This is a genomic window from Clostridium sp. JN-1 (assembly GCF_003718715.1).
GTDB lineage: Bacteria > Bacillota > Clostridia > Clostridiales > Clostridiaceae > Clostridium_AV.
Genome location: NZ_CP033465.1, coordinates 1,153,432 through 1,384,117 on the forward strand (window position 1 = coordinate 1,153,432; position 230,686 = coordinate 1,384,117).

The following is a 230,686-nucleotide window of genomic DNA, read 5'->3' on the forward strand; positions in this document are numbered from 1 at the left end:
GGTTAAATTGAATTTATTTGGAGTTTTACCAGTAAAATCGATATTTTTACAATCTGTTAGTAATAATATGATGGTGTATCCTGGAGGTCAGCCCATAGGTGTAAAACTAAATACAAAAGGAGTTCTTGTAGTTGCATTATCAGATATTAAAACTCCTCAAGGAAAAGCTAGTCCAGCTGCACTAAGTGGAATACAAGTTGGGGATAACATTACTAAAATAAATGATGTATATATAAAAAGTGCAGAGCAAGTTCAAAGTGAAGTAAATAATTGCAAAGGCAAAAATATAAAAGTTACAATTGAAAGAAAAGGAAATGTACTTGAAAAGCAAGTAAATCCTATTAAAGGAGAAGATAATAATACTTATAAAATAGGTTTGTGGGTAAGAGATTGTGCAGCTGGAGTTGGAACTTTGACATTTTATGATGATAAAACAAGCATATTTGCTGCCCTAGGACATCCTATTACAGATATAGATACAGGTACTATTATGAATATAAGTTATGGAGAGGTAATTCCATCTTCTATAATATCAATAAAAAAAGGCTTGAGAGGTAATCCCGGAGAACTTAAGGGAATATTTATAGAACAACAAAAAATATTAGGTAAAATATATAAAAATACTGAATGTGGAATATTCGGCGAAGGAGATAAAAAGCTTATAAACAAAGGTTGTAAACCTATGAAAATAGCTTTAAGAAATGAAATAAAAGAAGGACCAGCTAAAATTCTTACTACTATAGAGGGAAATAAACCAAAACTTTATGATATACAAATAGAAAAACTTTTGCAGCAAGATTCGCCGGGACCTAAAAGCATGATAATAAAAGTAACTGATCCAGTACTCCTAAGTAAAACAGGAGGTATAGTTCAAGGAATGAGCGGAAGTCCTATTATACAAAATAATAAAATAGTAGGAGCTGTAACACATGTATTAATAAATAAACCTGATGTAGGTTATGGAATATATATAGAATGGATGATCAAGGATTCTAACATATTATCTAAGTAATATAATATGAGAAAGGTAGAAATAAAATGTCAAAGTTGTCTAAAATATTAAGTAATAAAAAGATATGTGATAAAATAATTATATAAAGATAGCATAATTTATGCTATCTTTTATAATTAAAACTTTATTTAAAGTTTTTATTTAGCAGCGGAAGGATTTAAAATACTTTTGTCGAATGTATTAATTGTTAAGATATGGGACTAAATAATAAAAAAGGGGAGTAAAGAATATGGAACAATCAAAAATAAGTGTAGTTATTGCAGATGATAATAAGGAATTTTGTAACATTCTCAATGATTACCTATTAAACCAAAGGGATATAGTAGTAACTGGAATAGCTAAAGATGGAATCGAAGCCTTAAAACTTATACAGGAAAAGAAGCCCGATTTATTAGTATTAGATATAATTATGCCTCATCTTGATGGGCTTGGAGTCCTTGAAAGATTAAGCAGCATGGATATAGACCATATGCCAAGAATAATTGTACTTTCAGCAGTAGGCCAAGATAAAATAACTCAAACAGCAATTGCCCTTGGAGCAGATTATTATGTAGTAAAGCCTTTTGATATGGATGTATTTACAAAGAGAATTAGACAAATGTTTAATGGCAGCATAATTAGATCGGGTCAAGTTAAAAAAACTATTTCTCTAGCTGATACTTCAGAAGTTAAGTTTATGAGGAATGAGGAAAATAATTTGGAACAGGAGATAACAAATATTATACATGAGATAGGTGTTCCGGCACATATTAAAGGTTATATGTACTTAAGAGAAGCAATTACAATGGTTGTAAATAACATGGAGTTACTATCTGCAGTTACTAAAGAATTGTATCCTTCTATAGCTAAAAAATATAATACTACAGCAAGTAGAGTTGAAAGAGCAATAAGACATGCAATTGAAGTAGCTTGGTCTAGAGGACAGGTTGAAACAATAAACAGGATATTTGGTTATACTATACATAACGATAAAGGTAAGCCAACTAATAGTGAATTCATTGCTATGGTTGCTGATAAACTCAGACTTAAAAACAAAGTTAGTTAAAGATTTAACTAAATTAACTTTTTTATACTACTTAGAAAGTAACCTCTTTATTTATATAGGGGCTGCTTTTTTTATATTATGTAGTATAATATAAATATTAAATAATAAAATTCTAAAATAAGTTTTAAAAACATAATATTTAACAGGGAAGGTGATAAAATGAAACTTGATTTAGAATTAAAAGATATAAAGATTATCAGAGACTTAGTTACAAGCAGAATAAATGAATTAAGGGAAAAGCTTGCTGAGGCAGATGATAAAGAAGATGAGCTTAGACAAGTTATAAGAGGTTATAAAAAGGTTGTAAAAAAAATAGATGATCAAGTGGATGCTGACTGATTTAACTTAAAGACTAAAAGTGTGAAACTTAATTGTAAAGGTTTTAACTTTTAGTCTTTAGTTTTTACATACATAATAGATACCTTTAATTGACATTTACGTATTTCAAGTATAAAATTAGTATAAAGTGCATTAAGAAATAAGTTGAGGTGCTGAAAATGGAATTTGATGAAAAAACACTGGAGTCTAAAAATATATATTCTGGTAAGATTATAAATGTTAATTTGCAGAAAGTAAAGCTTCCTGATGGAAGAGAAGCTAAAAGAGAAATAGTAAATCATCCAGGTGGTGTAGCTGTACTTGCATATAAAGACAGCAGTACCATATTGTTAGTTGAACAGTTTAGAAAACCAATAGAACAAAGATTATTAGAAGTGCCTGCAGGAAAAATTGAAAAAGGAGAAGAACCAAAAGTTTGTGCTATTAGGGAATTAGAAGAAGAAACTGGTTACAAGGCAAAAAAGTTTGACTATCTTGGGAAAATAGTTACAAGTCCTGGATTTTGCGATGAGTACATATATTTATTTAAGGCGCAGGATTTATATAAAGGAAATGATAATTTGCAAGATGAAGATGAGTTTATAAATTTAAGAGAATTTAATGTAAAAAAAGTTAAACAGATGATTAAAGATGGTAAGATAATTGATGCAAAAACTGCAGCAATTTTCATGATGGAATAAATAGTCATATAACTCTTTTGTTAGTCATAGATATAAAAAAAGAAACTACTAACAAGAGGGGGATAAATTATGCTACAAAACAAATTTATAGATACTTTGAATGAACATATTCAAAACAACTTTTGGCTTTATGTAGTAAGTCTTTTATGTATATGTACAGGGATAGTACTTGGAATATATTCTGTAAGGTATATGGGTGGATTTGAAAAAAGTGACCTTATAAGTTATATTAAGGGTTTTAGCTCAACTATTAGTTCTGGAAACATAGATTATAAATCTATTTTTATCCAGGCAATAAAAAACAATATACCTGTATTAATTGCAGTTTGGTTCTTAGGTCTTACTATGATAGGTATTCCTATTATATTAATAATTGATATATTAAAGGGGTTTACTGTAGGATTTACAATTAGTTTTATAATAAATAGTATGGGAATAAAGGGGATGTGGGTTTCACTCCTTGGAGTGCTGCCTCAAAATATAATATACATACCTTGTATTATATTTGTTTCTGTGCTTGCTATGGAATTTTCATTAAATATATTAAAGGATAAAAGTAATAAAAATTGGGCTTCTAATGTATGGATTAAAATTACATCTTATTCTTTTTCATTTATTCTTATAACGATAATTATGGCTGTAGGGTTTACTATGGAATCATATCTTACACCTCATATCTTAAAGGTGGTAATAGCAAGTATTGGAAGTATGTTAGTATGAATAAAAATAATTTAGAATTTGCTGCCACTTTATTAGAATGTTTTTTAATATTAATATTTTTTGGATTACTGCTTCCTAAACTTATTGATTATAGTTTGTATTATTATATGGACAAATCGTATAATAATAGTATTTTAGTGTATAATGTGGTTGAGAAAAATGCAGATATAATAAGTAATTACATTATTGTATTTAACAATTTTTTAAAATAAGTATTGACTTTATTTTAAAAAAAGATAGGAGTAATATATGGATAATATCTTGTTGAAGTATGTTGAATACTTAGAAAATAAAAATTTGAGTAAAAATACATTGGATGCATATGTAAGAGATATAACTAAGTTCTCAGATTTTATAAAAGGCAGAAAAGAAAAGATAACTGAAATTGAAGTGGTTTCAGTTATGGCTTATGTACAATATTTACAAAAGGAAGGTAAAGCTGCGTCATCTATTATTAGAAATATTGTATCACTTAGAAGCTTTTATAAATATCTTGTTTCAAAAGGTATTATCAATGAAAATCCAGTTATAAATTACGAGATACCTAAAATTAAGCATAATATTCCTAGAATACTCACAATAGAAGATGTAGACAAGCTTTTGCAAGCACCGGATTCAACCACAGAAAAGGGAATAAGAGATAAAGCTATGCTTGAACTCATGTATGCTACTGGAATGAAAGTTACGGAGTTATTGAATCTAACAATTTACGATATTAATGTTAAATTTAATTATGTTAAATGCAGGGGAGCTAAAAACAAAGAGAGAATAATACCAGTTGGTTCTGTAGCCGTAAAGTATTTGAACAAGTATTTAAAAGTAAGACCTGATTTAAATGTTTATAATTTAGATTTTTTATTCTTAAATTTAAAAGGTGCGAAAATGACGAGACAAGGTTTTTGGAAGATAATAAAATATTATGCCAAACGATCAGGTATAAATAAGTATATGACTTCTTTTACACTTAGACATTCATTTGCAGTTCACCTGCTTCAAAATGGTGCAGATATAAAATCTGTACAAGAACTTCTAGGACATAAAGATTTATCAGCCACACAAATATATTCTACAATTTCAAGGAAAAGCAAAATTGCAGAAGTTTATAAAAGAACTCATCCAAGAGCATAAATTGTAATTAAAATTAAGAATAAGAGTTTTTGATTGTTTTAAAAAGTCAAATACTCTTATTTTTATGCTTTTAAATAGTTTATTTTATATAAAATTCTTCTATTCTTTAAAAAAAGTCATAATTAAGATTATTTTCGGGAAAAGTAATTTTGAAGAAAGGAGGATTAGTATGAATAAAATAAATAAAAATATTTTAAGTTTGATTATGACTTTAATTTTTTTGACTGGTATACTTTCTGTACCAATAAAAGTTAAAGCAGAAAATCCAAAAAATCAAACTGAAATAACAGATTTAAGTTCGGAAAGTAAGTCAGTACTTCTCATGGAACCTGTAAGTGGAAGAATAATATATGAAAAAAATTCCCATGAAAAGCTGCCGCCTGCTTCTGTTACTAAAATCATGACTATGCTCTTAACTATGGAGGCAGTTGATTCTGGAAAAATAAAAATGTCTGATAAAGTTACTGTAAGTGAAAATGCAAAACAAATGGGTGGAAGTTCTATGCTTTTGGATACAGGAGAAATTAGAACAGTAGAGGAATTAATAAAAGGTGTTGGAATTGCTTCGGGAAACGATGCAGCAGTAGCTTTAGCTGAATATATAGCCGGAAGTCAAGATGCATTTGTGAAACTCATGAATGATAGGGCAGCTCAACTTGGAATGAAAGATACCACTTTTAAAAATTGTACTGGATTAAATGCAGAGGGACATATTACAACAGCTTATGATATATCTATAATGTCAAGGGAATTATTAAAACATCCTGCTATATTAAAGTATACAGGAACATATATGGAGACTATTTCTGAAGGAAGGAAATCACCTATAGGACTTGTAAATCATAATAAATTAGTTAGGTTCTTTAAAGGTTGTGATGGATTAAAGACGGGATTTACAGATGAAGCAAAATACTGTATTTCTGCTACGGCATCAAGGGATGGAGTTAGAATGCTTGCTGTTATAATGGGATCTCCAACATTCAAAGTTAGGAACAAGGATGCAAGTGTTCTTATGAATTATGGCTTTTCAAAATTTGAGAATAAAAAACTTATAACCAAGGGAATGGATATAGAAAAAGTTAATTTAGATAAGAAGGGAAATAGGTTTTTTATTGCCAAATCTAGTGAAAATCTGAGTGCAATATTGGAAAAAGGCAAGGATAACAAGATAACTAAAAAATGTGTATTTGATAAAAACAAGAAAGTTTACAAGGCAAATGATATAGTAGGATACTGTGAGATATATGTTGATGGAAAATTAGTTGGAAAAGTTAAGTTGTACAGTGATAGGAATGTAAAAAGGCCGGGTATCTTTGGAAATTTAAAAGATAATTTTTCAAAAGTTTTAGATAGTGGAGTTTAAAATTATTATATAATTGTTTTAATATAAAAAGCAGTATTGTATTTAAAAATTGCTTTATATTTACTTATATCTTATGCAATTTTTAAATATTTCAATACTGCTTATGTTACTTATTATATATTTAGGAAGTAAATTGAAAATAGCACTAACATATGTTGTATAATATTAGTAAATGAAAATTAAGTTTATTTAATATAAACAGCATAAGGAGTAAGAATGATATGAAAGACATATTGATTAATTTTGATAAAGATCAAGTTGATGTTATAAATTGTCTAAAGGATATATGTATTAGAGACAGCATAAAAGCATATTTAGTTGGTGGAACTTTAAGAGATTTAATCTTAGCTAGAAAAATAAATGATATAGATATATGTTTAAATGAGGATCCTAAAAAGTTGGTAAGGTATATTAAAGGAATAAAGGAATATAAGTATTATGATAAATTTCAAACTGCCTCATTAATATTTGATAATGGAATATCTTTAAATTTAATACGCTGTAGAAAAGAAATTTATGAACAAAATGGACAACTGCCTATTATTATACCATCTGATATATATGATGATTTGTATAGAAGGGATTTTACTATAAATGCTATAGCATATGATATAGTTAAAAACTCAATTATAGATGTATTTGGCGGAATAGATGATTTATATAATGGTGAGCTTAAAAAAGTTCACGAGAATAGTTATGAAGAAGATCCAACAAGAATTTTTAGAGGGATAAGGTACAGCGTTAGATATTATCTTAAAATTTGCGATGCAGCTGAAATTAAAAAGTGTATTGAGAATGGCGTGTTTAATACTGTAAACAGTGATAAAATAGTAGGGGAATTGTATGCAATGTGCAGGGAAGAAAAATGGATATCTAATTTTGTAACTTGTTCTTGGCTAAAAATATTTGATTTAAATTTAAATTATTTAGGGATTCCCAATATAGTTAAAAGTTATTCTTATAATAATATCAATATAAGAATTTTAAATTTATTTTTTTGTATGAAATGTTTTAAATTTAAGCAAATTCTTATGGAAAATTCTATTTTAGATAAAAGACTTAAAAAATCTATGAAATACTATTATAATAATAAAATGACGGAGCTATTTTATAAAGATATGGATAACTATGAGATATATAAAAGATTAAATAATTTAGACAAGTACTTGCTTGTACTTATGGGATGGGATGAAGGTACTAAATATAGAATATTAAACTATGTGAAAAATTTAAAAGATATTAAATTAAATATGGATAATGAGTATTTAAAAAGTATTGGAATACAAGATGATAAAGTTATAGGAAAAATATTAGATTATATGTTGAAAATAAAGCTTGATGTTGGAATAGTAAATGAAACAAAATATTTGATTGAAAATTTAGGAGAGATTAAAGATGTCTTTAAATATTAAGATGGATAACTTTGAAGGACCATTTGATTTGCTGCTTCACCTAATAAGAAAGAATAAGATGGATATATATGATATAAAAATACACTATATTACAAATCAATATTTAGACTATATACACACTATGAATGAAATGGATCTAGAAGTAACTTCAGAGTTTATAGTAATAGCTGCAACATTAATTGAAATAAAGTCCAAAACATTGTTACCTAAAGTTAAAAATGATGAAGTTGCAGCAGATCTAGAAGAAAAGGACGTGGAAAAAGAACTTGTTGATAAACTTGTACAGTATAAAAAATTTAAATTAGCAGCTAAGTTTTTAAGTAAGAGACAAGTTCAAACAGGAAAAATGTACAGCAAGAAACCAGAGATAATAGAAGAAGGTAAAAAGAAAGACTTAGATCCCCTAAAGTTCCTTAAAAATGTTACTGTTATTGAATTGTTTGAAATATATAATAAATTAATGAGTAATTATAAACAAAAGATGAATACGAATGATATAATTGATAAGGAAATACCTGTAGATAAATTCAAAATTGAAGATAAGATATTATACATAGTAAAGGATTTAAAAGTTAAACAAAGAACATGCTTTTCTGATATAACCAAAAATTGTTCTTCAAGAATAGAGATAATTGTTACCTTTTTAGCTTTACTTGAGCTTATAAAACTAAAATATGTACTAGTAACTCAGGAAAATAATTTTAAAGAAATTTATGTGAAGAGGGTAGATAATGATGAAAGACTTAAACATTAACCAATTGGAAATGGAAGGTACATCAACCAAAGAATTATATTTTTCTGTAATAGAATCACTGCTATTTGTTTCTGGAGAACCACTTAGTATTAAGCAAATAGCATCAATAATTCAATGTAAAACTGAATTTACGGAAAAATTACTGGAAGAAATGAGCTGTAAATATAAAAATACTGAAGACAGAGGCATAGAATTGATGTGCTTGAATGGAAAATATAGTTTGGTTACCAAATCTAAGAATTCAAATTATGTAGAAAAGCTGGTTCAAAATAACTCCAGGCAATCATTATCCCAAGCAGCACTTGAAACCTTAGCTATTATTGCATATAAACAACCTATAACAAGAATAGACATAGATGAAATAAGGGGAGTTAAAAGTGACAGAGCAATTGCCAACTTAGTGGAAAAAAATTTAGTTAAGGATTCTGGAAGATTAGATGTTCCAGGAAGACCTATACTATATTCTACCACAGATGAATTTTTAAAGTATTTTGGATTTAATAGTTTAAATCAAATTCCACAGTTAAATGATTTAGTAGAAGATAAATATGAAGATTAAGGCAGAGAACATAAAAACCAGAGGACAAAGGACAAAAGACAAAAGCAGAGGACATAGGACAGAGGACAGAGAAGGTGAGTTTTCTTCCTTACGTCAGAAAACTAATTTATTTTTTAAGTTTGTTTTGCTAATGCAAAACATCGCTTAAGCAAGCATCTAAAATCTATGATTTTTAAATAATTACTTACTTAGGAGGGTACTCCTGAGAAATAAAAGAACATACCTAGATTTGATTTATACAAATCTAGTATGTTCTTATGGTTACACAATGTTTCGCTTTAGCGAAACGAGTTATCAAAAATTTAATTAAAGATTTTTCGTAAGCGCAGCGGAGAAAAATCCTCCTTCTCTGTAAATTGTCCTATATCCTATGTTTTTATGTTCTCTGTTTTTTATTCATACTCTTCATTATTATCATCTTTAGATTTAGTATCCTTATCAGTATCTTTTTTATGTTTGCTTTCAGATTTTTCACCTTTTTCTTTACTGCACATGCTTTTTATAAAATCCATGACTTGAGGAACACTATCTATGAGTTTATCATAAGTATTTTTTTGATCAAGTGAAAGTAGTTTTATTGAATCGTCTTTTATAACTAAAAATGCAACTGGTTTTACAGTAACACCAGCACCAGAACCTCCGCCAAATGGATAATCTGAATTGGAATTTTCGCTGTTTTGACAATTAAATTCACTTCCACCAGAAGCAAAACCAAATGAAACTCTAGATATTGGAATTATAAGAGATCCATCCTTGGATTCTACAGCATCTCCTACAATGGTATTTACATCTATCATGTCTTTAAGATTTTCCATGGTAGTTTTCATTAAATTTTCAATAGGATGACTTTCCATATATAAATCCCTCCACTAATTATATTATTCAAATAAAATTTTACATTAACCGAGTAATTTAAATAAACTTACATTATCTATATTATAAATTTCATATAAATAATTTTAACTAAACTTATAGAAATTATACTATTTAACTCTAAATCACAAATAGATTTATTTAAATTTGGAGTTATATTTACATGAAATTTTTTTATTTTAAATACTATATTTAGTAATTTTCTAAGTGCCGAATATGATGAACATAGTACTCCATAAACTATTGCAGTATAAGCTGCATCATCAAAACCAAATATAAAGTTTATATTTAATTTTATAACTGGTTTTAATTTATTGTTTTTTAGGGATGATAAAATGGAAGATAAGTTTTCTAAATAACTTTTTCTAACCTTTTTCTCTTCTTTTTTTTGATTTTTTAATAGTTTTTCGAATACTTCTACATTGTATATGTACATGTTAAACTTACCATTTCTATATAGTATTTTTAACTTTACAGGTACAGGAATTATGAATAGAAAAAGTATTATGATTAATATGAGCACGAAAATCAACATGTGTATAATCCTCCAACTTTGTACGTTAATAATTATAACCAATATCGGAATTTATATAACTTTAAGGAATAAATTTAAGGTTTATTTAAAAAATTTATTGAGAAACTAACTATAAAGATCTTTATTATAGAGGAGAAAATGCACAATGAAAAGAATATATAAAATTGTAGATTGTATCATCTTAGTTATCATTTTAGTTGTTATTTCAAGTCCAGCAAAATGTATGGAATCTAATAATAAGAACAATGAAAATAATGAAATATATGTAAATGCTAAGTATGCAATAGCAATAGATAGTAAGTCAAAAGCTGTACTCTATGAGAAAAATGCATATATGACTGTACCGATGGCCAGTACTACTAAAATAATGACAGCTTTAGTGGCATTAAAATATGGCAACTTGGATAAAAAAGTAACAATATCACAAAGAGCTTCAAACATGCATGGGTCCACAGTAGGGTATAAAAAAGGTGAAGAAGTTTCAATTAAGGAATTGTTATATGGATTAATGTTAAGATCAGGAAATGATGCTTCTATTGCTATTGCTGAAGGTATAAGTGGAAGTGTAGAAGAATTTGTTAAAGTTATGAACGAATATGCAGGAGAAATAGGAGTCATGAATACTCATTTCCATACACCACATGGTTTGGATCATGATGATCATTACACAACGGCATATGATCTAGCAGTAATTACATCTAAGGCTAAAGATAATAATTTATTTAATGAAATTGTAAGTTCTAAAGATGTAAATGCTAAAGACTGTGGATTCACAAGAAATTATCATAATATAAATAAAATATTATGGCAGATTAAAGATGCAAATGGAGTTAAAACTGGGTATACAGGAAAAGCAGGTAAGTGTCTAGTTACATCTGCTAAAGTACAGGATAGTGATGTTGTAATAGTCGTTTTAAACTGCACTCCAAGATGGAAAGAAACAGAAAAAATTTATAATTATATAGTAAAAAATTATGAATTTAAGAAAATATTTTCTAAAGATGATATTGCTGCAGAAATAAATTTAAAAAACAAAATAATAAAATTAAAATGCAGTGAGGATGTAATCATACCTGTAAAAAAAGGATGTAAGTATAATATAGAGGTTTTAAAACCACAAAAAATAAAATCTTCAATAAAAGCAGGTGATAAACTGGGAACCCTTAAAGTGTACTGTGATGGCAAATTGGTATATAATAATTTCTTAAAAGCAGGTAATGATTATAAGATAAATAAGATAAGATTACCTAAAATATTTAACCTTGTAAGTTATCATTTATAAATTGATACAATTGTAATGCATAGAAAAATATTAATAAATCATAGGTCAAAGAATTATGTAAATTATGGTTGATATTTTCAAAATAAAGGTATATCCTATATGTGAACTTTAAATGTTGGCTGTGTTTAAGAAAAATGTTGATTTCAACATTTTTCTTAAACACAGCCAACATCAATGGAATGAAGTCTAAGGATAATATTTTAAAATTAACACTATCCTCAAATACAGCGTAAATTTTAAGTTATATAGGTATTGTAATTAATAAAGATATGTTTTTTAATAAAATTTGATTGTTAAAAAATACACATTAAATTAATATATATTTTTAAATCGATTTATGGATATATGTTTCCGTAATGCAGCATTTATAATCAATTTATACTTAAAATTGGTTTGAGGAATTATATTGAAGCTAATCCATAATCTAATCAAGTAATCGTTTTTAAAAGCCTATTGTAATTAAGTTTTTAACATGTATAATTTAAGAAAGAAACTAAACAAAAAAGTGTTTGTAAATAAATTTTAAATTTGCAAATAATAATAAAAGGTTTTATAATTGAATAGAAATACAAAATAGAAAAACAATGTTTAAAATACATGAATGATTTAGGAAAATGGTTATTTAAAGCACTAGTACAGATAAGTTATTTAGTTAATACAGTAAGAATTATTTTAAATTCTTTAATTTAAAATGTAATTTTGGGACATGATTTTGTTAAATAGGGGGAAAAGTATGAGCAGCGAAGAAAATCAAGGTATAGTAATCGAGGAAATAGACAAAGACATGGTAAAAGTTAAAGCTAGCAGACATGGAGATTGTAAGAACTGTGGATTATGTCCTGGAGCAGATGCTATGATTGTTAGTGCTAGAAATCCAATAGGGGCTAAGCCAGGACAGCATGTGGTTTTTGAAATAAAGCAAGTTAATATGTTAAAAGCAGCTTTTGTTGTATATATATTACCTCTTGTTGCAGCATTTTTAGGTGCTGTGATTGGAGGGTGGTTGTCTGGTTATATAGGACATTCTCAATCAATGAAGGCGTTTCAAATAGGAGGTGGAATAATAGCTTTTATAATATCAATTATATACGTAAAAGTTTTTGACAAAGCTGCTTATAAGGATCAAAATATGCAGCCTGTTATAACGCGTATTTTATCTTAAAAATTTTGCTAAAAAATTTAATCTAGCGAGGTGTTGAGAAAAATGTTGAGAAGTTTTCGCGGAGGAGTGCATCCTAACGATCAGAAAGGCTACACAGCTGATAAACCGATTGAAGTTGCACCTCTGCCAAATAAAGTTGTAATTCCTGTTAGACAACATATTGGTGCACCGTGTTCGCCTTTGGTAAAAAAAGGTGATAAGGTTAAAAAAGGACAACTTATTGCTAAAAGCGATGCATTTGTTTCTGCCAATATCCATGCATCTGTATCAGGTACAGTAGTTGATGTTGGAGAATATCCACATCCAGGCTTTGGAAAGTGCCAAGCTATTGTTATTGAAAATGATGGCTTAGATGAGTGGGTAGAAGGAATTCCTGTAGAAAGGGATTGGGAAAAGCTAACTGCAGATGAATTGAAGAACTTGATTAAAGAAGGCGGCATTGTTGGAATGGGTGGAGCTACATTTCCAACTCATGTTAAACTTACCCCGCCTAAGGATAAGAAAGTTGACACATTTATTCTAAATGCAGCTGAGTGTGAACCATATTTGACAGCAGACTACAGAATGATGATAGAGCATCCAGATCTTATACTTACTGGTATCAAGATAGTAATGAAAGTACTTGGAGTTACTAAAGGATATGTTGGTATTGAGGATAATAAACCTAAGGCAATAAGTACTATGCAAAAAGTATTTGAAGGATCAGGAATAGAAGTTGTTGGATTACCAACTAAGTACCCACAAGGTGCTGAAAAAATGCTTATTAAAGCTTTAGTTGACAGAGAAGTTCCATCAGGTGGTTTACCAGCAGATGTTGGTGTAGTTGTTCAAAATGTTGGTACTGTTGTAGCTATTAACGATGCAGTAACAAAGGGAATTCCTTTAATTCAAAGAGTTACAACTATAAGTGGAAAAGTTGTAAACGAACCTAAGAATCTTCTTCTTAGAATTGGTACTACTTTTGGTCAAGCTATTGAATATTGTGGAGGACTAAAAGAAACACCTGAAAAGCTTATCAGCGGTGGTCCTATGATGGGAATGGCTGAATCAAACTTAAATATACCTGTAATTAAAGGAACATCTGGAATATTAGTATTAGGTAAGAGTGATGTTAACTCTGGTAAACAATCACCATGTATTTCTTGTGGACGATGTGTAAGAGTATGTCCTATGCATTTAAATCCAAGTATGCTTAGTCAGCTTGGTGAACGTAATATGTATGAAGATGCTAAAGAAAAGTACAATCTATTAGATTGTGTAGAATGTGGAAGTTGTGTTTATATATGTCCTGCTAAACGTAACATTGTACAATATATAAAATATTGTAAGGCTCAAAACGCAGCTAAAGCAGCTAAAGCCAAAGCAGCTAAAGCCAAAGCTGAAGCTGCAGTAAAATAGGAGGTGACTTAAATGGCTGAAGTACAATTGAAACAAAATACGTTTACAGTTTCTGCATCACCACATGTTCGCTCAGATGAATCAATTTCAAAAATCATGTGGAATGTTAATCTGGCATTAGCACCAGCAGCAATCTTTGCTGTATTTCATTTTGGTTTGCCAGCTTTTGGAACAATGCTTTCAGGTATTATATCTGCAGTGCTTGTAGAGTATATTATTGAGAAAGTAAGAAAAAAACCTATAACTATTAATGATGGAAGTGCATTTTTAACAGGATTATTATTAGCTATGTGCTTGCCGCCAAATATACCTTGGTATATGACAGCTTTTGGTTCATTTATGGCTATAGCTATAGCTAAACATGCTATGGGCGGACTTGGATATAATATTTTTAACCCAGCTCATATAGGAAGAGCAGCTGTTTTAGCTTCATGGCCAGTTGCAATGACTACATGGACACATATGACTACTAGTGTCAATGCTGTAACATCTGCTACACCATTAGGAATTTTAAAATTACAAGGATATCAAAAGCTTATAGAAACTTTTGGAAGTAGATCAGAATTATATAAATCAATGTTTTTGGGATTCCGTAATGGCAGTCTTGGTGAAACTTCAACAATTTTACTTGTCCTTGGAGGAATTTATTTAATTTATAAAGGATATATACACTGGCAAGTACCAGTTACAATGATTGCAACTGTAGGTATTATAACTTGGATATTTGGAGGAACATCAGGATTATTTAGTGGAGATCCTATATTTAATATGATGGCAGGTGGATTAGTATTAGGAGCATTCTTTATGGCTACTGATATGGTTACTACACCTATTACTCTAAAGGGACAAATTGTTTTTGCTTTTGGTGCTGGTCTTATTACTGCGTTAATTAGGTTGAAAGGCGGTTATCCAGAAGGTGTTTGTTATTCTATCTTACTTATGAATGCTGTTACACCTTTAATTGATCGTTTTATGCCTCCAGTAAAATTTGGGGCGAAGAGGGGGTAATTTAGATGGCTGAAAATGTTCAAAAGAAATATAGTATTCTTCAGATAGCAATGAATTTGGCTATAACTTGCTTTGTATCAGGAGCTATTCTTGGAGCTGCATATTATTTTACTCATCCAATAGCGGTACAAAAAAGTAAACAAGCTACACAACAAAAAATGCAAAAATTAGTTGCAGGTGCGGATTCTTTTAATGCTGTTCCAGGAAAAACTGATTGGTATGCAGCACAAAAAGGTGGTAAAACTATGGCTTATATAGTTCCGGAAGCACCAGTTGGTTATGGCGGACCAGTTAAGATGCTGGTTGCAGTTGATGCTCAGGGTAAGGTTATAGATTATGATATTACTGAAGCTAATGAGACACCGGGACTTGGAGCAAATGCAAGTAAGGACTCTTTTAGAAGTCGATTTAAAGGAAAGGCTTCAGGTGATCTAGAAGTAGTTAAAGAGCCAACTACGACTAAAATTCAAGCTATGACAGGAGCTACAATTACTTCAAAAGCTGTAACTAAGGGTGTCAAAGAAGCTGTAGATGACGTTAATCAACTTAAGGGAGGTAAGTAAGCATGGAGAAAAAAGATAGTTTATGGAGTATATATAAAAAAGGTCTAATTGCTGAAAACCCAATATTTGTGCTGGCATTGAGTCTTTGTCCTTCATTAGCTGTAACTGGTTCAGTTCAAACCGCTTTAACTATGGGTTTGTCAGTTTTATTTGTTATAACTGCTAATAATACTGTTGTATCTCTGATAAGAAATATAGTAAATCCTAAAGTTCGTGTACCTGTATATATCACATCTATAGCAACTATTGTTACACTTGTTGAATTGATATTGCAGGCGGTTTCTCCAGCATTGTATAGTGCACTTGGAATATACTTAGACTTGGTAGTTGTTTTTGCCATAATCTTAGCACGTGCAGAGACATTTGCTTCGAAGAATAAGGTAATTCCTTCTTTCTTTGATGGATTAGGTATGGGAAGTGGCTTTTGTCTTGCTATGCTTTTAATAAGTGTAATTCGTGAAGTAATTGGAGCAGGTACTTTATGTGGAATCCGTGTACTTCCAGCTTCATATCAACCTATTTTATTAATGATTTTAGCACCAGGAGCTTTTATATTAATAGGATTTTTAGTTGCAATGTTTAAAGTTATAAATGAGAAGGCACAAGAGCGTAAAGCAGAGAGAGGTGAAGCATAATGACATACTTAGGTATTTTCATAAGTTCAGTACTTATAAACAACTATGTTTTAACTAAATTCTTAGGACTTTGTATATTCTTTGGTGTTTCTAAGAGTTTTGATGCATCAGTTGGTATGGGTATGGCAGTTACTTCAGTTTTAACAATGAGTTCGGCACTTGCGTGGGTTATTTATAATTTTGTATTAGTACCGTTCCATTTGGAATTCTTAAAGACAATTGTATTTGTATTGTTGATAGCAAGTTTTGTACAACTCTTGGAGTTGATAATTAAGAAACAGGCACCTGCTTTATACAATATGTGGGGTATATACTTACTATTAATCGCTACAAACTGCATAGTTCTTTCAGTACCACTTTTGAATGTTCAAAATGACTATAATTTCTTAGAAAGTTTAGTTAATGCAATTGCTTCTGGTTTAGGATTTGCTTTAGCAATAACTTTAATGGCGAGTCTGAGAGAAAAACTGAATTTGGCAGATGTACCTAAGCCATTACAAGGCCTTGGTGTTGCGTTTATTCTAGCAGGTATGTTAGCCTTATCATTCCTTGGTTTTTCAGGTATGAAGGTAGTATAAGGTTATAGAATAGAAAGGAGCTGAGGAGTAATTATGAATACTGCAATAATGGTTGTAGTTGTAATGACTGGTATAGGTATAGTTTTTGGTCTTGTTTTAGCTTTAACAGATAAAAAATTTGCTATGGAAGTAAATCCATTAATCGAATTAGTTGAGGATGAACTTCCCAAAGGACAATGTGGTGGATGTGGATATGCTGGATGTAAAGCTTATGCTGAAGCAGTAGTTTTAAATGAAGATGTACCACCAAACTTATGTGTTCCAGGTAAAGAGCCTGTAGCAAGAGCTGTAGCAAAATTAACTGGCAAGACAGCAGCAAAAGTTGAACCAAGATATGCACATGTTAGATGCGGCGGAAATCTTGATAATGCTGTTAGAAAATATAAATATGAAGGTATAAAAGATTGTGTTGCAGCAAACTTATTACAAGGTGGTCCAAAAGAGTGTCAGTATGGATGTATTGGACTTGGAACTTGTGTTAATAATTGTCCATTTGGAGCATTGAGTCTTGGAACAAATGGGTTACCAGTAGTTGATACAAAAAAATGTACAGGCTGCGGAAAATGTGAATCGGTTTGTCCTAAGAAAGTTATAAGTTTGTTACCAACAAAAGCACATGTATGTGTTGAATGTAATTCACATGATAAAGGTGCTGTTGTTCGTAAAGCTTGTAAAGCTGGATGTTTAGGCTGCGGACTTTGTGCAAGAAATTGTGAACATGGAGCAATCAAAGTTGAAAATAACTTAGCTGTAGTTGACACTCATGTTTGTATTGAAAAATGCAGTGAAGCTGCATGCTTAGCTAAGTGTCCAACAAAGGCTATTCAATCTATAATTGGAGATTTAGGAATACAAGCTAAGACAAAGCAAGAAATTGCTGCTAACACTTCGGATAAAAACTAATATATAATAAATATTGAAATAGTTATTATAAATAAAATACGTCCATGTGGGTTATCTACATGGACGTATTTTTTATAAAAACTATATTGAAAGTTTATTTAGGTGCTTAACCAGCATATTGCTGCAAATTCCAATGAAATATCCTGTAACGATACCAGAGATTAAAAGTACAGGAAGATATACATATATTCTAAAATCTTTTATTATAATAGCAGCCACAAGTAATTGACCTATATTATGAAATATGGCACCGGTTATGCTTATAGTCCATAGACTTACAGAATTTTTAAAATATCTATACATCAATATCATGACTACATTACTTAAAATTCCTCCAGCTATGCTAAACATAAAAGACGACATATTTCCTGTAAGCATTGAGCCCAATATAGTTCTTAAAAACATAATAATAAGTGCTTCTTTCCAACCTAATGTGATTAATGCGGCAAGAGAAACTATATTTGCAAGTCCAAGTTTAATTCCAGGAAAGATAACTGGGATCTGTGATTCCACTATGTATATTGCTAATGCAATTCCAGTAAGTAAACTCATTAGAACCATTTTTTTTGTTTTATTCATACTACACCTCTATTAAAATTTAAAATTATAAATTTTAAGCTAAAATGCTGTTGAATTATCCTGATATTTGATCAACTTTTGAATTCTTGCCGTTTATTTTGATTATGAGTTTATGTGGTAAGCATGCAGCTGTTTGACCGGCATCTGATATCCAACCTGTTTTAACACAAATTTTATCAGGACAATTTGCATCTAAGAACCTTATCCTCCCTTTTTCATATTCTATTACATTATAGTTATTTTTGTCATATGATACTTTAAGTTGATTCGTTCCCTTAACAGTATCTAAATCTATACTTTTAATTACCTTGCCATTTTGTTTTATAATAGCTATATGGTGGGAACCCTTTACATATTGTTTATATCCAAATACGCCTATAGAACTTATTAAAATCAAAGATAATACTATAAGTATTACGATTTTATCACCTTTTTTCATTTTTGATAACCTTCTTTCTTAGTTAGAATTTTTTATTATGAAATGCAATTATAAAAAACTTTTAACACACATAATATTTTACCATAAGATAAGTCTATATATATCGAGAATTTTAGGCAAGAGGATAATAAATATTTATTATTATAAGAGGAGGACAAAGCGTGAAAATTTTAAAGTTTTTTTTGATTTTTATACCTATTAGTATAATTTCTGAAATGCTTAAAATAAATTCAGTGCTAAATTTTATTTTTTCATGTTTAGCTATTATACCATTAGCAGGATTAATGGGAGAAGCTACAGAACAAATATCTGTGTATTCAGGGCCTAAAATGGGCGGATTTTTAAATGCTGCTTTTGGAAATGCTACAGAACTTATAATTTCTTTTTTTGCATTAAAAAGAGGCTTAATTGATGTTGTAAAGGCTTCTATAGTTGGATCTGTTATAGGAAATATTCTATTAGTGCTTGGATTTAGTATGCTTCTTGGAGGTGCTAAGTATAAAATACAAAAATTTAATAAGAAAACGACTGAAGTTTCTTCAAGTATGTTATTATTTGCAGTTATAGGTCTTTGTATACCGGCTTTATTTACACATACTATAAATAAGAAATTGCTTACATATAAATATGAGTGGTTGAGTTTAGTAGTAGCTGGTATTATGTTTTTTATATATTTATTGAGTTTATATTTTTCTTTTTATACCCATAAGGATTTGTATGTTTTAGAATATGAAGAAGAGAAGGATGAAAAGTGGAGTTTAAGGAAGGCACTTACAGTACTTTTAATAAGCACTATTATTGTTGCACTAGAGAGTGAAATATTAGTTGGTTCAGTGGATTCAATGGCTAAAACACTAAAGATCAGTGAAACATTTATTGGAATAATAATAATTCCTATTATAGGCAATGCAGCAGAACATAGTACTGCCGCTGTAATGGCAATTAAGAATAAAATGGACTTGTCCATAGAAATAGCCATAGGATCAAGTTTACAAATAATATTGTTTGTGGCACCTGTATTAGTTTTCTTAAGTTTGTTATTTACACCTATGAGCATAATCTTAAATGAATTTGAACTTGCAGCATTAATAGCGTCTGCACTTATAGTAAATCGTGCAGCTAGTGACGGCGAGTCCAATTGGTTAGAAGGAGTTCAACTCATAGCCGTGTATCTTATAATAGCAGTTTCATTTTTGATATAGAAATGTAAAGTAAATGTATTAAAAGAACAATTATGCATATAATAATGAATATAATTCATGCTGTAGATAATTAAACTATAATTGTCTACAGCGTAAAGATTTTGGAGGTTTTATGTAAATGTTAAATGGTACAGTAAAATGGTTTAATGATGAAAAAGGATATGGATTCATATCTGGGGAAGATGGAAGTGACGTTTTTGTTCATTATTCATCAATAGCAGGAGAAGGAAGTAGAAGAAACTTGGATGAAGGTCAAAGAGTTTCTTATGATGTAGTTGATACTCCTAAAGGTCCTCAAGCTTCAAATGTAAAAAAATTATAAGATCTACATAAAAATAAATCCTTTTAATTTAAAAGGATTTATTTTTTGCCTAAAATTTTTTAATTGAACAGCATTTAAATATTTCTAAAAAGTCATAAGTATGATATAATAAATACGAACTATATTGTAAGTTATCATAAAAATGTTCGGAAATTAGAGAGTAAGGAGAAATAAGTATGATGAATTCTGTTAGAAGAATATTTGTAGAGAAAAAAAGAGGCTTTGACGTAGAAACTCAAAATTTATTGAGTGATTTAAAAGAGAGCTTAAATATTTCTAGTGTACAAAATATTAGAATTGTAAATCGCTACGATATTGAAGGCGTAAGTGACAATGAATATAAAAAATCAATAAGTACTATTTTCTCAGAAAAGACAGTTGATATGGTTTACGAAGAGAAAATGGATATTGATAAAAATGATAAGGTTTTTGCAGTAGAATATTTGCCGGGACAATATGATCAAAGGGCAGATTCTGCATCCCAATGTGTTCAAATACTTACTGAAGGTAAAAAACCGGATATTTCATCTGCAAAGTTATATATATTAAGCGGAAATATATCAGAAGAAGAGTTAGAGAAAATTAAAAGTTACTGCATAAATCTTGTTGATTCTAGGGAAGCATCTCTTACTAAACCTGAAAGCCTAAGAATGTCAATTGAAGTACCAGAGAAAGTTAAAACATTAGATAATTTTATAAATATGAATGACAGCGAACTAAAAGATTTTATGCAAAATCAAGGTCTTGCTATGAGTTTTGAAGATTTAAAGTTTTGTCAAGTATATTTTAGTGATACCGAAAAAAGAAATCCTACTATTACAGAAATAAAGGTTATAGATACTTATTGGTCCGATCACTGCAGACATACTACTTTTATGACTGAATTAAATGATGTAAGTATAGAAGATGGTAGATATAATGATCCACTTAAAAAAGCTTATAGTGAATATTTAGATATTAGAGAAGGACTTTATAAGGATAAAAAAAAGGCAAAGTCTCTAATGGATATAGCCACAATAGCAGCAAAAGAACTTAAAAAAGCTGGTAAATTAAAAGATCTAGATGAATCAGATGAAATAAATGCATGTAGTATAGTTGTAGATGCTAATGTCAATGGAAAGCTTGAAAAATGGCTGGTAATGTTTAAAAATGAAACACACAATCATCCAACTGAAATAGAACCTTTTGGAGGAGCTGCAACTTGCCTTGGAGGTGCTATAAGAGATCCTCTATCAGGAAGAGCATATGTATATCAAGCTATGAGAGTTACAGGAAGTGGGGATCCTAGAACACCAATTGAAAATACATTAGAAGGGAAACTCCCTCAAAAGAAACTTACTATAGGAGCAGCAAATGGATATAGTTCATATGGAAATCAAATAGGACTTGCTGCGGGTCAAATTACTGAAATATATGACGATGGATATGCAGCAAAGAGAATGGAAATAGGTGCTGTCCTCGGAGCTGCACCATATGAAAATGTTGTGAGAAAAGAACCTCAAGAAGGTGATGTAATAATACTTTTGGGAGGCAGAACTGGTAGAGATGGCTGCGGTGGAGCAACTGGATCTTCTAAAAAACATACTGAAAATTCACTATTAAGCTGTGGAGCAGAAGTTCAAAAGGGTAATCCTCCAACTGAAAGAAAAATTCAAAGACTTTTTAGAGATAAAAAGGTAACAACTTTAATAAAAAGGTGTAATGATTTTGGCGCAGGAGGTGTATCTGTAGCAATAGGAGAACTTACAGATGGATTGGACATAGATTTAGATTTAGTACCTAAAAAATATGAAGGACTTGACGGCACAGAGCTTGCAATATCTGAATCACAGGAACGTATGGCTGTAGTTACTGCAAAGGAAGATGGAGAAAAGTTCATAGAATATGCAAGAAAAGAAAATCTTGAAGCAGTTAAAGTTGCAAAAGTTACATCCAATAATAGACTTAGAATGTTTTGGAATGACAATGCAATTGTAGATTTAAGCAGGGATTTCTTAAATACTAATGGAGTTACTCAAAAAACAGATATAATAGTTAAATCACCAGAAGAAAGTAATAGTTACTTTAAAAACTTAGATAGTGTAGAAGATGTAAAAGTTAAATGGGTAAGTACTCTTAAAAATTTAAATGTATGCAGTCAAAAAGGACTTATAGAGAGATTTGATAGTACTATAGGTGCATCAACTGTAACAATGCCTTTTGGAGGAAAGTATCAAGATACTCCAGAAGAAGGTATGGCTGCAAAACTTCCAGTTTTAAATGGGGAAACAACTACTGGAACTATAATGACTTATGGCTTTGATCCAAACATAAGCAAGTGGAGTCCTTTCTATGGTGCTATCTATGCAGTAGTAGAATCAGCTGCTAAGATTGCTGTTTGCGGTGGAGATATAAGTAAGATAAGACTTACTTTCCAGGAGTACTTTGAAAAGCTTGGAAAAGATTCTGAAAGATGGGGAAAACCATTTGCAGCATTACTTGGAGCATTGTATGCACAAAGAAGGCTGGAGATTGCTGCTATAGGCGGAAAAGATAGTATGTCTGGTACTTTTAAAGATATGGATGTACCTCCAACACTAGTATCATTTGCAATTAATGTAGTTGATGTCAATAATGTAATATCAGCTGAATTTAAAAAAGCAGGAAGTAAAATAATTTTAGTACCGCTAGTTAAAGATGAGTATAATCTGCCCGATTTTGAAGTATTTAAAAAAAATATGGCTTCAGTAAAGAAAATGGTAAATGATAAGGTGATATTATCAGCTAGTACAATAAAAGCAGGCGGCATTTGTGAAGCTGTAAGCAAGATGAGTTTTGGAAATAGAATAGGTGCAAAAATTTCTAAAAACTTAAATAAAGAAGAGTTATTTATACCTCAATATGGAGCTTTAATAATAGAAGTTAATAGTGATGTAACTATAGACGACTATTTACATTCCGATAAGTATCGTGTTATTGGGGAAACTGTAGAGGAAAAGAGCATATTTGTAGAGAATGAAAAACTTGACATAGAAGAATTATATAGAGCATGGGAAGCTCCATTAGAAGCTGTATTCCCAACTAAGATAGAAGTTATAAAAGAAAAAATAGAAAATGTAGAGTTTAAAACTGAAAAGGTTAAGCTGCCATTAATAAAGATTGCAAAACCAAATGTATTTATTCCAGTATTTCCTGGGACAAACTGCGAATATGATTCGGCAAAAGCATTTGAAAAAGCAGGTGCAAATGTACAGACAATGGTCTTTAAAAACTTGACAGCACGAGATATAGAAAAGTCTGTAGATTGTATGGCAGATTATATATCAAAATCCCAGATAATAATGCTTCCCGGTGGATTTAGTGCAGGAGATGAACCAGATGGATCTGGTAAGTTCATAGCCGCGGTATTTAGAAATCATAAGATTAAAGATGCTGTAATGGAGCTTTTAAATAATAGAGATGGACTCATGATTGGAATATGCAATGGATTTCAGGCACTTATAAAACTAGGACTCGTACCATTTGGAGAAATAAGAGATATTGATGAAACGTGTCCAACTCTTACTTATAATAAAATTGGAAGGCATGTATCTCATGTAATAAATACTAAGATAGTATCAAATTTATCACCTTGGTTTAGTAATGTAAATGTTGGAGATATACATTCTATTGCAGTATCTCATGGTGAAGGAAGATTTGCAGCTAGCGAAGAAGTTTTAAATAAGCTTATAAAAAATGGTCAAATAGCCACTCAGTATGTTGACTTTAATGGAAATGCATCATATGATATAAGGTTTAATCCTAATGGATCGGTATATGCTGTTGAAGGCATAACAAGTCCTGATGGCAGGATATTAGGTAAAATGGGACATTCAGAAAGAAAAGGGGACAATGTGCTTAAAAATATTCCAGGATTAAAAGATCAAAAATTGTTTGAAGCTGGGGTGAATTATTTTAAATAAAGTATATTTATTTGAGTAAATGTAAATAATATAAGTGTAACTTTTTACTCATATTATAACATTTGGGGACTAGTATTTAGTACTAGTCCTTTTTGCATGTCAAATATAAGTTTGTTCTAAAATGTACAAAAAATTAATATAAATACTACAAAGATTATTGATAGGTATGATTTTAAATCAGCAATATTACTTTATGGAGGTTATAAAATGGACTTTGAGGAGTTAATAAAAAGAGATAGAGAAAAAAGGAAAAAAAGTAAATTTGTAGGTACATTTTTAGATTACTTAGAATTGGTAAAAAAAAATCCTAATATTGCAGGTCTTGCTCACAAAAGAATTTACGACATTATATCGAGCAAAGGTGTAGAAGTTTTAAAACCTGAGGAAAATCTTAGAGTAAGAAAAATATATGGAAATGAAACTATAAAAAGTTATGGCTTTTTTAAAAATGATTTTTTTGGAATTGATAAAGTTTTGATGAAGATAGCCAATTATTTCTATTCAGCAGCTATGGAGGGAGAAGAATCAAGACAAGTACTTTATCTAGTTGGTCCAGTTGGATCAGGAAAATCATCTATAGTTGAATCAATAAAAAGAGCTCTTGAAGAAAGTGAACCAATATTTAGTCTAGAAGGCTGTCCTATGAGAGAAGAGCCGCTTCACCTTATACCTAAACATTTAAGACATGAATTTCAAGAAAAGTTAAATGTAAAAATTGAGGGAGATTTATGTCCAAAATGCAGGTATAGATTAAAGGAGGAATTTGGTGGAGAATATGAAAAGTTTCCTGTAGCTAAAACGGAATTTTCCATAAGATCTAGAAAGGGCATAGGAGTTGTACCTCCAGTTGATCCAAATAATCAAGATACCTCCGTCTTAGTAGGATCTGTTGACATATCTAAAATGGATTTATATCCAGAAGATGATCCTAGAATATTTTCATTAAATGGTGCTTTTAATATAGGAAATAGAGGAATAGTTGAATTTATAGAAGTATTTAAAAATGATGTTGAATATCTTCATACTATAATAACTGCAACTCAAGAAAAATCAATACCATCCCCAGGTAAAGGCTCTATGATATATTTTGATGGAGTCATAATTGCACATTCAAACGAAGCTGAATGGGATAAATTTAAGTCAGATCATACAAATGAAGCAGTATTAGATAGAATAGTAAAAGTTGAAGTGCCGTATTGTCTTGAATTAAATGAAGAAATTAAGATATATAAAAAGATATTAAGTAAGAGTAACTTTAAAGCACACATATCACCTCATACTATTGAAGTTGCTGCCATGTTTGCTATTTTAACAAGACTTAAGCCTTCAAATAAGGTGGATCAACTTACAAAATTGAAGATATATAATGGAGAAGAAATAGTTGAAAAAGGTACTACAAAGAGAATAGATATAACGGAACTTAGAGAAGAAGCAGGAAGTAGAGAAGGTATGGATGGAATATCCACAAGATTTATAATAAAATCAATAGATAATGCCCTTTCAAACTCCGAGTTTGACTGTATAAATCCTTTAAGTGTTATGGACAGCATAATAAAGTCAATACGTGATCTGGACGCAGCTGATGATTTGAAGAAAAAGTACCTGGCATTTGTACAAGATACTATAAGAAAAGAGTATAACAAGATATTAGAGAAAGAAATTACTAAAGCCTTTATACAAAGTTTTAGAGAACAAGCAGAAAGCTTATTTAATAACTATTTGGATCATTCAGAAGCTTATGTAAATAAGACTAAAATTAAGGATAATTCAACTGGAGAACAATTAGAACCAGATGAAAACTTTATGAGATCAATCGAGGAGCAAATAGGGATATCAGAAAGTTCAGCTAAAGGATTTAGATCAGATGTAACGTCATATATGTTTTATATGATGAGAAAAGGAGAAAAACTAGAGTATACATCATATGAACCACTAAAAGAAGCCATTGAGAAAAAGATTACTTCATCTGTAAGGGAAATGTCACGTATTATTACAAAGTCAAAAGTTAGGGATAAAGAACAGGATGAAAAGTATAATTCGATGGTTGAGGAAATGAAGAAAAATGGATATTGTGATCACTGCTGCGATGTAATACTTAAATATGCGGCTAACAACTTATGGAAGGATTGATAGTATGGCTGTATTTAGGGAATTTAGTCCGATAGATCATGATAGGGCAGTTGAAGATAGGAGAAGGAATAGAGAACTAGTAGATGATTCAATAAAGAAAAATTTAGTTGACATATTATCTGAAGAAAGTATAGTTGGACAAACAAATAAAAATAAAAAAATAAAGATTCCAATTAAGGGACTCAAAGAATATAGGTTTATGTATGGAAGAAATGTTCCTGAAGTTGGCAGTGGAAATGGCTCAGAAAAAAGGGGCGATGTAATAGGTATATCAAGGGACGGAAATAAAAAGGGCAAAAGTGGAGCTGGAAATGAAGAAGGCGAAGATATATATGAAACTGAAGTTACAATTGAAGATATAATAGAGTATATATTTGATGATTTGAATCTTCCTAATTTAAATAAAAAGAAATTTTCTGAAATTGTATTTGAATCATCCAAGAAAAAATGTGGATATCAGAAAAAAGGTATACCACCTAGGCTTGCCAAAAAAAGAACAGTAGTTGAAAAGTTAAAAAGAAAACAGGGAATGAAGCGTGCACTTTTACAAAATCAAAATTCAGATAAGATAAATGACGAAGTTAAAGATAGATATAGATTAGAAGATGGAAAATTAATAGGTAGATTTCCATTTAAAGATGACGATTTGAGATATTATAGAGTCAAACCTGTAAAGAAAAAGGAATATAATGCAGTTGTAATTTGCATTATGGATACATCTGCTTCTATGGATCCAAATAAGAAGTATTTAGCAAGGTCCTTTTACTTTATGCTGTATCATTTTGTTAAAATGAAATACTCAAATGTTGAAATAGTATTTATTGCACATTCAACAGTTGCAAAAGTAGTTACGGAAAATGAGTTTTTCCATAAAGTTGAATCGGGTGGAACATATATATCAAGTGGATACAATAAAGCACTTGAAATAATAGATGAAAAATACAATCCAGGTATATGGAATATATATGCGTTTCATGTGAGCGATGGTGATAATTGGAGTGAAGACAACAATAGAGCAGTAAAATCTGCAAATAAACTTTGTGATGTATGTAATTTATTTGGATATGCTGAGATAATGTCATATGGGTATATAAGTGCTATAAAAAAGAGGTATTTAAGTGAAGTACAAAGAAAAAACTTTGTACCAGTATCCATAAAAAAGAAAGAAGATATGTGGAATGCTTTAAAGAAGATGCTTACAGTAGATACAAAAAATGATATAGAATGATAGGAGGTTTAGTAACTTGGAGTATACTTTAAAAGAACTTGAATACTGGAATGAAAAGATTGAAGAAATAGCAAAAGACTCTGGGCTTGATTACTATCCTCAAGAGTTTGAAATCATAAATTACAATGATATGCTTGCCTATGAAGTATATCTAGGAATGCCTTCTATGTACCCTCATTGGAGCTTTGGAAAAGGATATGAAAGACTTAAGACACTTTACAGTTATAATCTAACTGGATTACCTTATGAAATGGTTATAAACTCTAATCCATGTATAGCTTATTTAATGAAAGATAATACCATGTTACTTCAAATACTCACCATAGCTCATGTATATGGGCATAATGATTTTTTTAAAAACAATAGATTATTTAAGACTGCTACAAATGCAAAGTATACAGTTGAAATGTTTAAAAATCATGCAGATATTGTGAGATCATATATAAATGATCCCAGTATAGGTTATATAGAAGTTGAAAAAGTGCTAAATGCAGCTCATGCTTTAAAATTCCAAACTAACAGAGCTGTAGGATTTAAATATTTAAGTGATGAGGAGATAAGAAAAAGAAAAATTGAAGATTACAAAAGTGAAAATGTATACCACAGCACAATAATTCCTACAAAAGAAAAAGATCCCCCTGATGTTGAAAAGATTCCCCAGGAACCAGTTGAAGATATTCTAGGTTTTATATCAAAGTACGGTGAACTCAGTGAATGGCAGAAGAATATAGTTGACATAGTCAGGAAGGAAACAATGTATTTTATTCCGCAGATTGAAACTAAAATAATGAATGAAGGTTGGGCAAGTTTTTGGCATTACAATATATTGAAAAAGTTAGACTTGCCGCCTGATTTATATATAGAGTTTATAAAAAGGCATAATGATGTAATTGTACCGCTTCAAGGAAGCATAAATCCTTATTTCTTGGGATTTGAGATGTATAAGGATTTAAATCAAAAATATGGACTTGAGAAAATATTTGAAGTTAGGTCAATGGAGAGAGATTCCTCTTTCATTAGAAGGTATTTTACAAAAGAGTTATGTGAAAAATTAAATTTGTTTAAGTATATTGAAAAGGATAAAAAATATGTGATAAAAGAAGTTTCTGATGAAAGTGGATGGAAGGAAATAAGGGATGTTTTAAGTAACTCTTGTGGTACTGGAACTATTCCATATATAAGAATTACAGATTGTTCAAGATTAGATAAAACGCTCACATTACAGCATGCTTTTGATGGAAGAGAGCTGCAACTTGAGTATACAGTAGAAACACTTAAGTATATTGTAGACTTATGGAAACACAAAGTTGTTTTAGAAACATATTTAGATGGAAAAAAGATAAAAATAATATGCGATGAAAATAAGGTGATTTATACGTAACTTTGATCAAGAAAGGATATATTTCTGAAATTTAGAGATATATCCTTAAAACAAATTTATAGTGCCATGGATGGAAAATTGATGCATTTGTTTTCATCCAAATTAAACATTAAATCATATTTTGAACAGCTTGACTTGCTGCACCTTTCATAAGATTATCTATTGCTGAACCAACAATTCTTCGATTAGTTCTTAAATCAAGCCTTAAACCTATATGACACATATTAGAACCTTTAACTCATTTTGTTTCAGGCATGAAATCTACTATTTTTACAAAGTTCTTTAAGTGATCATAGTTCAGTTCATGGAAGGACTATGGGGCATTAGCTGTAACAGGTCAGCCAAAATACCAGGAAGATTTTAAGCCACTTATAGGTGAAGTAAAAAGTGCTAAGTTTAATAATATAAAGGAATTAAAAGCTAAAATAAATGGGAAGGTGTGTGCTGTAGTAATAGAGCCGATACAGGGAGAATGTGGAATAAATGCTGCCACTATTGAGTATTTACAAGCAGCTAGGGAGCTATGCGAAAAGTATGATGCACTCCTTATATTTGATGAAATACAATGTAGTGTAGGTAAACTTGGTACTCTTTTTGCATATCAAAAATTTGGAGTAGTTCCTGATGTAGTTTGCATGGCAAAAGGGTTAGGCGGGGATTTCCTATAGGAGCAGTTATGACTAATGAAAAAGCTTCTGTGCTTGTACCAGGGGATCATGGAAGTACTTTCGGAGGAAATCCATTAGCTTTTGCTGTTAGCTTAGCTGCTTTAAATGAACTAATAGATGATAGAATTATAGAAAAAGTAGATGCTAAAAGTACATAAACAAAGAATAAAGTAAATAAATGTATATTTGAAAATAAAATAATAAAGTGACTGCGTATTTAATTTTTCGATTTGAATTGGCTTTTTTAAATTGTTATAATATTAAATGCCTGTATAATGTTTAGGCATTTTGTAAGAAGGTGAAAAGCATGGAGCGACAGATGTTTATTGACAAACTAGCGGAATTATTATTCCGATTAGATTTTGATGAAGAGGCGAAAATTGATGCATTGAAATATATCTCTACTCATTATTGTTTTATTTCTAAAGCTTCCAACAAGGCTTATATTAGAGAGAATGATGAGTACCCAATAAGAAAAATAAAACCTCATACTAGACTTATGATATTGATATATAAGATGGTAGCTTTGAGGAATACATATTATGAAAAAGGATTACCTGAAGATGTTTTGTTTGATACCTTATCAGATGTAACGCTTCGTCAAAGGATGTATCTAAAACAGTATGGTAAACTGGGATTATCAGATGAAGATATAATGTGGTTAAAACATATTTATGAATTAAATATTTTCAAGCTGGGTTCTTTGCAGTTTGAAATAGGACAAATGGAGTATTTGACATGGAAAGGTCTCGTATATTTTGATGGAATCTCGAAAAAGCTTCATGAAGGCATGCCAATTTTAAACGTTCACATTCGTAGAGAAGTGGATTTGTCAAAAGAGGCAGTAGATGAATCTTTTAAGAGAGCAGAGGGCTTTTTTACAAAATACTTTCCTGAGCATAATTTTTTAGCATACACTTGCAACTCATGGATGTTGTATTCAGGAAATCAGCGGCTGTTGACTTCATCTAGTAGTATTTTGGGTTTCGCGAGAAGATTTGAGCTTATAGGCGAAAGTAATACAAATGATATGGCTATAAAGTATATATTTGGAAAAAGATATAGAAAGAAGAAAGATTATCCTCAAGAAACGAGTCTACAAAAGAATGCACTAAATAATTTAAAACATTTGGGTGTAGGATGTGGTATTATATGGAGAAAGAACAAGCATTAATTATAATATATTGATAAAAATAGGAGGAGCTAAAATGAAGAAAAGAAATTTAATAATCGTTTCGATACTTACACTTTCCATATTTATGACAGCTTGTGGAAAAAGTAATGTTCAAGAGGCAAAAAAATCCTCAAAGAGTTCTGAAATCACATTTATGATTCCAGAGTGGGGAGTACCTTCAAATGACATGTTAAATGAGTTTACAAAGGAGACAGGCATCAAAGTAAATGTAGATACTGTTTCTTGGGATGATATTCGAAATAAGGTTTCTGTAGCTGCGAATGGAAAAAAGGCAGCGGCTGACGTTATGGAAGTGGATTGGTCATGGATTGGTGAGTTTTCAAGTGCTGGTTGGTTAGAACCAGTAAATTTAGCAAAAGAGGACGTTAATGATATTCCAAGTATATCATCTTTTACTGTTGGTGGCAAAGTCCTAGCAGTACCATATGCTAATGATTTCCGCATCGGATATTATAATACAGATATTTATCAAAAAGCAGGTCTTACTGAACCAAAGACTTGGGATGAAGTTGCTGAGCAAATGAAAGTTATAAAGGATAAAGGTTTATTAAAAAATCCTTATACTTTACCTCTTACTGCAGGAGAAGGAACAGCTACATCCTTGATCTGGATGACATACTTAAGAGATGGCAAAGTATTTAATGATGACAATACTTTAAATAAAGAAAATGTAATGAAATCTTTACAATTTACTGATAATATGATTAAAAAAGGATTAATAAATCCAGTAAACACTACATCTAAGGATATTGATACCTATAGGGAGCTTACTAATGGAGAAGCAGCATTTATGGTTGGACCTACTAATTTTGTAAGTAGGGTTAATGATGCAAAGCAATCTAAGGTAGTTGGGAAAATAATGCCAATATTACCTCCAGGAGGAACAGGAAAAGCAGCACAAACAATGGCATTAGTTGAAGGTATTGGTGTGAACAAGTATTCACAAAATAAGGAAGCAGCTGAAATTTTTGTGAAGTGGTATACTTCCAAGACTTCTCAAGCTAAACTATATGATACAAATAGTTCTATTCCAACAAGAACCTCTGTTTTAAAGGATTTAATTGACAGCGGTAAGATGAAGAATACTGGGGCAATGCTTGAAACTTCAAAGCTTATTAAATCTCCATTCCCAAATGGTGTGCCAAAATATTATTCAGAAATGAGCTCAGCTATATATAATGCAGTTAACAAAATGGCACTCGGACAATTAACTCCAGAGCAAGCCTTTGATGAAATGAATGCAAAAATAACTAAGTTGGCTAAATAGGTAAATACTAACAATAAAGAGGGAGGGAAACCTTCCTCCTTTCGCATATCAAGGAGGCTTTTATGAAACGAGATGACAAGCAAGCATTTGCTTTTTTATTACCAACAGCACTTATTATGATCGGCCTAGTATTTTATCCAAGTATTAAAACCTTCTTTTACAGTCTGCAGGAGTATAAGCTTACAGATCCAGAAAATTTACACTTTATAGGATTTGAAAATTATAAGGAAATATTAAAAAGCCAGGCATTTCAACAGGCCGTTGTTAATACATTGATAGTTATGGTAGTTGTATTGGTTATTGGATTTCTGTTTAGTATTGTGGTTGCCCTCATTCTTAATGGTAAAACTAAATTAAACGGTTTTTTGACAGCTGTTGCCATTATCCCTTGGGCACTACCTCCAATTGTAAATGGACAAGTATGGAAGTTTATATTTTACTCAGACTTTGGTTTGATGAATAAAATTTTATATAAGCTAGGTATGATACATGAACCAATTAAATGGCTTAATACCAGATATGGAACATTAATTATAGTAGGGGTTATAGTAGCATGGCGTGTTATTCCTTTTTGCGCTGTAGTATTTCTGGCAAACATCCAGTCAATACCAAAAGAAATTTATGAAGCAGCAGAAGTAGATGGGGCAAATTCCAAGCAGATTTTTATAAATATTATCATGCCGCTACTAATGCCCTCTGTAGCCATTGTATTAACCAATTTAACTATGAGTGCCATCAATGTCTTTGATGAAATAGCAGCATTAGTTGGGTTTCGAACTACAGGTGAACCACTTTTGATTTATAACTATACTCAAACTTTTTCTTTCTTGAATTTTGGTTTTGGCAGTGCAATCACCTATATTATTATGATTAGTTCAGGAGCTTTTGGATATTTTTACATTAGAAGCATTAACAGAGGAGGTGAACTATGATGAAGTCTTTATGGAAAAAACTAAGTTATGCCACAGCAATATTAATGTTTTTGACGTTTACATTAGGTCCAATTATATGGTGTTTTATAGTTAGTATAAGTTCGGAGAAAGAAATGTTTAGCAGTACTACTCAATTTTTTCCCAACCATCCCACTTTGGACAATTATCGTATGCTTTTAAATTTTAATTCCCGGGAGAGTGAAATATTTATGAGGGGATTAGAAAACTCAATGAAAGCTGTTACCATAACCCTTCTTATAGGTCTTCCTATATCACTAATGGCGGCTTATGCTTTGTCACGTTTTAAGTTTAACGGGAAAGAAGCTATACGTACAGGGCTTCTTATCACCATTGTTATCCCTGTTTTTACTACTATTATCCCGCTTTATGACGTGTTTTCAAATCTTGGATTTTTAGATAATTTGTTTTGGCTGTCTGTAGTTTATGTATCCTCATTTCTGCCAATGGTGACTTGGGTGCTTATGAACTATATTAATACCATTCCTAAGGAATTGGATGAAGCAGCATTTCTGGATGGATATGGACGGGTAAGAATTTTTTTAAATATTATTTTGCCTAATTCTTATCCTATTATTTTTGCAGTTATACTTATGATATTTTTGATGACATGGAGTCAATATCAAATTCCTATGATACTTGCTTCTTCCATTGATACAAAACCTTTAAGTATGATTGTAGCGGAATTTACCTCAAAGGATTCAGTTCAATATGGAATCACTGCAGCAGCAGGTATACTGGCACTTTTACCTCCAGCCGTTGTTGCTGTAATATTTAGAAAGTCATTGATATTAGGTATGAAACAAGGATCGGTAAAAGGATAGATTTTAAGAGAGAAAGAGGGTAAATATGATGAAACTAGATTTAAAGATTTTAGATTCTTCTTTTAAGCATGTAAAAGGCAGAGAAGAGCTTATTAATATAGAAAATAAAAATATGGAAGTAATAAAGGAAGAATCCTTTGGATTTCAGATATTAATAAAAGGAGAGGAACCATTTTTCTGCTCTCTAGAAAAAACAAAGGATATTCATTGGAAAGGACTTAATAATAAAGTTCGCATAGATATTTCAGAAAATGAAGAGATATTTCATATGAATTTTTTAGGGTACGTTAAAAATGATGATGAAAGCTTAGTAGGCGATCCAATTTTAAAGCATAAATCTCTTTATATAGAAGAGGGCTGCCAAATGATATGGGTTTCTGGAAAGATCCCAAAGGAATTCTCAAAGGATGAGCTTAATTTAAAAATAAGAGCCTATTATACAAAGGAATATGAAAAAGAACAATTAATTGCATCAGAGAGCATTAATATTAAAGTTATTGACTATGTGATGAAGTCTGTTAAGGGAGGGGAGTTCTATTTAGATTTATGGCAGCACCCCTGTAGTTGGGCTAGAGCTTATGATGTTGAATATTTTTCAAAGGAACATTTTAAGATAATAGATAATTATATTAAAGATTTATCAGACCTAGGACAAAGAGTTATAAATTTGATTATTACAGATTATCCATGGGCTGGGCAAAGATGCTATCAATTTGAAGAGAATGCTTCAAATTTATATGAATTTAATATTGTGAAGGTATCAAAAGATCAACAAGGAAGAATAAAATGCGACTTTTCAGCACTTGATAGATATATAGATATTTGTATGAACCATGGCATTGATGAAGAAATAAATATATTTGGAATAGTAGGAAATTGGGATGCTTATTCCTTTGGCAATCCTTTAGAGAATTATAAGGAGCCTATAAGAATAAACTATTATGACGAAAAGAAAGAGTGTTTTGACTTTTTCAGATCTAAGGAAGAGGTTAAAAAGTACCTTTCCTTGGTATTTGATCATTTGCTTGAAAGAGGGTTATGGGGTAAAGTGAAGGTAATAAGCGATGAGCCTAATAACATTGAATTGTTTAAGGAAGCTGTAAAGCTTATAGAATCTGCTATTCCAAAGCATAAAGTGAACTTCAAGTGTGCAATTCATGATCAACAGTTTTTTGAGAAGTTTGGAGAAAATATTCAGGGACTTTCCTTAAATACCTGTGAAGTGATAAAGAATATTGAAAAGCTTCCTCAAATAAAGGAAGAAGTAAATAATAGGAAGGGCAGATTTACGTGGTATTCTTGCTGTTTCCCAGAGAATTTGAATATTTTTATTAAATCTCCACTGATTGAAAGTAGGTTAAATGGATGGTTTACATATTATTGGGATTTTGACGGTTTTTTAAGATGGGCATATGCCATATGGCCGGCTAATCCTTTTAAGAACATAAGATATAAATATCCTAAATGGAATGCAGGGGATATGTTCTTTGTATATCCAGGGAAAGACCTTAAGCCTATGCCTTCTGTAAGAGTGAAAAATTTCTTGTTTGGAATACAAGATTTTAATATATTCAAGGAAATAGAAAAGAAGGGTGTTTCAAAACATCAATTAATGAAGGAAATGGAAAGTTTACTTGGTAAAAAAGAGGAAATGAAATTTATTCCTGAGAGAAATGTGAAATTAAGCTATTCATTAAATCATCAAGAGTATGTTAAGTTTAGGAATTCTTTAATTAAGAGTTATTTAGTGAAATAATATAGATTTCATATATTCATAGTTATGCTCGTTTACCTAAATCATTTTTTACTAAGCTCAACCCAACCCATGTGGTTCTTTCCAGAGTTACAAGTAATACTAGACAATACTGACATGCCTCAATATATTCTTTGATTTTTAATTTATATATTTTAAAATTAAAAATCCTAAAACAGCAATAATCTCACAATAGTTGTAGTAACTGTTGTAGAAACAGGGAAAAAATAGAGTCGTAATTGGGAAAAGTTCTGGAAGCAGCTCAAATGATTGTTGTATGTAAGCCAGAAGATAGTATGATGTGGTATGATAAGTTATGGCAAAATACAGTAGATTTATTCCGTTCTTTAGATATACCAGTAAGAACTTTAGAATGCTGCTCAGGTGACTTAGCAGACTTAAAAGTAAAATCAGTAGACGTAGAAGCTTGGTCTCCTAGACAGAAAAAGTACTTTGAAGTAGTAAGCTGTTCTAACTTAGGTGATGCACAAACACGTAGATTAAAAATTCGTGTAAATTATGAAAGTGGAAAATACTTTGAGCATACATTAAATAATAATGAAGGGCTGCGTATTCAACTTTTAATTTGATACGCAGCCTTTGTTGTTAATTTGTTTCAATAAGTTTAAAATCTATTTTCTTATTAGGTTATTTTGAGTTTATTATACTCTCAGCCATTTGTGACATTTGTTCAAAAGTTAATAATTTATTACTTTGATCAGTAAGTTGATAATTTACATTGTTATCTGTCCATTTTAATGAATGTGCGGTTTTAAATTGCTCATTAAATTTTCTTTCATTCTTACCTCCAGCAGTAATTAAGATTTCTTTACCACTTTCAGAAGCTTTATTAAGTTCATTCTTTTGCTGTTGTGACATTTTATTGAACATATCTATAGGCAATATATGCACTTTATATTCTGTCCAGTAAGCAGTAATATTTCCAATAGTCACTGTCTTAGCATTCTTAAATATCGGTGAATCATTTTCTGTGTTTACTTTTGAAACACCTAATGATACAGCGCTTTTGTGAAATATATCTTTTGAATATATTGCAGTTGCTTGTTTTTCATCATATTGTTTATCTGGTGGTGCTGAACCATCAACATGACCATCAATATTACTATCAACTAATTTATATCCCTCTGGAAGGAAAGCTGGCATTTTTATTTCATATCCCAAATCTCTTTTTAGTTCATCTTTTGATGGGGCTTTATCATAATTCTTTATACATGTATAACCATTAACATGTTTACCTATGCTTTGAAGTGCAGAAGCCCTAATACTAGTTGAAAATGTGAAAATTGATCCAGTAATTATAAATACGCCGCATAATGCAGTAATAATAGATTTTTTTATATTTAAGTTTAACGGTAAAAACTTTTCTTTTAACATAAATTTTTTTCCACCTTTATTTGATTGAATTTCATATTTTATATTTTCAAACATGCTATCAGATGTAGATACTTTTTCAGCCTTATTTACCAAAGTCGTTTTTATTATATCTTCAAATTGTTGTTGATTTGACATTTTCATCTAGCTCCTTCCTAATAGAGTTATCAGCAAAAGAGTAACCTTCAAATTTTTTACTGCGTAATTCTTTTTTTAGCAGTTTTCTAGCATTACAAAGTCTTGACTTAACCGTACCTTGAAAACAACCTAAGATTTTTGATATTTCTTTAATAGATAGTTCATTATAATAGTAGAGAATAACAGTTGTTTTTAAAGGCAAACTTAGTTTGTTAATAGCTTTATCTATAAGTTCTTTAATTTCACCCTTTTCTACTATATCAGATAATGCTAAATTATCTGCAATTGTATCTTTATTATCATTAATGCTTTCTATGTATAAATGATTTTTCTCCTTTGAACAATAACGCCATACTATTCTTGTAAGTAAACGATAAAACCAAGCTTGAAATGTTTTAGGATTTCTTAATTTTTTTATTTCTGTATAGCATTTTATAAAGGCTTCTTGTACCACATCTTCTGCTATATCATTTCGTCCACTTATAAGATAAACTGTTTTAATGGCTTGTTTGTTATATTTTTTAAATAAATCGCTAAAGGCATCCATGTCACCTTCTTTACAGCGCTGTATTAGACTAATCTCATCCACGTCATTACCTCCTTCTTTTAGGTGCACCTATTATATAAGAGACAGTAAACACGAAAAAGGTTCAAAATTTTTAAAATCACCCCAGGGGTGTAAATTTTCCCAAGTGGGGTGTAAAATCCTCATTCACTATCAATTGTCCTCTGTTCTATGTCCTCTGTCAATTGTCCTTTGTTTTATAGAATATTTATATGCAGGTGAGAAATAATATCATAGAAAGAATTACAGAACTTGAAGTTTTATGATAAAAATATTAAATTTATTGCATTTTTTTATTTTCAGTAGTAATATGAAAATATGATACCCCCTGGGGGGAAGGAGGAGCAGCTAAATGTTAAGCAAAACATTAAAGATAGAAGGGATGACTTGCGCAGCTTGTGCTAAGGCAGTTGAAAGAGCATCAAAAAAGCTGGATGGTGTGGCTGAGGCAAATGTAAATCTTGCTACAGAAAGGTTAACTGTAAGCTTTGATGATTCAAAGCTGAAAATTTCAGATATACAAGCAGCAGTAGAAAAGGCAGGATACAAAGCTTTAGTTGAGGTTACAACTAAAACTTTAAAGATAGAAGGTATGACTTGTGCAGCTTGTGCAAAGGCTGCTGAAAGAGCGGCAAAGAAGATAGATGGAGTTACTGAAGCTAATGTAAACTTCGCTGCAGAAAAGTTAAAGGTAAGTTTTGAACCTTCAAAAGCAAAATTATCAGATATAAAAAAAGTCATAGAAAAAGCAGGATATAAGGCTTTAGAAGAGGAATATACTGTAGATGAGGATAAGCAAAGAAAAGAAAAAGAAATAAAAAGTTTGTGGAATAGATTCATAGTATCAGCAGTATTTGCCGTTCCATTGCTAATAATAGCTATGGGACCTATGGTATTAGAAAAGTTAAATTATATGCTTCCACCAATAATAGATCCGATGAAGCATATAGAAGTATTTGCGGTAATACAACTTATATTAGTACTGCCTATTATAGTTACTGGAAGAAAATACTTTACAGTAGGCTTTAGAGCTTTATTAAAAAAGAGCCCAAATATGGATTCCCTTATTGCTATAGGAGCTTCTGCAGCTTTTTTATACAGTGTTTTTGGAGTATATAAAATACTCTCAGAAAACAAATGGCATGACTTATATTTTGAATCCGCAGGTATAATTCTCACTCTTATAACCTTAGGTAAATATTTAGAGTCAGTAGCTAAAGGAAAAACTTCAGAAGCAATAAAGAAGCTTATGGGACTTGCCCCTAAGACAGCAATAATAATTAGAGAAGGAAAAGAAGAAGAAATTTCTATAGATGAAGTAGAAGCTAACGATATAGTACTAGTAAAACCAGGTGAAAAAATTCCAGTAGATGGAGAAGTAATTGAAGGAATAACTTCCATAGATGAATCAATGCTTACAGGTGAAAGTATACCTGTAGAAAAAACTGCTGGAGATAAGGTTATTGGTGCAAGTATTAATAAAAATGGTTCTATAAAATATAAAGCTACAAGAGTTGGTAAGGATACAGTACTAGCACAAATTATAAAATTAGTAGAAGATGCACAAGGCACTAAGGCTCCTATAGCTAAACTTGCAGACGTTATATCTGGTTATTTTGTGCCAGTAGTAATAAGCTTGGCTTTAATTTCAGCTATTGCTTGGTTTATGTATGGAAAGCCAACAGCTTTTGTAATTACAATATTTATTTCTGTACTAGTAATAGCATGTCCGTGTGCTTTAGGGCTTGCAACACCTACTGCTATAATGGTAGGCACAGGAAAAGGGGCAGAGTACGGGGTACTTATAAAAAGTGGTACTGCACTAGAAACAGCTCATAGAATACAAACTATTGTATTTGACAAGACAGGAACTATAACTGAAGGAAAACCAAGGGTTACAGATGTAATAACTAATGGAGAAATAGAAGAAAATTACTTACTTCAACTAGCAGCTTCTGCAGAAAAGGGATCGGAGCACCCATTAGGAGAAGCAATAGTAAAAGGTGCAGAAGAAATAGGATTAGAATTTAAAAAGTTAGATTTCTTCAGAGCTATTCCAGGTTACGGAATAGAGGTTACAATAGATAATAACAAGATGCTTTTGGGAAATAGAAAGCTTATGACTCAAGGTAATATTTCCCTAGGAAGCTTAGAGAATACATCGAATAGATTAGCCTCTGAAGGTAAGACACCTATGTATGCAGCACTTGATAATAAGCTAATTGGTATTATTGCAGTAGCAGATACAGTAAAGGAAAATAGTAAAAAAGCTATAGAAAAGCTTCACTCTATGGGAATTGAAGTTGCCATGATAACAGGAGATAACAAAAAAACTGCAGGGGCTATAGCAAGACAGGTTGGTATAGATAGAATACTTGCAGAGGTTTTACCACAGGATAAAGCTAATGAAGTCAAAAAACTTCAAGCTGAAAACAAAAAAGTAGCCATGGTTGGAGATGGTATAAATGATGCTCCAGCTCTAGCACAGTCAGATGTAGGTATAGCTATAGGTTCGGGAACAGATGTAGCTATGGAATCAGCAGATATCGTACTTATGAGAAGTGATCTAGTAGATGTTGTAACAGCAATAGAGCTAAGTAAAAAAACTATAACAAATATAAAAGAAAATTTATTTTGGGCATTTGGATACAATACGCTGGGTATACCAGTGGCAATGGGAGTTCTTTATATCTTCGGAGGACCGCTTCTAAATCCAATGATAGCAGCATTAGCCATGAGCCTAAGTTCAGTATCAGTATTAACAAATGCATTAAGGCTAAGAGGCTTTAAACCAGCAGTATAGTTAAACGTAGGGTTTTTAGTTCTAAACTTAGTTTACACTCCGGGATATGCTGCCAAACTTCAGCACGATAAATACTTTTAATCATTCTAAGGCTCAGTATTTTGAAAATCTAATAAACATTGATAAACTCGTACCTCAAACAGTATCAATATTTATAGATTTTCTAAAATACTGAGCCAAGAATGATAAAAAAGTATTTATATATGCTTTCATTTTGGCAGCATATCCCTGCGTGCAAACTAAGTTTTAAGCTAAAAGTAATGTATATAGTTACTTTAATTTGCAAATCAACTTACACGCAGAAACTAGAAACCCTATATACACAACCGCGGTCGACACTTAACTTATACGCAGGTATATGTTGAGTGTAGGCCTTAGAGGTCTATAAATTACATAAATGAAAGGGGAAATAAAAATGAAAAAAAGAATAATTGTTGATGGGATGAGCTGCGGACACTGTGTTAACCATGTTAAGAATGCTTTAGAAGAGATTAACGGGGTAACTAATGTAAGTGTTGATTTGGCTTCTAAAACTGCAGTAGTTGAAGCTAATAGTGATGTTAAAGATGGCGATATAAAATTTGCTGTTGAAGATGCAGGTTATGAAGTAGTAAGTATAGAAGAAGCATAGTAAATAATAAGATATTGTAGTAATATGCCAGCATAATTTATGCTGGCAGTTTTTATATTATTATTGAACGTATGATGATAGTTCATTGAATATTGATTTTACACCATTTCCCCAGTTTTTATCTTCTGCATACTGCTGTCCTATCCATAAAAATGGGTCTGAATCTTTAGGCATGCCTTTAGCTAAATTTATAACCGTCCTTGCTGCTATAGCAGATGAATCCTTTATGTTTGTATTATATTCTTGCCAGCTGTGGTAAACATTAAAAGGGTTATTTGCTATCTTCTCACAAGAAGAATCACTCCTTGGAACAAAATTTTGTTCTTGACCAGTTATTGCAAAGAGCAAAATTGGATTTAAATTAAACTTTCTCGATGTATTAAGTATAGTACTAAAATAAGGTTCTGATGCTAAAAGTGAATTACGCTCATTTAGAAATTCCTTTAGCTTTTTCTCATTTATATTTGTGTATCTCATATATTTAGGAAGATGGAGATTTGAAAATTCACCATATGCTTGTACTTGTTTGTTGATTCCTAAAATATCCCTGCTTTCGTATCCAACTTTAGTAAACTGTATTGGTGAAAATCTAGTAACAATATATAACGATACAAACAAAATTAAGGAAATAGCTAGGACAATTGTATGACTATTACACTTTAAACGCGAAATACTATCATTGCCCTTAATGTTAAAAGTATTACTTGAATTGGTAGGGTTTTCATCTGCTATAGCTGTACTTTTATTTACTTTAATGTTTTTAGTATTCAAATAAGAATAAAATTCATCCAAATTTATTTTGTTTTTTGTATACAAATTAACCCAAGTTACAAGTTGACTTGTAAAGTTATTCAATAGTAATTCATCTTTTAAACATGAATCAAGTATATCCAATATTGTAATTGAGTTTTTGTTATTCATAAAAGTACTTTTTAAAGTATTAACTTTTATTGACTGCTTGAATTTATCAGGTAAACCAGTTAATTTTGAATATATTATATGATTGACTGTATTAGATAATAACTTTGCATTTTCAACTTTTGTATTACTTACATACTTCTTATAAATATAATTTCGCAAAACTAAAACTTCGTTTTTATCGAGAACTTTTATGTATTTTAAATTTTCTGCAAAAGAATTCATTGTATCCACTACCCATAAAATTAATGTAAAAATAACAATAATTTATTTATCGTATTTATAACAAAAATCTTTAGCACTTTTAGATAAATAATCCTTTAACTTGACATAAACTATAAATAAATTTAACATTGATATATATTTTACTTAAATGCAGTTAACTTGAAAGGAGAATAATTACTAAAAACATATGGAGATAAAAAAGGTAAAAGGAAATACATTTTGCATTGACACGGGAATAACGTACATACCATTTTATAAAATTAATGATGAAGAAATTATAATGTTTGATTCAGGTTGGGCAAAAGGAGAAAGACAGGGAATAGATGAAATGCTTGAAAAAAACAAATTTAAAGTTGCTGCAATAATATGCAGTCACGCTCACATAGATCATATTGGAAATAATGCTTATTTAAAGAAAAAGTATAATTGTATAATTGCAATGTCAGAATATGAAGCTTTTATCTGTAGTTCTGCAGTTAATTTAAAAGTTTATTACAGTAATCAAACACTATCTGAAGTTAAAGAACATTTTGGACATATGATTTGTGAAACGGACATTATGATATCAAATGAGCAAAGCAGCATATGTGTTTGTGGTATTAAATTTAAAATTCTTCATACACCAGGGCACAGTACCGCACATATATGTATTATTACACCTGATGATGCTGCATATTTAGGAGATGCTTTAATAAGTTATGAGGTTATGAATGGAGCTAAAATGCCTTATGCACTTATGCTTAAAGAGGATTTAGAAAGTAAGAATAAACTTTATAATTTAAAATGTAGTAAATACATAGTTGCACATAAAGGTATTTATGATGATATAAAAGAACTTATAACAGATAACATAAGTTTTTATAAGCACAGATCAGAAAAAGTATATGAAGTCATAAAGGGAACTATGAGAATTGAAGATATTTTTAAGACGGTAGTTGAGAATTTTAATATTCATATAAACAGTATATATAAATATAACGTGATAGATAGGTCGTTAAAATCATATATTGAATATTTAAATGAAGAAGGAAAAATAGAAGCAGGTATATATGATGGATTTCTCAAGTATTCAAGAGTAAACAATTTAAAGTAGTGATATAATATAGGGAAGGAAATTAAAAGTAATTTTCTTTCCTATATTGTGTTAAAGGAGGAATTATTTTATGAACTCTTTATTTGATATCACAAAGATAAATAATATGATGTTAAAAAATAGATTTGTACGTTCAGCAACATATGAGGAAATGGCAGATAAAAATGGACATATAACTGATAAATTGTTTAATCTCTATAAAAATCTATCAGAAGGTGGGGTTGGATTAATTATAACAAGTTATACTACAATATTTAGGTATGACAAACCAGCACCTAAAATACTTGGAATATATGATGATTCTTTTGTAGACGAGTATAAAAAGCTCACGGATATGGTACACAAAAATAATTGTAAGATTATAATGCAAATAGTGCATGGGAAGGAATATATAAATAAAGAAAAAGGTATAAAATCTTTAGGCTTATGCGATGATATGTCAAGGGTAGATATAGATAACATAGTAAAGGCATTTGGAAATGCTGCTTATAGGGCAAAACAAGCAAATTTTGATGGAATTCAAATTCATGCAGCTCATGGTTACTATTTAAGCAGGAGCTTAAGTCACATTTATAATACTAGAACTGATGAGTATGGCGGTCCAATAGAAAATAGGGCAAGATTGATACTTGAAGTATATGATGAAATACGCAGTAGAGTTGGCAGTGATTTTAACATATTTATAAAATTAAATTGTTCAGATTTTGAGGATGGTGGAGCTGATTTTAATGATTGTCAGTATGTATGTAAGGCTTTAGATAAAAAAGGTATAAATGCCATAGAAATAAGCGGCGGCGACGGAATTTGGAATACTAATGTGAATAAAGAGTCTATATATAAAGATTATGCTGAGAAAATAGCTGAAGAAATAAGTGCACCTGTAATATTGGTAGGATTAAATAGGAGCATATGTAATATGGATAGGATACTAAATGATTCAAAAATACAGTATTTTTCCATGGCAAGACCCTTTATATGTGAGCCTGATCTCATAAATAAATGGGTAAATGGTCTAACAACTAAATCAAAATGTATATGCTGTGGTAATTGTTTCAAAGATGATAAGAATTGCATATTGAACTCATAAAGAAGACCATATTTTTGAGAGAACATAAAAACAGAGGACAGAGGACAGAGGATAGAGGACAGAGGACAATGAAGGTTGATTTTTTGCTAGCGCAAAAAAATCTTTAAGTTTATATAAGTTAACAATGTTTCGCTTTAGCGAAACGAGCTGCCAAAAGTTTAAGTAAAGGTTTTTCGTAAGCGCAGCGGAGAAAAATCCTCCTTCTATGTCAATTGTCCTATGTCCTCTGATTTTGTCCTTTATTAAATTACGGTGAATTTTTTTGCAAGAGTTTACAATTTATTTACTTACTATTATTATTATGCTATAATTTGAGCATTAATTCCAATATACCAAACATTCTCAGTTTATTTAATATTAACATTTTGAAGTTTGCTTTTGGAAGTAATTCGGAGGTGAAAAAATGAGTATAACTGAAATATCCGTAAAACGACCTACTGCAATAATAATTATAATAGCTTTACTTATAGGATTAGGAGTTATGGGATATACAAGGTTAGGTTCGGATTTACTGCCGTCAATGGATATACCTATTATGACTATAAGTACAAGCTATAATGGAGCAGGAGCCGACCAAATTAAAAAAGATATTACAAAGCCAGTAGAAGATTCTATTTCAGGAATAAGTGGTGTTGATACAATAAGTTCTACTGCAAAAGAAGGTGTTAGCACAACTGTTGTAAGGTTTAAAGTAGATACAGATATGAATTCAGCCTTCTTGGATGTCCAAAAAGCTGTTGACAACTTAAGTGCAAAATTACCTAAAGATGCTGATAAACCTGTATTGTACAAGTTGGATACTAGTATGATACCTGCATTAATAATTACTATAACAGGAAACGTACCATATGATGAACTCTATAATCAAGCTGATAAAGTTAAAAAAACTTTAGAAAAAACTTCTGGCGTAGGTAATGTCACAATAGATGGAGCACAGAAGAAACAACTCATGGTAAAATTGGACAAACCAGCTGTAGAATACTATGGTGTTAATGTTAATAGCATATTAAATAAACTCAAATCAGATAATGTAAATATGCCATTAGGTCAAATAAAAGAAGATAAAAATACACAAACCGTTAGAGCTATGGCTCAATTTAACAGTATTGATGATGTAAAAAATTTGATTATTCCAACTAGTGGAGGGGCTTCAAGTATGGGTGCTGGAGCCCCAAGTATGGGAGCTCAAGACGGAAGTATAAGACTTTCAGACATAGCCCAAGTAAGCATGGGATATCCTGATGCAAATGAAATATTAAGATTAAATGGTCATAATGCCATAGGAGTTGAGGTTCAAAAACAAAGTGATGCCAATGTTGTTAAAACAGTAGACAATGCTAAGGAGGCATTGAATACGATAAATAAACAACTTCCCCCAGGTGTAAAAGTTACAGTTGCAGGGGATACTACAACGTACATAAGAACTGCACTTAAAGATATACAACATAGGCTTATAGAAGGAATTATAACTACAGCAATAGTGTTATTGCTATTTTTAAAGAGCTGGCGTTCATCATTAGTTGTTTTAATTGCTATACCAACTGCACTTATATCAACTTTCTTTATGATGTACGTATGCCACTTTACATTAAATATGATGTCCCTTATGGGTCTAACACTTTGTATAGGTATTTTGGTAGATGATTCTATAGTTATACTTGAAAATATACAAAGGCATTTGGCAAAAGGAGAAGATCCTGTTACTGCTGCTATTGAAGGACGTAGAGAAATAGGACTTGCTGCTATTTCAATTACACTTTGTGATGTTGTCGTATTTACACCAGTTGCATTTATGTCAGGCATGATAGGGAAGTATTTTAAAGAGTTTGGTTTGACAATAACATTTGCTTCTTTGTTTTCACTTTTTGTATCATTTACAGTTACACCAATGCTTGCATCACGCTTGTTTAAATCAAAAAATGTGTACTCAAAAAAAGATAAGGCTTCAAGATTGAAAAACAATCCTATTTTTAAAGTTATGGGTGGAATTTCTAAGCTTATAGATAAGTGGGTTCAATCATATAAAAAATTGCTTGTTTGGTCTCTTGAAAACAGAGCTAAAGTTTTGATAACAACTTGCTTGCTCATAGCTTTAAGTATTGCACTTATACCAATGGGAGCTATAAAAACTGAAGCTATGCCTCAATCTGATGAAAGTCAATTTTATGTAAATGTTTCACTTACTCCTGGGTCAAATTTGAAGCAAACTGATCAGAAGGTGCAAATAGTTGAAAATCATTTGAAGTCTATGAAAGATGTTAAGAGTTTTTATTCTATAATGGGAAATAATACTAATCCATCTTCTTCTCAATCTTCTGCAACTATAGTAGTAAAATTAAAACCAATAGATGAGCGTAAAAAGAGTCAAAGTGATATAGCAGCAGATCTTCGTAAATGGGGAAATCAAATACCTGGTATAAAGTTTATTGTTTCCGAATCCCAGATGGGAGGCGGTGGAAGTGCAAGCAAGCCTATATCCATTAATGTAGAAGGTGATGATTACGAAAATTTGAAGGAAATAAGTTCTAAGGTTGAGGAATTGGTGGAATCTGTACCTGGAATTACAGATATTGAAAACTCTTCAAATGATAATTCTACTGAAATAAGGGTTAAAGTAGATAAACTTGCGGCTGCGACATATGGAGTTTCTTTGCCGGATATATCTGCAGTTTTGAGAACAGGAATAAACGGCTCAACAGCTGGTACATATACTGTAGGTTCTGATGATTACGATATAAATGTTAAGTTTATGGATGGTCAGGTAAAAACTCCACAGGATATTGGTTCTATAAAAATTTTAAGTTCATCTGGACAACTTGTTGACTTAAATCAAATTGCCTATATTGAAAATGCAGATAGTCCAGTTGAAGTGTCGAGAGAAGATAGACAAGATGTAATTACTATTTCAGCTAATATAGAAGGTAAAACTCTTGGAGAAGTTAATAGTCAAATTAAGAATAAACTTAAATCTTTACACATTCCTTCAGGATATGAAATAAAATTTGGAGGAAATCAAAAGGAAATGATAGATTCATTTACTTCACTTATAAAGGCGTTAGCTGTATCAATAGTACTTGTTTATATGGTATTGGTTGTTTTATATGAGTCATTCTTAACCCCTGCAGTAAGAATGCTTGCACTCCCATGTGCTGTAATTGGAGCACTTGGCATACTTGCAATAACAGGTAAAACGCTGAGTATTCCAACAATGATAGGTGTAATTATGCTCGATGGATTGGCTTCTAAGAATGGTACGCTGCTCATTGATTATACCAATACGCTTATGAAACGTGGATTAAATTTAAAAGATGCACTATTGGAAGCTGGTACAACAAGGCTAAGACCAATTATAATGACTACTGCAACAATGATAGTTGGTATGCTCCCATCGGCTATTTCTACTGGTGAGGGAAGCGAACTTAGTGGAATGTCTTGTTTAATTATAGGAGGAATGATAACTTCTACAATATTAACGCCTATACTTTTACCAGTTGTTTATACACTATTAGAAGATTTTAAACACTGGATTAGAAGAAAGCTAACAGGAGGTAATAAGGAGGTGTCACAATATGAAAATTGATGCGATTAAAAATATAACCAAAAATATAACCAAAAAGAAATTGATTATAATTCTTGTAGTCATAATTGCTGTAGTTGGAATAGTTGGAATAATTATTGGAAGGCTTAAGACTAACACAAAAAAAGTTGAAGTAAAAAATGATATCAAAAATGTTACAGCAGTAAATCCTTCTATAAATTCAATATCTACAAGTGTTGAATACTCGTGTCAGATAAAGCCTATAAAACAAGTTGATATATCACCTAAGATAGCAGGAAGAGTTGCCTCCTCAAATGTGGATGTTGGCAGTAAAGTATCGAGCGGTCAAGTGCTTTTTACCCTTGATTCAAAAGATTTGCAGGCACAAGTTAATCAACAGCAAGCAAATTTGGATTCAGCAAATGCCAACTTGGGAAAAACACAAGGATCTGCTGTTGATCAATCAGTAGCACAAGCAGAACAAACACTTCAAAGCACACGGGTAACATTTAATGATGCAGAAGATTATTATAAAAAGATGCAGAATTTGTATGATGCAGGAGCTGTATCACAGCAGGATTTTAATGCAGCACAGACTAAGTATAATAGTGCAAAAGTTGCTTTAGACGGAGCACAAAAAAACTTTGATGTAGTAAGTGGTGAAGTTGGGCCTCAATCTGTTCAAGCAGCACAAGCACAGGTAAAACAAGCGGAAGCTGGTGTTGAATCTGCTAAAGTTCAATTAAGCAATTCAACCATTAGTACACCTATTTCAGGAACAGTATCTGTAGTAAATGTTAAACAAGGAGAAATGACTCCAACTGGCAGTACATCAGTAACTGTTATAGATACTAGCTTATTGGATGCTGAAGTAAGTGTATCTGATAAGATGATGAGTAAATTAAAAGTTGGAGATAGTGTTCCTATAGAGGTTGGGTCACTTCCAGATAAAAAAATAACTGGTACAATATATAGTATAAGTCCTGCAGCAGATAGTAAAACTCAATCGTATCTCATAAAGATGAAGGTTGATAATTCAAGTGGGGATTTAAAACCAGGTATGTTTACTAAAGTAAAATTGCCAGATGAGAAAGCTGACAATGTACTTACAGTTCCTATTGAAACTGTAAAGATTGAAAATGGAGTTTCATATATATATAAAGTTTCAAATGGTAAAGTTAAAAAGGTTTCAGTTGAAACAGGTGTATCAGATGACAAACTTATAGAAATAAAATCAAATAATATATATAAAGATGATTATATAATAACAGAAGGACAGTTATTCCTAAATGAAAATCAAAAAGTAAAGATTGTAAAATAAAAATAAATTGGATATCTAATTTTAGATATCCAATTTATTTTTATACTACATATTCAAGAATACATATGTAGTGACTAAAACTTCCTAAAAGTACAAATATGTGAAAGATCTCATGGAATCCAAGTTTCCTAAAGTTAAGCCTTGGCCATTTGCAAGCATATATAATTCCACCAACTGTATAGAATATTCCACCTAAGACTAACCATAACATACCCTTTAGGTTGATTACCTGATAAACAGGAGAAATAAATAATACTACAAACCAACCCATTGCAATATAAAATAAAGTTGATAACCACCTTGGCATATTAAACCATATCATTTTAAATAATATACCTACTGCAGCCATTGTCCATATGGCTATAAAAATTACCCAGCGAAGTTTGCCTGTAAGTGCAATAAGACATATTGGAGTATAAGTTCCTGCAATAAGTACAAAAATCATGGAATGATCAAGCCTTCTAAAAAATTTTATGACTTTATCTGTTGAATTTATAAGGTGATAAATTGAACTTGCAGTATACAAGAAAATTAAACTTAAACCAAATATTATTACTGCAGTTAGTTTTAAATTATTTGAAGGATATGTTAGTAATGTTTTGACAATGAGTAAAATCAATCCTATAAATGACACAATTGCACCAAATAGATGAGTAAATCCATTCACGGGTTCTCTAAAAAGTTTTTTCATGATTATTCCTCCTGATACGTTGATAGTTATAAATTTTAAGTTTAAGTATATTTTTTACACTATATTAAAAATATATTCTTGATATAAAACTTAGCAGCATAATTTGTTGTAGTTATTAAAACTACTTTATGGTATATTTATATTATATAATTATTGCATAAAAGTTCAATTTAAATTAATAACCAAAATACTGTTTAAATAAGTATTTTTCTGTAAATTACTTTAAATTGGTTAATAATACTGCAAATATCGAAATATCATGACAACAATACATAGTTATTAAAACTATGTGACGTTATACACATAATTTACCTCATAAAATAACAAATGTAAATGGAGTTGATTACAATGGAGGATATTAAGAAGAATATATTAGAAAGCATTGAAGAATTAAATTTAGATCAAGAAATTGAACTTGCAGATATACCAAAATTGGATTTATATATGGATCAAGTAATAACTTTGTTTGAGAGCAGTTTAAGTGGAACCAAACGTAATGAAAATGATAAACTTTTAACTAAAACTATGATCAATAATTATACTAAGGATAAAATACTTATGCCAATTAAAAATAAGAAGTATTCTAGAAATCATATAATAATGATGATACTCTTATATAACTTAAAACAAATTTTATCTATAAGTGATATAAAGTTTTTACTAAACAAAATAGTAGTAGATTCAAATTCACAAAAGGATATCAAATTAGATTCGCTGTATCAAGTATTTTTAGATATTAAAAAAGCAGGTGAAAATGAATTTAAAAAGGGAATTGAACGAAAAATAGATTTAATTTTAGAAGAGTCAAAAAAACTTGATCAAGATGGAGAGTATGAAAAACTACTACTTGTAGTTTTAATGCTTATAAATAATGCAAATATACAGAGAAGAGCAGCTGAAAAGATAATAGACAAATACTTCAGACAATCATAATAGAAACCTAACTTAAATATTTTAGAGGGTGTAAGTCCTTTATTTAAGCTGTGTTTATTTTAATATTCTAAATTCATATAACTTGAAAATATAAACTGTAAATTGTATAATAATACTAAAGAATGTTGATTTAAAGGATAGGAAGTTTTAATATAACTATCCTTATTTTTATTTAATTATCATTTAACCAGGATACGAAAGGAAATTTGACATGGGAAAAATATTAGTTTTAGCAGAAAAACCATCAGTAGGAAGAGAAATTGCTAGGGTATTAAAGTGCAGAAAGAAAGAAAATGGATATATTGAAGGAGATAAATATATTGTAACATGGGCACTTGGGCACTTAGTTACATTAGCAGATCCGGAAGCTTATGATGATAAATATAAAACGTGGAAATTAGAAGATTTACCGATGCTTCCAAAATATTTGAAGTTAGTAGTCATAAAGCAAACAGGTAAACAATTTAATGTGGTAAAAGCACAATTAAATAGAAAGGATGTAGCGGAAATTGTTATTGCTACAGATGCTGGAAGAGAAGGAGAATTGGTAGCAAGGTGGATAATTGAAAAGGCAAGGATAGATAAGCCTATAAAAAGACTTTGGATTTCATCTCAAACAGATAGAGCTATTAAAGAAGGCTTTAGAAATCTAAGACCTTCATCACAATATGATAACTTATATAGAGCGGCTAGATCCCGTGCAGAAGCAGATTGGATTGTAGGACTTAACGTTACTAGGGCATTAACTTGCAAGCATAATGCTCAGCTTTCAGCAGGAAGAGTTCAAACTCCAACACTTGCTATGATTGTTCATAGAGAAGAAGAAATTAAAAATTTTAAACCAAAGGATTATTACAGTATAACTGGAAATGTTAATGGATATACTCTTCAGTGGCAAAATGGTAAAGGACATTTTAATACTTTTGATGAAGACTTTGCAAAAAAGGTTGTATCAAAGGTTAATGCTCAAACTGGAAAAGTAGTTGATATAATAAAAAGTGATAAGAAAAAATATTCACCAGCACTTTATGATTTAACAGAACTTCAAAGGGATTGTAATAAGTTTTTTAGCTTTTCAGCAAAGCAGACACTTTCTATAATGCAGAGGTTATATGAAAATTATAAATTATTAACTTATCCAAGGACGGATTCAAGATATATTTCAGCTGATATAGTACCTACAATTCCAGATAGATTGAAAGCAATATCAGTAGGAAGTTATAGCAAGTTTACTATGGAAATCATGAAAAGGAAAATAAGGGCAAATAAAAGCTTTGTAGATGATAGTAAGGTCTCAGATCACCATGCAATAATTCCAACGGAAGAAATGATTAATCTTTCAAACCTAAGCAATGAAGAAAGAAAAGTGTATGATTTAGTGGTTAAGAGATTTTTAAGTGTTATGCTCACTCCTTTTGAGTATGTGCAAACAACTGTAAAGGTAGAAGTTAATGGAGAGAACTTTTTAGCTAGCGGAAAGATAATTAAATCAAAGGGATGGAAAGCTGTATATGATAAAGATGAAGGCTTTGATCACAATGATGAGCTGCATGAAAATGAATTAAAAGAACAAGTACTTCCAGAGATAAATAAGGGAGATAGTATAAAACTTACAGCAGTTAAAATGCATAATGGACAGACTAAACCACCTGCAAGATTTAATGAAGGAACATTGTTATCTGCTATGGAAAATCCGCAGAAATATATTAATATGAATAAAGAATATGCAAAAACCTTAGGGGAAACAGGAGGACTTGGAACAGTTGCTACAAGAGCAGATATAATTGAAAAATTATTTAATACTTTCTATATAGAGAAAAAAGGTAAGGAAATAATTCCAACTTCTAAAGGAAAACAGCTTGTAGAATTGGTACCAGAAGATTTAAAGTCACCACTATTAACTGCAAAATGGGAAACTGAATTAGATTTAATAAGTAAGGGAAAATTAAATGATAAAAAGTTCATAGGTAATATGAGAAATTATTCTTCAAAACTTGTGGAAGATGTTAAGGAAAGCAGCGATAAATTTAGACATGACAATTTATCAGGAACAAAATGTCCTGAATGCGGCAAGTATATGCTTGAGGTAAATGGAAAACATGGAAGAATGCTTGTGTGCCAAGATAGAACCTGCGGTCATAGGGAAAATTTGGCGCGATTAACCAATGTTCGCTGTCCGAACTGTCATAAAAAGCTGGAACTAAGAGGTCATGGACAAGGTCAAATTTATGTTTGCACAACCTGCAGCTTTAGAGAAAAGTATTCATCTTTCCAAAAGAGGTTTAAAGAAAACAATAATAAGTTAAATAAGAGAGATGTAAACAAGTATATGAATAAGATGAAAAAAGAAAATGCAGCTCCAATAAATTCAGCACTAGCAGATGCTTTAGCTAAATTAAATTTAAAATAAGGAATTAAAATCGAAAGTCCTGATGTTATTTAGACATCGGGATTTTTTTTTGAAAAAGTATTATTTAAACTTAAAATAAGAAAATGGCTTAACTAAGAAAAGTCCAATATAGCAAGAAAATATGACTTCAAATATTAGAAAATGAGGAAATGGACTAATCAAAAGGGTGCCAATTTAGCAAGAAATTATGAGCTTAAATATTAGAAAATATAAAAAAATAGCACAATGCAAAAATACGCAATATTAAGAAAAATGATAGTTTCATAAAATGTATTTAACAATTTTAGCAATGTTTCCAAAATTGAGAACTTACTTAGCAAATGAATGAATAAAATTAATTTATCTTTTCATTTGGGAGATTTTAATTTATAACAGCTGGATTATATATGAAAAATAGCCATTCGATAAAATTTAGCAAAGATTATTACGCATACTTAAATTTAATTAATAAATTTAAAGTAAAAAAAGTTACAAATATGAATGTTGAATTTTTTTATTAACATTTGGTCATAAAAAAATAAAAATATAAAATACATACAAAAGTCGTTTAAAAGTGCCGTTGTAAAGGAAATAAATCCATGCTATTATGTGAAAGAACATGATATTTGATTTCCAATTTATCCAAAGTTTTATTTTAAGGGGGGAAAACACAATGGACAAAGACAACAAGAAGTTAAGCTGGAATAACCTTGCATTAATGGCATTTGTGAGTGTTTGGGGATTCGGAAATGTTGTAAACGGTTTTGCAACCCAGGGTATGAAAGTGGTTGTTTCATGGATATTAATGTTCGCATTATACTTCGTACCATATGCATTAATGGTTGGAGAAATGGGTTCTACTTTTAAAGACAGTAAGGGTGGAGTAAGCTCATGGATCAAAACAACATCTGGTACGAAATTGGCCTTTTTTGCTGGTTGGACATACTGGGTAGTTCATATTCCATACTTAGCTCAAAAACCGCAAAGTGTATTAATAGCTTTAGGATGGGCTGTTAACCAAAATGGAACTCTAGTTAAAAACATGAATCCAATGATTCTGCAGTCAGTGAGTTTAGTTGTTTTTTTATTGTTTTTATGGGTATCATCAAAGGGTATAAATGCAATAAAGAGAATTGGTACTGCAGCAGGCATGTCAATGTTTATCATGTCAATTCTTTATATAATACTAGCATTAGCAGCACCAGCTATAACCACAGCTCATACATACCACATTGACTTCAGCATAAAGGCATTAATGCCGGACTTTAGCTTTGATTATTTAACAAGTTTAGCTATATTAGTATTTGCAGTTGGCGGATGTGAAAAGATATCACCATATGTAAACAACATGAAAAATCCTTCAAAGGACTTCCCTAAGGGAATGATAGCTCTTGCAATAATGGTTGCTGTAACAGCATTACTTGGTACATTTGCAATGGGAATGATGTTTGACCCAAATAATATTCCAAAAGACTTAATGATGAATGGTGCATACTATTCATTCCAAAAGTTAGGACAATATTATGGATTGGGAAACTTTTTCTTGGTAATATATGCAATCGCAAACGCACTAGCTCAAATTTCAGCTTTAGTATTCTCAATAGATGCTCCAATAAAAGTTTTATTAGCTGATGCTGATAATAGGTTTGTACCAAAAGCATTAACTAAGGTCAATGAAAATGGCACACCAGTTAACGGATATAAGTTAACTGCAGTACTGGTTGGAATAATTATAATAATACCTGCACTTGGAATAGGTAATATGACATCATTATTTAACTGGTTATTAAGATTAAATGCAGTAGTTATGCCATTAAGATACTTATGGGTATTCTTTGCATACATGGCATTAAAGAAAGCTGCAAAAGGCAAGTTCCAAGCAACTTATCAGTTTACCAAAAATAAGACAGCTGGATTCTTAATAGGATTATGGTGTTTTGCATTTACAGCTTTTGCTTGTATAATGGGTATGTTCCCTAAGGATGTTGTAACTTTCTCAGGCGGATGGTACTTCCAAATGACACTTAATATATTAACTCCAATTGTATTATTAGGATTAGGATTAATACTGCCAGCAGTAGCTAAGAGAACAAATAAAGAAAAATTTGAAAATAGATCAGCATAAAAAATTAACTTCTTAGCTTAACTTATAATATTTGACAAATAAAAAAAATCCTGTGTTTTACAGGATTTTTAAATTCATATGGCTGGGATGGCAGGATTTGAACCTACGAATGATGGAGTCAAAGTCCATTGCCTTACCACTTGGCGACACCCCAATATCTTTAATACAGTTATTAATTTTATACATTTTAGACAAGGTTGTCAAGCACTTTTTTAAAATATTTGTATATTATTTGACATTATAATCCTAAGTGTAAAATAATGTCTAAAATTAAATGATTAAAAAATTTAAAATATTTTTAATAAAATTTTTAAAAATAGTATTGACTTTTGATTATATGCTAATTATAATGAACACATAGTTATTAATTTAAAAAAGGCGATGAAAGGGAGAGTAAATACAGTTAAGATTTATAGAGAGTTCGGAGAGGTGGAAGCCGAATATGATTATTGTATTGAAGAACGCCCTGAAGCAGCTAATCGAAATTTATTAGTAAAGAGTAGACTTAGACGTTTTCCAGACGTTAAAATGGATAGGTATTGATTTTTATCTGTACCAATATGAGTGAGCTTTTAAAGCTAATTTAGGGTGGTAACGCGGAATGTATCCGTCCCTGTACCAGAAAATGGTATAGGGACTTTTTTATATCTTAAATTATAGCTTTAAGGTTAATTTGGGTGGCACCACGGAATGTATCCGTCCCTATATCAGAAATGATATAGGGACGGTTTTTTTTATTAAAATATTTTAGGAGGTAAAATTAAATGGAAAGAATATATATAGAAGATATTAGAAAATCAAAAGTAGATCGAGTTTTATTAAGAGGATGGGTGCACAAAGTAAAAGAATTTAAAGATTTTGGATTTGTACAATTAAGAGACAAAACTGGAGTAATACAATTAGTAGTTGACAAAGATAGATTAAAAGGCTTAAGGCTAGAAATGAGCGTTGAGGTTACTGGAACTAAAGTTGAAAATACTAAGGCAATAGGTGGAGTTGAAGTTAAAGTTTATAGTATAGAGGTTCTCGGAAAAACTTATTATGATATGCTTCCAATTCCAGTTAATGAATATAAAAATTCAGCACATCTTGAAACAGAACTTGATTACAGATATATAAGCTTAAGAGCACCAAAAGTAAGGGCAACATTTAAAGTTCAAGAGGAGATAACAACAGCTTTTAGGGATTATCTAAAAGCAAATAAATTTTCAGAAATATATACTCCTAAAATAATAGCTTCTGGTACAGAAGGTGGTTCAGAGTTATTTACAGTAAATTATTTTGACAACAGAGCATTCCTTGCACAAAGTCCCCAATTTTATAAGCAAATGATGGTAGGTGCTGGATTTGAAAGAGTATTTGAAATAGGTCATGCTTATAGAGCTGAACTTCATAACACGTGGAGACATTTAAATGAGTATGTAAGTTTAGATGCAGAAATGGGATTTATAAAAGATGAAAATGACATAATGGACTTGGAAGAAGGATTTATAAACTACCTATTTGGACATCTTAAAAAGACTTGTCAAAAGGAACTTGAAATGTATGATGTAAATCTTCCAGAAAAAGTTGAAATACCAAGAATTCCTCTTGCAGAAGCACATAAAATTTTGCTTGATAAATATGGGAAAAGGTCTCCTGTAGGAAACATCGATGCTGAAGGTGAAGTTTTAATTTCAAAGTATGTAAAGGAAACTTATGATACCGATTTTGTATTTTTAACAGAGTACCCAATAGCTAAGAGACCTATGTATACAATGCCTGATGGCAAAGGAAATACTAGAAGTTTTGATTTGATTTATAAGGGACTTGAAATAACAACTGGCGGACAGAGAATTAATGATTACGAAATGTTAAAGGAAAATATAAAGAAATTTGGATTTAACCCTGATGACTACGGATTTTATCTTGAAAGTTTTAGATATGGAATGCCTCCACACGGTGGATTTGCTATAGGACTTGAGAGAATAACTATAAAAATATTAAACCTTCAAAATGTAAGAGAAGCTTCAACATTTCCTAGGGATATGAAGAGAATAGAACCTTAATTAAGGACATAAAGTATATATAAATTGGTAATTTACAATTAAACTTGATAAATGATTAGGAGGATAAGTATGGTAAGTGTAGATGAAGTTAAATATATAGCTAAATTGGCAAAGCTTAAATTTAAAGATGAAGAAGCAGAAAAGATGGCAAAAGAATTTGAAGCTATATTAGGATATTTTAAGACAATAGATAAATTTGACTTAAGCGGTGTAAATTTAAATAAGTACGATGACAGCTTAGAGTCAGTTGTAAGAGAAGATAAAAAAGAAGTATTTGAAGATAAAGAAAAATTATTTTCTAATATAAAGAGCAAAAGGGAAACTTATATCGAAGTTCCTAAAATCATTGAATAGTTATAAAAAGGAGGTTGCAGAAATGAAAATACAGTCTATGACGGCTTATGAAATAAAAAAAGGTATAGAAGAAAAAAGGTTTACTTCAGAAGAAATTGTTACAGAGCTTTTTAAGAAAATAAAAGAAGTAGATCCCAAAGTAAATGGATATATAAATTTGTGCGAAGAAAAAGCTCTTGCAAAAGCTAGAGAAATTGATAAAAGGATAAAGCTAGGAGAAAAGGTTGGGAAACTTGCAGGAGTTCCTATAGCTATAAAAGATAATATATGTACAGATGGCGTAAAAACTACATGTGCTTCTAAAATGTTAGAAGACTTTATTCCACCTTATGATGCAACTGTAATTAAAAAATTAAAAGCAGAAGATGCTGTTATAATAGGAAAGACGAATATGGATGAATTTGCAATGGGATCTTCTACAGAAAATTCAGCTTTTATGACTACCAAGAATCCATGGGATTTAAAAAGAGTCCCTGGTGGTTCTTCAGGTGGTTCAGCAGCAGTAGTTGCATCAGGAATTGCACCTTTAGCACTTGGATCAGATACTGGTGGCTCAATACGCCAGCCAGCATCATTTTGTGGAGTGGTTGGTTTAAAACCAACATATGGTTTGGTCTCAAGATTTGGTCTTATAGCTTTTGCATCATCACTTGATCAAATAGGACCTTTTGGAAAAACAGTAGAAGATTGTGCATTCACACTAAATGTAATATCTGGGTATGATCCAATGGACAGTACAAGTGCAAAAAAGTGCCCTAGTGTAGATTACTTAAACTGCTTAGATGGTGATGTAAAGGGTATGAAAATAGGAGTTCCAAAGGAGTTCTTTAAAAAGGGATTGAATTCTGAAATAGAAGCAGCAGTTAAAAATGTTGTATCAAAACTTAAAGGTATGGGTGCACAAGTTGAGGAAATATCACTTCCTATAACTGAAGAAGGACTTTCTTCATATTATATAATATCTTCAGCGGAGGCAAGTTCAAATCTAGCAAGATATGACGGCATAAGATATGGATATAGAAGCAAGAACTATGAGAGTGTAGATGAATTAATGGAAATGTCAAGAACAGAAAGTTTTGGCGCTGAAGTAAAGAGAAGAATTATGCTTGGAACTTATGCACTTTCATCTGGATACTATGATGCATATTATAACAGAGCACAAAAGCTTAGGAGAAAGATTGGGGAGCAGTTTAAAGAGACTTTTAAAAAATATGATTTGATTTTAAGCCCAACTTCTCCGGTACTTCCTTTCTTAAGTGGGGAAAAGAAAGATAACCCATTAGAAATGTATCTTGCGGATATATATACTGTAAATATAAACCTAGCAGGAGTGCCGGCAATTTCGCTGCCTTGTGCTTTTAGTAAAGATAATCTTCCAATAGGTATACAGATTATAGGCCCTCACTTTGGAGAAGGTAAAATATTTAAATTAGCATATGCGCTTGAGAAGGAATTGAAAATAGATACTTTGGCAATTAAATAGTTGATTACTTTACAAGTAAAAGGGAAGGAGAAATTAACATGAAGACTTATGAAACTATAATAGGATTGGAAATACATGCAGAATTAAATACAAATACGAAGATATTTTGTAATTGTTCTACAGAATTTGGAGCAGAGCCAAATGCTCACACATGCCCTGTATGTATGGGATTACCGGGTACTCTCCCAGTTTTGAATAAAGAAGTTGTAAAACTTGCCATAAAAGCAGGAAAGATTTTAGGCTGTAAAATAAATAAAGTAAACAAGATGGATAGGAAAAATTACTTTTATCCTGACCTTCCAAAGGCATATCAGATTTCCCAATATGATCTTCCAATATGCAGCGGTGGTTCATTAGAATTTGAATTGGATGGTGTTAAGAAGAAAGTTCGTTTAAATAGAATACATATTGAGGAAGATGCTGGTAAATTAGTCCACCTTGCAGATGAACCAGTATCACTTATAGACTATAACCGTGTAGGAGTACCTCTTGCGGAAATTGTTACTGAGCCTGATCTTAGATCTCCAAAGGAAGCAGTAGCTTTTATGAAGACACTTAGATCAATGCTTCAATATGGAGAAATTTCAGATTGTAAAATGGAACAAGGTTCTCTTAGATGTGATGCCAATATATCAATGAGGGAAGTTGGCAGTGATAAATTTAACTGCAAAGTTGAAATTAAAAATTTGAGCTCGTTTAGAGAACTTCAAAAAGCACTTGAAAAAGAAGAAAAACGTCAAAGAGAACTTTATAATTTTGGAGAAGAATTTAAAATAAAGCAGGAAACGAGAAGATGGGATGCAGGAAAAGGTAAGACTGTAGCTATGAGAAGCAAAGAAGATGCAAATGACTACAGATATTTTCCAGATCCTGACTTAGCACCTATAATAATAAAAGATGATCAAATAGAAGAAATAAAAAATACTATACCAGAACTTCCTAAAGATAAAAAGATAAGGTTTATGGAAAATTATAAATTAGGAGAAAAGGAAGCAAACATACTAATTGATGATAAGGCACTTGGAGAATTTTACGAAGATACAGTTAAATGTGGTGCAGATCCTAAGACAACTGCTAATTGGATTTTGGTAGATGTTTTAAGAATTCTAAAGGAAAAAGAAATGGATTCAAGCTTAATGAGTTTGAAACCAGAAAAATTATATAAACTCATTAAACTTGTTGAAAATGGAAAGATAAGTGCTACTGCAGCAAAAGAAGTATTTGATGATATGTTTGAAAGTGGTAAAGATCCAGAAGATATTGTAAAGGAAAAAGGACTTACTCAAATAAGTTCATCAGATGTTTTAGATGAAATAGTAGGGAAAGTTTTAGGCGAAAATCCTAAGTCAGTGGAAGACTATAAAAGTGGAAAAACCCAAGCAGCTGGATATTTGGTTGGACAGGTAATGAAAGCCAGCAAAGGAAAAGCAAATCCTAAGTTAGCAAGAGAACTTATAATTAAAAAACTTAAGTAATTAGGCAGGAGTATGGGTTATAGAGTAGATGAAAATACCTTTAAGTACTTCAGGAATATTAGGGACTTCAAAAAGAATATATTTTACATATGAGTTGTCTTGTAAAAAAGTCAAGTTTGAAGAAAAAAATAAATGATTTCAGAAATAGGAGGAAGTAACTTATAGTGGATATATATGACAGCATTTATAACCTTTTGAAAAATAAAGAAAGCTTTTGTTTAGCAACAATACTCTATAAGGAAGGGTCAGCGCCAAGAGAAGAAGGAACAAAGATGATCATAAAGAAGGATTTTTCAATTATAGGTACAATAGGAGGAGGGCTTTTTGAAGCCTCAACTATAAAATTGAGTAAAGATGTATTTGAAAAAAAGTGTTCCATTGTTAAATATTTTAATTTATCTAATAAAGACTCTTCTTTTTTAGGCATGGTGTGTGGAGGAAAGTTAAAAGTACTAGTTGAATATTTGGATGCAGAAAATGAAAAAATAATTGAAATGTATAAAAATATTTGGAATTTTAAAGAACAATCTATAGACTTTGTATTGATAACTAAAATAGGTCATACTGGAATAGAAAATTATGATAATGAAAAGTGGATTTGCACTGAAACAAGTTTTTATGGAAATGAAAATGATGAAATACAATTGATTTTGAAAAATGTAAGGGAAAATTTTAAAAATGTGAAAACAAGCGTTTTTAAATTAGGAGAAGATAAATATTTAGTTGAACCAGTATTAAATCATGAAACAGTATATATATTTGGAGCAGGACATGTATCACAAAAGTTAGCTCAATTAACAAAAATGGTTGAATTTAAAACTGTTGTTTTGGATGATCGAATAGAATTTGCAAATAAACAGAGATTTAAAAATGCAGATGAAGTTAAGGTTATACATGATTTTAATAATATCCTTAACTATATAAAGATAGATAAGCAAAGTTATATAGTGATAGTTACAAGAGGTCATGCTTTTGATAAAGAAGTTTTAAGTCAAGTACTTAGAACTAATGCAAAATATATAGGCATGATAGGAAGTAGAACTAAAACAAATTATGTATATAAAAAGCTTATGGATGAAGGATATACAAAAGAAGATTTAGCTAGAGTTCATGCACCTATAGGGCTTCAAATACATGCAGATACTCCTGAAGAAATAGCTATAAGTATAGTATCGGAACTTATTAAAGAGAGAAGAGAACCTAAAAAGTGACAGGCGTTCGAGTGATTTTATGTAAAATATTAAAATAAATTGTTAAATATAATAAAAATAGATACGATAATACGGATAAAAGGATAACAACTAAGGAGTTGATGGTATGATTTCTGTAAAAGCGATAGATACAATAAAAGAATTAGCAGAAAGACAAGTTGATATGGTGCCGGGAGGAGGATTTTTTGGAATTGCTGAGGGTGATACACTTACGTGGGTTGCATCATCTAAAAATATTGGTATTAAATTATTTTACGAAGGGCAAAAGTTGGATAAGAATAGTACAACAGTTACTTCCCAGCGTGAAAATAAAACTCTTACACAAAAAATTCCGCGTTCTGCTTATGGAGTTAGACTTACAGTATCGGTTATTCCAATTATTGACGAGAAAGGTAATGCTGCAGCAGCTTTTTCAATGGCGTTTCCAAGAGAACATTCCATTGTAAAATCATTTCAAGATTTTGCACCAGTTCTTTCACAGATGTTTCCAGAAGGAGTTTTTATGGTTGTAACGGATTTAGAGAAGGTAATTCGTATCCAGGGTTCGAAACAATTTAATATAGCTAATATGAAAATTGGTGAAAAAATTTCAGATACATCTATTTTAAGAAAAGTAATAAATACAAAAGAGCCAGCTTCACAAGAATTTGATGCTTCTAAGTATGGAGTTCCAGTTAGAGTAGAATGCAATCCATTGTTTGAGGATGATAATAAAAATGAGATTGTTGGAACTTTTCAAATTATAATACCAAGTAAACTTTCAGTTGATCTGCGCGAAATGGCAATTGATCTATCACAGGGAATTGGAGGAATATCTTCTGCAATTCAAGAACTTGCAGCATCTGCGTCAGAAATACATTTAAATGAACAGAAGTTAAATAACGAGATAAAACAGGTTATAGGATTATCAGAGGAGATAAACGAAGTATCATCATTTATAAAGGATATTGCTGATGAAACAAAAATGCTTGGATTAAATGCTGCCATTGAAGCAGCAAGAGCAGGAGAAGCAGGAAGAGGATTTGGAGTTGTTGCAGAAGAAATAAGGAACTTATCCGATCAATCTAAGAGTACGGTTCCTAAAATAAAAAAGCTTACAGATACCATTAAGTTAAGAATAGATGAATCAAGTAAAAAAAGTCAAAATTCACTGTCATCAAGTCAAGAACAAGCAGCTGCTACTGAAGAAGTTACTGCAAGTGTTGAAGAAATAACAAAAATGGCAGATGAATTAACAGAAATTGCGAAAAGGTTATAATTTAAGAAACTTAGTTTACACTCCAGGATATATATCCCGGAGTGTAGGTTAAGTTGCAAACTAGAAAACCTACAATTATTATAGTAAGGTACCATCAGTTCCAAGTATCACTTCCTTATAAGGAACTATAGTTTTTGAATCAAGCATTGCAGTTTTTACAGCATTTACGATTCCTCCACAGCAAGGTACCTCCATTCTAACTACAGTTATACTCTTAATATTATTTTTTAATAGTATTTCTGTTATTTTTTCTTTATAGTAGTCTGCATCATCTAATTTAGGACAACCTATTACTGTTATATGTCCCTTTATAAAATCCTGGTGGAAGTTAGCATATGCATATGCAGTACAATCTGCTGCTACTAACAAGTCAGCATTTTCAAAATAAGGAGCATTGACATTTACAAGCTTTAACTGAACAGGCCACTGCATAAGCTCTGATTGTATTTTACAATTTTCTTCTTTTTTAACACTTGGAACATTATTTATAGTAGGTTTTCTTACTATTTTTTTAGCTGCAGTTCCAGGACAGCCGCATGGCAAGCTTTCTTTAGATTCTAATTCACTTTTTTCTGCACGCTTTTTCTTAACTAACTCTTCATCATAAGGGCTGCTTTCCCTTTCTATTATAGATATAGCTCCTGCTGGACACTCTGGAAGACAATCACCTAGTCCATCACAGTATTCATCTGAAATTAAATGTGCCTTTCCATCTTCTAGTTTAATTGCTCCTTCATGACAGGCATCTACACATAATCCACAGCCACTGCATTTTTCTCTATCTATACTAACGATTTTCCTTTTCATAATTTTCTCCTCCTAATCATTTAGGTTATCTTATGAGTTAATTATAATAAAATAATGGTTATAAATCTGTAACGTAAGTTACGAATATTAAATTATTTTAAATTTGAATCTTTATTTGTGAAGTAAAATTTTACTCCTAGTTCAGTATTTTTAACACCAAAATTTAATTTATGGAGGAGCAGTATATTTCCTGCTATTGCAAGTCCTAGACCAGTACCGCCTAATTTTCTATTACCGGATTTATCAAGTCTATAAAATCTATCCCATATTTTATTTAATTGCTCTTCAGGTATCGGAGCACTGCTATTTTCTATAGAAAATACAAAATATGAACTGTAATTTTTAAGGTGTACATTTATAACTCCATTTTCACTTGTATATCTAATTGCATTTGTTAAGAAGTTATTTACTACTTGCTGTATTTTGTTCCAATCTGCATTTATTTTAGTATCTTTATCGAGTTCTGAATTTAGTTTTATGTTTTTTTGATTTATTAAAGTTGAAAATTTATTTAATATATCGTTAACCATGTGATCAAGATAAAAGTTTTCCTTATTTAATGTCAATTTACCGGATTCCAATTGTGATAGATGAAGCATATCGTACACTAGGTTTCCCATGATTTTTGATTCATCGATTATTACATCTAAATAATAGTCACGTTCTTTTGAATCATTGAATACACCATCTTTAATGGCCTCAGCATATCCTTCTATAAGGCTTATTGGAGTTTTTAATTCGTGAGATGCTGCAGCAACAAATTCTTTTCTCATCTTTTCAAGCTGCCTTTCTTTCTCTATGTCTTTTTCCAATTTTATATTTGCCTCTTTTAAAGAGTTAAGAGATTTACACAAATTTTCCGATAAAAAGTTTAAAGTATTTGACAAATTACCTATCTCATCTTCCCTTTGTATATTAGATTTTTGAGAAAAATCTAATCCAGCCATTTTTAAAGCAGATTTATTTAAAATCAAAAGCGGCTTAGTAATGGTATGTGAATAAAATAGTGAAAGTATTAAAATTAAAAATACGGCAGATGCTAAAAAGTATAGGTAAAATTCTTTTATTACAGCAGAAGCTTCATCAACAGGTTGAAGTGAAGAAATAGCAAACAATATTTCTCCTTTTTTCTCATCGAGGTCTACACTTACTATATCCTTTATAGGGCTTTTAGGATTTCCAGATACAAAAGTCAAAGGTTTATTATTTTTAATCATTTCATTTAAGGTTATAGAGTCGATATTTAAGTTTTTAATTGCAATATTTATCGCACGAATTCTATTTGCATCTAATTTCTCGTTATTAGATCTTACTATAAATTTTAATTTTCCATATCGGTCCAGTATTGCTAACTTGATGTTTCCGGATTCTTCAATACTTGTCATAAGGTCTTTTACTTTATCGGGATCGTATGTTTTATCGTAATTTGATTTAAACTTTATTACCGTTTGCTGAAGATCACTTTTCTTCTTATCCATATAGAATTTACCAAAAAATAGAGATTGAACAGCTGTTGTGCAGCTTATAAATATTGCAAATACCAAAAAAGTAGTTGTGAATAACTCCAGAGTTACACTCTTTTTTACTTTTGCTAATATATTCATATAATCAATCCAATCTTTTTAGTGTAAATTTATAACCAGAACCTCTTACAGTAGCTATAAGATAAGCTTTTTCAGCTAATTTTTCTCTTAAACGCTTTATATGAGTATCTACTGTCCTTAAATCTCCTTCATAATCGATACCCCAAATTGTATTTAAGATTCTTTCTCTACTTAAAACTATATCCTTATTTTTTATAAAATAACTTAAAAGTTCAAATTCCTTTGGGGATAAATATATTTCTTCTCCATCTATCTTTACTTCATGCGATTGTTCATTTATGTATAATCCATCATAACCATTTTTGTCACTATTTGGCCCCGCTCCATATACTCTACTTATCAATGCATTTACTTTTGCCACTAATATTTTAGGACTAAATGGCTTAGTTATATAATTATCTATGCCAAGTTCAAAACCTAAAAGTTGATCTTCATCTTCAGCTTTTGCAGTTAACATTATTATAGGAATATTTGAAAATTTTCTAACCTTCTTGCAAGTATTCCAGCCATCCATTACAGGCATCATTACATCTAATATTAAAAGTTGGACAGAGTTATCTTTTAGTATTTTTAAAGCATTTTGTCCATTATCTGCTTCGAGTACATTAAAACCTTCTTTTTTCAAGTATATTTTTATGAGTGTTCTCATTCTTTCCTCATCGTCTACAATCAGTATTGTTTCATTCATAAAATTACCCTCTTTATTTATTCAAATTTAATTTTTTCCCCATATACCTAAACTTATAGCTATTTGTAAGGTTCAGCGTATTAATGTATAAAAATTAAGAAACCACAGAATTAAAACTGCAGTTTCTAACTATATATTAATAATGTACTTATTAGTTTAAGCACTTAATATAAGATCATCTACTTTACATCTTAGTACTTCTGCAAGAACAACTATTTTGTTGAGACTTGGGTTCCTTTTATCTCCTCTCTCTAGTTCTTCTAAATAGGATTTAGAAATTGAAGTTTCATATTTTGGACTTTTCGTGAGATTTTGAATATCAAGAGTCGTATACCCGAGACTTAATCTCATATCACGAATTTTCCTACCATTTAACATACGAAAACCCCCTAACAACTATTAAGTTTTTAAACAATTTAATGCAAAAACTAAAATTTAAAATTGTTGAACTCTTATTTATAATTATTATAATGCTTTTTATATTATTTATAAACAACTAAAAATTATTTTAACACTTTTTTTACTATTATATAATTTGATAACCCTATTTTATGACTCTATAGTATAATATACTTACATGGATTAGGAGTGATAGATTTATGAAAGATACAATACTTCGTCTTTTAAAAGAAAATAAAGATGATTTTATATCAGGACAGGTAATAAGTGAAAAACTTGGGGTTACACGTACAGCAGTATGGAAATACATAAACATGTTAAAATGTGAAGGCTATGAAATTGAATCCGTATCAAAAAGGGGATATAAGCTTAAAGTATCACCTGATATACTTAATCAAGAGGAAATAAGTCCGAGATTAAATACTAAATTTATAGGAAGAAATATAAAATATTTTGAAAGCATAGATTCTACTAATACTAAGGCAAAAGAATTAGCTTTGAAAAATGCATGTGAAGGTACTGTAGTTATGAGCGAAGAACAGACAATGGGTAGAGGAAGACTTGGAAGGACATGGATTTCTCCTAAATACAAGGGAATATTTATGTCTATAATTTTGAGACCAGAAGTTGATCCACTTGATGTACCTAAAATAACTCAAATAGGTGCAGCAGCAGTTTTACTTGCGTTTAAGGCTTTAAAAATAGATGTGAATATAAAATGGCCCAATGACATAATATTAAATAATAAAAAGTTATGCGGAATTTTAACTGAAATGAGCGGTGAATTAAATAAAGTAAATTATGTGGTAATTGGAATAGGTATAAATGCAAATATTTCCCTAGAAGAATTTCCAGAGGACATTCGTGATAAAGCAACTTCTGTGTTAAGGGAAACTAACAAAAATGTTGTTAGAAAAGATTTGGCAAGCAGTATATTAAATAATTTTGAAGAGATGTATCAGAATTTTGTAAATAGCGGAGATATAAGTAGAGTAATAGATATATGCAGAAAGAATTCAATACTCATAGGTAAAGATGTAAGAATAATAAACCCTAGATATGAAAGGCTTGGAAAAGTATTGAATTTGGATGACAGCGGAGAATTAATTGTTCAAATGGAAGGTGGAAATATAGAAAAAGTTGTATCTGGTGAGGTTTCAGTGAGGGGATTAAATGGTTATGTCTCTTAATTTAAGAATAAAAAAATATATTTTTGCAAAAACTATAGAGAATTAGTAAACTTATTTAAAAAGAGGCGATAACTTTGATTTTAATAAAGGATATAGAAGTTTATTCTCCAAAATGTATAGGAAAAAAAGATATACTTGTATCGTTTGATAAAATAGCATACATTTCTGATAATATTGCTATTCCAGATAAAGATTTTCCAGAGGTTAAAGTCATAAATGGTGATGGATTAATTGCAGCACCTGGAATAATAGATCTACATGTTCATGCAGCTGGCGGTGGTGGAGAAGGTGGATTTAAAACAAGGACTCCAGAACTTACGCTTACAAACCTAACCTTAAGTGGAGTAACTACATGTGTTGGATTACTTGGTACAGATGGCAGCACAAGAAGTATGGGAAATTTAATTGCAAAACTTAGGGCACTTGAAGAAGAGGGGATAACTACATACTCATGGACAGGATGTTATGAGGTGCCAACTAGGACTATTACAGATAGTGCCAGAAGTGACATCATTTTTATGGATAAAATAATAGGAGTTGGTGAAATTGCAGTATCTGATCATAGAGGGAGTAATCCATCGTGTGATGATTTGATACATCTTGCAAGTGAATGCAGAGTAGGGGGAATGCTTTCAGGAAAATGCGGTATATTACACATGCATTTGGGAGATGGTAAAAGAGGACTTGAGCCAATATTTGATGTTATAAAGAATTCAGATGTACCTTATGAAAATTTACTTCCAACCCATATAAACAGAAATAACTTGGTTTATAAACAGTCAATAGAATACGCAAAAGCAGGAGGATATGTAGATATAACTACTGGGATAAAACCTGAAGGTGATACTGCAGTATATGCTGCAGAAGTTTATGAGACATTGTTAAAAGAAAAAATTTCGCCTTATCATATAACTATGAGTTCGGATGCAGGCGGCAGTATGCCTATATTTGATGAAAATAATAGATTAGTATCTTTAAAAACCGAACTTCCAAGTACTGATATGGAGACAATAAGGATGTGTATATCACATGGAATTTCAATGGAAGAAGCCTTAATACCTTTGACCTCTTCACCAGCAAAGCTGCTTAAACTAAAAGGCAAGGGAAATATTAAAGAAAATTATGATGCTGATATATTATTACTTGATAAAAATTTAAGCATACATACTGTGATATCAAAAGGTAAAATAATGGTTGATAATTATAAGGCTGTAATACGTGGAAGTTTTGAAAATTGAGTAATATATTGACTTTTTTAAGATAACTGTTATATTATGCATATATAAAATACAAAAAATTCATTAGAAAGAAAGCAGGATTAATATGACAAAGAGGAGTTTAAAGATATTGGCATTAATTGTATTCATACTTTCAATGAGTCCTCTTGGAAAAGTTTTTGCAGCTGATAAGTATTATAATACGGTAAGAATATATGGACAAGATAGGTATGAAACATCTTTTAATATAGCTAAAAACTTTGAAGACAAGACTTTTGACAATATAATATTAGCAAGTGGTAACAATTTTCCTGATGCATTAGCTGGCAGTGTACTCTCGAAAAAATTAAATGCACCTATATTGCTTGTAGACAATATTGATTTTGACAATAATAAATATGCACAAAATTATATTTGCAATCATTTAAATAAGAATGGGAATATATACTCGTTAGGAGGAGAAGCATCTATAAGTTCAAGTTATTTAGAACAATTTAAAAAGCTTGGAAATTATAATTTCGTAAGGTTGGGAGGAAATAATAGATTTGATACTAATATAGCAATAGTAAATGAGCTTAAAGTTAAAACTGGAACCCCCGTTGTAATTGTAAGTGGACAAGATTTTCCCGATGCACTTAGTATATCTAGTATAGCAGCTTCAAAGGGATATCCAATATTTATGAGTGATTCAAATACCCTACCTAATAAAATATCTCAAGAATTGTCCGTTATAAAACCATCAAAGGTATATATGATAGGCGGCAGCGGATCACTTTCAGAGAATGTTAAAAGTCAAATTTTAAATGCTGTTAAAGACTTGAATTCAAATAACGTGATAAGGATACAAGGAAGAGATAGATATGAAACGTCCGTGAATATATGCAAGTATTTTAATTTGAATTCAAATTATATAGTGCTTGTTAGCGGCAGCAATTTTCCTGACGCATTATCTGGAAGTGCCTTAGCTGCTAAATTGAATTCCCCTATAATTTTAGTTGATGACAACAACATACAAAATCAAAAGGAATATATAGATTCTTCTAATTATAATAGAGTTATAATACTTGGAGGTAATGCATCTGTAAATTCAAGTATTGAAGACAGCTTTTATGGAGAAAAATTAACTGTTGGCGGCGAATTTGATAAGGATGATAATAGCAAAATAGTTGATTACAAAATTGGAGATGTAATTGGAGATGGTTCTCAAGGAAATATAATACTTACAAATGATAAATATAATGTAAGTAAACTCATCATTCAAGATGAAAAGACTGGAAATATAATATCAAAAAAAGTATATAATGATTACTTTCCTGCAAGTGGAAAAATTGAATTAGCTGATGTAAGTGGAGATAAAGTTAAAGATATAATCGTAACTATGGAGTATGGCGGAAGTGCACATATGCAAGCTTGTGATATAGAAAGTTTTAAAGATGGAAATTTAACTCTTTTAGGAACAAATATGAATGGGACAGCCTATTTCCCTATGAAAGAAGAAGATTTAACATTTTCGCTTCAAGATGAAAATGTACTAAGTATATATTCTAATATATCTAAAAAAAGTTATGAGGTAGATTTAGGTAAAGATAAATATATACAAAGTGCAAATGATTCAGGTAAAAAGATATACCCTTATATAGGACACGGGCCAAGATTTTTAAATCAGGATATAGATGGTGATGGTTCAAATGAAATAGGAGTATACCAAGATATATCTGGAGAAAATCATGATGATATCATAGCTAGTTTTATAACATATTATAAATACCAAAAAAATAATAAGTGGAAACCGGTAGATTGCAGCATCTACAGCAATTACCCAATAGCACAAGTTCAAAAATAAAGTAGGGAGATACTTAGTGTACCTCCCATTTATAAACCTACTTCATTGATTCTATAATATTGTCCGCAATGGCATCTATTGAATCCTTAGAATCTTCTTTCATAGATGAGCTTATTGTCATGCTGCTATCTAAGATAGTCATTTCTTTCATACCATCTAAGAGTTCACGCATTAATTTAGCAGATTGAGGAGCCCATGTGCCATTTTCTATAAGAGTAAAAGTTCTTTTCTGAAGATTTAATGCTTTCATATCCATTAGATAGTTGAGCATTGGTGGATAGATTTTCAAGTTATAGGTTACAGAAGCAAGAACTATATGACTATACTTGAATGTCTCAGAAATTAAATAGGAGACATGAGTTTTTGAAACATCATACATAACCACATTAGTCATTCCTTTTTCAACTAGCCTTGTTGCTAAAATGCTGGCGGCAGCTTCTGTATTGCCATACATTGATGCATAAACTATCATTACACCTTTTTCCTCGGGTTCATAACGGCTCCATTTGTCGTATTTATCTAAAAAGTATCCAATATCATTACGCCATACCGGTCCATGTAGTGGGCAAATAAACTTAATGTCAAGTGCAGATGCCTTTTTCAAAAGACTTTGAACCTGAGGACCATACTTGCCTACAATATTTGTATAATATCTTCTAGCATCGTCAATCCAGTCGCGGTCAAAGTTTACCTCGTCATTAAATAACTTACCGTCTAAGGCACCGAAAGAACCGAAGGCATCAGCTGAAAATAGTACGCCGTTAGTAGTGTCATATGTTACCATAGCTTCTGGCCAGTGTACCATTGGAGCAGCTACAAATGCAACTTTATGTTTTCCAAATGACATAGTATCTCCTTCTTTGACTTCTGTTACTTTGTCATCGATAGGAAAACCAAATTGATGCATGAACATAGACGCTTTTTTAGTGCATAAAATTTTTATGTTTGGGTAGCGAAGAATAATTTCTTCAATGCAAGCTGCATGATCTGGTTCAACATGGTTGAGTACCATATAATCTAAAGGTTTGCCACCAAGAACAGCTTGAATATTCTCAATGAACTGACGGCAAATTGACCAGTCTACCGTATCAAAAAGTACTGTTTTTTTATCTAAAAGTACATAAGAATTGTAGGAAACACCCCTTGGAATAGGGTGAATATTTTCAAATAGGGCAAGACGATGATCATTGCCACCAACCCAATAAAGATCTTCAGTTATTTTTCTAACACAATACATATATTAATACTCCTTTACATTAAAAAATTATTTACTAGTATTTACTATAAATTATAAACCATAATCAAATTTCTATAAACATGTTTTTTTCTTCGCCGCAAGCAGGGCAGGTCCATTCATTAGGTATATTTTCAAAAAGTGTACCCGGAGCTATTTCACCTTCAGGATCACCAGAACCAGGATCATATTCATAACCACATCCATTGCAGACATAATGTTTCCAAGTTGGAACGACTTTCTTTGGAACAGCTCTCTTCATCTTCTTCATTGGAGGAGCTTCTTTCTTTGGTTCCCCATTATCTAAAGCAGCAGTGAGCAGTGGTAAAATTTCTTTTAGGTCACCGACGATACCATAATCTGCATTTTTGAAAATTTTTGCATTAGGATTGATATTTATAGCGACAATTGTAGCAGCGTCTTTTATACCTTTCAAATGCTGACCTGCACCTGAAATTCCACAGGCTATATAAAGATTTCCATTAAATTTTTGACCAGACATACCAACATAACGATTAAGTGGTACATACTTAAGAGTTTCAGCTACTGGACGCGAAGAACCTATAGCTGCGCCAGCTTGAACTGCCAAATCTTTTATAAGCTTCATATTTTCTTTTTCACCTATGCCCATGCCTACGCTGACTACTCTTTCAGCCTTACTGATAGGAGTATCTAAAGGTATTCCTACTGTGAAATCATAGCCATCTTTTTTAAGAGCTTCCACAAGAGAGGTAACTTTTTCCTCAGGACTTCCTTTCTTGAAAATCACTTTTTTACGATAACCTGCTGCAGGTTGATTTTGAGGAACTTTACCTGTGTGTTCGTTTTTTGGTGTTTTGCCTATGATGTGGGAAGCTATAACAACACGTTGAATTTCATTAGTTCCCTCATATATTGTGCAAATTTTAGCATCTCTATATGCACGCTCAACTTCCATGCCCTTAAGATAACCACTTCCGCCAAATATCTGAAGAGCATCATTGACAATCTCAAGACAAACGTCAGAAGTATATTGTTTTGCCATGGCAGCTTCCATACTGTAAGGCTCATGATTTCCTTTTAGTTCTGCTGCACTGTAAACAAGAAATCTAGCTGCTCTAAGCTTTGTAGCCATATCTGCCAGCTTGAATGAGATGACTTGCTGTCTGCATATAGGTTTGCCAAACTGAATTCTCTCTTTTGAATATTCAAGTGCATGTTCATAAGCACCTTGTGCAATGCCAAGAGCTTGAGCTGCAATACCAATACGACCGCCATCTAATGTAGACATGGCAATCTTAAAACCTTCACCTTCTTTACCTAAGAGATTTTCCTTAGGAACTTTCACATCATTGAAAATTAGCTCTGAAGTAGCAGAAGAACGAATACCCATCTTGTCATAATGTTTACCGAAACTAAAGCCTTCCCAGCCTTTTTCCACAATAAAAGCACTTATGCCGTGAGTACCAGTATTTGGTGTAGTAACTGCAAAAATAACGTAAGTATCAGCTTCTCCTCCATTGGTGATAAAGATCTTTTCCCCGTTTAAAATATAATAATCGCCGTCTAAAACAGCAGTGGTTTCTGTACCGCCAGCATCACTGCCGGCATTTTCTTCAGTAAGACCAAATGCACCAAGCTTTTCTCCTCTTGCTAGTGGAACCAAATATTTCTTTTTCTGCTCATCTGTGCCGTAAGCAGCAATTGGATATGTCCCCAAAGATGTGTGAGCAGAGAGAATTACACCTGTGCCGCCATCTACTCTTGATAATTCCTCAACAGCAATTGCATAACTTAATACATCTAATCCTGCACCGCCATATTCCTTTGAATATGGTATTCCCATCATACCTATATCAGCTAACTTATGGATTACTTCTGAAGGAAACTTATTTTCTTGATCTAACATAAATGCAATAGGTTTAACTTCATCTTCAGCAAATCCTCTGATTTTTGATCTCAAATCTTCATATTGTTTTGTAGTTTTAAAAAACATAAAGGCACCTCCCATAAATGTATACCTAAATTGTATAGTTACATTGTATATCTAAATGGTATACATTTCAATATATAATTTCTATTATTTTGCGAAAAATAAAAAAATAGGATATTAAAAACAGAGGACAGTGAAGGTTGATTTTTTGCTAACGCAAAAAAATCTTTAAATTTATATAAGTTAGCAATGTTTCGCTTTAGCAAAACGAGTTATCAAAAATTCAAATTAAAGATTTTTCGCAGTATAGCGGAGAAAAATCCTCCTTCTCTGTCAATTGTCCTCTGTCCTCTGTCCTCTAAAAAAATATTGCATTGCAATATTTTTATATTACGAATTACAGTACTTGCAATAAGGTAGTGATAGAGGCAATTGTTAAATGAGGAAGTCTATAAAATTTATTTGTAATAAGTTGTTAACAATATTGACACCTTAATGAAACAATTGTTGGATAATATAATAAGTAATGTGCTGCAGCAGAAATAATGAAATTTATAATATAACCATTAAGGTAGAAGTGGAGATAAACTATAATGAAAATTAAAGGTAAGAAAGTATTAAAAAAATCAAAAAAGTCTTCTTTTTCAAAATTTTTAACTATTGCTGCTTTAGTTGTAGCAATACTTGGAATAGCATCATTAGCTAATAATATTTACTTATTTACAAAGACTGTAAATCAATATGTAGCTCAAGGATATCCTGCAAGTGTTGTTGTTAAACAGCTTCTTTTAGCACAATTGCTTCCAGGAGTATGTGAACCAATTGCTGTATATGGAGGAATTGCAGTTGTTTTATTAGCTGTGAAAATAATCAATCAAAAAGTCTTAAAATGTTTAGAATTATTAACTCCAGCTGAAGTTAGTGATAATATTAATGCTGAGACTAAGGAAGATAGCGAAAGTTTTGCAGAAAGTGATACGAAACAAAATCCTGTTAGCATTGATATTGATAATGAAGAAAAAGATAAGCAATTACAAGCTAGTAAAGCTTAATTAAAATAAATAGATTTTTATAGTTTTAAACTTGGTTTACACTCCGGGGTATGCTGCCAAACTTCAGCACGATAAATACTTTTAATCATTCTAAGGCTCAATATTTTGAAAATCTAATAAACATTGATAAGCTCGCACCTCAGACAATATCAATGTTTATAGATTTTCTAAAATACTTCGCCAAGAATTATAAAAAAAGTTTTTACAGTGTCAAAGGCTGTATATATTTCCCAGAGCGTAAGTTAGGCTGCAATCTAGAAACCCCATATGACGAATTACCAATATATTAAAAGGACTTGGAAATATCATGTTAGAGGCATTAATTATGCATCTTATTAAGATATATAATTGTAATGAAATTTATTTAAGTCTTTATGAAGACAATAAGTGAGCTCTGCATTTATATCAAAAGTTTGGATTTCAGTTTAATGGGGAGTTAGATATCAATGGGGAAAAAGTAATGGCAAAGGTATTGTAAATGCTACTTTATTTCATTCCATTCTAGATTTTAAAGCTTCAGCCGCGGAAATTCTATTTATCTTTCGTCTTTAGTTCCTAAGTAATCCTTAAATTTGGATATTTTATCATCTAAATTGCTTTTATCACTATTAAATCTTACAGCATAAAAACTATTGCCTTTATTTAGAGTGTTAAAATCAGTTTCTCCGATTCCATGAAATGCACCGGTCATAAATGGATTATCTTCTACTGCATTAGCAAATACTACAAGCTTGGCACAGCCTATGCTGTCTGCATCTTTTGTGAAATAAGCAGTTCTTTTTATTATTCTACCCATGTCTCTTAACAGCATCCATTTTTAGTGTTTCCATTATGTTATTAAAATTAATCATTGGTTCTAACTCCTTATAATTATAATTTTGTACATTAAAAAATATTATCATGGATCAGTAATATGACAAAAATAAAAGAGACTAAAGTTAAACTTAGTCCCTGGAAAGCAAGATTTTCAAAGCAAAAAATAGATAGCTATTTTCTGCCTAAAATCCCCTGTCATTTTACCTGAGAGCTTCACCAAAATATTTTTTGGTTTTCCCCTTCGGTGCTCAATTGAGTCTCTCCAGAGGTTCGTCCAATAACGGTTTAATAAAATTATTCCGCTAAATTCATCCAATCCGTATTAAATTGTTTAATAAAATCCTAACATAAACATTAATTTAAGTCAATTTTCATATTTTGTTTATTTTTGTAATGAAACCATTTTCAACTAGAAAGTTTCTACAAAAATCTTGCATTTTGAACTGTATTTAAAACTTTAAATATTTTTAGCTTTTAAAAAATTATTAACTTGCTAAAAAAAATTGCAAAACAGCTTAATGTTAACGTTTAGACTTTATAATTAGAATTTTTGTATATATATAAAATACATTTGACTTTTATACAAAAACATTATAAAGTATTACTCAATACACTATTTAAAAAGTAAATGACATTAACTGTAAAAGGGAGGCTAATAAGTTGTTATATAGAAGTACTAGGGGAAAGGGAAAAGCTGTGGAAGCATCTTCAGCAATAATTAGAGGTATAGCTGAAGATGGAGGATTATATGTGCCAGAGCAATTTCCAAAAATCACAAAATCTTTTAGAGAGCTGGGAAATATGACCTATAAGGAACTTGCATTTTATATTATTAAAAAGTATTTTGATGATTTTAGTGATGCTGAACTTAAAGAATGTATAGACAAAGCTTATGATGAAAAGTTTGAAAATTCTTATATAGCGCCATTAACCTATAAGGCAGGAGCATATTTTTTAGAGCTTTATCATGGAAAGACATTAGCTTTTAAGGATATGGCATTAAGTATACTTCCGCATCTTTTAAAAACATCAGCAGATAAAGCAGGCATAACGAAAGAAATAGTTATACTTACAGCTACATCAGGAGATACCGGAAAGGCTGCATTAGAAGGCTTTAACAGTGTTGATAAAACAAAAATTGTAGTTTTTTATCCAAAGGATGGAGTAAGTGAAATTCAAAAGAGACAAATGACTACACAGGAAGGAAAAAATACCTTTGTAGTTGGTATAGATGGCAATTTCGATGATGCACAAAATGGAGTTAAGGAGATATTTGGTGATAAGGCCTTTAATGAATTATTAAATAAAAATAATTATATGCTTTCTTCGGCAAACTCCATAAACATAGGAAGATTAGTGCCTCAGGTGGTCTATTATGTTTATTCATATGCAAGTCTTTTAAAGAATAAAAAAATACAGGAAGGAGAGAGCATAAATGTAGTTGTACCAACAGGAAACTTTGGCAACATATTGGCGGCTTTTTATGCTAAGAAAATGGGAGTACCACTTGGGAAATTGATTTGTGCATCTAACGAAAATAAGGTGCTTACAGATTTCATAAATACGGGGATTTATGATAGAAGAAGGGAATTTTTCGTAACAAACTCTCCTTCTATGGATATTTTAATATCCAGCAATTTAGAAAGATTCTTATATGAAATAAGCGGCAGAGACGGGGAGTTTATAAATAATCTCATGAATAGACTTAAAGAAGAAGGAAGGTATGAGATAACTGAAGAAATGAAGGAAAAGTTAAAGATACTATATGGAGACTTTGCTGACGAAAAGGAAACTCTTGCAGCAATTAAAAAGGTCTACGAAACTTCTAAATATATCATAGATACACATACTGCAGTAGCTTATGAGGTTTATGAAAAGTATAAGAAAAATACATATGATGATAGTACTACTGTAATAGCATCTACAGCAAGTCCATTTAAGTTCCCAAGGAGTATAAACGAGGCTTTAAATTTTGCAGACAGCAGTGCTGCGGATTTTGATATGGTACAAGTCCTATCTAAGAAGATGAACTTGAAAATACCTAGAGGAATAGAGGGGTTAGAGAAAAAAGAAATTCGTCATAAAGTAACCTGTAAAAGGGGTGAGATGAGAAAAGTAATTAAAAATTTTTTAGGGGTGTAGGTGATATTATGGTAGAAGTTAGAGTGCCAGCAACAAGTGCTAATATGGGACCGGGATTCGATTGTCTTGGCATAGCACTTAATATGTATAACAGATTTTACATGGAGGAAATCAAAGAAGGGCTTGTTTTCGAAGGCTGTGAAGATAAATTTAAAAATGAAGATAACTTAGTATATGTGGCAGCGAAAAGATGCTTTGAAAAGATAGGCTACAAGCCTACTGGCTTAAGAATAAAAATAGAGGGTGATATACCTGTATGTAGAGGTCTTGGAAGCAGTGCAGCCTGTGTAATAGGGGGAGTTGTTGGTGCTAATGAATTAGCTGGGAGGGTTTTAAATAATCAAGAACTTTTAGATTTAGCAGTTAAGGTAGAGGGGCATCCAGATAATATAAACCCAGCATTTTGTGGAGGAATGACTGTCTCTATATCTGAAGATAATAAGGTTTTTTATAATAATATAAGAGTAAAAGAGGGTATTAAGTTTTGTGCACTTGTACCAGATTTTACATTGTCTACAGAAAAATCAAGAGCGGTTTTACCTAAAAGTATAAATTATAAGGATGGCATTTTTAATGTAGGAAGAACTGCACTTTTGATATCATCACTAAATAACGGGAATTTTAATTTAATTAAATATGCTTGTAAAGACAAGCTGCATGAGGATTACAGAGCACAGCTTATAGAAAATTTTTATTCTATAAAAGAAGAGTGCCAAAGACTTAATTGCTTAGGCGTATTTCTAAGTGGAGCAGGTCCAACAATCATGGTCATACTTGAAGAAGAAGATAAGGAGTTTTGCAAAAATATTCAAAGCTTTTTAGAAAATTTACAAAGTAAGTGGAAAGCTAGAGAACTTAACATAGACAAAGAGGGTACTGTGCTAAATAATTTAAAGCAGATAATCTAAGTACAACTAATTATTAGGGGGCTAAAAATGAATAATCTAATCGCAGCTAAATTTGGAGGAAGCTCGCTTGCTGATAGCGAGCAGTTTAGAAAAGTAAAAAGCATAATTTTAGAAGATAAAAAAAGAAGATATGTTGTGCCTTCGGCGCCAGGTAAAAGGTTTAGTAAAGACTACAAAATTACTGATCTTTTATACTTATGCCATGCTCATGCTCAAAATAATATATCCTTTGATGATGTTTTCAAGCACATAGAGGATAGATATACTGGTCTTGCAAGGGAACTTAAAATTAGGATAGATATAAAAAAGTACCTTGATGAAATAAAAAAGAAAATTGAAGATGGGGCTTCTGCAGACTATACAGCCAGTCGTGGAGAATATTTAAACGGATTAATCCTTGCTGACTATTTAAATTATGAATTTGTAGATGCAGCAGAAATTATACGTTTTAAAAATTATGGAAAGATAGATTTTGAAGCTACACAAAAAGCTGTAGATGAAAGAATGGCAGAGGTGGAAAGGGCAGTTATACCAGGCTTTTATGGGGCAATGCCTGATGGAACTATAAAGACTTTTTCAAGAGGAGGCTCTGATGTAACTGGAGCAATAGTTGCAAGGTGTCTAGGTGCAGAACTTTATGAGAACTGGACAGATGTTTCAGGCTTTTTAATGGCAGATCCAAATATTGTGGAAGATGCAAAGCCAATAGAAGTGGTAACTTATAAAGAGCTTAGGGAACTTTCTTATATGGGGGCAAAGGTACTGCACGAGGAAAGCATATTTCCAATTAGAGATGCATGTATTCCTATAAATATAAAGAATGTCAATAGACCGCAGGACAAGGGAACTCTAATTGTGGATGATAACAAGCCTATAAGCTACAGTGGAACTATCACTGGTATAGCAGGCAAAAAAGGCTTCACGGTTATAGCTGTACAAAAAATGCTTATGAACTCAGAACAAGGATTCTGTAGGAAACTCCTTTCTATATTGGAGAGCAATGGAGTTTCCTTTGAAAATATGCCTTCTGGCATAGATTCTGTTTCCTTGGTTATAGAGGATATACAGTTCGGAGATAAGTTGGATAACATACTTGAGGAAATCAAGAGACAGTGTAATCCAGATTCCTTGGAGGTTTATCCTAACATGGCGCTTATAGCCACTGTGGGTAGAGGGATGGATAGAACTAAGGGAATATCATCTAAGTTATTTGGAGGTCTCGCAGAGGGAGACGTAAATATTAGAATGATCAATCAGGGATCAAGTGAAATAAATATAACTGTCGGTGTAGAAAATGAGGATTTTGAAAAAGCACTGAGGAGCATATATAAAGCATTCGCATAGTTTGGTAGCTTATGGCTAGAAAGAGGGGGCAAAGTTATGAAAAAGGTTAGAATAGCGCTGCTGGGTTTAGGAAATGTAGGTAAGGGTGTTTGGAATATATTAAATTTTAATAGAGAAGCAATAATGAAAAGATCCGGTTATGATATTGAGATAGCAAAGATATTGGTTAGAGATATTGATAAAAAGAGAACTGTAGATGTTCCAAAAGAGCTTTTAACTACAGATGCCAGCGAAATATTTAATGATGATAGTATAAAAATTGTAGTAGAGGTTATGGGGGGCATAGAGCCTGCAAAGGATTATGTAATAAATGCTATAAGAAGAAAGATGCATGTGGTAACTGCTAATAAAATGCTTATTGCAACTAACGGCCAGCAAATTTTTAAAGAAGCAGAGGAAAATGGGGTTATTGTAAATTTTGAAGCTAGTGTAGCTGGTGGAATCCCTATAATAAATGCTATAAATGAAAGCTTAACTGCTAATAAAATACAAGAGGTTGTCGGTATAATAAACGGAACCACTAACTATATACTCACTAAGATGACTTTAGAAAATATGAGCTTTAATGAAGCGCTAAAAGAAGCACAACAAAAAGGATATGCTGAAGCAGATCCAACTTCTGACGTAGAGGGGCATGATGCAGCTTATAAATTAGCTATTTTATCTACTCTGGCATTTGAGACAGATGTAGATGTAAATGATATATATGTAGAGGGGATAACTAAAATAAATGCTGTTGATATTGAATATGGTAAAGAACTTGGATATGTCATAAAACTTCTGGCAATAGTTAAGGAAGTAAATGACAAGTTGGAACTTAGAGTGCATCCTACAATGCTTCCAGTTATCCATCCTTTAGCAAATGTTAATGATTCCTTTAATGCTATTTTAATTAAAGGAGATGCTGTGGGAGACTTAATGCTATATGGAAGAGGAGCAGGTGAGTTACCAACAGGCAGTGCTGTGGTTGGAGATATTATATCAGTTTTGAGGAATGATACTGAAGGGGCAAATGTTTTAGTTAGGAATTACACAGATAAAGAAGTAGTTCCTGTAGAAGGCTTTAAATCTCAATATTATTTGAGGATTTCGGTAAAGGATCTTCCGGGTGTTTTAGGGAAAATAGCTGCTGTTCTTGGTAAAAATGAAGTAAGCATTTTATCTTTTATACAAAAGCCTAAAAAAGGAGAGTTTGTATATATAGTTATTGTTACTCATGAAACTCTTGAAGGTGATGTTAATAAATCTTTAGAAAATATAAAGAAATTGGAAGAAGTAAATAAGATTGAAAATGTAATTAGAATTGAGAATTTAAGTTAAGTATAAAGAGACTACCTTAAAGTTGTATTTTGAGATAGTCCCTTTTTAAATTGGAATTTTAAAAGAGATTGACCTAAATTAGCGAACCCTATTCCATTCTAGATTTTAAAGCTTCAGCCATGGAAATTCTATTTATCTTTCGTCTGCTTAATAACTTTGATAGCTCATAGGTCAAGTATATTATAACAAAACCTACTAAAACATAAATGTAATTTATAGTTACTGGGAAGGACAAACTCATGTCTTTTGTTATTGATTTAAATAGAGCACGCATGGATGCAAGAAGCAGTGGTACTCCAAGAGTGTAGCCGACTACTACTATAAAGGAAGAACTGTTTAGAATTAGAGAATAAATTTCCTTCTTCCTGCTCACCACCGCTTAATTCCTTGGGAAATCTATGCTTTTTATCAAGCATAAATATATTTTCATATGCTATAATAACTCATGTGGAAATTATAGAAATTATATGTACAGCTCATAAAATAAGAGCTCATGAAAAGAAAGGAAGTGAATTTTAGTGGGATTTTGGTACTTAACATACATATTCTCACTAAAGATAAAAGATGAACAAACTTGTTAATAGAGGTGTAATTACGTTTATAACGGCCGTATTTTTAGTGATGTGCGCAGGCTGTTCAAGCAGTAGTAATTCATCTAAAAATAGTAATTCAAAACAAGGTAATGATGTTGAAGAAAAACAAACTACAAATAATATATCGCAGTCTCCAATAAAGCTTGAAAAAGCTGTAGTTACAAGACATATAGATGGTGATACTGTTGAGGTTAAATTGGAAAATGGAAAGAAGGCAAAGGTCAGGTTTATAGGCGTGAATACGCCAGAATCTACTACTAAGCATGAACCATATGGTAAAGAAGCATCAGATTATACAAAATCACAACTATTAGATAAAACTGTATATCTTGAAAAGGATGCAGGAGATACCGATAAATATGGAAGACTTTTGAGATATGTTTGGCTCGAAGTTCCAAAAGAAATAAATGAATCTGAAATCAAGAGCAAGATGTTCAATGCAATACTGGCATCAGAAGGTTATGCACAGCAAATGACAATTTCACCTAATGTTAAATATGCAGATTATTTTAAAAAGTTTTGTGCAGAGGCAAGGGAAAACAATAAAGGACTTTGGAAAATAAATCATAATGGAACTACAAGAGGAGATAATGCATATAAAAACAGAGGACATAGGACAGAGGACAATTGACAGTGAAGGAGGATTTTTCTCCGCTGTACTTACGAAAAATCTTTAATTAAACTTTTGATGGCTTGTTTCGCTAAAGCGAAACATTATTAACTTATATAAATTTGTTGAATTTTATGATTAGTTCATAGCAAGTTATTTTACTTAAGTTCTAGTTTGTTGAATCTAAGTATACCAATAATTATTGTAATCACAATGATAATGAATGATGAAAATATAATACTGTATGGATCGGGTTTAAATGAACTCATGTCTATAAGCATAAAAATAGGGGAATATTTTATGATACTTTCAAAACAAGGGGGATAACTTGTTGTTAAAATTATAGTTAATATGATGAGCGTTATGAATATTAGCTTATTTTGTATAAACATCGATAAGCACATATAAATGCTGGTTAAACTTGAAAGTATTAAGGCCGCAAGAATAGTAAACTCAATTGATTTAATTAGGTCATTAAAAGAAAGAAATTCTCTAGAGAAATTTATGAAGCTGCCTAAAGCTATCGTACCGAATAGTAAAAGAGCGGTTAGTATAAGACCTGATAAGGATGCTGTAATAAATTTTGATATATAAATTTCATCTCTTGTATGACCATATACTATAGTATTGTTTATTGTACCGCTTGAAAATTCATCTAATACAAGGCTGCCAACTATAAATATTAAAATTATAGCTATACAAGGGGAAAATCCAAAGGATGAATAAAAAAATTCAATTGCTTTTGGGTGAAGTCTATCTTTAAAATTATTGACTATAAAGCCAAATTCATTTCCCTGCAGAGAAGTTTCGAGTATTTTAAGTGTAACTTTGCTGTGGAAGAACAAGTATATGGAATATATGATTAAAAGCAATGTAATCATTAAAGAACTTAAAAATATCTTATTATGTTTTAATTTATACACTTCAAATTTTAATAAGTTATACATCACTTGTTTCCTCCAACTTTATTTTTAAAATAGTTTTCAAGATTATCTGATTCAGGTGTCAGCTCTAGTATTGTAATACCTTCTTTAAAAATTGTATATGAAACTCTCCCGGGATTATCAACATAATCATATAGCAGTATAGTATCATCTGCCAAAGTTTTAAAATTATGGGTATTAAGTTTTTCTTCCAGAACAAGAGCAGTTTTATTTACATCATCAACTTTAATTTTCAGTCTTTTATTAAATCTTTTATTTAGTTCTTTTAAAGTAAATTCATCTAATAACTTTCCATTATGAATAATTCCGTAGCAAGTTGCAAAGTCATAAAGCTCTTTTAAAATGTGACTTGAAATAAGTATTGTTGTATTTCTATTTTTATTTAGTTGTAATAAAATATCTTTTATTTCCATAATGCCTATTGGATCAATGCTGTTTATAGGTTCATCCAGCATTAAAAATTCAGGTTCTCCAATTATTGCCAGGGCAATACCTAGTTTTTGTTTCATGCCAAGGGAAAAATCACGTACCTTTTTATTCTTCAAATCACTTAAATTTAATAGCTTTATAACTCTTTCTATACAATCCTTTCCAGGGATGCCTTTTTGAAGTCTGCAAGCTTCTAAATTTTCATAAGCTGACATATTTGAATATAAAAAAGGTCTTTCAATTAGAGCTCCAAGCTTCTTTCTCGCAGTATGCAGGCCATTTTCTGTGCTTTCGCCAAATAACTCAATTGATCCAGAAGTCTTTGATACAAGACCTGTTACCATTTTGAACATTGTAGTTTTACCTGCCCCGTTTTCACCTATGAATCCATAAATATCTCCGCGATTTATATTCATATTTACATTTTGAACTGCTAATTTGTCATTGTATCTTTTGCTTAAGTTTATAGTCCTTAAAATATTTTCCATATAAATGCTCCCTTTATTTAACCATTCAGTTTATATCCTATACTCCAGATGGTTTGTATGTAATCCTTGCTTGTACCCGCACTTGATAATTTATTTCTCAAATTACTTATATGGACAGTGAGAGTATTATCATCACACATATAATTGCTTCCCCATACACTTTCAAATAAATTTGCTTTTGAAAAAACTTTTTTTGGATGATTCATTAAAAGCTCTAAAATATCAAATTCTCTCGCAGTTAAAACTACATTTGAGTCATTTACATATACCTCTCTAGTGTCTTTATTTAAAGAAATTTCCCTATACTTTATTATGTTTTCCTTTGAAGTTTCACTTGAAAACTCCATGTATCTTCTTAAGTTTGAATCTATACGTGCCGACACTTCTTCTATATTGAATGGTTTGGTTATAAAGTCATCGGCACCTATTCTCAAAGTTTTTATTCTAATATCAATATCTTCTATTGCAGAAATTATTATAATAGGCATATGGCTATTTTTTCTTATTTTAAGCAAAAGTTCTTCACCATTTATTCCTGGAAGCATCAAATCAAGCAGGACCATGTTCCAGATTGATTCTTTTAAATATATCAATGCTTCTGTTCCAGAATAAGCAGCTTTTGCAGTATATCCATTCATATTCAGCATATCACACAATAATTTATTTATATCATTGTCGTCTTCGACTACTAAAATTTTGATATCATCTTTCATTTATCATTTCCTCAACTTTTTATTAATTTCCATTTGCAAAAAATATATAAAATATTTTTGTCAAGTTCAGCATAAATTAATCCATTCATCTTATTCATAAGGCTTTTTGCAATTGATAATCCAAGGCCTGTACTGCTGCCATCTGATCTTGAATCATCTGCCTTATAGAATCTATTAAAGAGTAAAGTTAAATCTTTATCCTTTAAGTTTTTAGCCAAATTTGAAGTTATTATAACTGCAGAATTGCTATCTTGCTTTAAAGTTATAGAAACTTCTCCTTGGGCGTGTTTTAACATATTTGTGATTAAATTTTGAATTACGCGTCTAGAAGCTGCTTTATTTGCTGCAATAATTATATCATTGTGAGGTAAATTTATTTTTGGTGTTATGTTTTTAGCTGTAAAGTTATCATAAAGTGATGTGATAACTTCACATAATATATTATTTAAATTTACATGCTCTAATTTAAGACTGCATTCTGGAGATTCTATAATCGAAAGTTCAAAGAAATCATTTAATAGTTCTTTCAGAAAATAGGCTCTTTTTAAGGCTATATCTATGTATTCATCTTGTTTTTCACAGGAGAGCCTCTTTGATTTTATCATTTCCATATAGCCAACTACGGAAGTCAGCGGTGTACGCAAGTCATGAGATATACTTGCTATAGATTTCCTTATTCCATATTCTGTTTGCTTTTGTTTTGCTTTATTTTGAATATTTATATCAATGTGCCTATTTATACTTGCAGCTAATTTTTCAATATCACTGTCAAACAGTTTAATATCTATCTTTTTATTTGATTTTAAATTATTGTAGTTATCAAGTTGATTTGTTATATTTTTAATTTCAACTTTCATAAAAATCAAACGGGCAAGTAAAAGAAGAAAAAAAATTATTAAAATCATCATTATAAAGTTCATTTACTTACTCATTCCTTTCAAAAGCTTTATATTACATAACTATTATAGTTGAAGCATAAAAAAGTTTCACCTTTTAACGTATTTTACTTGCCTAATACTTCATATTTTTTAGAATTGAAAATAGATGATATAATGACATAACCAAATACATATACTAAAAAGTTGTAGAACAGGTTATTCCAATATATGCTTTTTGAAATATCAGCTAAATGCTTGTCAGATTGTACTAAAAGTGAAACCAGTCCTGCTGACTGTTTAAATGCATCTTGTGATGTAGTTCCTATAGAATAAAATACTTTTCCTTGTCCAGCTAAATTCGATTTCATTATAAGATAAAATCCTATGGTAATGCCTAGAAGTACTGCAGCAATTATAGATATACTTGAAATCTTATTCTTAACAAGTTTGCTTAAGGCTATAGAAACTCCAATTATGATTGGGCCACTTATGCATCCAATAAATCTTGCAAGTATGAAATATACAATTCCAAGTGTTGGACTTGAGGAATGTAATATTCTTGTATGGTAAATTCCATGAGAATTAAACAGTTCAAATATAAGGCAGGTTGCCCACATTAGCATAAGTCCCATAGAAAATATAGTTGACTTTACCAAAAGTTTAGTTGAAGTTTTCATAGGTATCATATGAAGTATAACATCTTTTCCTATATAAAAGTTGTTATATAAGTCTATAAAAATATATATGGGCAGCACAATCCATGCAACTGCACTTAATTGTAGATGTATGTTTATGTATTTGTTGTAATCAACAAGCACAAGTGTGCTTAAAACTGCTTCCATTAATATGAAAACTGAAAATATTGGAAAATGCTTTCTTATTTCAAGTTTAAACAAATCTAAAATCATTTAAATGACCTCCTTAAAAAGTTCTTCAATGGATTCTTTGTGTTTTTGTTTAAGAGCTTCTACATTATCATGAAGTAAGACTTTACCGTCATTAACAAACACAACTTCATCAAAGAGCTCTTCTACGTCATTTATAAGATGAGTACTTATGAGAATGGAACTATCTTTATCAAAATTATTGAGTATAATGCTAATAATATTATCCCTCATGGATGGATCAACTGCTGCAAGTGGTTCATCAAATAAAAAAAGTTTTGCTTTCCTTGAAAAGATTAAAGATATATTTAATTTTTCCTGCATTCCTTTTGACAGTGAATTTATCTTTGAATTTAAATCAAGTCCTAAATCATTTACCATTTTGAGGGCTTTTTCATGATCAAAATCTTCAAAGAAGTTTTTAAAAAATTTTAAGGACTCTCTTATAGTCATCCATCCATATAAGAAATCTTTATCAGGTAAATAGGCAACTATTTTTTTAGTTTTTACACTGGGTACTTTTCCATCGATTAATATGCTTCCACTGTTATAACTTAAGAGTGAAGCTGCTGTCTTTATGAGTGTAGTTTTACCTGCTCCATTTGGTCCTAAAAGACCAATTATCCTTCCTTTTTTTATTTTTAAATTTAAGTTGTTTAAAGCAATTTTATTGCCATATTTTTTAGTTAAGTTGTTACATTGTAATATATAGTCCATTTTAAATCTCCTCCATAATTTTTTAACTTCAATATAATTTTAAAATCTAGTTATTAAACAGCTATAAAGAAATTCCTAAGAAAGTCTTAAGTTTAAAGTACAGCATAAAAACTTGGACAAATATGTATTAAGCATAACTAATTCCCAGAGTATTTTTTATATAATCGTATAAACTATAACTACAATAAATAATTACAAAATATAAATTTGAAGGAGGAGTTAAGAATGTCACGTAGTAATAGATTGGTAGTGCCAGAAGCTAAAGCCGCATTAGATAAATTTAAAATGGAATCAGCAAGAGAAGTTGGAGTTGATCTAAAAAATAATGGTTACAATGGCGATTTAACTTCAAGACAAAACGGATCTGTTGGAGGACAAATGGTTAAAAAGATGGTTAAAGCTTACGAAAAAGGATTATAAATTAAGATAAAAAGTCTGCACTTCGGTGCAGGCTTTGTTTATTTTAGTAATTATATTTTCACAAAAAATGTAACCAGAAAGTATCTATTGTATTAATAAAAATACTTTCTGGTTGATTGATATGTTTTATTAATAATGCAATGTTTCAAGTATAATATATCATTAAATAACTTTAGCAGCATCTGAAAATTAGTAGTAATTGCTTCATAAATTATACTGTGATTAATGGTTAGTTATTTACTTTTATCAAGATATATATTTAAATAAATAAACTTCATAATTGTAAACAAAGTAACAAAATTAATTTATAGAATTTAACTATATTGTTTTTGAATCCTATTCCAAGTAGTATAGAACCACTTAATATTCTCTCTTCCAAAAGAATTTATCAGATGATTGATTACTTGAATGGAATATATAGATTCAACATTATACTCATTGGCAGTTGCAGATGCTGCATTATATATATCTTGAAAAAATTGCTCGTCTGACATTGTATTTTACCTTCCTATTATTTTAAATTTAATAATTACACCTTTAATATTGGCTTTTTTATAATTTAATATACTAAAGATTTTCCTAATATCTTTTTACTTTAAAATGTTATGTTATAGTTTTCCTAATATAGAAGTAAAATTTACATTTATGAATTTCATATTGACATTTTTGAAAAGATGGGCTTACAATGAAATTATGGATATATTTGGAGGAGGGGTAATGATCAAAGGGATAATTTTTAACATTCAGAAATTTTGCATACATGATGGACCCGGAATAAGAACAACTGTATTTTTTAAAGGATGCCCATTAAAATGTATGTGGTGTCATAATCCTGAAGGTCAAGAATTTCATAAAGAACTCATGATTGATAAAGAAAAGTGTACTAACTGCGGCAAGTGTATAAAAGGATGCAATAGCGGTGTTATAAGCATAAATCAAAATCATGTTGAAAACGATTTAGACAAGTGCGTTTATTGTGAAAATTGCATTGACCTTTGTGTAAATAATGTCAGACAGATTATAGGAAAGGAATACACAATTAATGAGTTAATGAAAGAAATAAAAAAAGATACTATTTTTTATGAAAATTCAGGTGGTGGAGTAACTTTTTCTGGAGGAGAAGCAATATCTCAAATTGATTTTGTAGAAGACCTTGCAAAGAGATGCAAATATGAAAATATTCCTGTTGCACTAGATACCTCGGGATATGCTCCTTTTAGTTATTTTGAGAGAATAAAGGATTATATAGATTTATTTTTGTATGATATAAAGCTCATAGATGAAGATTTGCATAAAAAATATACAGGAGTTAGCAATAAGTTGATACTTGAAAATTTAAAACAACTATCTGATATAGGTGCAAATATAAATTTGAGAATACCACTTATAGAGGGAATAAATACAAGTGATGATTTTGTAATTAGTGTTTTAAACGTTATCAGAAAGTGCAATATATTATCGATAAATTTACTGCCTTATCATGATACTGGAAAAGGTAAATATGCTATATTAAATAGAAGCTATAACAATGAGTCAATGAAAAAACCTTCAGATGAAAGAATGTGTGAAATTGAAAACATGTTTAGAAGTAATGGTTATAAAGTAAAAATAGGGGGTTAATTTTATGGAAAGAGGAATGAATGATAGAATAAAAAAGTTAAGGAAACAAAGTGTTACTACAAAACCAACTTTGTCAATTGAGAGAGCTCTATTAGTTACAGAAGCATACAAAAAATATGAAGGAAGTGTTGACATACCAATACTTAGGGCTTTAACATTTAAGCATATAATGGAGAACAAAAAACTGTGTATTAATAATGGTGAATTAATTGTAGGTGAGAAAGGTGAAAAACCTCAATCATCACCAACTTTTCCAGAACTTTGCTGCCACACATTAGAAGATTTTGATGTAATTGATAAAAGAGAAAAGATATCATTTAAGGTAAGTGATGAAGCAAAAAAAATGCAAGCTAGTGAAATCATACCTTATTGGCAAAATAGATCAATTAGAAAATTGATTTTTGATCGTATGACACCTGAATGGAAAGATTGTTATGAAAGCGGTATGTTTACTGAATTCATGGAACAAAGGGGACCTGGACATACTGGAGCGGATGGAAAAATATACAGAAAAGGATTCCTCGATTTTAAGGCAGATATAGATAAGTCAATTGATGCACTTGACTACTATAATGATGAAATGGCTTATGATAAAAAGGCAGAACTTGAAGCTATGAAAATATGCTGTGATGCAATTATAAGTTTAGGTAAAAGATATGCAGATTATGCAAGAGAGCTTGCCAAAGTTGAAAAGGATGAAAAGAGAAGAGAAGAATTACTTTGGATAGCATCAAATTGTGATGCGGTTCCAGCACATAAACCCGAAACATTTGCACAGGCAATTCAAATGTATTGGTTCGTTCATATAGGTGTAACAACTGAACTCAATCCATGGGATGCACTTACTCCCGGACGTTTGGATCAACATATTTATCCTTTTTATAAGAAGGGAATAGAAGATGGAAGTTTGACAAGAGAAAGTGCAAAAGAACTGCTTGAATGTCTTTGGATTAAATTTAACAACCAGCCAGCACCTCCTAAGGTTGGTATAACACTTAAGGAAAGCAGTACTTACACTGATTTTGCAAATATAAATACAGGAGGAATCAAGCCGGACGGCTCAAATGGAGTAAATGAAGTTAGCTACATTATATTAGATGTAATGGATGAAATGAAACTTACTCAACCTAGTTCAAATGTTCAAATAAGTAAGAAAACACCTCATGCATTTTTAAAGAGAGCTTGTGAAATATCAAGAAAAGGCTGGGGACAGCCTGCAATGTACAACACTGATTCAATAGTCCAAGAACTCATGCGTGCAGGCAAGGACATTACTGATGCAAGAGAAGGTGGAGCAAGTGGATGTGTTGAAACAGGTGCATTTGGAAAAGAAGCGTATATTTTAACTGGATATTTTAACACACCTAAAGTTTTAGAACTTACCTTAAATAATGGTTTTGATAAAAACTCCAATAAACAGCTTGGACTTAAAACTGGATATGCTGCTAATTATAAGAGTTATGATGAACTATTTGAAGCTTTTAAAAAGCAGATGCATTATTTTATTGATATAAAAGTCAGGGGAAATAATACTATTGAAAAGATATATGCTAAATATATGCCTGCAGTATTTCTATCTATAATCACAAGTGATTGTATAAGCAAAGGTATGGATTATAATGCAGGGGGTGCAAGATACAACACAAATTATATTCAAGGTGTTGGTATAGGAACTTTAAGTGATAGTTTGATTTCACTAAAGTACAATGTGTATGAGAAGAAGAATTTTACAATGCAGGAATTGATGGATGCAGTGGATGATAATTTTGTAGGGCATGAACGTATATATAATATAGTCATGAATAAAACACCTAAGTATGGTAATGATGATGACTATGCTGATAGTGTTATGATTGATGCATTTAATGCTTTTTATGATGAAGTAAATGGAAGAAAAAACATGAAAGGAGGATATTATAGAATAGATATGCTTCCTACAACATGTCATGTTTATTTTGGTTCGGTAATGGGTGCATCTCCAAATGGAAGGTTTAGTAATAAACCTTTATCTGATGGAATTTCTCCAGAAAAAAGTGCTGATACAAATGGACCAACTGCTGTTATAAAATCAGCATCTAAGATGGATCATTTGAGAACAGGTGGTACACTCTTAAATCAAAAGTTTACTCCATCAGCACTTGCAGGTGATTCTGGATTAGAAAATTTAGCTGCACTTATAAGGGCATATTTTAGTATAGATGGACATCACATTCAATTTAACGTTATAGATAGAAAAACATTAATTGATGCACAAAAAAATCCTGATGAATATAAGGATTTAATAGTCAGAGTTGCAGGATATAGTGATCATTTCAACAATCTTGGAAAAGATCTTCAAGATGAAATTATCGCTAGAACTGAACAAAGTTTTAATTAATTTAAGTGAGGAGTAATGATAATGAACAAGTTAATTGGATTTATTGGCTCTGGTAATATGGGGCAAGCTATAATAGGCGGTATAGTAAAGTCGGGCTTAGTTGAAAGTAAAAATATAATTGTATCAGATATAGATGAGTCTAAGATTCAAAAGGTATCTGATAAATATGGTGTTAAAGTTACAGTAGATTCTACAAAACTTGTGGAAAAGTGTGATATAATTTTTCTAGCAGTAAAACCTAATGTATACGATACTGTGTTAAATTCAATAGAAAAGTATGTTACACCAGATAAAATCATAGTTTCAATTGCAGCTGGAAGGTCAATTGAAAGTATTGAAGCTATTCTTGGATGTGATAAAAAAATAATAAGGACTATGCCTAATACTCCTGCACTTGTAAATGAGGGAATGGCAGGAATATGTAGAAACAAAAATGTCAAGGATGAAGAACTTGAATTTGTAAAAAGTATATTTGAAAGTTTTGGAAAAGCAGAAATTATTCCAGAATATTTAATTGATAGCGTTGTTGGGATAAGTGGATCTTCACCAGCATATGTATTTATGTTTATTGAAGCACTTGCAGATGCTGGAGTAATGGGTGGAATGCCAAGGGATAAGGCTTATAAGTTTGCAGCACAAGCTGTTTTAGGTTCAGCAAAAATGGTGCTTGAACTCAACAAACATCCAGGAGAACTTAAAGATATGGTATGTTCTCCAGCTGGTACAACTATTGACGCTGTGGCAACACTTGAGTCACTTGGATTTAGAAGTGCTGTCATAAAGGCAGCTGCAGACTGCATAAAAAAATCAAAAGAAATGGGCAAAAAGTAAGAAAGTAATAGGTTTCCCAGTCAAGTTTGAAAAATAATTATACATTTTAAATAAATAGCATGAAAATACCTGCTAAAGTAGGGTATTTCCATGCTATTTTTATGTCAGTTTACTGGTATTAAGTATAATTGTAGAAATATGATAATATAATTACAAGAGGTTCAATTTTGAGGCTTTTTTTATTGCTCAATGTAGTGTATATTAATGATGTAGATTTATAATATCTAAGATAAGGAAGGAAGTTTAAATATGAAAGTTAAAGCGTTAATGAGTAAATTATTGATAGTATTTATAATGTTATCTGCAGTATGTATACCAGGAAATAAAGTTTACGCAGATGCATACAAGGTTGTTACACTAGGCGGTGATCTTACAGAATCACAGAAAAATGATATGCTTAAATATTTTAATGTTACTAAAGATCAGGCAAATATAATACAAGTTAATATTGACGAAGAAAAAAAGTATCTTGGAAACACAGCTGATAGCAGTAAAATAGGTACAAAATCAATATCGTGTTCTTATGTAGAACCAACAACAAGCGGCGGATTAAATGTGTCAACAAATAACATATATTGGGTTAACAGCAATATGATAAAAAATGCATTGATTACAGCTGGAATAAAAAATGCAAATGTAAAAGCTGCTGCTCCTTTTAATGTATCAGGTACTGCAGCTCTTACAGGAATTCTTAAAGGATTTGAAAATAGCAGCAGTGGAACTAAAATTGATGAAGATAAAAAGAAAGTTGCAAATGATGAACTTGTGACTACAGGTGAAATTGGTGACGAAATAGGAAAAGATAAGGCAGCAGGTCTTATGAATGACATTAAAACACAGGTTATCAAGGACAAACCTAAGGATACAGAAGAAGTAAAAAAAATAGTTGAAAATGTAACTAATAACTACAATGTAAATCTTAGCTCGGGTGATATTGATAAGATAACTGAACTTATGAACAAAATAAATGGTCTCAATTTAAACTTTTCAGATGTAAAAGGTCAATTGAATGACGTTGCAGGCAAGTTAAAAAATGTTATGACAAGTGATCAAGCTCAAGGATTTTTTGATAAACTTATGAGTTCAATAAAAAGCTTTTTTTCAAATCTATTTTAATTAATAAAATTTAAACATAAAAATAATCTGTGAATGTTCTAAAAAGAGTTTTCACAGATTATTTACTTTACGCAGTTATTTTAATTTTTTTTCATAATCTTCAACCATTTTTTTAACCATGTGTCCGCCCACGTTAAGCTGTTTTTCTTTATGATTTTTGTTGTATTCTGACAACTCTTTTGCTGTTTCAATTTTAAATTTATCTAATTTGACTTTAGCTTCAGGAACTAAAATTCTTCTTCTAGACATATGGTATCATCTCCTCGGTATATAGCTTGTGTATTTTAGCTTTAAAATATACAAGAGGCTGTCTCAAAATGATTCATGGGGTTTCAAAAAAATCATCTCGAGACAGCTCTATTTATTATTTTGAAGTTTATTTGTTTTAAATGCATATATCAAGAAAATTATCCATGCAGTGATTCCTGCAAGGCTGACAAGTTGAGCCATCTTAAGCGGACCTAAGAGCAAACTATCTGTCCTCATTCCTTCTATGAAAAATCTTCCTATTGAATACAAACCTATGTAACTAAATAATATTAAACCGCGTTTTCTAAATCTTTGTATAAGATATATTAGAATTATAAAGACAAGTAAATCCCATACTGATTCATATAAAAATGTTGGATTAAAATAGGTTCCATCAATGTACATACCTTTTTGTATAAAGTGTGGAAAGTGCTGTATAAAACTATATGATACAGGACTGCCGTGAGCTTCACCGTTGAAAAAATTTCCCCATCTTCCAAGTGCTTGTGCAAATATTATGGATGGAACGGCAATGTCAGCATAATCTAAAAAGTTTACTTTTCTGTGTCTGCAGTATAGTATTGCAGCTGTAAGCCCAAAGATAAGACCGCCATGTACAGCAAGACCACCTTGCCTGATATTTATAGCTGAAATTAAGCTGTCATAGTCTTCTAGGTTAAATAAAACATAATAAGCTCGCGCACCTACTATACCTATTGGAAGGCAGACTAATACTATATCTAAAAGAGTATCGTAATTTAAATTTCTTATTTTGCAGGTATAGTTTGCAATTAATAGCCCAATTAAAATACCTGAGGCAATTAAAACTCCATACCATCTTATATCTAAACCGAAAATTGAAAATGCTATTGGATTCAAAGTAATTCTCCTTATCTTTTATAATATTTTAAGTTTTTTTGTATTTATTAGCTCCAATTAAAATACTTATAGAGATATTTTACACCTAGGATATTTTAAATATCAACTTTATTTTAGTTTAAATGTAGAAATATTTATGATTAAAAACAAATAATTTAAATAGATAGTTTGAAATGGATTTATTTTGCATGTAAATTGGTAATAACATTAAAAATTTAAAGTTATAGTAATACCAAAAATTAAGAAAATTTGTTATAATTAAATAGTATAGATGTTAAATTATATTAAATTTTTTAGAAGGTGATAAAAGTGAAAATTGATTTTACTAAAGAACAGTTTAAAGTACTTATGGAGTTGGTATATTTAGGCGACAGCATTGTCAATGATTTCAATGTTCCTTCTGAAATAGAGGGAAAGTATGAAGGCATAGAAAACTACATATATTCGTTTTGTAGTCATTTTGGTTATAGGGATTATGTAGATTATAGTAATGAGTATGATGTATATTTTCCAACGTATAAATTTGACAAAGAAGTTGAAAGAAAAATTCAGAATTATGATGAAAATGTATTTTATAGGGAGTTGGTGAATAAGTTAGCAAAAAGGGATGCAAAAAAAAAGTTTAAACAAAAAATAAATCAGGACAATCTTACTGAATTTTTAAGATTACAATTTAAGATTGAAGAAAAGTATGATAATGAACTATTAAAGAATGATTTAGAAAATGTAAAAGTGGACATTAGAGAGAATAATGTAAAAAAGAACGCTGTGAAGTAAATGCTGTATGTATTTCCTTTAATTAAATAGAGTAATAATATTAAAAATACACAAACTTTTAGTGTAAACAAAATAACTTAATAAATTTAAAAGGAGGAAACAATTATGGCAAGTAGAGGAAATAGAGTATTAGTTCCAGAAGCTAAGGAAGGTTTAAATAAGTTTAAAATGGAAGCAGCAAAAGAAGTTGGAGTTGATTTAAAAGAAGGATATAATGGAGATCTTACATCTAGACAAAATGGTTCCGTAGGAGGTCAGATGACAAAAAAAATGGTGGAAGCCTACGAAAAGGGCGTAAAATAGTTAATTAATATTATACTTTGATTAGATAATAAAAGGGTATAGAATATAAATCAATTTAATTTATATTCTATACCCTTCATTTAAGTTTTTAGTTTCTTCATTTTTAATTCTGTATGAACCACGTTGAATTGTTACAAAATACTGCTAAAATTTAAACTTTTAAATTTCCTATCGCATCCTAAGTGTGTATTGTTAAAAATTTTTTTTGTTTCTTCAAGATAACAATTTGGATCACTTAATGATGGGCTAAAGTGAGTAAGCCACAATTCTTTAACTTTTGCTTCACGGGCAATCTTTGCAGCTTCCGAAAAGAGCATATGTTTATTTTTAATTGCATTATCCAATTTTTCGTTATCACCATACATACCTTCGCATATAAAAAGATCAGAATTTGATGAAAGGTCAATTAATCCATATGTAGGTCTTGTATCTGTAGAATAACATAATTTTATTCCTTTTCTCTCTTCTCCAAGTACCATGTCGGGTGTATATTTTATACCTTGGTAACTTAAAGATTCACCTTTTTGAAGTATATTCCATAACTTCATTGGTACTTTATGTTCAACTGCTTTTTTTCTGTCGAATTTTCTATTTCGCTTTATGATTATTGAATATGCTAAGCACGGCAGACTGTGTTCAACTGGTACTGCATACATTTCTATATTTTCCATTTGAAATATTTTATATTTGAAATTTTCGAGGTTGTCACATGTTAATTCTATTAAATTTAAGTTATAAGGCAAATGAGGGCATATTACAGTAAGTCCTTTTACAACTTTACATAAATTATCTGGACCTATAATTGTAAGTGGTTTTGTTCTGCCGGAGTTTGCAATTGTAAGGAGAAGTCCTGGAAGCCCAACAACATGATCTGCATGATAATGTGTAAAGCATATTGCACTTATTTCCTTAAATCCTGATCCTAAAATTTTCATTGATACTTGTGTGCCTTCTCCACAGTCAATTAAAATTTTTTCCCCTTCATAAGAAACTAAAAGAGATGTTAAATTTCTTTGAGGAGTAGGATAATTACCACCGCAGCCTAATAGACAAATGTCAAGCATTAATATCACCTTCTATATATTATCTAGTGTACATATGTTTAAATTAATCATATACTAAATATATTATATAACTAAACATATTAAATTATAGTAAGTAAGGAGCAATTTAAATGGATATCAATACAAAAATGATTCATTATTATCACAATTGTTACGTGTTTTCATATAATAGAAGTAAGCTAAGGATGAGAAAGTGATAAAGTTTAGTATAAAAATTGAGAAACTAGAGATAGTATAACGAAAGTTAAGAGTAAAAAAAGTGCCGGTAACATTTTACTTTAAATAAAAAAGCAGAGGTTTATCCTCTGCTTTAATTAATGTGTAAATACCATTTTACCAGTTCTTAAAGTTATAGGTCTTGACCACAGCCATGTATTAGTTGCACTGTCGTCAAAGTAGTATATTGCACCATTTGTTGGATCAGATCCATATAGAGCATCATAAGCAGCCTTTTTTGCTTCATCTGAAGCAGGATTATTTATGAATCCATTTTCAACTGGAGTAAACTGATAGTATCCATCGGATTTTTGATAAATAACTGAGCTTATTGAATTTGGGAATTCACTACTTTTAACTCTATTTAAAACTACAGAAGCTACACCTACTTGAGCTGTATAAGGTTGCCCTTGTGCTTCTGACATTACTAATCTAGCTAAAAGATCTAAATCATTAGTATTATATGCAACTATAGGTTTAGCAGTAGTATTTGATTGAACAGCTTGTCCACTATTACTATTGCTAGTATCTGCTGTTGCTGCAGGTACAATTAATTTTTGACCTGGGTAAATCATATCATCCCATTTATCATTTGCTTTTTTTAATTGATTTGTCGTAATACCATATTTTTTAGCTATAAGATATAAGGTATCACCACTTTTTATAGTGTAAACATCAGCAGGTACATTCAACACTTGACCCGGATATATAGCTGAACTTGTCAAGTTATTATTTTTCATGAGGGTGCCTGAGGTAGTGTAAAAAAGTTTACCTATGGTAAAAAGAGAATCACCTGATGTAACCTTATAACTAGCAGCTTGTACAGAACTAAAAGCAAATAATGATAATGATAGACTTACAAGTAAAGTTTTGATGCATTTAAATTTTGACATAAATTATTCCTCCATCTTGCCTTCGAGGTTAGTTGGCGGGTTCGGGTTAGAGGTACCCTACTTAATAAAACTAAGATTCACCCCATAATAAATCCCCCGTACTCCATAAAGGAGATTCGGCATATTTTTATTAGTTATTCATGAGTGTAATTTTAACAAAAATATATGAGGACATCCATATTAAATTGGAGGTAATTAAGCATATATATGTAAATTAGCGCACTAAAATAGGAAATCCTAACTATTAAGCATTATATTGTATCATTATCAGCTTTTGAATTGTATATTGAATTTCCTTAAGTCTAACGTAATTAGTTCTTAATTATCCTGCTTTACATATACACGTTTAGAACCTATAATTAAAAGATATGCTGAAAACTATATAACGAAAGGAGGAATTTTGTTAAAAGTCTATTACCTTTTAACAAAATTTATAATGTCTAGTGAATTAATTACGAAACCTATTTATCAGAAAATAGCCATTGATATAGCAAACAGGATAGTTTCAGGTCATTTTGCAGTAGGAACTAAAATTTATGGAAGGTCAACTCTTTCAAGTGAATACAATGTGTCACCGGAGACTATACGAAGAGCTATAAATTTACTACATGACATGGAAATAGTAGATGTAAATAAAGGAAGCGGAATAATTGTAAAATCTGTGGATAACTCGTTAAAGTTTATTGACAAATTTAAAGAAATTGATTCTATCAACCTCTTAAAAGAAGAAGTAATTACATTAGCAGAAGATAAAAGGGAAATTGAATGTAAAATAGAAAGTGTAATCAATCAAATTATTGATTATTTAAACCGTTTCAATAACAGCAGTCCATTTGTTCCATTTGAATTTGAAATACATAGTGGGCTTAAAATTATAGGGAAAACTGCAAGTGAAGTTAAGTTTTGGCAAAACACAGGTGCTACTATAATTGCAATTAGAAGAAATAACAGATTGATAATTTCTCCAGGACCTACTGCTGTTTTTAAAGAAAAAGATTTTTTTATCTTTATAGGAAACAAAGATTCATATACTAAAGTTAAAAAGTTCTTATATAAATAACTTAAAGAAAAGAGGCTATTTTTAAGAAAATTTTTAATTACCTTGAAATAGCCTCTTTTATATATTATATGAATCTTATTTTACAGTATCTTTTAAATCATATAGTGTTTCATTATTCATGACGCCCATTCCAGCAAATCTCGAATTTTGATCTTTTGTGTTACTTTTAGTATTATTACTATTTGATGGATTTTTAATATGTTCGTAATTATTAGTTTCTTTCCATTCACTTTCTGAAACTACTTTTCCATTTTTCTGAACCCAGTTCATAATATCTTCTGAATCTCTTCCTCCAATGCCTCCTGTGAGTACATATCTTACTTCACCTTTTTTAACTATCTCTTTAAACTGATTTAAATTTAATATTTTATCTGAGCCAGAGAAACCTCCAAGAGCCATAATGCTCTTGCCACTTTCAAGTATTATGCCTTCAGCAGAAGTAGAACTTGATACAACAAGTGCATATTTTTCATTTGTAACATGACTATCTAGGAATTTTATGAGTTTTTGATTACTAGTGTTATTTTCACGTCCCATTATCATACGATTATCTGATTCACCATTTGTCAAAAGTTCCAATCCTGCAGCAGGCATAGTTCCATTTACACTATGAGTTAGAGTGGCAGCAGAGCCAATTGCAGGTGTAGTCAGAATACCTATAAGAGCAATAGCTGTAAATATCTTGGAAAAATTGATCTTGTTTTCTTCACTATTCAAACTTTTTTTCTTTGCTGCTTTGTACAATATGAGAAATATTGATGATGCAAAACACAAAACTATAGCTGTTATAATCATATATTTAATAGTAGTTGGTATAGTATTAAAGTATGATAACATGAGTAGGTTTACTAATCCTTCTACAATAAATGATATAGGTAATAGCCATGATTTAATTCCACTTTGTTTATAAAGCTTCCACATTGAAGTGAGTCCTATTCCGGATAATGCTGCAATTGGTGGAGCCATCATTGTTAAATAGTATTGATGGAACAATCCTTTTGTAAAACTAAAGTATATAAATTCTGGTACAAGCCATGCTATCCATAGTATTAAATCAAGTTTCTTTTTGTCATTGAAAGGAAATTTAAGCTTTTCTACTATTGCAGCAGCTATAAATCCTAAGAATGATAAAGGTAAAAACCAAATTATTTGATCTGATAAAACATTTTTAGAAAACAGTCTTGTAAAGCCTGATTGTGTCTGGCCTCCAAAATTTCCTGAAAGTCCATTAGCTCCACTAGGACCACCACTACCAGGACTACTGTTATTTAATCTTTGACCATCAGGTCCTTCAGGCATATTTTGATGTGATTTAGAATTTTGTTGCCAACCTGATGGTGGTGTCATACCTTGATGATTATTTCCGTGAATATTATTTTGAGAAGTAGTGGTTCTATCATTTGATTTGTTTTTAAAATTTCTCATTTGTCCCTGTGAGCCGGCATTAAATCCGCCACCCATACCACCACTATTGCGGCTAAGTCTTTCCAATCCATTATGTCCAAGTATAAGTTCCATTATGGTATTATTTGTGCTACTACCTACAAATGGTCTATTTTGAGATGGAATTAAGTCAACTGTTACTGCCCATGATAAGGATATTACAACAAGTACAACTGTGCTTATAATAAGATGTTTTATTCTTTGCTTTGCAGGTACGGCTGAGGAAATTAAATATGTTATATATATTGCAGGACATATCATGTAAGCTTCGAGCATTTTTATATTAAAACCAACTCCTACAAGCGCCAGGCTTATAATGAGATATTTAAGTTTGCCTTTTTCAGCAGCTTTAGATAAAAACAAGCAAGCTATAAGTAATGTAACTACTAAAAGATTATCTATGGTATTATTTTTACTTGCAGCAACAAAAACTGGTGTTATGGCAAGGCATATAGCCGAAATCAGTCCAGATATATGTCCAAAAGATCTTTTAACTATATAATATATAAGAGCTATGGATATAACTCCTGCAAGAGCTTGAGGAATTAATATGCTCCATCCGCTAAATCCAAATATTTTTGCAGATATTGTTTGTATCCAAAAACCTAAAGGTGGTTTGTCAATGGATACAAATCCAGCTGGGTCAAATGATACGAAAAAGAAATTCTTAAAACTCATGAGCATACTTTTTACTCCTGCAGCATAATATTCATTTCCGTATCCTTCTATAGCTAAATTGCCAAAGTTTAGTATTGTAGATATTAAAAGTACTACAGTTATTGCAAGGCGTTCTTTTGTAAATTTTATTTTTTTCATAGCTTTCCTCCCTAATTGAATATCCAAAGTTTATATGATCCAAAATTTATAACTTGTGCTATGAGTGTTACAATTATTTTTGATAGGTATACATTTAAATTAAAACTGCCAACTAGATACTTTATCAAGAATAGAGTTACAATAAGTGAAATTAAGTTAACTATAATAAATTGTGCTAATTCATGAATTATCTTTTTATCTGAACTTCCACGTTCAAATGTCCATTTCTTATTAAATATAAAACTATTTATAATTCCAAAGCTGTATCCCATAACCTGACTTATAGCATAGTTTATTCCAAGTATACTTTGACACAACATAAATACAATAAAATCTATTAATGTATTTAAAACACCAGTGGTCGAAAAACGACTCAGTACTTTAAATTTTCCATTAAAAATAGAATCCATGGTTTTTATTAATTGATCCATGTTTACTGCTCCCTCCTGTTACTAACTATATTTTCAATAATATAATTAGGTCTTGCTTTACTTTCATCAAAAATTCTTCCAAGATATTGTCCAATTATACCTATACAACTAAATAATAATCCAAACATTATAAAATTAATTGACATGGCAAAACCAGTATTTATGATGCTGGTTCCACTTAATAAGTTTTTAATAATGCTTACTATAAGCGAAACAAATCCAATGAAAAATGAAAGACCTCCTAAATAACCAGAAAGAATAAGTGGTTTATATGAGAATGAAGTTATACCATCAAAGGCTAATTTCATCATTTTCTTAAGAGGATATTTGCTATCTCCTGCAAATCTTTCATGTCTTACAAATTCAACAAATGTTTGCTTATATCCAACCCAACTTATAAGACCACGTACATATCTGTTCCTTTCAGGAAGCGAATTTAAGGCATTACATACTTTCCTGTCTATAAGTCTAAAATCTCCAGTATCAACTGGAATGTCTATACTAGTCATATTTTTTAACAATCTATAAAATGATTTGGCTGTAAATTTTTTAAAAAAGGATTCACCTTCCCTTTTTGCTCTTTTCCCATAGACAACATCATAACCTTGCTTCCATTTTTTAATCATCTCGAGCATTACCTCGGGTGGGTCTTGAAGATCAGCATCTATGACTATTACAGCTTTTCCTACTGAATTTTCCATTCCAGCAGTTATTGCACATTGATGTCCAAAGTTCCTGGAAAAATTAATAAGCTTTATTTTTTCATCTTTGTTACATAATTCTTCTGTTATATTACGAGTTTTATCTATACTTCCATCATTTATAAATATGATTTCATAATTTTCACATGTAGTGTCCATTACGTCTTTTAATCTTTTATAGCTTTCTTTAACTACAAGTTCTTCATTATACAGAGGAACAACTACAGAGTAAACTATATTATGCATTTTATTCACCTCATTTTCTATGTTTTGATTAATTACTATTTTGAGGTATTAACCTTAAAAATTACTTAAAAAATTAATGGCAATTGTAAATTAAGTTTGAACATAGATTTTTTTATTATATAATAATTTAATAGAAGGAGAGAGATATTATGAGATTACTTTTAATTGAAGATGAAATTATGCTTTCTAATGCACTTGCCTACATTCTTAAAAAGAATAACTACATAGTAGATGTAGCTTATGATGGAAGTGAAGGAGATGAGATGGCACAGAGTAAAATATACGATATTATAATTTTGGATAGAATGCTACCAGGCAAAAATGGAATTGAAATTTTAAAGAATATTAGAAATAAGAAAATTGAAACACCCGTAATTATGCTTACTGCTATGGATTCAATTGATGATAGAGTAGAGGGACTTGATAATGGAGCAGATGACTACTTAATAAAACCTTTTGACTCCAAAGAATTGCTTGCAAGAATAAGGGCGCTTTCAAGAAGGCACACTGATTTTATTCAAGATGGGAGTATAAAATTATCATCATTAGTGTTTGATCCACTTAAAGCTGAAATTGAATGTGATGGAGATAAGGTAAAGCTCACAGCAAAGGAATCACAACTACTAGAACTTCTAGCACGTAATAAAAATCAAGTTATAACGAAGAATCAAATTTTGGATAGGGTTTGGGGAATTGATTCAGATGTAGAGATGAATAATAATATTGAAGTATATTTTTCATATTTAAGAAAAAAACTTAGGAATATAAATAGTAATGTTGTAATTGAAACTATAAGGGGAATAGGCTACTGCCTAAAAGAGGTCTGATATATGTTTCGTAAATTGAAAATAGAACTCATATTGATTAACTTGATATTAACAAGTTTACTACTTATAACTATATTTTCAGGTATATATGTACTTATGAAAAGCAACTTTGATCATTCTGCTTATATGAGAATGGATAAGACTTTAGAAATGGAATTTATTCCAAAGCACGAACATGAAGAGAGAAGTCTAGGACCAATGAGTTTTATTATAAAAACGGACAAAAATGGTAATATAATAGAAGTTATGAGCAATTTTGAACTCACTAATGATGAATCCAAAACACTTGTTAATAAGGTATTTAAAAGTCAAATTGAAAGAGGAAGTGTATCTTATGATAACTTTAGTCTTAGGTACATTAAAGTGCCTAAAGATTATGGATTTATTATAGTGTTTCAAGACAAATCATTTGATAATGCAGCACTCCATAGTCTCGTTATAATATCCATAGTAGTTTGTGTGGTTAGCCTTATAATTGTATTTATAATAAGTTTATTCTTATCAAATATAGCACTTAAGCCAATCATAAATGTGTGGGAAAAACAAAAGGCATTTGTTGCAGATGCATCACATGAATTAAGAACTCCCCTTTCAGTTATAAGAACAAGCTTGGATTTGGTATTGGATAATAGAGATGAAACGGTAGAAAGCCAAAGCAAATGGCTCGGAAATATAAAAATTGAAACAGAGAGAATGACTAACCTAATAGAAGATTTACTTTTTCTTGCAAGGTCTGATTCTGGAAAGGATACTTTTGTAACCTCAAAATTTGATTTGAGTAGTGCTGTTATAAAATCAATATCATCCTTTGAACCAATTGCCATGCAGCACGAAATAAAATTAGAATCAAATATTTTACAAAACGTGAGGTTTAACGGTAATGAAGGCAGAATAAATCAACTCATGGTTATTTTAATTGACAATGCAATAAAGCATACTCCTAAAGGAGGAAGTATTAAAGTAATCATGAGTATGATTAAAAATAAAATTGAAATATCAGTTTCAGACACAGGAGAAGGCATAGAAGAAAAGTATTTGGATAAAATATTTGAAAGATTTTATAAGATTGATAAATCCAGAGCTAGAAGAGAAGGGCATTTTGGTCTTGGATTATCTATTGCAAAGACAATAGTTGAAGAACACAAAGGGGATATTAGCGTATCAAGTGTTCCAAAAGAAGGTTCAACATTTAAAGTTGCATTTCATATAAGTTAAATTTTAAATTATAAATAAAGTTTTATTTTTCAATAGTTAGTTCCAAACTTAGTTTACAAAAGAGTTTCAAAAAATTGGGGGCTGTTTTCTTTGACGTAAGCGTTAATCGCGGTAATATCAGCAATTATAATTTCTACTAGTTTAGAGTTCAATTGCTGACAGATAGGTTAAGTTGGGTGACCAGTTGAAGAATGATAAGCATTAAAAAAATGTTTGAGGAATTAATACACCCAAATTAATATATTCCTCAAAAAGCCTAATGAATTTAGCAAGCAGCTAATATAATATTAGATAGGGGGAATGTTTATGTCAAAAAAACTTTTATTTATAACTAGTTTGATTATAATTCTTTTTATTATTTTTGTATTTAGCGTAAAGATTACAGAAAACGTAAATGATGCTGAGCTTATGAATGACTATACATATCAAAGTGAGAATAAAGGTACTAAGCTTATTCAGAAGCCAGCAAAAAAAGCTATTGAGTACCATAGAATAATAGTAAATCAATGGCTCATAAGACTTTCATTAAGCTTTGTAATACCATTAATATTTTTGACTTCAGGGCTTTCATCTGGTATTAGAAATTGGGCGTTTAAAAGAACAAGTATAGTATTTTTTGCATTTTTGATATATTTCCTAATTTACAGCATTATAACCACAGCACTAGAGCTGCCTCTCAATTATTATAGTACATTTACATTAAAGCACATATATGGACTTTCAAATCAGACATTTTTTAAATGGACTTCAGATTTTTTGAAAAGTTTTATAATTACAACTTCTGCAGGTTCACTTTTTATTTACTTTGTTTATATGTTAATGAAAAGACTGCCAAATTCGTGGTGGTTTTACCTTGGAATTCTTATGATACCAATATTGGCATTTGTAACTTTCATAAGTCCTATGTACATTGATCCTCTTTTTAATAAGTATCAGAAAGTACAAGATGTAAACTTAGAAAATAAAATACATTCTGAGCTCAAAAGGGCAGGAATAGAGAATTGTAATGTATATGAAGTTTATAAAAGTGCTGACACAAATGAAATGAATGCATACATGACTGGAGTTTTAAATAGCAAGAGAATAGTAATATGGGATACGACAATTAAAAAGCTTACGGACAGGGAAACACTGTGCGTATTGGCACATGAAATGGGACACTATGTTATGAATCATATTTGGAAAAGCATAGTTTTAGGGGGAATACTATCTATTTTCATATTTTATATAGTAAATAAAGCAGCTATTTTTGTAATAAATAATTCAAATTTTGGATTCTCACAAATACATGATACAGCATCGCTGCCACTTTTGATAATATTATTAAATTTATTTGTATTTATAATTACTCCTGCAATAAATAGCTATTCAAGATATACAGAATTTGAAGCAGATAGATTTGAATTGGAACTTACGAAAGACAATGAAGCTGCGGTTTCATCTACTATAAAATTACATCAAAATAGTTTAATTCTTCCTTCACCAGGCGTTGTATATAAATTGTGGAATTATGATCATCCAACTTTTGAGGAAAGAGTTAAGTTTGCCAATGATTACAAACCATGGGAGTATGGTGAGCCTCTTAAATATGAAAAGTATATTAATAAATAGAAAAACTATAATTTTATAGAAATAGCAGTTTAATGTTATAATTTAATGTATATGGGTAAAAATTAAGATAAAGGTTTTAATTACTACTAGGCAATTGTATTAATTTTAATAAAATATGTTAATTTGGAGGAAAAATATGAGAATAGCAGTCATATCAGATATTCATGGTAACTTGGAAGCAATGAAAACTGCATATTTAGATATACTAGAAAGAGAAGCAGACAGCATAATATGCCTTGGAGATTTAACAGGATACGGACCTTACCCTAATGAAGTGATAGATTTTATAAGAGAAAAGAGGATAATGGTTGTACTTGGAAATTATGATGCTTCTGTAGTTGAAAAAAGCTTTAAATATATAAAGAATAATGATATTAATAAACTTTGTATGCCGTGGGCAGCAAGTCAATTGAGCAGTGAAAACGTAGAATATTTAAAGTCACTTCCACAGAGTTTAATCTTAAAATGTAATGGTATTGAAATTCATTTTGTACATGGAAGTTATAGAAATATAAATGAATATTTAAATGAAGATTATGATAAGCTAGATGAAGTCATGGAAGAATTTAATGGTGATATACTGGTTTGTGGACATACACATATACCATATAAAAAATCATTTGGAGATAAACTCTTGATAAATGATGGAAGTATTGGAAAACCTAAAATAGGCAGACCTAATGGAACTTATATTATACTTGATACAAGTAAAAAAGGTTTGCGAGTTGAATTTATAGAATTTGAATATAATCATGAAAAAACCATAGAAGCTATGAAAGAGAAAAAATTACACACAGCTTGCATAGAAAATATAATGACAGGTGCGGAATAAGAAAGGAAGCCCTCGTAAAGGACTTCCTTAATTTTATTTAGAATAGAATTTTTTAATGGTTTTGCATACAAAATCAACTTCATTTTCAGTTATTTCAGGATATATAGGAAGAGCTAACACTTTAGTTGAAAGTTTTTCAGCTATAGGGAAGTCACCTTTTTTATATCCTAAATAATTAAAGCACTTTTGAAGATGAAGAGGTATTGGATAGTAAATGCTGGTTCCAATTTCATTTTCCTTTAAGTATGCAGCAAGTTCATCTCTTTTTTCTACCAAAGTATTAAATGCATAGTATACAGGTTTTTGATTTCCTTTAATTTTAGGAAGTGTTATATATTCACAATCAGAAAGCCTTTCTTTATACCAATCAGCTGCCTTTTGTCTTTGCTTAATTGCATTATCTATATATTTTAATTTAACTAAAAGTACGGCAGCCTGTATGGAATCAAGTCTTGAATTATATCCTATATAATCATAGTGATATTTTTTAGAAGCACCATGTACTCTAAGCATTTTAACAGTTTCAGCTAGCTTATCATCATTAGTTACTATCATTCCTCCATCACCATAACCGCCTAAGGTTTTTGTTGGGAAGAACGAATAAATGCCAATATCTCCTATAGTACCAGAATGTTTATATTCATTACTGGAACCTTTCCACTGCATTCCAAAAGCTTCTGCAGCATCTTCTAAAACGGTTAAATTATGCTTAGACGCTATATCCATTATTTTATCCATATCTGCCATCTGTGCGAAAAGATGTATTGGCAATATACCTGCAGTATTTGAATTTATTTTTTCTTCTATTTTATTTACATCTAGATTAAAAGTATCTTCGTCTATATCAACGAAAACTGGCTTTGCATTTAATTTAGCTATGCAAGAAGTTGAAGCTAAAAATGTGAATGGAGAAGTTATAACTTCTTTTCCATCTTTAAATCCAAGTGCATGAGAAGAAAGTAAAAGTGCATCTGTTCCAGAAGCTACGCCTACAGCATGTTTAGCACCTGTATATTTTTTTATTTCTTCTTCAAGTTCTGAAACTTGAGGTCCAAATATAAAACTTCCGCTCTCAAGTACAGCAGATATAGCTTTATTAAATTCATCTTTTTTTTCTAAGTATTCTCTTGTAGGTGTAAAAAAATTAACTTTCATATTTTGTCCTCTCTTTCAATTTACTTTATAATTTTTTCTACGGCAGAAATTAATTCTTTAACTACATATTCTGCATCTTCTAGCTCAAGAAGAGAATAAACTGGTAAGGAAATTTCATTTGCATAGTGATTATATGCATTTGGATAATCCTTTATATCATAACCTAAGTTTTTGTAAAGTGTAAACATAGGTAAAGGAGTATAGTGAACATTAGTAGCTATATCTTTTGCTGCAAGGGCTTTTATTACTTCATTTCTCTGCTCTTCACTAAAACCTTTTATGCGAAGGAGGAACAAATGATATGAAGTTTCACGGATATCATCTTTCTTAAATGGAAGTATAGCCCAATCCTTTTCTTGTAAGAATTTAGTATATAAATCAAATACAGCTTCACGTTTCTTTAACATTCCCTCATATCTTGGAAATTGTGCTAAACCTATAGCTGCACATATATCAGTTAAATTACACTTACCTCCGTCTGTAACTATATCATATTTCCATGCACCTGCTTGCATTTTTGAAAGTGCATCTTTTGATTGACCATGCAGGGATTCTAATTTGAAATCCTTATATAAGTCCCTTTTACCAAATTTAGCATTATCGTTAAATGTTATTGCACCGCCTTCAGCAGTAGTGAAATTTTTTACTGCATGAAATGAGAAAACGTGGAAATCAGCTTGAGAACCAACTCGTTTGCCTTTATATTTTGCACCAAAAGAGTGTGCAGAATCTGATACAAAAATTATATCTTCACGATTTTTATCCTTCAATATTTTGTGAATGGCATCATAATCTATAGGTACACCTGCAACATCTACTGTATATATAGCTTTTGTCTTAGGTGTTATAGCATCTGCCAATTTTTCTAAATCAATTAAAAAAGAATCCTTTTCTATATCTACAAGTTTTGGTTTTATTCCCCTGCGTATAGATGCACTTGCTGTTGCAGTATAAGTATAAGGAGTAGTTATAACTTCATCTCCAGCCTTTATGTCAAATTCCTTTAATATAAGTTCTAGTCCAGCAGAATTACTATTTACAGCTAGTGACTTATCACTATTACAATATTTAGCAATCTTTTTTTCAAATTCAGCACATTTTGGACCTGTAGTAATCCATCCTGATTTTAAAACTTCTACAACTGCATTTATTTCGTCCTCACCTATATCTGGCGGTGAAAATGGTATTTTTTTATTCATTTATAATCAATCCTTTCACATGTGAGTTACTTTCTTCCCTGGAAAAAACCTGTATCCTTAGTTATGTAAATTCCTCCAGAAGTTTTTATCTCATTTTGTAGAGAATCTTTTAACTCTCTTATGTCTTTTCCCTTAAAAAATTTTTTCGTATTTCCCGGCATTGAAAATATATAGTCCATAAGTGGTACAGCATCAGTCACAAATAAACTATCCTTATATCTTTTTAGTCTTACCTCTTTAAACCATTTTGAAACCTTATTTAAACCATTTTCTAGTTGAAAGTTTTTAGTTAAATTCCAGCTTTGTGTTGTTATATTGTCCCAATTAAACTTTGAAACAATTTCTCTCATTTCTTTCATATGATTTTTTCCGGTTGTTGAGGCAAAAAAACATCCATCGTCTTTAAGAACTCTCTTTATTTCATAAAACACTCTCTCAATATCATTTACATGATAAAGCATGTTATTGGCAATTACCACATCAAAAGAACAATCTTCAAAAGTTACATTTTGTGCATCTACAATTTTAAATTTAAATCTACTTTTTTCCCTGCCCAAATTTTTCTTTGCATCTTCGAGCATACCAGATGAAAAATCAGTTAAGGTTATATCCCAGTTATCTAAAATCTTGTCATAATTTTTCTTCCATAAGCTAGCATCTCCGCATCCCAATTCCAATATGGAGATGTTATCAGGTAAGTTTAGCTGGTTGAAAAACCAATTCATCCACCCTTCTTTATTAGTACTGAAAAGTTCATGAATTCTTATTCGAGCCCTTAAATTTGAAGCATTTTCATACTGCTGCATCCACTTTTTATCGATATTTATTATGTTTATAATTTTAATAAACTTATTCCAATCTAAGTTATTTGAATCATCCAGCATAGTTACTGCTTCATTTATTGCCTTTATTACCATTTGTATATGTTCTATTTTGTCCTGCATAATTTCTTTTTGAATTTCCAGTGAATTTTTTAAATCCTTTTGATTCATATCATATTTCATTATATGAGAAATATCATCTAGTGAAAGTCCTATGAACTTAAGAGTTAAAATTTTTTGTAATTTTCCAAAATCTTGTTTACTGTACAATCTATGTCCAATGTCATTATACGAAGATGGTTTAAGTAATCCTATTTTATCATAGTACCTCAGTGTTCTTAAAGTGACACCTGCCTTTTTGGCAAATTGACCTATGGTAAATAGAGTTTGACTTTTTAAGGACATGCTTTTATCACCTCTGCAATGATTATTGTAGCACATGACGTAAGGTAAGGTACAATACTTTTTTACAATATTAGAAAAAGTTTTTTAAGGCGGCACTATTTTTGATCATTTTTACCACCAATGCAATCTAACGTTTGTGTTGACATAAAATTTTAATCTGATATAATAGTTTACAATAAACGTTAGAACCAAAATTTGTGATTGAAGATCTTGGAGGATATTTATTATGAAAAATATCATTGGAAAGGGAATAAGCGGAAAACTTTATTACTACCTTAGCTGGGGCTATTATTACGTTAGCACTGGTTACTTTTTCTGCAAAAAAATATTATATTCCCTTTTTAATGAGCTGAATAAATATGATTATATTTCGTATGGGAAATTTTCTACATGTGGAATATGAGGATGAAAATCACTTATAACTTATATAAAGTGTTTTAGCAAATAAGGCTCAGAAGAGCCTTATTTTTTTATGGATTTTTAAGATGATTTCTAGAGGCCGGCAAAGAAGTTGTCTTTTACATTAAATTTAAGATTTTGTAGGAGGCTTTATAAATGGTAATAATAATGAGACCAGGTACACCAGAAAAAGAGGTAATGATTTTAAAAAGGAAAATTGAAGGAGGAAATATAAAAGTTAATATTTCGAAAGGTGATGAATATTACGTGCTGGGGATTATTGGAGATACTAAATCAGTTAATAAAAGTAAAATAGAAGCTAATGAATATGTTGATAGGGTAATGAAGGTACAACAGCCATATAAACTTGCCAACAGATTATTTCACCAAAATGATACAATAGTAGATGTTTGTGGTAAAACTATTGGAGGAGAAAAAATTGCCGTCATTGCAGGACCATGTTCTGTTGAAAGTGAAGATCAAATTGTCGAAATTGCAAAGAAAGTTAAAAAAAGTGGAGCTTCATTCTTAAGGGGAGGAGCTTTCAAACCAAGAACTTCACCATATAGTTTTCAAGGTCTTAGAGAAAGCGGTTTGGATCTTTTAAAAATTGCAAAGAGAGAAACAGGACTTCCAATAGTTACAGAAATAATGTCAATAGATATGATAGATAGGTTTGTAGAAGATGTTGATGTCATACAAGTTGGAGCAAGAAATATGCAAAACTTTGAACTCTTAAAAGAACTAGGTAAGACTAGAAAGCCTATACTACTAAAAAGAGGTCTTTCTGCTACTATTGAAGAGCTTTTAATGTCAGCTGAATATATAATGGCAGGTGGAAATGAAAATGTAATACTTTGCGAAAGAGGTATAAGAACTTTTGAAAATTATACTAGAAATACTTTGGATCTAAGTGCTATTCCAGCAATAAAAAGGTTAAGTCACTTACCAGTAATTGTTGATCCAAGTCATGCAGCAGGACTTTGGTGGATGGTTGAACCTTTATCAAAGGCAGCCATTGCAGTTGGAGCAGACGGACTTATAATTGAAGTTCACAATGACCCTGAAAATGCAAAATGTGATGGCCAGCAGTCTATAAAGCCAGAAAAGTTTGATAAACTTATGAAAGATTTAAATAAATTAGCTTATTTACAAGAAAGATATATATATGATCCTTTAACAGTATAATATAAATTTCAATTTAGGAGGAATATTTATGGAGGATCATAAATTTAGACTAAACATAGTTGTAGTAGGACTTGGACTTATAGGAAGTTCATTTGCCATGGCGCTTAGAAAATTAAGCCCTAAAAATATATGGGGAATAGATAAAGATAAAAATACAATAGATACAGCATTAAATAAAAAAATAATTGATGGGGGATTTACTCACGAAAGTAATATTTTAAAAAAGGCAGACCTAACAATAATAGCTCTTTATCCTGAATGTACAGTTGAATTTGTAAGGAAAAATATTAAAAATTTTAAAAGAGGATCTATAATTATTGATACATGTGGAATAAAGGTTCCAGTTATAGAAAAGATAAGTTCATTTTTGCCGCATGAATTAGAATTTATAGGAACTCATCCAATGGCAGGCAGGGAGAAAAGCGGTATAGAGTCAGCAAGTGAATGCATTTTTAATGGGGCAAATTACATAATAACACCTACTTCAAAAAATAAGAAAAGCAGCCTTGAATTTATTCGAGATATGGCCAAAGGTATTGGATTTAAGAATGTTGTATATACATCTCCAGAAAAGCATGATGATATGATATCAATTACTAGTCAAATGCCGCATATACTAGCAGCATCGCTTATAGATTCTAGTCTTAATGAATCTGATATAGATTTGTTTATAGGTGGAAGCTTCAAGGATGTAACAAGGATTGCAGTAATAAATTCAGCTCTATGGTCTGAATTGTTTACTGTAAATTCAGATAAACTCATTGATAAAATTGAAAAATTTCAGCAGAGCCTCGAAAAAATAAAACAAGCCATAAAAGTTAATGATAAAAAAATGCTTTATGATATATTTGAAAAAGTTACTGCGAAGAGAAAAGAGATTTTTTAATGTAATTATAATATGGAGATGAAGATAATGAATATATTGCAAATCAAATTGAAAAGCAAAAATTATAACATTTATATAGAAAAAAACATTATGAATTCAGCAGGTAAGTATATAAAAGATATTTATAAAGGTAAAAAAATAGCTGTTGTTACAGATAGTAATGTTGATAAATTGTATTCAAATGTTTTACTGAACTCACTTAGTAAAGAAGGATTTATAGTAAATAAAGTAGTCATAGAACCTGGTGAAAAGAGTAAAAACATGAATACGTTAATTGATATTTATAAAAACTTCTGCAGTTTTAAAATTAGGAGATCAGATCTTATAATTGCATTAGGTGGAGGAGTAGTTGGTGATATAACTGGATTTGCTTCATCAACATATTTAAGGGGAGTAAAATATATACAAATACCAACTACACTGCTAGCTCAAATAGACAGCAGTGTTGGAGGAAAAGTAGCAGTAGACCTGCCGTGGGGAAAAAATTTAATAGGCAATTTTTATCATCCTGAAGCTGTTTTTATAGATCCCAATGTATTAACATCATTAAGTGACAAGTTCTTTAATGATGGAATGGGAGAAGTCATTAAGTATGGATTCATAAAGAGCAGTGAATTTATAGATGAACTAATAAAGTATAAAAATAAAAATGAGCTTTTAGAAAATATCGAAAAAATAATATATAGATGCTGCAGTATAAAAAAGGATTTGGTACAAAAGGATGAATTTGATACTGGGGATAGAATGCTTTTAAATTTTGGGCATACTATAGGTCATTCTATTGAAAAAGTTTTTAATTACAATAAATATACTCATGGAGAATGTGTAGCTTTTGGAATGGCTTATATAACAAGAAAAAGTGAGGAGTTTGGTTATACAAGTAAAGGTACATATAAAGTAATGAGAGAGATTTTAAATAAGTATAACCTATCTTATGATGTTCCAAAACTTGATAAAAATGCTCTGTTTGATGCTGTAGCTTTAGACAAGAAGACAGCATTTGATTATATAAATGTAATTTTGTTAAAGAAAATAGGAGAAGCTTATATTGTAAAATTAAAATTAGAAGAATTCAAAAAATATCTAGATTTTTAATCGTGCTTAAGAGGAGTGCTGTTGTATGAAATACGTTTTAATAAATCCATCTAAACTCAAAGGTGAAGTTAAAATTCCACCATCTAAGAGTATATCACATAGAGCCATAATTTGTGCTGGACTTTCAAATGGTACTACAAATATAAAAAATGTGGCATTTTCAGAAGATATAAAGGCAACATGCAGTGCAATTTCAAGCCTTGGAGTGAGTATAGAAAAAGAAGGTTATGATGTACTTAAAGTAAAAGGAAAATCTAATCTTAATGTTATAAAAGATAATATAAATTGCTTTAAGTCAGGTTCTACACTTAGATTTTTAATACCACTTACAGCAATTACAGGAGAAAAAGTTACATTTCATGGAGAAGGTAAGCTTGTAGAAAGACCCCTTACACCTTATTATGATATATTTAAAAATCACAATATTTTTTATAAAAATGAAGATGGAAAACTTCCTCTTACACTTAAAGGAAAGCTTAAACCAGGTGAGTATAAGTTAAGAGGTGACATAAGTTCTCAATTTATAACAGGTCTTTTGTTTTCACTGCCTCTTTTAGATGGAGATTCAAAGATTATTATAACTACAAACCTTGAGTCAAAACCGTATGTAGATTTAACATTATATGCACTAAACAAATTTTCAATACATGTATACAATAATGATTATAAAGAATTTATAGTAAAGGGAAATCAAAAATATAAAAGCTGTACCTGCAATATAGAAGGTGATTTTTCTCAAGTTGTATTTTGGGCAGCAGCAGGTATACTTGGTGAAGAAATAATGTGTAAAAATGTATATAAGTACTCAATTCAAGGAGATAAAGTTATAATAGATATATTAAGAGATATGGGTGCAAAAATAGAAACTTATGAAGATCATATTATTGTAAAGCCATCTAAAACACATGGAATAACTATTGATGCTTCTCAGTGTCCTGATTTAGTACCTGCACTTGCAGCACTTGCATCAGTAAGCCTAGGCACTACAAATATAATAAATGCTGAAAGGCTTAGATTCAAGGAATGTGATAGATTAAGTGCAATAAGTTCTGAATTAAATAAAATAGGGGCAGTTGTAGAAGAGAAAAAAGACGGACTTTTGATAATTGGAAAAGAAACTTTAAGAGGAGGAAGAGTAGATAGCTGGGATGATCATAGAATTGCTATGGCACTAGCTTGTATATCATCTAAATGTGAAAATCCTCTTATAATAGAAAACTCAGAATGTATAAAAAAATCATATCCTGATTTTTGGAAGGATTTTAAAAAGTTAGGGGGCAGCTTAGATGAGTGGGACATGGGGAAATAAAATAAAGCTTTCAATTTTTGGAGAATCACATGGAGTGGGTATTGGAATAGTTATAGATGGACTTGAACCAGGTTTGAAGATTGATATGGATTATATAAAAAATCAAATGAAAAGAAGAGCTCCAGGTTTAAATAAATTTTCAACTTCTAGAAAAGAAGCTGATGAATTTGAAATAATGAGCGGTATTTTTAATGGAAAAACAACAGGAACGCCACTTTGTGCTGTAATTTACAATAAAAATACTCACAGCAAGGACTATGAAAAAACCAAAAATTTAATGAGACCAGGACATGCAGATTATACTGGATATGTAAAATACAGAGGATTTAATGATTATAGAGGCGGCGGACATTTTTCAGGAAGACTGACTGCACCAATAGTATTTGCTGGTGCAATATGTAAAAAGGTTCTTGAAGATAAAAACATAGTAATAGGAAGCCATATAAAAAGTATTGGAAATGTAGAAGATTATTCATTTAGCTTACATAATGGCAGAAAAAATTCTGTTCTAGTAACTAAAGAATTATTAAATAAACTTAACTATGATGAATTCCCAGTATTAAATAATGGTGCTGAACAAAAAATGAAGAATACCATTTTAAAGGTTAAAGAAGAAGGGGATTCAGCAGGCGGAATTATAGAAGTATCAGCATTAAATTTACCGGCAGGTGTAGGAAACCCATTTTTCGATTCAATAGAGAGTACACTTTCACATTTATTATTTTCTATTCCAGCAGTAAAGGGAGTTGAATTTGGAGCAGGCTTTGATATAACAAGAATGATGGGTTCTGAAGCTAATGATGAATACTATATAAATGAAGATAAAGTTATAAATACATACAGCAATAACAATGGTGGAATATTGGGTGGTATAAGTGATGGTATGCCTTTGATATTTAGGACAGCTATTAAGCCAACTCCATCTATTGCTAAGATGCAAAAGACAGTAAATATAGAAAAGAATGAAAATGAAATTTTGAAAATTCAAGGAAGACATGACCCATGTATTGTATTACGGGCATTACCTGTTATAGAATCAGCAGCAGCAATAGCAATTATGGATTTACTTTAAAATTAGGCTGTGTTTAAGAAAAATTTGGAGGTTGCAGTATGGACGATTTAGAACAGCTTAGACAAAAAATAAATAAAATAGATGAAAAGATGATTGAACTTTTTGAAGAGAGAATGAAAACAGTATGCAGCATAGCAGAATATAAAGAAAGACATTCAATGCAGGTTTTAGATGAAAAAAGAGAAAAAGAAGTTATAGCTAGAAACTTAGCTAAGCTTAAAAACAAGAGTATAAAGGTTGAAACTGAATATTTTTTAAATCAAGTTATGTATGTAAGTAGAATGTTACAAGGGGAAATTATTCAAAAAAAGGATAAAGAAGTTTAAATGTGAATTTTAAGGCTGGAGGAAAATGTAATGGATATGCACTTTTATGGGCTTATTGGAGAAAAGTTAGGACATAGTTTTTCTCCAGATATACATAAGTTTATATTAAAAAATATAAATGTAAAAGGTAATTATAACTTGTTTGAAGTAAGTAAGGAAAATTTAAGCTGCTCTGTTAAGGGGCTTAAAGCTTTAGGATGCAGCGGAAGTAATGTAACTATTCCATATAAAGTTGATATAATGCAGTATCTTGATGAAGTATCAAGTGAAGCTCAAGCAGTAGGTGCCATAAATACTATAGATTTTAAAGATAATAAACTAATTGGGTACAACACGGACTATTATGGATTTGGGCTGATGCTTAAGAAGAATAATGTAAACTTGTTGAATAAAAGAGCTGTCATACTTGGAACTGGTGGAGTTTCAAAAGCAGTTTATCATTATCTTTTAGATAACAATATAGGCAGTGTGATCTTTGTAAGTAGAGATACTAAAAATGTTATAAGTAATTACAATGTAAATAAAATATCATATGAAGAACTTGAAACTATAAAGAATTCAGATATAATTATAAATTGTACACCTTGTGGAATGTATCCAAATGTAAATGATTCTCCAATAAGCAAAGATACACTTAGTAAATTTAATACAGCTGTTGATTTAATATATAATCCAATAGAAACAAAATTTTTAAAGTATGCAAGAGAACTTCAAATTAAAAGCATGAATGGACTCTATATGTTAATTGCACAAGCTGTAGTTTCAGAGGAAATATGGAATGATATTAAAATTGATATTGGTATAATAGATAAGATGTATGATGGCTTTTCAGCATTGAGGAGTGTATAAGTGTGAAATTAATGAATAAAAACTTAATACTTATAGGGATGCCTGGATGCGGCAAAACTGAAATAGGCAAAATGCTTGCTAAGTCGTTAAATAGAGATTTTGTAGATATGGATGAATATATAGAAAAAGCTTTAAATAAAACAGTCAGTCAAATTTTTGAAAATGGTGAGCAGTATTTTAGAGACTTGGAATCTAAGGCAGCTTATAAGTTAAGTGAAAAAGTAAATTTAGTAATATCAACTGGCGGCGGAGTAATAAAAAGAATTGATAATATTAAAAATTTATCTAAAAACGGAATCATAATTTTTATAGATAGACCAGTAAACAATATAGCAAGTGATGCAGACATACAAAAGAGACCTCTTTTAAAAGATGACGTTTCAAAATTATATGAACTCTTTGACATGAGATATGAAATTTATAAAAAATATTGTGATTTTCAAGTTTATAATGATTCTACAATGGAATCTACTGTTAAAAAAATATTGCAATTGCTATCAAATTAATTTAAAATTAATTTAAAATTAATTTGAAATGAGGTGTTAAAATGAAATTTAAATTTGATCATAATAATATAAATGTTTTTGATCTTGAAAAAAGTCTAAAATTTTATAAAGATGCCCTTGGATTTGAAGAAGAAAGAAGGAAGCATGCTAGTGATGGAAGTTTTATACTTGTATATTTGAAAGATGAAAGTACATCACATTCACTAGAACTTACATGGCTTAGAGATAGAAAAGAACCTTATAATTTAGGAGATAATGAAATACATCTTGCAGTTAGAACAGATGATTATGATGCTGCACATAAGCACCATAAGGAAATGGGATGCATTTGTTATGAAAATGAAAAGATGGGATTGTATTTTATAGCTGATCCAGATGGATACTGGACAGAAATACTACCAATAAAATAAAACTGGCTAATTTAAAGAGAATGTACCTAGATTTGTATAAATTAAATCTAGGTACGTTCTTTTCGAAAGTTAAATACTATTATTCACTTAGTACATTAAGATAAGCAGGACAAAATTCATTTCTATACGTATTTGATTTTTCGATTAATACAGGATTATTAATTGATTTGTAAATTAATTTAATTGCCTTACAAAGGTCAGCATCTTCTACTCCTAAAACAATATTGGATTCACAAGATGGCTGTATAATTATCTTTATTTTAATATTTTGATTAGATAAATTTTGAAAAATTTTATAAATAATTTGCCTAAATTTATTCATATTCCTTATAACTATCCCAACTAGAGATATATTGTGATTTACAGTTATGGAGCTTTCATCAATCTGAGTTTTTATTTTGTTAATAAAAGAACTTTCACATTTATGCAGCTGGTAATCTGGTACAACTAATGATACAGAGTCTAAATTAAAAGATAAATGTTCTATAGGAATATTAGCAATATTTATAATTGAAAAGAGGTTATGCAAACCATCTTTTATTAAATTCGATTTTTCTAATGTTATGATTGAAAAGTTTTTCTTTCCAGATATTCCAGCAGTAGTATCTATATAATCGTCATCAGGTAAATTATCAGAGATAAAAGTACCAATGTCGTCTGGATTATTGGTGTTTCTTATATTTATTGGAATTTTACTTTTTTCTACTGGAGTAATTGAATCTTCGTTAAGAACGTTGGCACCCATATGAGAAAGTTTTTTTATCTCTTTGTATGTCATGTTTCTTATATTTTTCGGGTCTTTTACAATGTTTGGGTCTGCCATTAATACGCCGGATACATCAGTCCAATTCTCATATACAACAGCATTCATAACACTTGATATTATGGATCCAGTTATGTCTGAGCCGCCTCTTGGAAAAGTTTTAATCAATCCATTTTTAGTAGAACCATAAAAACCAGGTATTACAGCTCTTTCTATATGAGAAAGTTTATTTAAAATTAATTTTTTAGTAGTTTCGTTATCGAGTTCACCATTTTCCTTAAATGAAATTATATCTGAAGGATCTATAAATGTAAAGTTAATGAACTTTGAAAAAATTAAACCATTTAAATATTCTCCACGGCTTAAAATATAGTCTTTAGAGGCACCATTTAAAAAATCATTTTTTATTTCATATAAAAATTTTTTTATATCTAACTCTAATTTTAAATTGCTGCATATAGATGTATACTTTTCTTCGATTATATTAAAATAATTTTCAAATAGGTTTTTATTATTAACGCAGCAATAGCATTTATATAAAAGATCTGTGACCTTATAATCATTTTCAAAAGTTTTTCCTGGAGCAGAAACTATAATGTATCGTCTTCTTTTATCTTGTAAAATAATTTCTTTTACTTTTTTGAACTGTTTGTCATTAGCTAGTGAACTTCCTCCAAATTTAGCAACTATTAATTCATTCATTTTTAATGTCTCCTATTCTTAATTTTAAGTTCATATTATATTATAGTTTAGACCTTTAGATTTTTTATTGCTTTTAATGCTGTAAATATTGTGAAAAATGCTTTGAATATATGGACTATTGACAGCTAATTAGCAAAGTCTTACCATAAAATATATGTATTATTTTATTATATATTTTTATGGTATGGTTTTGCATAACACTTGGGTATGGCTTATTGAAATGAGATATTGCCATAAAAAAATAGAAAAAAAGGGGAAGGTAATTTGAGTATTGTAAGTATTTACTACTTATATAATAGTGGATTTTGTGTAGAAAGTGAATTCAGCATATTTATATTTGATTACTTTTATGATAAGTCTGAATCAGGAAATAGATCATTGAGTGGTGGAGTAATTTCAGATGAATTACTTAAAAGTAAAAAGGACATTTATGTTTTTGTATCCCACAATCATAGTGATCATTTTAATCCTGTGATATTTGATTGGATTAAAGTAAATCCTAATATAAAATATATTTTAAGCAGTGATGTAAAAGCAAAGAGTAATTTTAAGAAATATACCACTTTAAGCTGCGGAGAAACCATAGAGTGCGGTGATTTATATATAAAAGCATATGGGTCTACAGACGAAGGAATATCATTTTTTATAAAACAAAATGATATAACTATGTTTCATGCAGGAGATTTAAATTGGTGGCACTGGAAAGAAGATAGTAAAGAAGACAATTTGAATGCAGAAAAGTGGTTTAAAAGAGAAATTGACAGATTGAAATCAAAAAAAATAGATATAGCATTTTTCCCAGTTGATCCTAGACAGGAAGAATACTATTATTTAGGTGGAGAATATTTTATAAACAATGTAAAACCAAAGTTCTTTATACCAATGCATTTTGGAAATAATCCTGAGATAATACATGAATTTTCTACACATATTCAAAATTATAATACTAGGATTATAGAAATTGACAAAAGGGGTTTTAATGTAAAAATTGAACTTTAAATTTTAAAGTGTGCTTCTATTTTTAGAGACACACTTTATTCATGTTGTGAATACAATATTAACAAAGCAATAGATAAATAAGCAATTTTAATAAACCAATGAATGTAAACTGAATCACATAAAAAAAGGATGTAAAATGAATAAAACTTGTGATAATAAGGAGGAATAAAAGATGAGCCATCATAGAAAATGTTGTTGTCGTCGTCAGCGCAGGTGCTGCTGTGATAGTAGTTTGCTTGATCTTTGCGGATGCGGAGGCAGCAGCATATGGATATTGATTTTATTGTTTTGTTTTTGCGGCAGTGGAAGGTTCTGCAGATAAGTTAGAATTTATTTTTGGGGAAACATTTAATTATGTTTCCCTATAATTGAAAATTATCATTTTTTACATACATCAATCCATATACCAGAAGTTACTTTTGATAATTCTTCTGGGGTAATTTTTACAGTGGAGTTAGGTGAACCAGCAGCAGGATAGACGTACTCAAATTTTTTTAGTGATTCATCGAGATAAATATTCATTTGAGTTTTTAATCCGAATGGACAAACCCCTCCTACTGGATGCCCAGTAAATTCAATTACTTCATCAGGACTTAGCATTTTTGCTTTTGTGTGAAAATAATCTTTAAACTTCCTATTATCAACTCTTGCATCGCCTTCTGATAATATAAGTATATTTTTATCTTTTAATTTAAATGCCATTGTTTTTGCTATTAAAGCAGGCTCAACTCCAAGAGCATTAGCAGCAAGTTCCACGGTAGCAGTGCTTTGACCCATTTCTATTATTTCAAATGATAAATTGTTATCTTTGAAATACTGTTTTACACTTTCTAAACTCATAAAATCACTCCTTTGTATATTTGTAAAATAATCATTAAAGTTAAGTATAAATAAATACCCACCTTTTTACAAGGCAGGTATTGTATAAAATATAAATTTTTAAAGTTTGCTTTTGCGTTTAAATGATACAAAGAACTTTACTAATATACATATAAGTAATATCAAAACTGCAGCAAATGCAATATACTCAGGAATGTATTTTTTAATTAAATCACTTTTATTTATTGATGAATATAATTTGTAACTTTTAGTTGAATTTCTTTGCTTTATCGTAATAGTTCCAATAGGAGTTTTCCCTGTTAAACTTGAAAAGTTTATATTTGATAAATTGAAACTTGTACTTAATTCATCCTTATTTATTTCATTATCATAATATGTAATATCATCTTTTACATATAAAGGTACAGATATCTTGCTGTGAAATGGTATTATACCAAGTGGTTTGTAGTCTGCAGTTTTAGTTTCTATAGTAGAATTTTTACCATAGAGTACAGCAGGTTTTACACTGTAACTTAAGTCTATTATTTTTTCCATGTCGTTAAATACGAAAGTATCATTTGGATCATATACAGAATTCATAACTATTCCAAGCATCTTTCTTCCGCCTCTATCATAAAAAGCAACAAGACATCTACCAGCCTGTGAAGTATAACCTGTTTTTCCACCAATACATCCATTTTTACCGAGAAGTTTATTTGTATTTTTTACAGTGAAGGTTGTACCTTTTGAAGATTTAAAAGTACTCTCTTGTTTACCTATAGTTTCTCTTATCCATGGATTTTGAAAAGCCTCATTAGCTATAACACTTAATTCATAAGTTGTTGTATAATGGTCTGGGTTGTGAAGTCCGTTAGGTGTTACAAAATGAGTATTTTTTAAATTAAGACTTTTGGCTTTTTCATTCATCTTATTTATGAAATCCGGCTCACCTTTTTCAATGTTGTCTGCAATCATATAAGCCATATCATTTCCAGAAAATAAAAGCATACCGTCCATTACATCCTCAGCAGATATAGTTTCTCCTGCATCTATGGGATGTATATTTACATTTAATGAGGATTCAGGCTGCTTTTTAGCACCTTCAGTATATTTTAGTACATCATTTTTATTTTTATTTTCTGTTAAGAGAATAGCAGTAAGTAATTTTGTTGTACTAGCAGGGTAAAGACGCTTGTCTATATCTTTTGCATATATTATTTCGCCTGTTTGCATGTCGATTGTTAGAGCTGATTTACCATATATTGAAACTTGCGGCGAGTCTGTAGAGTTTGATGAAGCATGTACACTAGATGAAACACATACATTAAAGGCTAAAGATAATGTAATAATAAATGTTAGGATTAAAAATAATTTACTCTTTTTCAAATTAAATCTCTCCATTTGCTCATTTTATTTATACATACTAAACTTTTATATTTAGGTTAATAACACGGATTAGTATAGCACTTATTATTTTAATTTACAAATATTTAATTCTGTAAGTTTGTTGCATTAAATTTGAATACAATCTATTTTGAATAATAGAAAAAAATATGTAATAATAATTATATACTTTTGGGAATATGTTGTATGTTTGGAGGGTTTATATGATAGATAAAATACAGAGTATATTTAAGGATAGAAAAGGTCATATTGCAGGTGAATATAAAAAATATGCAGTTATTATATTACTGCTTGAAAAAGAAGGTAAAGCTAATATTTTGCTTGAAGTTAGATCACTTAAATTAAAAACCCAACCTGGTGATATATGCCTGCCGGGAGGAATGGTTGAAAAGGGTGAGACTCCTAAGGAAGCTTCAATTAGGGAAGCTGTAGAAGAACTTAATTTAAATTATAATGACATTGAGTTTATAGGAGATATGGATTATATAGTGACTCCATATGGTTTTATAATGTATCCATTTGTAGCTAGATTAAAAAATAAAATATTTAACTACAGCAAAGATGAAGTAGATCATATATTCACTGTTCCAGTTGAATTTTTAATTAAAAATAAACCCATGCTTCATAAATTAACACTTGTACCACATTTAAAAGATGATTTTCCATATGAACTCATAAATAATGGAGAAAATTATAAATTTAGGCGGGGTAAAGTTCCTGAATATTTTTATGTATATGAGGATTATGTAATATGGGGGTTTACTGCATTAATTTTAAAGAATTTTATAGATGAAATTGTATCCACTAATTAACACATGATAATTACGACATTACAAGTTATACATAAAAATAATGTACCTAGGTTGATTTACACAAATCTAGGTACATTATTTTTATGTATTATTATTCATAACTGCTTGAATACTTATGAAGTAATTCCTGCTTTAAGTTCCAAAGTTCAGGAGATAAATCTATATAATAGTGATGAGGATTTTCAAATCTTAATACTTCTGGCCACATTTTTTCAGTTTCTTGCTTTACAAATGCCCTAATGTCCATTACATCAGGACTTTCATAAATCAATTTACCTTTGTCAAATATTTGTACCATCAATTCTTTAGCATAAAAATCCTTGATTCTTTTTCTCTTCCATGTAAAAACAGGATCAAATAACTCAAGTGGTTTACTTTCATCTATTTTTTCATCGCTTAAAGTAATTAAATCAGCAATAGCTTTATTTTCTTTTTTATCAAATATTCTATAGATTTTTTTAAAACCCGGGTTTGTTATTTTTTCTTCATTTTCGCTTATTTTTATTTTAGGAATTATATTATTATTGTCATCTTCAACAGCAGCTAATTTATAGACTCCTCCAAATACAGGTTCTGATTTTGCTGTTATAAGTCTTTCGCCAACACCAAATGAATCTATTTGGGCACCTTGACTTAGCACATCTCTTATAATAAATTCATCAAGTGAATTTGATATTACTATTTTTACTTCTGGCAAACCAGCATCATCTAATACTTGTCTGCACTTTTTAGTGAGATAAGTTATATCACCACTATCTATTCTTATTCCCTTAGGCTTATATCCATTTGGAATGAGTACATCTTTAAATATTTTGATTGCGTTTGGCAATCCTGATTTTAAAACATTGTAGGTATCAACTAAGAGTACACAGTTGTCTGGGTATACTTTTGCCCATTTTTCAAAAGCTTCATATTCACTAGGAAATAATTGTATCCAGCTGTGAGCCATGGTACCTGTAGCTGGTATACCAAACATTTCTTCGGAAATGGTACATGCAGTTGAAGTACATCCTCCTATTACAGCAGCTCTTGCACCGTATATAGCTCCATCATATCCGTGAGCTCTTCTAGAACCAAATTCCATTATAGGACGTCCATTAGCAGCTCTGCAAATTCTATTTGCTTTGGTTGCTATTAAAGTTTGATGATTTACAGTTAGTAAAATCATAGTTTCTACTAGTTGAGCTTGGATAGCTGGTCCCCTTACGGTAATTAAAGGTTCATTTGGAAATACAGGGTTACCCTCTGGTATTGCCCAAACATCACAACAAAATTCAAAATTTTTCAAGTAATCTAAAAACTTTTCTGAAAATATGTCCTTATGTTTTAAATATTCAATATCATTTTTGGAAAACTTTAAATTGGATAGGTATTCAATAACTTGCTGTACGCCGGCCATTATACAATAACCACCATTATCAGGAACTCTTCTGAAAAACATATCAAAATAGGATATCTTATTTTCTACATCACTTTCCAAATATCCATTACCCATGGTGAATTCGTAAAAATCAACCAGCATGGTAAGGTTTCTACCATTCCTTATGTCAAAGTTTTTTATGTACTCCATAATTAAATCTCCTTGTTTGTTTTAAAAATATTTTATTGTATATACACATTGTAATACTTTACTAAGATTAATACAATAGACCAATTGCTTGACTTTATTTTTCACTTCACTTAACATTATAGCGAAGAAAGATATATACATAAAGATATATGCTTTTGATGCAGTTTGAATTTAGAATATTAATTAAAAGAAAAGACTATTTTATCTTATAAATGGTTAGTATATAAAAAAACTAGAATTTAGGTGAATATGGTGATTGAGGAAAAATTGCAAAAAGATTTTTGCTATTTAAGAGACAAAATAATTGAAAAACGATATGAGCATCTTGATCAAATGCAAAGAAAGGCTGTTCTAAATACCTATAATAATTGTGCTGTTGTTGCATGCCCTGGAGCAGGAAAGACAACTGTTATTATTAACAGAATAGACTATCTATGCACTTTTGGTCCTGTATACAATACTCACTATGTCCCTGAATTTTTAAAACAAGATGATTTGAAAATTATGAGGAAATATTTAAGTGATTGTACTAGTCAAAATACAGCAGCTGAAAGAATAAGGTTATCTCATTTAATGACTTACTTAAATGTAAATTCAGATAATATAGTTGTCATAACATTTACTAGGGCAGCTGCTTTAAATATGAAAGAAAGATATTTAAAGATGGGTCACAGCAAAAAGGCTCCTTTCTTTGGAACATTCCACGGTCTTTTTTATAAAATAGTAAATAGGCATGTGGAAAAGGTCAATATAATAAAATCATCTACAACGTATAAATTGATAAATGGTGTTCTCTTATCATTTTTAGATTCCATAGGAGAAGAAAAGGTAAAGGAAGTTATAAATGATATATCTATTTTAAAAAATTCTGAAGTAGATATACAAGATTTTGATTCCAAAATTGATAAAGACATATTCATAGAGTGTTTTAATGCTTATGAAAATTATAAAATTGAAAATAAGTTAATGGATTTTGACGATTTACAGATAAAAGCTAAAAATCTATTTTTACATAATAGCAAAATTTTAAATGGTTATAGAAGGCTATTTAAATATATTCTTGTGGATGAATTTCAAGATTGTGATTCAATACAAATAGATTTACTTACCATTCTTGGAGCCAAAAGTTCAATATTTGCTGTAGGCGATGAAGATCAATGTATATATGGATTTAGAGGTGCTAGACCTGACTGCATGGTTGATTTCGACAAGTATTTTAATGATGGACAAAAAGTGTTTCTTGAAAAAAATTATAGAAGTAATAAAAACATAGTAGATTTGTCTAAATGTTTAATAGAAAATAATATTAATAGAAATAAAAAGCCTATTGAAGCAAACAAGAATACAATAGGAAAGATAAATTTTTCTTACTTATATAATGAAAAAAGTCAAAGTGACAGTATATGTGAAAAGTTAGAAAAGTTAGTTAGAGATAATTCATATATATATGAAGACTTTGCAATTTTGTATAGGACAAATATTGAAAGTAGATCTTTAATAGATAGTTTGATGAAAAAAGACATTCCTTTTAGAATATTGGATAAAGAGTATAATTTTTTTGACCATTTCATATGTAAGGATTTAATAGCTTATTTAAAGCTTTCACTTGACAATACTGATAGAGAAAGTTTTATAAGAATTATAAATAGACCATTTAGATATGTAAGTAAAGTAAACATAGAAAGACTTAGAAGAAATAGAATTAAGGATAATTGTTTTGACATTTTAAAAGAACAGGATGATATTCCAATATTTCAAATAAAAAATCTCGAAAAACTTGAAAAGAAAATAAAAAAATTAAACAAGATGTTTTTAAATGATGCGGTAAGCTTTATTTTAAAAGATCTTGGCTACAATGATTATATTATAAAGTACAGTAACAGGCTCAAGATAGATGTAAGTGAGTTAAATAGTATAGTAGATATGTTTAGAGATGCAATTTCAGATTTTAATGCTATCACAACTTTTCTTGTGCATGTTGAAGAAGTTAAAAATACACTTAAAAATAAAGCACATGAACAAAATGGAGTTATATTGAGTACAATACACGGGGTCAAGGGAATGGAGTTTAAAAATGTGTTCATAGTAAATTGTAATGAAGGGTTTATTCCACATGCTAATAATACAAACTTAGAAGAAGAGAGAAGATTGTTTTACGTTGGTATAACAAGAGCCATAGATAATTTAAGTTTGTATTCAACTCAAATTGTAAGGGGAAAAACCCAGGAAATATCGAGATTTATAAATGAATGTAATCTTAAACCAGACCCCAAACTCAAGTGCGAAAGAGGAGCCAAAGTAGTTCACAAAATATTTGGAAGCGGAATTGTAATGAATATTGAAGACAAGTATTTAACTATACTATTTGATGATGGTTCTAAGAGAACATTTGATGCAGTTGCACTTAAAAATAGCGAACTTTTGAAAACTGTAAGTTGAATATAAGCTAGAAGTTCCAAGATTATTTCCTTTAACTCTTGGTTTTAAGCTAGAGGTATCATATATAAGCATAGAATTAAGGTTTTTCATATTCAAAAATATTAAGTTGTTTAATTTTATTAAGACAAAACATGTTTGTTTTCCACACTATGATTTATTATTTTGTGGGGTTACAATTATTATCTCATGGTGGAGGAAAATATAAAAGCCTAACGGCTAAAAAGTTAGGCGAATCAACGCTTGCGGAATTCCGCAAGCGACTAATAATGGATAGTAGGTAAAGGAGAATGTGGATATCCACATTCTTTCTTCTTTTTTTGCTATTTATGAATGATGCTTTAAGTTATGTTAGAAATCGACTCTGCTTTAGTCAAAAAATAACGATACCAGAAAATCAAATTTATTTATAATAAATGTAGACAGTTTCAATTTTACTATAGGAGGGAAACATAATATGAAAAGTAATGAATATTCAAAGCTAGTAGAAATACTACAAAATAAAACTAGGATAGAAAAAGCTAACGGGATAAATATAACTGTGAAATGTATACCAGACTTAGAGGAAGAAGGGGTAATGGATCCAAGGGTATATAAAATACTAACAGAACCTGTAGTTAATAATAAAAAAGAAAAAAATAACTTTGTTTTTAATGGCTATCCAGTAGGAGAACTAAGACAAAGTATGGGGTGGGATAATAAAGATATAACAACTAGAGAGATTACTACAGAATATAAAACCATAAAAGGCCAAAATGGAGATATACCAATAAGAATATATTCTCCAGCAAAAAGCGAGGAAAAGGTGCCCTGTCTCATATTTTTCCATGGCGGCGGATTTTTTGGTGGTACAGTAGATGTAGTAGAAAACCCGTGTAAAGCCATTGCAGATAAGGCAAATGCTAAAGTAATATCAGTAGATTATAGGTTAGCACCAGAAAATCCATTTCCAAAAGGATTTACCGACTGTTTTGATGCTGTTAAATATGCCTATAACAATTCAGCAGAACTAAATATATATAAAGAAAAAATATGTGTTGCAGGAGATAGTGCTGGAGGTAATCTTGCAGCTGTATGTTCCTTAAAAGACAGAAATGAAAAAACAAATATGATAAAATATCAAGCCCTAATTTATCCTTTAGTTATTCTTGCAGATAAAAAAGGTGAAGAATATGATTGGGATATTTCACAATATAACATAAAAAATAATGACGAAGTGATAAAAGAGAAAGTAATTGAATTAAGAGATAATAGTCTTGTAGAAAATTTATATGTTCAAGGTGGAAATGCAGAAGATATTTATATTTCACCATTATTTGAACAGGATTTTAGCAATCTGCCAAAAACATTAGTAATAAATGCAGAATATGATTATTTAAGAGTACAAGGGGAAGTTTATGTTAAGAAACTAATAGATGCAAGGGTAGATGCAAGGAACATAAGATATAATGGCATGGACCACGCTTTTATAGATAAATGTGGTATATATCCTCAGGCAGAAGATTGCTTTAATGAAATAGTTAAGGATATTAGAAATTTATAAAGTTATAAAAAATAGGTCTAACCTTTACCAAATTAATTTCTTTTAAATTTTGTAAAGGATTGAGTTCTATAAAAATTAGGGAGGGTAATTATGAATAAAATTAATAGTGAAAAGGGATCTATTGTCTTCATTGTATTTATTTCAATAGCTGCAGCTTTTGGTGGTTTACTTTACGGATATGATTCAGCCCTTATTTCAGGTGCAATTGATTCAATTCAAGCTAGATTTCAATTTGGCAGTGCAATGGTTGGATTTGTCGTTTCAAGTATATTAATTGGTGGAGCTATTGGAGTGCTGCTTTCTGGATCTTTTAGTGATTATATAGGTCGTAAAAAAGTATTGATAATTTCAGCAATATTATTTGCAGTATCTTCAATTTTTCAAGCTACTGCACCTAGTGTTACAATTATTGTTCTAGCTCGTTTAGTAGGTGGACTAGGTATAGGAATGGCTTCAGTATTATCCGTTACTTATATTTCTGAAATTGCTCCTTCACACATAAGAGGACGTTTGAGTTCAATTTATCAATTTGCTTGTGGTATTGGTATTATAACTGTTTACTTTGTCAATGCTGGTATAATGAATGGTGTTGATCCAGCATGGAAAATTAGTACTGGATGGCGTTTAATTTTAGGTTTAGGTGGTGTTCCTGCTTTATTATATCTTTTGGTTTTACTTCCTATACCTGAAAGTCCAAGATGGTTAATAGGTAAAGGTAAAAATGAAGAAGCGCAGAGCATTTTAAAAAAAATTTCTGGAACTGTGGAGGCAAATAAGGAAGTAGATATTATTAAGAATTCCATTAAAGCTAATGAAAAAAATTCATGGGACGATTTTAAATCTCCAAAAGTAAAAAAAGCACTTAAAGTAGGTATTATATTAGCTGTACTCCAACAACTTGTTGGCATCAATGTAATCATTTACTATGCTCCACAAGTATTTAAAGCAGCAGGTGCAGGTGGGGATTTGGGAACGGTTACTATTCTTTCTATAGGAATTTCAGGTACCTTAGGAGTAATATGTTCTATGTGGCTAGTTGATAAGCTTGGGCGAAAAAAACTTTTAATGGGTGGCTGTATAGGTATGGCCTGCATGCAAGGACTTGTAGGTGCTTCACTGAATTTCAATTGGAATGCTCCAATATTAACAAGTAGTTTTATCATATTATATTTGTTTATGTTTAATGTTTCTATGGGGCCTGTAGTATGGGTTATCCTTGGAGAAATATTTCCTAATAAGGTACGTGGAAGAGCTATGGCTATTTCAACCTTCTTCATGTGGGTAGCAAACTGGTTAATTTCTCAGTTGTTCCCAATGATTTTAGCTAACTTTGGCGGATCAGCAGCATTTGCTATCTTCGGAATTATGTGTATTGTTTCCTTCTTCTATGCTTGGATGAAGGTTCCAGAGACAAAAGATAAATCTTTAGAAGAAATAGAGCAAATTTGGGCATAAACTGTTTCTAAATAGATAAAATGCAATCTAAAAGTAATGTCATCAATTTATAATAATTGATGACATTATTTTTTAAAATGTTTCTTCCTGTATTTATCTGGAGTATCTTCATAAACTGACTTAAATACTCTAGTAAAGGATTTTTCATTAGGAAACCCGTTTTCAAGAGCAATATAGGTAATTGAGCAGTCTGTATTTAGTAAATCACGATGTGCACTCATTAGTCGAATACTGTCAATATATTTGTGTATAGTCATACCCATATGTTTTTTAAAATATCTACATAGATATTCTGGAGAATATCCACACATACTAGCTATGTTAGTAACGGATAATGGTTTTTTATAATGATTTTTTATATAATCACACAGAGCGGATATTTTTTCTAAGTTATCATTATTATTAATAAGCTGAGATTTACTTTTATCTTCTATAAAATTTTTTAATAAAAAATAAATTAGTTCATAAGATAAAGCAGTTAATTTTATATTCCAAAGGTATTCTCTTTTATTATAAACTTCAGTTATTTGATTTAAGACAGTTCTTAATTTATCAAATTGAACTTTCTTTTTCTCATTAACATTAGAAAAAGACATGCAATTAAAAATTTTGGTTTCTAGTTCTGGATATAAATTTTTTATAAATTCATAAGGTATTAGTAGTGAAACTGCTACAGATGTGTCACCATCTGCAACTAATATAGAGTGAATAGTATTTGAATTTATGAGAAAAATATCATTTTTTTTTGCAGCATGTTTAATTCCATCAATATAAACCATATTAATTTTTCCTAAAATTAAATAAGTTAATTCAACATCGGGATGCCAATGTTTCATAACAAAAAAAGTACTTGCTTTGTGCATAATAATTTTTATAGGTATTTGATCTTCATTCTCGACTATTTCATGTATGTAATCCATTGAACCACTCTCCACATAAATAAAGAATTAGGAATAGTTTATTATATTACTTTATACTAAAATAAATATTACTATATTTTCATACCTGTGTAAATAAGGTTTGTGTCAAGTTCTAGTGGGCAATTTATTTTTTCGATTTTCTTTTCCCTGTATATTTAGCCATATTCCATACTGTTCTTGAAATAAAACCTTAACTTCTCTTGATCCATTCAATTGTCCTTTTTTATTCAGCAGTATTTTTCTTTCTTCTTTTTCCTCTATTTTAGAACCTAACTTTCGCCTACTAAAATTATACTCTAAGCTTATATTTCTATAGGTTCTTTTTTTATACAAAAAATTAGAGGAAATTATACGAGTAAAAATAATAAAGACGTTTTAAAAGTGTTAATTATAATATAGAAGTTATTAAAAGAATAAAGGAGAATCAACATTTTACAATAATTGAAAAAGAAAAGATGTTAAATGCTTATGCATGAATTAACCAAGGATAAGGATGGTAATTGGCAGTTTATATATTTTACAAATCAGGAACCAGTTGATCAAGATGAAAAAGGCCTTAGAGATAATTAAAGGTAGGAAAAAGTAGAGTATTCAAGTAATTGGAAGGAAGTTTATATAAAGTGTAAAAGTAGAGAATTAAAAGGCAATGAAGCTATGAAACAGTTGGGACTTAGAAGAAATATGTTTTATAAGTTAGTCAAAAAGTATGAGAATGTAAGAGAATAATACTTTCTTTTTTTTATGCCTATATAGCAGTATGGGTCATCTTACAACTTTTAGCAGTTAAATTTATTGAAAACAGCTCCAGTACATTAACTTACATATTAGGGCAAAAAATAATGATGCTTTATGTTATGAAATTTGATATCCTTTATGATGTTCATGGATTAATTTCATATAATGTGATCATTTGGAGGAACCTGGTTACATGTTATAGAATATTAATAATATAAATTTAATTAGTTCAATAAGAAAGAAGAATATGTTTTATCAAGATTTGGACAAAAAGAATATTAATAATAGGAAGAAACGATAAAAATGAAAATAGAAAATTTAAAATTAGGAGATTATTATATACACACAAAATTTGGTGTATGTAAATATACTGGAACAGATACAATTAAAGAAAAATTATATTATCTTTTTTTATTTAAAAGTAAACAGAAAAGATATTTAATTAAAGAACAGGTAAATTCATGTATTTATTTTTACATGGATAAAGAAGAAGGTGATGAGAAAGGGATAAAATTAGATTCATTATGGAGTAATAAATCTTGGAAAAGAAAAAAAAGAGAAGAGCTTAAAAGAAATTAAGGAAACAGCCGATAAGTTAGTTAACCTATCTGTAAAAAGGAAATCTCTAAAAGGATGTAAATATAATACTAATATTATATTAGAAGAATTTTCAATATTATTACCTTTTGAAATGAGTGAAGGTCAAGTATCTGCTATAGCAGATATAAATAATGATCTTAGTAACGGAAAGGTAATGAATCGTCTTGTTTATGGGGGATGTGGTGCTGGAAAAACTGCTGTATTACAATATTGCTTGTTTCTTGCATATAAAAATTATTTTCAATCTATGCTTATGTGCCCATCTACTATACTGGCAGAGCAACATTATAATGATGTAAAAGAATTATTTAAAGATTATAATATTAATATTGAATTATTAATAAGTAAAACAACACCTAAAAATAAGCAAAGAATATATAAGGGTGCAGCAGATGGCAGTATAGACATTTTTATAGGAACAACCTCATTATGCAAAAAGATTGAATATAAGAATTTAGGAATTCTTCTTATAGATGAACCTCAGAAATTCGGAGTGAAAGCAAAAACGTATATAAAAGGGTTTCAGTCCAACGTTAATACTTTACAAACAACAGGCACTCCAATGCCGCGTGATTTTCTTGAAATAGAAGCAGGTGTAATGAATTTATCAAAAATAATGACTTATCCTAAAGGTAAAAAACCTATAATTACAAATATGATTGATGATACAGACAATAATATTAAATCTATTATTCAGTTTGAATTAAAAAGAAATGGACAAATATATTTTATTTATAATGATACATTAAAACAATATGAAATGAGAGAGAGATTATTAAAAATAATGCCAGAATTAAAGATATGTATAATAAATGGCAAAATGAATAAAAAGGAGAGTTCCCAAGTTATAGAAGATTTCTCTAATAAAAAATATGATCTCATGATTGCTACATCGATTATTGAAACTGGTGTAAATATAGACATTAATATGATATTGATATATAAACCCAATGTATGGGGTATGACATCATTGCATCAGGTCAGAAATAGGGTGGGGAGATTTAGTAAACAAGGGTATTGTTTTTTAGTAGAACCTAAAAGGTCAGATTTAAGTCCTACGGCAGTTAAAAGGTTACAAACAATATGCAAATATAATCAGCTGGGACAGGATATATTGATAGCAGAACAAGATCGTAAAAATAGAGGAAGTGGAGAAATTTTTGGAACGAGACAATCAGGCAGAATCCCGAATATAGGATATACAATGTATAAAGAGTTATTATCTAAAGAAATACAGGAGCAAAAGGATGAATTAGATTGATTCAAAAATTAATCTTAATAATAAGTTAAATAGAATGGTGGGTTAACATGGGGAAAATTAAACTGTTTTTAAAGAAACGTAAGTTTCCAATTCTTATATTAGTAATAGTAGTGTTAGTGAGTGTAGTATTTGGTACATATAAATATAACAAAGTGCAAGCATATAATAATTTAATAACTACAGCAAATAAATATATGGATCAAAATAATTATGATAAAGCTGAAACTTTATTTGAGCAATCATTGAAATATAAAGAAGATTCTTCAGTTGAGAAAAATATAAAATTAGCTGCAACATTAAAGAAGTTTAAAGAAATTTATGATGATGGAATGAAATTAGCAAGTGATAAAAAATATTTGGAAGCCATAAAAAAATTTAAAACGATAGATAAGAGCGGTTTGAAGTGGTATTCTAATGCTCAAAAAGAAATTAATGAGTGTAAGAAAAAATATATAGCACAAAACATGCAGCTGGCACATGATGCATTAAAAAATAATAAGTATGATGATGCAAATAAATATTTAGATGATATATTAAAGATTGATAGTAATAATGAAGATGCTAAAAATTTAAAGGTTTCAATTGACGAAGCTATGAATCAAAAACAAGAAAATTTTAACCTACTATGCGGAATTCTCCCATCATCCATAGGTGGGAGATGGATAGCACTTGCCGATAGGCAACAAATATAATAAACTATATTCAGTTGCATATACTGAAAGGTAGTGTTACCAATGGAATTTGACAGTAATAATCATTCAGTATTCTTGCTGAACTATCATCTAGTATTAGTTATAAAGTATAGACGAAAAGTCATAGATAATAAAATATCAGATAGGCTAAAGGAAATATTTGAGTATATATGTCCTAAATATAATATTATTTTAGAAGAATGGAATCATGATTTAGACCATATATATTTACTTTTTAGAGGTTCTCCAAATACTGATATATCAAAATTCATTAATGCGTATAAAAGTGCAAGTAGTAGATTGATAAAAAAGGAATTTCCACAAATAAGAAAGCAGCTATGGAAGGAATATTTTTGGTCAAGAAGCTATTGCCTTATAACAACTGGAGGTGTTCCAATAGATATAGTTAGAAAGTATATTGAAAATCAAGGAATGAAATGAGGTGAGGATATGTTAAAGGCTTATAAATATAGAATTTATCCTAATGAAGAACAAAAAATATATTTAGCTAAAACATTTGGATGTACTAGATTTATCTATAATAAGATGTTGGCAGATAGGATTAAATCTTATAATGAAAATAAAGACCTAGATATTAAGCAAATTAAGTATCCTACACCAGCACACTATAAAAAAGAATTTGAATGGCTTAAAGAAGTTGATAGTTTAGCACTTGCTAATGCACAAATGAATCTTAATAAAGCATATAAAAACTTTTTTAGAGATAAATCAATTGGATTTCCTAAGTTCAAGAAGAAAAATAATACTAACAGTTATACAACTAATAATCAAAATGGAGCTGTATCTTTAGAAAATGGATATATAAAAGTTCCTAAACTAAAATCAATGATTAAGGTAAAGCAACATAGGCAATTCAAATGATTAATTAAAAGTTGTACCATATCTCAAGTGCCTAGTGGAAAGTATTATATATCAATTTTAGTAGATACCGAAAACTTTCAACTTCCTAAAATAGATAAAAAAATAGGGGTAGATGTGGGACTTAAAGAATTCGCAATATGTTCTGATGGATACAGAAAACCTAATCCAAAACACCTTAGGAAATCAGAAAAAAGGTTTATTAAACTTCAAAAGGACTTATCAAGAAAGCAAAAAGGAAGTAACAATAGAAAAAAAGCAAGGCTAAAAGTAGCTAAATTGCATGAAAGAATAGCAAATCAAAGGGCAAATTTCTTACATAAGTTATCAATAAAATTAATTAGAGAAAACCAATCTATAGTTATTGAGGACTTAAAAGTTAAGAATATGCAACAGAATCACAAACTAGCAAAAGTTATAAGTGAAGCTAGTTGGTCAAAATTCAGAAGAATGTTAGAATACAAGGCTGAATGGTATGGTAGGGAAATAATAATAGCACCTAGTAATTATGCTAGTTCTCAACTATGTTCAGAATGTGGGTATAAGAATATAGAGGTAAAAAACCTAGCACTTAGAGAATGGACATGTCCGAAGCGTGGTACACACCATGATAGAGATATAAATGCTAGTAAGAATTTGCTGAAGTTAGCTATATAACTTTAGTAATACACTGAGGTTGGTTCAACCTTTAGAGCGTGGGTAAACTTGCTACAGTAGTAGTATTGACCACGAAGCCCCCCACTTCAACGAAGTAAGTGGGGTGTAGTTCACATTAAATTTATATCATATTGTTCAAGTAAAGTCATTATAGCATTATTTGGTTTGGTTTCTGTAATAATGCTGTGGAAATCAGATATATTTGAAAAATTAAAGATCCCATCTAGGTTGAATCTTTCATTTGTTGCTATTAGATATAATTCCTTGGATATACTCATAATTGCTTTTTTAGTACCTGCATCCTCAGATATACTAGAGCTAATAGTTCCATTTGCGAGATTTATTCCACTGCATCCTATAAAAGCTTTATTGCAACTATAAAGTTTAATTTGTTCGATAGAATGAGAACCTATATTTCCACCTACAAAGGTATTGTAATCTCCACCTATAAAAATAACATTCATTTTTAAATCTAAATGAAGCAATGATGATATTTCAACCATATTTGTTATTAAATTAATATTTCTATTGTTTTTTATGAGTAGTTTTGTAAGAAAGTAGGAAATACTTGATGCATCTAAAAAGATTGTATCATTATCTTTAATTAACTTATATGCCTTTTTAGCAATTAATTTCTTTAAATCTGTATTTTTTTCAACTCTTTTAAATAAAGTTTCAGCATTTACTATAGTGCGCTTTATGTTAATTGCACCACCGTAAGTACGTTGTAATAAGTTCTTTTTTTCTAAAACTTGAAGATCTTTTCGAATCATACTTTCACTTACTTGAAATTGTGTACTTAAATCTTTTACTAATACTCTTCCATCTCTTTCTAATAAATCTAAGATATGTTTGTGCCTTTCTTCAATAAACATAGTTTCCTCCAACTTATTCTCATTTACTTTTATTTTAGCAAGTATACTATTAAAATGCAACTAATTTAATTGACAAGTGATAATAACTGGGATAAAATGATATTGAATGATAACTAATTATATTAAGTCATAATAAGTTGGTGGGGGAGGAATAAGAAAATTATGAAAAAAGCAGTATTTTTTGATATTGACGGAACTTTAATGGATTGTTTAAATGGAATAACTGATATCACTCCTAGAGTAAAAAAAGCTATACGTGCACTGCAAGCAGAAGGAAATTATGTTTTTATTGCAACGGGCAGACCATATGCTTTTTTAAATGACGCTATTCGTAATTTTGGATTTGATGGTTTTGTACTTACCAATGGTGCATATGTACAAGTTAAAGAAAAGTGTATATATAAAAAATCTATTAAGGAAGATTATATAAAAAAGTTGGTATGTAATTTTGAACAACTTAACATTCAGTATATATTGCAAGGTGAAACATATTCATATATTAAAGATGAATATAAAAAGTTACATTCAGTCTATGATTCTTATGGTATACAAAGGAGATATTTACAAGGCAATTATAATATTGATGATATAGACATATATAAAATTGAAATGTTGTGTAATGACAAAAAAGGAATAGATTATTGTTTATCCTTAGGAAACGATGATTTTAATTATGTTTATAATATGGAAACAGGTTCTTTTGAATTATACTCAAAAACAAATACAAAAGCTTCGGGAATATTAAAAGTATTGGATTTCTTAAACATTCCTTTAGAAAATAGTTATGCTTTTGGTGATGGTAAAAATGACATAGAAATGCTATCAACAGTAGGCTGCGGAATAGCTATGGGAAATGCAGAGGATTGTGTCAAAAGTTATGCTAAAAAAGTTACAGATACAGTACAAAATGATGGAGTAGCTTTAGAAATAGAAGAATTCATTTTATAATTTGAATTAATTAATTCATAGTAATATATATGGTATTAAAGAAAATCTAAATGATTTGTATAATAATTGAAAATATCACAGAAATGTGATATTTTTATATTATTATGTGTTTAAAATAGGATTATTATCATAATGTTGGATAAGTAACAAAATAAATAATAGAGTTAAAGTGGAGAGGGGATATGTGTGTATGTTAATGTTGAAAAACATAAAAAAGTTTTTGGTATGGAAAGAAATATCTTTTTTACTGGCATAACTAGCTTTTTAACTGATACAACTACAAAATGATATATTCTGTTATGCCATTATTTCTAATGTCTATAGGTGCATCAAAGACAGGGGTATCACTTATTGAAGGAATTGCAGAGAGTACAGCATCAATTCTCAAAGCTTTATCAGGCTGGTGGAGTGATAAAATTGGTAAAAATAAACCGTTCATGATTATAGGATATGGATTTACAGCTATTTTATCTCCGCTATTTTCAATAGCAACTTCACCTTTGCAAGTCCTAATTATTAGATTTAGTGAAAGGGTTGGGAAAGGGATAAGAACTGCCCCAAAAGATAGTCTTGTAGCAGGTTCATCAAGTGATAGTGAAAAAGGAAAAAATTTTGGATTTCACAAGGCTATGGACAATAGTGGAGCAATATTAGGACCTCTACTTGCTTTTGCAATTTTATCAGCGTTTCCCGGTGATTATAGTAAAGTATTATAGCTTGCGAGGTAGGACATCCTATAACTGCTGGAGAACTTATAGCAATTGGGCAAGAATATAGCGACAATCAATGCAAGAGCACAAATGGTGGAAATCCCTACCCATACGACTTCTTTGATGACACATACGAAACATTTCTGACTTCTCTATAAATGAGCATTGAATTTAATAACCCAATTACAAAAGTATCAATGTAATGATTGGTACTTTTAACTACTGTATCATCATGGTCCAAAATTAAACATTTGTATTTCAATTTAATTCGTTCTAATAGACTAAATCAGTTTAAAATACTATTATAATGCTAATATATTATTTATAACGCTCTTATTATATAATTTTAACCAATACAGATAAAGGAATTTTATTATAGCAAATCAGTAAAGGAATCATACTTATCACTATTACTTGTAAAATTCAACCACTATAATTTTAATAAATGGCATAGAATTTATATGTTAACAAATGTGTTATTTCTAAGACATAAATTATTGTATTGACAAAGGCGTTTAGGTACTATACACTAATAACATGATGAACTTAAATTTTGATAATAAATTAAAAATTAGCTACACACTTTTGAGGTTGGTTACAAAGCTTTCCGAGCTTGATAAACAAACTAGTTATTACGGAACGGATAAGCAGCTTTTTGAGGCGGAAATCCACATGATTAAAGCTATAAAAGAAAATGAAGGCATTCATGTTACTGGTCTTGCAGAAAAATTGGGAGTGACGAAAGGAGCAGTTTCCCAAATAATTATGAAACTTCAGAAAAAAAGCATGATCATCAAGGAAATTGACCCGCATAACTCGTCAAGACTGATACTACGACTAACACCTAAAGGAGAAACTGCGCATTTACACCACGAAAAAATCCATCAGGAGTTTGATGATCTTGTTAACAATATTTTAAAAGATAGCTCTGATGCAGAAAAAGCATTCTTAAAAAAATTTTTAATCTCTCTTGAAGAAAAAGTTGATATTCTTTATGAAAGAAAAAAAGATTAAAAATACAAATGATATATTCTATATATTGCTGAAAAGCAATATTTTTTAACTAAGGTGTATAGCATCTAAACAGTTTTAAACTTTCTTTTAATTCGGTTAGTGGTAATATTTACGTCGAGTGTATAGGACCCATACACTTTATAAATATTTAATTGATATAAATTTAACTTTATACAAGGAGGATATATAAATGAATTTAACATCTATTCGAGCATCTATGCTTAATTATAGAGCGAAAAAAGGCAGTAGTGATGTAATTAAAAGTCTTGAAATAAAAAAAGGAGATATAATTGGTGACATTGGTTCTGGTGGTGGATTTTTTACCTTTAAATTCTCAAAAATCGTAGGAGCAGATGGGAAAGTATTTGCTGTTGACACAAACCAGAAGTTATTAGCGCATATAAAAGAGATAATGAAACGTAATCAAATTCAGAATATAGAAGCAGTACTCAGTAATGAAAACAGCTGTCCATTACCTCATACAAGTTGCAATTTTGTTTTTATAAGGAATGTATTTCATCATATAACAAACCAAGTTAATTATTTTAAGAATATAAAAAACTGCTTAAATACAGGAGGTAGGATTGTAATTATTGAATGGCTTCCCAATGCAACCATCATAGGACATTGTACTGAAGAGATGAAAATAAAAAAAATTATGAAGGATGCAGGTTTTACGCATTTGAAATCCTTTGATTTTTTAAAGAAACAGTCTTTCAATATATTTGAAAAATAAATAATTTAACTACATATGCTGTAATGTTGTTAGAAACGGAGGAAATAATAATGATAATTGAAAAAAATAAAACAGCACTTATAACTGGTGCTACTAGTGGAATAGGTGCTGCCTTTGCAAGAAGATTTGCTAAAGAAGGATATAATTTAATTGTTACTGGTAGACGAAAAGAAAAAATAAATAGTCTAGCTAAGGAACTTAGAGAAGAATTTAATATCAGCGTTGATGTATTTATTGTTGAATTGTCTAGTATGAATAATGTAGAGTTTTTAATTAAAAAAATTAAAAATAGAGATATTAGTGTTTTAGTTAATAATGCTGGCTTTGCAACAAAAGGTAAATTTGCAGATGAAAACTTAAATGTGCAGGAACAAATGATTAATCTTCATATTATTTGTGCAATGAAACTGATACATTCCATTTTACCCAATATGATTAAGAAAAAGAATGGAACGATTATAAATCTATCATCACAAAGCGCATTTCTGGTTATGCCTAAAAATGCAGCATATTCTGGCACAAAAGCATTTCTAAATGCATTTTCTGAGTCAATATATTTAGAGGTTAAAGACAGTGGAGTAAAAGTGCAAGCTTTATGTCCTGGGTTCGTAATAAGTGATTTTCATGAGAAAATGGGAAGTCCAAAGGCTAATCACAAAAATAAAGGAATAATTAGATGGATGACACCAGAAAAAGTTGTGAATATATCATTAGAGAACCTCAAAAAAGGTAAAGTAATATGCAAACCGGGCTTTTTTGAAAATTTAGGTATGAATTTATTAAATTTTCTACCTAAAATAATATACTATAAAATAGCGACTAATTTTTGCAAATAATTTTCTTATTTGCAAAATACAAAAATAAAAGATAATGCAAAGTTTTTTTTATCAGATATAAAAATACTAAAGAGGACAGAGGAGGACAGAGAATGTTGATTTTTTGCTAACGCAAAAGAATCTTTAAATTTATATAAGTTAGCAATGTTTCGCTTTGGCGAAACGAGTTATCAAAAATTCAATTAAAGATTTTCCGTAGTATAGCGGAGAAAAATCCTCCTTCACTGTCCTTTTTCCTCTGTCCTCTATCTTATTAAAAGTATTGCATATCAATATTTTTGAATTATGAATTGCATATAAAGGATTTTCAACTAATATTGTAGAATGTAAATATTATAATACAATATTAAGGAGATGTTTTTTATGGAGAAAAGTGAACAAGATTATAAAATCGAATTAAATGGTTTACAACAGGAGATAGAAAACATTAATAATGATAAAAATGTAATGATATTAAAAACAAATGGTTTAAAAAAAGAATACAATACTGCTAATTTGAAAAATAAGAAACTAGAGTATTATTATACAAAAATAGAATACCTAAAATTAAAATTAAAAAATATTAAATACGATAAAGCAAAATTAGATATGATTAATTTAATAAAGAAGGAATGGCAAAAAATTTTAAATATATTAGAGGAAAATATAAAAATAGCAGCGGAAGAGAAAAATTTTAAAACTACCATTAAAAAACCTAATGGAACATTTGATTATAAATACATTGCAGATTCCAAAGCTGTGGATGAGGCTGATTTGATATATAGAAAAGAAAAACAAAAATATATTAAATGGATAAAAGAGCTTGAATAAAGCTCTTTTCTAATCTTTTTAAATAAACTATGTCTGGTGTGTCAGTATATGAATTGGTTTAGAAAGCTAAGTAAATTAAAGAATAATGTACGTAGTTTTGAATAACAGTAATGTTGATAGATTTATATGATAATGAAAGGTGATAGAATAACACATGTCGCTTGAGTGAACGAGCGGCAATCAAGAAAAGAACTTTTAATACAGAATTTAAAAAGTTCTTGACAGTTTCAAATATACATGATAGTATATAGAAGCCGCTTAAATGAAGTGGCGATGAACCTTGAAAATCAAACAGAGAAGAGAATAATAAACCAGCAATTCTTTTGAAAGCTGTGAAAACAGCTTAAAAGTATAAAAGTAAATGAGCTTAAATTGAACTTGAAACTCTGAAAAGAGTTTATATATAAGAAATTAAATTGAGAGTTTGATCCTGGCTCAGGACGAACGCTGGCGGCGTGCCTAACACATGCAAGTCGAGCGAGAGAAATTCCTTTGGGAATGGATCTAGCGGCGGACGGGTGAGTAACACGTGGGCAACCTGCCTCAAAGAGGGGGATAGCCTCCCGAAAGGGAGATTAATACCGCATAAAGTTATTTTATCACATGGTAAAATAACCAAAGGAGAAATCCACTTTGAGATGGGCCCGCGGCGCATTAGCTAGTTGGTAAGGTAACGGCTTACCAAGGCAGCGATGCGTAGCCGACCTGAGAGGGTAATCGGCCACATTGGAACTGAGAGACGGTCCAGACTCCTACGGGAGGCAGCAGTGGGGAATATTGCACAATGGGCGAAAGCCTGATGCAGCAACGCCGCGTGGGTGATGAAGGTTTTCGGATTGTAAAGCCCTGTCTTTTGGGACGATAATGACGGTACCAAAGGAGGAAGCCACGGCTAACTACGTGCCAGCAGCCGCGGTAATACGTAGGTGGCGAGCGTTGTCCGGATTTACTGGGCGTAAAGGGTGCGTAGGCGGATATTTAAGTGGGATGTGAAAACCCCAGGCTCAACCTGGGGACTGCATTTCAAACTGGATATCTAGAGTGCAGGAGAGGAAAGCGGAATTCCTAGTGTAGCGGTGAAATGCGTAGAGATTAGGAAGAACACCAGTGGCGAAGGCGGCTTTCTGGACTGTAACTGACGCTGAGGCACGAAAGCGTGGGTAGCAAACAGGATTAGATACCCTGGTAGTCCACGCCGTAAACGATGAGTACTAGGTGTAGGAGGTATCGACCCCTTCTGTGCCGCAGTAAACGCAGTAAGTACTCCGCCTGGGAAGTACGATCGCAAGATTAAAACTCAAAGGAATTGACGGGGGCCCGCACAAGCAGCGGAGCATGTGGTTTAATTCGAAGCAACGCGAAGAACCTTACCTAGACTTGACATCCCCTGAATTACCTGTAATTAGGGAAGCCCTTCGGGGCAGGGAGACAGGTGGTGCATGGTTGTCGTCAGCTCGTGTCGTGAGATGTTAGGTTAAGTCCTGCAACGAGCGCAACCCTTATCATTAGTTGCTACCATTAAGTTGAGCACTCTAGTGAGACTGCCCGGGTTAACCGGGAGGAAGGTGGGGATGACGTCAAATCATCATGCCCCTTATGTCTAGGGCTACACACGTGCTACAATGGTGAATACAGAGAGATGCAAACCCGCGAGGGTGAGCCAAACTTCAAAATTCACCTCAGTTCGGATTGCAGGCTGAAACCCGCCTGCATGAAGCTGGAGTTGCTAGTAATCGCGAATCAGAATGCCGCGGTGAATGCGTTCCCGGGCCTTGTACACACCGCCCGTCACACCATGAGAGTTGGCAACACCCGAAGTCCGTGGGGCAACCGTAAGGGGCCAGCGGCCGAAGGTGGGGTTAATAATTGGGGTGAAGTCGTAACAAGGTAGCCGTAGGAGAACCTGCGGCTGGATCACCTCCTTTCTAAGGAGTCGTAAGATAGTTAATTCTATCTTAAAAGACTGGTTTTATTATACTCTGTTTGATTTTGAGGGGTTAAAAACTTAAATAGTTTTTAACGCATAATTTAGCTAAACGAAGTTTAGAGTTAAAATTATGCCGGGCCGAAAGGCTAAACCTAAATAGTTTTTAACAGATAATGAATTAATTATCTGTCATCACTCTCAAAAATTGTTCTTTGAAAATTGCACAGAGAAAATAAGTTAAAAGTAAAGCATATTCATGTATATTTATTCCAAAAAGAATATTTATACTGAATAAAGATTAATATAATTAATCGTACTTTGTAGAATTAAAAGATTCTTATAGTTATAGTTGGTGTAATAATATATCAACTAACAAACAAAAATTAATAATAGTGTATAACTTATTATTAATGAAATAAAAATTGATAGAAACGAACAGTACAAGGAAATGCCTGAGCGAGGAACGGAGCTTACTTAAGGTAAGTGAGTACTGCAGGGATGGCATTGACGCAGTAATGTGAAGTTTATAGCAATTTTTAACTTAAAGGTCAAGCTACAAAGGGCGCATGGTGAATGCCATGGCACCAGGAGTCGAAGAAGGACGTGATAAGCTGCGATAAGCTTCGGGTAGGCGCAAATAGCCTGTGATCCGGAGATTTCCGAATGGGGAAACCCACATGACTAACGTCATGTACTTTAAACTGAATTCATAGGTTTATAGAGACAAACCCGGGGAACTGAAACATCTAAGTACCCGGAGGAAGAGAAAGAAAAATCGATTTCTTAAGTAGCGGCGAGCGAAAGAGAAAGAGCCCAAACCAGGAACTTGTTCCTGGGGTTGCGGGTAGATCATAAACACTTTTATTTCCTAATTGAAGAGAGCTGGAAGGCTCCGCCGCAGAAGGTAAAAGCCCTGTAAATAAAAAGAAATTTAAGTTAGATCTATTCCAGAGTACCACGAGACACGTGAAACCTTGTGGGAAGCTGGGAGGACCACCTCCCAAGGCTAAATACTACCTGGTGACCGATAGTGAAGCAGTACCGTGAGGGAAAGGTGAAAAGAACCCCGGAAGGGGAGTGAAATAGAACCTGAAACCGTGTGTCCACAACCGGTCGAAGCACATTTAAGTGCGACGGCGTGCTTTTTGTAGAACGAGCCAGCGAGTTGCGGTATGCAGCAAGGTTAAATACTTAAGGTATGGAGCCGAAGGGAAACTGAGTCTGAATAGGGCGACTAGTTGCATGCTGCAGACCCGAAACCGAGTGACCTATCCATGGACAGGATGAAGCGGAAGTAAAATTCCGTGGAGGTCCGAACCGCGTTGGTGTTGAAAAACCATGGGATGAGCTGTGGATAGCGGAGAAATTCCAATCGAACTCGGAGATAGCTGGTTCTCCTCGAAATAGCTTTAGGGCTAGCGTCGAGATTGAGTAATGGAGGTAGAGCACTGAATAGGCTAAGGGCTGAAAACAGTTACTGAACCTTATCAAACTCCGAATGCCATATACTCGTATCTCGGCAGTCAGACTGCGAATGATAAGATCCGCGGTCAAAAGGGAAACAGCCCAGATCATCAGCTAAGGTCCCAAAGTGTAAGTTAAGTGGTAAAGGATGTGGGATTTCTAAGACAACTAGGATGTTGGCTTAGAAGCAGCCACTCATTTAAAGAGTGCGTAATAGCTCACTAGTCGAGAGATCCTGCGCCGAAAATGTCCGGGGCTAAAACTTACCACCGAAGCTATGGACTCGAAAGAGTGGTAGAGGAGCTTCCTGTATGGATTGAAGCTGTACCGTAAGGAGCGGTGGACTGTACAGGAGTGAGTATGCTGGCATAAGTAGCGAGAAATAAGTGAGAATCTTATTGGTCGAAAACCTAAGGTTTCCTGGGGAAGGCTCGTCCTCCCAGGGTTAGTCGGGACCTAAGCCGAGGCCGAAAGGCGTAGGTGATGGACAATTGGCTGACATTCCAATACCGCCAGCTTCCATTTGACAGATGGGATGACGCAGGAGGGTAGGATGTGCACACTGTTGGATGTGTGTCTAAGCACTTAGACGTGCCCAGAAGGTAAATCCGCTGGGATTAGTTGAGGTGTTACAGGGATTTCTTTTCTAAGAAAGAAGTATCCGATTCCACGCTGCCAAGAAAAGTCTCTATGGAGGAAACTGGTGCCCGTACCGCAAACCGACACAGGTAGGTGAGGAGAGAATCCTAAGACCATCGGAAGAATTGCTGTTAAGGAACTCGGCAAATTGACCCCGTAACTTCGGGATAAGGGGTGCCGTCCTTACGGACGGCCGCAGAGAATAGGCCCAAGCAACTGTTTAGCAAAAACACAGGTCTCTGCTAAAGCGAAAGCTGAAGTATAGGGGCTGACGCCTGCCCGGTGCTGGAAGGTTAAGGGGAATACTTAGCGCAAGCGAAGGTATGAACTTAAGCCCCAGTAAACGGCGGCCGTAACTATAACGGTCCTAAGGTAGCGAAATTCCTTGTCGGGTAAGTTCCGACCCGCACGAATGGCGTAATGATTTGGGCACTGTCTCAACAGCAAATCCGGCGAAATTGTAGTGCAAGTGAAGATGCTTGCTACCCGCAGTTGGACGGAAAGACCCCGTAGAGCTTTACTGCAGCTTAACATTGAGTTTCGGTATTGTCTGTACAGGATAGGTGGGAGACTTAGAAACTAGGGCGTCAGCCCTAGCGGAGTCATCCTTGGGATACCACCCTGACAGTACTGAGATTCTAACCGGAGGCCATGAAACTGGCCACGGGACATTGTTAGGCGGGCAGTTTGACTGGGGCGGTCGCCTCCTAAAAAGTAACGGAGGCGCCCAAAGGTTCCCTCAGAACGGTTAGAAATCGTTCGAAGAGTGCAAAGGCAGAAGGGAGCCTGACTGCGACACATACAGGTGGAGCAGGGACGAAAGTCGGGCTTAGTGATCCGGTGGTACCTCGTGGGAGGGCCATCGCTCAACGGATAAAAGCTACCTCGGGGATAACAGGCTGATCTCCCCCAAGAGTCCACATCGACGGGGAGGTTTGGCACCTCGATGTCGGCTCGTCGCATCCTGGGGCTGAAGTAGGTCCCAAGGGTTGGGCCGTTCGCCCATTAAAGCGGCACGCGAGCTGGGTTCAGAACGTCGTGAGACAGTTCGGTCCCTATCCGCTGCGGGCGCAGGAAATTTGAGAGGAGCTGTCCTTAGTACGAGAGGACCGGGATGGACTGACCTCTGGTGTACCAGTTGTTCCGCCAGGAGCACGGCTGGGTAGCTATGTCGGGACGGGATAAACGCTGAAAGCATCTAAGCGTGAAGCCCACCTCAAGATTAGATTTCCCATAGCGCAAGCTAGTAAGACCCCTTGAAGAACACAAGGTTGATAGGTCAGAGGTGTAAGCATGGCAACATGTTCAGCTGACTGATACTAATAGGTCGAGGGCTTGACCAAATTAACTTAAATCATTTAATTTGACTTTTAACTTAACTATACTGTGCAATTTTGAGAGAACAATTTCTCAAATCTGGTGACGATAACGTAAAGGCAACACTCCTTCCCATACCGAACAGGTAGGTTAAGCTTTACAGTGCCGATGGTACTTCAGGGGAGACCCTGCGGGAGAGTAGGTCGCTGCCAGGTATGTTAATACAGACACTAAGCGTTAAGCTTAGTGTCTTTGCTTTAGCGATAAATATCGATTACCTCTTAACGTATTTTTTTAGTTCACTCTTAATAAATAAAAATGCAACTGGTATACCATAAATTAGTTGACCTGCTAATTCTATAGAGTCTCCTGCATTTGGCATCAATTCTAAAAGTGATTCTCCAAATAAGCATGCCCCTATATAAATTAAGAATAGATTTAAAACAGTAAAGATTATATTAATGTTTAATTTAACGGCAAATTTAAATACTAGAAATGCTATTATTAAAGATATAACAAAACCAACTAATCCACCACTTAGTGTTAATAGTAAGCTCGTGTGCAAAAATGGTAAGAAGAAGATCAGTATTTCCAAGCTTTCTCTGAAGGTTGTTACAAAAGCTAAAATAAATAAACTATAGGCAGTAAAGTTATTTTCTTTCGTTTGTTTATAATCCTGAATACTTTTGGATTGTTTCTTGATTATTACTAAGCTAAAAAGGATTAATCCTGATAAGAATAACATTGTTGATCCCATAAAGAAATTTTCTGCATAACCTTCAAGTTTAGCAGTAGTATTAAATGCAACAATACCTGTAAGAACTGTTACAATCAATCCAGCAGTACCACCTACAAAGATATTCTTCATAAGTTTATTTTCACCAATCTTATATAAATAAACTGTAAGTGGAACGAGGATTAAAAACATCTCAAAAAACTCTCTGCAAGTAACTATAATTGGCATCATCATTTTATCATCCCCAATCGTTTTGTATATATTATGATGGAGAACATTAAAGAGTGAAAGAAATGTAGAGAAAAGCATGGAATATATAGAAGTATCCATGATAAATTTGTAAAATAATTAACTTAAATAAAATATTATATTATGTTATATGGAGGTAAAGTTAATTTATGTAGATTATTAAGTTGAATTAGTTTTTATCAATTATGGAAAATATTGATGATTAATTTTTCAATGATATAATATATTTAATAGACCGATTTGTAGAAGTAAAATATTTATTCATAATAATATATCAATTTTTCATAAGGAATTTATGTAAATATGAGTGATGATTATGTATTAAGAATTATAAAATCTATTGGTGAAGCTGCGACAAAAATATTTAAAAAAGAGGATACTAAGGAATTAAAGAATGTTGATATAAATTCAATATCTAAAAATGATATATTACCTTGAACTTGAATAAAATATTAAAGAAACTTTATATTACAAAACTATTATAAAAACAATAATGTAGTAATATAGAGTAAAAATCTTTATAATTAAAGTAAAATATGGGAAAACTAATTGTAAGGTTTCCTAAATATTATAATTATAGAAAAGGAGCATAATTTTATATGACACAGACAAAAAGAAGAGATGAAATATCAAAAGAAGATAAATGGAAGGTAGAGAAAATATATAAAAGTATAGAAAACTGGGAAAAGGATTTTGAAAAATTAAAATCTATGGCACCAAAATTAAGTGAATACGCTGGTAAATTATCTGAAAGTAAGAAGCTTTTAGAATATTTTAAGCTGGATGAAGAAGTTTCAAGATTGGCAGGAAAACTAGTTATTTTTGCACACATGAAAAATGATGAAGATACTGCTAATCCTACTTTTCAAGTTTTAAGAGATAAAATATATGCTTATAATGCTGAAATAGAAAGTATGGAAGCATTTTTTATTCCTGAAATATTGAGTTTGCCAGAAGGAACTATAGATAAATTTATAGAAGATGTTCCAGAACTAAATATGTATAAATTTTTATTAGAAAAAATTTTGAAAAAGAAGCCTCATGTTTTAAGTGTGGAGCAAGAAGAACTTATAGCATCAGTATCAGATTGTTTAAATGCCCCAGAGAAAATTTACAGTATGCTCTCTAATGCTGATATGACTTTTCCTAAAATAGAGGATGAGAATGGAAAAAGTGTTGAGCTTACCGATGTGAATTATTCAGGTTTCATAAGATCTAAAAATAGAACAGTTAGAGAAGAAGCATTTAAAGCTTTATTTAATACTTATAAAAAGTATAAAAATACCTTAGCTGCATCCCTTACTTCAAATATAAAAAATTTTGTCTTTATATCAAAGACTAGAAAGTATAAAAGTTCAATGGAATGTTCATTAAAGCCTAATGATATTTCTTTAGATGTTTACAATAATACTGTTGATACTATAAATAACAATTTAAAATCACTGCACAGATATGTAAGCATTAAAAAGAAACTTTTAGGATTTGATGAAATGCACATGTACGATTTATATGTGCCCCTAATAGATACTGTACAAGAACATATAGAATTTGATGAAGCAGTGAAAATAGTAAAAGAAGGATTAAAGCCTTTAGGAGAAGAATATTTAGATATATTTGATGAAGGAATAAAGGATGGATGGATAGATATATATCCAAACAAAGGCAAAAGAGGAGGAGCTTATTCCACAGGGGATTATGATACTATGCCTTATGTACTTTTAAATTATGACTATAAGCTTACAGATGTTTCTACTTTAGCACATGAAATGGGTCATTCTATACATTCTTATTATTCGAGGAAAAATCAACCTTATATATATTCAGATTATTCTCTTTTCTGTGCAGAAGTGGCTTCAACTACTAATGAAAGCTTATTAATGCATTATTTAATTGACAGTGAAAAAGATGAAAAAAGAAAGCTTTATCTTATAAATCAAGAATTAGAACAAATTAGGACTACTGTATTCAGACAGGTTATGTTTGCTGAATTTGAAAAAATAACTCATGAAAAAATAGAAAATGGAACACCACTTACAGGAGACGACTTATGTAAAACTTGGAGAAATTTAAATGAAAAATATTTTGGACCAGATATGGTTGTAGATGAAGAAATAGATATGGAGTGGTCAAGAATTCCTCATTTCTATTGGGATTTTTATGTATACCAGTATGCTACAGGTTATGCAGCAGCACATTCTTTTGCTAATGCAATATTGAAAAATGGAGAAAAGGCAGTAGAATCTTACAAGGGATTTTTGAAGAGCGGATCCAGTGATTATCCAATAAATGTACTTAAAAAAGCAGGAGTAGACATGACTTCACCTAAGCCTTTAGAGGATACTATAAAGAGATTTGATGAATTATTAGATATGTTAGACTAGGAGGACAATCTATGAAAAGAGGGGCAGTGGAAAGAAATTTTAGAAAGATAAAAAATCAAATACCTCAAATAACAGAAATAGTAAATCACACTAAAACAAATGCACTGTGGAAACATGAGGCTTCTGTAAGAAAGAAAATAAGACAGCTTAAAGAGTTTGAAGAGGCTGACTTTAGAGACTTTAAGGATGTTTATGAAAGTTACTTAGAAATATTGGAATACATATCTGAAAGGCTTTTGCAGGACTACAATAGAAAAAATAGTACTAATTTTAATTTTAGTGAAATAGCAGAACATAATTATAATAGTTATTTAGATTCAGGAATAATCAGCGTACTTATAACTAAGCATATACCTAAGCTTGTATCTAAAGAATTTGATAATGTGTTTCCACCTAACCCCAAGGATGAATATGAAGATGCCAGAAAGATTGTAAGAAAATTCTACCTCCATCTAGGAGAAACTAATACAGGAAAAACTTATAATGCAATGCAGAGACTTAAGAAGGCTAAAAAGGGAATATACCTTTCACCACTTAGAATATTAGCCCTTGAGAATTATGAGAGGCTAAATTCAGAAGGTGTAAGATGCAGCCTTATGACGGGGGAAGAAGAAATAATTGTAGAAGGAGCACAGCACATATCCTGCACTATAGAAAAATTAGATATTCATGAAGAGTATGATATAGCAGTTATAGATGAAATTCAAATGATAAATGATGATCAAAGAGGAGCAGCATGGACACGAGCTTTGCTAGGATTAAATTGTAAAGAAATACATGTTTGTGGAGCTATCAATAGTAAAGATTTATTGATTGACATAATTGAAAATTGTCAGGATCAATATGAATTTAAAGAATATAAAAGAAACATACCTCTTGAGATGGAATATAATTCTTTTTCACGTAAAGATATTCAAGATGGAGATGCACTTGTAGTATTTTCTAAAAAAAGAGTATTAGAATTAGCATATTATTATGCAAACTTAGGTATAAAAGCAAGTTTAATTTATGGAGATTTGCCTCCTGAAGTAAGAAGAAAGCAGTATGAGCAATTTATGAATAAAGAGGCAAAGATATTAATAACTACGGATGCCATTGGTCTTGGAGTGAACCTTCCAATTAAAAGAATAGTGTTTATGGATGTTAAGAAGTTTGATGGCAGTGAGGTAAGGTATTTGAAGTCTCAAGAGGTAAAGCAAATTGCAGGAAGGGCAGGAAGAAAGGGAATATACAACGTTGGATATGTGGCATCCTATGGAAACACTCAGAAATTTATAAGTGAGATGATAAATGCATCAGATCAAATTATACATGAGGCAGTTATAGGACCTAGTGAAGCGATACTTAGAATAAAAAGTTTACCTCTAAAAGAGAAGCTTGCCCTTTGGAGTACCAGAGCAGAGAAGATAAGTTTTTATAGGAAGATGGATATTTCTGAATATATTATAGTACTGGATAGTATAAAGTCCTACAAATTAGATGAAAGAACTCAATGGATGCTTCTAAAAATACCTTTTGATGTATTAAATTCTACTATGATGGATAGTTTTTTAGCTTATGTGGATGAGTTATTTATTGCTAAGATGGATGTTATTTCAAAACCTATATGTTTGGTAAAAGAACTCTATGAGCTTGAGCTTTATTATCAGAAAATAAATCTATATTATTCCTTTTCAAAGGTATTTAATTTGAATTTTGATGTTGAATGGGTTTATAGTGAGAGAATCAAGATAAGTGAAGAAATAAATAACATATTAGTTAGAATATAATCACAAGTTTTGAACATTAGGCTTTTTCAATAATGAATTTTACAGAATTGTTTTTACTCAAACATGCTGAACTTGCTTGCTGGATTAGGCAGCTTTGGGAGAGTAATATTATCATACATAAGCTAATTAAAGGCATAATTAAACCACAATTCTTTATTTAAGATGGAAATGAGAAACTCATTTCCATCATTAAAATCTTTTATTTTATATCCTCTACATGACAAGTTGAAACTATTATATTATTGGAAAGTAAGGCTGCTCCATAAGCTGTAGCTTTAACTTTTTGATAGCCAGTATTTGTTCCACCAGCTACTACATTGACCTTACATCCAATTAGTGATTTGAGAGTTTTTCTTACAGCTCTTTCACAGTCTGCTTCGCTGCCTTTAGGAAGATTATGAGGTACTGGAAGGAAGCAAATCTTTAATCTTCCATCATGATCTATGAGGCATCTGTTTCTAACAGTTATAGATGCTATTTTACAGATGTTTATTCTGTTAGTAATTTTTCCACAGTTTGAGAGTAATAATATACAACTATTTCCTCCCTTAGGAGTTAATCCACATGGTACACCAGATACATATCCTCCATTTTCATAGGCTACATCGATTATTGCATCAGGGAATAAGCACATAATTTGTTCTAGAATATTTCTCATTTGATTTACACATTTACATTCACTTGACGGACCAGGACGACCGGGATCACCTTTGCAGCCAGGGTCGCCTTTAGGACCTCTAGGACCCCTAGGACCAGGACAGCCGCATTCGCCGTTACAGCCGGGATCACCCTTATGACCTCTAGGACCTCTAGGACCAGGACGACCGGGATCACCTTTGCAGCCAGGGTCGCCTTTAGGACCTCTAGGACCAGGACAACCGCATTCACCGTTACAGCCGGGATCACCCTTATGACCCCTAGGTCCTCTAGGGCCAGGACAACCGGGATCGCCCTTATGACCTCTAGGGCCGGGACAACCAGGATCACCTTTGCAGCCGGGGTCACCTTTAGGACCTCTAGGTCCCCTAGGGCCAGGACAACCGCATTCACCGTTACAACCAGGATCACCTTTATGACCTTTAGGTCCCCTAGGACCAGGACAACCGGGATCACCCTTGCAGCCAGGATCGCCTTTAGGACCTCTAGGTCCCCTAGGACCAGGACAACCGCATTCACCGTTACAACCAGGGTCACCTTTAGGACCCTTAGGTCCTCTAGGACCAGGACAGCCGGGATCACCTTTGCAGCCAGGGTCACCTTTAGGACCTCTAGGTCCCCTAGGGCCAGGACAACCGCATTCACCGTTACAACCAGGATCACCTTTATGACCTTTAGGTCCCCTAGGACCAGGACAACCGGGATCACCTTTGCAGCCAGGATCGCCTTTAGGACCTCTAGGTCCCCTAGGACCAGGATAGCCGGGATCGCCTTTACAACCCTTAGGTCCTTTAGGACCTTCACAACAAACTATTTTTACTTTACATTTGCGGTGCTTTTTATGGCAATTACAATCGTCATAGTCTTTTTTATCGCAGTCATCATAATTTTTTTCCTCGAAACATATATCTTTATCATCTTTTGCATTATATTTATAATCTTGAGAGTCAGAATCCATATCATCATTTAAGTTATCATCATTGGGTTTTTCCCCATAATTCTCTTCGCCTTTAGAATTATCATTATCAGAATCTATATCATCATAATCTTCAATATCGAAATCTGTTTTAAACTCTTCAATATTAGAAGTTAAGTCTTCAGCTGAGTCCTCATCTGAGTCATCATATTTTTTTTCGCCTAAGTCTACATTAATATAGTCACCTTCATCAGAATCTGTTTTGGTATCATATTCGTAATTTACGTCATCATTAGAATCAAAATTCTCGTCATAATTAGTATTATAATTTGAATCGTCATCATAATCACTATAATTTACATCATCATAATTTATATTATTATAGTAATCATCATCGGAATGTGTATCATAACTAGTTCTGTTTTTATATTTGTCATATATTTTATCAGTATAGTTATTATCATTAGAATCTTTATCGTAGTTAGGTAACTTTTTATAATTTCTCATTAATCATTTTACCTCCTTGAGTATATAAGCTAGCAAAATTTTTAGCAATTCCCTTGATTTATTTTATGATGGATATTTTAGAATGACACTAATGATACAAATAAATGAAGTTTATGTTATAATTAAAGAATTTGAATATTAAAATTCTAAGGAGAAAATGTTTTGAAAAGAGATATATTATTTAAAATATTTAATAAACAAACTAGTGGTAAAAATTATGATAAAGTACAGAGAATTCTTGAGAATGACCTTGTGTCGTTTTTAAATATTAAAAATGATGAAAATTTAATTTATGTAAATGGAACTGTAGTTTCAGAAAGCTTATTTAGTGAGTACAATACTAAAATTGAAATAGATGCAAAAAATAAAAGCATTTTTTCTACTTATTGCAGTTGCCCAGATTACGAAAATAATGAATTTAAAAAGGTTAATTATTGTTGTAAACATTTAGTGGCAACTTTTTATAAGGCCCTAGATGATCTTGCTAAAAATCCTCTTTTAAATGAAAAAAGTGTTTTAAATGAAAATATCTTTAAAAAAGATGATAGTAAGCTGCATATGCTTTTAGGAGATGAAAGAGATAAAGAAGAAATAAAGATAGAAGTTTATATAAATAAAGTGGAATGGGATGATAGACTTAGAGCTGAGTTTAAAATAGGAATTAATTCTATGACATCTAGGAATCTTTATATTTTGAAAGATATCGACAGGTTTTTACTATCATATGACAATAAGATACCAATAACATATAGTAAAAATTTCACATTCAATATTAGAAATCAAAAATTTAGCACAAAAGATAAAAGACTCATTGACTTTATTAAGACGTTGAAAGATATGGAAGGAATACATAAGTACGTAAATAGAAGTTCAAATAAATATATAGATGGAAAATATATAAACATTCCAGAGTATTTAGTTAGAGATTTTTTTGAAATAATAAGTGCTCACAGAGTTTACTTAAATGATGGATTTTTTTATAGAACATTGGAAACAGAAATACTATTTGAAAATCCTCCTATAGATTTTAATTTAAAGCTTGAAAAAGGCAAGTATATTTTGAAATCTAAAGGCGGAATGCCAATGGTCTTAAGTTCGAAAAATGATGTTTTTTTGTATGGTACTACCATATATTTACCTGATTATGACTTTTGCTTTAAGATAAATCCTTATATTGAAGTATTTAATAAAAACGATAGTGTTGATATGGAAAATTCCGAAGAGGAAGTAATACTTAGAAGGTTAATTCCAGATCTTAATTTTTTATCATCTGACGTAATTTTGTCAAAGTCAATACAAAATAAAATAGTAATCGATAAATGCAGCTTTAACTTTTATTTTGATAAAGAAGGTAGAAATATAGTTTTAATATTAAAGGTTAAGTATGGAAAATACGAATTCAACATATTTGAGGATTGTAAGGATAAAATTATATATAGGGATACTAAAAGTGAAAATAATGTACTTAAACTTTTAAAAAGTTTAGGTTTTGACAAGGCAGATGAAAAATTTTATTTTATAAGAGATGATGACTATATATTTTCATTCTTTAAAGATAAAATAGAAAAACTTCAAAAAATAGGAGATGTCTATTATTCAGAAAACTTTAAAGGTATAAAATCTATTGGAAAAAATGGTATTGAAGCAAATATAAAGCAAGGTAAATATGATTATTTTGAAATGAACTTTAAAATAGGAAATATTGATTCTAATGAAGTATCAGATATTTTAAAGGCATTTAGAGATAACCTTAAATATTACAAACTTAAAAATGGGGAATACCTTGACTTAGAAGAATTGGAACTTAAAAATTTTCTTAAGTTTTTAAATATAGCATCCTATAAAGGTATAGATGAAAATAGTATTCAAATACCTAAAAGTAGAGGGATTTTTCTAGAAAATTTTATAGAAGAAAATAAGCTTAGATATATAAAGGGTAAAAACGAATTAAAGGAAATAAGGGATAAGTTTAAGAATATAAAGAAGTTAAAATTTGAAGAGCCTCACGATTTAAAGGCAAATCTAAGAGAATATCAAAAATTTGGGTATAACTGGTTTAAAACCATTGAATACTTTGGACTTGGTGGAATTCTTGGAGATGAGATGGGACTTGGTAAGACAATTCAAATTATTGCCTTTTTACTATCCAATAAGGGAAGTAAATCTCTTATTATAGTTCCAACGTCACTAGTATATAATTGGGTAAATGAATTTGAAAAGTTTGCACCTTCGGTAAAAGTAGCTGCTATCAATGGACAGAAGGAAGAAAGGGAAGATTATCTTAAAAACTTGTCAAATTATGATGTAGTTATTACAACGTATAATTTATTAAAAAATGATTTGGATATTTATAGTAACCTCGAATTTGATTATTGTATATTAGATGAAGCTCAATTTATAAAAAATTCTAATTCCAAAAATGCAATAGCTGCTAAGAAAATAAAGGCAAGAGTTAGATTTGCTCTATCAGGAACGCCAATAGAAAATTCAGTTATGGAACTTTGGTCTATATTTGACTTTATAATGCCAGGTTACTTGTATGATGAAAAAACTTTTAGTGTAAGATATTATAAAAGGTTTAAGGATGAACCTGAAGTATTAGATGAGCTCAATAAACTCATAAGTCCATTTATTTTGAGAAGAAGAAAAAAAGATGTTATAAAGGAATTACCTCAAAAGATAGAAAAGAAGTTTATGGTGAAATTAAATGACGAACAAAAGAAGATTTATAAGACATACGCAGATTATGCAGTAGATCTTATCAAAAAAAAGGTAAAAGATAATGAATTTAAAAATTCTAAAATAGAAATACTTGCTTATATAACAAAGTTGAGACAGCTTTGTCTTGACCCTGGAATACTTGTAAAAGATTATAGCGGCGGAAGTGGAAAAATAGAAGCTTTAGTTGAATTACTCCGAAAAAGTATAGAACAAGGGCACAGAATACTTGTTTTTTCACAGTTTACATCTGTATTAAAGGTTATAGGAAAGACAATTAAAGATTGTGGAATTTCATTTAGTTATTTGGATGGATCAATTTCTTCCGAAAAGAGAATGAAAACTGTAGAAAAGTTTAATGAAGGTCAAAATTCAGTTTTTTTAATAAGTTTAAAAGCTGGGGGAACAGGACTTAATTTAACTTCTGCAGATGTAGTTATTCACTTTGACCCATGGTGGAATCCAGCAGTAGAAGAGCAAGCTACTGATAGGGCGCATAGAATAGGGCAAAAAAATGTAGTTGAGGTTATAAAGATTATAGCAAGAGGCACAATTGAAGAAAAAATAGTAGCTCTCCAAGAAGAAAAGAAAAAACTTATATCTGAACTCATGGGAGATGAATTATCTCAAGGCAAGAATTTTGCAAGTTTATCGGAAAATGAAATATTGGAGTTATTTAGAATGTAATATGAATTTAAAATGAACTTATAGGGAGAAAATTGTTGAATATGAAAGGAATCTGTAAAAAAAGTAAACCTCAAGCTTAAAACTGCATAAAAATGAGACTTTTTCTAAAGTTATAATTGATATACAATATATTATGGATTATTTAAGCTAAAATTTGAGCTAAAGTGTATAATTTTAGGAAGAAGGATTTTGTAATTGAAGTTATGGAAAAGAAATTTAATAGTTTGTTGGTTTGGAAGTTTTGTAACGATGATAGCACTAAGCCAGATAGCTCCAATATTGCCTATTTATATAAAGCAATTTGGAATTAATGATACAGCTTTTATTGAACAGATATCTGGGGCAGCATTTGGTGTTACATTTGTTGTTTCAGCAATATTTTCTCCAATCTGGGGACATGTTGCAGACAGAGTAGGAAGGAAGCCAATGATTTTACGTGCAAGTCTTGGAATGGCAATTGTTGTATTTGGCATGGGTTTTGCAAGGAATGTGTATGAATTAGTTGGATTAAGACTTATACAAGGAATTATATCTGGATACTGCTCTGCATGTACTACTCTTGTAGCAACGCAAACTGAAAAAGAACATGCAGGATGGGCACTTGGGGTGCTTTCAACAGCAGCACTTTCAGGTTCACTTTTAGGTCCTATGATTGGAGGATATGTTGAAGAAGTATTTGGTATTAGAAATGTGTTTTTTATAATGAGTATTCTTCTTTTGATTGCATTTATAACAGCACTTCTATTTGTAAAGGAAGATTTTGTTCCTTCACACGAGAAAGATCTCAATATAAAGGAGATATGGCATCTTATACCGAGAACTGATTTGATGGTTACCATGTTTGTAACTTCTTTTATAATGCAGTTAGCATGCTACTCTGTAGAACCTATTATAACTGTATATATATCTCAGCTGTCTAAGAGTTCAGAACACATTGCACTTATTGCAGGTATCACATTTTCAGCTTCTGGTCTTGCGAGTATACTAGCTGCGCCTAAAATTGGAAAAGTATCTGATGAAATAGGACCTGAAAAGATTATGTTTATATCTCTTCTATCAGCTGGAATTGTTTTTATACCTCAAGCTTTTGTAAAAAATCCACAGCAGCTTACTATACTGCGTTTTATATTAGGACTTGCAACAGCTGGACTTGTTCCATCAGTTAATACTTTAGTAAAAAAGATAACTCCAGATTCTTTGACTGGAAGAGTATTTGGATTCAATATGTCAGCCATGTATTTAGGAACATTTTCAGGATCGATTTTTGGAGCACAGATAGCAGCTCATTTTGGAATAAAGTATGTTTTCTTTACTACAAGTTTATTGTTATTTGCAAATGCAATATGGGTTTATGAAATGGCATATAGAAAGTTAAATTCAAAGCTGCATAAGTTCTCTACTGCTCATTAAGACAAATTAATTGAGATAAATTTAAAATAAAAACATCCAAGAAGGATGTTTTTTAAATATTTTTTTTATTAGATTGTATTTTTTCGTTGAGCTCAGTTAAGTAAGTCCATCTATTTATTTTTTCATCTAAATCTTCTTCTAGAGAATTTTTTTCAGCTAAGAGTTTAGAAAGAAGCTCATAATTTGATGAAGCTCCCTGCATTTCTGCTTTCTTTTTATCTAATGCTTCTTCCAAATTTTCTATTATACTTTCAATTTCATTAAATTCAAGCTGCTCCTTATATGTAAATTTCAAAGGCTTTTCATTTTTTGACTTATAATCTTTTTTATTAGAAACTTTTTTAGTATTACTTTTTTCTTTTTCTTTATTACTTTCCATTTGATGAAAATAAGAATAGTTACCTGTATATTGAGTTATTTTTCCATTACCTTCGAAAGAAAATATCTTATCAACTATTTTATCAAGAAAGTATCTATCATGAGATACCGTTATGACAGCACCATTGAAGTCTTCAAGGTAATCTTCTAGGATTGTAAGTGTTTCAATATCAAGGTCGTTTGTTGGCTCATCTAATAAAAGTACATTAGGATATTCCATGAGTATCTTTAAAAGGTAAAGCCTTCTCCTTTCTCCACCTGAAAGTTTAGAAAGTGGAGTCCATTGAACAGATGGATCAAATAAAAATTTTTCGAGCATTATTGAAACATTTATCTTTTGACCTTCTGATGATAAAGCGTATTCACCGGTATCTTGTATATACTGAATTACTCTTTGATCCATATTCATATCAGGAATTTGCTGCGAATAATATCCTACCTTTACAGTTTCACCTACGCTTATACTTCCAGTATCAGGAGTTATATTTCCATTTAAAATATTCATTAGCGTTGACTTTCCACTTCCATTTGGTCCTATAATTCCTATTCTATCATCATTTAGTATATTGTAAGAAAAATCATTTATGAGTAATTTATCAGCAAAACTTTTACTTATATTGTCGATATTTATAACTTTTTTACCAAGTCTTGTACTTTGAATGTTAATTTCAAGTTTTGAATTATTTAAAATAGGTTTTTCATTTGTCAGCTCTTCAAATCTTTCTATCCTAGCTTTTTGTTTTGTGCTTCTTGCTTTAGCACCTCTTTTTATCCAGGCAAGTTCTTTTCGTATTAAGTTTTGTCTTTTTTTCTCATTGGTATCTTCTTTTTCAAGTCTTTCTTCTTTTTTCTCAAGAAAAGTACTGTAGTTTCCAATGTAACTATAGAGTTTTCCTCTATCAAGTTCCAGTATTTTATTAGTTATCTTGTCTAAGAAAAATCTATCATGCGTTACCATAATGAGAGATCCAATTCGATTATTTAAAAATTCTTCAAGCCATTCTATAGTTTCATCATCAAGATGATTTGTTGGCTCATCAAGTATTAGAATATTTGATGGAGTTATAAGTGTAGAAGCTAAAGCTATTCTCTTTTTTTGTCCTCCAGATAAAGTAGAAACTTTTGCATCAAAATCATTTATTCCAAGCTTTGTTAGAATAGTTTTAGCTTGACTTTCAATTTCCCAAGTATTTTTAGCATCCATCTTTGAGTTTAAATCAAAAAGTTTATTTTGAAGCTTAGTATCTTCAGGATTTTCTCTGATCATTTTAAGGGTACCTTCATACTCCCTTAAAAGATTCATTATAGGAGAATTGCCATTAAAGACTTGCTCAAGTACTGTTAAATTACTTCCGCTGAAATCAGAACTTTGAGGTAAATATCCTATAGAAGCTTCATTTGATTTTGTGATTTTACCACTATCAGCTGCTTCAAGTCCTGCAAGTACTTTTAGAAGTGTTGATTTACCAGTACCATTTACACCTATAATTCCTATTTTATCTCCTTCATTTATACCCAGCGATATATTGTCAAGCAGTATTTTTTCACTATAACTTTTACTTATATTTTCTGCAGTTAGCAAATTCATTTTTACACATCCTTTGTTGTATGAGCTTTATATTATATACAACTTTCTAATTTATCAGTTAATAATTTTTAACGGTAGTATGCTTCCCATATTTCACTTTCAACTGCTTCTTCTGCATCCTTTATTGGAGCACGATTGATACCTTCATCCACTGCTGCCTTTACAACAGCAGTTGCTACAAGTTTGGAAGCATCTCTAAGTCTTGACACTGGAGGTAGAAGAGGTGCTCCGGGTTCTGATATATCTTGAAGAGAAGCTATGCCGTGGGCTGCAGCAGATAACATGTTATCTGTAACCACTTTTGATTTTGCAACTATTATACCAAGTCCAAGTCCAGGGTATAGAAGGGCATTATTAGCTTGACCAATTGTGTATGTAATTCCATTGTATTCAATCGGATCAGATGGACTCCCAGTTACAACTAAAGCTTTTCCATTAGTCCATTTTATTATATCAGAAGCTTTTGCTTCAGCAAGTTTTGTAGGATTTGATATAGGTAAAATTGCAGGTCTTTCATTTATTTTTGCCATAGCTTTTATAACGTCTTCTGTAAAAGCTCCATGAACTCCAGATGTCCCTATTAACACAGTAGGTTTAACTGTTCCTATTATTTTCGTAAGATCCTTTAATGGCTTTTTAAATTCATGTCTTGGATGTGCATATTTTTTCTGACCTTCTGTTAAGTCATCCATGTCATCTGTGATTAAGCCATTACGATCAACAAGATAAAATTGACTTCTTGCTTCGTCTTCTGATAAACCATTTTTTATTTTTTCTAAAAGTATTTGATCTGATACTCCAACACCAGCAGTACCAGCACCGAATACGACTATTCTATGGTCCTTTACAGGAATTTTAGTCGCCCTTGCAACTGCATTTAAGGCTGATACCATCATTACCCCTGTTCCTTGTATATCATCATTGAAAGTACAAATATTTTTTCTGTATTTTTCAAGAATTCTCCTTGCATTTCCACGTCCAAAATCTTCCCAATGTATTAAAGTTTCAGGGAACATTTCAAGAGAAACTTTTACAAACTGATCAATGAAGTCATCGTATTTTTCCCCAGTTACTCTTTCGAATCTGTTTCCAAGGTACATAGGATCGTCTAATAACTTTTTATTGTTTGTTCCTGCATCTATTACCACAGGTAAAACATTTTTTGGATTGACTCCAGCGGCTATTGTATATACTGCAAGTTTACCTATTGAAATGTCAACGCCTTGTACTCCCCAATCACCTATTCCAAGCACTCCTTCACCATCTGTTACAACTATTAGTTTTATTTCATCTAGATCTTTTATAACTGTTTCTATAGACTTTCTAATGTTTTCAGGATGACTTATTGAAAGAAATACTGCATCTTTTGGAGTATCAAATTTTTTAGAATAGTTTATTACAGCATCTCCTATAGTTGGAGTATATACAATTGGTAAAAATTCAACAACATGTCTGCCAGCAGTATAGTAAAACAATGTACGATTTATATCATATAAATTCATTAAAAATATATGCTTTTCAAGTGGATCATCAAAGGATTTAAATCTATCATATACTATTTTTCCTTGATCTTCTATTGTTGTTACGTTATCTGGTAAAAGTCCAACAAGATCATATTTTATTCGTTCATCTTTTGTAAAGGCAGTGCCTTTATTTAAAAAGGGGTTTCTGAGTAAATTCTGTCCTTTTAAGTTAATCATTTGTAAAATCACTCCTTAAAATATTTGTTTTAAATAGTATTTCTAAGTTTTTAATATTATATTATTTATTATACTTCTCTATCCTCTAAATAAGAAGTATTGTTTATTTATGATGCCATAAATAATATTTATAATATCATGTAAATTTGATATTTATCTATTGTATAAATATAATATAATATTGGAACGTAAACATATTTTTAGTTTATTAGGAGGAAAACAATTTTATATGAATATAAATTATCAAAAAAAGCTTGATGAAATTATAAAAGAATTAGATGATAATGGAGAAGTTCCTTCATTACTTTTACACAGCTGCTGTGCACCATGCAGTAGTTATGTCATTGAATATTTATCTGAATACTTTAAGATAACAGTTTTTTATTATAATCCTAACATTTATCCTAAAGAGGAGTATTTAAAACGTAAAGAAGAGCAAAAACAATTTATTTCTTCTATAAAAACGAAATATAAAGTAAGTTTTATGGAAGGGGACTATGATGATGAAAAATTTTATATGCTTTCAAAGGGACTTGAATCCGAAAATGAAGGTGGAATAAGGTGCTTTAAATGTTATGAATTGAGACTAGGAAAGACTGCAGAAATTGCAAAGAAAATGAATTTTGATTATTTTACGACTACCTTATCAATAAGTCCATATAAAAATGCTCAAAAATTAAATGAAATAGGAAAAAATCTATCAGAAAAACACGGCGTTAAGTATTTATATTCTGACTTTAAAAAGAAAAATGGATACAAACGTTCAATTGAACTTTCAAAAGAATATCATTTGTATAGACAAAATTACTGCGGATGTATATTTTCAAAACACGCAAGAGAGCTTATGGATAAAATTAAGAATTGTTAACTAATAAAAAATATAATTTACAAATTATTCATAAAGTAAACAATTATTTAATATATATGACACATTGCTGTAACAATATGTGTATATAATAATTAATATAAGTAAGCAACTTTGATAAATGTTGAATATAATGAGTCCCCATTATTATGTAAACATATAGTTGTAAATAAGTACTAGCTTTATAGCTAGTACTTATTTAGTATACAAACAAATTTTTAGCCATTTTCAACCATCCTTGAAAAATATCTTTTAGGAATAAATCCTCTTTTAATCCCCTCTGTTACTACTAAATATGCAGCTGTGGCATCAAATCTGGCATCATGGAAATTTCCAGTACCTTTAAAGTATTTTTTACTAAAGAAATTTATATCTGAATTTTGTATATGTAAAAATCTTATAACTTCCTCAAGTTTCGGCGGCTTACATTCATTGTACTTATTTTTAAGATTACATATATTTTTATAATAATTCATAGTACAGAAGATATGTTTAGAACCTAAGACTTCATTACAAGTTTCAAGTTCAGAAGATAAAAATTTAATATCAAAATTTACATTGTGACCTATCAAAATATCTGAACTTTGAAAATCATATAAAAATTTATCAAGTTGATCTTTAAAATTTTTCCCGCAGCTCAGCTTATGTAAAACTTCAACACTAAATCCATGAATTTTTTCTGCGCTTGGATCAACATAATCTACAGCAAAGAAAATATTCTTACCAATAGTTTTTGTTGGCTTCGTACTCGTATCAACAAGAATATAGCTGAGCTGACATATGTTACCAGGCCTTAAGCCGGTTGTTTCTGTATCGAAAAATATCATCTTCATTAAAAAAACTTCCTCCTAAATTTAATTTCTCATTTATTATAACATTTAATTGCTTTTTTAGGACTAGTTCACTATGGTAATATATTCATCGAATGATTTTAAAATAAATCTCCAATCATATATTTATAAGAGTGTTTATAAAATATTAATATGAAATAAATTTGTTTAAATATTTAATAGCTTTTACTGCTATGTTTGGGGGGGATGTAAATGAAAAAAATTGTGGCATTTGGTGCTGTAGTTGTCATATTAATGGGTGTAAAAAATTTTCATGTTATTTATAATGACATTTCTGATGTAAAGACAGATATCTCATCTAATCTAGATGAATTCCATTTGTCAAATCATAATAAATATGATGATAAAGCAAGTATTCCAGTGATTATTAACAATGATATCAAATATAATTTAAAAGATAACTTAATCATTTCAAATGATGATATCAAGAAAATTCTTTTGGATGGTGATGAGTCATTTAAAAAAATTTTTAAAATTAAAGTTGATGGAAATTCCTATATAAATATTTCGGGGAAAAGTTATGCAAAAGTAATAGATAACATGAATAAGTATGATTCAATGTATGAGTACCTGAACAAAAAATATAATTTAAAAGAGTGTTATACTGATGAATTTATAAGAAAAATAATAAGCTGTGTTTTCAAAGATATTGATGGAAGGTGCTATATGCTTTATGGTAATCCTGAACCTGCAGTTATTGTAAAAGACTCACAAATTGTGTCAAAAAAGTTTTATAATGATAAAATATATGTGGTAATTAAAGATAATTGTTCTAATAATAAAAGCGGTATATATGCTCATGCTGTATTAACCTACAATGGTAATAAGTGGCTTATAGATAGGTTTGACAATTGGGGAATTAAATGAAGTATTGTATAATAAAATTATTATAGTTAATAAAGATGAACATATAAACTACGAAAAGAAATTAGAGACATAAAATAATATTTAATTTACTGTTTATAAATTAGGAGGAAATCATGTACCATACGGGTTTAGTTCAATCAATTTTTTTAGCTGCAGCTGTTTTATTATTTATTCTAGGATTATACTTAATCTTTATAAATAAAAAATTTAAAGTGCCAGGTATAATATTTGCGACTTCTTCTATACTATATTTTGGTCTGACATTTTTATTATATAATTCACAGCTAAAGCTTAATAATGCCAGCTCTCAAAGTTCTAATGCAATAAATTATTCTCCAAATACAGCTGTCAGCAGTTCAACACCTGTAACTTCTTCGAGTACGCAGCCTTCAAGATTTTTAAATATTCCAACTGCTGCAGTACAAAATACAGATATCAAGCCGTTAGCTGCTGTGATAGCATCAGATGTATCACAAAATTCAAATGCCAATGTTAGTAACCCCAATTTTACTGCTAAACTAGACAATCCCAAGCCTACAATGGGACAAACTATTAATATAACTGTAACAGGACCTGCAGGAGCATATGTATATGCTATAGCAAATTATAAAGATACTTCAGTTTCAAATTCTGGAGTTATAGGTAGTGATGGTACCACTAAGATTTCATTTGCAATGGGGAATGCAAAACCTGGTGATACTGTTAAAGTTGATGTAATGGCACCATATAGTGATAGTAACTATTCAACACAACTATCTTTTACCGAAGCTAACTAAAAGATACTTTGTTATAATTAATTGTAACATTTAACTTAATTAATCCATATTATTATATTGTACAATAAATTAATTAGGGGTAAATTATAGATAGCCCTTTCCAAATAAAGAATTATTTTATTTAAGTTATTAAATATAAGTTTACCCCTAATATTTGTTACAATAGCACTTAATTTTAGATGGGTGCTTTTTTTATAAAGTAAAAAACCTGATGAAGATATAATTTATAACTATAATAAAAGTATAAATTTAATTAATTAATATACTATGATGCTGAAACAATGCTATTATATAATATGTAAGTGTTATTAAGTATTATTATGTAGAGGAAGTTTCAGATGAATTTAAGAAAACATAGAATTTATTATTTTGATAATTTAAAGTTATTATTAATTATTTTAGTAGTTATAGGACATACTTCGGAGCCATTAATTAGTTCATATAACAATATTAAAGTGGCATATATGTTTATATATTCGTTTCATATGCCTCTTTTTGCTTTTGTTTCGGGATACTTTTCCAAAAGTATAAGTGATAGTAAAAAGTTTCCAAATAAAATAAATAATATTATTATACCATATATTATTTTTCAGCTGCTATATTGTATATTCAATATATATGTGCTCAAAGTACCAAATTTTAAAATTACTTTGCTGTATCCTTATTGGAGTATGTGGTACCTTCTTTCACTTTTTATCTGGAGTATAATACTGCCGTATTTCTCTAAAATAAAACATCCAATATTAATAGCATTTGTCATTTCCATAATAGGTGGATATGATGACAATGTTGGATACTATCTAAGTTTATCAAGAACTATAACATTTTTTCCATATTTTTTAATAGGGTATTTTTGTAAAAAGGAATACATTGATATTTTGAGAACACGTATTAAAAAAATAAATGCAATATTAGGATTACTAATAGTTTGGTTTTTTATAGATTTAGTAAGTCCTAAAATTGATTATAGATGGTTTTATGGCAGCTACCCATACTCACAATTAAATGGACTTGGTTATCCTAAATTTATGATAGGTATATTAATGTACATACTAGCAATAATTACATCCATTTGTGTGTTAGCTTTAATTCCAAGTAAAAAGTTGATTTTTACAAACTTAGGTTCAAGGACTATGGGTGTATATGTATTTCATGGATTTATTATTAAATTATTAGATAAATATAACTTCTTTAGTTATTTAAATTCTTTTACAAGTAAAATATCTATTATATTAATTTCACTACTCATTGTTGTGATATTTTCATCTAAAAGGATAAGTGAAATCACTAGTATAATAGCTTGCCCTAGAGTATTGAAACAAGTAAGTTAAAATTTTTATGTAAGGAGATAACATGGTTTTTAAAGAATTTGGTAATTGCAATATGCCAGTTATAATTTTTATACATGGTGGCGGACTTTCATGGTGGTCATGGAAAGTACAAATTAAAAAACTTGAAAGAGATTATCATGTGATTGTACCAGTTATTGATGGACATGGTGATGATTATAATACTACATCTATGAGTATAGAAAAATCTGCCGAGAAGATTTTAGAGTATATAAATGAGAACTGTAATGGAAGAGTTTTTTTGATTTGCGGATTTTCTATTGGATCTCAAATTACTGTTGAAATATTATCTAGAAAATGTGATGTAACAGAAAATGCTTTGGTGTGTCCAATGGGAACTATTTTGCCTGTAAGTTTATTTATGTCCAAAATATTTTATGGGCCTATTAAAAAAAGATGGTATTCAAAAGTCCAAGCTAAGGCATTAAAAATACCTGATAAGTTATTTGAAACATATTATAAAGATAGCTCGAAAATGACAAAAGAATCGCTTATAAATATGTTAAGAAGTAATGGAACATATAATATACCAAAAAATTTACATAAAACAAGAGCAAAAGTGCTTATAATAGTCGGTGAAAAAGAGTTGAAAATTATGAGAAAGTCAGCAGTACTTTTACATAATACTATTAGAGGCAGTATTTTAAAAGTTATACCCAAAAGTCAATATGGGGAAATTAGTTTAAGGTATCCAAGTAAATATTTGAGTTTATTAAAAAGATTTTTCATATGAATTGTGCGGTAAAGAAAAACCTTATATTACAGCTATTATATATAGAAGAAAATATTGATCAGATAAAAAGAAACAAAAGAAGTGGTTAACAATATGCAGAATTTACGTATTAATTTTTAACTTGCGAAGCTTTGCTTCGCAAGATCCAGTTTACTAATTATAAAATATAAACAGGAGGTTGTTTAATTTGGAATCAAATATTATTTTAATTGTATTATTGTTAGCTGCTGTAATCGATAGAGCTAATTCTGTTGCTTTAGCTATATGTGCACTTCTATTTTTAAAACTGCTCAACGTAGATAAATACATATTCCCTGCACTACAAAAGAATGGTGTATCCTGGGGTGTTGTAATACTTGCAGCATCTATATTAATACCTATTGCAAGTGGAAATGTAAAATATTCAAATATAAAAGGTGTTTTCACTTCATTTTTAGGTATATTTGCCCTATTAGTTTCTTTATTTACAACTTATTTAAGTGGACTTGGCATGCAGTACCTAACCAGTTCAAGGTCACAGTGAAATCATGCCTGCTTTAATCATAGGTGCTATAATTGCTGCTGTATTTCTTGGAGGTGTTCCTGTTGGTCCTATGATCACATTTGGAATAATAGCACTTGGACTTAAAGCATTTCATAAAATAGGCTTTTGAAACAATATTGACAAAATTATATCTCCAATATATAATTTAACTAACCGGTTAGTTTTATTTTAATAGGAGGAATAGCTATGACTAAAAAAGGAAGTAATGAAACTAGAGAAAAAATTTTAGATACTGCTGAAGAAATTTTTTTTGAAAAAGGATTTGATGGAGCAAGAGTAGATGAAATAGCAAAAAAAGCAAATGTAAACAAAGCTTCTATATATTACTATTTCGAAAGTAAAGAAAAAATACTTGAATCTTTACTTGAAAAAAATAAAAATGACATGTTGCAAAGAAAAAATAAAGTAGCCAAAGAAAAAAATCTTTTAGACAAAAGTATATCACAGATAATGAATGAATTTTTTAAAAGTTGTGATTTATTTGCAAGCATGCATGATAAAAAAAGATTTTTCAGCATACTCCTTATAGAAACTTTAAAAAATTCCTCTGACAATTTATCTTTTTTTAAGCTTATAAATGAAATGTATAAAATTTCAATACCAGTAAGCAAGGTGGACTTTGCAGATATGGAACAAGATGATAAAGAAACTATTTTACTTAAAATGTTTTTCTTTATGACAATGCCTATTATTAGTTTCTTGACTATAGGAGAAAAGTGGGCGGAATTCAATGAGATTAATACTAATAATTTAAACACAAAATTTATGGACGTTTTAAAAGAGATGTACGATACTTCTATAAATGAGTACTTAGCTAAAAATGAAAACTAAATACAGTAATCAGTTAGAATAAATAAAATTAGCATATGTCTTCTGGCTGATTTATTTTTCACGTATATTTAACCAACTGGTTAGTTATAATATCTTTACAAAAAAGTATTAATTTGATTTTATTTTGTATATTATAAACCAACTAGTTAGTTATAGTATTTAATAGAGGAGATGAATATCTTGAAAAAAATTATATTATTAGTTACAGCATCTATATTACTGATTAGTGGCTGCTCAAGTAATCAAAACAATAAAAGTGTCAATTTAAACAAGAATACTGCATCTAACTCAAGTGTATATATTATGTGCGGTAAAATTGCAAGTAATGAAAAAGTTGATGTTAGTTCTAAGATTTCAGCAAAAATATCTAAACTTAATGTCGATATAGGAACTACAGTTAAAGAAGGCGATCCACTGGTTTATCTAGATACAGCTGATTTAACTGCTCAAGTAAATCAAGCTCAGGCAGGAGTTGATGCAGCCAAAGCTAATCTAGCTAAAATAGAATCTGGGTCAAGACCTGAACAAATTGCTTCTGCAAAAGCTGAAGTCGAAGGTGCCAAGGAAGCTTATGATGTTTCTCAAAAAAATTATGATAGACAAAGTAAATTATTGCAAGGTGGAGGAACTGCTCAAATAAACGTTGATGAAGCAAGTGAAGCTCTTGCTTCTGCAAAAGCAAAATATGAATCAGCAGAACAAAATTTATTAATGATTCAAAATGGTCCTACTCAAAATGAGGTATCCGCCGCTGAAGCTTCCGTAAAACAAGCTGAATCAGCTGAAGATGTTGCCAAAACCCAACTAAAAAATGGAGTTATCACTTCGCCTATATCTGGAACTGTCGTTGAAAAAAATACAAGTAACGGACAAATAGCGTCTCCAGGAAGTCCCTTAATTTCAATTATAAATAACAGTAATTTATATATTAATGCCTATATGCCTTCAGAATTTTTAGGACAAATCAAGGAAGGACAAGATGTAGATGTAAAGATATCAAATATTGATGATAAAGTATTTCACGGTCAAATATCCGTTATTGATTCTTCTGTAAGCAAGCAAAGTAACAACATACTTGTCAAGGTAACTTTAAAAGATACTGATTCAAGGTTAAAGATAGGCATGTTTTCAGAAATAGGATACAAAAATTAGAGGGGGTGCCAAAATGAATAAAAAACGTAAAATAATAATTTTAGCCATATTTACTGCCATGATTATAACTTTACTAGGTGTCGTCAGATATTATTGGTATAACAACACATACTATGCTTCTACAGATGATGCTCAAGTATCAGGAGATTTTTATAAAATAACACCTCAAGCGTCTGGCAAATTGCTTGATTTTAATATTAAAGAAGGTGATAAAGTAATTAAAGATCAAATTATCGGACGAATCGATGCAGAAGGCATTGCCGATTCAAATATAGATTCTTCTGTTTTGAGATCCCCTATAACTGGAATTGTAGTTAAAGTACCTGCCAGAGTCGGCGAATATGAGCAAAGTGCTTCATCCCCTACCCTTGCAATTATAGTTAATCCAGATAAGCTTTATATAAATGCTAATATAGAAGAAAATAAGGCTCAATCATTAAGAGTTGGTGCACAAGCCGATATAAAAATTGATGAATTCAATAAAAGAAAATTCAAAGGAAAAGTAGAATCTATTGGTCAAGCTGCTAACTCGGCATTTTCCATTCTTCCATCATCTTCATCAGGAACTTTTACAAAAGTTGTACAAAAAATACCTGTAAAGATTGATATTAAAGGAAATACAATGCCACTACTGCCTGGAACTAATGCTGTTGTAAAAATCCATTTGAAATAGGAGGAATATTTATGCCAAACAAAAGCGGAAATAAGTGGTTTATACTTGGTATAGTAGCTTGTGGTATATTTATGGCTAATTTGGACAGCAGTGTTGTAAATCTCGCTATTTCAAATATGATGCAGACTTTCAATTCAACAGTTGATGATATACAGTGGGTTCTAAGTGCATATACACTTGTTATGGGGGTGGTTGTACCTGTTTCTGGATATCTTTCAAACAGATTTGGTATAAAAAAGGTATTTATAAGTTCACTTTCCCTATTTACTTTAGGGTCACTTCTATGTGGAATTGCATGGAATACCACGACTATAATTATTTTCAGGATTATCCAGGGATTAGGTGGAGGACTTATACTACCCGTTGGTATGATTATAATGCTCATTAATTTTGATATAAAAGAGAGAGCTACTGCTGCAGGAATTGTTGGGTTAGCCAGCATGGCAGCTCCAGCTTTAGGACCGACTATAGGTGGATATATCATACAAAATCTTGACTGGAGACTTGTATTTTTCATAAATATACCCATAGGAATTATCTGCGTTACTTTAGCTATAATTGTATTTAAAGAATCAGAGAAAAAAGACAATTTGTATTTTGACACCTTAGGCTTTATAACATGCAGCATAGGACTTTCATGTATACTCTATATACTTGGACTTGACAATGTGGATTTTACAAATGATTTAAAAGATTTATTGATTTTAATAATAGGTTGCTATAATATCCTTATTTTTGTAGCTAATGAACTCACTATAGAAAAGCCCATGCTGGATTTAAGATTATTAAAAAATCATGTTTTTGCTTTAGGAAATGTAATAATGAATGTATCACTTCTGGCACTTTACGGTGGAATATTCCTTATGCCAATTTTTCTTCAAAAGCTTAAAGGTCTTACGGCTATGCAGTCTGGATTGATATTATTTCCAGAAGGAATTGCAACTGCTATCTCACTAGTAATATCAAGTAAGCTTAGTAATAAAATACCCGGGAGATATTTTGCTGCCATTTCACTTATCTTAATTGGATTCAATAGTTATAGCATGTATAAGTTGACCTTGGACACGGCAAATAGTACTATTACTATTTTACTTATGATTAGAGGTGTTGGCGTTGGAATGCTCCTTGCCCCTGTACAGCTTATTACACTTAATTCGGTACCAAAAGAGATGAATTCAAATGCTTCTGCCATATTAAATACAATCAAACAAATAGGTGTATCCCTTGGAATTACCATAGTAACCAAGATTATGCAAAATAGAAATGCAGTTGACTATGCAAATATGGCGCAGCAAATAAATAGTTTTAATCCAAACAGTATAACACTTGTGAAAACTTTGAACGGATTGCTTGTACAAAACGGAATTCCTTAGTCACAATCTCAAAGTACTGCTCTTGCAAAAATATATCAAATTGTAGTTAAACAGTCTTCAGTTCAAGGATTAACTGATACCATGTTTGTTATTTTTATAATCTGTTTTGTTATGATAGTACCGTCACTTTTCCTCAAAGGAAAAAAATTCAAAGCTAATGAAAATCCTGATGTCTAACTAATAATAGCACCAGGATTTTTTAAAATTTAATTAGGCTATTGGCATACAATCATATACCAAGTATAATATAATCAATAAATTAGGGAATTATAAAATTATAAAAGGAGATATGAAAAATGCATACTTTGAACTATTTTTATAACAGAGAAGATTGTAAAAGATTATTGGATAGCTTTAACTTTAAATATTTCATACCTTATTTTCACGATTGGATTGGCTATAATAGATATACTGTTGAACTCAATAAAGAATGTACAAAAATAGTATATTGTTCTTTGGATTCTGTTAAAGATTGGTTAGTTAAAGATTCTTTATATTCTTTGTAGTCTATTCATTCCTTCTTCAACAGTTTTTCTAGGACATGCTATATTTAATCTAATATATCCTTCACCTTCTTTGCCAAACCATTTGCCTAAATCTCCTGTTACCTTAGCTTTTTCTACAATTGCCTTATATATCTCATCTGAACTTAAACCTGTTCCTCTAAAATCAAGCCATATAAGATATGTTCCTTCTGGTTCAACAAGAGTTACTCCTTTCAAATTTTCTTTAATATAATTTCTTACATATGATACATTTTCATTTATATATTCAAGTAATTCTTTCAAATAAGTTCACTATACTTATAAGCTGTTACGAGGCCAACCTCGGCAAATATATTAAGTTATGCTGCTTCATTCTTATTAATTTGATCTTGAAAAATTCTTCTAAGTTTCTCATTTGGTATTATTATGACCGATGCCTTTAATCCAGCCAAATTAAATGTTTTACTAGGCGAATATGCAACTATCAAGTAATCCAAAACCTTATTAGAAATCTCACCAATCGTTGTATGCTTATTTTTTCCAAGAATCAAATCAGAATGAATTTCATCTGAAAAGATTATTACCTTATGTCTTACACATATATCAATCAGCTTTTTGAGTTCTTCCCTTCTCCAAACACGACCTACTGGATTATGAGGGCTGCTGAGAATTAACAATTTGTTATTAGGATCTGATACCTTTTTTCCCAAATCGTCAAAATCCATCTCATAACTACTTCCATTGAAAATCAAAGGATTTTCCACTGCTTTTCTATTGTTATAATAAATACATCTTTGTTTAAAAGGGTAATAAACAGGAGATTGTATAATTACACCATCACCTTCTTTTGTAAATGCTTGTACCGCAGTTGTAATTGCAGGTACAACTCCTGCAGTTGCTTTTATCCACTCACTTTTAATTTTCCAACCATGTCTTTTTTTTATCCAGCTTGACACTGCTTCATCAAAATTGTAAGTAGCCACCTCTTATTCTCCTCCTTATAAATATAGACTTGGACTTGCTTTCGTAAATTCTGCATATTGCGAGGTGAGAATCTTATTAGTTATTTCTTTTAACAAATTCATCAATTAATTTTCTTGCAATAGTAAATTTTTTAGGTAAGGCAGGAAAATCATCTTTTGTAAACCAATTGGCACTGTCTATTTCATTTCCGTCAACTTTTATTTCACCAGATTCATATTCTGCAAAAAATCCTATCATCAAAGAATTTGGAAATGGCCATGGAGAGCTTCTGTAATATTCAATGTCTTTAACTTTTATACTAACTTCTTCAAAAACCTCTCTTTTCACAGTGCTATTTAAGTCTTCACCAGCTTCTACAAACCCAGCAATTAAACTGTACATATTATTTTTAAACCTCTTGTTATGGGCAAGAAGTATCTTATTTCCTTTAGTAATTGCAACTATTATGGCTGGACAAATTACAGGATACATTATGTTATTACAATTTGGACAAATCTTAGCCATTTCATCTTTTTTATTTTCTGTTTTTGAACCACATTTACCACAAAATCTATGACTTTTATCCCAATTTAATATCTGACTGGCTCTTCCCGAGATTAAAAATAATTGCTCATCAAGTAATTCTCCAGTACTGCGTAAACTTATTAAGTTAAAATCTTTTGATAATTTAAATTCACAAGCTGCTTCAGCAGCAAAGCAGGATTTTTCATAAGTATCACCTAAAAAGAATTTAGTATTGTATTCAATATTTAAGCTTTTTATATCATTAAAAGTTGGAAGTATCAAAGTACCTTTTTCATTTTTTACTAATAAGTTTCTATTAAGAAACATACAGCATAAATCATTTGGTTTACTTTTTTTGAATGTATTTGGTAATATTCTAAAATTATTGTTCATATTAAGAAATCCTTTCATACTATTCATGTTATTTATCACATAGTAATTAAATTTTATTATAACATTTAAATTTGATCAATATGATAATTCTTGTTTTTAAATTAATTATTGACTTTGAAAAATCTCTGTTAAAAAGTTTTGTAAGTATCCAAAATACATATTTTATAGTATAATTAGCTTTTAAATTATGTGAAAATAAAGGAGGGTTATGGTATGTTGGTTGTACTAGGATATATACTAGCAATTATACTTGTAAGTAGTTTAATTTCTATGTTTTCAAGTTTTAGATCTGATAGTGAACTTAAAGAGAGAATAAGAAAAAATCTAAATGCAGAATCTAATGAAAAATATAGTGAAGATGATTTAAAAAGTGCAGCAGAATATTTTAATAATAAGAGGAAGTTAGAAAAGCAGAGGTTTTTTATTGATGAAATAACGTGGAATGATTTGAATATGGATAATATATTTAAAAAACTAAATAATACTGAAAGTAGTCCTGGGGAACAGTATCTGTATAACATGTTAAGAGAACCAGTATATGATATTAAAGAACTCAGACGCAGAGATAAACTTATAAAGTTTTTCCAAAGTAATCAAGAAAAGAAAAAAAGGATACAGTATTTACTTGCTAAGCTGGGAAAGAATAGGGCTTGTTTTATAACAGATTATTTTTATGATGAGGATAAAAATAGAAAGTCAAATTTAAATTATTATAGAATTTTATCAATAATTCCATTTTTGGGTTTAGGCGCAGTTTTATTAAGTCCTTATATTGGTCTAACAATATTTGTCGTATCCATTTGTTACAATATATATGTATGTTATTGTAGAAAAAATGAAATAAAACATAAGTTTGCTGCTTTTATGTACATACTTAAGACATCAAAATATGCAAATGCTATTTTAAAAGAGAATATTGATGAACTTAAGGAATATAATGAAGCCTTGAGTAAAGCTATTAAAGAGCTGAAAAGTATAAATAGATTGTCATTTATGGATAGAAATAATGGAACTGATGTTGGAATAATTTCAGATTATGCGAGCATGGTTTTTTTGACAGATTTAATAAATTATGAAAAGATGTCAAATGCCCTTATAAAAAAGAGCAGAGAGTTTAAAACAATATTTGAGATACTCGGCATTATAGATAGCTGTATGTCTATTGCAGCTTATAGAAATAGGATAAAAGATTATGTTATACCTGAGCTTACTAGATGTAGTAAAAAGAAGGAAAGTGTAAATGTATTTAAAGATATAAGACATCCACTTATAAATGAACCTATTCCAAACTCAATAGAAGCTTCAGATTCTATTTTAATCACAGGTTCGAATGCATCGGGTAAATCAACCTTCTTAAAAACGGTAGCCATAAATATAATTTTAGCTCAGACAATATATACATGCCTTGCTTCTAAATTTAAATGCTGCTTTTTAAAAATATATACATCTATGGCATTAAAGGATGATATATTCAGTAATGAAAGTTATTACATTGTTGAAACCAAATCACTTAAGAGAATAATTGATAACTTAAATAGCGATATACCTACTATATGTTTTGTAGATGAAATTTTAAGGGGAACCAATACTGTAGAGAGAATTGCAGCTTCTTCACAGGTACTAAAATATTTAACTTTAAACAATTGTGTTTGCATTGCAGCAACTCATGATGTAGAACTTACTCATATACTTGAAAAGTATTTTACAAATTATCATTTCCAAGAAAATATAGAGGATAACAAAATAAGATTTGACTATAAAATCCACAGCGGCAGATCTACTACCCAAAATGCAATAAAGCTTTTAGGAATATTAGGATATAATGATACTATTGTAAACAGGGCACAAAACAAGGCAAATAAATTTTTGACTCAAGGCATATGGGAACCAGAATAAATTTACTTTTAGCTCTAGTATCTGCAAAATCGTAATATGCAGATATTGCGTATCAAGCATTGTTGATAGATATATGCTTTGTAATTACAAACTTAATTCATACTCCGGGGTATATATGCAGACTTCAGCACGGTAAAAACTTTTAACAAGTCTAAAGCTCGTATTTTGAAAATCTAAAAAACATTAAATAAACTCGCAAAGCTCAAACAAATTTAATGTTTTAAGATTTTTCAAAATACTTCACTAAGACTTGTACTAAAAGTTTTTAATGTGCCTACAGTCTGCATATATATCCCTGCGCATGAATTAAGTTTTTCCTTATAAGATATATATTAGCTAACAACAATATTTTATATATCAATGTATACAAATACGGATTTAGGTATTGTTTAAACTTGATTATTTAGATGGCTGATAAAACATGATAAAAATTTAGCTTAAAGGTTAAGAAAACTTTTTGATAAATTATTACAGATAATTATTGATACTGCTTGACAAAATTTAAAATTCCGATGCTACGCATTTTATTATTGATTTTCTTAAAGCTTCTGTAGCAAATAAAACTAAGTATAAACTTAATGGCCTATCGACCTATGGGCTTTTCAGCCTTAGTAAATGTAAGATAAGTATTTATAATTACTTCAACATAATTTACAATATTAATATATACTGGACAGTCAAAACTTCTTTATAATTAACAAGCCTGTAGATCCTCATAAAATAAAGGTTCTGCTTGCTTGTTCTTAATTATTTTAGTTATGCTTAAACCTGCATTTTTAGCCATAATGCGAATAATGTTTTTTCGTAAGTAGCATGTTACAGTTGCTTCTGAAACTATAGTTTTTGATGGTGTTCTTAAATATCTAAAAATTTTGTTGTTTAATTCAGTTGATGAAAAACTTAATGACATTATTTGTAATAGACCCATTGCAATATAGCTACACATAACATACATTTCAATAGCATTTAGTGTAGATATGATTCTTTCCTTTACCTTTTCATCCTTAACTTTATCAATAGCATCAATTTCATCTTTTTCTTGAATCTATTTAATTTTGGCATTGATTTGCTCCAAAATTGATAACTAAAAGCACCGATTACTTGTTTTAGTTCACGAAATGTACACTCAATTTTAAAACGATAGATATACAGTCTTATTATTGTTTCCGGATTTAGATTAAGATCTGTGCTAACCAGTATGGAATTTATACCATTGCACTTAACAAGTACAAAACGCAACTCTTTGTATAATATTTGTCCCCAAAGAAGATTTATACAATAGTAGCTAATTTCTTGCTCATTGCCATAAATCTTAACTGTTGTTGTTTTAAAAGATTCCTTTTTCTCTTGAAATTAAGTATTTAATTTAATGGATGTTCCTTTTTAGGGTGTGGTCCTCGACCACTATATTCACCTGGTTGTTCATAAGCAACACACGATTTCTTAGCTTTTGTTACAATTTCTAGTGAACTACCATTTTCTTTGTTCAGCTTATTTAAGGCTATAAGTGCAGGAACAGAAAGAAAATACCTATCTAAAAGTAGAATTGGTCTTTCACCTAAAGTTTTTGCGATTGAAAAACCATTTTGAAGCATTTGAACAATATGAATCTCATATTGTTCGTCCGGCTGTATCCAGCTTCGGATAGTCCTTACACCATCTTGAAGATTGATTAACAGTAGAATACAAAACATATTTGAACTATTTCCTGCAAGTATCAATTTTATTTAATAAATTCCACATAAATTTATAGTTAATATACCACTATTATGATAAACTAAATTTAGTTAATTCTCTTGGTAGATTTAATCTCCTTTTTTTAGTACGCAATTAAAAGGATACTATAAATATAAACATGAAAAAATCAAGTTTAAAGATAAAGAGCCCTTTGTGGTTTATGTTTAGATTTAGGGGAAACAGAAATGAATAATACATATAAATTATTTATAATTGAAGATGACAAAGATATGTGTGAAGCGTTAAGTAATCTTCTAAGCAAATGGGAATTTGAAGTAACTGTATGTAAAGACTTTGAAAAAGTAATAGAGAACTTTTTAGAATACAAACCTGATGTTGTTCTCATGGACATCAATCTTCCAGTATGTGATGGTTTCTATTGGTGTAAAAAGATAAGACAAATATCTAAAACGCCAATTATATTTGTGTCTTCAAGGGACAGCAATATGGATATAGTAATGGCAATTAATAATGGTGGAGATGATTTTATACAAAAACCCTTTAACTCAGAGGTGTTAATTGCCAAATTACAAGCTGTTATAAGAAGGACCTATGAGTATAAAAATGAAGAAACAAAAGTGCTGAAATGTAACGACTTATTATTAAATTTAGATAACGCAACTCTCATATACAATGGAAATTCCTTAGAGCTTACTAAAAATGAAATGCTGCTTTTAAAAACTCTTATGGAGAATAAGGGGAAAGGGGTTTCTAGGAGTAAGCTTATGAAAAAGCTTTGGGATGACGATATATATGTTAATGAAAATACTCTCACTGTTAACATTAATAGACTAAGAAATAGGTTGGATCAGATTGGAATAAAAGATTTAATAGTGACGCAAAAAGGTATTGGGTATATAATATTATGATGTTAAGCCAACTGTTTAGAAAGAAATTCTTGATAGTTGGCTTTTTCTTAAGGAGGGAAAGACTTAGATGAAGATAGTGGATTATATTAGAAGCAATAAAATATGGTTAGCAAGCTATATGATAATTTTTATACTAATCAATTGTATATTATACAGCAGCACCACTATAAATAAGAGCTTTCAGGATATTATATATATGGACATACTTATTATATTAACAGTAATTATAACTTTTATTTATGGTTTAATAAAAGAAAGTCACAAATACAATAATATTTTGCAAGGCAATGAGAAGTTGGATAAAAAAGAAAAAGATTTTCATTTAAAGGTACTTTCAAATATGCTGGAAAAACAAAAGCTAGAACATTTAAAGGTGGAAGAAAGCTTAAAAAGCAATATAAATGATTTTGAAGATTACATTACAAAATGGGTTCATGATATTAAAATAAATATTGCTGTTGTTTATCTATTATTAGAAAACTTGGATGAACATGAATCAAAAAAGATAATATCTGAAATGAAACAAATGGAGTTTAGTGTAAATCAAGTGTTGTATGTCACAAGGGCAAATAATTATAATTTGGATATAAAAAGTGAACAAACAGTTGTAAAGGATGAAATTAGAAAGGCAATAAGGGAAAACGCAGAGTTTTTTATGAATAAAAATATTGAAATAACGGTGGCGGTTAAAGAATTTAACATAATAAGTGATAGAAAATGGATTCAATATATCATTTCTCAAATTATTAATAACAGCAGCAAGTACACTAATGAAAATGGACAATTACATATCTTTAGTAAAGAGGACAGCAAAGCTTATTATCTACACATTAAAGATAATGGCATTGGGATTCCCAAAGAAGATATAAATAGAATTTTTAATAAAGGTTTTACTGGAAAGAATGGAAGGATTAAAACTAAATCTACTGGCATTGGGTTATATTATGCAAAAAAGATGTGTAATAATTTAAATATAGATTTAAAGGTAGAAAGTGAAGAGGGGCAGTACACTGAGTTTATTTTAAGTTTTTATAAGCTGGCAGATTACTTCAATGTTACATCGATGTCACAATAGAAACTAATTTGTAACCTAAATAGATGGAAGAAGGTTTCAGTACGAATTATACTATAGATATGAGGTGATAACAGATGAAAAAAATTATAGAGGTATCAAGGTTAACTAAGGATTATGGAAGATTAACCAATAAACATAAGGTGTTAAAAGAAATAGATATAGAAATTAATGAGGGAGAATTTATTAGTATAATGGGACCTTCAGGATCAGGAAAGACTACTTTTTTAAATATTATGTCCACAATAGATAAGGGAACTTCAGGAAAAGTTATAATTGATGGCAGGGATGTAAACAATCTAAAAGGAGAGGAACTAGCTGAATTTAGAAGAGATATAATTGGTTTTGTTTTTCAAGATTTTAATTTGTTAGATAGTATGACAATAAGAGATAACATAGCACTACCACTTACACTAAATAACGAAAAGTTAGAGATAATATTAGAAAGAACTGATAAACTTACAAAGCTTTTAGGTATAGAAAAACATTTAGATAAATACCCTTATGAACTTTCAGGAGGGCAAAAGCAGAGGGCGGCAATCTGCAGAGCATTAATTACATCTCCAAAGGTGGTTTTTGCAGATGAGCCAACAGGTGCTTTGGATTCTAAGGCCTCTGTAGAAGTTCTTGAGTGTTTTGAAAATATAAATAAAACTTATAATACTACAATTGTAATGGTAACTCATGATGCCAGGGCTGCGAGTTATGCAGATAGAGTAGTATTTTTGAAAGATGGGAGTATAAGCGGTGAGCTACAAAGCAGTGGAATAAGAAGTGACATGTTTAAAAGGATTCTTAATATGACAGCAATAATGGGAGGGGAAAAAGATGAACTGTTTTAAACTTTCCTATAAGCTTTTTAAAGATAATATAAGAATATATAAACTTTATTTACTCATTACTACTGTATCTGTTGCAGCTTTTTATAACTTTTTAGCAATAAAAAATAATGATGCGTTTATATCAATAAGTGAAAGGTTTCAGGCAGCAAGCACAGTTAGTATTTCTTGTGGATTTATTTTAGCATGTACAGTAATATATTTTATTTTTAATGCGGACAAGTTTTTTATATTAAATAGACAGAAAGAGACAGCCTTATATATGTTAATGGGGGTTACACAATCAAAAATCAGTCAAGTGTTTGTCATAGAAAGCTTGTTTATTGGATTCTTATCAATATCAAGTGGTCTTGTATTTGGAATAATATTATCTAAATTATTTTTTATGCTTTTAGCTAAATCAATTCATTTAAAGATTGAGGCACCTTTCACAATATCATTAAATTCTATTTATATAGTAATCTTAGTATTCCCTTGCATTTTTGCAATAGTAGCTTACAAAAAATATAGAATAGTAAAAAGAAGTAAGTTAATAGATATGATCAATGCTACAAGGAAAAAAGAGGAACTTCCCAATTTAAGACATTTTAAAGGAATTTTAGGAGTAATATTAATCTTGGCAGGATATTTAGCTGCTGTAATGGTTAAAAGATGGGAAATAGATTTAATGCTTTCCTCTATAGCAGCTTTGCTATGCGTTTCAATTGGAACTTACTTTTTCTTTGGAAGTTTCATGTCAATAGTTTTTGATAAAATAATGAAAAATAAAAAATTAGTATATAAAAAGGTTAGATTATTAAGCATTTCTAATGTGTATTTTAGGCTTAAAGATAATTATAGAAACCTGGCAATGACAACAATGTTATGTGCAGCAGCAATAACAGCCTTTGGATTAAGTTTATCTTTCAAAGAAATTGCAGAAAGAGAGAATATAAAGGAAGCACCCTATAGTTTTTGTTATGAAACTTATGATGAAAATTCAAAGAAGAAAATAGCAGAAATAATTAAAAAAGCTAAAATTAATGAAAATAGATTTATATTAGGGAAAGTTAACTATAAAAGCTATCCTAAAAAAGTAGATTACAATTATGAGGCAATAATAATAAGCTATTCAACTTTAAAAAAGAACTTAGAATTCTTAAATTATAAGGTGCAAGATACTATTGAACCTAGAGGAAAAGAAGCTGTTTTCATATCAAGTGCAACAACTTTAGCATCTCCCTTTAACCTTGTGAAAAAAGAAATAGAGATAAATGGTAAGGATTATATTATAAAAGTGCAAAAAGATATTCCTTTTACTGGAATTATGGATAAGTTAGGATTAAAAAATATATATGTATTAGAAGATGGCGAATATGAAAAGGTAAAGGCAGGTTTTAAGGAAAGAGCTTTAAACTGTGTTCAAATAAGGAAAGATCAAGATTTAAACCGGTTAATATATAATATAAGACAAGCAGTATTTTCAGGAACGGTATATCCCAATATCAATGAGCATACCTGGGACTATTATGCGATTGAAATATTCCATTTTCTTGGTATGGTAATGTCCATAATATTTATACTTTCAACATTCAGTACAATATATTTTAAAATATTAGAGGATGCATTTATGGATAGGGAGCAGTATATAACTTTGAAAAAAATAGGAATGACTAAAAAGGAAGTAAAAAAGTCTGTTTATACACAGGTAGCAATATCCTTTATTTTGCCAGGAAGTATAGCAATATTACATAGTATAGTTGCAATGAAGATGTTAGAACAAATAATGAGCTTTTATTTTAATCTTCAATTAAGTATTTCTTTAGGAATATATTCAATTACAATGATTTTATTCTACATTTTCATAAGTAACAGTTATGCAAATATGGTATATGAGGAAGGTGAAAATAATGCTTAGCAAAATAACAAAGATATTAAGAAGAGTTCTTGCTGTCATATTAACATTGTTAATAGTTATGTGTATAGTAGGTCAAGTACGAAAATATATTGAAAGGAATGATGTTAAACCTTTAGGTACATTGGTGGAGGTTGATGGTAAAAAGATACATGTATATTCAGAGGGGGAAGGAAAGAAAACCATTGTTTTAATGCCTGGTTTAGGAAGTACTGCACCTTCAGTTGATTTTAAACCTTTAATTAATGAATTAAAAAATGACTTTAAAGTAGTTGTTGTAGAACCTTTTGGCTACGGTTTTAGTGATGAAACTTCCAAAGAAAGAAGTGTAGAAAATATTGTAGGTGAAACTAGAATGGCTTTGAAGAAAGCAAAGATTGAGGGACCATACATACTTATGCCCCATTCTATATCAGGAGTATATGCTGAGTATTATGCAGCTGTTTATCCTAAAGAAGTGGAAGCAATTGTTATGTTAGATACAACACTAGTTAAGGCAAGTTTGGAGGAATCAGACAAGGTTGATTTATCCATTGGTAAAAAGCAATTTATGTTAGCAGCTGTGGAAAACTTTTTAGGCGTTGATAGGATGTACTATAATAGCATTTATAAAGATGAAAAATGCTTTTCGCAAAGTGATAAAAAGGACTTAGTTAAAATGGGAGTTCAAAATCCCTTTAACAAAACCATGGAAAATGAAGTTACCATGATATTAAAGAATTGTGAAACTGTAAATAAAACTAAAATGCCAAAGGACCTCCCTATACTTAAATTTATTTCAATTAAATCTATGAAAGATATAAATAATGTGAAGTATACAAATATAATAAATAAAAATTTGGAGGAATTTAAGGAATATACTAAGTTTTGTTACTTTCCTTTAGAAGGAGGACATTATATTTACTATACAAAATCAAAGGATATTGGAAAAGAAACTAGAGAGTTTTTAAGTAAATATTCTAATTGAATGATGTTAATTTAAGGTGGAGTAGTGGATTTTACTCGCTGCGATTCGCCTCCACCAAATTCATGAAAAAGGAATGAATCAGTTATATAATTATTTAGACATTTTTAAATAAAACAATTATTAGAACTTTTGGTGAAGCGGCAGGTTCTTTGAGGCATATATCAGCCGATGCAGTTTGAATTTATTTTCCTGCAATGCAATGCTTGATACGCAATATATGTAAATTACAAGTTCTAGTTATAGTATATTTAATTTGGTAGTGATATTGTAAATGTAATTATACCTTTCTCATAATTTGCCCATATCTTGCCGCCATGGCATTCAATTATATTTTTAGTTATGGAAAGTCCTAATCCTGAGCCTTCATCAGGATTTGTACGGGACTTATCAGCTCTGTAAAACTTTTCAAATAGCATATTTGCATTTTCTACATTTAAGTTTTTACACTTATTACTTATACTAATTACAGCATTTTTATTATTTTGAATTAAAGATAAATTGACACTTGAATGTTTAATGCTGTATTTTAAGGCATTGTACAGCAGGTTATTTAAAGCTCTTACAAATAAATTGATATCAATTGAAACCATTATATTTTCATCACATATATTATCTACAATATTTAAGTTTTCATTTTCAAATGTAATTGAAAATTCATCAATTAGTTGGTAAATGAGCTCATTTAAGCATACTGTAGATAAGTGTAATTTTAAACCACTGCTATTTAACTTTGTAAACATAAACAAGTCATCTGTGAGTTTTTTCATGGTTTCGGCTTTCTTTAAAGATATACCTATAAATCTTTTCAGTTCTTCCTTTGATTTATACTCATTATTTTCTACAATTTGTAAAAATCCAATTATGCTTGTAAGAGGACTTCTTATATCATGAGCTACATTTGTTATAAGTGCATTTTTGGAAGCTTCAATTTTTCTCTCACTTTCAATTTTTTCTTTTATCTTATCTGCCATTAAATTTATATTTTTAGATATTTCAGATAGCTCATCGTGTCCTTTTTGACGTATTTTATAATTTAAATCTTTATTTGCAATAGTTTTTATACCATAACATATTTCAGTTATGTATTTCATCCTATGGTGAGTTATAAAGAAAAACAGCAGCATGCATATGGAAAGCATTATCATAAAGTTTTTAAACTCTATTAGAAGTCCAGCTGAATCATGAGGTATATTTATAGGAGATGCAGTAACCCAAAGTATGGAAACATCGTTACCTATTTTTATAGGTATTTTATATATATAGTTATGATACCTGGTTAAATTTCTTGAGTGGGTAAAATATTTTAAAAAATCTGAGTATGCATTTTCCAAATTTAGATTCTTTGGAAGTTTGGATGAATTATATAAAATCTTATTTTGAGGATTAGCTACAATAAAGCCAAGCTTATACTCTGAATACTTACTTTCGTATTTGGATAGTACAGATTTATATTTGGAGTCATTATTAAAATTTACGTTACTTGCATCTAAACTTATATCAAGAGAAATGTTTGATAATTTGTTAAAGCTATAGTTATAACTTTGAAACCTATAAGGATATTTTTGAGATGCAAAACTTATGTAAGTTGAACATAATGTGGTATATATAAGAAAGCTTGTAATTAGCGAAAATATAAATGAAAACAAGAATTTAGTTTGAATACCAACTATTTTAACTTTCAATTTTATAACCAACTCCCCATACAGTTTTTATGTAGTCTTTTTTTAGTTTTTGCCGCAGCCTTCTTATGTGTACTGTAACTGTCCTGTCAAATTCAATATAAGGTTCATTCCATATATTTTCATATATTTGTTTTATGCTTAACACATTATCTTTATTTTTTGCAAGCAGGGTTAAAATTTCAAACTCATGTGGAGTTAAATTTATTTCATTATCATCTACTTTTACAATATGCTTATCTGTATCTATAAGCATGTCCTGTATTTTAATTAAATTTAAATTACCATGAAAGTTTGAATTAAATTCCTTGTATCTTCTTAGATGAGACTTTATCTTTGCAATTAAAAGCATTGAATTAAATGGTTTTGAAATGTAATCATCGGCTCCAATAGTAAGTCCCATTATTTTATCTGCATCATCTTCTTTAGCAGACAGTATTATAATAGGTAAGTTTAAACTTTCCCTTATTTTCATACATGCCATCATGCCGTCCATTCTTGGCATCATTATATCTAAAAGTATCAAATCTACCTTTTCATTTTTTAAAATTTCTAGTGCTTCTACTCCATCTTTTGCACATAGTGAATCTATATTTTGATTTTTTAACATTATAGTTAAGAGTTCACGTATATTTTCATCGTCATCTACAATTAAAACTACATTTTTGTCCATATCAAAGTTCACCTTCTATATTATATCTATACTTATTATATACATTTTTCTATTATTTTGGGTGATTGTAATAAAATCTTAATAAGTAGTATCAATTTTGTAATATAAAATGAACCAGTTTTGTAATACTCGTACACTATAATGAAGTCATCATATAAAGAATGGGTGTGAGCTTTTTGGAAGTATTGAGATTAGAAAATGTATCAAAGACTATAAGAAAGAGAGAAATTGTGAAAAACTTAAATTTAAGCGTAAATGAGGGCGAGATTTTTGGATTTTTAGGACCCAATGGTGCAGGAAAGACTACAACTATAAAGATGATTGTTGGATTTTTAAAGCCTACCAGCGGCAAAATTTATATAAATGGAGATGAGATTAAAAATAATAGAATAAGCTATATAAGCAATATGGCAGCTATGGTTGAAGCACCGGATATGTATCCATATTTAACGGGGGCTCAAAATTTAAGACAGCTGGCAAGGCTAGATAGAAATATCAGTGAATCTGATATAGATGAAGCTGTAAAGCTAGCTGGATTAAGTGACAGAATTGATGATAAGTTTAAAAAGTATTCTCTTGGAATGAAGCAGAGGCTTGGAATTGCACAGGTTCTCATGGGAAACAAGAAGGTATGGATACTGGATGAACCAACTAATGGACTTGATCCAAGTGGAATGATTCATTTTAGAAATTTATTTAAAAAGTATTCCAGGGAGAAGAAAGTTACCATGTTTATATCATCACACATACTTGGCGAAATGGAATCCATGTGTGATAGAGTTGCATTCTTAAATGAAGGCGAAATTAAGGGAATAGAAGATGTAAACAATATGAAGGGAAATCTTGAAAAAAGATATCTTGAAGTTGTTGTAGGGGGAGAAGATGATGATTTTTTCAATAATTAAAAATGAAATAATTAAGATATTTTATAGAAGAAAATTTTTAATATGTTCCATTATATTGCTGCTTGTAGCTGTATTTTCAATACTGGCTGTAAATAGTGAGAATGGAGAGAAAGGATTTCAAAAAGACAAGAGGGTAGAACAATACTATAAAGATCAAAAAAAGTCAGTAAAAGATAAAGCAAAGCTTGCAGAAATTCAAGAACATATTGATGGTATTGATAGAATGATAAAAAACTATGAATTTGAAAAAACACATCCTTTGGCTTGGAAAGATAATTTAAAAAAAGATATAAAACTTATGGAAAGTGTTGATGACAGTAAAATGGATGATGCTAAAAAGGAACAAAGAAAAGTTGAAATTGCTTATGATAAATATTTATTAGAAAATAACATAAAGCCAATTAGTGAGCTTAAAGCTACAGGATACGTATTATTTAATAATTATATTCTTATTTTGGAGTTTGGTATGATTGTGATATTTTTGGTAACAGTATTTATGGCAGTAGATAGTGTTTCCAGTGAATATGCACCACCTACTTTAAAGCTCCTGCTTTTAAGACCTGTTACAAAAACAAAACTTTTATTTGGCAAGTTTTTAGCGTATGCCATTTCAAGTTCTGCACTTGTAGTTATTTTTAATTTAATATTTTTCTTGTTTGGAGAAATTGTATATGGTTTTGATAGCTTTAAGTATCCAGTCCCTATAGGTCCCGCATTTAAGCACAGCAGCATACAAAATGTGGATTTGCATAAATTTATATCTGTTATTCCAGGAACTTCAAGTATTATGCCTCTTTACAAATTTTTAATTGAATTTATGATTTTACAGATAATCTTTATAATTGCAGCTACAAGTTTTTGTATTTTAATATCCACTCTAATTAAGAATAATGCAGCAGCAACATCCACAGCTATACTATTTGGAGTAGCTTATATGATACTTTCGAAAGTTCCTGCATTATCTGATATATCGGATATTATGTCTGCATTTTTTATAGATCTTGGCAATCCGAGAAATATAATAACAAGACAAATTGTACAAGATACTGGTGCATATTACATAAATTCTTTATCTGCGGGTTTAATAATGTTTATATGGACTATATTATTTTTAGGGATAAGTATAATTGCAGCAGAAAAAAGAGAAGAGTATATTTAACATAAAGAGTGATAAGTAAAATTTTGATATTAAGGCTTTCTTTATATTTTCTTTAATATCTTTTATTAAGATTATGGTATAATTTGATTGTGTAGGAAACTAAGTCATATTATACATTGATTTACATATCGTTTAATGATATGTCATTAAACGATACATAATAAGGGGGGGATCTTGGTGAAAATAAGTCAAACTTGTAAATTAATTAAAAAATTTGTATCAGGTATTCTTGTGTCGCTTATCATAGTTATGTATTCAGCTGTAGCACCTGTAAGTGCACAAGCGGCTGATACGACAGGAACGGCCATAACTCAATCTAATGAAAGTTCAATTGTAGTAAAGATAAATGATAAAGCAATTGCATTAGACGATTTAAAACCATATATAGACTCAAACTCAAAAGTTATGATACCGCTTGTTCCAGTACTTAAACAAATTAAAAGTGATGCTTCTGTACAGGTAAAAGAAGGTAGAAGTGTTATAGTAAAAGACTCTAACATAAGTGTTAGATTTAATAGTGGAGATGAAAAAGTAACTGCTAATGGTAAGCTTGTTACACTTTCCACAAAACCATTAGTAAGTGAAGGAGAAGTTTTTGTACCACTTGAGTTTTTCAGTGAAGTACTCAATGAATTAGTTGATTGGGACAGCACTACTCAGGTAGTTAAAATATCTAATACAGAAAAAAATACTGAAGATAGCTTAAATAAACCGTTATTTTATACAAAAGACAAAATTATTGCTACAAAATTGGATGATTATTTAAATGCATTACAAAAGTCAGATAATTTTCACGGCAGTGTTTTAGTTGCTAAAGATGGTAATATACTATTAAATAAAGGGTACGGTATGGCAAACTTCGAACAAAATATCAAAAATACATCTCAAACTAGATTTTTGATAGGATCAATGACAAAACAATTTACAGCAATGGCAATAATGCAGCTTGAAGAAAAGGGACTTTTAAATGAGCAAGACAAGCTTTCAAAGTATGTACCTGATTTTCCACATGGAGACGAGATAACTATTTATAATTTGCTTACACATACATCTGGCATTAAAAGTTTAGATAGAATACCTGGTTTTTTTAATATGAAGCCCGAAGACTTACAAAATATAAATGCTGCAATTAACTTTTTTAAGAATCAACCTCTTGATTTTAAACCAGGTACCGAATTTGAATATTCAAATTCAGGATATATCTTGCTTGGATATATAGTTGAAAAAGTAAGTGGAATGAATTATGAAAATTATTTAAATGAGAATATCTTTAAACCACTAAATATGAATAACACGGGAATAGGCTATATAGGAAAAGAAAAGATGTATAATTCAAGTGGATATCAAGGATATTTAGATGTTGTTCCAATTAGTGATGAGCTTGTAATTGATGGTGTACATGGAGCAGGTAATTTGTATTCAACTACAGAAGATTTATACAGATGGAATATGGCACTTGATACGGAGAAGTTAGTAAGCAAGAAAACTATGGACAAAATGTTTTCAAAATATGTTGAGATGTATAAAGGAAGCAATATCTATTATGGATATGGCTGGATGATAGCTGATACAAAAAATGGTCATGAGGTTTTCCATGGTGGAAATACGCTTGGTTTTACAAGTAACATAGCGAGGTATACAGATAAGGGGTTAAGTATAATTATACTTACAAATGCAGGATACTATAACATAAATCCACTTACGTATACACTTTCAAATATAGCATTGGGTGATAATTATAGTATGCCAAAAGCGAGGAATATAATAAAACTTGACAATAATTCACTTAATAAGTATGTGGGAAAATATGAAATTGAAGGTATAGGAAATGTTTTTATAAAGAATGAAGATGGACATCTTTATTTTTATCAAAATGGGGTAGAGCAAAAATATGAACTATTTCCAGAATCCCAATATAAATTCTTTTTGAGAACTTTAGACGGAAACATTACATTTGATACAAATTCAAATGGACAAGTTACAGGTATTGACATAACTAACTTTATAGGAAAGTATCATGGCGATAGAACCAATTAAGCTTAATAAAAAATAAAGAAGGGTATCTTCTGTGGTTGAAGATACCCTTTTAGCACTATAAAATACATTGACAAAAAAAGGTGTCAATGATACAATTATCTAATATAAATACAATAATTTAAGTATAACACATTTTAAAGTAAAAGTCAATATTTTTAGGAGGAGTTTTTAAAAATGAAAAATTCTATTGATTTATTTCAAAGCAATTTACTAGGAAAGAAAGTTTTTAATGACATAATTCAGTGCAATGAAGCTACAAAAGAATATGGATTAAAGCTCTCAGATAAAGATGTTAAAGAAATTATTGATACAAGAAATATAGCACTTCAAAAAAGCGGAAGAATAGAATTTAATGGTCAAATTATAAACAAAATTATTATGTCCTTTTGTGATTCACCATATATATCCCAATATAATTATAATGAAACAATAAATGAACTTGTAGAAATCTTTTATAACTATAAGAATGAAACTTTAGACTATATAAGTGATGATGAATTAATAGAAATTATGAAGGAAGAGTTTGATAACTATTGCCAAGGATCATTGGAGATTTTAGAAGGAAAAGCATTATATAGAATTGCAAGCAATATAAAAAGTGGGTTTAAGGATTATACAAATCTTGATAATGAAAAGGATTGATGAGTTATGGAAAACACTATTGAAAAATATGACTGTTCTGCAGAGAATAAATTTAGTGAGGAAAGCTTTTTAAAAGATATTTTAGTAACTTGCTATGAGAAAAGGTTACTAGATGATAATACTTTAGCTAGAATATATTATGAAAGAATGGAGCTTTTAAGGGTAAAATTGAAATATTATACAAAAGGTGAAAGCAGTTCAGTTATGACAGAGGTGGCTGAAAGTATTTTGCAATGTATTGACTATACCATAGGAATTTATTTAAAAAGCTTTGATAATATAGAGTTAATAATAGAAGAATTAAAGCATACCAGTTTATCTCATATGTTAAAAATGGGTCGTGATTTAATTAAGGATAAAAAATTAGAGTGTAAGAAACTATTCAAGGAGCTTAAGACAAATAAACTTAAAGTTGATAACTATTCCTATAACGATACTATAGATGATGGTTTTTCTCTATTTTTCAAAGAATATGATGATTTTTTTGCAGCTCATGAAACTCCAGGATGTTCAATAGATTATCAGCTTTATATTGATACTATGAATTTTATAGGCATTGATTATGTGTATAATTATTTATATGGCTTAAGTTTAGAAAATGAGTTTTGCAATAAATTTGATATTAGTGAGATTAATAAATTATTAAACGGTTATGATAAAAAATGTGAATTATTGCTTATAAATATATTTGAATTAGTGCTTATTAATTCGCTGGGATTAATCATATGTAATAAAGATTTAAGCAGCCTTAATATTAATAATCTAGATAGAGAGATTATAAAAAATAGATTAGAAAAATTATCATTACAAGAACTACAAAAGGAATTGTTAAGACAGGGGAAAAAATGCACTGAAATTTTAGATGTTAAAAATACAGCATTGATAACTTATATTAAAAAGTCTATATTAAAAATGACTCCATTTATAAATGAAAGGATAAAACTAAATAAGTTAGAAGAAGTATTTATATCCTTTAATGAAGAGAAGACCAATGAAATAATAGAATATACTGATGGTAAAAAAATGACCAATTTTAAATTTAAAAAGCTAACTGAAGAAATTCGAGAGTGTTCCTTAGTGAAGAATAAAATTTTATTAATTAAAAATAATATTAAGAGCTTAGAAGATTTAGTAGACATGTTAAATGCTGATTGTTTATTTGGAGATGAATATATTACGTTTTTCAAAAGCTTATCCAAAATGGAAATAGTTATTTTATCTAAATATATATCAGATTTAAGTTTTGAATATGAGTATGAAAAGGAATTATATGTTGAATTTAATAAATATATTTTGAGTTTAAAAAAGGAAGAACAAAAGGCAATAAGTGAGCTAAGGGAAAGAATAAATTTATAGCGAAGTAATTTTGCTAGTAAAATAAAGATACCTGTATTTGTTCTAACAGATGAATATGATAACTTTGCCACTGCAGCGGTGTAAGTTTAATAAAAATAAGGGGCTAGAGCATTTTTAGCTTTAGCCTTTTAAAAGTTAAATTCTTTATTTTGAAATAGTTTTTTCCCTATTAAATATGCAATTATCAAATAGACAATGGATACTATATTTGACATTATCAAAGAATTTAAATGTATATTGTTGGCTCTAAACTTTTCCATAAGTCCAAGTACCCCTATAGGCGAAAAATTACTTGTGATTGTAAGTCTGTCTGAAACAGTTAAAAATATTGAACTTACAATTCCTATGGTTATACTAATTGTTGTATTTTTAAAGAACAAGGATATTATTCCTATGATCAATCCAAATGAAGCAACTGGAATTATTGCAGATAGGTAAATTAATGTAATCCTTCCTAAACCAACAAAGCTCAATTTAAAAACAATAGCACTTATTGTAAAACCTAATATCAATGTTAAAATAACTACCAAAGCTGAATAAAAAATAATACTTAGCACTTTGGCTTTAAATATATCAGCATGGTCTTTAGTTAATCTTACAAAGTATTTCATATTTCCACTAAAGAAATCTTGACCGAATATTCCAACTGAAAATACAGTCATAAAAAATGCAAAGTACGGTACAACTGTTCTAAAGATGAATTCTGTACTGAATTGTTTTAAAAATATTACACTATTCATATTTAAGATGTCCATCTTAAGTTCTTTACTGTATTCATGAGTTATAGGTGCATTACTTATTATATGTCCTTTATCCAAGTTTATCATATAGCATATTGCTGCAATCATGAATATCACAAATCCCATAAGTACATATAACTTTTTAGAATGCAGCGTTTTGATGATTTCATTTTTAAAAAGTTTGAGTATCAATGTATCAGCTCCTTTTTGTTGAATAGCTTAAAGTTTAAAAATACGAGGACTATTATGTATACTGAAAATAAGATTATGGAGAATTTATCAATTTGATTTTTTAAAAGACATTCCCATAAAAATCTTCGTGGAGTTATATTACCAATTGTCTTAGGAATAAAGTCTGACATTACAATTAAAAGAAATACAAGTAATGATATTATAGTGCTATTTTTAGATAGTATAGAAATTAAAACATATATAAGTAATACTGGCATAAGTACAGTTAAAAATAGTAATCCCATTTTTATATCTAAAAATATATCAATTTGTACTAAATCTTTAAAAACATAAATTACATTTAAAACAGTAAATGTAAAAATTATCATAATACCTATTATTAAAATAAGAGAAATTATTTTGTACATGAGTACTTTTACTTTGCTTTTATAAAGTACAAAAAATTTCATGCAGCCGCACTCATAATCATGTGTAATTACATCCGAAACTATTGATGCTAAAACTATTGGAATCATAAATACAAGTGAAGATATATCACTATATAGCAAACTGTGAAAAGTAACTATACTTGTGGCTTTATCTGCAAATATTACATCATTTAAGATAATAAATATAAGCATGATACCTGCATATATTGATATTTTTAGGGGAGTAAAAAACTTTATAAATTCATTTTTAATCATATTAAAGACCAACTGCTTTCATAAAATAATCTTCTAGAGAATTAGCACTTTTAAGCAGGTTTTCCATAGAATCTTCAATAATTATCCTGCCTTTATTTATCATTGCTGCCCTATTACATATATTCTGTACTTCATTTAAAATGTGGGAACAATATATGAAAGTGGTGTTATTTTCTCTGGCTAATTTTTTAATCAAATTTCTCATATCCCTTACTCCCTCTGGATCAAGACCGTTAGTTGGTTCATCTAATATTACAATTCTAGGCTTTGATAAAAATGCTCTGGCCACTGCAAGCCTTTGTTTCATTCCCATAGAATAATTACTCACTTTTTTATCTTTATCATCCATCAATTTTACTAACTCTAAAACTTCATAAACCCTTTTCTTACTGAGATTCAAGACATTTGCATATAACATTAGGTTTTTATATCCAGATAAATTGTTGTAAAAGCTTGGATAGTCTATCATAGCACCTATATCTGAAGGGCTGTTTTCTTGACTTTTAAATATATTTTTCCCTCCTATAAAGACCTCACCACTTGAAGGCTTTAGCAGGCGCAAAATAGTCTTTATGGTTGTTGTTTTGCCAGCTCCATTTGGACCTATAAAACCATATATGTCTCCTTTGAATACCTTTATACTAATACTGTCAATTACCTTTTTTCTTTTATAGTACTTAGTTAAACTTTTTACTTCTAAAATTGGTTCCATTTTTATTCCTTCTTTTAAGATTAATTTTTAGTTTGCGATCACAAACTTCTAGTACATATTAACAGACATTAGCATATATTTTATTGATTAATCCAAAGAGGCTATCCTGAATTCATAAATAGTAAAGGTTGATACGGTTATGATTAAAAAATTTACGTTAAAGAAAAGGACACCCAAGTTAGGATGTCCCATTTATGCTTTTGATCCACAATTCCTGTGTAAACATATTGTCTTCAATAGATGTATTTATAAATACATTATTATATTTTGTATCTATAATATTTTTTAAGATATATAAGCCAAGTCCTCTTCCATCTCCTTTAGTTGAAAAACCTTTTTTATATATCTTGTGTATTATTGGTTTTGTATTCCCGAAGTTGTTTTGAACTGCTATAACTACATAATCTTTTTTTATACAAATGCAAAAATATAACTTAGGCAAATTACACATTCTTGATGCTTCTATTGCATTATCCAAAAGTATTCCAAGTATTCTGCATAAGTCCATTGTATTCATTGATATTTGATATATATATTCTACTATTTCCACTTTTATATTTATCCCCAATGATACTGCTTTTATTAGTTTTGTAGAGAGTAATGCTTTTAAAGGTAATATTTTAACATATTTTAATTTATCTATGTTGCTGTTATTCCACTTTATATTCTTATCCATATTAAGTACATTATCATAAAAGAAATCCTTGAGTTCCTTGATATTAGAAGTATCTATATATTCTTTAAGAGGAATGAGCATATTTATATAATCATGCTTAAACTTTCTAGTTTCAGTATACATTTCTTCAACCATATGTGCATATTCTTCTATTCTGTATTTTTCTTCAATTTCTCTTTTTAAGTCCATTTCAATTTTTAAATTTTTGTCATAATTACAGATTATTATGAGTATGAGTATTATTGAAATAAGAGGTATTCCAAGAGGAAGATAACATTGAGTTATGAAGTGTATTCCAGAGTAATTTGCTAAATCCGCCAGAGGATAAATGAAAAATATACTTAAAGCTATAGGTATACTTATACTGAGAATCATCCTATATCTTATTTGCTTAGGTGAAACTTTTTTAAAATTCCAAAACTTATGTGGAATGTGCTTTTTAATTGCATATATTAAAAGTGCAAAAGATAGTATGATTAAGAATTCAATAATATAATTTTTAGAAGATATTACTGGATTACTATAAACATCTAATTTTAAAATACCTTTATACATGATATCAATAAAGTATATTGTAAAAATAGTTATAAGTATTTTTATGGTGGTTTCCATGTCTTTACTATTCCTTAATAAAAATAATATGACTATTGTAAATATAGGGAGTATTAGGACATATGAACCAGTTTGGAGTACTGCCCCAATTACAAAAGATATAATAAAATACTTTTTAATTATGTTTAAGTTAATCTTATCTTTAAACAATATGTATATTGGAATACAACATAATAAACTAATTTGCAGTGAAGGAAAGAGTAGATCCGTAAATAGTTTGCTTATGGGAAATTTTTTGATAATCATTTTATAAGACCTCTCTTATATCTAAATGAGACAAGGCATTCTTCTCCATTTACCATGATGATTTTATTATTTTTCAAATTTATTTCGTCAATTCTATCTTTATTTACAATATAGGATTTATGGCATCTGTAAAAACTTGGAGATAGTTTTTGCTCCATGTCTTTAAGGTTTCCATAAAATTCTATTTGCCTATTTTCCTCATGTACTCTTATCTTATGTGGAGTACTGCTTGTCTCAATAAATAAGATATCAGACAGCTTTATATTTATTATCCTAGAATCTTCATTTACTTTAATATATCCTTCACTAAGATTTTCTCTAGTGTAAATATTATAAGCCTTCATAAGACAACTTGTTACCCGTGCTTTAAAGTCATCTTCGTCTTTAGCAACATAGTCCATTGCTTCAACTTTATATTTAAATACAAGATAGCTCATTTCCATATGAATAGTTGTAAATATTATAAATCCATGTGGATCTAAATCTCTTATCTTCTCGCTAAGTTTTATTCCATTTATAGTGCTTTTTAAATCAACATCTAGAAAGTAAATCCCAGTTACTGCATGATCCTTAACATAGTTTAATAATTCTATTGGACTTTTTGTACACACAGATATGTGCAAATCTAAAGATTCTCTCAAAATAGTGTTTTCAATAATTTGTTTAATTTTATCTCTATAAGATTTATTGTCATCACAAATAAGTACTTCGAGCATATGTTACCTCATTTCTTATAAAATAATAATATAATTATACCACGAGAGGTTATAATTTATAAAATTTAAGGTTGTTAAAGCAAATAAAAAAGCACCTGCTTAAAGCAAGTGCTTTTTATACAGTTAATTATAGGTGTGTATTTATTTTATAGCTGCATATATGTTTGCTTCTGAATTTTGGTTTTCAGCATACTTTTTGCCATACACTTCAAAGTCTCCAGTATATGTTCTCTCAATGTCTGAATTCCATATATATCCCCAGCCTTCAGCAATGCTTTGAGGCATATTTCCTTTTACAGTTATAACATTGTATTTTGATTTTGGAATTACCTTAACTGTCATGCCAGCAGGTATGTTATTTTTATCTTTAACTTGAAATCCAACTATATATGAATACATTCCAAATTCTTTATTCTCATAATCACTATATAATCCTAATAATTCATTACCATTGACTTTACCATGTATCTTGTCTCCAAGTTTCTGTTCCATGAATTCAGCCCATAATTTTTGAATTGGTAGTTTACATTGTGCACCTTCATTAGTTGTTCTTATTTCTTTACCTACAATTATCATTTCATTAAGTTCAAGTATTTTAGATGATATTTTTGATCTTCTCCATCTCTTTAAAGCTGGAAGAGAACTTTCCATAAGAGCTCTAGCTTTATCTTCATCCATTCCATTTTGTTTCATGAAAGGTATACACATATCAATCATTTCTTCCATACTTAAATTAGGTTGTTTAAATGCTCCATTTTCATAACAATAACTGCAGTACTCGAGACTTTTTTCACTATTTTGTTCAGTACCATAAAAACCTTCACTTAGCGGCATACCGCAGCTTTGACAATATTTTTGTTTCATAATTATATCCTCCTTTAACATCTATATGTATATTATATAAGAAGGATTTGACAGCATTATGTCATGTTTGAAATCATAATTGCAATTATTTATAAGCTATTTGTAGATATCCAATATTTTTTGACACTTGTACTTAATTGCTTGGCGTATGTTTTCATGTTCAAGTACTTCGACGTATTCACCATAACTTAATATCATTGAATAGATCCAGTTGTCTTCAATAACTTCGGTTCTTACTATGCTGCTGCTGTCTCCATTAAAGGTTATTTCATCTTTATCAAAGTAGTCAATTATCCTACATTTTACCTTTTCAGAAAACTTCAATACTAATTTTATAGTATTTTTAGGTGTATTGTTTTTATTTAAGTATTTTTCGTAGGAGATCAAAGAATTACAAATCTTTTTATTTAAGACATTTAAATTTCTTATTCTGGAAAGCTTAAAAATTCTGTAGTCATTTCTCATAGTGCAAAATGAAAACAAATACCATCCGAAGCCTTTAAAAACAAGCGTTATGGGTTCTACTTTCCTAAATGTATATTCACCTTTTGCATTCATATAATTGAAGCTTAGACAATTCCTATTTTCTAAAGCTTCAATTATAATCTTGTATTTTAAGTATTCTCCATCTGATTTCTTAAAACCCCATGGGAGCGTATCTATGAATATTTGCTTAAAATGCATATTAAACTTTTCTTTTTTGTTTTCAGGAACTATACTTTTTACTTTTTCAATAGCTAAATCTACACTGTCATTATTTAAAACTCCATTTATATTTTTTAGGGCCTCTACTATTGAAATCATATCTTTAAGTGTTAAAAATTGATGACTTATCTTATAGTTTTCAACAATATAGAAGCCGCCATTATTTCCAGACTGAGAAGTTATTGGAATTCCGGACATATTAATTGTATCAATGTCTCTATAAATTGTTCTTACGGAAACCTCAAATTTTTCAGCAAGCTCCGATGCAGATACTTTTTCTCTATTTAAAAGTAAAACTATAATAGCAAGTAATCTATTTATTTTCACTAAATCTTGTCCTCCAACATATAAAACTTCGTTTATATTAAATTTTACTATTTATTTTAAAGTCTTTTCAAGGACAGTAATATGGTCAGCTGCATTATTAATCATATTAGACAGTGTTTTATAAGTTCTAGTTTTTACATCATTTGTGCTCTTGACAGATCTGCCCTGAAGATCAATGAGTAGCGAGTATACATCCCTTTGGAAGTTAAGGGAAAACTCTAAGAAATCTCTTGTACTAACAATTTTTTTAACGTATACCTTTTTGTTGAATTGGTTTATTAAAAAAGACATTTTGTCATATATTTCAAAATCAATATCTTCAATTTCGACATTCATCAAATTATTTTTTAAGTCTTCAAGATATTTAATATCTTTGCCTACATGTGTTATTAGCACTTTTGACATTATTTTTATAGGAGGAATGCTGCAATGTTCTTTTCCTATATCTTCATATATTTTTCTTTCTCTATTTGCAATATCTATGGCTTTATCAATTAAATCTATAATATTATATCCCATAGTTTGTCTCCTTACTCTTTTTTATTTCTTAATTTTAAATTTGCATATTTCCTTGAATACATTTTACTATATTTAATTACTTATATCTATATTTTTATCAGTTAAAGATTATCCCCTAGCAGCATAAAATGCCTTATTATATAATATAAGTTTATTCCATCTAATTCATATTATAATAATTTTATCCTATAGGTACATATAATTGAAGGGAGGTTAATACAATAAAAAATTCACCATACCTAACTCAAGAGGAAAAAGACTGGTTAAAAGAATATACTAGAAAAGTTTCATAATTAAGTCAAATGGAAAGAAGGTATGTAACAATTGTCACGAGAAAAACAAAAACATCCTATAGGTCTTGCACTGGTAAATATATCTATAGCCCTCCAAAGCTATGCGGGATATGCAGTATCATCTGTATTAATATTATTCTTTACAGCTGATATCAGTCGAAATGGCTTAGGATTAAGCGTGCCAAAAGCGGCTTCTATCATTGGCTTATATCAAGGACTTAACTATATGGGGTCACTTGTTGGAGGTTATATTACTGACAAATGGTTAGGCATTCAGAAATCACTAGTATTAGGTTCATTTCTAACCGCATGTGGTTATATGGTGCTGTTTTTTGCAAAACCAAATGTTGGCAGTATATGGTTAGGACTCATTGCTTTGATTATAGCAGGTGCATTTTTCAAAGGGCAAATTAGTACGCTTGTTGGCTCATTTTATGGGAAAAATGAATTATCTAAAAAAGATGCTGCATACAGCATATTCTATATGTTCGTAAACATTGGTTCCTTCTTTGGACCTATAATTGCAGGGCTAATCTCTGATAAATGGTTTGCTAAAGCAGCCGCTAATGGAGAAATTGCAGCTTATGGTTATAAATATATTTTTCTTATGTGTGCTGTTGTGATGATAAGTGTATGTGTTTTGATTTTGGTTTTATCTCCTAAATGGTTAGGAGACATTGGAAAATATCCGGCATCAAAAACTGAAGTTAAAAAGATTTCATCAAAATCAAAAGAAAAAGTTATAAACAAACCTTTGACACATATAGAAAAGAACCGTATTAAAGCGATGCTTATTATGTTTCTATTTGTGATTATATTCTGGTCTGCATGGTACCAAACTGCTACATCTTTCTCTTTGCTTGCGAATAAACTAGTAAATGGAAAAATTGGTGGATTTACAATGCCTGTACCTTGGCTTACTTCTGTTAATGCGATCTTTTGCGTAGTGTTTTCTCCAATACTAGCAAATGTCTGGATAAAACTTGGAAATAGCAAGAAGGGTGATTTATCAGTTCCTACTAAAATGGGGCTTGGACTAATCTTAGCAGGAGCTTCATTTATTACTTTAATCTTAGGTATTTCTACACTAGGTGGTATCACAGACGGAAGCAAGCAGATGAATATACTTTTTATCATTGCCGCTTACCTTTTATTAACATTGGGAGAACTTTGTCTGTCTCCAATAGGAATGGCTGTGTTCAATAAACTAGCTCCTGCTAGATACGGATCACTAGCAATGGGGGCATGGTACTTAAGTTTCTTTTTTTCAAACTTAATTTCAGGAAAAATGGCAGGATTCACCGCTGCTATGGGATATACAGAAATCTTTGGTTTCATAGCTGGTGTTGTAATCGTATTTGGTATAATTTTGATTTTATTGCGAAATGGCTTATTAAAACTGATGTCTTTGGACGAATTTGATAAGTAAATAGCCACAAACCACATAATTACAAGTACAATAATGCTGTTAACTACAGCGCTCAGATTGTTAAAAGGTAGTTCCAATTAAGGACTACCTTTTAATATCAAGGGCTGCATTCGGATGATGAGAAGAGAATATCTATGATTGTTAAATTATAGATATTTTACATTGACAGGAAAAAAAGTTGAAATATATAATAGTTATTATAGGGGAATACGCTATAATGTTACCAAAGAGACATAAAATATATATCTGCAAGAAATAAATGTGATGTTACAAGGATTGAAAATTTATGATGAAAAGGGGAATTAATTATGTTGTTATTATCAAGAGAGGACATTAAAAAAGTATTTTCAATGAAAGATGCAATTAATGCTGACAAAGATGCATTTCGTATTTTTTCAGAGGGAAAAAGTGTTGTACCGCTTCGTACAACTATTCCTGTACCAAAACATGATGGTACATTATTGTTCATGCCAGCATATGCAGCAGATTTAGATTGTGCATCATTGAAAGTTGTCAACATCTTTCCTAAGAATATTGACAAGGGACTCATATCGGCACCAGCTCAAGTATTGTTAATGGACGGAACAAATGGATTTGTAAATGCAATTTTAGATGGAACATATCTTACTCAGCTTCGAACAGGAGCTGCATCAGGGGCAGCATTTGATATATTAGCGAGAAAAGATGCGAAAAAAGGTGCATTGATTGGAACAGGCGGACAGGCAGCAACACAGTTAGAGGCTATGATTGCTGCTCGTAATCTTAAAGAAGTAAAAGTATATGATTTAAACCTTGAAAGAACAAAAGCATTTGCAGCAAGGATGCAGGAAGAATTAAAAGCGTATGGGACAAAAATCACAGCAGCAAAAAGTTCCGATGAAGCAATTGAAGATGCTGACTTGATTATTACAGTAACTCCTTCTTTAAAGCCTGTATTTGATGGAATTAAGGTGAAAAAAGGTGCAACAGTAAGTTGTGTCGGCTCTTATCAGCCGCACATGCAGGAAATGGATCCAGTTATATTAACGAGAGCAAGTAAGATTTATTTTGATTCCGAAGAAGCCGTATTATCAGAAGCAGGGGATATATTAATTCCGCTTGAAAACGGAACTATTACAAAAGATGATTTTACAGGTGATTTGGGAGAAGTTATATTGGGAAATATAGTCGGAAGAGAAAACGATGACGAAATCATTGTATTTAAAACTGTAGGAATCGGAACGCAAGACCTGATAACTGCAAAATATATTTATGATAGAGCAGCAGCAAAAGGCATTGGAACCAAGTGGAGTTAATAAAATAAAAAGGGGGAAAGGAAAGTGGAAAAAAACAGGGAGTATTGGAATGGAGCAAAAGCAACACACCGCCGTGTTATGTTAAAAGCAGCTGGATACACAGACAGCGATATTAAGAACAAGCCTCATATAGGAGTACCAAACTCATTCATGGAAGGTTCTCCTGGCAGTGCACATCTCCGTCAAATTGCCGAAGCAGTAAAACAAGGAATTTGGGCTGCAGGCGGTATTCCTATAGAATTTGGAATCCCTGCAACATGCGGCAACGTAGCAAATGGAGCAGAAGAATTAAAATACGAGCAAGTTGGACGTGATATAGTAGCAATGTCCATTGAATTTGTTACAAAAGTACATCATTTTGATGGTTTGGCAATGATTGCATCTTGTGACAATATTATTGCAGGCACATATTTAGCAGCAGCTAGACTTGATATACCGTCAATGGTTATTACTGGTGGTTCTATGCAGCCTGGTAATTATTGTGGTAAAAAAGTAGTAGAAGCAGAGCTGGACGTTGCTGTACTCGGCGGTGAAAGCGAAGAAACATTATCAGATATGGAAGAACATGTATGCCCATCTTACGGTGCTTGTCCATCAATGGGAACAGCTAACACAATGCAAATGCTCGGGGAGGTTATGAATTTAGTTCTTCCAGGAACAGGTACAATTCCTGCATCCGATAATTTAAAGATCCGTAAAGCGAGGGAAGCAGGATCTTATATGGTAGAACTAGTAAAATCCGGACGTAAACCTTCTGAATTAATTACAAAGGAAACATTATTAAATGCAATTATGTTTGATATGGCAGTTGCTGGATCAACAAATGCAGTACTACATATCTTAAGTATTGCATATGAACTTGGTATCAAAATTACAATGGAAGACTTTGAAAGGTATGCTAAAGAAATTCCATGTATTACAGGTGTCATTCCAAGTGGTCCATATACGGTAGTAGATTTCCACTATGCAGGTGGGGTTTTAGCTGTCATGAAGATGATTGAAAGCAAACTTTATACAGATGTTCCAACCATGACAGGGGAGACGTGGAAGGATATTTTAGCAAATGTGAAAGTAGAAAGTACAGATATTATCAGAAGCCTTGATAATCCATTATACGACGAACCAGGACTTAAAGTTTTGCGCGGTAATCTTTCCCCAAATGGTGCTATTGTAAGACCAACAGGTGTGCCTAAAGAAATGAAATACTTCAAAGGAAAAGCAAAGGTATTTAACAACGACTTTGAATCATTGGCAGCAATCGAAAAAGGTGAAATTGTACCAGGTGATGTAATTGTTATCCGTTATGAAGGATGTAAAGGTTCCCCGGGTATGAAAGAGATGATGCTTACTACAGATGCTTTGGTAGGATACGGCTTGCATAAGAGTGTAGGACTTGTAACAGATGCTAGATTCTCAGGGTTCAATTATGGGGCAATTGTAGGGCATGTATCACCGGAAGCATACGATGGTGGTAACATTGCACTTGTAGAAGATGGAGATGTTATTGTAGTAGACACAATTAAAGGAGAAGTAACATTAGAAGTATCAGAAGAGGAATTGGCAAGGAGAAGAAAAAATTGGGTATGTCCGCCTCTTAAAGAACAAAAAGGCTGTCTTGCATTATTTGCAAAGAATTGCAGACCAGCAGAAGAAGGCGGAGCTATGCAGCCTTGGTAAATAAAAAAATTCGTGATATTTTTTAAATAAAATAATAATAAATATTATAAAAAGACATTCATTTTTAGATGAGTGTCTTTTTTTTTATAGTATAGAAAATTATAACTTTTGTAAAATATAAATATAAAAAGTAAATGCAGGAGACTCCTAAGCTGCGGAAATTAGCGGATTTGCAGCAGTTAAAGTATATAAATTTTAGACATAATTGTATAAAAGTTGATAAAATTGTTGTTTTTTATATGATTATTGACAATATCGAAATAATCATATAAAATTAAGAAAAAATATTCTTGAAATTGTAAGATCATAAAACTAATTAACGTAAAAGCAGATAATTAACACGAAACTGAATATTATGAAAAATATATTATTTTCTTTAGGTAACTTTTAACTCGTTCATAAAGGGTACTTCACAATATATATTCACTAAGCGAGTGAGGAAATCCTTTTTGATATAGCTTGAAAAGCCTTGAATATTTGGCAAGCTTTTAATTTTTTATAAAGGAAAGGGGTAGTAAAATGAGCAATAAAGTTGAAATTCAAAAAGGCGAAGGACTAGAGCGCGGTCTTGAAGAAAGACACATTAAAATGATGGCAATTGGTGGAGCTATTGGAGTTGGTTTGTTTCTAGGATCAGCAACAGCTATTCAGGCAGCAGGCCCAGCTATATTACTTACTTATGCTGTTGCAGGAATAATTATTTTTTTCATCATGCGTGCACTTGGAGAAATGGCTGTTGAACATCCAGTTGCAGGTTCTTTTAGCGCATATGCAAATGATTACGTAAGTCCTCTTGCAGGATATCTAACAGGTTGGACATATTGGATAATGTGGGTTGTAACTTGTATGGCAGAAGTTACAGCGATAGGTATTTACATTAACTTCTGGTTTCCAAATGTACCGCAGTGGGTGTCAGCACTTGTTGCCGTTTGTATACTTACTGTTGTAAACTTAACTGCAGCAAAAGCATTTGGTGAAATCGAATTCTGGTTTGCACTTATAAAGGTTGTTACAATAATTGCCATGATAGTAATCGGTTTAGCTATGATAATATTTGGTTTAGGAAATAAAGGAGTACCAATTGGTATTTCAAACTTGACCGCTCATGGTGGTTTCTTTCCTAAAGGAATTAAGGGACCTATATCAACATTGACTATGGTTGCATTTGCTTTCGTAGGAGTCGAGCTTATCGGTGTTACAGCTGGAGAAGCAAAAAATCCTGAAAAAGTAATACCATCAGCTATAAACAGCGTTTTCGCGCGAGTAATGATATTCTATATTGGTGCATTGTTTGTTATAATGTCGCTTTATGCTTGGGACAGCATAGGAACAAAAGGAAGTCCATTCGTTCTTACATTCTCCAAACTTGGTATAGCAGCAGCTGCTGGCATAATAAACTTTGTTGTACTTACAGCAGCATCCTCATCATGTAACTCAGGCATATTTACAACTGGCCGTATGCTGTATAATCTTTCACTTCAAGGACAGGCACCAAAGTGTTTTTCAAAGCTCAGCAAAACTAACGTCCCTAAGAACGCAATACTTACTTCAGTAGGATTTATGTTAATTGGAGTTATAATAAACTATGTTGCTCCTGGTAAAGCATTCACTTATGTTACAAGTGTAGGAACATTTGCAGGAATATTTGCTTGGTTCATGATTGTTTACACTCAGATTAAATTTAGAAGGAGTCTTACACCTGAACAGGTTAAGAATCTTAAGTTTAAAACAGTACTTTATCCAGCTTCAGGCATCATAACTATGATATTCTTAGTTGGTGTATTTGTTTCCATGTGCATGGGTGCAGATACAAGAATTCCAGCTGTAGTTGGAGTTGTATGGATGCTGCTTTTAATTGCTGCTTGGTATGTAAGTGGATTAAATAAAAAGAAAGCTACTAAACTGCTTAGTTAGTACCCCAGGGGTGCAAAAAATGGCAAACGTTAAGGCAGCAAAGAGAGCTTTGCTGCCTTAATGTTTTAAGAATGATTAATTTGGGTAATCATCTATTATATCTCTATTTTTGTGTTAAATAATATCTAATCATTGAGGTAATCAAGAGCTATTTGAACATAAGATGCAACACCTATTGGCAATGCATTTTCATCTACATTAAAGTAGTTTGAATGATGAGAGTAACAGCAGCCATTTTTTTCATTTCTTCCACCTAACAGCATTAACACTCCAGGTACATGCTCAAGGTATTCTGAAAAGTCTTCAGAGCCCATTATTTTTTCAGATGGAATAATACCTTCTTCTCCAATAAGCTTTATAATTGAGTTTTTAATAAGTTTTGTTCCTTGTCTATCATTTACTGTTACAGCACATTTAAAATTATAATTAAATTCATACTTGCATCCATAAGCTTCACAGGTATTTTTCGCTATTTTTTCAATCCATTCAGGTATTTTTTTTCTAGAATATGCACTAAAAGCTCTATTCATACCTTCTATTTGAACATCTCCAGGAGTAACATTGAATCTTTCTCCGCCTTTTATTGTACCCACATTTATTACTATAGGTGATCTGGCGTCATTTATTCTGCTTGGAATTGTTTGTATACTTTGTATAATTGCTGAGGCACAGACAATTGCATCTATTCCCTGCCATGGGGCAGAACCATGACTGGATTTTCCCTTTATATTTAGACTCCAAATATCTCCACTTGCCATAAAAGGTCCCTCTTGAAGTATTACCTTATTTAAAGGAGTATCAGCCCATATGTGCATGCCGAAAATGAAGTCTACGTCAGGATTTTTTAACACACCATTTTCCACTAATTTTTTAGCACCTACTGCTAATTCCTCAGCTGGTTGAAATATAAATTTTACAGTACCATTAAATTGATCCCTCATTTCAGATAAGAGCTTTGCGGCGCCTAAAAGCATTGATGTATGACAATCATGTCCGCAGCCATGCATAAATCCTGGATTTTCTGAAGCAAAGGGAAGATTGGTTTTTTCAGTAACGGAAAGTGCGTCCATATCTGCTCTTAAAGCAATAACTTTTCCAGGAGCTTTTCCTTCTAATATACCTATTACTCCAGTTCCACAGATATGATAAACCTTAATTCCCATTTTTGAAAGTTCGTCTGCAACTATTTTTGAAGTTCTGATTTCTTTAAGTGATGGTTCAGGATGTCTATGGAAATCCCTTCTTAAATTAACAACCCAATCTTGTATTTGTTTTGATTTTTCAAGTATGCTGTTCATCTGCATACGCCCCCTAAATTAATAATATTTATTAAGTGATAATAAGGTTAGCAAAGATTAAGCTTATACAATTTGGTTTTATAGTAACTTTAAGAATATACTTGCAATTATTATTGAAGCAATGGATACTGTTGCAAAACCGCCTACAAGCATTCGAGGAAGAATTATATCTACTATATAAAGCCTCTCCTCTTCAGATTCACTTACAGATTTACATACCTCATGAGTAATTATATAGTCTGCTGGAAATCCAAATAGTGCTGTAAGCGCACAGGCAAACCCCATTTCCTTTGAAAAACCAAGAAATCTTCCAATAAGCGCTGACGTTAGGAACATACCAATTAATCCTAGTATTATTAGAACTATTATTGGAACTATTATGTTTAAAAGCTGTTGTGGTGTAACAGCAGATAAACCAGAAAGTACATATGCTAAAAGACCGCAAATAAGCCATCCAAAAACTCCAGCTTGAACAAGAGCCCTTTCCTCCAGAAATCCTAACTCACAGAAGATTACACCAAATATAAGACAAATTACATATTGGTTAAGAGCTCCATGTAGAAGATTTGAAACACAGTTTGCTAATATTGCAACTATCATTACTTTAAAGAGTATCATTGATGTTGTTCTATAAGATTCAGGAAGAGGAGGTATAAGTTTTTTTCTGTTAGCATCTCCAGTAAGTTTTTTGCTAGCTCCAATTTCTTTTGAATCTGGGCCATTTTTCCTAAAGTCTGTAATTAATCTTCGACCTTCTCTTTTAAGACACCAAGAAGTAAGCGGATATCCAAAAAAGCTATGTGTAATAAACATTGCTATAGGTAATGCTGCTAGCTCCATAAGTCCTTTAGCCTTTAATCCTTCTGACATCAACACAGCTGCTACTATGCCGCCAGTTAGTGGTGGAGTTGCTGCAATAACTATATGCCAATCAAATAATAGGTTTCCTATAGTCATAGTAAGTAAGATAATTCCACATATTCCGCATACTGCAACTACAACTGCTTTCCATTGATCTATAAGTTTACGCAGACTCATTAGAGTGCCAAGATGTACAAGAAGTAAACTCATGCATATGGATACAAAGGAAGGACCGAAAGAAGCTTGAGAAACAAGATCTTTAGGTGCGAATGTCCAAAATCCCAGCATGAATAAAACAGCAGAAACAAATACAGAAGGAACATAAGCTTTAGTTTTGTTCGATACGACTTCCCCTACGAGCAAAAATCCCATGACTATGAGGAAGCACTGAATAGAACTAAATGTCATTGTTTTCACACTCCTTTTAAATAATAAAATTTTTAAAGTGATGAAGTACGTGGCTTGGTAATACATTATTTTAAATTTTCCAAATATACTTTAATTTAACTTTATATATAGCAATTACCGTTCCAAAAGACATAATATAGGAAAATTAAAGATTTTACATAAAGATAAATAGAATGATATACTTAAAATTAATATTTTTTTTGCAATACAAGTAATCATAAAATTCAAAAAATAGAAATAATATTATAACATAGTGTAATTAATTGTTACAATTTTAAGTTTGAAAATGTAACAATTAATTACAAAGTATAAGTAAAGATGCCTATAATTTGTTTTGATACAATTAAATATATTATTTTTTATAAAGGGAGGTGGAAAAATGGAATTCAGTAAAGATGTGACAAGTAAGATGATAAAAGAATATATGTGTAAGTCAATGGATATGGTTTTTAATCAAATACCAGTCCCCATAGTCTTTGTTGATTCCAAATGTAAAATAGTTTCTTTAAATAATGGATTTTTAGATTATCTAGGTATGAAAAATGAAGAGGTGAAAGGAAAATGTGTTAGTGATATAGATCCCAATGCTAGACTCCCAATAGTACTTAAAACTGGTAAAGCTGAAATTGGACATAGACATAAGCTAGAAGGTAGAAAAGAGGTTATAGCTGATAGAATTCCAATTTTTCATAATAAGAGAATAATTGGTGGAGTTAGTATCATAATAATTGATGATTTAAATTATCTTTATAATTTAATAAATGAAAATCACTTAATGAGAAATTTAAATATAAATAAAATGGTTAATATACCTAAGTTATATAGTTCAAAATATACCTTTGACGATATTTTAACTAATTCTCCCAATATGCAGAAATGCAAAAATCAAGCTAGTATATTTGCAGATACTGATTTTACTGTTTTAATTACTGGTGAAAGTGGGGTTGGAAAAGAACTTTTTGCTCATGCCATTCATCATAAAAGCAGGCGAAAGGACAAGCCTTTTATAAGAGTGAATTGTGCAGCAATACCAGAAAATCTTATGGAATCGGAACTTTTCGGCTATGAAGAAGGTGCATTTACTGGTGCATCAAAAAAGGGGAAGATAGGAAAATTTCAGTTAGCAAATACAGGAACAATCTTCCTTGATGAAATAGGAGAATTGCCAGTGAATATGCAGACAAAGCTTCTTAGAGTACTCCAGGAAAAGGAGATAGAACCAATAGGAAGTAATAAAATCCTCAATATAGATGTAAGAGTTATAGCTGCAACTAACTGTCACTTATTAGAGAAAGTGAATAAGGGTGAATTTAGGTTAGATTTATATTATAGGATTAACGTTTTAAATTTGGAGATACCGCCATTAAGAGAAAGAAAATCAGATATACCAATTTTAATTAAATGTATTACTGATAAATTTTATAAAAGTTATGGAATACTTAAAAGGTTTCCAGAGAATGTTGTAAACATATTATGTCTATATGATTGGCCGGGAAATATAAGGGAGTTAAATAATGTGATAGAAAGAATAACTGTACTATCTAAAAATGAGGTTATTGGTATGGATAGTATACCAGGATATATACTGGGTTTAAATAAAGATGATAAAGACTGCTGTAATGAAATAAAAACTCATAGTGGTAATTTAAAAAAATCCGTTTTAGAGTTAGAAAATAAAATAATAATAGAAACTTTAATAAGAAATAATTTTAATAAATCTAAAACATCAAAGGAATTAGGTATACCAAGAGTAACTCTTTATAGAAAATTGAGAGAAATATACTCTTGTCAAAATGACCATTCGTGATTTGCTTTGCATGAGCATAGTATAATCTATTATTTATAAAGATAAACCACTTCAACTATCAAAATTCATGTGCGCCAAAATGCCTAAAATACAGCATTTTGGTACAAATAAATTTTAAGTTTTAGAGTGCTTTATCTTTATATTTATCTATATTAAATTATGAGAAACATATCATTATTAATAATTAATTTTTTATAATTACTTTATTAAACCGCAATAATTTATTTTAATGCACCTTGCCGGGATTCTGTTTCTTTTCAACCTTATTTCTCGCAGCCATATTATCATTATATCCCCAAAACCATGTTGTAATAAAACTAATTATAATAGCCGCAGCACTCGATAATAAGAAAGCATAAAAACTATTTAGTTCAGTTGGATTCTTTGGATTGAAGAAAGATGAGAATCCAATTAATGAACCAGTAAAGCCATACATATTACCATGCATTAAACCAGTTATAAGTCCGCTAGCAGCTGAACCAATCAAGCCAGAAATAAATACTTTGCGGTATCTTAAATTTACACCATAAATTGCAGGTTCTGTTACACCGCAAAATGCTGAAATAGCTGAGGCAATACCTAAACTCTTAAGATTGTCCTTCTTTGACTTCAATGCAACCGCCAAAACAGCAGCACCTTGTGAAACCATTGTTCCGGAAATAATAGCATTTAATGAACTGTGACCGCTGCTGGAAATTTGCTGTGCAACTAAAGGCACAACACCCCAATGAAGTCCAAAGATAACCAAGATTTGATAGAATCCACCAATTATTAAACCACCTAGCCATCCAGATGCAGTAACTAATAAGTTAATAAAATCAGCAATTCCATTAGCTAAACCTTGAATTACTGGTCCAGTAATAACTAATGTAATACTGCTGACAACAAGTATAGTGATCAAAGGATTAAAAATCATTTGCAAATAGCTTGGCAGTTTCTCTTTTAACCAAGTTTCAAGTTTTTTAGCTAGCCATGCAGCTAAAATCATTGGAAAAATAGAATAAGTGTAGTTTAAATATTGAAAGTGGAATCCAGCAATAGAAAACATAGGTTTGAACCCTTTGCCCCAGGTAACAATTTGAGGATACGTCAAAACTCCACCTATAACAGCTGCTATAATAGGATCGCCGCCTAAACGCTTAGCTGCTGAAAAACCGACGATAACTGGTAAAAAGTAAAATGCTGAATCAGCCATAGCACTAATAGTAATATAAATAGTACTATTTGGATTCAATAAAGCTCCCAATTGAGGTAGAGTTAATAATGCCAAAATACCTTTTATAATACCGGAAGCAGCAATAACACCAATAACCGGAGTCATCGAACCAGTGATAATGCCAATCAATTTATTGATGCCTTTAGAAATTTTATTATCATTTTCATTTTCTTCTACATTTTCTACTGGTTTATCTGCAAATTCAGTACCTAATTCCTTCATTACTGCGTCAAAAACATTTGTAACATCATTACCAATAACTACTTGATATTGACCGGAAGCCCTAATAACATCAATAATACCATCACTATTACGCAGAACATCATCATTAGGAATAGTTTCATCTTTTAAATAAAAACGCAGCCTGGTAATACAATGTATAAGATTTTTAATATTTTCCTTTCCCCCTACATTTTTTATAATTGTCTTGGCCAGGTTTGTATAATCTTTCTTAGCCATACTTTATCACTCCTTATTGACTTTTATATTTCCAACAATTTTTCCTTCTAGTAAATCTTCCCCAGCAGTATTTAATTCAAAATCTACGGCTTTTTCTTTCGCGTTAGTAACAAGCGTTATTACTGTAGGTTCTAAGTTAGCCTTTTTAATTTTAGCTATGTCCATATTGACAAGTTTACTGCCAATTTTAACCTTTTGGCCAACGTTTACATACATTGAAAAAGGTTCACCATTAAGTTCAACAGTATCAATACCTAAATGCAATAAAATTTCATAACCCTGCTTAGTAGTAATGCCAATAGCATGTTTTGTATTAGCTATCATCACAATTTTTCCGTCTACTGGTGATAAAATTTCATTTGAAGTAGGCTCCATTCCAAAACCTATTCCAACAGCACCAGATGCAAAAACTTGATCTTTAACCTCTGTCAAATTAATCACATGACCGCTAACAGGTGCATAGACATTTAAATTTTTTAATTTATTTCTAGCAAATATATCAAACATTTCCTTCCCCCCCTTGTATGAACCAGCAAATTTTAATCACTTTCATCGTCTTTTATAATAATAATAGACCCTGTATAGACAATAGTCAATGCTGAAATTAAAAAAATGAAAACTCGTTTCATATCAATATTTACATGATTTTATTAAATATCATCGCATGTATATACAAGTATGTTATAATAAATAAAAGAGTAATGAAGGAAGGACGTGAATATCATTATGGGAAATATAAATAAACAAAATATAATAGCACAAGATATTGCTAATAAAATTAAACATGAACAATATGCAATTGGAGAATTCTTACCAAGTGAACATCAACTTTGTGAATTATATGGTACATCACGTGAAACAATTCGTCGGGCTCTGGGACAATTAAATGAATTAGGTTTGATTCAAAAAATTAAAGGTAAGGGTTCTATAGTTTTAGATATACAGAGATACACTTTTCCTATTTCAGGAATAACTAGTTTTAAAGAATTGAATGAATCTTTAGGTATGCATGCTGTTACTACCACCTTAAATCAGGAAAAAACCTTCGTACCTGAAAAATTAGCACGTGATTTAGTTGCAAAAAATACACCAGCTATCTATGTGGAAAGGCTGCGTAAAGTAAATAGTGAACCTGTGGTAGTGGATCAAGATTATTTGTTGAGTCCTACTGTTACAGAATTACCTGAAGGTGTTGCTGATAATTCAATTTATGCATATTTGGAAGGTACACTTGGGCTTGATATTTCATATGCTACAAAAGAAATAACTGTTGAAAAAGCTGACCAGCATATAGCTAATTGTTTACAACTAAAAGGTGATAATCTAGTAGTTGTTGTTAGAAGTTACAGTTATCTAGCTGATACTACTTTATTTCAAATTACTGCTTCATATCACCGCCCGGATAAATTTAGGTTTATCGATTTTGCACGAAGAAAAAAAGTAATTACAAATAACAAAAAGTAAGGAGAAGAATTATGCATCAATTAGGTGAAAAAGTAATCTATCAAATCTACCCAAAATCTTTTTATGACAGCAATGGTGACGGAATAGGTGATATACGTGGAATTATTAAAAAGATACCATATATAAAAAAATTGAACATAGATATGATATGGTTCAATCCATTCTTTGTTTCACCACAAAAAGATAATGGTTATGATGTTGCAGATTACTATAATATAGATCCATTATTTGGAACAATGCAGGATTTTAAAGAATTAGTTTTTAAATTAAAGGAAATAAATGTCGAAATTATGCTCGATATGGTCTTCAATCACTGTTCAACTCAACATGAATGGTTTAAACGAGCTTTAGCTGGTGAAAAAAAGTATCAAGATTATTTCTACATTCGCAGTCCAAAAGCTGACGGAACACTGCCAACTAATTGGCAATCAAAATTTGGCGGTTCAGCATGGGAACCCTTTGGAGATACTGGGAAATATTATTTACACCTTTATGCTCCTTCTCAAGCAGACCTTGACTGGCATAATCCAAATGTTCGTAAAGAAGCGAGTGATATTATTAATTTTTGGAAAAATAAAGGTGTCAAAGGTTTTAGATTTGATGTATTTAATGTAACAGGCAAATCTGAAAAGTTAGTAGACTCAAGAAATACTGCTCAAGAGAAGTTATTATATACAGATACACCTGCAGTGCAAAAATATTTACAAGAATTAAATAAAAATAGTTTCGGGCAGGATATTGATAGTATTACTGTAGGTGAAATGTCATCCACTACAATACAAAAATCAATTGATTATACTAAACCAGAAAATCATGAACTTTCAATGGTTTTTACATTCCACCATTTAAAGGTTGATTATGAAAACGGTAAAAAGTGGAATAAGGTTCCTTTTGACTTTATGAAACTCAAACATTTTTTAAATAAATGGCAAATAGAAATGGATAAACATGGGGGATGGACTGCTTTATTTTGGAATAACCACGATCAACCTAGAGCTCTAAATCGATTTGGAGATCCTAAAAACTACCGTGAAAAATCAGCTGAAATGCTGGCAACTTCAATTCATCTTTTAAGGGGTACGCCGTACATTTATCAAGGTGAAGAAATAGGTATGACTGATCCTGATTATCAAAGTATGGAAGATTATGTTGATATAGAATCTCATAATGCTTACAAGGAGTTGTTACAAGGGGGAGTATCTCCTGAAGAAGCTTTTGAAATTATAAAAACTAAATCACGTGATAACAGCAGAACTCCAATGCAATGGGATAACAGCATTGAGGCCGGTTTTTCTAGTGCAGCGCCGTGGCTGAAACCAACAAATCAACAAACAATCAATGTAAAAGACGAATTAGCACATGGTGAAATCTTTAATTATTATCAAAAGCTGATTCATTTACGTAAAAACAACAAAACGATTATTTCAGGTCACTACTTGCCGCTGCTGTTAGAGCACCCAAAAGTTTTTGCTTATCAAAGGGTTTATAAAAATAATAAAATTATAGTTATAAATAATTTCTATGGTCAAGAATTAACTTTGAAGCTGCCTGATGAGATTAAAAACAAAAGTGTTGAAACCTTAATAAGTAATTATAATGTATCATTAAAAAATACAAAAGATGTTCTAATTCTCAGACCTTATGAATCAATAGCTTTGATACCCCAGGGGTGTAAAAAATGGTATTAAGTTGATATTTGTATAGTATAATGGATGTTAAAGGAAGTGATAATATATGAAAGTTTTGGTTGTGATTCCGCTAAACGAAAAAGAAAAAGAAAAACTTCAATCAAAGATGCCGGAGGCAGAGTATATTTTTATATCCACTAAAGAAATTACTGATGAAATTGTAAAAAGTGCTGATATAATCATTGGAAATGTTCCGCCGCAATACATAAAGGGAAGCAGAAAACTTAAATGGCTGCAGCTAAATAGTGCAGGCACAGATGGATACTGTGAAGCTGGTGTAATTCCTAAAGGAGCATATCTTACAAATGCTACTGGTGCGTATGGTCTTGCAATATCTGAACACATGTTAGGTATGCTTCTTGAAATTAAAAAGAAGCTGAATTTATATTACATGAATCAAATGAAACATACGTGGAAAGATGAGGGAAATGTTACTTCAATAGAAGGAAGTACTACACTAATTGTGGGACTTGGCAATATTGGAGGAGATTTTGCCAGAAAAATGAAAGCACTTGGAAGTTATACAATAGGTATAAAAAGGACTAAAGGACAAAAGCCAGAGTATATTGATGAATTATATACAATGGAAGCATTAGATGATGTTTTACCTAAAGCGAATGTAGTGGCTTTATGTCTTCCGGGAACAAAGGATACTTATCACTTATTTAATAAGGATAAATTTAATTTGATGAGGAAAGATGCAATTATTCTTAATGTAGGAAGAGGAAGATCAATATGTACTGAGGATTTGTGTGATGCTCTTGAAGGTGGAATTATTAGTGGAGCAGGTCTTGATGTAACAGAGCCAGAACCATTACCTGATGAACATAGATTATGGGATGCACCAGGAGTTGTTATTACTCCTCATATATCAGGATTTTTTCACCTTCCAGAAACATTGAGAAGAATTGTTAACATAAGTATCGAAAACCTTGAGCATTTTAAGAAACAGGAGCCATTAAAAAATATAGTTGATTTTAATACTGGCTACAGGATATCTGGCAAATAAAATGCATGCAGCAAAGTTGCTAATAAAAACTTGAACAATATAAAAAATATTTTACTTTATAGTAAGTTTTCTAAAAAAACTCCTGATATTTGCAGGAGTTTTTGTAAGTAAGTCGAATAATGGTATATATGGAATTTAGTACATCACAATGTGTAATATACAAATGAATGGAGAATTATTATGGATGTAATTGAGATAAATGTAAAGGTATATATTTTAGAAGATATTACAATAGAAGAGGCACTTGAAGATTTAAGCAAATTAATTGACAAATCTTTTTATAAAAACGAAGATTTAAAAAATTTTCATGAAGAAAACATCATGAAAAATTACTGTTTCAACAGTCTGTATCCTCTGGATGTAGCAACTAAAATGTATAAGAAAGGCTGTATTTACAATTTTCAGTTGAGATGTATAGGATTAAAATTGAAAAATCACTTTTTAAAGTTTTTATCTAATGAGTATACTTCAAAGATAAAAGTACTTGTGTGTCAAAGTAAAAATATACTTAAAAAGCCTATAGATAGAATATACAGCATAACTCCTATAATAGTTAAAATTCCAGGAAATCAAAAAACTGTATATTGGAGAAATGGACACACTGAAGAAAATTTTTTTGAATATATAAGAACAAGCAGTATAAAAAAGTATGAAATTTTAACAGGAGAATCTATAGATAAAAGTTTAAAGTTATTTAGCTATGCAAGAATAGATAATAAGAAGCCAATAGCTGCTAACTTCAAAGGTAAAAAGATTCTTGGTGACAAAATAACGCTAACGTTAGAAACAAATAGTGATGCCCAAAATATTGCATATATACTGCTTGGAACAGGTACAGCTGATATGTGTCCAAGAGGCTACGGATTTATGAATTATCAATACATCAAATAGAAATAGAGGTGAATATATTTGATAAATGAAATCTGTAAAATATTTAGCAAAGAATATGAAAAAAGAGGTGATGCTTTAATTGTAGATAACTATATACTTTCACCTGGTGACTATGCCGAGTTTACATTAGATGATAATGGAGATGACATAGAAATATTTAATATAAATAAAAAAACGGATAAATCACAAGATGACTATAGAAAATTTGCAGAGTTGGACTATGTTAGCGGACTTATTTCAATGAATAAGCCAATAGATCCAGCCAAGATAATACACAGTAATAATATGTATGCTTTTTATGTTAAAAAAGAAAACTTAGATTCATCTGAAGGAAAATTAAACGTACAAATAATAGATAAATATTATGATATTTTAAAAAATCCTGAAATTAAATATAAAGGCAAGAAAAAAAGTCTTGAACTCTATCTAAAGTTCGCAGAAGAAAATGAGGAGCCGGATGGAGAGCTTGTAGACAAAATAAGAAACTGGATAAAACAAAATATAGAAAAAATAACAAATCGTATAAAGTTGGATAAAACTTATCTTAAGCTATTCTATCATACTGATTTTAAAAGTTATGAAAGAGAAAGTCAAAGATATATAATACCTAATATTTATAATAGCACAGATTATAATGTTAAGATTGATGATAAGGTTTATGGTCTGCCGGATTTTAACATGGGATTGAATTCAAAAAAGCCTTATCTAGAAAATAAAACAAGAAAAAGTAAATTACCAGTACTTGTAGATGATAAAAGTATTTCCATGGAGAAAAAGTTATTTGATTATTTCATGAATTATTCAGCGGAAAATAAAAACTATATATATGCCAGCGATGATATAGAAGCTGTAAATTCCAAGGATAATAGAAAGAATGATTTTAATGGATATTTTTTAAGAGTAAACAAGGGAAAAGAAGTTGAAATTGCAGATTATGATTCTATAACTGAGTATAGGTATAAATTGAAAAGAAATATAGAAATTATTCCTATAATAGATGAAGGCATTGGAAAAAAGTTTGAATTATCACTAGGCAATTTAGGTAATATATATGAAGTTAAAAAGAAGATAAGCGAAATATTTTTTAACAAGTACCTGGAAAATAATTTTTTTACAAAGGCAAAAGATATAAATTTGAATGATGCCAAAGTTAAAGAATGTCTTTTAAAATATAGGTATGGTTTTTATACTTGGTTCTATAAAGGAGAAGATTTCTTAGTAAACACATTTTGGAACAATATGACATTGTATCTTTTATGCAATTCCATAGATCAAGGGAATATAAACAAGGCAATAAATCAATTTAATTTAAGGCATGCAGTACTTCAATATTTTAATAATAAAAAGGGAGGAAATAATATGGATAAAGTTATTAAGAATGTTCGAAAGAGTATAGATGAAAAGATAAATATTAAAGAAGATTTAGAGTATAAAGTTGAAATAGAAGATGATGAAGAATACTATTTTTGCATAGGTCAGCTTCTTAAATACTTTTATAGTTTAAATAAATCTTCAAGTAAAAATTATTCTTTTATAAATCCTTTTTTAAATGCAAAAAACAATAAATTTATAAAGGAAAAATTAAGAAGGTTATTTATAAAATACAGCTATGCAATACAAAATTCCTTTAGATTTAATAATATGTATTATATGGTTTCAGCATATAAGTCAAAAGAAGAAATTGATCAGGATCTTATAATAGCAGGTTTTTTATGCCCTAGTTTAATATATAAAAAATCTGAAAAAGAGAATAAAAATGAGGAGGCAAATTAAATGAAAAGAGTATACGGCGTTATTGGAATTAAATCTATTATGGCAAATTGGAATGCTGATTTTAGCGGTTATCCAAAGACAATTAGTGATGGATCTATATTTGGAAGTGACAAGGCACTTAAATACAGTATAAAAAAGTATTGGGAAGATACTGGAGAAAAAATACTATATATAAAATCATTCAAAACTGACAAAGGCAAGATAAGACCAAGATCTCTTGAGGAAAGATACAATCAAGTATTTGATACAACTCTTACTAAAAAAGATGAAAGTACAATTATACTTAAAAATTTATTTTCTGCACTCGATGTAAAATCTTTTGGAGCCACATTTGCAGAGGAAGGAAATAATATAGCAATTACAGGAGCAGTGCAGATAGGACAAGGATTTAATGTGTATAAAGGTTCCAATGCAGAAGAACAGCAAATACTTTCTCCATTTAGAAGTGATAAAAAACCTAAAGAAGGAAAAGAAGCAGAAGAAGCAAATCAAAGTACACTTGGAACAAAAATTGTAAGTGATGAGGCACACTATTTGTATCCATTTTATATAAATCCAATTTCTTATAGAGATTATGTAGATATGAAAGTTACGGAAGGTTATACAGAAGGTGATTACAAAAAATTTAAGGATGGATCATTAATAGGTGCAACTGCATTAAATACAAATGCCAAGGCAGGCTGCGAAAATGAATTTGCACTATTTATAGAAACAAATGAGGAAACTTATCTTCCAAATTTAACTCAATTTATGGATTTTGATAAAGGAGAAGATAAAGACATAATTACTTTTAATTTAGATAAAATATTAGATCAAATTAAAGATGACGTTAAAAGTATAGAAATTTATTATAATGACTACAAGTTAAAACTAAATAACATACCAAAAGGAGCTAAGCTTTTTAATATATTTACAAGAAAAGAGGTTTAAGGCATGAAAGTAGTAAGGTTCAAGCTTTCTGGTAGAACTGCATTCTTTAAAAAGCCTGATGTAAATACTTATTATTATTTTACATATGGTAATATACACAAAATAGCCCTTCTTGGAATAATGGGAAGTATTCTTGGTCTTGGAGGATACAATACACAAAGTAGAGATTTTAAAAATAATGTATATCCTGAATTTTACGAAAAACTTAAGGATGCTAAAGTTGCGATAATAACTCTTAATAAGCATGGATATATAACTAAAAAAGTTCAGTCATTTAATAATTCTGTAGGATATGCAAGCAAAGAGAGCGGAGGAAACCTCATAGTAAAAGAACAGTGGCTGCAGGAACCAGAATGGTTGATTTATGTAAAAATAGATAATGTAACAGATGAATTTTCAAATATGATTAAGAAAAATAAAGCTAAGTTTATACCATACCTTGGTACCAATGATCATTTTGCAGATATAACTGATGTTAGTGAACTTGAAGTTTGTAAAATAGATGATATAGATAAGGTAGATAGTATTTTTGAAACAGATTATTTTAAAATAGATAAATACCAAGATGAAGAAGATGATAGTGATACTGCATGGAAGTATACTGAATATCTTCCAGCAGCTCTTGATAAAGATTTAAATCAATATCAATTTTCTGATTTTACAGAGACAAATATGTGTATAGAGTCGGTTAGTGAAGGGGTAGATGTATATAAAGACGAGGAATTAGATAAAAATTTATATTTTTTTTAAATTTTGTAGAGGGTGATTGTTGTGTATTTTGATGATGTGGAGATGTTTCATGCAGAATCTTTTATAGATAATTTAGATAGCATATATGCTCATATGGATAGAAATGATAAAACTAGAAGAGAAAAACTTATGGAGCATATAAAATTAACCTATAAATATTTTAATTTTATATGCAGAGAAAAAAATTTAAACAATATATTCAGTAATTTACAAAAGGATATTTTAAAAGATAAAAGTGAAGATGTAATTTATTTGTGGAAAGAGATGTTTGCAAACACTATATACATGCATGATATGGGAAAAATTAATCCAGCATTTCAGCATGATAAAATGCTAAATAAATTATACCAAAATAATTCAACAGGGGAGAGAAATCATTCATTACTTGGATCTTATATATATGTAAGTTATTTCAATGAAAAGATAAACAAAATAAAAAAAAGACATGACAGATTCTATTTAAAATATTTTATGTATTTAAATTCTTATGTAATATCAAGGCACCATGGATTTTTGTATAACATAGGAGATTATAAAGAAAAGTTAGAGAACTTCCCAGAAAATTATAAAAAAGAAACTTATTACCCTGATTTAAATATGGATACATTGGGAAATGTAGTAATTCATAAATCTTTTTATAATTCACGTGAATATATAAAAGACTGCTTTTTATCAAATGACAGATTAAATTTTACTCTATATATTTATTCTAAGCTGCTATTTTCTATACTTACAGCAGCAGACTACTATGCAACATCTCAGTTTATGAATGGAGAAAGGGTAAATGATATCGGAATTATAAATGACAAATTGAAAAAAAGGTTTAGTATGGATATAGAAAACTATGATATTTTAAAGAGCATAAGAGACTATGAAAAGAATCCAGTCACTAATGGAAAATATAACAATATAAATCAATTGAGATCTGAAATAACTATTGAATCTGAAAAAAATTATTTAAAAAATAAAGACAAAAATATATATTATCTTGAAGCACCAACTGGGGCAGGTAAAACTATAACATCAATGAATTTAGCAAGACTTATATTAAATTCAGATAGTAGAATAAACAAACTTTTTTATGTATTTCCATTTAACACTTTAGTTGAACAGACGAAAAATGAATTTATAAAAATATTTAAAAATGATAGTTTGGTAAGAGAAAATATATCTGTTATAAACTCAATAAACCCCATAAAAACGGTGGATAAAGATGTGTTTGATTTAGATACCAATAAACAAATTGACTATGAAAAATCACTTTTGAACAGAATTTTTATAAATTATCCTTTTGTAATAACCACTCATGTCAATTTTTTTAATTCACTATTTGGAACAAGTAGAGAAGAAGTTTTCCCGCTTATAAACATATGCAATTCAGTAATAATATTGGATGAAATACAAAGTTATAAAAATGAAATATGGAAGGAAATAATTAATTTTTTGGATTCATACTCGGAACTTTTAAATATAAAAGTAATAATAATGTCAGCCACTCTTCCAAGATTAAATAAATTAATTAATGGTGACAGCTGTAATTTTACATATTTAATACAAAATAGAAGCAAGTATTTTAAAAATCCGTATTTTAAGGATAGGGTAAAATTTGAAATTATTGATTTAGGGCAAGAAATTGAAGAACAATTCCAGAACCTAATGGAAGATATACAATTTGAAAGCAAAGATAACAATAAAATATTGATTGAATTCATATTTAAAAAGAAAGCGGATAAATTCTTTGATTACATGAATAAAAATTTTTATAACGATTATGGACATGAAATTGCAATTATGACTGCAGATGATAATAAAGTTGACAGAAGTAAAATTGTAAAGATGGCAAAAGATAAAAATAAGAAACTAATTTTAATAGCTACACAGATAATAGAAGCAGGAGTCGATATAGATATGGACTTGGGTTATAAAAATATATCTATTTTGGATGCAGAAGAGCAGTTTATGGGAAGAATAAATAGATCGTGTCTAAAAAAAGGCAGGGTGAAATTTTTTAAAATTGATGATTGCAAAATTATTTACAAAGGTGATGTGAGAAAAGAAAAAGAACTTACCTTAATTCAAGGTGAAATTCAAGAACTTTTAAAAGAAAAAGATTTTGAAAAATACTATGAAAAAGTTATAGAGAAAATAAGAATAAAAAAACAGGAAAAAAATGATTATGGATATGATGCTTTTATTAAAAGCTTAAATTCTATGAATTTTAAAGCTATACAAGAGCATATGAAACTTATAGATAATGATCAAAAAAAATATACTGTATTTATTTCTAGAAAAATAAAAATGGAGAATAATGAAGTTATATATGGGGAGAATGTCTGGAATGAATATAAAGAGATTTTAATGGATAACAACATTGAGTATGCAGAAAAGAAAGTAAAACTATCAAAAATAAATTCATTTTTAAGCTATTTCATATATAAAGTAAAAGAAATACCACAGCAGTACAATGATTTGCTGGGAAATATATATTACATTTCAGATGGAGAAAAATACATAAAAGATGGCAGATTTAATCAAGAGATATTTATAGGAGAGGAGATTGATGCAGCAAATATAATATTGTGATTGGGAGAGGCTAATATGAAAATTAACGGTACACTCATAAATTATTATTTTCATTGTAAAAGGCAATTCTGGCTCCATGCCAATAGAATCAATATGGAATATACAAATGAAGATGTAAAGATTGGAAAAGCAATTCATGAATTAAAAGCTGAAGGAAAGAAAAATGCAGAAATATCCATAGATAATGTAAAAATAGATAAGATTACAAAAGACTATTTGGTTGAAGTAAAAAAATCTGATGCAGATGTAGAAGCGGTAAAATGGCAGGTACTATTTTATCTCAGCATATTAAAAAGAAAGGGAATAGTTAGAGAAGGAAAAATTGAATTTCAGGAGAAAAATAAGCAGAATAAAAAAATAGTATATGTGAGTCTTACAGAAGAAAATGAAAAGAAATTAAAAGAGTTGAATATTGAAATGGAAAAATTGCTTGAGGAAGATATGCCTCCTAAAGTCGGGAAAATTAAAGGATGCAGAAAATGTGCCTACTATGAATATTGTTATATCTAAACTATATTTTAAGAAGGTGAGTTTTAATGGCTAGCGGTACTAAATATTTGATGAGTATGGGAGAACTTAAAAGAAAAGATAATTCTGTAGTATTTCATAATGAAAAGGGAAACTTTTATCTTCCTATAGAATCACTGCGGGAAATATACTGCATGAATGAAATTACAATAAACAGTAAATTCCTTGATTTTGCAGCAAAGGCTGGCATAGTTATTCATTTTTTCAATTACTATGGATATTACAGCGGAACTTTTTATCCAAAAGAAAGTCTTGTAAGCGGCAAGGTCACTATAAAACAAGTAGAGGCTTTTTTGAATAATAGGAATTATGTAGCAAAATCATTTGTCAGCGGCATAGGTGAAAATATATCTCAGGTACTATATCATTATTATAGACATGATAAAAAAGAAGTAGAACCTACAATTGAATGGATAAGGGAAAAGGTCCCAGAGTATATGGAAGATCCTAATTTAGGGATAAAACAGATATTGAGAGTTGAAGGGGAAATATGGCAGAGATTTTATGAATGTTTTAAATACATACTGCCTGAAGATTTTATACTAAATAAAAGGGTTAAGAGACCGCCGGATAATCCTATAAATGCACTTATATCATTTGGTAATTCAATATTATATTCTAAAACTGTATCTCAAATTTATAATACTCATTTAAATCAGACAATAAGTTATTTACATGAACCATCTGAAGGAAGGTTTTCTCTAAGTCTTGACTTATCTGAGGTATTTAAACCTGTAATAGTTTATAGAACAATTTTTGATTTAGTTAATACAAAACAAATTCAAGTGAGCAAGCACTTTGATAAGAAATACAATTACTGTCTTTTAAATGAGGAAGGAAAGAAAGTATTTGTACAAGCAATTGAACAGAGATTTGAAAGTGTTTTTGATCACAAGAAACTTAAAAGGAAAGTAAGTTACAAGACAGCCATAAGACTAGATGGATATAAACTTATAAAATATCTGGTGGAAGGTGAAGAGTTTAAACCTTTTAGCTTGAAAAATATGATGTGATTTGGAGGATTGCCATGGGAAAAAATTTTAACTTCAACTATGCATTTTTATTTTATGATGTAAATGAAAAAAGAGTAAATAAAGTATTTAAAATATGTAAAAAGTATTTTCATCACCATCAAAATTCTGTTTTTAGAGGAGCAATAACCCCTTCTAAAATGATAAAGTTGAAAAGTGAACTGAATAAAATCATAGAAGACAGTGATTTTGTTACAATAATAAAACTCATGAATGACAGCTGTTTTGATGAAGAAACTTTAGGCACAAATGATAAAAACACCGAAAATTTAATACTATGATTTTCCCAACCTCTTTAAGCTTTAAATGGGCTGCAATGCTTTGAGTCCATTTGTTACAGTGAAACTAGCTTAGTATATTGATATTAGGCTAGTTTTTGTGTTTCAAATAATGTTAATAATATAAAATGGAGGAGGGGGATATTTGGTTTATATAAGGTAAACATTAACATGTAATGTACACATTCATGGGTTTGGGGTCTTCTGACAGTTATCCTTTTAAGTTTTGTAAAAGACAGCTCTAGTGGGTAAGGTTGTTAAAAGCTAAGGAATGATTTTAAAATATATATGATTTAAGTAGGTATTATATTGAGTTAAAATTAAAAACACTTTTCCAACCAATTTTTAAAATAAAAGTGCCTTAAGTCATTGAAATACAATAGTTTAAAGAACATTTTTGGTTCAGTTACTAAAAAACTAAAAACGATTGGAAAAATTTCAACTAAACTCTTTATTATCAATACTTTTAGGATTATAATAAAAATAAAGAATGCCTATTTTACACTAGTTGAACCTTAACATAAGATGTATTTAAATTTATCGTACATCTATTATTTTATTTTTTGCAGAATTGTTGAACCTTAACATAAGATGTATTTAAATTTATTAACAATAATATTTATTGTACCTTCATTTTGTTGAACCTTAACATAAGATGTATTTAAATATGTTTCTGCTTATGATAGCAACCGCCTTGTGGCAAGTTGAACCTTAACATAAGATGTATTTAAATCCTGGACAATGTGCACCAACTGCATTTTCTGGTCTGTTGAACCTTAACATAAGATGTATTTAAATATTAACAATACCTTGTACATATCAAGGAGGTAAACGTTGAACCTTAACATAAGATGTATTTAAATGTTTGGCAGCATTGCTATAAAATGAGTGTTTATACACGTTGAACCTTAACATAAGATGTATTTAAATATGATGATTGAAATAAGCTCATATGAATTTATTTTTGTTGAACCTTAACATAAGATGTATTTAAATTAATTTTACAATAAAATATGAATTTTATAGAAATAAGTTGAACCTTAACATAAGATGTATTTAAATTAATATTACAACCTTAACTGGAATTATAATTAGTTGTTGAACCTTAACATAAGATGTATTTAAATATAATTTTTATCTCTCCATTATACCCACATTTCTGGTTGAACCTTAACATAAGATGTATTTAAATTTTGACATAGTTATATTTAAATCACTTGTAAATTTAGTTGAACCTTAACATAAGATGTATTTAAATTTAGTTTGTTGTGTCTCTGCTGCTTGCTCAGTTTCTGTTGAACCTTAACATAAGATGTATTTAAATATGTAATATTAAAGGGGATACTTATACAGGAGGTTTGTTGAACCTTAACATAAGATGTATTTAAATATATCTAGGAAAATAAAACCTATAGGAGGGTTATTTGTTGAACCTTAACATAAGATGTATTTAAATAAATATTCTTTACTACATTATGGAGTGGCATTACAAGTTGAACCTTAACATAAGATGTATTTAAATTATTTAATTTAGGAGGTTTATATTTCTTTAATTCTAGTTGAACCTTAACATAAGATGTATTTAAATATGTTACAAGATGTAGTATTTAATACTACATAATATGTTGAACCTTAACATAAGATGTATTTAAATCTATCCTAATAAGGATAAATAGGTACGCCGACACTCGTTGAACCTTAACATAAGATGTATTTAAATCATATGTTATTGTCCTCAACTAAACCACTCCTTTACGTTGAACCTTAACATAAGATGTATTTAAATTAGGGATTGTTTTATGAGCAGGCTACTTAAAAATAGTTGAACCTTAACATAAGATGTATTTAAATGCAACATCTATAGGAAGTATTAAATCGGCGTCGTTCGTTGAACCTTAACATAAGATGTATTTAAATGATAAAGTTTCTAATGCATTATTAATCTTTTCTAAGTTGAACCTTAACATAAGATGTATTTAAATGAATATGTTTTTATGTTAATCATCTCCATTTATTAATGTTGAACCTTAACATAAGATGTATTTAAATTGGTGGTTCTAAAACATTATAATTTCTAGGTACTTGTTGAACCTTAACATAAGATGTATTTAAATTTGTTGTAAAGGAAAAAGGAAATCAGCAGGCAAAAGTTGAACCTTAACATAAGATGTATTTAAATACAAAATGCTATAGCTATTAAGACAATGCAAGGTAAGTTGAACCTTAACATAAGATGTATTTAAATAAATAATATATTTCTTTCTTTGGCACTCTATATTCTGTTGAACCTTAACATAAGATGTATTTAAATCTATCAGTATTAGTTTGTACTAAATTAATACTATTGTTGAACCTTAACATAAGATGTATTTAAATAGTATATACTGTATATATTCAATATGCACAGTTAAGTTGAACCTTAACATAAGATGTATTTAAATTTAAAAACATATGGGAAATCATCTACTCCTTGTCTGTTGAACCTTAACATAAGATGTATTTAAATTATATTTCTTTAGCTATATTAACCATATCTAGCCCCGTTGAACCTTAACATAAGATGTATTTAAATTAAAAAGTTAATTGTTTACCTACTCTTTTAGCATGTGTTGAACCTTAACATAAGATGTATTTAAATTGCGAAAGGCTCACATCTTTTAAGCGTGGGATGGGTTGAACCTTAACATAAGATGTATTTAAATACGAATCGTTGACATTAACTTTATCCTTATCATCATGTTGAACCTTAACATAAGATGTATTTAAATTGGTAAATTTGATAAATACTTATATGGTGCTATATGTTGAACCTTAACATAAGATGTATTTAAATAGAAAAAGGCGGACAATTTGAGGGAGTTAGACTATGTTGAACCTTAACATAAGATGTATTTAAATATGTAAGTGTGGGAACATATTTGAAACTACTTTTAGGTTGAACCTTAACATAAGATGTATTTAAATCCTTCTTTTATTTACTTACTTATTACTTTATATTTTGTT

At 30.4% G+C, this 230,686-nt stretch carries 195 protein-coding genes, 1 tRNA gene, 3 rRNA genes, 6 pseudogenes, 1 CRISPR repeat array, 2 riboswitches and 1 other annotated feature (2 of these 209 running past the window's edge); of the genes and pseudogenes, 141 read left to right on the plus strand and 64 right to left on the minus strand.

Annotation, left to right across the window (positions count from 1 at the left end; genetic code table 11):
* The 11 genes from spoIVB to scpB all read left to right on the plus strand — a co-directional run.
* On the plus strand, positions 1–1,012 hold the 3' portion of the coding sequence (spoIVB, locus tag EBB51_RS05715; protein WP_123053583.1) for a SpoIVB peptidase. The gene continues 212 nt to the left of window position 1, outside the view; the window shows 1,012 of its 1,224 coding nt (coding positions 213–1,224); its start codon lies off the left edge, out of view; its stop codon occupies positions 1,010–1,012.
* Between the two features lie 229 nt (positions 1,013–1,241).
* The gene (gene spo0A, locus EBB51_RS05720) at positions 1,242–2,057 is read left to right on the plus strand and encodes a sporulation transcription factor Spo0A (protein WP_123053584.1); all 816 of its coding nucleotides are present in this window, start codon (positions 1,242–1,244) and stop codon (positions 2,055–2,057) included.
* A 159-nt stretch (positions 2,058–2,216) separates the two neighbouring features.
* The gene (locus EBB51_RS05725) at positions 2,217–2,396 is read left to right on the plus strand and encodes a hypothetical protein (protein ID WP_123053585.1); all 180 of its coding nucleotides are present in this window, start codon (positions 2,217–2,219) and stop codon (positions 2,394–2,396) included.
* 158 nt (positions 2,397–2,554) lie between these two features.
* A complete protein-coding gene (locus EBB51_RS05730; RefSeq protein WP_123053586.1) occupies positions 2,555–3,076 on the plus strand; it encodes an NUDIX hydrolase in 522 nt (173 codons plus the stop codon).
* Between the two features lie 69 nt (positions 3,077–3,145).
* Positions 3,146–3,796 (plus strand): stage II sporulation protein M, encoded by a 651-nt coding sequence (spoIIM, locus tag EBB51_RS05735; RefSeq protein ID WP_123053587.1) that lies wholly within the window; start codon positions 3,146–3,148, stop codon positions 3,794–3,796.
* Positions 3,793–4,008: an endonuclease III gene (locus EBB51_RS05740; protein ID WP_123053588.1), complete on the plus strand. Its 216-nt coding sequence runs from the start codon at positions 3,793–3,795 to the stop codon at positions 4,006–4,008. Before spoIIM ends, EBB51_RS05740 begins: the two co-directional genes overlap by 4 nt.
* Before the next feature lie 37 nt (positions 4,009–4,045).
* Positions 4,046–4,924: a site-specific tyrosine recombinase XerD gene (gene xerD, locus EBB51_RS05745; RefSeq protein WP_123053589.1), complete on the plus strand. Its 879-nt coding sequence runs from the start codon at positions 4,046–4,048 to the stop codon at positions 4,922–4,924.
* A 169-nt stretch (positions 4,925–5,093) separates the two neighbouring features.
* Positions 5,094–6,287, plus strand: coding sequence for a D-alanyl-D-alanine carboxypeptidase family protein (locus tag EBB51_RS05750; protein WP_123053590.1), 1,194 nt, complete (start codon positions 5,094–5,096; stop codon positions 6,285–6,287).
* Between the two features lie 221 nt (positions 6,288–6,508).
* On the plus strand, positions 6,509–7,699 hold the full coding sequence (locus EBB51_RS05755) for a CCA tRNA nucleotidyltransferase (RefSeq protein ID WP_123053591.1): 1,191 nt from the start codon (positions 6,509–6,511) through the stop codon (positions 7,697–7,699).
* Entirely contained in the window at positions 7,683–8,453 is a 771-nt protein-coding gene (locus EBB51_RS05760; RefSeq protein ID WP_123053592.1) for a segregation/condensation protein A, read from the plus strand. The genes EBB51_RS05755 and EBB51_RS05760 overlap by 17 nt, the downstream gene beginning before the upstream one ends.
* Entirely contained in the window at positions 8,434–9,012 is a 579-nt protein-coding gene (gene scpB / locus EBB51_RS05765; protein WP_123054991.1) for an SMC-Scp complex subunit ScpB, read from the plus strand. The genes EBB51_RS05760 and scpB overlap by 20 nt, the downstream gene beginning before the upstream one ends.
* A 392-nt stretch (positions 9,013–9,404) precedes the next feature.
* On the opposite strand, the gene ytfJ is transcribed toward scpB, so the two are convergent.
* Together ytfJ and EBB51_RS05775 are read right to left on the minus strand one after the other, a co-directional pair.
* Entirely contained in the window at positions 9,405–9,866 is a 462-nt protein-coding gene (ytfJ, locus tag EBB51_RS05770; RefSeq protein WP_123053593.1) for a GerW family sporulation protein, read from the minus strand.
* 77 nt (positions 9,867–9,943) lie between these two features.
* Entirely contained in the window at positions 9,944–10,420 is a 477-nt protein-coding gene (locus EBB51_RS05775) for a DUF2953 domain-containing protein (protein ID WP_123053594.1), read from the minus strand.
* Between the two features lie 145 nt (positions 10,421–10,565).
* Here EBB51_RS05775 and EBB51_RS05780 point away from each other — a divergent pair, with 145 nt between their 5' ends.
* The 8 genes from EBB51_RS05780 (at position 10,566) to rnfB (ending at position 17,949) form a co-directional block, all read left to right on the plus strand.
* Positions 10,566–11,702 (plus strand): D-alanyl-D-alanine carboxypeptidase family protein, encoded by a 1,137-nt coding sequence (locus EBB51_RS05780; RefSeq protein ID WP_123053595.1) that lies wholly within the window; start codon positions 10,566–10,568, stop codon positions 11,700–11,702.
* Between the two features lie 733 nt (positions 11,703–12,435).
* Positions 12,436–12,864 carry a SoxR reducing system RseC family protein gene (locus tag EBB51_RS05785; protein ID WP_123053596.1) on the plus strand — a complete coding sequence of 143 codons (429 nt, stop codon included), beginning with the start codon at positions 12,436–12,438 and terminating at the stop codon, positions 12,862–12,864.
* Positions 12,865–12,906: 42 nt separating this feature from the next.
* A complete protein-coding gene (rsxC, locus tag EBB51_RS05790) occupies positions 12,907–14,262 on the plus strand; it encodes an electron transport complex subunit RsxC (RefSeq protein WP_123053597.1) in 1,356 nt (451 codons plus the stop codon).
* 12 nt (positions 14,263–14,274) lie between these two features.
* Entirely contained in the window at positions 14,275–15,270 is a 996-nt protein-coding gene (locus EBB51_RS05795; RefSeq protein WP_123053598.1) for an RnfABCDGE type electron transport complex subunit D, read from the plus strand.
* A 5-nt stretch (positions 15,271–15,275) separates the two neighbouring features.
* A complete protein-coding gene (locus tag EBB51_RS05800; protein WP_123053599.1) occupies positions 15,276–15,833 on the plus strand; it encodes an FMN-binding protein in 558 nt (185 codons plus the stop codon).
* A 2-nt stretch (positions 15,834–15,835) separates the two neighbouring features.
* Complete coding sequence (gene rsxE, locus EBB51_RS05805) at positions 15,836–16,468, plus strand: electron transport complex subunit RsxE (RefSeq protein WP_123053600.1); 633 nt, start codon at positions 15,836–15,838, stop codon at positions 16,466–16,468.
* Positions 16,468–17,046 (plus strand): RnfABCDGE type electron transport complex subunit A, encoded by a 579-nt coding sequence (locus tag EBB51_RS05810; protein WP_123053601.1) that lies wholly within the window; start codon positions 16,468–16,470, stop codon positions 17,044–17,046. The genes rsxE and EBB51_RS05810 overlap by 1 nt, the downstream gene beginning before the upstream one ends.
* Before the next feature lie 33 nt (positions 17,047–17,079).
* Positions 17,080–17,949 carry an RnfABCDGE type electron transport complex subunit B gene (rnfB, locus tag EBB51_RS05815; protein ID WP_123053602.1) on the plus strand — a complete coding sequence of 290 codons (870 nt, stop codon included), beginning with the start codon at positions 17,080–17,082 and terminating at the stop codon, positions 17,947–17,949.
* Positions 17,950–18,030: 81 nt separating this feature from the next.
* On the opposite strand, the gene EBB51_RS05820 is transcribed toward rnfB, so the two are convergent.
* Both EBB51_RS05820 and EBB51_RS05825 read right to left on the minus strand, forming a co-directional pair.
* The gene (locus EBB51_RS05820; RefSeq protein WP_123053603.1) at positions 18,031–18,528 is read right to left on the minus strand and encodes a Gx transporter family protein; all 498 of its coding nucleotides are present in this window, start codon (positions 18,526–18,528) and stop codon (positions 18,031–18,033) included.
* A 55-nt stretch (positions 18,529–18,583) separates the two neighbouring features.
* Positions 18,584–18,967, minus strand: a complete 384-nt coding sequence (locus EBB51_RS05825) for a NusG domain II-containing protein (RefSeq protein ID WP_123053604.1) — start codon at positions 18,965–18,967, stop codon at positions 18,584–18,586.
* 161 nt (positions 18,968–19,128) lie between these two features.
* Between EBB51_RS05825 and cax the strand changes: the two genes are divergently transcribed.
* From cax to EBB51_RS05895, 13 genes and pseudogenes are all read left to right on the plus strand, one after another.
* Entirely contained in the window at positions 19,129–20,169 is a 1,041-nt protein-coding gene (gene cax, locus EBB51_RS05830; protein ID WP_123053605.1) for a calcium/proton exchanger, read from the plus strand.
* Positions 20,170–20,287: 118 nt separating this feature from the next.
* Positions 20,288–20,491 carry a cold-shock protein gene (locus EBB51_RS05835; protein ID WP_123053606.1) on the plus strand — a complete coding sequence of 68 codons (204 nt, stop codon included), beginning with the start codon at positions 20,288–20,290 and terminating at the stop codon, positions 20,489–20,491.
* Positions 20,492–20,667: 176 nt separating this feature from the next.
* On the plus strand, positions 20,668–24,432 hold the full coding sequence (locus EBB51_RS05840) for a phosphoribosylformylglycinamidine synthase (RefSeq protein ID WP_123053607.1): 3,765 nt from the start codon (positions 20,668–20,670) through the stop codon (positions 24,430–24,432).
* A gap of 207 nt (positions 24,433–24,639) precedes the next feature.
* Positions 24,640–26,562, plus strand: a complete 1,923-nt coding sequence (locus EBB51_RS05845) for a PrkA family serine protein kinase (protein ID WP_123053608.1) — start codon at positions 24,640–24,642, stop codon at positions 26,560–26,562.
* A 4-nt stretch (positions 26,563–26,566) separates the two neighbouring features.
* A complete protein-coding gene (gene yhbH / locus EBB51_RS05850; protein ID WP_123053609.1) occupies positions 26,567–27,790 on the plus strand; it encodes a sporulation protein YhbH in 1,224 nt (407 codons plus the stop codon).
* Positions 27,791–27,806: 16 nt separating this feature from the next.
* On the plus strand, positions 27,807–29,171 hold the full coding sequence (locus EBB51_RS05855; RefSeq protein ID WP_123053610.1) for a SpoVR family protein: 1,365 nt from the start codon (positions 27,807–27,809) through the stop codon (positions 29,169–29,171).
* Between the two features lie 371 nt (positions 29,172–29,542).
* Positions 29,543–29,997 (plus strand): annotated as a pseudogene (locus EBB51_RS05865) (aminotransferase class III-fold pyridoxal phosphate-dependent enzyme).
* Between the two features lie 149 nt (positions 29,998–30,146).
* The gene (locus tag EBB51_RS05870; protein WP_123053611.1) at positions 30,147–31,013 is read left to right on the plus strand and encodes an acyltransferase domain-containing protein; all 867 of its coding nucleotides are present in this window, start codon (positions 30,147–30,149) and stop codon (positions 31,011–31,013) included.
* A 34-nt stretch (positions 31,014–31,047) separates the two neighbouring features.
* Positions 31,048–32,301, plus strand: a complete 1,254-nt coding sequence (locus EBB51_RS05875) for a sugar ABC transporter substrate-binding protein (RefSeq protein WP_123054992.1) — start codon at positions 31,048–31,050, stop codon at positions 32,299–32,301.
* Positions 32,302–32,363: 62 nt separating this feature from the next.
* On the plus strand, positions 32,364–33,233 hold the full coding sequence (locus tag EBB51_RS05880) for a sugar ABC transporter permease (RefSeq protein WP_123053612.1): 870 nt from the start codon (positions 32,364–32,366) through the stop codon (positions 33,231–33,233).
* Positions 33,230–34,075 (plus strand): carbohydrate ABC transporter permease, encoded by an 846-nt coding sequence (locus EBB51_RS05885; protein ID WP_243103920.1) that lies wholly within the window; start codon positions 33,230–33,232, stop codon positions 34,073–34,075. Before EBB51_RS05880 ends, EBB51_RS05885 begins: the two co-directional genes overlap by 4 nt.
* 25 nt (positions 34,076–34,100) lie before the next feature.
* Positions 34,101–35,831: a DUF4091 domain-containing protein gene (locus tag EBB51_RS05890; RefSeq protein WP_123053613.1), complete on the plus strand. Its 1,731-nt coding sequence runs from the start codon at positions 34,101–34,103 to the stop codon at positions 35,829–35,831.
* Positions 35,832–36,091: 260 nt separating this feature from the next.
* Positions 36,092–36,385: pseudogene (locus tag EBB51_RS05895) on the plus strand (aminoacyl--tRNA ligase-related protein); the annotation flags it as partial.
* Positions 36,386–36,476: 91 nt separating this feature from the next.
* On the opposite strand, the gene EBB51_RS05900 reads toward EBB51_RS05895, so the two are convergent.
* The gene (locus EBB51_RS05900) at positions 36,477–37,358 is read right to left on the minus strand and encodes a hypothetical protein (RefSeq protein WP_123054994.1); all 882 of its coding nucleotides are present in this window, start codon (positions 37,356–37,358) and stop codon (positions 36,477–36,479) included.
* Positions 37,336–37,947, minus strand: coding sequence for an RNA polymerase sigma factor (locus EBB51_RS05905; protein WP_123053614.1), 612 nt, complete (start codon positions 37,945–37,947; stop codon positions 37,336–37,338). The genes EBB51_RS05900 and EBB51_RS05905 overlap by 23 nt, the downstream gene beginning before the upstream one ends.
* Before the next feature lie 328 nt (positions 37,948–38,275).
* Between EBB51_RS05905 and EBB51_RS05910 the strand changes: the two genes are divergently transcribed.
* On the plus strand, positions 38,276–40,726 hold the full coding sequence (locus EBB51_RS05910; RefSeq protein WP_123053615.1) for a copper-translocating P-type ATPase: 2,451 nt from the start codon (positions 38,276–38,278) through the stop codon (positions 40,724–40,726).
* Between the two features lie 415 nt (positions 40,727–41,141).
* Positions 41,142–41,357: a cation transporter gene (locus tag EBB51_RS05915; RefSeq protein ID WP_123053616.1), complete on the plus strand. Its 216-nt coding sequence runs from the start codon at positions 41,142–41,144 to the stop codon at positions 41,355–41,357.
* A 60-nt stretch (positions 41,358–41,417) separates the two neighbouring features.
* On the opposite strand, the gene EBB51_RS05920 is transcribed toward EBB51_RS05915, so the two are convergent.
* On the minus strand, positions 41,418–42,500 hold the full coding sequence (locus EBB51_RS05920; RefSeq protein WP_123053617.1) for a glucosaminidase domain-containing protein: 1,083 nt from the start codon (positions 42,498–42,500) through the stop codon (positions 41,418–41,420).
* Between the two features lie 187 nt (positions 42,501–42,687).
* Between EBB51_RS05920 and EBB51_RS05925 the strand changes: the two genes are divergently transcribed.
* From EBB51_RS05925 to EBB51_RS05940, 4 genes are all read left to right on the plus strand, one after another.
* The gene (locus EBB51_RS05925; RefSeq protein ID WP_123053618.1) at positions 42,688–43,593 is read left to right on the plus strand and encodes an MBL fold metallo-hydrolase; all 906 of its coding nucleotides are present in this window, start codon (positions 42,688–42,690) and stop codon (positions 43,591–43,593) included.
* A gap of 70 nt (positions 43,594–43,663) precedes the next feature.
* The gene (locus tag EBB51_RS05930) at positions 43,664–44,680 is read left to right on the plus strand and encodes an NADH:flavin oxidoreductase (protein WP_123053619.1); all 1,017 of its coding nucleotides are present in this window, start codon (positions 43,664–43,666) and stop codon (positions 44,678–44,680) included.
* Between the two features lie 403 nt (positions 44,681–45,083).
* Positions 45,084–48,260 carry an efflux RND transporter permease subunit gene (locus tag EBB51_RS05935; protein WP_123053620.1) on the plus strand — a complete coding sequence of 1,059 codons (3,177 nt, stop codon included), beginning with the start codon at positions 45,084–45,086 and terminating at the stop codon, positions 48,258–48,260.
* On the plus strand, positions 48,250–49,539 hold the full coding sequence (locus EBB51_RS05940; protein WP_123053621.1) for an efflux RND transporter periplasmic adaptor subunit: 1,290 nt from the start codon (positions 48,250–48,252) through the stop codon (positions 49,537–49,539). The genes EBB51_RS05935 and EBB51_RS05940 overlap by 11 nt, the downstream gene beginning before the upstream one ends.
* A gap of 40 nt (positions 49,540–49,579) precedes the next feature.
* On the opposite strand, the gene EBB51_RS05945 is transcribed toward EBB51_RS05940, so the two are convergent.
* Positions 49,580–50,230 carry a hemolysin III family protein gene (locus tag EBB51_RS05945; RefSeq protein ID WP_123053622.1) on the minus strand — a complete coding sequence of 217 codons (651 nt, stop codon included), beginning with the start codon at positions 50,228–50,230 and terminating at the stop codon, positions 49,580–49,582.
* Between the two features lie 348 nt (positions 50,231–50,578).
* Here EBB51_RS05945 and EBB51_RS05950 point away from each other — a divergent pair, with 348 nt between their 5' ends.
* The 3 genes from EBB51_RS05950 to EBB51_RS05960 all read left to right on the plus strand — a co-directional run bounded on the left by EBB51_RS05950 (position 50,579) and on the right by EBB51_RS05960 (position 55,677).
* Positions 50,579–51,163 carry a DUF1836 domain-containing protein gene (locus EBB51_RS05950; RefSeq protein WP_123053623.1) on the plus strand — a complete coding sequence of 195 codons (585 nt, stop codon included), beginning with the start codon at positions 50,579–50,581 and terminating at the stop codon, positions 51,161–51,163.
* 211 nt (positions 51,164–51,374) lie between these two features.
* Complete coding sequence (locus EBB51_RS05955; protein ID WP_123053624.1) at positions 51,375–53,573, plus strand: DNA topoisomerase III; 2,199 nt, start codon at positions 51,375–51,377, stop codon at positions 53,571–53,573.
* A 652-nt stretch (positions 53,574–54,225) separates the two neighbouring features.
* Positions 54,226–55,677 carry an amino acid permease gene (locus EBB51_RS05960; RefSeq protein WP_123053625.1) on the plus strand — a complete coding sequence of 484 codons (1,452 nt, stop codon included), beginning with the start codon at positions 54,226–54,228 and terminating at the stop codon, positions 55,675–55,677.
* Positions 55,678–55,756: 79 nt separating this feature from the next.
* Here EBB51_RS05960 and EBB51_RS05965 read toward each other — a convergent pair.
* Positions 55,757–55,831 (minus strand) — tRNA-Gln (locus EBB51_RS05965).
* Between the two features lie 218 nt (positions 55,832–56,049).
* Positions 56,050–56,295: a binding site (T-box leader), on the plus strand.
* Positions 56,296–56,441: 146 nt separating this feature from the next.
* Between EBB51_RS05965 and aspS the strand changes: the two genes are divergently transcribed.
* The 6 genes from aspS to EBB51_RS05995 all read left to right on the plus strand — a co-directional run bounded on the left by aspS (position 56,442) and on the right by EBB51_RS05995 (position 63,506).
* Entirely contained in the window at positions 56,442–57,725 is a 1,284-nt protein-coding gene (aspS, locus tag EBB51_RS05970) for an aspartate--tRNA(Asn) ligase (RefSeq protein ID WP_123053626.1), read from the plus strand.
* A 69-nt stretch (positions 57,726–57,794) separates the two neighbouring features.
* Positions 57,795–58,079, plus strand: coding sequence for an Asp-tRNA(Asn)/Glu-tRNA(Gln) amidotransferase subunit GatC (gene gatC, locus EBB51_RS05975; RefSeq protein ID WP_123053627.1), 285 nt, complete (start codon positions 57,795–57,797; stop codon positions 58,077–58,079).
* 22 nt (positions 58,080–58,101) lie between these two features.
* Positions 58,102–59,562: an Asp-tRNA(Asn)/Glu-tRNA(Gln) amidotransferase subunit GatA gene (gatA, locus tag EBB51_RS05980; RefSeq protein WP_123053628.1), complete on the plus strand. Its 1,461-nt coding sequence runs from the start codon at positions 58,102–58,104 to the stop codon at positions 59,560–59,562.
* 38 nt (positions 59,563–59,600) lie between these two features.
* Positions 59,601–61,037, plus strand: a complete 1,437-nt coding sequence (gene gatB, locus EBB51_RS05985) for an Asp-tRNA(Asn)/Glu-tRNA(Gln) amidotransferase subunit GatB (RefSeq protein WP_123053629.1) — start codon at positions 59,601–59,603, stop codon at positions 61,035–61,037.
* Positions 61,038–61,201: 164 nt separating this feature from the next.
* Positions 61,202–62,248 carry an XdhC family aldehyde oxidoreductase maturation factor gene (locus tag EBB51_RS05990; RefSeq protein ID WP_347560951.1) on the plus strand — a complete coding sequence of 349 codons (1,047 nt, stop codon included), beginning with the start codon at positions 61,202–61,204 and terminating at the stop codon, positions 62,246–62,248.
* Between the two features lie 106 nt (positions 62,249–62,354).
* On the plus strand, positions 62,355–63,506 hold the full coding sequence (locus EBB51_RS05995) for a methyl-accepting chemotaxis protein (protein ID WP_123053631.1): 1,152 nt from the start codon (positions 62,355–62,357) through the stop codon (positions 63,504–63,506).
* Between the two features lie 78 nt (positions 63,507–63,584).
* Here EBB51_RS05995 and EBB51_RS06000 read toward each other — a convergent pair whose 3' ends face one another.
* The 4 genes from EBB51_RS06000 to EBB51_RS06015 all read right to left on the minus strand — a co-directional run bounded on the left by EBB51_RS06000 (position 63,585) and on the right by EBB51_RS06015 (position 66,983).
* A complete protein-coding gene (locus EBB51_RS06000; RefSeq protein WP_123053632.1) occupies positions 63,585–64,313 on the minus strand; it encodes a 4Fe-4S binding protein in 729 nt (242 codons plus the stop codon).
* 92 nt (positions 64,314–64,405) lie between these two features.
* Positions 64,406–65,917: an ATP-binding protein gene (locus EBB51_RS06005; protein WP_123053633.1), complete on the minus strand. Its 1,512-nt coding sequence runs from the start codon at positions 65,915–65,917 to the stop codon at positions 64,406–64,408.
* 4 nt (positions 65,918–65,921) lie between these two features.
* On the minus strand, positions 65,922–66,605 hold the full coding sequence (locus tag EBB51_RS06010; protein WP_123053634.1) for a response regulator transcription factor: 684 nt from the start codon (positions 66,603–66,605) through the stop codon (positions 65,922–65,924).
* A 156-nt stretch (positions 66,606–66,761) separates the two neighbouring features.
* On the minus strand, positions 66,762–66,983 hold the full coding sequence (locus EBB51_RS06015) for a helix-turn-helix transcriptional regulator (RefSeq protein ID WP_123053635.1): 222 nt from the start codon (positions 66,981–66,983) through the stop codon (positions 66,762–66,764).
* A gap of 221 nt (positions 66,984–67,204) precedes the next feature.
* Here EBB51_RS06015 and EBB51_RS06020 point away from each other — a divergent pair, with 221 nt between their 5' ends.
* The 3 genes from EBB51_RS06020 (at position 67,205) to EBB51_RS06030 (ending at position 71,254) form a co-directional block, all read left to right on the plus strand.
* Positions 67,205–68,194 (plus strand): biotin--[acetyl-CoA-carboxylase] ligase, encoded by a 990-nt coding sequence (locus EBB51_RS06020; RefSeq protein ID WP_123053636.1) that lies wholly within the window; start codon positions 67,205–67,207, stop codon positions 68,192–68,194.
* A gap of 74 nt (positions 68,195–68,268) precedes the next feature.
* The gene (iadA, locus tag EBB51_RS06025; protein WP_123053637.1) at positions 68,269–69,432 is read left to right on the plus strand and encodes a beta-aspartyl-peptidase; all 1,164 of its coding nucleotides are present in this window, start codon (positions 68,269–68,271) and stop codon (positions 69,430–69,432) included.
* Between the two features lie 85 nt (positions 69,433–69,517).
* Positions 69,518–71,254 carry a cell wall-binding repeat-containing protein gene (locus EBB51_RS06030; protein WP_123053638.1) on the plus strand — a complete coding sequence of 579 codons (1,737 nt, stop codon included), beginning with the start codon at positions 69,518–69,520 and terminating at the stop codon, positions 71,252–71,254.
* A 37-nt stretch (positions 71,255–71,291) separates the two neighbouring features.
* Here EBB51_RS06030 and EBB51_RS06035 read toward each other — a convergent pair whose 3' ends face one another.
* Complete coding sequence (locus tag EBB51_RS06035; RefSeq protein ID WP_123053639.1) at positions 71,292–72,491, minus strand: FprA family A-type flavoprotein; 1,200 nt, start codon at positions 72,489–72,491, stop codon at positions 71,292–71,294.
* A 64-nt stretch (positions 72,492–72,555) separates the two neighbouring features.
* Positions 72,556–74,463 (minus strand): acyl-CoA dehydrogenase family protein, encoded by a 1,908-nt coding sequence (locus EBB51_RS06040; RefSeq protein ID WP_123053640.1) that lies wholly within the window; start codon positions 74,461–74,463, stop codon positions 72,556–72,558.
* 530 nt (positions 74,464–74,993) lie between these two features.
* On the opposite strand from EBB51_RS06040, the gene EBB51_RS06045 reads away from it, so the two are divergent.
* Positions 74,994–75,452, plus strand: a complete 459-nt coding sequence (locus tag EBB51_RS06045) for a hypothetical protein (protein WP_190285338.1) — start codon at positions 74,994–74,996, stop codon at positions 75,450–75,452.
* Positions 75,453–76,107: 655 nt separating this feature from the next.
* Here the strand turns inward: EBB51_RS06045 and EBB51_RS06055 are convergent.
* Positions 76,108–76,273 (minus strand): annotated as a pseudogene (locus tag EBB51_RS06055) (DUF711 family protein); the annotation flags it as partial.
* A 177-nt stretch (positions 76,274–76,450) separates the two neighbouring features.
* Positions 76,451–76,544: riboswitch (glycine riboswitch) on the minus strand.
* A 384-nt stretch (positions 76,545–76,928) separates the two neighbouring features.
* On the opposite strand from EBB51_RS06055, the gene thrC reads away from it, so the two are divergent.
* From thrC to EBB51_RS06075, 4 genes are read left to right on the plus strand one after another with little or no spacing between them, the layout of a single operon-like run.
* Positions 76,929–78,410, plus strand: a complete 1,482-nt coding sequence (thrC, locus tag EBB51_RS06060) for a threonine synthase (RefSeq protein WP_123053641.1) — start codon at positions 76,929–76,931, stop codon at positions 78,408–78,410.
* 8 nt (positions 78,411–78,418) lie between these two features.
* Complete coding sequence (gene thrB, locus EBB51_RS06065; RefSeq protein WP_123053642.1) at positions 78,419–79,318, plus strand: homoserine kinase; 900 nt, start codon at positions 78,419–78,421, stop codon at positions 79,316–79,318.
* Positions 79,319–79,345: 27 nt separating this feature from the next.
* Positions 79,346–80,662: an aspartate kinase gene (locus EBB51_RS06070; RefSeq protein WP_123053643.1), complete on the plus strand. Its 1,317-nt coding sequence runs from the start codon at positions 79,346–79,348 to the stop codon at positions 80,660–80,662.
* Between the two features lie 36 nt (positions 80,663–80,698).
* The gene (locus EBB51_RS06075; protein WP_123053644.1) at positions 80,699–81,982 is read left to right on the plus strand and encodes a homoserine dehydrogenase; all 1,284 of its coding nucleotides are present in this window, start codon (positions 80,699–80,701) and stop codon (positions 81,980–81,982) included.
* Between the two features lie 88 nt (positions 81,983–82,070).
* On the opposite strand, the pseudogene EBB51_RS06080 reads toward EBB51_RS06075, so the two are convergent.
* Positions 82,071–82,349, minus strand: a pseudogene (locus EBB51_RS06080) (ABC transporter permease); the annotation flags it as partial.
* A gap of 197 nt (positions 82,350–82,546) precedes the next feature.
* Between EBB51_RS06080 and EBB51_RS06085 the strand changes: the two are divergent.
* Entirely contained in the window at positions 82,547–83,206 is a 660-nt protein-coding gene (locus EBB51_RS06085) for a thermonuclease family protein (protein ID WP_123053645.1), read from the plus strand.
* A 137-nt stretch (positions 83,207–83,343) separates the two neighbouring features.
* Here EBB51_RS06085 and EBB51_RS06090 read toward each other — a convergent pair whose 3' ends face one another.
* From EBB51_RS06090 to EBB51_RS06115, 6 genes are all read right to left on the minus strand, one after another.
* On the minus strand, positions 83,344–84,132 hold the full coding sequence (locus tag EBB51_RS06090) for an ABC transporter permease subunit (protein ID WP_123053646.1): 789 nt from the start codon (positions 84,130–84,132) through the stop codon (positions 83,344–83,346).
* A complete protein-coding gene (locus EBB51_RS06095; RefSeq protein WP_123053647.1) occupies positions 84,132–85,046 on the minus strand; it encodes an ABC transporter ATP-binding protein in 915 nt (304 codons plus the stop codon). Before EBB51_RS06095 ends, EBB51_RS06090 begins: the two co-directional genes overlap by 1 nt.
* A gap of 17 nt (positions 85,047–85,063) precedes the next feature.
* Positions 85,064–85,759, minus strand: a complete 696-nt coding sequence (locus EBB51_RS06100) for a response regulator transcription factor (RefSeq protein ID WP_123053648.1) — start codon at positions 85,757–85,759, stop codon at positions 85,064–85,066.
* Positions 85,760–85,770: 11 nt separating this feature from the next.
* Positions 85,771–86,679, minus strand: coding sequence for a HAMP domain-containing sensor histidine kinase (locus tag EBB51_RS06105; protein ID WP_123053649.1), 909 nt, complete (start codon positions 86,677–86,679; stop codon positions 85,771–85,773).
* An 83-nt stretch (positions 86,680–86,762) separates the two neighbouring features.
* Complete coding sequence (locus EBB51_RS06110; protein ID WP_123053650.1) at positions 86,763–87,545, minus strand: hypothetical protein; 783 nt, start codon at positions 87,543–87,545, stop codon at positions 86,763–86,765.
* Positions 87,546–88,238, minus strand: a complete 693-nt coding sequence (locus EBB51_RS06115) for an ABC transporter ATP-binding protein (RefSeq protein ID WP_123053651.1) — start codon at positions 88,236–88,238, stop codon at positions 87,546–87,548. It lies immediately after the preceding gene.
* A gap of 225 nt (positions 88,239–88,463) precedes the next feature.
* Here EBB51_RS06115 and EBB51_RS06120 point away from each other — a divergent pair, with 225 nt between their 5' ends.
* Positions 88,464–88,658 (plus strand): alpha/beta-type small acid-soluble spore protein, encoded by a 195-nt coding sequence (locus tag EBB51_RS06120; protein ID WP_123053652.1) that lies wholly within the window; start codon positions 88,464–88,466, stop codon positions 88,656–88,658.
* 314 nt (positions 88,659–88,972) lie between these two features.
* Here the strand turns inward: EBB51_RS06120 and EBB51_RS06125 are convergent, their stop codons facing one another.
* A complete protein-coding gene (locus EBB51_RS06125) occupies positions 88,973–89,152 on the minus strand; it encodes a hypothetical protein (protein ID WP_123053653.1) in 180 nt (59 codons plus the stop codon).
* A gap of 223 nt (positions 89,153–89,375) precedes the next feature.
* On the opposite strand from EBB51_RS06125, the gene EBB51_RS06130 reads away from it, so the two are divergent.
* From EBB51_RS06130 to EBB51_RS06145, 4 genes are all read left to right on the plus strand, one after another.
* Entirely contained in the window at positions 89,376–90,278 is a 903-nt protein-coding gene (locus EBB51_RS06130) for a trans-4-hydroxy-L-proline dehydratase activase (protein WP_123053654.1), read from the plus strand.
* A gap of 4 nt (positions 90,279–90,282) precedes the next feature.
* Positions 90,283–92,655 (plus strand): trans-4-hydroxy-L-proline dehydratase, encoded by a 2,373-nt coding sequence (hypD, locus tag EBB51_RS06135; protein WP_123053655.1) that lies wholly within the window; start codon positions 90,283–90,285, stop codon positions 92,653–92,655.
* Positions 92,656–92,676: 21 nt separating this feature from the next.
* Positions 92,677–93,486: a pyrroline-5-carboxylate reductase gene (gene proC, locus EBB51_RS06140; RefSeq protein ID WP_123053656.1), complete on the plus strand. Its 810-nt coding sequence runs from the start codon at positions 92,677–92,679 to the stop codon at positions 93,484–93,486.
* 249 nt (positions 93,487–93,735) lie between these two features.
* On the plus strand, positions 93,736–94,602 hold the full coding sequence (locus tag EBB51_RS06145; RefSeq protein WP_123053657.1) for a DUF1002 domain-containing protein: 867 nt from the start codon (positions 93,736–93,738) through the stop codon (positions 94,600–94,602).
* Between the two features lie 75 nt (positions 94,603–94,677).
* Here EBB51_RS06145 and EBB51_RS06150 read toward each other — a convergent pair whose 3' ends face one another.
* Both EBB51_RS06150 and lgt read right to left on the minus strand, forming a co-directional pair.
* A complete protein-coding gene (locus tag EBB51_RS06150) occupies positions 94,678–94,851 on the minus strand; it encodes an alpha/beta-type small acid-soluble spore protein (protein WP_123053658.1) in 174 nt (57 codons plus the stop codon).
* Between the two features lie 108 nt (positions 94,852–94,959).
* Positions 94,960–95,730 (minus strand): prolipoprotein diacylglyceryl transferase, encoded by a 771-nt coding sequence (gene lgt / locus EBB51_RS06155; RefSeq protein ID WP_123053659.1) that lies wholly within the window; start codon positions 95,728–95,730, stop codon positions 94,960–94,962.
* A gap of 309 nt (positions 95,731–96,039) precedes the next feature.
* On the opposite strand from lgt, the gene EBB51_RS06160 reads away from it, so the two are divergent.
* Together EBB51_RS06160 and EBB51_RS06165 are read left to right on the plus strand one after the other, a co-directional pair.
* Positions 96,040–96,507, plus strand: a complete 468-nt coding sequence (locus tag EBB51_RS06160) for a hypothetical protein (RefSeq protein ID WP_123053660.1) — start codon at positions 96,040–96,042, stop codon at positions 96,505–96,507.
* Between the two features lie 105 nt (positions 96,508–96,612).
* Positions 96,613–96,810, plus strand: a complete 198-nt coding sequence (locus EBB51_RS06165) for an alpha/beta-type small acid-soluble spore protein (RefSeq protein ID WP_123053661.1) — start codon at positions 96,613–96,615, stop codon at positions 96,808–96,810.
* Between the two features lie 131 nt (positions 96,811–96,941).
* On the opposite strand, the gene EBB51_RS06170 is transcribed toward EBB51_RS06165, so the two are convergent.
* Together EBB51_RS06170 and EBB51_RS06175 are read right to left on the minus strand one after the other, a co-directional pair.
* Positions 96,942–97,874, minus strand: a complete 933-nt coding sequence (locus EBB51_RS06170) for a ribonuclease Z (RefSeq protein ID WP_123053662.1) — start codon at positions 97,872–97,874, stop codon at positions 96,942–96,944.
* A 314-nt stretch (positions 97,875–98,188) separates the two neighbouring features.
* Entirely contained in the window at positions 98,189–98,983 is a 795-nt protein-coding gene (locus tag EBB51_RS06175) for a LysM peptidoglycan-binding domain-containing protein (protein WP_123053663.1), read from the minus strand.
* Positions 98,984–98,985: 2 nt separating this feature from the next.
* A riboswitch (cyclic di-AMP (ydaO/yuaA leader) is annotated at positions 98,986–99,115 on the minus strand.
* 304 nt (positions 99,116–99,419) lie between these two features.
* On the opposite strand from EBB51_RS06175, the gene EBB51_RS06180 reads away from it, so the two are divergent.
* A complete protein-coding gene (locus EBB51_RS06180) occupies positions 99,420–100,043 on the plus strand; it encodes a TrkA C-terminal domain-containing protein (protein ID WP_123054995.1) in 624 nt (207 codons plus the stop codon).
* 75 nt (positions 100,044–100,118) lie between these two features.
* Here EBB51_RS06180 and EBB51_RS06185 read toward each other — a convergent pair whose 3' ends face one another.
* From EBB51_RS06185 to EBB51_RS06195, 3 genes are read right to left on the minus strand one after another with little or no spacing between them, the layout of a single operon-like run.
* Positions 100,119–102,302 (minus strand): glycosyltransferase family 39 protein, encoded by a 2,184-nt coding sequence (locus EBB51_RS06185; RefSeq protein WP_123053664.1) that lies wholly within the window; start codon positions 102,300–102,302, stop codon positions 100,119–100,121.
* Positions 102,303–102,313: 11 nt separating this feature from the next.
* Positions 102,314–102,733, minus strand: coding sequence for a GtrA family protein (locus EBB51_RS06190; RefSeq protein ID WP_123053665.1), 420 nt, complete (start codon positions 102,731–102,733; stop codon positions 102,314–102,316).
* A gap of 2 nt (positions 102,734–102,735) precedes the next feature.
* Positions 102,736–103,680, minus strand: coding sequence for a glycosyltransferase family 2 protein (locus EBB51_RS06195; RefSeq protein WP_123053666.1), 945 nt, complete (start codon positions 103,678–103,680; stop codon positions 102,736–102,738).
* 149 nt (positions 103,681–103,829) lie between these two features.
* Between EBB51_RS06195 and EBB51_RS06200 the strand changes: the two genes are divergently transcribed.
* From EBB51_RS06200 to EBB51_RS06215, 4 genes are all read left to right on the plus strand, one after another.
* Complete coding sequence (locus EBB51_RS06200) at positions 103,830–104,507, plus strand: response regulator transcription factor (protein ID WP_123053667.1); 678 nt, start codon at positions 103,830–103,832, stop codon at positions 104,505–104,507.
* A gap of 3 nt (positions 104,508–104,510) precedes the next feature.
* Complete coding sequence (locus EBB51_RS06205; RefSeq protein ID WP_123053668.1) at positions 104,511–105,722, plus strand: ATP-binding protein; 1,212 nt, start codon at positions 104,511–104,513, stop codon at positions 105,720–105,722.
* 306 nt (positions 105,723–106,028) lie between these two features.
* Entirely contained in the window at positions 106,029–107,333 is a 1,305-nt protein-coding gene (locus EBB51_RS06210; protein WP_123053669.1) for a M48 family metallopeptidase, read from the plus strand.
* Positions 107,334–107,469: 136 nt separating this feature from the next.
* Positions 107,470–108,165, plus strand: a complete 696-nt coding sequence (locus EBB51_RS06215; protein WP_123053670.1) for a metallophosphoesterase family protein — start codon at positions 107,470–107,472, stop codon at positions 108,163–108,165.
* 33 nt (positions 108,166–108,198) lie between these two features.
* On the opposite strand, the gene EBB51_RS06220 is transcribed toward EBB51_RS06215, so the two are convergent.
* Genes EBB51_RS06220 through EBB51_RS06230 form a run of 3 tightly spaced genes read right to left on the minus strand, consistent with a single transcriptional unit; the run spans position 108,199 to position 111,745 of the window.
* Positions 108,199–109,320 (minus strand): DegT/DnrJ/EryC1/StrS family aminotransferase, encoded by a 1,122-nt coding sequence (locus tag EBB51_RS06220; protein WP_123053671.1) that lies wholly within the window; start codon positions 109,318–109,320, stop codon positions 108,199–108,201.
* A gap of 20 nt (positions 109,321–109,340) precedes the next feature.
* Positions 109,341–110,519, minus strand: a complete 1,179-nt coding sequence (locus EBB51_RS06225) for a DegT/DnrJ/EryC1/StrS aminotransferase family protein (RefSeq protein ID WP_123053672.1) — start codon at positions 110,517–110,519, stop codon at positions 109,341–109,343.
* Between the two features lie 26 nt (positions 110,520–110,545).
* A complete protein-coding gene (locus tag EBB51_RS06230) occupies positions 110,546–111,745 on the minus strand; it encodes a MerR family transcriptional regulator (protein ID WP_123053673.1) in 1,200 nt (399 codons plus the stop codon).
* A gap of 226 nt (positions 111,746–111,971) precedes the next feature.
* On the opposite strand from EBB51_RS06230, the gene EBB51_RS13650 reads away from it, so the two are divergent.
* The 10 genes from EBB51_RS13650 to EBB51_RS06275 all read left to right on the plus strand — a co-directional run bounded on the left by EBB51_RS13650 (position 111,972) and on the right by EBB51_RS06275 (position 119,785).
* Positions 111,972–112,148 carry a hypothetical protein gene (locus tag EBB51_RS13650; RefSeq protein ID WP_190285339.1) on the plus strand — a complete coding sequence of 59 codons (177 nt, stop codon included), beginning with the start codon at positions 111,972–111,974 and terminating at the stop codon, positions 112,146–112,148.
* Between the two features lie 152 nt (positions 112,149–112,300).
* On the plus strand, positions 112,301–113,332 hold the full coding sequence (gene aroF, locus EBB51_RS06235) for a 3-deoxy-7-phosphoheptulonate synthase (RefSeq protein ID WP_123053674.1): 1,032 nt from the start codon (positions 112,301–112,303) through the stop codon (positions 113,330–113,332).
* Between the two features lie 28 nt (positions 113,333–113,360).
* Positions 113,361–114,218: a prephenate dehydrogenase gene (locus EBB51_RS06240; protein ID WP_123053675.1), complete on the plus strand. Its 858-nt coding sequence runs from the start codon at positions 113,361–113,363 to the stop codon at positions 114,216–114,218.
* 27 nt (positions 114,219–114,245) lie between these two features.
* Positions 114,246–115,313: a 3-dehydroquinate synthase gene (gene aroB / locus EBB51_RS06245; RefSeq protein ID WP_123053676.1), complete on the plus strand. Its 1,068-nt coding sequence runs from the start codon at positions 114,246–114,248 to the stop codon at positions 115,311–115,313.
* A 25-nt stretch (positions 115,314–115,338) separates the two neighbouring features.
* A complete protein-coding gene (gene aroA, locus EBB51_RS06250) occupies positions 115,339–116,622 on the plus strand; it encodes a 3-phosphoshikimate 1-carboxyvinyltransferase (protein WP_123053677.1) in 1,284 nt (427 codons plus the stop codon).
* Positions 116,600–117,694, plus strand: coding sequence for a chorismate synthase (gene aroC, locus EBB51_RS06255; RefSeq protein WP_123053678.1), 1,095 nt, complete (start codon positions 116,600–116,602; stop codon positions 117,692–117,694). The genes aroA and aroC overlap by 23 nt, the downstream gene beginning before the upstream one ends.
* 38 nt (positions 117,695–117,732) lie before the next feature.
* Complete coding sequence (locus tag EBB51_RS06260; RefSeq protein ID WP_123053679.1) at positions 117,733–118,020, plus strand: chorismate mutase; 288 nt, start codon at positions 117,733–117,735, stop codon at positions 118,018–118,020.
* A gap of 30 nt (positions 118,021–118,050) precedes the next feature.
* The gene (aroE, locus tag EBB51_RS06265) at positions 118,051–118,869 is read left to right on the plus strand and encodes a shikimate dehydrogenase (RefSeq protein WP_243103921.1); all 819 of its coding nucleotides are present in this window, start codon (positions 118,051–118,053) and stop codon (positions 118,867–118,869) included.
* Between the two features lie 11 nt (positions 118,870–118,880).
* Positions 118,881–119,375, plus strand: a complete 495-nt coding sequence (locus tag EBB51_RS06270) for a shikimate kinase (protein WP_123054997.1) — start codon at positions 118,881–118,883, stop codon at positions 119,373–119,375.
* Positions 119,376–119,416: 41 nt separating this feature from the next.
* Positions 119,417–119,785 carry a VOC family protein gene (locus EBB51_RS06275; RefSeq protein WP_123053680.1) on the plus strand — a complete coding sequence of 123 codons (369 nt, stop codon included), beginning with the start codon at positions 119,417–119,419 and terminating at the stop codon, positions 119,783–119,785.
* A gap of 79 nt (positions 119,786–119,864) precedes the next feature.
* On the opposite strand, the gene EBB51_RS06280 is transcribed toward EBB51_RS06275, so the two are convergent.
* Entirely contained in the window at positions 119,865–121,250 is a 1,386-nt protein-coding gene (locus tag EBB51_RS06280; RefSeq protein WP_123053681.1) for an aspartate kinase, read from the minus strand.
* A 264-nt stretch (positions 121,251–121,514) separates the two neighbouring features.
* On the opposite strand from EBB51_RS06280, the gene EBB51_RS06285 reads away from it, so the two are divergent.
* Together EBB51_RS06285 and EBB51_RS13655 are read left to right on the plus strand one after the other, a co-directional pair.
* Positions 121,515–122,249 (plus strand): MBL fold metallo-hydrolase, encoded by a 735-nt coding sequence (locus EBB51_RS06285; RefSeq protein WP_123053682.1) that lies wholly within the window; start codon positions 121,515–121,517, stop codon positions 122,247–122,249.
* Positions 122,250–122,421: 172 nt separating this feature from the next.
* Entirely contained in the window at positions 122,422–122,571 is a 150-nt protein-coding gene (locus EBB51_RS13655; RefSeq protein ID WP_190285340.1) for a hypothetical protein, read from the plus strand.
* A 56-nt stretch (positions 122,572–122,627) separates the two neighbouring features.
* On the opposite strand, the gene EBB51_RS06290 is transcribed toward EBB51_RS13655, so the two are convergent.
* Together EBB51_RS06290 and EBB51_RS06295 are read right to left on the minus strand one after the other, a co-directional pair.
* Entirely contained in the window at positions 122,628–123,089 is a 462-nt protein-coding gene (locus EBB51_RS06290) for a YbaK/EbsC family protein (protein ID WP_123053683.1), read from the minus strand.
* Between the two features lie 99 nt (positions 123,090–123,188).
* Positions 123,189–124,454, minus strand: coding sequence for a D-alanyl-D-alanine carboxypeptidase family protein (locus EBB51_RS06295; protein WP_123053684.1), 1,266 nt, complete (start codon positions 124,452–124,454; stop codon positions 123,189–123,191).
* 221 nt (positions 124,455–124,675) lie between these two features.
* Between EBB51_RS06295 and EBB51_RS06300 the strand changes: the two genes are divergently transcribed.
* Entirely contained in the window at positions 124,676–125,284 is a 609-nt protein-coding gene (locus EBB51_RS06300) for a CoA pyrophosphatase (RefSeq protein ID WP_123053685.1), read from the plus strand.
* A 91-nt stretch (positions 125,285–125,375) separates the two neighbouring features.
* On the opposite strand, the gene EBB51_RS06305 is transcribed toward EBB51_RS06300, so the two are convergent.
* The gene (locus EBB51_RS06305; RefSeq protein ID WP_123053686.1) at positions 125,376–126,854 is read right to left on the minus strand and encodes a nicotinate phosphoribosyltransferase; all 1,479 of its coding nucleotides are present in this window, start codon (positions 126,852–126,854) and stop codon (positions 125,376–125,378) included.
* A 267-nt stretch (positions 126,855–127,121) separates the two neighbouring features.
* On the opposite strand from EBB51_RS06305, the gene EBB51_RS06310 reads away from it, so the two are divergent.
* From EBB51_RS06310 to EBB51_RS06320, 3 genes are all read left to right on the plus strand, one after another.
* Positions 127,122–129,293, plus strand: a complete 2,172-nt coding sequence (locus EBB51_RS06310; RefSeq protein WP_347560952.1) for an ATP-dependent helicase — start codon at positions 127,122–127,124, stop codon at positions 129,291–129,293.
* Positions 129,294–129,747: 454 nt separating this feature from the next.
* Positions 129,748–130,833: an alpha/beta hydrolase gene (locus tag EBB51_RS06315; RefSeq protein WP_123053688.1), complete on the plus strand. Its 1,086-nt coding sequence runs from the start codon at positions 129,748–129,750 to the stop codon at positions 130,831–130,833.
* 90 nt (positions 130,834–130,923) lie between these two features.
* Entirely contained in the window at positions 130,924–132,288 is a 1,365-nt protein-coding gene (locus tag EBB51_RS06320; RefSeq protein WP_123053689.1) for a sugar porter family MFS transporter, read from the plus strand.
* Between the two features lie 65 nt (positions 132,289–132,353).
* On the opposite strand, the gene EBB51_RS06325 is transcribed toward EBB51_RS06320, so the two are convergent.
* Both EBB51_RS06325 and EBB51_RS13555 read right to left on the minus strand, forming a co-directional pair.
* A complete protein-coding gene (locus EBB51_RS06325; RefSeq protein WP_123053690.1) occupies positions 132,354–133,208 on the minus strand; it encodes a helix-turn-helix domain-containing protein in 855 nt (284 codons plus the stop codon).
* A 105-nt stretch (positions 133,209–133,313) separates the two neighbouring features.
* Positions 133,314–133,541 carry a hypothetical protein gene (locus EBB51_RS13555; protein ID WP_150131721.1) on the minus strand — a complete coding sequence of 76 codons (228 nt, stop codon included), beginning with the start codon at positions 133,539–133,541 and terminating at the stop codon, positions 133,314–133,316.
* A gap of 705 nt (positions 133,542–134,246) precedes the next feature.
* Here EBB51_RS13555 and EBB51_RS06330 point away from each other — a divergent pair.
* The 5 genes and pseudogenes from EBB51_RS06330 (at position 134,247) to tnpB (ending at position 138,032) form a co-directional block, all read left to right on the plus strand.
* Positions 134,247–134,522 carry a CarD family transcriptional regulator gene (locus tag EBB51_RS06330; RefSeq protein WP_123053691.1) on the plus strand — a complete coding sequence of 92 codons (276 nt, stop codon included), beginning with the start codon at positions 134,247–134,249 and terminating at the stop codon, positions 134,520–134,522.
* Between the two features lie 112 nt (positions 134,523–134,634).
* Positions 134,635–135,804, plus strand: coding sequence for a helicase-related protein (locus tag EBB51_RS06335; protein ID WP_123053692.1), 1,170 nt, complete (start codon positions 134,635–134,637; stop codon positions 135,802–135,804).
* A gap of 47 nt (positions 135,805–135,851) precedes the next feature.
* The gene (locus tag EBB51_RS06340; RefSeq protein ID WP_123053693.1) at positions 135,852–136,496 is read left to right on the plus strand and encodes a tetratricopeptide repeat protein; all 645 of its coding nucleotides are present in this window, start codon (positions 135,852–135,854) and stop codon (positions 136,494–136,496) included.
* Between the two features lie 42 nt (positions 136,497–136,538).
* Positions 136,539–136,937, plus strand: a complete 399-nt coding sequence (gene tnpA, locus EBB51_RS06345; RefSeq protein WP_123053694.1) for an IS200/IS605 family transposase — start codon at positions 136,539–136,541, stop codon at positions 136,935–136,937.
* 9 nt (positions 136,938–136,946) lie between these two features.
* Positions 136,947–138,032: pseudogene (gene tnpB / locus EBB51_RS06350) on the plus strand (IS200/IS605 family element RNA-guided endonuclease TnpB).
* 110 nt (positions 138,033–138,142) lie between these two features.
* Here the strand turns inward: tnpB and EBB51_RS06355 are convergent.
* Complete coding sequence (locus tag EBB51_RS06355; protein WP_123053695.1) at positions 138,143–138,907, minus strand: DeoR/GlpR family DNA-binding transcription regulator; 765 nt, start codon at positions 138,905–138,907, stop codon at positions 138,143–138,145.
* 162 nt (positions 138,908–139,069) lie between these two features.
* On the opposite strand from EBB51_RS06355, the gene EBB51_RS06360 reads away from it, so the two are divergent.
* From EBB51_RS06360 to rrf, 9 genes are all read left to right on the plus strand, one after another.
* Positions 139,070–139,855 carry an HAD family hydrolase gene (locus tag EBB51_RS06360; protein WP_123053696.1) on the plus strand — a complete coding sequence of 262 codons (786 nt, stop codon included), beginning with the start codon at positions 139,070–139,072 and terminating at the stop codon, positions 139,853–139,855.
* Between the two features lie 299 nt (positions 139,856–140,154).
* The gene (locus EBB51_RS06365; RefSeq protein ID WP_243103923.1) at positions 140,155–140,571 is read left to right on the plus strand and encodes an MFS transporter; all 417 of its coding nucleotides are present in this window, start codon (positions 140,155–140,157) and stop codon (positions 140,569–140,571) included.
* 666 nt (positions 140,572–141,237) lie between these two features.
* On the plus strand, positions 141,238–141,579 hold the full coding sequence (locus tag EBB51_RS06370; protein WP_243103924.1) for a MarR family transcriptional regulator: 342 nt from the start codon (positions 141,238–141,240) through the stop codon (positions 141,577–141,579).
* Between the two features lie 190 nt (positions 141,580–141,769).
* The gene (locus EBB51_RS06375; RefSeq protein WP_123053698.1) at positions 141,770–142,315 is read left to right on the plus strand and encodes a class I SAM-dependent methyltransferase; all 546 of its coding nucleotides are present in this window, start codon (positions 141,770–141,772) and stop codon (positions 142,313–142,315) included.
* Positions 142,316–142,365: 50 nt separating this feature from the next.
* Positions 142,366–143,151 carry an SDR family oxidoreductase gene (locus EBB51_RS06380; RefSeq protein WP_190285341.1) on the plus strand — a complete coding sequence of 262 codons (786 nt, stop codon included), beginning with the start codon at positions 142,366–142,368 and terminating at the stop codon, positions 143,149–143,151.
* A gap of 363 nt (positions 143,152–143,514) precedes the next feature.
* Positions 143,515–143,961, plus strand: a complete 447-nt coding sequence (locus EBB51_RS06385; protein WP_123053700.1) for a hypothetical protein — start codon at positions 143,515–143,517, stop codon at positions 143,959–143,961.
* Positions 143,962–144,373: 412 nt separating this feature from the next.
* Positions 144,374–145,886 (plus strand): 16S ribosomal RNA (locus EBB51_RS06390).
* A gap of 548 nt (positions 145,887–146,434) precedes the next feature.
* Positions 146,435–149,334 (plus strand): 23S ribosomal RNA (locus EBB51_RS06395).
* 72 nt (positions 149,335–149,406) lie between these two features.
* Positions 149,407–149,523: ribosomal RNA gene (gene rrf, locus EBB51_RS06400) — 5S ribosomal RNA — on the plus strand.
* The 16S, 23S and 5S rRNA genes sit together here, the layout of an rRNA operon.
* A gap of 59 nt (positions 149,524–149,582) precedes the next feature.
* On the opposite strand, the gene EBB51_RS06405 is transcribed toward rrf, so the two are convergent.
* A complete protein-coding gene (locus EBB51_RS06405) occupies positions 149,583–150,278 on the minus strand; it encodes an FTR1 family protein (RefSeq protein WP_190285342.1) in 696 nt (231 codons plus the stop codon).
* Positions 150,279–150,596: 318 nt separating this feature from the next.
* On the opposite strand from EBB51_RS06405, the gene EBB51_RS13955 reads away from it, so the two are divergent.
* From EBB51_RS13955 to EBB51_RS06415, 3 genes are all read left to right on the plus strand, one after another.
* Complete coding sequence (locus EBB51_RS13955) at positions 150,597–150,731, plus strand: hypothetical protein (RefSeq protein ID WP_279221826.1); 135 nt, start codon at positions 150,597–150,599, stop codon at positions 150,729–150,731.
* A gap of 161 nt (positions 150,732–150,892) precedes the next feature.
* The gene (gene pepF, locus EBB51_RS06410; protein WP_123053702.1) at positions 150,893–152,674 is read left to right on the plus strand and encodes an oligoendopeptidase F; all 1,782 of its coding nucleotides are present in this window, start codon (positions 150,893–150,895) and stop codon (positions 152,672–152,674) included.
* Between the two features lie 11 nt (positions 152,675–152,685).
* A complete protein-coding gene (locus EBB51_RS06415) occupies positions 152,686–154,443 on the plus strand; it encodes a helicase-related protein (RefSeq protein WP_123053703.1) in 1,758 nt (585 codons plus the stop codon).
* 199 nt (positions 154,444–154,642) lie between these two features.
* Here EBB51_RS06415 and EBB51_RS06420 read toward each other — a convergent pair whose 3' ends face one another.
* Positions 154,643–156,523 carry a collagen-like protein gene (locus EBB51_RS06420; RefSeq protein ID WP_123053704.1) on the minus strand — a complete coding sequence of 627 codons (1,881 nt, stop codon included), beginning with the start codon at positions 156,521–156,523 and terminating at the stop codon, positions 154,643–154,645.
* A 162-nt stretch (positions 156,524–156,685) separates the two neighbouring features.
* Here EBB51_RS06420 and EBB51_RS06425 point away from each other — a divergent pair, with 162 nt between their 5' ends.
* Positions 156,686–159,928, plus strand: coding sequence for an SNF2 helicase associated domain-containing protein (locus tag EBB51_RS06425; protein WP_123053705.1), 3,243 nt, complete (start codon positions 156,686–156,688; stop codon positions 159,926–159,928).
* 195 nt (positions 159,929–160,123) lie between these two features.
* The gene (locus EBB51_RS06430) at positions 160,124–161,338 is read left to right on the plus strand and encodes a multidrug efflux MFS transporter (RefSeq protein WP_123053706.1); all 1,215 of its coding nucleotides are present in this window, start codon (positions 160,124–160,126) and stop codon (positions 161,336–161,338) included.
* Between the two features lie 52 nt (positions 161,339–161,390).
* On the opposite strand, the gene EBB51_RS06435 is transcribed toward EBB51_RS06430, so the two are convergent.
* Positions 161,391–163,304, minus strand: a complete 1,914-nt coding sequence (locus EBB51_RS06435) for an ABC-F family ATP-binding cassette domain-containing protein (RefSeq protein WP_123053707.1) — start codon at positions 163,302–163,304, stop codon at positions 161,391–161,393.
* A gap of 68 nt (positions 163,305–163,372) precedes the next feature.
* Positions 163,373–165,004 carry an NAD-dependent malic enzyme gene (locus EBB51_RS06440; RefSeq protein WP_123053708.1) on the minus strand — a complete coding sequence of 544 codons (1,632 nt, stop codon included), beginning with the start codon at positions 165,002–165,004 and terminating at the stop codon, positions 163,373–163,375.
* Positions 165,005–165,233: 229 nt separating this feature from the next.
* Here EBB51_RS06440 and EBB51_RS06445 point away from each other — a divergent pair, with 229 nt between their 5' ends.
* Positions 165,234–165,872, plus strand: a complete 639-nt coding sequence (locus EBB51_RS06445; protein WP_123053709.1) for an epoxyqueuosine reductase QueH — start codon at positions 165,234–165,236, stop codon at positions 165,870–165,872.
* A 215-nt stretch (positions 165,873–166,087) separates the two neighbouring features.
* Here the strand turns inward: EBB51_RS06445 and EBB51_RS06450 are convergent, their stop codons facing one another.
* Positions 166,088–166,702 (minus strand): 3'-5' exonuclease, encoded by a 615-nt coding sequence (locus EBB51_RS06450; RefSeq protein WP_123053710.1) that lies wholly within the window; start codon positions 166,700–166,702, stop codon positions 166,088–166,090.
* 210 nt (positions 166,703–166,912) lie between these two features.
* Between EBB51_RS06450 and EBB51_RS06455 the strand changes: the two genes are divergently transcribed.
* The 10 genes and pseudogenes from EBB51_RS06455 to EBB51_RS06500 all read left to right on the plus strand — a co-directional run bounded on the left by EBB51_RS06455 (position 166,913) and on the right by EBB51_RS06500 (position 175,524).
* On the plus strand, positions 166,913–167,587 hold the full coding sequence (locus EBB51_RS06455; RefSeq protein ID WP_123053711.1) for a DL-endopeptidase inhibitor IseA family protein: 675 nt from the start codon (positions 166,913–166,915) through the stop codon (positions 167,585–167,587).
* A 113-nt stretch (positions 167,588–167,700) separates the two neighbouring features.
* On the plus strand, positions 167,701–168,363 hold the full coding sequence (locus EBB51_RS06460; protein ID WP_123053712.1) for a hypothetical protein: 663 nt from the start codon (positions 167,701–167,703) through the stop codon (positions 168,361–168,363).
* 338 nt (positions 168,364–168,701) lie between these two features.
* The gene (locus tag EBB51_RS06465; protein WP_123053713.1) at positions 168,702–169,694 is read left to right on the plus strand and encodes an acyltransferase family protein; all 993 of its coding nucleotides are present in this window, start codon (positions 168,702–168,704) and stop codon (positions 169,692–169,694) included.
* Between the two features lie 22 nt (positions 169,695–169,716).
* On the plus strand, positions 169,717–170,445 hold the full coding sequence (locus tag EBB51_RS06470) for an alpha/beta hydrolase (protein ID WP_123053714.1): 729 nt from the start codon (positions 169,717–169,719) through the stop codon (positions 170,443–170,445).
* A 187-nt stretch (positions 170,446–170,632) separates the two neighbouring features.
* Positions 170,633–171,098 (plus strand): annotated as a pseudogene (locus EBB51_RS06475) (DUF441 domain-containing protein).
* Positions 171,099–171,175: 77 nt separating this feature from the next.
* On the plus strand, positions 171,176–171,820 hold the full coding sequence (locus EBB51_RS06480) for a TetR/AcrR family transcriptional regulator (RefSeq protein WP_123053715.1): 645 nt from the start codon (positions 171,176–171,178) through the stop codon (positions 171,818–171,820).
* A 180-nt stretch (positions 171,821–172,000) separates the two neighbouring features.
* Complete coding sequence (locus EBB51_RS06485) at positions 172,001–172,972, plus strand: efflux RND transporter periplasmic adaptor subunit (protein ID WP_190285343.1); 972 nt, start codon at positions 172,001–172,003, stop codon at positions 172,970–172,972.
* A 13-nt stretch (positions 172,973–172,985) separates the two neighbouring features.
* Positions 172,986–173,645, plus strand: coding sequence for an HlyD family efflux transporter periplasmic adaptor subunit (locus EBB51_RS06490; RefSeq protein ID WP_123053717.1), 660 nt, complete (start codon positions 172,986–172,988; stop codon positions 173,643–173,645).
* 11 nt (positions 173,646–173,656) lie between these two features.
* Positions 173,657–175,018, plus strand: coding sequence for a DHA2 family efflux MFS transporter permease subunit (locus tag EBB51_RS06495; RefSeq protein ID WP_243103925.1), 1,362 nt, complete (start codon positions 173,657–173,659; stop codon positions 175,016–175,018).
* 296 nt (positions 175,019–175,314) lie between these two features.
* Positions 175,315–175,524, plus strand: a complete 210-nt coding sequence (locus tag EBB51_RS06500) for a hypothetical protein (protein WP_243103926.1) — start codon at positions 175,315–175,317, stop codon at positions 175,522–175,524.
* Here the strand turns inward: EBB51_RS06500 and EBB51_RS06505 are convergent.
* The 3 genes from EBB51_RS06505 to nudC form a co-directional block, all read right to left on the minus strand.
* Positions 175,510–175,806: a hypothetical protein gene (locus tag EBB51_RS06505; protein WP_123053718.1), complete on the minus strand. Its 297-nt coding sequence runs from the start codon at positions 175,804–175,806 to the stop codon at positions 175,510–175,512. The genes EBB51_RS06500 and EBB51_RS06505 overlap by 15 nt on opposite strands.
* Positions 175,807–175,862: 56 nt before the next feature.
* The gene (locus tag EBB51_RS06510) at positions 175,863–176,486 is read right to left on the minus strand and encodes an aminotransferase class I/II-fold pyridoxal phosphate-dependent enzyme (RefSeq protein WP_123053719.1); all 624 of its coding nucleotides are present in this window, start codon (positions 176,484–176,486) and stop codon (positions 175,863–175,865) included.
* Positions 176,487–176,562: 76 nt separating this feature from the next.
* Positions 176,563–177,384: an NAD(+) diphosphatase gene (gene nudC, locus EBB51_RS06515; protein WP_123054998.1), complete on the minus strand. Its 822-nt coding sequence runs from the start codon at positions 177,382–177,384 to the stop codon at positions 176,563–176,565.
* Between the two features lie 213 nt (positions 177,385–177,597).
* On the opposite strand from nudC, the gene EBB51_RS06520 reads away from it, so the two are divergent.
* Positions 177,598–179,280, plus strand: coding sequence for a DNA mismatch repair protein MutS (locus EBB51_RS06520; RefSeq protein WP_123053720.1), 1,683 nt, complete (start codon positions 177,598–177,600; stop codon positions 179,278–179,280).
* A gap of 1,361 nt (positions 179,281–180,641) precedes the next feature.
* Here the strand turns inward: EBB51_RS06520 and EBB51_RS13855 are convergent.
* Positions 180,642–180,974 carry a hypothetical protein gene (locus tag EBB51_RS13855; protein ID WP_243103927.1) on the minus strand — a complete coding sequence of 111 codons (333 nt, stop codon included), beginning with the start codon at positions 180,972–180,974 and terminating at the stop codon, positions 180,642–180,644.
* A gap of 228 nt (positions 180,975–181,202) precedes the next feature.
* Here EBB51_RS13855 and EBB51_RS06530 point away from each other — a divergent pair, with 228 nt between their 5' ends.
* The 5 genes from EBB51_RS06530 (at position 181,203) to EBB51_RS06550 (ending at position 186,658) form a co-directional block, all read left to right on the plus strand.
* Complete coding sequence (locus tag EBB51_RS06530) at positions 181,203–181,886, plus strand: response regulator transcription factor (RefSeq protein ID WP_123053721.1); 684 nt, start codon at positions 181,203–181,205, stop codon at positions 181,884–181,886.
* 67 nt (positions 181,887–181,953) lie between these two features.
* Positions 181,954–182,961, plus strand: coding sequence for an ATP-binding protein (locus tag EBB51_RS06535; RefSeq protein WP_123053722.1), 1,008 nt, complete (start codon positions 181,954–181,956; stop codon positions 182,959–182,961).
* Positions 182,962–183,035: 74 nt separating this feature from the next.
* The gene (locus tag EBB51_RS06540; protein ID WP_123053723.1) at positions 183,036–183,800 is read left to right on the plus strand and encodes an ABC transporter ATP-binding protein; all 765 of its coding nucleotides are present in this window, start codon (positions 183,036–183,038) and stop codon (positions 183,798–183,800) included.
* On the plus strand, positions 183,787–185,694 hold the full coding sequence (locus EBB51_RS06545) for an ABC transporter permease (protein ID WP_123053724.1): 1,908 nt from the start codon (positions 183,787–183,789) through the stop codon (positions 185,692–185,694). The genes EBB51_RS06540 and EBB51_RS06545 overlap by 14 nt, the downstream gene beginning before the upstream one ends.
* Entirely contained in the window at positions 185,687–186,658 is a 972-nt protein-coding gene (locus EBB51_RS06550; RefSeq protein WP_123053725.1) for an alpha/beta hydrolase, read from the plus strand. Before EBB51_RS06545 ends, EBB51_RS06550 begins: the two co-directional genes overlap by 8 nt.
* Before the next feature lie 248 nt (positions 186,659–186,906).
* On the opposite strand, the gene EBB51_RS06555 is transcribed toward EBB51_RS06550, so the two are convergent.
* Entirely contained in the window at positions 186,907–188,340 is a 1,434-nt protein-coding gene (locus tag EBB51_RS06555) for a HAMP domain-containing sensor histidine kinase (RefSeq protein WP_123053726.1), read from the minus strand.
* Entirely contained in the window at positions 188,330–189,010 is a 681-nt protein-coding gene (locus tag EBB51_RS06560) for a response regulator transcription factor (RefSeq protein ID WP_123053727.1), read from the minus strand. Before EBB51_RS06560 ends, EBB51_RS06555 begins: the two co-directional genes overlap by 11 nt.
* A gap of 167 nt (positions 189,011–189,177) precedes the next feature.
* Between EBB51_RS06560 and EBB51_RS06565 the strand changes: the two genes are divergently transcribed.
* The 5 genes from EBB51_RS06565 (at position 189,178) to EBB51_RS06585 (ending at position 195,109) form a co-directional block, all read left to right on the plus strand.
* On the plus strand, positions 189,178–189,915 hold the full coding sequence (locus EBB51_RS06565) for an ABC transporter ATP-binding protein (RefSeq protein ID WP_243103928.1): 738 nt from the start codon (positions 189,178–189,180) through the stop codon (positions 189,913–189,915).
* On the plus strand, positions 189,893–191,074 hold the full coding sequence (locus EBB51_RS06570; RefSeq protein WP_243103929.1) for an ABC transporter permease subunit: 1,182 nt from the start codon (positions 189,893–189,895) through the stop codon (positions 191,072–191,074). The genes EBB51_RS06565 and EBB51_RS06570 overlap by 23 nt, the downstream gene beginning before the upstream one ends.
* A 177-nt stretch (positions 191,075–191,251) precedes the next feature.
* Positions 191,252–193,111 (plus strand): serine hydrolase, encoded by a 1,860-nt coding sequence (locus EBB51_RS06575; RefSeq protein ID WP_243103930.1) that lies wholly within the window; start codon positions 191,252–191,254, stop codon positions 193,109–193,111.
* 174 nt (positions 193,112–193,285) lie between these two features.
* A complete protein-coding gene (locus tag EBB51_RS06580; protein WP_123053730.1) occupies positions 193,286–193,753 on the plus strand; it encodes a DUF6323 family protein in 468 nt (155 codons plus the stop codon).
* A gap of 6 nt (positions 193,754–193,759) precedes the next feature.
* Positions 193,760–195,109, plus strand: coding sequence for a DUF6179 domain-containing protein (locus EBB51_RS06585; RefSeq protein WP_123053731.1), 1,350 nt, complete (start codon positions 193,760–193,762; stop codon positions 195,107–195,109).
* 128 nt (positions 195,110–195,237) lie between these two features.
* On the opposite strand, the gene EBB51_RS06590 is transcribed toward EBB51_RS06585, so the two are convergent.
* The 8 genes from EBB51_RS06590 to EBB51_RS06625 form a co-directional block, all read right to left on the minus strand.
* Positions 195,238–196,041: a hypothetical protein gene (locus EBB51_RS06590; RefSeq protein WP_123053732.1), complete on the minus strand. Its 804-nt coding sequence runs from the start codon at positions 196,039–196,041 to the stop codon at positions 195,238–195,240.
* Positions 196,038–196,724, minus strand: a complete 687-nt coding sequence (locus tag EBB51_RS06595; RefSeq protein ID WP_123053733.1) for a hypothetical protein — start codon at positions 196,722–196,724, stop codon at positions 196,038–196,040. The genes EBB51_RS06590 and EBB51_RS06595 overlap by 4 nt, the downstream gene beginning before the upstream one ends.
* Position 196,725: 1 nt before the next feature.
* Positions 196,726–197,436 carry an ATP-binding cassette domain-containing protein gene (locus EBB51_RS06600; RefSeq protein ID WP_123053734.1) on the minus strand — a complete coding sequence of 237 codons (711 nt, stop codon included), beginning with the start codon at positions 197,434–197,436 and terminating at the stop codon, positions 196,726–196,728.
* Positions 197,437–197,614: 178 nt separating this feature from the next.
* Positions 197,615–198,970, minus strand: a complete 1,356-nt coding sequence (locus EBB51_RS06605; protein WP_123053735.1) for a GHKL domain-containing protein — start codon at positions 198,968–198,970, stop codon at positions 197,615–197,617.
* Positions 198,967–199,686, minus strand: coding sequence for a LytTR family DNA-binding domain-containing protein (locus EBB51_RS06610; protein ID WP_123053736.1), 720 nt, complete (start codon positions 199,684–199,686; stop codon positions 198,967–198,969). Before EBB51_RS06610 ends, EBB51_RS06605 begins: the two co-directional genes overlap by 4 nt.
* Positions 199,687–199,827: 141 nt before the next feature.
* A complete protein-coding gene (locus EBB51_RS06615; RefSeq protein WP_123053737.1) occupies positions 199,828–200,550 on the minus strand; it encodes a zinc ribbon domain-containing protein in 723 nt (240 codons plus the stop codon).
* A gap of 96 nt (positions 200,551–200,646) precedes the next feature.
* Positions 200,647–201,582, minus strand: coding sequence for a YafY family protein (locus EBB51_RS06620; protein ID WP_123053738.1), 936 nt, complete (start codon positions 201,580–201,582; stop codon positions 200,647–200,649).
* Positions 201,583–201,633: 51 nt separating this feature from the next.
* Positions 201,634–202,101 carry a hypothetical protein gene (locus EBB51_RS06625; protein WP_123053739.1) on the minus strand — a complete coding sequence of 156 codons (468 nt, stop codon included), beginning with the start codon at positions 202,099–202,101 and terminating at the stop codon, positions 201,634–201,636.
* A 324-nt stretch (positions 202,102–202,425) separates the two neighbouring features.
* Between EBB51_RS06625 and EBB51_RS06630 the strand changes: the two genes are divergently transcribed.
* From EBB51_RS06630 to EBB51_RS06645, 4 genes are all read left to right on the plus strand, one after another.
* A complete protein-coding gene (locus EBB51_RS06630; protein WP_123053740.1) occupies positions 202,426–203,823 on the plus strand; it encodes a peptide MFS transporter in 1,398 nt (465 codons plus the stop codon).
* 308 nt (positions 203,824–204,131) lie between these two features.
* Positions 204,132–205,118, plus strand: coding sequence for an ornithine cyclodeaminase family protein (locus EBB51_RS06635; RefSeq protein WP_123053741.1), 987 nt, complete (start codon positions 204,132–204,134; stop codon positions 205,116–205,118).
* A 24-nt stretch (positions 205,119–205,142) separates the two neighbouring features.
* Complete coding sequence (ilvD, locus tag EBB51_RS06640) at positions 205,143–206,795, plus strand: dihydroxy-acid dehydratase (RefSeq protein ID WP_243103931.1); 1,653 nt, start codon at positions 205,143–205,145, stop codon at positions 206,793–206,795.
* 519 nt (positions 206,796–207,314) lie between these two features.
* On the plus strand, positions 207,315–208,709 hold the full coding sequence (locus EBB51_RS06645; RefSeq protein WP_123053742.1) for an amino acid permease: 1,395 nt from the start codon (positions 207,315–207,317) through the stop codon (positions 208,707–208,709).
* 125 nt (positions 208,710–208,834) lie between these two features.
* Here EBB51_RS06645 and EBB51_RS06650 read toward each other — a convergent pair whose 3' ends face one another.
* Together EBB51_RS06650 and EBB51_RS06655 are read right to left on the minus strand one after the other, a co-directional pair.
* Positions 208,835–210,007: an amidohydrolase gene (locus tag EBB51_RS06650; RefSeq protein WP_123053743.1), complete on the minus strand. Its 1,173-nt coding sequence runs from the start codon at positions 210,005–210,007 to the stop codon at positions 208,835–208,837.
* 78 nt (positions 210,008–210,085) lie between these two features.
* A complete protein-coding gene (locus tag EBB51_RS06655) occupies positions 210,086–211,276 on the minus strand; it encodes a hypothetical protein (RefSeq protein ID WP_123053744.1) in 1,191 nt (396 codons plus the stop codon).
* A 379-nt stretch (positions 211,277–211,655) separates the two neighbouring features.
* Between EBB51_RS06655 and EBB51_RS06660 the strand changes: the two genes are divergently transcribed.
* Complete coding sequence (locus tag EBB51_RS06660) at positions 211,656–213,083, plus strand: sigma 54-interacting transcriptional regulator (protein WP_207667293.1); 1,428 nt, start codon at positions 211,656–211,658, stop codon at positions 213,081–213,083.
* Between the two features lie 226 nt (positions 213,084–213,309).
* Here the strand turns inward: EBB51_RS06660 and EBB51_RS06665 are convergent, their stop codons facing one another.
* Both EBB51_RS06665 and EBB51_RS13745 read right to left on the minus strand, forming a co-directional pair.
* Positions 213,310–214,758 (minus strand): PTS transporter subunit EIIC, encoded by a 1,449-nt coding sequence (locus EBB51_RS06665; RefSeq protein WP_207667294.1) that lies wholly within the window; start codon positions 214,756–214,758, stop codon positions 213,310–213,312.
* Between the two features lie 6 nt (positions 214,759–214,764).
* A complete protein-coding gene (locus tag EBB51_RS13745; RefSeq protein WP_207667295.1) occupies positions 214,765–215,265 on the minus strand; it encodes a PTS glucose transporter subunit IIA in 501 nt (166 codons plus the stop codon).
* Between the two features lie 219 nt (positions 215,266–215,484).
* Between EBB51_RS13745 and treR the strand changes: the two genes are divergently transcribed.
* From treR to cas2, 11 genes are all read left to right on the plus strand, one after another.
* Positions 215,485–216,222: a trehalose operon repressor gene (gene treR, locus EBB51_RS06670; RefSeq protein WP_123053745.1), complete on the plus strand. Its 738-nt coding sequence runs from the start codon at positions 215,485–215,487 to the stop codon at positions 216,220–216,222.
* Between the two features lie 11 nt (positions 216,223–216,233).
* Positions 216,234–217,910: an alpha,alpha-phosphotrehalase gene (gene treC / locus EBB51_RS06675; protein WP_123053746.1), complete on the plus strand. Its 1,677-nt coding sequence runs from the start codon at positions 216,234–216,236 to the stop codon at positions 217,908–217,910.
* Positions 217,911–217,956: 46 nt separating this feature from the next.
* The gene (locus EBB51_RS06680) at positions 217,957–218,919 is read left to right on the plus strand and encodes a D-2-hydroxyacid dehydrogenase (protein WP_123053747.1); all 963 of its coding nucleotides are present in this window, start codon (positions 217,957–217,959) and stop codon (positions 218,917–218,919) included.
* Between the two features lie 180 nt (positions 218,920–219,099).
* Positions 219,100–219,810, plus strand: a complete 711-nt coding sequence (locus tag EBB51_RS06685) for a CRISPR-associated endoribonuclease Cas6 (protein WP_123053748.1) — start codon at positions 219,100–219,102, stop codon at positions 219,808–219,810.
* A gap of 18 nt (positions 219,811–219,828) precedes the next feature.
* Positions 219,829–221,583, plus strand: a complete 1,755-nt coding sequence (locus EBB51_RS06690) for a hypothetical protein (protein WP_123053749.1) — start codon at positions 219,829–219,831, stop codon at positions 221,581–221,583.
* A complete protein-coding gene (locus tag EBB51_RS06695; protein WP_123053750.1) occupies positions 221,584–222,513 on the plus strand; it encodes a type I CRISPR-associated protein Cas7 in 930 nt (309 codons plus the stop codon).
* Positions 222,514–222,516: 3 nt separating this feature from the next.
* Entirely contained in the window at positions 222,517–223,263 is a 747-nt protein-coding gene (gene cas5b, locus EBB51_RS06700) for a type I-B CRISPR-associated protein Cas5b (RefSeq protein ID WP_123053751.1), read from the plus strand.
* Positions 223,264–223,284: 21 nt separating this feature from the next.
* Complete coding sequence (cas3, locus tag EBB51_RS06705) at positions 223,285–225,846, plus strand: CRISPR-associated helicase Cas3' (RefSeq protein WP_123053752.1); 2,562 nt, start codon at positions 223,285–223,287, stop codon at positions 225,844–225,846.
* Positions 225,847–225,861: 15 nt separating this feature from the next.
* On the plus strand, positions 225,862–226,356 hold the full coding sequence (gene cas4 / locus EBB51_RS06710; protein WP_123053753.1) for a CRISPR-associated protein Cas4: 495 nt from the start codon (positions 225,862–225,864) through the stop codon (positions 226,354–226,356).
* Positions 226,357–226,382: 26 nt separating this feature from the next.
* Positions 226,383–227,387 carry a type I-B CRISPR-associated endonuclease Cas1b gene (gene cas1b, locus EBB51_RS06715; protein WP_123053754.1) on the plus strand — a complete coding sequence of 335 codons (1,005 nt, stop codon included), beginning with the start codon at positions 226,383–226,385 and terminating at the stop codon, positions 227,385–227,387.
* 14 nt (positions 227,388–227,401) lie between these two features.
* Positions 227,402–227,686, plus strand: a complete 285-nt coding sequence (gene cas2, locus EBB51_RS06720; protein ID WP_123053755.1) for a CRISPR-associated endonuclease Cas2 — start codon at positions 227,402–227,404, stop codon at positions 227,684–227,686.
* A 504-nt stretch (positions 227,687–228,190) separates the two neighbouring features.
* Positions 228,191–230,686: a CRISPR direct-repeat array (repeat unit 30 nt; unit sequence GTTGAACCTTAACATAAGATGTATTTAAAT); it runs 5,481 nt beyond the window's last position.

What these genes read in the sequence shown, in the direction of transcription:
- spo0A (WP_123053584.1), top strand. Translation starts at nt 1,242, where the DNA reads ATGGAACAATCAAAAATAAGTGTAGTTATTGCAGATGATAATAAGGAA.
- EBB51_RS05725 (WP_123053585.1), top strand. Translation starts at nt 2,217, where the DNA reads ATGAAACTTGATTTAGAATTAAAAGATATAAAGATTATCAGAGACTTA.
- EBB51_RS05730 (WP_123053586.1), top strand. Translation starts at nt 2,555, where the DNA reads ATGGAATTTGATGAAAAAACACTGGAGTCTAAAAATATATATTCTGGT.
- spoIIM (WP_123053587.1), top strand. Translation starts at nt 3,146, where the DNA reads ATGCTACAAAACAAATTTATAGATACTTTGAATGAACATATTCAAAAC.
- EBB51_RS05740 (WP_123053588.1), top strand. Translation starts at nt 3,793, where the DNA reads ATGAATAAAAATAATTTAGAATTTGCTGCCACTTTATTAGAATGTTTT.
- xerD (WP_123053589.1), top strand. Translation starts at nt 4,046, where the DNA reads ATGGATAATATCTTGTTGAAGTATGTTGAATACTTAGAAAATAAAAAT.
- EBB51_RS05750 (WP_123053590.1), top strand. Translation starts at nt 5,094, where the DNA reads ATGAATAAAATAAATAAAAATATTTTAAGTTTGATTATGACTTTAATT.
- EBB51_RS05755 (WP_123053591.1), top strand. Translation starts at nt 6,509, where the DNA reads ATGAAAGACATATTGATTAATTTTGATAAAGATCAAGTTGATGTTATA.
- EBB51_RS05760 (WP_123053592.1), top strand. Translation starts at nt 7,683, where the DNA reads ATGTCTTTAAATATTAAGATGGATAACTTTGAAGGACCATTTGATTTG.
- scpB (WP_123054991.1), top strand. Translation starts at nt 8,434, where the DNA reads ATGAAAGACTTAAACATTAACCAATTGGAAATGGAAGGTACATCAACC.
- ytfJ (WP_123053593.1), bottom strand. Translation starts at nt 9,866, where the DNA reads ATGGAAAGTCATCCTATTGAAAATTTAATGAAAACTACCATGGAAAAT.
- EBB51_RS05775 (WP_123053594.1), bottom strand. Translation starts at nt 10,420, where the DNA reads ATGTTGATTTTCGTGCTCATATTAATCATAATACTTTTTCTATTCATA.
- EBB51_RS05780 (WP_123053595.1), top strand. Translation starts at nt 10,566, where the DNA reads ATGAAAAGAATATATAAAATTGTAGATTGTATCATCTTAGTTATCATT.
- EBB51_RS05785 (WP_123053596.1), top strand. Translation starts at nt 12,436, where the DNA reads ATGAGCAGCGAAGAAAATCAAGGTATAGTAATCGAGGAAATAGACAAA.
- rsxC (WP_123053597.1), top strand. Translation starts at nt 12,907, where the DNA reads ATGTTGAGAAGTTTTCGCGGAGGAGTGCATCCTAACGATCAGAAAGGC.
- EBB51_RS05795 (WP_123053598.1), top strand. Translation starts at nt 14,275, where the DNA reads ATGGCTGAAGTACAATTGAAACAAAATACGTTTACAGTTTCTGCATCA.
- EBB51_RS05800 (WP_123053599.1), top strand. Translation starts at nt 15,276, where the DNA reads ATGGCTGAAAATGTTCAAAAGAAATATAGTATTCTTCAGATAGCAATG.
- rsxE (WP_123053600.1), top strand. Translation starts at nt 15,836, where the DNA reads ATGGAGAAAAAAGATAGTTTATGGAGTATATATAAAAAAGGTCTAATT.
- EBB51_RS05810 (WP_123053601.1), top strand. Translation starts at nt 16,468, where the DNA reads ATGACATACTTAGGTATTTTCATAAGTTCAGTACTTATAAACAACTAT.
- rnfB (WP_123053602.1), top strand. Translation starts at nt 17,080, where the DNA reads ATGAATACTGCAATAATGGTTGTAGTTGTAATGACTGGTATAGGTATA.
- EBB51_RS05820 (WP_123053603.1), bottom strand. Translation starts at nt 18,528, where the DNA reads ATGAATAAAACAAAAAAAATGGTTCTAATGAGTTTACTTACTGGAATT.
- EBB51_RS05825 (WP_123053604.1), bottom strand. Translation starts at nt 18,967, where the DNA reads ATGAAAAAAGGTGATAAAATCGTAATACTTATAGTATTATCTTTGATT.
- EBB51_RS05835 (WP_123053606.1), top strand. Translation starts at nt 20,288, where the DNA reads ATGTTAAATGGTACAGTAAAATGGTTTAATGATGAAAAAGGATATGGA.
- EBB51_RS05840 (WP_123053607.1), top strand. Translation starts at nt 20,668, where the DNA reads ATGATGAATTCTGTTAGAAGAATATTTGTAGAGAAAAAAAGAGGCTTT.
- EBB51_RS05845 (WP_123053608.1), top strand. Translation starts at nt 24,640, where the DNA reads ATGGACTTTGAGGAGTTAATAAAAAGAGATAGAGAAAAAAGGAAAAAA.
- yhbH (WP_123053609.1), top strand. Translation starts at nt 26,567, where the DNA reads ATGGCTGTATTTAGGGAATTTAGTCCGATAGATCATGATAGGGCAGTT.
- EBB51_RS05870 (WP_123053611.1), top strand. Translation starts at nt 30,147, where the DNA reads ATGGAGCGACAGATGTTTATTGACAAACTAGCGGAATTATTATTCCGA.
- EBB51_RS05875 (WP_123054992.1), top strand. Translation starts at nt 31,048, where the DNA reads ATGAAGAAAAGAAATTTAATAATCGTTTCGATACTTACACTTTCCATA.
- EBB51_RS05880 (WP_123053612.1), top strand. Translation starts at nt 32,364, where the DNA reads ATGAAACGAGATGACAAGCAAGCATTTGCTTTTTTATTACCAACAGCA.
- EBB51_RS05885 (WP_243103920.1), top strand. Translation starts at nt 33,230, where the DNA reads ATGATGAAGTCTTTATGGAAAAAACTAAGTTATGCCACAGCAATATTA.
- EBB51_RS05890 (WP_123053613.1), top strand. Translation starts at nt 34,101, where the DNA reads ATGATGAAACTAGATTTAAAGATTTTAGATTCTTCTTTTAAGCATGTA.
- EBB51_RS05900 (WP_123054994.1), bottom strand. Translation starts at nt 37,358, where the DNA reads ATGTCAAATCAACAACAATTTGAAGATATAATAAAAACGACTTTGGTA.
- EBB51_RS05910 (WP_123053615.1), top strand. Translation starts at nt 38,276, where the DNA reads ATGTTAAGCAAAACATTAAAGATAGAAGGGATGACTTGCGCAGCTTGT.
- EBB51_RS05915 (WP_123053616.1), top strand. Translation starts at nt 41,142, where the DNA reads ATGAAAAAAAGAATAATTGTTGATGGGATGAGCTGCGGACACTGTGTT.
- EBB51_RS05920 (WP_123053617.1), bottom strand. Translation starts at nt 42,500, where the DNA reads ATGAATTCTTTTGCAGAAAATTTAAAATACATAAAAGTTCTCGATAAA.
- EBB51_RS05925 (WP_123053618.1), top strand. Translation starts at nt 42,688, where the DNA reads ATGGAGATAAAAAAGGTAAAAGGAAATACATTTTGCATTGACACGGGA.
- EBB51_RS05930 (WP_123053619.1), top strand. Translation starts at nt 43,664, where the DNA reads ATGAACTCTTTATTTGATATCACAAAGATAAATAATATGATGTTAAAA.
- EBB51_RS05935 (WP_123053620.1), top strand. Translation starts at nt 45,084, where the DNA reads ATGAGTATAACTGAAATATCCGTAAAACGACCTACTGCAATAATAATT.
- EBB51_RS05940 (WP_123053621.1), top strand. Translation starts at nt 48,250, where the DNA reads ATGAAAATTGATGCGATTAAAAATATAACCAAAAATATAACCAAAAAG.
- EBB51_RS05945 (WP_123053622.1), bottom strand. Translation starts at nt 50,230, where the DNA reads ATGAAAAAACTTTTTAGAGAACCCGTGAATGGATTTACTCATCTATTT.
- EBB51_RS05950 (WP_123053623.1), top strand. Translation starts at nt 50,579, where the DNA reads ATGGAGGATATTAAGAAGAATATATTAGAAAGCATTGAAGAATTAAAT.
- EBB51_RS05955 (WP_123053624.1), top strand. Translation starts at nt 51,375, where the DNA reads ATGGGAAAAATATTAGTTTTAGCAGAAAAACCATCAGTAGGAAGAGAA.
- EBB51_RS05960 (WP_123053625.1), top strand. Translation starts at nt 54,226, where the DNA reads ATGGACAAAGACAACAAGAAGTTAAGCTGGAATAACCTTGCATTAATG.
- aspS (WP_123053626.1), top strand. Translation starts at nt 56,442, where the DNA reads ATGGAAAGAATATATATAGAAGATATTAGAAAATCAAAAGTAGATCGA.
- gatC (WP_123053627.1), top strand. Translation starts at nt 57,795, where the DNA reads ATGGTAAGTGTAGATGAAGTTAAATATATAGCTAAATTGGCAAAGCTT.
- gatA (WP_123053628.1), top strand. Translation starts at nt 58,102, where the DNA reads ATGAAAATACAGTCTATGACGGCTTATGAAATAAAAAAAGGTATAGAA.
- gatB (WP_123053629.1), top strand. Translation starts at nt 59,601, where the DNA reads ATGAAGACTTATGAAACTATAATAGGATTGGAAATACATGCAGAATTA.
- EBB51_RS05995 (WP_123053631.1), top strand. Translation starts at nt 62,355, where the DNA reads ATGATTTCTGTAAAAGCGATAGATACAATAAAAGAATTAGCAGAAAGA.
- EBB51_RS06000 (WP_123053632.1), bottom strand. Translation starts at nt 64,313, where the DNA reads ATGAAAAGGAAAATCGTTAGTATAGATAGAGAAAAATGCAGTGGCTGT.
- EBB51_RS06005 (WP_123053633.1), bottom strand. Translation starts at nt 65,917, where the DNA reads ATGAATATATTAGCAAAAGTAAAAAAGAGTGTAACTCTGGAGTTATTC.
- EBB51_RS06010 (WP_123053634.1), bottom strand. Translation starts at nt 66,605, where the DNA reads ATGAATGAAACAATACTGATTGTAGACGATGAGGAAAGAATGAGAACA.
- EBB51_RS06015 (WP_123053635.1), bottom strand. Translation starts at nt 66,983, where the DNA reads ATGTTAAATGGTAGGAAAATTCGTGATATGAGATTAAGTCTCGGGTAT.
- EBB51_RS06020 (WP_123053636.1), top strand. Translation starts at nt 67,205, where the DNA reads ATGAAAGATACAATACTTCGTCTTTTAAAAGAAAATAAAGATGATTTT.
- EBB51_RS06030 (WP_123053638.1), top strand. Translation starts at nt 69,518, where the DNA reads ATGACAAAGAGGAGTTTAAAGATATTGGCATTAATTGTATTCATACTT.
- EBB51_RS06035 (WP_123053639.1), bottom strand. Translation starts at nt 72,491, where the DNA reads ATGTATTGTGTTAGAAAAATAACTGAAGATCTTTATTGGGTTGGTGGC.
- EBB51_RS06040 (WP_123053640.1), bottom strand. Translation starts at nt 74,463, where the DNA reads ATGTTTTTTAAAACTACAAAACAATATGAAGATTTGAGATCAAAAATC.
- EBB51_RS06045 (WP_190285338.1), top strand. Translation starts at nt 74,994, where the DNA reads ATGAAAATTAAAGGTAAGAAAGTATTAAAAAAATCAAAAAAGTCTTCT.
- thrB (WP_123053642.1), top strand. Translation starts at nt 78,419, where the DNA reads ATGGTAGAAGTTAGAGTGCCAGCAACAAGTGCTAATATGGGACCGGGA.
- EBB51_RS06070 (WP_123053643.1), top strand. Translation starts at nt 79,346, where the DNA reads ATGAATAATCTAATCGCAGCTAAATTTGGAGGAAGCTCGCTTGCTGAT.
- EBB51_RS06075 (WP_123053644.1), top strand. Translation starts at nt 80,699, where the DNA reads ATGAAAAAGGTTAGAATAGCGCTGCTGGGTTTAGGAAATGTAGGTAAG.
- EBB51_RS06085 (WP_123053645.1), top strand. Translation starts at nt 82,547, where the DNA reads ATGAACAAACTTGTTAATAGAGGTGTAATTACGTTTATAACGGCCGTA.
- EBB51_RS06090 (WP_123053646.1), bottom strand. Translation starts at nt 84,132, where the DNA reads ATGTATAACTTATTAAAATTTGAAGTGTATAAATTAAAACATAATAAG.
- EBB51_RS06095 (WP_123053647.1), bottom strand. Translation starts at nt 85,046, where the DNA reads ATGGAAAATATTTTAAGGACTATAAACTTAAGCAAAAGATACAATGAC.
- EBB51_RS06100 (WP_123053648.1), bottom strand. Translation starts at nt 85,759, where the DNA reads ATGAAAGATGATATCAAAATTTTAGTAGTCGAAGACGACAATGATATA.
- EBB51_RS06105 (WP_123053649.1), bottom strand. Translation starts at nt 86,679, where the DNA reads ATGAACTTTATAATGATGATTTTAATAATTTTTTTTCTTCTTTTACTT.
- EBB51_RS06110 (WP_123053650.1), bottom strand. Translation starts at nt 87,545, where the DNA reads ATGATTTTAGATTTGTTTAAACTTGAAATAAGAAAGCATTTTCCAATA.
- EBB51_RS06115 (WP_123053651.1), bottom strand. Translation starts at nt 88,238, where the DNA reads ATGGACTATATATTACAATGTAACAACTTAACTAAAAAATATGGCAAT.
- EBB51_RS06120 (WP_123053652.1), top strand. Translation starts at nt 88,464, where the DNA reads ATGTCACGTAGTAATAGATTGGTAGTGCCAGAAGCTAAAGCCGCATTA.
- EBB51_RS06125 (WP_123053653.1), bottom strand. Translation starts at nt 89,152, where the DNA reads ATGTCAGACGAGCAATTTTTTCAAGATATATATAATGCAGCATCTGCA.
- EBB51_RS06130 (WP_123053654.1), top strand. Translation starts at nt 89,376, where the DNA reads ATGATCAAAGGGATAATTTTTAACATTCAGAAATTTTGCATACATGAT.
- hypD (WP_123053655.1), top strand. Translation starts at nt 90,283, where the DNA reads ATGGAAAGAGGAATGAATGATAGAATAAAAAAGTTAAGGAAACAAAGT.
- proC (WP_123053656.1), top strand. Translation starts at nt 92,677, where the DNA reads ATGAACAAGTTAATTGGATTTATTGGCTCTGGTAATATGGGGCAAGCT.
- EBB51_RS06145 (WP_123053657.1), top strand. Translation starts at nt 93,736, where the DNA reads ATGAAAGTTAAAGCGTTAATGAGTAAATTATTGATAGTATTTATAATG.
- EBB51_RS06150 (WP_123053658.1), bottom strand. Translation starts at nt 94,851, where the DNA reads ATGTCTAGAAGAAGAATTTTAGTTCCTGAAGCTAAAGTCAAATTAGAT.
- EBB51_RS06165 (WP_123053661.1), top strand. Translation starts at nt 96,613, where the DNA reads ATGGCAAGTAGAGGAAATAGAGTATTAGTTCCAGAAGCTAAGGAAGGT.
- EBB51_RS06170 (WP_123053662.1), bottom strand. Translation starts at nt 97,874, where the DNA reads ATGCTTGACATTTGTCTATTAGGCTGCGGTGGTAATTATCCTACTCCT.
- EBB51_RS06175 (WP_123053663.1), bottom strand. Translation starts at nt 98,983, where the DNA reads ATGTCAAAATTTAAATGCATCAAAACTTTACTTGTAAGTCTATCATTA.
- EBB51_RS06180 (WP_123054995.1), top strand. Translation starts at nt 99,420, where the DNA reads ATGTCTAGTGAATTAATTACGAAACCTATTTATCAGAAAATAGCCATT.
- EBB51_RS06185 (WP_123053664.1), bottom strand. Translation starts at nt 102,302, where the DNA reads ATGAAAAAAATAAAATTTACAAAAGAACGCCTTGCAATAACTGTAGTA.
- EBB51_RS06190 (WP_123053665.1), bottom strand. Translation starts at nt 102,733, where the DNA reads ATGGATCAATTAATAAAAACCATGGATTCTATTTTTAATGGAAAATTT.
- EBB51_RS06195 (WP_123053666.1), bottom strand. Translation starts at nt 103,680, where the DNA reads ATGCATAATATAGTTTACTCTGTAGTTGTTCCTCTGTATAATGAAGAA.
- EBB51_RS06200 (WP_123053667.1), top strand. Translation starts at nt 103,830, where the DNA reads ATGAGATTACTTTTAATTGAAGATGAAATTATGCTTTCTAATGCACTT.
- EBB51_RS06205 (WP_123053668.1), top strand. Translation starts at nt 104,511, where the DNA reads ATGTTTCGTAAATTGAAAATAGAACTCATATTGATTAACTTGATATTA.
- EBB51_RS06210 (WP_123053669.1), top strand. Translation starts at nt 106,029, where the DNA reads ATGTCAAAAAAACTTTTATTTATAACTAGTTTGATTATAATTCTTTTT.
- EBB51_RS06215 (WP_123053670.1), top strand. Translation starts at nt 107,470, where the DNA reads ATGAGAATAGCAGTCATATCAGATATTCATGGTAACTTGGAAGCAATG.
- EBB51_RS06220 (WP_123053671.1), bottom strand. Translation starts at nt 109,320, where the DNA reads ATGAAAGTTAATTTTTTTACACCTACAAGAGAATACTTAGAAAAAAAA.
- EBB51_RS06225 (WP_123053672.1), bottom strand. Translation starts at nt 110,519, where the DNA reads ATGAATAAAAAAATACCATTTTCACCGCCAGATATAGGTGAGGACGAA.
- EBB51_RS06230 (WP_123053673.1), bottom strand. Translation starts at nt 111,745, where the DNA reads ATGTCCTTAAAAAGTCAAACTCTATTTACCATAGGTCAATTTGCCAAA.
- EBB51_RS13650 (WP_190285339.1), top strand. Translation starts at nt 111,972, where the DNA reads ATGAAAAATATCATTGGAAAGGGAATAAGCGGAAAACTTTATTACTAC.
- aroF (WP_123053674.1), top strand. Translation starts at nt 112,301, where the DNA reads ATGGTAATAATAATGAGACCAGGTACACCAGAAAAAGAGGTAATGATT.
- EBB51_RS06240 (WP_123053675.1), top strand. Translation starts at nt 113,361, where the DNA reads ATGGAGGATCATAAATTTAGACTAAACATAGTTGTAGTAGGACTTGGA.
- aroB (WP_123053676.1), top strand. Translation starts at nt 114,246, where the DNA reads ATGAATATATTGCAAATCAAATTGAAAAGCAAAAATTATAACATTTAT.
- aroA (WP_123053677.1), top strand. Translation starts at nt 115,339, where the DNA reads ATGAAATACGTTTTAATAAATCCATCTAAACTCAAAGGTGAAGTTAAA.
- aroC (WP_123053678.1), top strand. Translation starts at nt 116,600, where the DNA reads ATGAGTGGGACATGGGGAAATAAAATAAAGCTTTCAATTTTTGGAGAA.
- EBB51_RS06260 (WP_123053679.1), top strand. Translation starts at nt 117,733, where the DNA reads ATGGACGATTTAGAACAGCTTAGACAAAAAATAAATAAAATAGATGAA.
- aroE (WP_243103921.1), top strand. Translation starts at nt 118,051, where the DNA reads ATGGATATGCACTTTTATGGGCTTATTGGAGAAAAGTTAGGACATAGT.
- EBB51_RS06270 (WP_123054997.1), top strand. Translation starts at nt 118,881, where the DNA reads ATGAATAAAAACTTAATACTTATAGGGATGCCTGGATGCGGCAAAACT.
- EBB51_RS06275 (WP_123053680.1), top strand. Translation starts at nt 119,417, where the DNA reads ATGAAATTTAAATTTGATCATAATAATATAAATGTTTTTGATCTTGAA.
- EBB51_RS06280 (WP_123053681.1), bottom strand. Translation starts at nt 121,250, where the DNA reads ATGAATGAATTAATAGTTGCTAAATTTGGAGGAAGTTCACTAGCTAAT.
- EBB51_RS13655 (WP_190285340.1), top strand. Translation starts at nt 122,422, where the DNA reads ATGAGCCATCATAGAAAATGTTGTTGTCGTCGTCAGCGCAGGTGCTGC.
- EBB51_RS06290 (WP_123053683.1), bottom strand. Translation starts at nt 123,089, where the DNA reads ATGAGTTTAGAAAGTGTAAAACAGTATTTCAAAGATAACAATTTATCA.
- EBB51_RS06300 (WP_123053685.1), top strand. Translation starts at nt 124,676, where the DNA reads ATGATAGATAAAATACAGAGTATATTTAAGGATAGAAAAGGTCATATT.
- EBB51_RS06305 (WP_123053686.1), bottom strand. Translation starts at nt 126,854, where the DNA reads ATGGAGTACATAAAAAACTTTGACATAAGGAATGGTAGAAACCTTACC.
- EBB51_RS06315 (WP_123053688.1), top strand. Translation starts at nt 129,748, where the DNA reads ATGAAAAGTAATGAATATTCAAAGCTAGTAGAAATACTACAAAATAAA.
- EBB51_RS06320 (WP_123053689.1), top strand. Translation starts at nt 130,924, where the DNA reads ATGAATAAAATTAATAGTGAAAAGGGATCTATTGTCTTCATTGTATTT.
- EBB51_RS06325 (WP_123053690.1), bottom strand. Translation starts at nt 133,208, where the DNA reads ATGGATTACATACATGAAATAGTCGAGAATGAAGATCAAATACCTATA.
- EBB51_RS06330 (WP_123053691.1), top strand. Translation starts at nt 134,247, where the DNA reads ATGAAAATAGAAAATTTAAAATTAGGAGATTATTATATACACACAAAA.
- EBB51_RS06335 (WP_123053692.1), top strand. Translation starts at nt 134,635, where the DNA reads ATGAGTGAAGGTCAAGTATCTGCTATAGCAGATATAAATAATGATCTT.
- EBB51_RS06340 (WP_123053693.1), top strand. Translation starts at nt 135,852, where the DNA reads ATGGGGAAAATTAAACTGTTTTTAAAGAAACGTAAGTTTCCAATTCTT.
- tnpA (WP_123053694.1), top strand. Translation starts at nt 136,539, where the DNA reads ATGGAATTTGACAGTAATAATCATTCAGTATTCTTGCTGAACTATCAT.
- EBB51_RS06355 (WP_123053695.1), bottom strand. Translation starts at nt 138,907, where the DNA reads ATGTTTATTGAAGAAAGGCACAAACATATCTTAGATTTATTAGAAAGA.
- EBB51_RS06360 (WP_123053696.1), top strand. Translation starts at nt 139,070, where the DNA reads ATGAAAAAAGCAGTATTTTTTGATATTGACGGAACTTTAATGGATTGT.
- EBB51_RS06365 (WP_243103923.1), top strand. Translation starts at nt 140,155, where the DNA reads ATGCCATTATTTCTAATGTCTATAGGTGCATCAAAGACAGGGGTATCA.
- EBB51_RS06370 (WP_243103924.1), top strand. Translation starts at nt 141,238, where the DNA reads ATGATTAAAGCTATAAAAGAAAATGAAGGCATTCATGTTACTGGTCTT.
- EBB51_RS06375 (WP_123053698.1), top strand. Translation starts at nt 141,770, where the DNA reads ATGAATTTAACATCTATTCGAGCATCTATGCTTAATTATAGAGCGAAA.
- EBB51_RS06380 (WP_190285341.1), top strand. Translation starts at nt 142,366, where the DNA reads ATGATAATTGAAAAAAATAAAACAGCACTTATAACTGGTGCTACTAGT.
- EBB51_RS06385 (WP_123053700.1), top strand. Translation starts at nt 143,515, where the DNA reads ATGGAGAAAAGTGAACAAGATTATAAAATCGAATTAAATGGTTTACAA.
- EBB51_RS06405 (WP_190285342.1), bottom strand. Translation starts at nt 150,278, where the DNA reads ATGATGATGCCAATTATAGTTACTTGCAGAGAGTTTTTTGAGATGTTT.
- EBB51_RS13955 (WP_279221826.1), top strand. Translation starts at nt 150,597, where the DNA reads ATGAGTGATGATTATGTATTAAGAATTATAAAATCTATTGGTGAAGCT.
- pepF (WP_123053702.1), top strand. Translation starts at nt 150,893, where the DNA reads ATGACACAGACAAAAAGAAGAGATGAAATATCAAAAGAAGATAAATGG.
- EBB51_RS06415 (WP_123053703.1), top strand. Translation starts at nt 152,686, where the DNA reads ATGAAAAGAGGGGCAGTGGAAAGAAATTTTAGAAAGATAAAAAATCAA.
- EBB51_RS06420 (WP_123053704.1), bottom strand. Translation starts at nt 156,523, where the DNA reads ATGAGAAATTATAAAAAGTTACCTAACTACGATAAAGATTCTAATGAT.
- EBB51_RS06435 (WP_123053707.1), bottom strand. Translation starts at nt 163,304, where the DNA reads ATGAATTTGCTAACTGCAGAAAATATAAGTAAAAGTTATAGTGAAAAA.
- EBB51_RS06440 (WP_123053708.1), bottom strand. Translation starts at nt 165,004, where the DNA reads ATGATTAACTTAAAAGGACAGAATTTACTCAGAAACCCCTTTTTAAAT.
- EBB51_RS06445 (WP_123053709.1), top strand. Translation starts at nt 165,234, where the DNA reads ATGAATATAAATTATCAAAAAAAGCTTGATGAAATTATAAAAGAATTA.
- EBB51_RS06450 (WP_123053710.1), bottom strand. Translation starts at nt 166,702, where the DNA reads ATGAAGATGATATTTTTCGATACAGAAACAACCGGCTTAAGGCCTGGT.
- EBB51_RS06455 (WP_123053711.1), top strand. Translation starts at nt 166,913, where the DNA reads ATGAAAAAAATTGTGGCATTTGGTGCTGTAGTTGTCATATTAATGGGT.
- EBB51_RS06460 (WP_123053712.1), top strand. Translation starts at nt 167,701, where the DNA reads ATGTACCATACGGGTTTAGTTCAATCAATTTTTTTAGCTGCAGCTGTT.
- EBB51_RS06465 (WP_123053713.1), top strand. Translation starts at nt 168,702, where the DNA reads ATGAATTTAAGAAAACATAGAATTTATTATTTTGATAATTTAAAGTTA.
- EBB51_RS06470 (WP_123053714.1), top strand. Translation starts at nt 169,717, where the DNA reads ATGGTTTTTAAAGAATTTGGTAATTGCAATATGCCAGTTATAATTTTT.
- EBB51_RS06480 (WP_123053715.1), top strand. Translation starts at nt 171,176, where the DNA reads ATGACTAAAAAAGGAAGTAATGAAACTAGAGAAAAAATTTTAGATACT.
- EBB51_RS06490 (WP_123053717.1), top strand. Translation starts at nt 172,986, where the DNA reads ATGAATAAAAAACGTAAAATAATAATTTTAGCCATATTTACTGCCATG.
- EBB51_RS06495 (WP_243103925.1), top strand. Translation starts at nt 173,657, where the DNA reads ATGCCAAACAAAAGCGGAAATAAGTGGTTTATACTTGGTATAGTAGCT.
- EBB51_RS06500 (WP_243103926.1), top strand. Translation starts at nt 175,315, where the DNA reads ATGCATACTTTGAACTATTTTTATAACAGAGAAGATTGTAAAAGATTA.
- nudC (WP_123054998.1), bottom strand. Translation starts at nt 177,384, where the DNA reads ATGAACAATAATTTTAGAATATTACCAAATACATTCAAAAAAAGTAAA.
- EBB51_RS06520 (WP_123053720.1), top strand. Translation starts at nt 177,598, where the DNA reads ATGTTGGTTGTACTAGGATATATACTAGCAATTATACTTGTAAGTAGT.
- EBB51_RS13855 (WP_243103927.1), bottom strand. Translation starts at nt 180,974, where the DNA reads ATGTTTTGTATTCTACTGTTAATCAATCTTCAAGATGGTGTAAGGACT.
- EBB51_RS06530 (WP_123053721.1), top strand. Translation starts at nt 181,203, where the DNA reads ATGAATAATACATATAAATTATTTATAATTGAAGATGACAAAGATATG.
- EBB51_RS06535 (WP_123053722.1), top strand. Translation starts at nt 181,954, where the DNA reads ATGAAGATAGTGGATTATATTAGAAGCAATAAAATATGGTTAGCAAGC.
- EBB51_RS06540 (WP_123053723.1), top strand. Translation starts at nt 183,036, where the DNA reads ATGAAAAAAATTATAGAGGTATCAAGGTTAACTAAGGATTATGGAAGA.
- EBB51_RS06545 (WP_123053724.1), top strand. Translation starts at nt 183,787, where the DNA reads ATGAACTGTTTTAAACTTTCCTATAAGCTTTTTAAAGATAATATAAGA.
- EBB51_RS06550 (WP_123053725.1), top strand. Translation starts at nt 185,687, where the DNA reads ATGCTTAGCAAAATAACAAAGATATTAAGAAGAGTTCTTGCTGTCATA.
- EBB51_RS06560 (WP_123053727.1), bottom strand. Translation starts at nt 189,010, where the DNA reads ATGGACAAAAATGTAGTTTTAATTGTAGATGACGATGAAAATATACGT.
- EBB51_RS06570 (WP_243103929.1), top strand. Translation starts at nt 189,893, where the DNA reads ATGATGATTTTTTCAATAATTAAAAATGAAATAATTAAGATATTTTAT.
- EBB51_RS06580 (WP_123053730.1), top strand. Translation starts at nt 193,286, where the DNA reads ATGAAAAATTCTATTGATTTATTTCAAAGCAATTTACTAGGAAAGAAA.
- EBB51_RS06585 (WP_123053731.1), top strand. Translation starts at nt 193,760, where the DNA reads ATGGAAAACACTATTGAAAAATATGACTGTTCTGCAGAGAATAAATTT.
- EBB51_RS06595 (WP_123053733.1), bottom strand. Translation starts at nt 196,724, where the DNA reads ATGATTAAAAATGAATTTATAAAGTTTTTTACTCCCCTAAAAATATCA.
- EBB51_RS06600 (WP_123053734.1), bottom strand. Translation starts at nt 197,436, where the DNA reads ATGGAACCAATTTTAGAAGTAAAAAGTTTAACTAAGTACTATAAAAGA.
- EBB51_RS06605 (WP_123053735.1), bottom strand. Translation starts at nt 198,970, where the DNA reads ATGATTATCAAAAAATTTCCCATAAGCAAACTATTTACGGATCTACTC.
- EBB51_RS06610 (WP_123053736.1), bottom strand. Translation starts at nt 199,686, where the DNA reads ATGCTCGAAGTACTTATTTGTGATGACAATAAATCTTATAGAGATAAA.
- EBB51_RS06615 (WP_123053737.1), bottom strand. Translation starts at nt 200,550, where the DNA reads ATGAAACAAAAATATTGTCAAAGCTGCGGTATGCCGCTAAGTGAAGGT.
- EBB51_RS06625 (WP_123053739.1), bottom strand. Translation starts at nt 202,101, where the DNA reads ATGGGATATAATATTATAGATTTAATTGATAAAGCCATAGATATTGCA.
- EBB51_RS06635 (WP_123053741.1), top strand. Translation starts at nt 204,132, where the DNA reads ATGTTGTTATTATCAAGAGAGGACATTAAAAAAGTATTTTCAATGAAA.
- EBB51_RS06645 (WP_123053742.1), top strand. Translation starts at nt 207,315, where the DNA reads ATGAGCAATAAAGTTGAAATTCAAAAAGGCGAAGGACTAGAGCGCGGT.
- EBB51_RS06650 (WP_123053743.1), bottom strand. Translation starts at nt 210,007, where the DNA reads ATGAACAGCATACTTGAAAAATCAAAACAAATACAAGATTGGGTTGTT.
- EBB51_RS06655 (WP_123053744.1), bottom strand. Translation starts at nt 211,276, where the DNA reads ATGACATTTAGTTCTATTCAGTGCTTCCTCATAGTCATGGGATTTTTG.
- EBB51_RS06660 (WP_207667293.1), top strand. Translation starts at nt 211,656, where the DNA reads ATGGAATTCAGTAAAGATGTGACAAGTAAGATGATAAAAGAATATATG.
- EBB51_RS06665 (WP_207667294.1), bottom strand. Translation starts at nt 214,758, where the DNA reads ATGGCTAAGAAAGATTATACAAACCTGGCCAAGACAATTATAAAAAAT.
- EBB51_RS13745 (WP_207667295.1), bottom strand. Translation starts at nt 215,265, where the DNA reads ATGTTTGATATATTTGCTAGAAATAAATTAAAAAATTTAAATGTCTAT.
- treR (WP_123053745.1), top strand. Translation starts at nt 215,485, where the DNA reads ATGGGAAATATAAATAAACAAAATATAATAGCACAAGATATTGCTAAT.
- treC (WP_123053746.1), top strand. Translation starts at nt 216,234, where the DNA reads ATGCATCAATTAGGTGAAAAAGTAATCTATCAAATCTACCCAAAATCT.
- EBB51_RS06680 (WP_123053747.1), top strand. Translation starts at nt 217,957, where the DNA reads ATGAAAGTTTTGGTTGTGATTCCGCTAAACGAAAAAGAAAAAGAAAAA.
- EBB51_RS06685 (WP_123053748.1), top strand. Translation starts at nt 219,100, where the DNA reads ATGGATGTAATTGAGATAAATGTAAAGGTATATATTTTAGAAGATATT.
- EBB51_RS06695 (WP_123053750.1), top strand. Translation starts at nt 221,584, where the DNA reads ATGAAAAGAGTATACGGCGTTATTGGAATTAAATCTATTATGGCAAAT.
- cas5b (WP_123053751.1), top strand. Translation starts at nt 222,517, where the DNA reads ATGAAAGTAGTAAGGTTCAAGCTTTCTGGTAGAACTGCATTCTTTAAA.
- cas4 (WP_123053753.1), top strand. Translation starts at nt 225,862, where the DNA reads ATGAAAATTAACGGTACACTCATAAATTATTATTTTCATTGTAAAAGG.
- cas1b (WP_123053754.1), top strand. Translation starts at nt 226,383, where the DNA reads ATGGCTAGCGGTACTAAATATTTGATGAGTATGGGAGAACTTAAAAGA.
- cas2 (WP_123053755.1), top strand. Translation starts at nt 227,402, where the DNA reads ATGGGAAAAAATTTTAACTTCAACTATGCATTTTTATTTTATGATGTA.